This is a genomic window from Pseudomonas sp. JDS08PS003 (assembly GCF_045013505.1).
GTDB classification, from domain to species: domain Bacteria; phylum Pseudomonadota; class Gammaproteobacteria; order Pseudomonadales; family Pseudomonadaceae; genus Aquipseudomonas; species Aquipseudomonas protegens_B.
On sequence record NZ_CP120724.1, the window covers coordinates 5719256 to 5948368 of the forward strand.

Here is a 229113-nt window from a genome sequence, read left to right on the forward strand (position 1 = left end):
CAACTGGTGACCGCCAATCCGCAGATCGATGCCGCGGCCCTGGCCAAATCCAGTGTGGTGGTGCAAGGCCTGTCGGCCTACGAGTACATCCTCTTCGACAGCAAGATCGACATGGCCGACAGCGTGCAGAAAGCCCGCTACTGCCCGCTGTTGACCGCCATCGGTGAACGTCAGAAACAACTGGCGCAAGAGATCCTGACGGGCTGGAATACCAACGACGGCATGCTCGCGCAGATGAGCAAGTTCCCCAACCAGCGCTACGCCGACTCCCATGAAGCCATCGCTGACTTGCTGCGGGTCCAGGTCACTGCCCTGGATACCTTGAAGAAGAAGCTCGGCACGCCGATGGGCCGCCAGACCAAGGGCATTCCCCAGCCGTTCCAGGCTGATGCCTGGCGCAGCCAGTCGTCCCTGCAAGGCCTTGAGGCCAGCCTCAGCGCTGCTCAAACCGTGTGGGCAGGTGTCGACAACAAAGGCCTGCGCGGCCTGTTGCCAGCCGATCAGAAGCCTTTGGCCGACAAGATCGACGCCGCCTACGCCGCTTCGCTGAAACTCTTCGCCAGCACCCAGCGCTCGCTGACCGAAATGCTCGGTGACGACGCTGGTCGCCAGCAGCTCAACGATCTGTACGACAGCCTCAACGTGGTCCACCGCCTGCACGAAGGCGAACTGGCCAAGGCGCTGGGGATCCAACTGGGCTTCAACGCCAACGACGGTGACTGATGATGCTGCGACGTCAGGCTTTGGCACTGGGCAGCCTGCTGCTCAGTGCGGTGACCTTGGGCGGCGGGACGCTGTTCAAGCAAAAGGGCAAACAGCCCTTGCTGCTTTCGGCCAGGGACGATGGTGACGGCAAGCATTACGCCGTCGGTTATCAGCTGGACGGTAAACAGGTGTTTGCCACCCAGGTCGGCCAACGTTGCCATGACATCATCAATCACCCGCAGTTGCCGATCGCCCTGTTCGTGGCCCGGCGCCCGGGCACCGAGAGTTACCTGATCGACCTGCGCAACGGCGCGCTGCTGCAGACCGTGACCTCGCAACCTGACCGGCACTTCTACGGTCACGCGGTGATCCACAAGGATGGCCAGTGGTTGTACGCCACCGAGAACGACACCCGGGACCCCGGCCGTGGCCTGCTCGGGGTGTATCGCTTCGAAGGCGAGCGCCTGGTGCACAGCGGTGAACTGTCCACCCACGGTATCGGCCCGCACCAGGTGTCGTGGATGCCCGACGGTGAAACCCTGGTGGTAGCCAATGGCGGCATCCGCACTGAAGCCGAAAGCCGGGTGGAGATGAACCTCGATGCCATGGAGCCGAGCCTGGTGTTGATGCAGCGCGACGGCACCCTGTTGAGCAAGGAAACCCTGGCCCAGCAGATGAACAGCGTGCGCCACATGGGCATCGCCAGCGACGGCACCATCGTCACCGGCCAGCAGTTCATGGGCGCCGCCCACGAGCCCTCGGAACTCCTGGCAATCAAGCGGCCGGGACAACCTTTCGCGGCCTTCCCGGTACCCGAACAGCAGTTGCAGGCCATGGGGCACTACACCGCCAGCGTCGCGGTGCACAGCGACCTGCGCCTGGTGGCTCTGACCGCCCCCCGGGGTAACCGCTTCTTCATCTGGGACCTGGACAGCGGCGCAGTGCGGGTCGATGCGCCCCTGCCAGACTGTGCCGGGGTTGGCGCCGTGGCCGACGGCTTCGTGGTGACCTCGGGACAAGGCCGCTGCCGCTTCTACGACTGTCGCCAGACACAGATTGCGGCAAAACCGCTGGATCTGCCCGCAGGGCTCTGGGACAACCATCTGCATCTGATCTGAAGAACCCTCCCCGGCCTTGGCGCCGGGAGCTTCGCTAGACGACAGGACAGTCATCTGGAACCCGCACGCGACTCGGAGTAATGTCTACCGGGCTTGTTTCCCGGGCTTTCCAAGGAAGCGGAATATGCTGCGTCGCCGCATGTTGATCATGTTGGGTGTGGTCCTGTTGGTCGTGCTGTTGCTAGCCGGCTACAAGGCGTTTTCGATCTACAAGATGGTCCAGGTCTACTCGGCCCCAAAGCCGCCCATCAGCGTGGCGGTGATTACCGCCGACGAGCGCCCCTGGCAAAGCCGGCTGCCCAGTGTCGGCAGCCTCAAGGCCCTGCAAGGGGTCAACCTCAGCCTTGAAGTCGCCGGTACGGTCAAGGACCTGCAGTTCGAATCCGGGCAGCAGGTCAAGGCCGGCCAACCGTTGCTGACCCTGGACAGCGCTGTGGAAAGCGCCCTGCTGGAAACCGCCCAGGCCGACCTCGGCCTGGCCCAGCTGGATTTCGGACGCGGTAGCCAACTGGTGGGCAGTCAGGCGATTTCCAAGGGCGAGTACGACCGGCTTTCGGCCCAGTTGCAAAAGAACAAGGCCACGGTCAACCAGCTCAAGGCCTCCCTGGCCAAGAAACGCATTCTCGCCCCCTTTGCCGGCACAATCGGCATCCGCCAGGTAGATGTCGGCGACTTCCTGGCCAGCGGCACGGTGATCGCAACACTGCAGGATCTGAGCAGCCTGTACGTGGACTTCTATATCCCGGAACAATCGGTGCCCAAGATCCGTCTGGGACAGACCGTGCAGCTCAGCGTTGCGGCGTTTCCCGGGGAGTCGTTCCCCGGCAGCATCAGCGCCATCAACCCCAAGGTCGAGAACAGCACCCGCAACGTGCTGGTACGCGCCACCCTGGCCAACCCCGAAGGCCGCTTGCTGCCGGGCATGTTCGCCGACCTGCAAGTATTGCTTCCCGACCCGCAGCTCAAGGTGGTGGTGCCGGAAAGCGCCCTCGCCTACACCCTCTACGGCAACTCGGTGTACGTGGTCACGCAGAAGAAAGCCGCCGACGGCAGCCTGGAGCAAGACTCCGAGGGCCGGCCGCTGCTGATCGCCGAGCGGCGCTTTGTCGACACCGGCGAGCATCGCGGCGGCCTGGTGATGATCAACAAGGGTGTGGAGAAGGGCGAACAGGTGGTCAGTGCCGGCCAGATCAAACTGGATAACGGCGCCCACATCAGCATCACCCCGGACAAGCTGCAACCGGAACAGCCGAACAGCCAGCCTCGCGCCGACTGATCAAGGAATCCCCATGGCCTTTACCGATCCGTTCATTCGCCGCCCGGTACTCGCTACCGTGGTCAGCCTGCTGATTGTGCTGCTGGGATTCCAGGCCTGGAGCAAGCTGCCCCTGCGCCAGTACCCACAGATGGAGAACGCCCTGATCACGGTGACCACCGCCTACCCCGGGGCCAATGCCGAAACCATCCAGGGCTATATCACCCAGCCCATGCAGCAAAGCCTGGCCAGCGCCGAAGGCATCGACTACATGACCTCGGTGAGCCGGCAGAACTTCTCGGTGATCTCGATCTATGCACGGATCGGTTCCAACAGCGACCGCCTGTTCACCGAACTGCTGGCCAAGGCCAACGAGGTCAAGAACAAGCTGCCCCAGCAAGCCGAAGACCCAGTGCTGAGCAAGGAGGCGGCCGACGCCTCGGCGCTGATGTACATCAGCTTCTCCAGCCCGCAACTGAACAACCCACAGATCACCGACTACCTCTCACGAGTGATCCAGCCCAAGCTGGCGACCCTGCCAGGCATGGCCGAGGCGGAGATCCTCGGCAATCAGGTGTTCGCCATGCGTCTGTGGCTGGACCCGGTGAAGTTGGCGGCCTATGGCCTGGCTGCCAGCGACGTGAGCAACGCCGTGCGCCAGTACAACTTTCTGTCCGCCGCAGGCGAGGTCAAGGGCGAGTACGTCGTCACCAGTATCAATGCCAACACCGAGCTGAAATCCGCCGAGGCGTTCGCGGCTATCCCGTTGAAAACCGATGGCGACAGCCGGGTCCTGCTCAAGGATGTGGCGCGGGTGGAAATGGGCGCGGAAAACTACAACGCCATCAGCTCCTTCGGCGGCGTGCCCTCGGTCTACATCGGCATCAAGGCCACCCCCGGAGCCAACCCGCTGGACGTGATCAAGGAGGTGCGCAAGCTGCTGCCGGAACTGGAAGCGCAACTGCCCCCGACCCTCAAGTCGGACATTGCCTACGACGCCACGCTGTTTATCCAGGCCTCCATCGACGAGGTAGTCAAAACCCTGTTCGAAGCGGTACTGATCGTGATTGTGGTGGTGTTCCTGTTCCTCGGCGCCTTGCGTTCGGTAGTGATCCCGGTAGTGACCATTCCGCTGTCGATGATCGGCGTGATGTTCTTCATGCAGTTGATGGGCTACTCGATCAATCTGCTGACCTTGCTGGCCATGGTCCTGGCCATCGGCTTGGTGGTGGACGATGCAATCGTGGTGGTGGAGAACATTCATCGGCACATCGAAGAAGGCAAGACACCCTTGGATGCGGCTATCGAAGGTGCCCGGGAAATCGCCATGCCGGTGGTATCGATGACCATCACCCTGGCGGCGGTTTACGCTCCCATAGGTTTTCTCCAGGGACTCACCGGCGCCCTGTTCAAGGAGTTCGCCCTGACGCTGGCCGGGGCCGTGGTGATTTCCGGGATCGTCGCCCTGACTCTGTCACCGATGATGTGTGCACTGTTGCTGCGCCGCGACGAAAACCCCAGCGGCCTGTCCCATCGCCTGGACCGGATTTTCGACAGCCTGAAGCAGCACTACCAGCGCCTGCTCCACGGCACCCTTGAGACCCGTCCCGTTGTACTGGTCTTCGCGCTGATCGCGCTGTGCCTGATTCCCCTGCTGCTCAAGTTCACCAAGGCGGAGCTGGCACCGGACGAAGACCAGGGCATCATTTTCATGCTGGCCACGGCGCCGCAACCGGCCAACCTGGAGTATCTCAATGCCTACACCGATGAGTTCCTGGCGATCTTCAAGGAGTTCCCGGAGTACTACTCCTCATTCCAGATCAACGGTTTCAACGGGGTGCAATCGGGGATCGGCGGCTTCCTGCTCAAGCCCTGGAACCAGCGCCAGCGGACCCAGATGCAGATCCTGCCCCAGGTACAAGGCAAACTGGCAGGCATCGCCGGCCTGCAAGTCTTCGGTTTCAACCTGCCGGCCTTGCCCGGCACCGGCGAGGGCCTGCCCTTTGCCTTCGTGATCAACACCCCCAACGATTACGAGTCCCTGTTGGACGTGGCCAACCGGGTGAAGAAACGCGCCATGGAGTCGGGGAAATTCGCCTTTGTCGACATTGACCTGGCCTTCGACAAACCCGAAGTGGTGGTCGACATCGATCGGGCCAAGGCCGCGCAAATGGGCGTTACCATGCAGGACCTGGGGGGTACGCTGGCGACCTTGCTCGGCGAGGCGGAAATCAACCGTTTCACCATCGACGGACGCAGCTACAAGGTGATCGCCCAAGTGGAGCGCGCCTATCGGGACAACCCTGACTGGTTGAATAACTACTACGTGAAGAACAGCAAGGGTGAGGCCCTGCCGCTGTCGACCCTGATCAAAGTCAGCGACCGCGCCCGCCCTCGGCAGTTGAACCAGTTCCAGCAGCTCAACGCTGCGACCATTTCCGGTGTGCCCGTAGTCAGCATGGGCGAAGCCATCGACACCATGCGCCAGATCGCCACGCAGGAGGCCCCCGCCGGTTACACCTTCGACTATGCCAGCGCCGCCCGCCAGTACGTCCAGGAAGGCAGTGCGCTCTGGGTCACCTTCGGCCTGGCCCTGGCGATCATTTTCCTGGTGCTGGCGGCGCAGTTCGAAAGCTTCCGCGACCCGGTGGTGATTCTGGTGACCGTGCCGCTGTCGATCTGCGGCGCACTGATCCCACTGTTTCTCGGCTGGTCGAGCATGAACATCTACACCCAGGTCGGCCTGGTGACGCTGATCGGCCTGATCAGCAAACATGGGATTCTGATCGTTGAATTCGCCAACCAACTGCGCCGGGACCAGGGACTTAGCGCCCGACAGGCAGTGGAGCAAGCCGCATCGATTCGCCTGCGCCCGGTGCTGATGACCACAGCAGCGATGGTGTTCGGCATGGTGCCACTGATCCTGGCCAGCGGCGCCGGTGCAGTCAGTCGCTTCGATATCGGCACAGTAATCGCCACGGGCATGTCCATCGGCACCCTGTTCACCCTCTTCGTCCTGCCCTGCATCTACACCCTGCTGGCCAAGGCGGACACCTGAATCCGGGACAAACAAAAGGCCTCGCAATGCGAGGCCTTCAGGTGGCAGTTTCAGGTCTTCAACTCTGGGGTTTCAACGCCTGGCTCATGCCGAACATGAACAACAGCAGTTCATGATCCGGCTTGACCGCCACCGAGCTCTTGGCCACCCGTGGCAACGGGCAATGTTCACCCTGAGCGGCACTGAGAACCTGCGTTCGCGGCTGCTCCCAGACAACCATGGCCAAGGAAGCAACTGCCAAGGCTCCTGCCAGGAACAAACCTCGTGCAATTTCTAGCTTCATAGCTATAAACCTTTGATGGGGCTGCCAAACACCGTTCTATAAAAGTAGTAGAGCTTTTGCCAGTCCGTGTCATTCCACGACGAATGGCGGCGCAGTTGCTTGAGGTCATGGGCCGCCGCCCGACGGCTGCTCAGGCGCTGGCGACACTTCTCGAAATCCAGCAATGCAATCCTCACCTGGGCCTGCTCGCCCTCGCCATCTATTCGTACAAAAACATGTTTGGAATACAGGCAGCCATGCTGCCAACGGCCCTTGTGCATACGCGCCAGGGTCTGCGCCAGTGCCTGCAACACTCGCTCGTGCAGCACTTCGCCGTGGCGTTCACGCTCACCTGCGGCATACCAGTTATCGATTTCCACAAAGCCGTCGAGCGCAGCGGTCACCAGCAGGGCCTGCCACTGATGCTCGGGGCCGCGCCGGGCGCCGCAGAACACCAGCTCCGGCACCTCTATATCCAGCAAACGCAGGCCTTGCAGGGCATCACGCTCACGCAGGACGGTCGGACGACCAAAGGGGTGTAGAAAGCTGCGATGAATGTGCCCGATCTGCCGCTTGGCATAGAGCAGGTGACCGCTGCTGCTGATCAGGCGCTGCACGCCGCTCTCACCGCCTCGACGCTTATTGGGTTCCTCGACCCATTCACCTTGTTGGTTCCAGAAGTATTCGAAGCAATCTGTGGGCACGGCATCCATTTCCGAAGCACATTCAACAGCCATCCTCTTACCTCTTGCGTAATACGTAGACCCGCCACATGGCGTAGAGCGGAAAGAAGTCCAGGTGCTCCTGGACACGAAAACCGGCTTGCCTGAATTCTTCTTCGACCGTAGCCGCCGGTAACACGAAACGATTCTGGTAACCCTCCTGCCCACCTTCGGACAGCCGCTTGCGCTCCATGCGCTTGCGCTTCCAGGCCTTGAAGTTGCCATCGACCCATAGCGAAACAATCACGCTGTCACGGGTGACCCGCTGAAACTCCCGTAGCAGCGCTATCCGATGCTCGGCCTCACCGATGTGGTGCAACAACCGCATGGAAAAAATGCAGTCCACAGCGTTGTCCGGCAAGTCGATGGCAAACGCAGACGTTTGCAAGGCTCGTACTCGTTTCACCACATCGGCCGGTTGCGCCACCGTGGCGGTGTTCAGCATAGCCGCTGAATTGTCGGCGCCAATAATGATTCGATTGGCCTTTTCGGTCAGCAGCGGCCAGAAACGACCCGCGCCGCACGGCAGGTCCAGCACCAGGCCCGGTTCTCCCGCCAGGGCCAGCGCAGCGCGAGCCAATTGTTCATCACGCTTGTGGGACAACTGTCGTGCCAGCCCCTCCTGGTGCTTGAGCAGGTATTGCTGCGCATGTTGGGCATCGTACTTGTCGGAAAATTCCAGCTTGATCGGTGTCGCCATCATCAAAGTCTCCTGCAACTGATGGCGCCACCTTAAGCAGCGGCGTGTCAGCGACAGGTCATCCCCTTGTGAAAACTTCGTACCGTCCAACGAGGAAATATTTCAGAGTTTTACAGGCAGCAGACAATGGCCTGGGGCCACCTAAGAAGAAAAATCGACAAGCGAGTGGCCCTGAAAAACAGGGCCCGGCAAGAATATTCAAGCCTTGGAAGGGGGCAGTTGAACGTGAAAACGACAGCCATTGGGGGTCATGGTACTGAGAGTGACGCTCCAGCCCTGGTTCTCGCAGATGCGCTGGACCAGGGACAAGCCCAGCCCCAAGCCTTCACCGCGCTTTTCATCGCCACGGACAAAGGGCTGAAACATCGCCTCGCGTTTTTCCTCGGGAATGCCCACGCCGCTGTCCTCCACGACGAATCCATCCGGCACCAGGCTCAGGCGGATAAATCCCTGTTCGGTGTAGTGCAAGGCATTGCGCAACAGATTGCCCATCACCGCATGCAGGAAAGTGGCGTTGTAGCGGGTCTCACCCGGTTGTCCCGGCTCGAAGATCAACTCGATACCCTTGGCCTCGACGGATTCGCGCCACACTCCGATCAAGTCCTTGGCAGCCTGGGTCAGCGTCAGTTGCGGCGACATGCTGGCATCTTCCCGCTGGGCTCGGGCCAGCATCAGGAACGTCTGCACCAGCTCACGCATTTCCTCGCAAGCTCGGGCAATACGTTCGACCTGGGCTCGTCCACGGGGATCGAGCCCGGGGTTTTCCAGGAGCAGCTCGCAGGACGTGGCCAGGACCATCAGCGGCGTCCGCAGTTCATGGCTGACGTCACTGGTGAACAGACGCTCACGGCTCAAGGCCTGGCGCAGGCGTCCGAGAGTCGCATCGAAGGCAATCGCCAACTCGCCCACCTCATCCGCCGCATAATCCGGTGCCAGGGGCGGTGCCAAGCCCAGCAGTTGATCCCGGTGACGGACCTGGCGAGCCAGACGAACCACCGGCGCCATCACCCGACGTGCCAGGACCCACCCCAGGAACACCGCCAGCGCCAGACTTAGGATGAAACCCACCAGCACCACCGCGAACAGCACCCGCTCGCGCTCTTCGAAATCGCTCTGATCCTGCAGCAGCACATAACGCCGGCCATCCACCACTTCGACCATGGCGTGATAGGACAGCTGCTCGCGAAACACTTCATGGAAGCCCGGGTCCAGGTGCCTCAGATCCTTGGGCAACTCGAAATCGCCGCGCCCGCCACTGTAGTAGAACAGTTGGTCGGGCTCGGGGCGGTGATTCCAGTCGGCAACGTTGTCCATTAGCAACAGGCGTTGCAGATCGCCGCCAAGGCCGGCGGAGATGAGTTTCTCCTCCACCAGATGCACGGTCGCCACGATGCCCATGGCGAAAGCCCCCGCCACCAGTGCGCTCATCAAGGCAAAGGCGATGATGATGCGCTGGGCAAGGCTCTGCTTAAACTCCATCACGGCCCTCGGCCAACCGGTAGCCGACACCGTGCACGGTGTGCAGCAACGGTTTGGCGAACGGCTTGTCGATCACCTGGCGCAGTTGGTGGACATGGCTGCGCAGGCTGTCACTGTCCGGACAGTCATCGCCCCACAGGGCCTCTTCGAGGATTTCCCGGCGCAACACATGGGGGCTCTTCTGCATCAACACCGCCAGCAGCTTGAGGCCCACCGGGTTGAGCTTGAGCAGGCGCCCTTCACGGGTGACTTCCAGGGTATCGAGGTCATAGCTGAGGTCACCGACCTGCAACGCTCTGCGACCACCGCCCTGGGTACGGCGCATCACCGCCTCAATCCGCGCGGCCAGTTCCGAAAGGGCAAATGGCTTGAGCAGGTAGTCGTCGGCACCGGACTTGAAGCCCTGAAGCCGGTCATCCAACTGGTCACGGGCCGTGAGCATGATCACTGGGGTATCGCGCCGGGCATCTTCGCGCAGGCGCTTGCACAGGGTGTAGCCGTCGATCCCTGGCAGCATGATATCGAGCACGATCAGGTCGTAATGCTCAGTGGCAGCCAGGTGCAATCCCGACAGACCATCCTGGGCGCAGTCCACGGTGTAGCCCTTGAGTCCCAGGTAATCCGCCAGGTTGGCGAGAATATCGCGGTTGTCTTCAACCAGTAGAATTCGCATCGGCACTCTCTCCGTACACAGTTACGGCCGTCTTGGCTCGCGCAGCTTAAGGCCAAGTCCGACTCGCCGCCAGCCTTGTCTGACCGCTCCCCGGGCACTTTTCACCCCTTCAATGGCTTAACGAGTTTTTCACCACAGGTTCACAACCTGCCTACAGGGGCAAGCCCAGACTGCCGGCCGTTTGCCCACAAGGAACACCCCTCTGATGGATCTTCTCAAGAGCGCTCCAGCGCGCTTAGTGCTGTTATTGACCAGCACCTGGCTGGCGATTTTCCTGCTGACCCGCAGCGCTTTCCTGCTGACTCACCTCAACGAAGCCGGTAGCGGCTGGCTGCCAGTGTTCGGCGTCGGCCTGCTTTACGACCTGGGCTTCCTGGCCTACGCCGCCCTGCCCCTGGGCCTGTGCCTGTTGCTCTGCCCGCCCAGCCTGTGGCAGCGGCGTGGAACGCGCTGGCTGTTACAGGGCCTGTTCAGCCTGAGCCTGTTCGCCATGCTTTTCACCGCTGTTGCGGAATGGCTGTTCTGGGACGAGTTCGGCGTGCGTTTCAACTTCATCGCCGTCGACTACCTGGTGTATTCCGACGAAGTCCTCAACAACATTCTCGAGTCCTACCCGATCGGCCTGTACATGGCGCTGCTGGCCCTGGCGGCAATCGCCCTGAGCCTGGCGCTGCGCAAGCCGCTGAAGGCGGCTCTGGATGCGCCCTTGCCGTCTCTGCGTGATCGCCTGCTCAGCACCCTGGGACTGCTGCTGGTGGCCGGCGCCAGCCTGCAACTGCTCAGCCAGGACAGTCCGCGTGCCCAGGGCGGCAATGCCTACCAGAATGAGCTGGCGAGCAACGGTCCGTATCAGTTCTTTGCTGCCTTTCGAAACAATGAGCTGGATTACCCACAGTTCTATCGCAGCCTGCCTGCCGATGTGGTGGCCCGCCAGATGCGCGCCGAACTCAACGAGCCCAATGCCCGCTTCATCGGCAAGGACCCCCTGGACATCCGTCGCGCCATTGACAACCCGGGCACCCCGCGCACACCGAATATCGTCCTGGTCACCCTGGAAAGCTTCAGCGCCAAGTACATGGGCAGTAATGGCGACGAACGCAATCTGACCCCCAACCTCGACGCCTTGCGCCAACAGAGCCTGTACTTCAACAATTTCTATGCCACCGGCACCCGCACCGACCGCGGCCTGGAAGCCATCACCCTGGCGATCCCACCGACGCCCGGACGCTCCATCGTCAAGCGCATCGGTCGTGAAAGCGGCTTTGCCAGCCTGGGCCAGCAACTTCGCGCCGTGGGTTACGACAGTGTGTTCGTCTATGGCGGACGCGGTTACTTCGACAACATGAACGCCTTTTTCAGCGGCAACGGCTACCGAGTGGTGGACCAGAGCAGCGTCGAAGAGTCCGAGATCCATTTCAAGAACGCCTGGGGCATGGCCGACGAAGACTTGTATAACCAGACCCTGAAGCTGGCGGACGCCGACTACGCGCAACAACGCCCCTTCCTGCTGCAACTGATGACCACCTCCAACCATCGTCCGTACACCTACCCCGACGGCCGCATCGACATCAAGTCCGGCAATGGCCGTGACGGCGCGGTCAAATACACCGACTACGCCATTGGCGAGTTCCTCAAGGCGGCGCGGCAAAAACCCTGGTTCGACAACACGATCTTCGTGTTCGTCGCCGACCACACCGCAGGCAGCGCGGGCAAGGAGGACCTGCCCATCAGCAACTATCAGATCCCGCTGTTCGTCTACGCCCCCAAGCTGGTCCCAACGCGGGAAAGTGCCCAGCTGGCCAGTCAGATCGACCTGGCGCCAACGCTGCTGGGGTTGTTGAACCTGGACTACGAATCGACCTTCTTCGGTCGCAACCTGTTGCAGGACAACCCGCTGCCCCCGCGTGTCCTGGTGGGCAATTACCAACACCTGGGGCTGTTCGACGGCAAGGACCTGGCGATTCTCAGCCCGCGCCAAGGGCTGCGCCGCCATGACCAGGCCCTGGGTGCCAGCCAGGAATCCCGGGTGCAGGACAGCGACCCGCTGATCCAGCGCGGCATCAGCTATTACCAGAGCGCCAGTTATGGCTTCAAGCAGCAGTTGCTGAGCTGGAAGGCGCCCAAGGCCTCGGCGGTCGAGTTGAGTCAGCGCTGAAGTCATTCGCGGGCAAGCCCGCTCCTACAGAGGTGCATCGTTGTAGGAGCGGGCTTGCCCGCGAAGATCCAGGCGCCCCCTCCTATCCCAGGCATAAAAAAGCCCCGCCGGTGTTCACCGGCGGGGCTTTTTCAGTACAGGGGTAAGGCTGGCTTACATCATGCCGCCCATGCCACCCATGCCGCCCATGTCTGGCATGCCGCCAGCTGCAGGCTTGTCTTCCACGATTTCAGCAACAGCGGCTTCGGTGGTCAGGATCAGACCGCCGATGGACGAAGCTGCTTGCAGCGCGGAACGGGTTACCTTGGTTGGGTCCAGGATGCCCATTTCGATCATGTCGCCGTATTCGCTGGTGGCAGCGTTGTAACCGAAGTTACCGGAACCCTGCTTGACCTTGTCCACAACCACGCTTGGCTCGTCACCGGAGTTGGCAACGATCTGACGCAGTGGAGCTTCGATAGCGCGACGCAGAACAGCGATACCCACGTCCTGGTCGGCGTTGTCGCCCTTCAGGTCGTTGATGCCTTGCAGAGCACGGATCAGGGCTACGCCACCGCCAGGTACCACGCCTTCTTCAACGGCTGCACGGGTAGCGTGCAGGGCGTCTTCAACGCGGGCTTTCTTCTCTTTCATTTCAACTTCGGAGCCAGCGCCAACCTTGATCACTGCAACGCCGCCGGACAGCTTGGCCAGACGCTCTTGCAGTTTTTCACGGTCGTAGTCGGACGAAGTGTCGGCGACTTGTTGACGGATCTGAGTCACACGAGCCTGGATGTCCGCTTCAACGCCAGCACCGTCGATGATGGTGGTGTTTTCTTTGGACAGGATCACGCGCTTGGCGTTACCCAGGTGCTCCAGGGTGGTGCTTTCCAGGCTCAGGCCGATCTCTTCGGAGATAACGGTACCGCCGGTCAGGACGGCGATGTCCTGCAGCATGGCCTTGCGACGGTCGCCGAAGCCTGGTGCCTTGACGGCAGCGACTTTGACGATACCGCGCATGTTGTTCACAACCAGAGTCGCCAGGGCTTCGCCTTCAACGTCTTCAGCCACGATCAGCAGTGGGCGGCCGGCTTTGGCAACGGCTTCCAGCACTGGCAGCATTTCGCGGATGTTGGAGATCTTCTTGTCCACCAGCAGGATCAGCGGGCCGTCGAGTTCGGCGACCATGGTGTCCGGCTTGTTGATGAAGTAAGGGGACAGGTAACCACGGTCGAACTGCATGCCTTCTACAACCGACAGTTCGTTTTCCAGGCCCGAGCCTTCTTCAACGGTGATCACGCCTTCTTTACCGACTTTTTCCATGGCTTCGGCAATGATGTCGCCGATGGAGTTGTCGGAGTTGGCGGAGATGGTGCCGACCTGAGCGATGGCTTTGGAATCAGCGCATGGCTTGGACAGACCTTTCAGCTCTTTGACGATGGCGATGGTCGCCTTGTCGATGCCGCGTTTCAGGTCCATCGGGTTCATGCCGGCAGCGACGGCTTTCAGGCCTTCGTTGACGATCGACTGGGCCAGAACGGTAGCGGTGGTGGTGCCGTCGCCAGCGTCATCGTTAGCACGGGAGGCAACGTCTTTGACCAGCTGCGCGCCCATGTTTTCGAAGCGATCTTTCAGCTCGATTTCTTTGGCTACGGAAACGCCGTCCTTGGTGATGGTCGGAGCGCCGAAGCTCTTCTCGATGATCACGTTACGGCCTTTCGGGCCCAGGGTCGCTTTTACTGCGTCAGCCAGAACGTTGACACCGGTGAGCATTTTCTTGCGGGCGGAATCGCCGAATTTAACTTCTTTAGCAGCCATGATCGATATTCCTTAAATACTGTGTAGTAGCGGGAAAATACGTGGGAAATCAGCCTTCGATAACGGCGAGAATTTCGTTCTCAGCCATTACCAGCAGATCTTCGCCATCGACTTTCACGGTGTTGCTGCCGGAGTACGGGCCAAACACCACTTTGTCACCCACTTTCACGGCCAGCGCACGTACTTCACCGTTGTCCAGCACGCGGCCGGTACCTACAGCGACGATTTCGCCACGGTTAGGTTTTTCAGCAGCCGAACCAGGCAGAACGATACCGCCGGCAGTTTTCGATTCTTCTTCGCTGCGACGGATGACGACGCGGTCATGCAGAGGACGAAGCTTCATTGTCGATCTCTCCTAATTGTGGTTTTCAACGGCCGGTGTCGATACCGGCGGGTTAACAAATCCGGCGTGGCCGGTTGCGGCTCGACAAGCGAGACGCGGAAGTCTGTCTGGTGTCAGCACCAGAAACCTTGCGGTGACCGTTACATAAGGGCGCATAAGGTTATTACAAGGGCAGGCTGATGAAATTTTTTACATCACCCGGGTTAAAACGAACACGGCACCCGAAGGTGCCGTGTGTTTGAGGCCAGTTATCAGGAATCTCGGTGCTCGAACTCACCTTCAATGACATTGGGCTCACGGCCCAACGGCTGTTGCGGCGCAGGGCCGCCACGGGCCGCACGCATGTCATCGGCAAAGGCGCGTTGGCGCAAGGCCTGCTCCTCGGCACGCTGGCGCATTTTATTGGCCAGCAGGCGACGGCTGATGGGCAGCAGCATCAGCAGGCCGAATACATCGCTGATGAAACCCGGCAGGATCAGCAGGCCGCCACCCAGGGCCAGCATCAGCCCCTCGAGCATCTGCTGGGCCGGCAACTCACCGCGATTGAGGCTTTCACGGGCACGCAGTGCCGTGGCCAATCCGGCCACGCGCAACACCAGCACACCGAGCATCGAACCGAGAATGATCAGCAGCAGTGCCGGGAAAAACCCGATGGCCGCGCTGACCTTGACGAAGACGAACAGCTCCAGCACCGGGAACAGTAAAAAGAGCAACAGAAAAGGGCGCATCAAATGGTTTCCTCTGCGGAAGAATGCCTTCCAGTAGACCGTAAATGACGTCGCCAATTCGTGAATTCAAGCACCCGGTGCCGGATTTTTCGGCCATTGATCGGCGTGGGCCAGAAAAACCAGGGCTTCGCGCACTTGTGTCGGCGTGTTGCAAAGGCTTGGAAATGGCAGCCAGTAAAGGGCTTGGCCAATGCGCAGGTGCATGCCTTCGCTGTCGATCCCGGCCAGTTGCGCCGGCACGCTGTGTGGCAGTCCCGTCAGCGCCACGTAGTGGGCAATGGCTTTGGCGTGGTCGCTGTTCATATGTTCAACCATGCTCAACTCGGCCTTGCCGGCGAACGGGTTGGCCAGGGCCACTTGATCCACCCAGTGAATAGCGCCGAAACCGCCGATGTAGCGATGACGCACCGGCTTGAGTACCCAGAAATCGAAGTCATGGGCCTTGTGGTAGTTCTGGGATTCCGGGAAGTAGCGGTAGTAGCGCTCGGCGGCGGCCTCGATAGCGTCCTGGTCCTCAAGCTTCTCGGCTTCGGCCAGGTAGGTCAGGCGCCCCACCGCTTGCACGTCATCGGCATCGCGCTCGCCTACCAGCAGCGAGCACTTGGAATCCTTCTGCAGATTGTGGGTGTGCTGGGCAATGCGGCTGATGAGAATCAGGGGGCGCCCCTCGGCATCCAGGCAATAAGGCACCACGGAACCAAAGGGAAAACCCGGCATGGCCTTGGAGTGCGTCGACAACACGCCGCGGTATTCCTTGAGCAGCAATTCTCGTGCATTCTTGGCAGCTTCAACGCTCACTTTATGACTCCTTCTATAGAATCCGTCGAAAACGGACGGGCGCCTGGAGCATTGTTCCAGCTACGCCAACGGGGCAATTCTCATCTGCAGCCAGGCCAGGTCCGGCAGCCGGCCGAGGTTCCCCGAAAAGGACCACCCCTCAAGACCTGCTAGCGGGACATGCGAATGCAACTCACTGACAAAGTAATCATTATCACTGGCGGTTGCCAAGGTCTGGGCCGCTCCATGGCCGAGTATTTCGCCGCCAAGGGCGCACGACTGGCCCTGGTGGACCTGAACCAGGAAAAACTCGACCAGGCCGTGGCGGCCTGCAAGGCCCTTGGCGTTGAGGCCCGTGCCTATCTGTGCAATGTGGCCAATGAAGAACAAGTGAGCCATATGGTGGCCCAGGTCGCCGAAGACTTCGGCGCCATCAACGGTCTGATCAACAACGCCGGAATCCTGCGCGACGGCCTGCTGCTCAAGGTCAAGGACGGCGAGATGACCAAGATGAGCCTGGCCCAATGGCAGGCGGTGATCGACGTCAACCTGACCGGAGTGTTCCTCTGCACTCGGGAAGTGGCGGCGAAAATGGTGGAATTGAACAACAGCGGCGCGATCATCAACATTTCCTCGATCTCGCGCGCCGGCAATGTCGGCCAGACCAACTACTCGGCGGCCAAGGCCGGCGTGGCGGCAGCCACCGTGACCTGGGCCAAGGAACTGGCGCGCTACGGAATTCGCGTGGCCGGGATTGCCCCCGGCTTTATCGAGACAGAAATGACCCTGGGCATGAAACCCGAAGCCCTGGAGAAGATGACCTCAGGCATTCCGCTCAAGCGCATGGGCAAGCCGGAAGAGATCGCCCACTCGGCAGCCTATATCTTCGAGAACGACTATTACACCGGACGCATCCTGGAGATGGACGGCGGCCTGCGCATCTGAGCCTGTAATCGCAACTGTAGAAGCCGGCTTGCCGGCGAAGGCGTCCATAAGATCGCGTTCGCCGGCTGGGCCTGTTTCGGACTTCAGTCGTCGCTGATGGTGATGTTGGGCATCGCCGGAGCGGCGGCTTCCTGCAATACGATGCGTGCTCCGACATGCCGGGCCAGTTCCTGATAGACCATGGCGATCTGGCTTTCAGGCTCGGCGATCACCGTCGGCTTGCCGCCGTCGGCCTGCTCGCGGATCAGCATCGACAGCGGCAACGAAGCCAGCAACTCGACGTCGTATTGGCTGGCCAGCTTCTCGCCGCCGCCTTCGCCGAACAAATGCTCGGCATGGCCGCAGTTGGAGCAGATGTGCACCGCCATGTTTTCCACCACGCCCAGCACCGGGATGTTGACCTTGCGGAACATCTCCACGCCCTTGCGCGCATCCAGCAGCGCCAGGTCTTGCGGTGTGGTCACGATCACTGCGCCGGCCACCGGGACTTTCTGCGCCAGGGTCAGTTGGATATCGCCAGTGCCCGGCGGCATGTCGATCACCAGATAGTCGAGGTTGCCCCAGTCGGTCTGGGTCACCAGTTGCAGCAAGGCGCCGGAGACCATCGGGCCACGCCAGACCATCGGCGTGTTGTCGTCGGTGAGGAAGGCCATGGACATGACCTCGACCCCGTGGGACTCGATGGGCACGAACCACTTCTGGTCCTTGATCTTCGGCCGGGTGCCTTCGGCAATGCCGAACATGATGCCCTGGCTCGGACCATAGATATCGGCGTCGAGAATCCCCACCTTGGCGCCTTCACGAGCCAGGGCCAGGGCCAGGTTGGCCGCGGTGGTGGACTTGCCCACGCCGCCCTTGCCGGACGCCACCGCCACCACGTTCTTGACGTTGGCCAGGCCCGGGATCTGCGCCTGGGCCTTGTGCGCGGCGATCACGCTGGTGATCTCGACCTTGGCCGAAGCGACACCGTCCAGGCCTTCGATGGCCAGTTGCAGCATCTGCGCCCAGCCACTCTTGAACAGACCGGCGGCATAACCCAGTTCCATCTGGACCAGGACCTTATCGCCCTGGACATCAATGGCCCGCACGCAGCCGGCGCTGACCGGGTCCTGGTTCAGGTAAGGGTCGGTGTATTGGCGAAGAACGGCTTCCACCGCTGCGCGATTGACGGCGCTCATGGGCAACTCCGATAACAAGACTGGAAAATCAGCCGGCTATCCTACGCCGCCGACTCCTTCGTGGCGAGAAAGCTTGCTGTGCACAATGTGCCCGGAAGGGTGAAAAATCCGCGCTGGCGCTTTATAGTGGCCGACCTCCGTTTCATCAAGTAGCCGAGCCCCATGTCCGAGCCACGCAAGATCCTCGTCACCAGCGCCCTGCCCTATGCCAATGGTTCCATCCACCTTGGCCACATGCTTGAGTACATCCAGACCGACATGTGGGTGCGCTTCCAGAAGCATCGCGGCAACCAATGCATCTATGTCTGCGCCGACGACGCACACGGCTCGGCCATCATGTTGCGTGCGGAGAAGGAAGGCATCACCCCGGAACAACTGATCGCCAATGTCCAGGCTGAACACAGCGCCGACTTTGCCGAGTTCCTGGTGGACTTCGACAACTTCCACTCGACCCACGCCGAAGAAAACCGTGAGCTGTCGAGCCAGATCTACCTCAAGCTGCGAGACGCCGGGCACATCGCCACGCGTTCCATCACTCAGTATTTCGACCCGGAAAAGAAAATGTTCCTGGCCGACCGCTTCATCAAGGGCACCTGCCCGAAGTGCGGCACTGAGGACCAGTACGGCGACAACTGCGAAAAATGCGGCGCCACCTATGCCCCGACCGATCTGAAAGATCCAAAATCGGCGATCTCCGGCGCCACCCCGGTGCTCAAGGATTCCCAGCATTTCTTCTTCAAGCTGCCGGACTTCCAGCAGATGCTGCAGACCTGGACCCGCAGCGGCACCCTGCAGGACGCCGTCGCCAACAAGATCGCCGAGTGGCTGGATGCCGGCCTGCAGCAGTGGGACATCTCCCGCGATGCGCCGTACTTCGGCTTCGAGATCCCGGACGAGCCGGGCAAGTACTTCTATGTCTGGCTGGACGCGCCAATCGGCTACATGGCCAGTTTCAAGAACCTCTGCGCCCGTCGTCCGGAACTGGACTTCGACGCGTTCTGGGGCAAGGACTCCACCGCCGAGCTGTACCACTTCATCGGCAAGGACATCGTCAACTTCCACGCGCTGTTCTGGCCCGCCATGCTCGAAGGCGCCGGCTACCGCAAACCGACCGGCATCAACGTCCACGGCTACCTGACCGTCAACGGCCAGAAAATGTCCAAGTCCCGTGGCACCTTCATCAAGGCTCGCACCTATCTGGAGCACCTGTCGCCGGAATACCTGCGCTACTACTACGCCTCCAAGCTGGGCCGCGGCGTCGACGACCTGGACCTGAACCTCGAAGACTTCGTGCAGAAGGTCAACTCCGACCTGGTGGGCAAGGTGGTGAACATCGCCAGCCGTTGCGCCGGCTTCATCCACAAAGGCAACGCCGGGCTGATGGTCGACAGCAATGCCGCCCCCGAGCTGACCGAGGCCTTCCTGGCCGCGGCGCCAAGCATCGCCGACGCCTATGAAGCCCGTGATTTTGCCCGCGCCATGCGCGAGATCATGGGGCTGGCGGACCGCGCCAACGCCTGGATCGCCGACAAGGCCCCATGGTCGCTGAACAAGCAGGAAGGCAAGCAGGCTGAAGTCCAGGCCATCTGCGCCACCGGTATCAACCTGTTCCGCCAACTGGTGATTTTCCTCAAACCGGTGCTGCCGCTGCTGGCCGCCGATGCCGAGGCCTTCCTGAACGTTCCGGCACTGACCTGGAACGATCACCAGCACCTACTGGCCAATCATCAACTCAACGAATTCAAGCCGCTGATGACGCGGATCGACCCGGTAAAAGTCCAAGCCATGACCGACGCCTCGAAAGAAGACCTGGCCGCCAGCCAGACCGACACCGGCACAGCCACGCCAGCGGGCAACGGCGAACTGGCCAAGGACCCGCTGTCACCGGAAATCGACTTCGACGCCTTTGCCGCCATCGACCTGCGCGTCGCCTTGATCGTCAAGGCCGAAGCCGTGGAAGGTGCCGACAAGCTACTGCGCCTGACCCTGGATATCGGTGACGAGCAGCGCAACGTGTTCTCCGGGATCAAGAGCGCTTACCCGGACCCGTCCAAGCTCGATGGTCGCCTGACCATGATGATCGCCAACCTCAAACCGCGGAAAATGAAGTTCGGCATCTCCGAGGGCATGGTGATGGCCGCCGGCCCTGGCGGTGAAGAGATCTACCTGCTGAGCCCGGACAGCGGCGCCAAGCCCGGCCAGCGGATCAAGTAAGGCTGCAGGCTGGACCCCGTCCCCCCCTTGCGCCCCGCGCAACGGGGGGATTTGCATATCTGGCGGGCCCTGCGCCCGCCCCGGAGTTTGCCTACTCTTGAGGGACAGCCTGCCCGTACCGGCCCAACCATGACCCACTTCCTGTTCGCCCTTGTCAGCACCGCCCTGATCAACAACTTCGTGTTGCAGTGGCCGCTGGGCGTCGATCCGCTGCTGCACGCCCCAGCCGATAGCACCCGGCAGCGGATCCACGCGCTGGGCCTGGCAACCACGGTCTTGATGCTGATCAGCTGCGTGCTCGGCCACGTCCTTTATCGTGGCGCGCTGCTGCCTTTGGGACTGGAGTCCTTGCAGTTGTTTCTCTGGCTGCCTCTGAGCGTGCTGCTGATCAAGCCAGTGTTGCAGCTGCTGTCCCGGGCCTTGCCCAGAGTTTCGTTCGACGGCCTTTGGCCGTTGCTGCTGGGCAATGCCGGCGCGCTCGGCCTGCTGCTGATCGCCACAGGGGAAAACCTCGGGCTCGCGACGCTCAGCGCCATGAGCCTGGGAGCCGGACTGGGCTTCTGGCTGGTACTGAGCCTGTTCAACGATCTGCGCCAGCGTATCTCCAACAACGATATTCCCCTGCCCTGGCGCGGCCTGCCGATCGACCTGATCAGCGCCGGCCTGCTGGCAGTGGCGTTTTTCGGCTTCAACGGACTGATCAAAACATGAGTCTGATTCAACGCATCGACGCCCTCCTGCCCCAGACCCAGTGCGGCAAATGCGGCCATCCCGGATGCAAACCCTACGCCCAGGGCATCGCCAACGGCGAGGCCATCAACAAGTGCCCACCCGGCGGTGAGGAAACCATTGCCGGCCTGGCGCAACTGCTGCAGCTACCGGTGCTGGAGCTCGATCGCAGCCGCGGCGAGGCTCCGGCCCAGATCGCCTATATTCGCGAAGCCGAATGCATCGGCTGCACCAAATGCATCCAGGCCTGTCCCGTGGACGCCATCGTCGGCGCGGCCAAATTGATGCACACCGTGCTTGTGGACGAATGCACCGGCTGCGACCTGTGCGTAGCGCCCTGTCCGGTGGACTGCATTGATATGCTGCCGCTGCCTGAGGCCAAGGTGGTGCCGATCGTCGGCGGCCTGGCCACCAGCCCCGAGCAGCTGCAAGCCCGCAGCAGCAAGCGCGAACAGGCGCGAAGACGCTTCGAACAACGCAACGAACGCTTGCAACGGGAAGAGGCCCGGCGCCTGGCCGAACGCCAGGCCCGCGCACAACGAGCCGCGCAAACCACTGACGACAACCAGAACCCGGTGCAGGCCGCCATCGAGCGGGTCCGTGCACAGAAGGCCGCTGCGGCCGATGCAGCGCTGAAAAAAGCCAAGATCGAGCTAGCCATGAGCCGGGCCCAGCTGCACAAGTCCCTCAAGGCTTTCGGCCATCCACCGACCTTTGAGCAGCAAATGCAATTGATCGTCCTGCAGCGTCAGTTCGAAACCGCCGAGCAGGCCTTGGCCCAGCTGGAGTTCCAAGCGCCACCTGCTCCGACGCCGGTGGCCAAGGATGCTGAGCTCAAGCGAGCGAAGATCCAGTTGGCGACGCGCCGCGCCGAACTGAAGAAAGCTCAGGCGGCTGAAGCGTCCAGTGCTGAACTGGAAACCCTGAACGCAGCCCTGGCGGCGGCCGAACAGGCCCTGCATGCCGCCGAGGACGCCTGTGCGAAACCGGCGCCGACACTGACTCGTATCGAAAAACGCCCGATCGATCCACAACTGCGGCAACTGAAAACCGAGCTGGCCTACGCCCGCGCCGACCTGAACAAACTACAGCGCCAGCCCGACACCCGCGCAGAACAGCTGGCCCAGGCTCAGGCACGCTTGCACGAGGCCGAGCGCCAGGTGAAGGCCCATGCTGATTGCTGACGGCGTCGACCAGCGCCTGCGCCAGGCCATGCAGCGAGTGCTGCTGGCCACGTTGCCGGGACTGTTGGTGCTGCTGTGGCTGTACGGATGGGGCGTGCTGCTCAATCTGCTGCTGACCGTCAGCGGCGCCCTGGTCGCGGAAGCCCTGGTCCTGTACGTCAGACGACGCCCGCTGCCGCCCAACCTCGGTGACGGCAGCGCCTTGGTCAGCGCCACGCTGCTGGCCCTGGCCTTGCCACCTTATTGCCCTTGGTGGCTGCCGCTGAGCGCCGCTGCCGCGGCCATTCTCCTGGGCAAGCAGGTTTACGGTGGTGTCGGCCAAAATCCGTTCAATCCGGCCATGCTCGGCTACGCCCTGGCCTTGCTGTGTTTTCCCCAGTCGATGACCCATTGGCCGGCGCACCACGCCATGGACCTGCTCGGTGGCCTGCAACAGGTATTCGGTGTCGCGGACGGCCTGCATCCGGATGCCTGGGTCCAAGCCACCGCGCTGGACAGCCTGCGGATCAACAAAAGCCTGACCCTCGACGAACTCTTTGCCAGCAACCCCGCCTTCGGTCACTTCGGCGGCCGTGGTGCCGAATGGATCAGCCTGGGATTTCTCGCCGGAGGACTGTTTCTGCTGCAGCAGCGGGTCATCAGTTGGCAGGCGCCCGTGGGCATGCTGGGCAGCCTCTTTGTCATCAGCCTGCTGTGCTGGAACGGCTCGGGCTCCGACTCCCATGGTTCGCCGCTGTTTCACCTGCTCAGCGGCGCCAGCATGCTGGGCGCATTCTTTATCGTCACTGAACCGGTGTCCGGCCCCAAGGCAGCGAAAGCCAGGCTGCTGTTCGGCGCCGGCGTCGGTCTGCTGACCTACCTGATCCGCACCTGGGGCGGCTACCCCGACGGCGTTGCCTTCGCCGTACTACTGATGAATCTGGCGGCGCCGGGGCTGGAGCGCCTGTGCTCCTCGGAACAGGAGAAGACTTGAGCATGACGAGAACTCGCGGTCTGCTCCTGCTGGTGCTGCTCGGCGTTCTCGGCGTGGGCGCCACCCTGTGGCTGCAATACGCTGGCGCACCGCGCATCGCCGCCGAGCAGCGGGCATTGCAGGCCCGCAAGTTACTCGACCTGCTGCCCACGGCAAGCTACGACAACCAGCCACTGGACCAGCCACTGCCCTTGAGTGATGTGCAACTGGACAACAGCCGCTTACTGAATGGCTACCTGGCCACCCGCGAGGGTCTGCCCAGCGCTGTGCTGTTGCGCAGTCGAGTGAACGGTTACGCCGGCCCCATCGAGCTGCTGATCGCCATCGACAGCCATGGCCGCCTGCTGGGGAGCAAGACGCTCAGGCAGGATGAGACCCCAGGCCTGGGAGGCCGCATCGCCGAGCAGCCCAACGCCTGGCTGCAGGGGTTTTCCGGCAAATCCCGCACGTCCCCGGACGATGCTGCCTGGGCCCTGAAAAAGGACAATGGCCAGTTCGATCAGATCGCGGGCGCCACCATCACCTCCCGTGCGGTGATCAGCGCCCTGCACGATGCCCTGCGCTACTTCGATGAGCATCGCCAGCAACTGCTTCCGGGAGCCGCTCATGAGTAAGCCACTGTCATTGCCGGGCCTGCTGATGCTGACGCCGTTGATCGGGGCCACGGATGCCTGGGTCAAAGCGCTGGGCCTGGCGCTGGCATCCACTCTGCTGATCGGGGCCTTTGGGGCCGGTATGGGCCTGCTGCGGCCACACTTGCAAAGCCGTCAGCAGTGGCTGGCCAGCCTGTTGCTCGCCGCCACTCTCGGCAGCTGGCTATGGCTGGCGGTACAAGCCTGGAGTTATGAGCTGCACCAGCAGTTGAGCCTGTACCTGGGCCTGCTGCCCCTGCAATGCGTGATATTGGAGCAGGCGGGCTTCTTCCAGCACCGCGACCGGCTGCGCCTGGCTGCCGGTTTCTGTGGCGCGCTGGTGCTGGTGGGCGCACTGCGCGAATTGCTGGGCACCGGCGCCCTGGGCAGCCATCTGGGCTGGTTGGCCGGCCTGCCCGGTGATGGCGCCGGCTGGGTGTTGCTGCCCCAAGGCGGATTGCGCCTGCTGACTCTGGCCCCTGGGGGTTTTATCCTGCTTGGCCTGCTGCTGGCGGCAAAGCAGGCCTGGACCGCCTCTTCGTCCTTCAATCGACCGCCTTCGAGGAAATGAACCACCCATGAATGCCGCCAAACGCCTGGAAATATTTCGCCGACTTCACGAAGACAATCCCGAACCGAAAACCGAACTGGCCTACTCCTCGCCATTCGAGTTGCTGATCGCGGTCATTCTTTCGGCGCAATCGACCGACGTCGGGGTCAACAAGGCGACCGCCAAACTCTTTCCCGTGGCCAATACACCGGCGGCTATCCATGCCCTGGGGGTCGAGGGACTGTCCGAATACATCAAGACCATCGGCCTGTACAACAGCAAGGCCAAGAACGTCATCGAGACCTGCCGCCTGCTGGTGGAACGCCACAACAGCGAAGTGCCACAAACCCGGGAAGAGCTGGAAGCCTTGCCCGGCGTCGGCCGCAAGACCGCCAACGTAGTCCTCAACACCGCCTTCCGGCAATTGACCATGGCCGTGGACACCCACATCTTCCGGGTCAGCAACCGCACCGGGCTGGCCCCGGGCAAGAATGTGGTGGAAGTGGAAAAGAAACTGATGAAGTTTGTGCCCAGGGAGTTTCTGCTGGACTCCCATCACTGGCTGATCCTTCACGGTCGCTACGTCTGCCTGGCACGCAAGCCACGTTGCGGGAGCTGTCGAATCGAAGACCTGTGCGAATACAAGCAAAAGACTTCTGACGATTGAGGAAGCATTGATTTTGCTGATGAGTCGATTGAAAAAATCTTTTTTACCCGCCAGGAGAATATCGATATAAGGAGCGCCAATGGCAGTCTTAGCCTGGAGTTGACCTTATGAGCACTGGCAAAGAACAACTGGACGTAGAAGAAGACTTCATCGCGGCAGAGACAGACGATGCTGAACCGGTGGTCGAGGTGGCGAAAACCAATCTGAGCAAACGCAGAACCATCGACAATCTTCTGGAAGAACGACGCCTGCAGAAACAACTGGCCGATTACGACTTTGACCTCTAGTCACAAAAGAGCCTCCAGATGGAGGTTTTTTTGTGCCTCTCTCGCTCCGAAACTCGACCGGTCAGCCCCTCGGCATGACCGGCCCGTTCCGAACTAGCCGGTTGCTCCACTCAAGGTTGTCGCTTCAGTAACCAACACTCATACCAACTGATGGCGCTGGGCAAACTCGATCAGGTCAACCAATGAACGAGCATTGAGCTTGGCCAACAACCGCCGCTTGTAAGTGCTGACGGTCTTGTTGCTCAGGCACAAGCCCTCAGCGATTTCCTTGTTACTCATGCCATTGGTGAGCTGCTTCAATACGATCAACTCACGCCCTGAAAGAAGTTCGATCATTTCTTCCTCGCTGCTGACGCCCTGACTGGAACGAAAGGTGTGCAACGCCTCGTTGGGAAAGTAGCTGTAACCCGCCAGCACCGCCCGCACCGCACTGATCAGTTCAGTAATGTCCTGCTGCTTGCACACATAGCCGGCAGCACCGGCCTGCATGCAACGCATGGAAAAGGGTCCAGGAACTTGCAGAGTCAACACTAGTATCTTGATCGGCATACCTCTGGACATCAGGCGGGTTATAACTTCAAGTCCATCAAGTTGTGGGATACCAATATCCAGAATCAAAATATCGGGAACATATTCAAGAGCCAACTTCAAAGCGTCCGTGCCATTATCTGCTTCTGCTACTACTTCAAAACCATGGCGTTCCATCAACATGCGCACAGCCAAGCGGATAACAGGATGATCATCCACGATCAATACTCTTTTCATAGGTCCATCCAAGTCCTGAGAGTTTTTTAGAGCCCGCACAATACCCCAGAGAATTGACTCTGACACCGTGCTACCTGGGGCTACGACCCTACGAGGACGATCCTTACAAACAATACCGATTTGCCTTACAAAATAATTTAGATAAAGGTCACTTAACTGGAAAAGCGCTTAGGATTAATCGCTAGACCAGCTACTTTTCGTACTAAAAACCACATCGTCAGGCATCACTTTCAGCGGTAGTGATTAACAAACTGCAATCAAGAAAGCCGCCCCATTCAATCAACTGGCCTGTTCAGCTTCTGGCCGAAAGCACTATTAATCAGGGGTAAAAAAAAGCCCCGCTTATCGCGGGGCTCTTTTAACAACTCAAGGTATCAGACCAGGGTCCGTCCCTTGTTTGCAGCGATGCGCATGCGCAGGGCGTTGAGCTTGATGAAGCCTGCTGCGTCCGCCTGGTTGTAAGCACCGCCGTCTTCTTCGAAGGTGGCGATGTTGGCGTCAAACAGCGACTCATCGGACTTGCGACCGGTAACGATCACGTTGCCCTTGTACAGCTTCAGGCGTACTACACCGTTCACGTGGGCTTGGGAGGCGTCGATCATCTGTTGCAGCATCAGACGCTCCGGGCTCCACCAGTAGCCGGTGTAGATCAGGCTGGCGTACTTGGGCATCAGCTCGTCTTTGAGGTGGGCCACTTCACGGTCCAGGGTGATGGACTCGATGGCGCGGTGAGCGCGCAGCATGATGGTGCCACCAGGCGTCTCGTAGCAGCCACGGGACTTCATGCCCACGTAACGGTTCTCGACGATGTCCAGACGACCGATGCCGTGTTCACCACCGATGCGGTTCAGGGTCGCCAGCACGGTAGCCGGAGTCATTTCCACGCCGTCGATGGCGACGATGTCGCCGTTGCGGTAGGTCAGCTCCAGGTATTGCGGGGTGTCAGGAGCCTTCTCCGGGGAGACGGTCCAGCGCCACATGTCTTCTTCGTGCTCGGTCCAGGTGTCTTCCAGAACGCCGCCTTCATAGGAGATATGCAGCAGGTTGGCGTCCATCGAGTACGGCGACTTCTTCTTGCCGTGACGCTCGATCGGAATACCGTGCTTCTCGGCGTAGTCCATCAGCTTCTCGCGGGACAGCAGGTCCCACTCGCGCCAAGGGGCGATCACTTTGACCCCAGGCTTGAGAGCATAGGCGCCCAGCTCGAAACGCACCTGATCGTTGCCCTTGCCGGTGGCGCCATGGGAAATGGCATCGGCGCCAGTCTCATTGGCGATTTCGATCAAACGCTTGGCGATCAACGGACGAGCGATGGAAGTACCCAGCAGGTACTCGCCTTCGTAGACGGTGTTGGCGCGGAACATCGGGAAAACGAAATCACGCACGAACTCTTCGCGCAGATCGTCGATGTAGATCTCTTTGACGCCCATGGCTTGCGCCTTGGCGCGGGCCGGCTCGACCTCTTCGCCTTGGCCCAGGTCAGCAGTGAAAGTCACTACTTCACAGTTGTAAGTATCCTGCAGCCACTTGAGGATCACCGAAGTGTCCAGGCCGCCCGAATACGCCAGAACGACCTTGTTTACGTCCGCCATGCCATCACTCCACGGGGTTGTACGGAAAGCCGTCGAGTCTACCGATCCACGAGGATAATTTACAGAGGCGCGACAGCTTATGACGACCAAGCGACAGATTATGTCGAGCGCGCGACGACGACAGCCGTATCAGGAAGTCGCTGCTGCGCTCGAACCAGAGGCGGCCTGAGGCGCCGGAGCCGGTTTTTCGGTGGGGGCAACCCGCTCCAGATGCACATTGACCCGGCGGTTCTTCGCTCGATTGGCTGCATTAGTGTTGGGAGCCAGGGGATAACGCTCGCCATGGAAGCGCACAACAATCTGGTTTTCCGCCAAACCGTTGGCCTTGAAGAACTCCATCACTGCCAGGGCGCGGCGTCGGGACAGGTCGCGGTTGGTCAAGCGGTTACCGCTGTTATCAGAGTGGCCGTCCAGTTCGACGTGATTGACCGTCGGATCGGCCTTGATGAAGTCCACCATCACCTGCAACTTCGCCTTGGCGCGAGCATCGAGTTCGATACCGCCACCCGGGAAACCGATCTCGCCCTGTTTCACCTGTTCGTAGTTCATCGGCAGCAGTTTGGTCATGCAGCTTTGATAGTCGCTGTAGGCCTTGCTGAATTTCACCGGTAGCAAGCGCACCTCGGAAACCCCGCCCTCGCGGGAAAAATGCCGGACCACCGGACTGCGTCCCTCCAGCAAGCCGATGATCAGGCGACCGGCCTGCATCTGGTTGCTGTTGTACAGCACCCCATCCGTACCGGCCTTGACCGCTCCGAGGTTGATGTCGCCACGCCCCGGCTGCCAGGGCGCAGCGGCTGCAAGCAGAGTCGCCGAGCCACCCGCCTGCATCGGGTTGAAACTCTTGAGGCGAAAGATCGCCTGCTCGCCGGCGCGGCGAACGAATTCGCCGGAACCGAAATCGGTGACGGGCTGGATCAAGCGGCACTCGAATTTGTCGCCTTCGACCGTCCACTCAATGCTCTCCAGACGGGTCTGGAAAGTGAGAGCCATCGCGGGCAGGCTGGCAAACACACTGAGCAAGGCTAGATAACGCTGGCGCACGGGAGGCTCCACTGACGTGTACAACAGAAAAATCGACAGGCGTTAATACGCCATACCTTCGGGATATCGGTTGCTCGTCGCAAAACTTGATAGCGAGTGCCTGGAAGAGTCTTTTCCGGTAGCATTCCCCCGAGTTTTACCCGCCTGGAACCTCCAATGTCCGACCGCCTGACCCTGCTGCGTCCCGACGACTGGCATATTCATCTTCGCGATGGTGCCGTGTTGCCCAATACAGTCGCAGATGTCGCGCGCACCTTTGGCCGCGCCATCATCATGCCCAACCTGGTACCTCCGGTGCGCAACGCCGCGGAAGCCGACGCCTATCGCCAGCGTATTCTAGCTGCGCGCCCGGCCGGCAGCCGCTTCGAGCCGCTGATGGTGCTCTACCTGACCGACCGCACCCAGCCGGACGAAATCCGCGCAGCCAAGGCCTGCGGTTTCGTGCACGCCGCCAAGCTGTACCCGGCCGGCGCGACCACCAACTCGGACTCGGGCGTGACCAGCATCGACAAGATCTTCCCGGTGCTCGAAGCGATGGCCGAAGTTGGCCTGCCTCTGCTGATCCACGGTGAAGTGACCCGTGGCGACGTCGACGTCTTCGACCGGGAAAAAATCTTCATCGACGAGCATATGCGTCGCGTGGTCGAGCGCTTCCCCAGCCTGAAAGTGGTGTTCGAACACATCACCACCGGTGAAGCCGTGCAGTTCGTCAAGGAGGCTTCGGCCAACGTTGGCGCAACCATCACCGCGCACCACCTGCTGTACAACCGCAACCACATGCTGGTGGGCGGTATTCGCCCGCACTTCTATTGCCTGCCGATTCTCAAGCGCAACACCCACCAGGAAGCCCTGCTGGATGCGGCCACCAGCGGCAGCGAGAAGTTCTTCCTCGGCACCGACTCGGCGCCTCATGCCCAGCACGCCAAGGAAGCCGCTTGCGGTTGCGCCGGTTGCTACAGCGCCTATGCCGCGATTGAGCTGTATGCCGAGGCGTTCGAACAGCGCAATGCCCTGGATAAACTGGAAGCCTTTGCCAGCCTCAACGGCCCGCGCTTCTACGGCCTGCCGGCCAACACCGATCGCATCACCCTGGTTCGTGAAGAATGGACCGCCCCCGCCAGCCTGCCGTTTGGTGAGCTGACTGTCATTCCGCTGCGCGCCGGTGAAAAACTGCGCTGGCGCCTGCTGGAGGATCACTCGTGAGTGACGACCATTTCGACGACGAACAAGAAGGTAACGGCGGCGGCCCTCGGCACCCGATGGCGGCGCGCTTTCGTGGTTACCTGCCAGTAGTCGTCGACGTTGAAACCGGCGGTTTCAACTCGGCCACCGACGCCCTGCTAGAGATTGCCGCCACCACTATCGGCATGGATGAAAAAGGCTTCGTGTTCCCGGAACACACCTATTTCTTCCGGGTTGAGCCTTTTGAAGGCGCGAACATCGAAGCCGCTGCCCTGGAGTTCACCGGGATCAAGCTCGACCACCCGCTGCGCATGGCCGTCAGCGAAGAAACTGCCCTGACCGATATTTTCCGTGGGGTGCGCAAGGCACTGAAGGCCAATGGCTGCAAACGCGCCATTCTGGTAGGCCACAATAGCAGCTTCGATCTGGGCTTCCTGAATGCCGCCGTAGCTCGCCTGGATATGAAGCGCAATCCGTTCCATCCGTTCTCCAGCTTCGACACCGCCACCCTGGCTGGCCTGGCGTACGGCCAGACCGTACTGGCAAAGGCCTGCCAGAGCGCAGACATCGACTTCGACGGTCGTGAGGCCCACTCGGCTCGCTACGACACCGAGAAGACTGCCGAGTTGTTCTGCGGCATCGTCAACCGCTGGAAACAAATGGGCGGCTGGCAGGATTTCGACGACTGATTAATTCTTCGTCGGGTGAATTGCCCCCATAAAAAAACCGGCCCTGAGGCCGGTTTTTTTCATGCGTGACGCCAGGCTTACAGCTTGCCAGCGTTCTCGCTCAGGTAAGCGGCAACGCCTTCTGGCGAAGCGGTCATGCCTTTGTCGCCTTTTTTCCAGTTGGCAGGGCAGACTTCGCCGTGCTCTTCGTGGAATTGCAGAGCATCGACCAGACGGATCAGCTCTTCCATGTTACGGCCCAGTGGCAGGTCGTTGACGATCTGCGAACGAACAACGCCTTTATCGTCGATCAGGAACGCGCCACGGAAAGCAACGCCGCCTTCGGACTCAACGTCGTAGGCCTTGGCGATGTCGTGCTTCATGTCAGCCGCCATGATGTATTGAACCTGACCAATGCCGCCGGCATTGATCGGGGTGTTGCGCCAGGCGTTGTGAGTGAAGTGCGAATCGATCGAAACAGCGATCACTTCCACGTTACGAGCCTTGAAGTCAGCCATGCGGTGGTCCAGGGCGATCAGCTCGGACGGGCAAACGAAGGTGAAGTCCAGTGGATAGAAGAACACCAGGCCGTATTTGCCTTTGATGGCCGAGGACAGGGTGAAACTGTCGACGATTTCGCCATTGCCGAGAACGGCCGGTACGGTGAAGTCAGGGGCTTGTTTGCCTACGAGTACGCTCATTGGATATCTCCTGGTGTGGACGTAGTAATGAAGAAGGGGATTGGCCTTGAGTCTGCCACGCGGATGCGACAGCTCCGTGACCTGACCCCGCTTCGCAAGGACCGACCATCATACACCGCGTCTTTGAGCTGTCCTTAACGGTTTTTCGTCGCCCTGGCTCACAAAGCGGAAAATGCGAATCATCTGTCTCTATCGTGAACAAAACCGTTCGTCACCCAGGTAGGAAACTGCAACAAAGGCGACCGAAACCACTTTGACAATCATTCTCGTTAACATTAAGATCCATCGCAATTGAGCCCTAACCAGCGACGGTTCTCATCCTATGTATGTCTGCCTCTGCACCGGTGTCACCGACGGACAAATTCGCGAAGCCATCTATGAAGGTTGCTGCAGCTACCGCGAAGTGCGTCAGGCAACCGGCGTCGCCAGCCAGTGCGGTAAATGCGCATGCCTGGCCAAGCAAGTGGTCCGCGAGACACTGACCGAACTGCAGAGCAGCCAGGCGGCAATTCCCTATCCAGTGGAATTTAATGTCGCTTGAATTTTCGAATAAATCGCACTGTTTTAAACAACCGGACCTAGCGTCCGGTTTTTTTATGCCTGTAATTCAATCGCTTAGGGTCAAAACGCGGAACACAAACATTCTTATTCCGATTAATTTTCATATATTATTCAATAACTTAGGTTTGACAGTAATGTTTGCGCGGCTCAGACTCTGCGCTTATTCCACTAATTAAAGGGCAGGACCCCATCATGAAAGGCGACATTACAGTCATCCAGCATCTCAATAAAATCCTTGCCAATGAACTGGTCGCGATCAATCAGTACTTCCTGCATGCACGCATGTATGAAGATTGGGGCCTGAACAAGCTGGGCAAGCACGAGTACCACGAGTCCATCGATGAGATGAAGCATGCGGACAAGCTGATCAAGCGCATCCTCTTCCTCGAAGGCCTGCCGAACGTTCAGGACCTGGGCAAGCTGCACATTGGCGAACACACCAAGGAAATGCTCGAGTGCGACCTGCGTATCGAGCGCACCGGTCATGCGGACCTCAAGGCAGCCATCGCCCATTGCGAATCGGTGAGTGACTTCGGCAGCCGTGAACTGCTGGAAGATATTCTTGAATCCGAAGAAGAACATATCGACTGGCTGGAAACCCAATTGGGCCTGATCGATAAAGTCGGTATCGAGAACTATCTGCAATCGCAAATGGGTGACGAGTAACTTAACTCGTAATACTCAAGCAATAAAAAGCCCCGCCCTCGAAAGAGAGGCGGGGCTTTTTATTACGCGGATATATTCGCGTCAGGCTTCAGTCTTGGCTGCGGCTTTTTCGGCTGCGTCCTTGATCAGAGTCTGCAATTCACCGTTGGCAAACATCTCAGCCATGATGTCGCTACCGCCGACCAGCTCACCCGCCACCCACAGCTGTGGGAAGGTTGGCCAGTTGGCGTACTTGGGCAGGTTGGCGCGAATTTCCGGGTTCTGCAGGATGTCCACATAAGCGAACTTCTCACCACAGCCCATTACGGCCTGAGCGGCTTTCGCGGAGAAGCCACACTGTGGGGCATTCGGCGAGCCTTTCATGTAAAGCAGAATGGTGTTGTTGGCAATCTGCTCTTTAATAGTTTCGATGATATCCATGGAACACCTCGGCTGAACTTTCCGACGCTGTTGTCGGCACGGTGGCGCATTGTAACGGAATCCTGAGCGCCCTGCTCGGCCTCTCCGACAGACATCTCAGGCGGCTTCCACCTTGACCGGCACCCCGTTCAACGCTGCATTCCCAGACAACGCATCGAGCTGACGCTCATCGGTCAGGTCATTGGCGCTGCAACCCGGCTGCTCCATGGCAATGTTCATCTGCACCCCTGGGCGCCCATGCCCCCAGCCATGGGGCAAGCTCACCACCCCCGGCATCATTTCACTGCTGGCCAGCACCTCTACCTCCACCGCACCGACCCGAGAACTGATTCGCACTCGTTGGCCGTCATTCAGCCCGCGGCTGGCGAGGTCGTCCGGGTGCATCAGCAATTGGTGACGGGGCTTGCCCTTCACCAGGCGATGATAGTTATGCATCCACGAGTTGTTGCTGCGCACATGGCGACGACCAATCAGCAGCAATTCATCCAGCGGCGGCACGCTCAAGGCGGCAAACCGCGCCAGATCCGCCAGGATCGCTGCTGGCGCCGCCTGGATCTTCCGATTCTCGGTTTTCAAGCGTGCCGCCAGATTCGGCTGCAGCGCCCCCAGATCAATACCGTGGGGATACTGGTCCAGCGTTGCCAACGACAGTTTGAGCGGCGAGGCGTCGCCGTAGGCACCGGCTCGCAAGCCCATGTCGATCATTTGCGCAGGGGAAATGGTCGGTTTCAGCGGCTGTTCGGTTTTCGCGGCAAACGCCTTGGCCAGGCCGACAAAGATCTCCCAGTCGTGCAGCGCGCCCGCAGGCTTGGGCAGGATCGCGCGGTTGAAGCGACTGACATTGCGCACCGCAAACAGATTGAAGGTGGTGTCGTAGTGATCGTTCTCCAAAGCTGAGGTGGACGGCAGGATCAGGTCGGCATATCGGGTCGTTTCATTGATGTACAAGTCGATGCTGAGCATGAACTCCAACCCATCAAGGGCCTGCTCCAACTGCCGGCCATTGGGCGTGGACAGCACCGGGTTGCCGGCCACGGTGATCAATGCCCGAACCTGCCCCTCGCCCTCAGTGAGCATCTCTTCGGCCAAGGCAGACACAGGCAGCTCGCCGCCATACTCCGGAAGCCCGGAAACCCGACTCTGCCAGACGTTGAAATGCCCCCCCGAAGTTGCCGCCACCAGATCCACCGCCGGCTCCGTACACAGGGCCCCGCCTACCCGGTCAAGGTTGCCGGTGACCAGGTTGATCAGTTGCAGCAACCAATGGCACAACGTACCGAAGGCTTGGGTCGAAACCCCCATGCGCCCATAGCAGACCGCTCGATCCGCCGAGGCGAACTCCCGGGCCAACTGCCGAATCTGCGGTGCCGGAATCGCACACAGCGGGCTCATGGTTTCCGCGGTGAAGCGGGAAATTGCCTGGCGCACCTCTGCCAATCCATCGACCTGCAGATGACTGCCGCGAATCGGCCCTTCCTCAAAAATCGTGTTCAGCAGGCCAAACAGCAAGGCCACATCGCCTCCAGGACGAACGAACAGGTGCTGATCGGCTATAGCCGCCGTTTCACTGCGCCGAGGATCGACCACCACCACCTTGCCACCACGAGCCTGGATTGCCTTCAAGCGCTTTTCCACGTCCGGCACCGTCATGATGCTGCCGTTGGACGCCAAGGGGTTGCCGCCGAGGATCAGCATGAAGTCGGTGTGATCGATGTCCGGAATCGGCAGCAGCAGACCGTGGCCATACATCAGGTAGCTGGTCAGGTGCTGGGGCAACTGGTCGACCGACGTCGCCGAGAAGCGGTTACGGGTCTTGAGCTGGCCAAGGAAGTAATTGCTGTGGGTCATCAGCCCGTAGTTGTGAACGCTGGGGTTGCCCTGATAGGTCGCCACCGCATTATTGCCATGGCGCTGCTGAATGCTCGCCAACCTTTCGGCTACCAGGGCGAAGGCCTCGTCCCACTCGATCGGCTGCCATTCATTGCCCACGCGCCGCACCGGCTGACGCAGGCGATCGGGGTCACTCTGAATATCCTGCAAGGCCACGGCCTTGGGGCAGATATGGCCGCGGCTGAAGCTGTCGTGAGCATCCCCCTTGATCGAGGTGATGCGCGGGCCACGGCCCTCTTCCTCAGTGATTTCCAGGGTCAGGCCGCAGATCGCTTCGCACAGGTGGCAGGCACGGTGATGCAGAGTCTTGGTCATGGCCAGTCTCTATTGTTTGAAGGCGACCCGTAGGGGCCGCTGGAAGCAAAAACTATGGCGGCTGACCGCTGCCGACGCCAGCGACGTTCGCCCCATGAATTCAGGGCCATCAGCCCCGGCCATGATCAGTACAGTCAGTTCGATGGCAAGCGCGGCGGGCCATCCATTGAGACTTGCGCCGTAGAATCTATGGGCCCCTGCTCGGCATAGACTCCCGACAGCTCAGCCAGCAATCGCCAATGCTCATCCAGCCCGGTGCTGAGGGTCATCATCCGATCGACCATCTTGCGCGCGGCAGCACGGGTCACTGGATCCTCGCTACGCAGCAATTCGAAAGAAAACGCAGTCATTGAGGCAGTCATGTCAGTGAGCGCCCGGGCCGTGAGCCCCAACAGCGTCATCAGTTGTTGCTCCTTGGACTCCATCGCACACCTATCCCTGCCGCAGATTCGCCTTTATAACCTCAGCACTTTGCATTAGGAAATGTTTCAGGTTGGCGCCCCTCAAAATGCCCAGGATAGCGATCTCGGCCCACAGGTCAGAAAACGACTGCAAGCGTACAGCCGGCGCCCCGCTGCATTGCCAAGGCGCGTCGGGGCAGTGTACAAATGCCCGGCTGCTGTCTGGAAACTGGTCTCAAAAGCGTCAGCGCAATCGCGTCCTGACCTCTCATGCCCGTAATCGCCGTAGCACTATTGGTAAGACGCGACATTTAATTATAAGATCGCGCCTTCCCCTATTTCGTCGCCCCGTGCGGCTTTCGCCGCAGGTCCAGCCCGTTGTTCGATTAAACAAGGCTTTGAGAATCTGCGGTCCGTTGCAAAAAGGTAGTTAATGATGAGCGCAAGGCACTTTCTCTCCCTGATGGATTGCACGCCCGAAGAGCTGGTCAGTGTGATTCGTCGTGGCATCGAGCTGAAGGACCTGCGTAACCGCGGCGTACTCTTCGAGCCCTTGAAAAATCGTGTGCTCGGCATGATTTTCGAGAAGTCGTCGACCCGTACCCGACTGTCTTTCGAAGCCGGCATGATCCAACTGGGCGGCCAGGCCATCTTCCTTTCGCCACGGGATACCCAACTGGGACGCGGCGAGCCCATCGGCGACTGCGCCATCGTCATGTCGCGCATGCTCGATGCGGTGATGATCCGAACCTTTGCCCACAGCACCCTGACCGAATTTGCGGCCAATTCCCGGGTACCGGTGATCAACGGCCTGTCCGATGACCTGCACCCTTGCCAGCTGCTGGCGGACATGCAGACCTTCCTCGAACATCGCGGCTCGATCCAGGGCAAGACCGTGGCCTGGATCGGCGATGGCAACAACATGTGCAACAGCTATATAGAAGCGGCCATGCAGTTCGATTTCCAACTGCGCATCGCTTGCCCTGAGGGCTACGAGCCGAACCCGGAATTTGTCGCCCTGGCCGGCGATCGCGTGACCATCGTCCGCGATCCTCGCGAAGCGGTGACGGGCGCCCACCTGGTGAGCACCGACGTCTGGACCTCCATGGGTCAGGAAGAGGAAACCGCCAAGCGCCTCAAGCTGTTCGCACCATTCCAGGTGAACCGCACCCTGCTCGACCTGGCAGCGCCGGACGTATTGTTCATGCATTGCCTGCCCGCCCACCGTGGCGAGGAAATCAGCCTCGACCTGCTGGACGACCCACGCTCGGTAGCTTGGGACCAGGCGGAAAACCGTCTCCATGCACAAAAGGCCCTGCTCGAGTTTCTCGTCGAGCCGGCGTACCACCACGCATGAGCCAGCCATTACTGCTGAACCTGCGCAATCTGGCATGCGGCTATCAGGACCAACGGGTGGTGCAAAACCTCAATCTGCACCTCAATGCCGGTGACATCGGCTGCCTGCTGGGCTCATCCGGCTGCGGCAAGACCACCACCCTGCGGGCCATCGCCGGATTCGAGCCCGTACACGAGGGCGAGATCCAGTTGGCCGGCGAAACCATCTCCAGCGCCGGCTTCACCCTGGCGCCGGAGAAACGTCGGATCGGCATGGTGTTCCAGGATTACGCCCTGTTCCCACATCTGTGTGTGGCGGACAACATTGCCTTCGGCATCCGCAAGCACCCGCAGAAAGACCGGGTGGTCGCTGAATTGCTGGAACTGGTCAACCTGAAGAACCTTGGCCAGCGCTTCCCCCACGAACTGTCTGGCGGCCAACAGCAGCGAGTAGCCCTGGCCCGCGCCCTGGCGCCGGAACCACAATTGCTGTTGCTGGACGAGCCGTTCTCCAATCTCGACGGTGAACTGCGCCGCAAGCTCAGCCATGAAGTGCGCGACATCCTCAAGGCTCGGGGTACCAGTGCGATCCTGGTCACCCACGACCAGGAAGAAGCCTTTGCCGTGAGTGATCAGGTCGGGGTGTTCAAGGAAGGTCGCCTGGAACAGTGGGATACGCCCTACAACCTCTATCACGAACCGCAGACGCCCTTTGTCGCCAGCTTCATTGGCCAGGGCTACTTCATTCGTGGCCAGTTGAGCAGCCCGGAATCGGTGCAGACCGAACTGGGTGTGCTGCAGGGCAACCGAGCCTACACCTGGCCGGCAGGTGGGGCGGTGGACGTACTGCTGCGCCCCGACGATATCGTCTATGCACCGGACAGCGCCCTGAAAGCGCGGATCGTCGGCAAGACCTTCCTCGGCGCCTCGACCCTGTATCGCCTGCAACTGCCGACCGGCAGCCAGCTGGAATCGATCTTCCCCAGCCATGCCGATCATCAGGTTGGAGCGGATGTGGGCATTCGGGTCGCCGCAGAACATCTGGTGCTGTTTCAGGCTTCGGGCAGCACCGCGGCGCAGATTCCGCACAGCGATTCAGGAGTGCGCCGCTACAGCAGCGCACATTGAGCCGCCTTCGCCGGCAAGCCAGCCCCTACAACAGCGCACTGTAGGAGCCGGCTTGCCGGCAAAAAAACCCACCGCCGTCATTCCAGATACAACTGCCCACTGGCAATCAGCCGCGCATGGCCACCGATCTTCACCCGCTCCCCCTCCAACCGACAGAACAACGCTCCACCTCGCGCCGAACACTGATAAGCGCTCAACTGCTGCTTAGCCAATTGCCCTGCCCAATAAGGCGTCAGGCAGCAATGGGTCGAACCGGTCACCGGGTCCTCGTCGATGCCAATGGCCGGAGCAAAATACCGCGAGACAAAGTCATGCCGGTCTCCACGCGCAGTAACAATCACTCCGGGCCAGGGCAGCTTCGCCAGCGCCGCCATATCCGGCCGACAATCACGCACCGCCTGCTCCGACTCCAGCACCGCCAACAGCTCATTGGCGCCCTGCAACTCGACGACTGGGGCGCCCAGAATCCGCGCCACCTCCTCCAGCCCTGCCTGGCTGCGGGGGCTGCGCAAAGGAAAATCAAGCCATAGCAGCCCGTCTTCAGAGGTGACGCTCAAGGGCCCGGAACGGCTCTGAAAATCGATGCGCTGCGTCGGCTCGCCGTAGACCTCGAACAACACATAAGCACTGGCCAGGGTGGCGTGCCCGCACAGTGGCACTTCAGTGGTCGGAGTAAACCAGCGGATTCGCCAGCCTTGCGCCTCACGCACCACAAAAGCGGTTTCCGCCAGGTTGTGCTCGGCGGCGATCTGCTGCATCAGCGCATCGTCAAGCCATGCATCAAGCCGGTAAACCATGGCCGGATTGCCGGTGAAGGGGCGGTCACTGAAGGCATCGATCTGCTGGAACTCAAGCGGCATAACCGTTCTCCTTGGATAGTCGGCCGCCAGCATGAGCTTCGGAACAAGGAACCCGACAGACACAGAAGGGAAGATTTTCCGGCATACAGCAGCCCGGGCCGCTGCCGACGCCCGGGCTCAAGGGCGACCGATGTCGGCGAACTTCGCCTGGGTATGCTCGGCCAGCACGGCCGCGGCCAGCTCCACCTCCAGGCCACGACGACCGGCACTGACGAAAATACTGGCGAAAGGCTGGGCACTGGTGTCGATAAAGGTCCGCAGTCGCTTCTTCTGCCCCAGCGGACTGATGCCCCCCAGCAGATAACCGGTGGCACGCTGGGCAGCGGCCGGGTCGGCCATTTCGGCTTTCTTGACCCCGGCTGCCTGGGCCAGGGCCTTCAGGTCAAGACTTCCGACGACCGGCACCACCGCCACCAGCAATTCGCCCTTTTCACTGCTGGCCAGCAGGGTCTTGAACACTTGCGCCGGATCGAGATTGAGCTTCTCCGCCGCCTCCAGGCCGTAGGACGCAGCCTTGGGGTCATGTTCGTAACTGTGGATGCGATGTTCGGCGCGAACTTTTTTCAGCAGGTCCAGTGCAGGGGTCATGGCAGCTCCAAGTGGGGACAAAAAGGCAAAACCGAGCGGGCGAATTTTAGGCCATTCATCAGCAAAAGGCTCTATTACAAGCCTTGATAACCGCCCCTCGTAGCTGCCAGCACTGCGACTTCTGTCACTCCCGAGACTGCGACCCAGGATCATTCATTTGATTGATATCTATAAAATGACCGCTCGTTCACTTTCGACCTTTGACAGCGGTGTTTCTTGTCTATATTTTTTCGTTTCTGAATATCCTGCGGTAGATCCAAGGTTGCACCCAGTAGCAAGACGAGGCCGGAATGGGGATTCCGTCTTCGTTGGAAGTCGCGCTCCATGCCTTTTGCAGCAGCGCCAGACAACAACAAAAATCGAGGTTCACAATGACAACTGCTCTGCAACAACCGTCGCTATCGGGCCAATGCATGGCCGAGTTCCTGGGTACTGCACTATTGATCTTCTTCGGCACCGGTTGTGTCGCCGCGCTCAAGGTCGCGGGCGCCAGCTTCGGTCTGTGGGAAATCAGCATCATCTGGGGGATCGGCGTGAGCATGGCGATCTACCTGACCGCCGGGGTCTCCGGCGCGCACCTGAATCCAGCCGTGAGCATCGCTCTGTGCCTGTTCGCCGACTTTGAAAAACGCAAACTGCCGTTCTATATCCTGGCCCAGGTTGCCGGCGCCTTCTGCGCGGCGCTGTTGGTTTACACGCTGTACAGCAATCTATTCTTCGATTTCGAACAATCCCACCAAATGATCCGTGGCTCCCAGGCCAGCCTGGAACTGGCTTCGGTGTTCTCCACCTTCCCCAACCCGGCGCTGTCCACTGCCCAGGCGTTCCTGGTGGAAGTGGTGATCACCGCGATTCTCATGGGGGTGATCATGTCCCTGACCGATGACAACAACGGCTTGCCTCGCGGCCCGATGGCGCCACTGCTGATCGGCCTGCTGATTGCCGTGATCGGCAGCGCAATGGGCCCGCTGACCGGCTTCGCCATGAACCCGGCACGGGACTTCGGTCCTAAACTGATGACGTTCGTGACTGGCTGGGGTGAAATCTCCTTCACCGGTGGCCGTGACATTCCGTATTTCCTGGTACCGATCTTTGCCCCGATCCTCGGTGCCTGCCTCGGTGCTGCGGCCTATCGCGGGCTGATTGCCCGGCATCTGCCCAGCGCTGTCGCCGCCTCCGAGGCCGAACCGGCCGTAGAGGGCAAAGTCAAAGTTTCTTGAATCTCGCGGCGCGTGATCCTGCCCAAATCGATCACGCGCCTGTTTCCAACCCCTTATTTCGTCCAAGGCAATCGACATGACCGACATTCAGAATAAGAACTACATCATTGCCCTTGATCAGGGTACGACCAGCTCCCGGGCGATCATTTTCGACCGCGATGCCAACGTGGTCTGCACTGCCCAGCGTGAATTCGCCCAGCATTACCCACAGGCCGGCTGGGTCGAACATGACCCAATGGAAATCTTCGCCACCCAGAGTGCGGTGATGGTGGAAGCCCTGGCGCAGGCCGGCCTGCATCACGACCAAGTGGCCGCTATCGGCATCACCAACCAGCGTGAAACCACCGTGGTCTGGGACAAGACCACCGGCCGCCCGATCTACAACGCCATTGTCTGGCAGTGCCGCCGCAGCACCGAGATCTGCCAGCAGCTCAAGCGCGACGGCCTGGAAGACTACATCCGCGACACCACCGGCCTGGTTACCGACCCCTACTTCTCCGGCACCAAGCTCAAGTGGATCCTCGACAACGTCGAAGGCAGCCGCGAGCGCGCCCGTAGCGGCGAACTGCTGTTCGGCACCATCGACAGCTGGCTGATCTGGAAATTCACCGGCGGCAAGACCCACGTCACCGACTACACCAACGCCTCGCGCACCATGCTCTTCAACATCCACACCCTGGAGTGGGACGCGAAGATGCTGGAGGTGCTGGACATCCCGCGGGAAATGCTCCCGGAAGTGAAGTCTTCGTCGGAAATCTATGGCCGCACCAAGAGTGGCATCGCCATCGGCGGTATTGCCGGCGACCAACAAGCCGCGCTGTTTGGCCAGATGTGCGTCGAGCCGGGCCAAGCCAAGAACACCTACGGCACGGGTTGCTTCCTGCTGATGAACACCGGCGACAAGGCGGTGAAATCCCAGCACGGCATGCTCACCACCATCGCCTGCGGCCCCCGCGGCGAAGTGGCCTATGCCCTGGAAGGCGCAGTATTCAACGGCGGCTCCACTGTGCAGTGGTTGCGTGATGAACTGAAAATCATCAACGACGCCCATGACACCGAATACTTCGCCGGCAAGGTCAAGGACAGCAACGGTGTGTACCTGGTACCAGCCTTCACCGGCCTGGGCGCTCCCTACTGGGACCCCTATGCCCGTGGCGCACTGTTTGGCCTGACCCGCGGCGTACGCGTGGACCACATCATCCGTGCCGCCCTGGAATCCATTGCCTATCAGACCCGCGACGTGCTCGACGCCATGCAGCAGGATTCCGGCGAACGCCTGAAAGCCCTGCGGGTGGACGGCGGCGCGGTAGCCAACAACTTCCTCATGCAATTCCAGGCGGACATTCTCGGTACTCAGGTTGAACGCCCGCAAATGCGCGAAACCACAGCCCTGGGCGCGGCCTACCTGGCAGGCCTGGCCTGCGGTTTCTGGGGCAGCCTGGAGGAACTGCGGGGCAAGGCCGTGATCGAGCGCGAGTTCGAACCACAGCTGGCGGAAGCGGAAAAAGAAGGCTTGTACGCAGGCTGGAAGAAAGCGGTAAGCCGCACCCGCGACTGGGAACCCCACGACGAGGTCAAATAAGCCAAGCCGTGGATTGGTAACTGCTTGTAACTGGTCGGGAGGGGATTCCTGCGGCATCATGGGCAAATTTTGCACGGCAGCCCAAAGGAAGCCCCATGAATCTGCCTCCCCGTCAGCAACAAATCCTCGATCTGGTCCGCGAACGCGGTTACGTCAGCATCGAGGAATTGGCCCAGCTGTTCGTTGTTACTCCGCAAACCATCCGCCGCGATATCAATCAGCTGGCGGAAGCCAATTTGCTGCGCCGCTATCACGGCGGCGCGGCCTATGATTCCAGCGTAGAAAACACCGCCTACGCCATGCGCGCCGACCAGATGCGCGACGAAAAGCAACGCATCGGCGAAGCCGTTGCCGCGCAGATCCCCGATCACGCCTCGCTGTTCATCAACATCGGTACCACCACCGAATCCATCGCCCGCGCCCTGCTCAACCACAACCATCTGAAGATCATCACCAATAACCTGCACGTGGCCTCAATGCTCAGCGCCAAGGATGATTTCGATGTGCTGCTCACTGGTGGCAATGTCCGCCGTGACGGCGGCGTGGTCGGCCAGGCCAGTGTCGACTTCATCAACCAGTTCAAGGTGGATTTCGCCCTGGTGGGCATCAGTGGCATCGACGAGGACGGCAGCCTGCTGGACTTCGACTATCAGGAAGTGCGGGTATCCCAGGCGATCATCGCCAACGCCCGACAAGTAATCCTCGCCGCCGACTCCAGCAAGTTCGGGCGCAACGCCATGATCCGCCTCGGCCCCATCAGCCTGATCGACTGCCTGGTCACCGACCAGCAACCGGTACCGGCCCTGAGCCAACTGCTCAACCAACACAAGATCCGCCTCGAAGTGGTCTGACCCCCCCCTACCCTGCGGATCCGGCCGCACTCGAACGACGAGCCTCGACGCCTCATCGCTTTCGAAATCGCCGCGGCCGATCCCCACCCTACAGCCCAAAGCAACATCAGCGGCTACAGTTACTCCTCGATAATGTTCGAAAACTTTCCTTTAGCCCTGCTTCGATCAGTTTTTTCAATCGAGGCGCGCTGGATGCGTTCATCTTTATGCGCTAGTATTTTCGAAAATGAACATTAATGTTCGAATTCAAATATCCAAGCAACACGAGGCCTGTCGATGCCCACTTCTACCTTGCCCGCGCGCCCTCTTTCCGAGGTTTACGATATCGCCGTCATCGGCGGTGGGATCAATGGTGTTGGAATTGCCGCGGATGCGGCAGGTCGCGGCTTGTCCGTGTTCCTTTGCGAAAAAGACGATCTGGCCAGCCATACCTCCTCGGCCAGCAGCAAGCTGATCCACGGCGGCCTGCGCTACCTCGAACATTACGAGTTCCGTCTGGTGCGCGAAGCCCTGGCCGAACGTGAAGTGCTGCTCGCCAAGGCCCCCCACATCGTCAAGCCCATGCGTTTTGTCCTGCCACATCGGCCGCACCTGCGCCCGGCCTGGATGATTCGCGCCGGCCTATTCCTGTATGACCACCTGGGCAAGCGGGAAAAGCTCGCAGGCTCTCGCAGCCTGAAGTTCGGCGCTGACAGCGCCCTGAAGGCCGAGATCACCAAAGGCTTCGAATACTCCGATTGCTGGGTCGACGATGCGCGCCTGGTGGTACTCAATGCCATGGCCGCCCGCGAGCACGGCGCCCACGTACATACCCAGACCCGTTGCGTCAGCGCCCGGCGCAGCAAGGGCCTGTGGCAACTGGATCTGGAGCGTGCCGACGGCAGCCTGTTCTCCATCACCGCCAAAGCCCTGGTAAACGCTGCAGGACCCTGGGTCGCCAAGTTCATCAAGGATGATCTGAAGCTGGAATCGCCTTACGGCATCCGCCTGATCCAGGGCAGCCATCTGATAGTGCCCAAGCTGTACGAAGGCGAACACGCGCACATTCTGCAGAACGAAGACCAGCGCATCGTCTTCACCATCCCCTACCTCGACCAGTTCACTCTGATCGGCACTACCGACCGGGAATACACCGGCGATCCGGCCAAGGTGGCGATTACCGAAGCAGAAACCGATTACCTGCTGCAAGTGGTCAATGCGCACTTCAAGAAGCAACTGAGCCGCAGCGACATCCAGCACAGCTATTCCGGGGTTCGCCCGCTGTGCAACGACGAATCCGATAACCCTTCGGCGGTGACTCGCGACTACACCCTGGCCCTGTCCGCCACGGGTGACGAGGCTCCGCTGCTGTCCGTGTTCGGCGGCAAGCTGACCACCTATCGCAAGCTGGCGGAATCAGCCATGGCGCAACTGGCGCCCTACTTCAGACAGGCCAAGCCCAGCTGGACCGCCACAGCCACCCTGCCCGGCGGCGAGAACATGAGCACGCCACAGGCCCTGGCAGAAGCCATCCGCAAGAAGTTCGACTGGGTGCCCAGCCAGATCGCGCGCCGCTGGGCCACCACCTACGGCAGCCGCACCTGGCGCCTGCTGGAGGGCGTACACAGCCTCAGCGACCTGGGCGAACACCTGGGTGGCGGACTCTATACCCGTGAAGTGGATTACCTGTGTGCAGAGGAATGGGCACTGAAGGCCCAGGACATCCTCTGGCGCCGGAGCAAGCTCGGCCTGTTCACCACGGCGGCGCAACAGCAACAGCTGGAAGACTACTTACAGAAGGTCGAGCACAACCGCGGCAAGATCAAGGCAGCCTGAGTAGCTCGGATAGACAAAGCCCCTGCACCCTAAGGTTCAGGGGCTTTTTTATGGGCGACGCATTGAACGTTTCGCCGGCAAGCCGGCTCCTACAGGTGTCGGACGCGCATTCGGTTTTCCGAACACAACCCCGAAGAGGATTCGGATAACCGGATAACCTGCTGCAAAAAACTTCGCAATAAATATTTAATACCCTTTGAAATCAAGGCCTTGAACATGATCAATGGGTCTGGCACGACTCATGCTCTACACTGTGCGACGAATGCCTGTCGTGCCAACACAACAGGAGCCGTCAAGGCATTCGCTGTATAAAAGAGCCGTCGAACTGGCTTCATAAAAAAAACAAATGTCGAGGAAATATTGATGCGCATCGTTCCCCATCTGTTGGGCGCAGCTATCGCTGCCGCTCTGATTAGCACTCCAGTTTTCGCTGCCGAGCTCACCGGCACACTGAAGAAAATCAAAGAGTCCGGCACCATCACCCTCGGACATCGCGACGCTTCCATCCCGTTTTCCTACATCGCTGACGCTTCCGGCGTGCCAGTGGGCTACTCCCACGACATCCAGCTGAAAATCGTCGAAGCGATCAAGAAAGACCTCGACATGCCTGACCTCAAGGTCAAGTACAACCTGGTCACCTCCCAGACCCGTATCCCACTGGTGCAGAACGGCACCGTAGACGTCGAGTGTGGTTCCACCACCAACAACGTCGAACGTCAGCAACAGGTCGACTTCTCCGTCGGCATCTTCGAAATCGGTACCCGTCTGCTGTCCAAAAAGGACTCGACCTACAAGGATTTCGCTGACCTCAAAGGCAAGAACGTGGTGACCACCGCCGGCACTACTTCCGAGCGCATCCTCAAGGCGATGAACGCCGACAAGCAGATGGGCATGAACGTGATTTCCGCCAAGGACCACGGTGAGTCGTTCCAGATGCTGGAGTCGGGCCGCGCCGTTGCGTTCATGATGGACGACGCGCTACTGGCCGGTGAAATGGCCAAGGCCAAGAAACCTGCCGACTGGGCCGTGACCGGTACTCCTCAGTCCTACGAAATCTATGGCTGCATGGTGCGCAAGGGCGATGCCCCGTTCAAGAAAGCCGTGGATGACGCCATCGTCGCCACCTACAAATCGGGCGAAATCAACAAGATCTACGACAAGTGGTTCCAATCGCCGATCCCACCAAAAGGCCTGAACCTGATGTTCCCGATGAGCGACGAGCTCAAGGCCCTGATCGCCAACCCGACCGACAAAGCGGCTGACGACAAAAAGTCCTGATTCCTGACTAACCTTATCTCCTGAAGGGGCCCTGCCCTTTCAGGAGTCTGTCACTACCTGCTGGCATTTTTTTGGAAACACTCGAACCGGTGGTTATCGAGCCGATCGTGTGTGCCTGATCGTCATGATCAGGCGGGAACGGACGTCCCCAGGCGGGTGCTTGTACATCGAACGATCTGAGGGGTAACCCTAATGAATTACAACTGGGACTGGGGCGTGTTCTTCAAGTCCACCGGCGTGGGCAGCGAGACCTATCTCGACTGGTTCATCACCGGTTTGGGCTGGACCATCGCCATCGCCGTGGTGGCCTGGATCATCGCGCTGCTGCTGGGTTCGATCCTGGGTGTCATGCGCACCGTGCCGAACCGTCTGGTGTCGGGCATCGCCACGGTCTACGTGGAGATCTTCCGTAACGTGCCGCTGCTGGTGCAGCTGTTCATCTGGTACTTCCTGGTACCGGACCTGCTGCCGGCCAACCTCCAGGAGTGGTACAAGCAAGACCTCAACCCGACCACCTCGGCCTACCTGAGCGTTGTCGTGTGCCTGGGCCTGTTCACCGCCGCGCGGGTTTGCGAACAGGTTCGTACCGGCATCCAGGCGCTGCCACGCGGCCAGGAATCCGCCGCTCGTGCCATGGGCTTCTCGCTGCCGCAGATCTACTGGAACGTGCTGCTGCCCCAGGCCTACCGGATCATCATTCCGCCGCTCACCTCAGAGTTTCTCAACGTCTTCAAGAACTCCTCCGTGGCGTCCCTGATCGGCTTGATGGAACTGCTGGCCCAGACCAAACAGACCGCCGAGTTCTCGGCCAACCTGTTCGAAGCCTTCACCCTGGCTACCCTGATCTACTTCACCTTGAACATGAGCCTGATGCTGCTGATGCGCCTGGTAGAGAAAAAAGTATCGGTCCCCGGCCTGATCTCCGTGGGAGGTAAATAATGGAATTCGACTTCTCGGGCATCATCCCGGCCATTCCCGGCCTGTGGAACGGCATGCTGATGACCCTCAAGCTGATGGTCATGGGCGTAGTCGGCGGGATCGTCCTCGGTACCTTGCTGGCACTGATGCGCTTGTCCCACAACAAGCTGCTGTCGAACCTGGCCGGTGCCTACGTCAACTACTTCCGCTCGATTCCGCTGCTGCTGGTGATCACCTGGTTCTACCTGGCGGTGCCGTTCGTGCTGCGCTGGATCACCGGCGAAGACACCCCGATCGGTGCGTTCACCTCCTGCATCGTGGCCTTCATGATGTTCGAAGCGGCGTACTTCTGCGAAATCGTCCGTGCCGGCGTGCAGTCCATTCCCAAGGGCCAGATGGGCGCTGCCCAGGCACTGGGCATGAGCTACGGCCAGACCATGCGCCTGATCATCCTGCCCCAGGCGTTCCGCAAGATGACCCCGCTGCTGCTGCAGCAGAGCATCATCCTGTTCCAGGACACCTCCCTGGTGTACACCGTGGGCCTGGTGGACTTCCTCAACGCCTCGCGCTCCAGCGGCGACATCATCGGCCGCTCCAATGAATTCCTGATCGTTGCCGGTCTGGTGTATTTCACAATCAGCTTTGCCGCCTCGCTGCTGGTCAAGCGTCTGCAAAAAAGGTTCGCCGTATGATCTCTATCAAGAACATCAACAAGTGGTATGGGGACTTCCAGGTGCTGACTGATTGCAGCACCGAGGTCAAGAAAGGTGAAGTGGTGGTGGTCTGCGGGCCGTCCGGCTCGGGCAAGTCCACCCTGATCAAATGCGTCAACGCCCTGGAACCCTTCCAGAAAGGCGACATCGTGGTCGATGGCACCTCCATCGCCGACCCGAAGACCAACCTGCCGAAACTGCGTTCTCGCGTGGGCATGGTGTTCCAGCATTTCGAGCTGTTCCCGCACCTGACCATCACCGAAAACCTGACCATCGCGCAGATCAAGGTCCTGGGCCGCAGCAAGGAAGAGGCCACCAAGAAAGGCCTGCAACTGCTGGATCGCGTCGGCCTCGCCGCCCATGCCCACAAGCACCCGGGCCAGCTTTCCGGCGGCCAGCAACAGCGTGTGGCCATCGCCCGCGCCCTGGCCATGGACCCGATCGTCATGCTGTTTGACGAACCCACTTCGGCCCTGGACCCGGAAATGGTCAACGAGGTGCTGGACGTGATGGTGCAACTGGCCCAGGAAGGCATGACCATGATGTGCGTGACCCACGAAATGGGCTTTGCCCGCAAAGTGGCGAACCGGGTGATCTTCATGGACAAGGGCCAGATCATCGAAGACTGCCAGAAAGAAGAGTTCTTCGGCGATATCAGCGCCCGCTCCGAACGTGCCCAGCACTTCCTCGAGAAGATCCTGCAGCACTAAAACCCGCGTTCCTGTAGGCGCCGGCGTGCCTGCGATGGGACGGCATCTGACTCCCCTATCGTCAGCGCCGCCCTTATCGCCGGTAAGCCGGCTCCTACAGACACTGCGCAGTGGTTGACCCAAGGCATCTGTGATGAAATGCGACCCCACTCTCTATCGCGCCGCGCCGCCATCACTCGCCGTGAAACCCCGTCTGATCCGTCACCTGTTTCTACCGCCCCTGGTCATCTTGCTGATGATCGGCCTGGGCTACGTCGGCTTCTGGATCAGCGAGCACAACGGCATTCGCAGCCTCAGTGAAAATGGCGAACGCCAGCTGGAACTGCACGCCCGCGCCGTAGAAAGCGAGATCAGCAAATACACCTATCTGCCCAGCCTCTTGGAGCTGGAATCCAGTGTCTCCAGACTGCTGGCAGATCCCTCGCCGGAGCACCGGCAAACCGTCAACCAATACCTCGAAGGCCTTAATCGCCGCAGCCGCAGCCGGGCCATCTATGTCATGGACACCACCGGCCGGGTACTGGCCACCAGCAACTGGCGCGATGTCGACAGCTACCTGGGTGAAGACCTGTCCTTCCGCGCCTACTACCAGAACGCCGTACGTGGCCAGCCCGGACGTTTCTACGGCATCGGCAGCACCAACGGCGAGCCCGGCTACTACCTGGCCCACGGCCTGGAAGAACAAGGCAAGATCATCGGCGTGGCGGTCGTCAAAGTGCGCCTGGAGGCCCTGGAGGAACGCTGGCAGCGGGCCCGCCTGGAAGCCTTCGTCAGTGACGAGAACGGCATCATCATCCTCTCCAGCGACCCGGCGCGGCGCCTGAAGTCGGTTCGTCCCCTGAGCGACGACACCAAGGAACGCCTGGCCCGCAGCCTGCAGTACTACTGGTTCCCCCTCAACGAACTGGAACCCCTGGCCCGAGAACGCCTGGCCGAAGGTGTGGAGAAGCTGACTTTTCCCGCCAACACCGAACTGGTGTCCGACGACAAGGCCATCAGCTACCTGTCCCAGACCCGGCCGCTGAGCGACACCCCGTGGAACTTCACCCTGCTTACGCCCCTGCAGGACCTGCGCCGGGAAGCCATCAACCAAGGCATCCTGGTGGCCGTGGCCTTTGCCTTGGTGGCCTTCCTGCTGATCGCCTGGAATGAACGGCGCAAGGTCATCGCCACCCGCCTGGCCGCCCGAGAAGCCCTGCAGGAAGCCAACAGCCAGCTGGAACGACGGATCACCGAACGCACCGCCGACCTGCGGGCCAGCAACGAGCGTCTCAAGGGGCAGATCCGCGAACGCCGCCAGGCCGAAGAAACCCTGCGCCGAGCCCAGGACGAACTGGTCCAGGCCGGCAAGCTGGCGGCCATCGGCCAGATGTCCACCAGCATCGCCCACGAACTCAACCAGCCCCTGGCAGCGTTGCGTACCCTCTCCGGCAACACCGTACGTTTCCTTGAGCGCGGCGCCCTGGACACTGCTAGCGCCAACCTCAAGACCATCAACGAATTGATTGATCGCATGGGCCGCATCACCGCCAGCCTGCGCTCCTTCGCCCGCCGCGGCGACGACCAGGGCCAGGCCAGCCTCGACAAGGCCGTGGACGCCGCCCTGCAACTCCTCAACGCACGCATCGAACCCTTGCCCCTGTTACTGCACCGGGCCTTCACCGAGCAGACCCTGCAGATCGACCAGACCCGCCTGGAACAGATTCTGGTCAACCTGATCGGCAACGCCCTGGACGCCATGCAGGCACAACCGGCGCCGGAACTGTGGCTGGAAGGCGAGCCCGGCGACGGCAAGTATCGTCTGCGGGTACGCGACAACGGCCACGGCATTGATGCCGAAGCGCGCAAGCATCTGTTCGAACCCTTCTTCACCACCAAACCCGGCGAACAGGGCCTGGGCCTGGGCCTGACCCTGTCCGCCAGCCTCGCCGCCGCCACCGGCGGCAACCTGGGGGTGGAACATCCGGCAAGCGGCGGCACCGCCTTTGTCCTCAGCTTGCCCCTGGCAAGCCCCAATCAAGCCGAGCCGATATGAACAACGAGCTGACCGTGCTGATCGTCGAAGACGACCCCCATGTCCTGCTGGGTTGCCAACAGGCCCTGGCCCTGGAAGACATTCCCTGCATTGGCGTGGGCAGCGCCGAAGAAGCCCTGGCCCAGGTCGGGGAGAACTTTCCCGGCATCGTGGTCAGTGATATCCGCCTGCCGGGCATCGATGGCCTGGAACTGCTGACCCAACTCAAGGCCCGGGATCGCAGCCTGCCGGTGGTGCTGATCACCGGTCACGGTGATATTTCCATGGCCGTGGGGGCGATGCAGAAAGGCGCCTACGACTTCATGGAGAAACCCTTCTCTCCCGAACGTCTGGTGGACGTGGCCCGCCGCGCCCTGGAACAACGGGGACTGGCCCGGGAAGTGACTTCCCTGCGCCGCCAGTTGGCCGAACGCAGCTCCCTGGAAGGGCGGATCATCGGTCGCTCGCCGGCCATGCAAAATCTGCGGGAGTTGATCGCCAATGTCGCCGACACTTCGGCCAACGTGCTGATCGAGGGCGAAACCGGTACCGGCAAGGAACTGGTTGCCCGTTGCCTGCACGACTTCAGCCGCCGCCACCAGCAACAGTTCGTCGCCCTGAACTGCGGCGGCCTGCCGGAAAATCTGTTCGAAAGCGAAATCTTCGGCCATGAGGCCAACGCCTTCACCGGGGCCGGCAAACGTCGTATCGGCAAGATCGAGCACGCCCACCAGGGCACGCTGTTCCTCGATGAAGTAGAAAGCATGCCGATCAATCTGCAGATCAAACTGCTGCGAGTACTGCAGGAGCGGACCCTGGAGCGCCTCGGTTCGAACCAGAGCGTGGCCGTGGATTGCCGGGTGATCGCGGCCACCAAATCGGACCTGGACGAACTGAGCCGGGCCAAGGAATTTCGCAGCGACCTGTATTACCGCCTCAACGTAGTGACCCTGGAACTCCCGCCCCTGCGCGAGCGCCGCGAGGACATCCTGCAACTGTTCGAGCACTTCCTGCAGCAGTCGTCCCTGCGTTTCGACCGCGCCGTACCAGAGCTGGACAACCAGACCCTGTCGACCCTCATGAGCCACGACTGGCCGGGCAACGTGCGCGAGCTGCGCAACGTCGCCGAACGCTTTGCCCTCGGCCTGCCGGCGTTCAAGAAGTCCGGCAGCAGCAGTGCCCAGGGCCTGGGTTTCGCCGAAGCGGTGGAAGCCTTTGAACGCAACCTGTTGAACGATGCCTTGCAGCGCAGCGGCGGCAACCTGACCCAGGCCAGCCAGGAACTGGGCATGGCCAAGACCACGCTGTTCGACAAGGTCAAGAAGTACGGCCTGAGCCACTGACCCGAGGCGCACCCGTTATGGATCTATTGTTGAAGGCCGCCCTGGGCGCGGCGGTGGTGGTGATTCTGGCGGCCCTGGCCAAGACCCGGAACTACTACATCGCCGGCCTGGTGCCGCTGTTCCCGACCTTTGCCCTGATTGCCCACTACATCGTCGGCAAGGGCCGTTCCCTCGATGACCTGAAGACCACCATCCTGTTCGGCATGTGGTCGATCATTCCCTACTTCGTCTACCTGGCGACACTCTATGTGATGGTCGACCGCCTGCGCCTGGAAGCGTCCCTGGCAGTGGCTGCCGTGGCTTGGCTGATAGCCGCGACGATCCTGGTCAGCGTCTGGGTGCGCCTCCACGCCTGAGTCCCCTCCACTCCCGTAGGAGCGAGCTTGCTCGCGAACCGGCCGACGTCTTCTTCGCCGGCAAGCCGGCGCCTGCGGGAGCGGGGCTGGCCCGACCCTTGCATTTACCCTGTAAAGCCCGCCCAGCCTGCGTTTCAGCCTGATCACGCAGTTTTATGGAGGGCGCTGCCATGGGTAAAGAACACCTTGAACATCTTAGATCTCGACCACAGCCTGACCGCCCAGGAGCCCATAGTGCGGCGCCTGAAAAGCGGCCAGGCGCGACGCCTGGACCTGCTGGACCTGGGCCCCAAGCTGCGACTCTGGTCCACCGAACGCACCTACCGTCATTTCCGCGAGCGCCTGGGCCAACGCCCCCGGCACAGCGGCCCGCAACCGGAAATCTTCTTTGTCGGCTCCGGCGACTATCACCACCTGACCCCGGCCTTTCTCAGCGATCTGCCCGAGCCGGTCAGCCTGATCCACTTCGACAATCACCCGGACTGGGTACGCTTCGCCCCCCGCCGACACTGCGGTTCCTGGGTCAACCGGGCACTGAAGCTGCCGAATATCCAGCGCATCGTCACCCTGGGCCCCTGCAGTGAAGACCTGCACAACCCGCAACTGCGGGGCGGCAACCTCGGCGCCCTGAAGCACGGCAAGCTGCAGCTGTTTCCCTGGCAACATGCGCCGTCCAAGGTCTGGGGCCGGGTCGGTGACGGTGCCGGGCACCAGCAACAGGAAAACCACCTGCACTGGCGCAACCTGGCGGACCTGGACTGGCAAGCCTTCCTGACCCAGATGATTGATAGCCTGCCCACCGAGGCGATATGGATCACCATCGACAAGGACGTGCTGGCCAGCGAGGACGCCGCCACCAACTGGGACCAGGGCGGCATGCGCCTGACCCACTTGCTGCAGGCGCTGCGCGAGCTGGCGGCGCGCAAGCGGGTCCTGGGCATCGATGTCTGCGGCGAGTTCGCCAAGCCGGCCTTCAGCAATGCCTTCAAGCGCTGGGAAGCCAAGTCCGATCAACCTCCGGCCGAACGCTGGAGCCAGGACGACCTGCTGCGCAACTCAGTAACCAATGAAGCCCTGATCTCGCTGTTCGAGGAGCTGTTCCCGTGACCTTGACCGTTGTTCTGTTAGTCGCCTTTTCCATTGTCCTGGACGTCATCGGCCAGCTTTGTTTCAAGCTCGGTCTGGACCGCCTGCCGGAGCTGGAAGGCGGCTTTCGCCTGAATGCCTTCTGGGGCCAGGTGTTCAATGCCCCTCTGCTGTGGTGCGGTATCGGGGCCTATGTGATCGAGTTTTTCGTCTGGCTCGAAGCCCTGTCCCGGGCCCCTCTGAGCCTACTGTTTCCGGCTGCGGCCCTGGCCTATTGCGGCGTGGTACTGGCGGGCAAGGTGGTGCTGGGCGAGACCGTCAGCCGGCGGCGCTGGATGGGTACGCTGGTGATCACCGCCGGGGTGATGCTGGTTTGCGTGGCCAGTACCTGAGCCTTATTCAACGAATAGAAGGAAACGTTTCATGAGTTCGAACACCTCCCACGGCTGGTTGCACGAGCGTCTGGGCACCATCGTGCTCTGGGCCCTGCTGATCGGCTTCGAGAGCGCCGGCCAGATCGCCACCAAGGTCGGCGGCGACCAATTGGGGCAGATGGATTTCAACCTGCAATGGCTGGCGGCGGTAGCGGTCAATCCTGGCGTTTTGCTGGCAATTGCCTGCTATATCGGCGCATTTTTCGTGTGGATGCTGATATTGCGTCGTAGCAGCCTGTCCCTGGCCTTCCCCTTGAGTTCCCTGGTCTTTGTCGTGGTGCTGCTGGGCTCCTGGCTGGGCCTGGGCGAACAGATCAGCCTGCTGCACTGGGTCGGGGTCTTGGTGATCATTGGCGGGATTGCCCTCTTGGCGGAGGGAGAAGAGGCCTGAGGGCCTCTTTGCTAAAGCGAAGGGATGTTGTGTAGGAGCCAGCTAGCCGGCGAAGGCGATCTTGCCGGCCCCTTCGCTGGCAAGCCAGCTCCTACAGCCACGGGGTTTAGGCCTTGCGGTGGGCAACCAGGAATCCCAGGCCGTGGGATACGGATATCACTTTCACCCCCGCCGCCCGCTGCTGTTCGCGGATCTCGCGGTGGAAGGCCTTGACCTTGGTCCAATGCATTTTCGGCCGGTAATGGTGCTCGGCGTGATAACCGTTGTTCATCCAGATCAGGTTGTACAGCGGGCTATAGGAACTCACGCCCCAGGCAATCGGCAGGTCCGGATTGCCCCCCAGATGCTCGTAGTAGCCATTGAGCGACGACAGCGACTGCCCCAGGTACCAGAACGGCAGCAGTACCAGCACCGCATGCCAGTCATACAGGGCCAGGGCCAGGTAGAACGCCACTGTGACGCCGATCTCCACTTTTACCCAACGTGCATCGTCAGGCCGTTTGCGCTGCATTTCCTGATAGATCTCCTTGGGATCGTCGCGAAAAAAGCTCAAAAAAGTGTAGGCCCAGGGATTGTCCGGCTGGCCATTCTTGCCATGCAGGTAGATCGATAGCGGGTCCACGGTCTTGCCGTGGGCGTCTGGCAGATCGGAGTTGCCCCGGTGATGACGGTTGTGAATGTCGCGGTACAGGGTCTGGGAGAAACCTATGGTCACCGACAGCAGCAGATCGAAGGCACGGTTCATCCACCCGGGGGTGAAATAGGCGTTGTGGATCTGGTTGTGGGAAATGCTGTTGATGCTCCACGACAGGCTGACTGAATACAGCAGGGCTGCCGGGGCGATGAACCACCAGGACAGGGCGTGGAAATCCAGCACCAGCCACAGGACGAAGGCGAAATGCGCCACGGCCATGACAATCGGAATCAGGTCCCAAAGGGAATAGGCCAGTAGACGGTAGGCAGGTCGAGCCATGAAAAACTTCCTGAGAAATTGAGTACATGGCCGTCATTGCAAAGGCCAGACCAGTTTTCCCTGGAAGCGCCGCAGGCCGGGTTGCGGCCTGCGGCAGTGTGCCTCAGAACTTGTAGCTGATGGCGGTCTGCACCTGGCCCTGGTTGACCTCGCCCCGCTGGCGAACGATGGAGCTGTCCGCCGCGGAGTTGACCAGGCGGATCCAACTGGCGCTGGCCACCAGCGACCAGTTGTTGCCCAGTGGCACCTGGATGTTCTGGCTCAGGCTGAAGTTCTGCAGGCCGCCGCCGGCACTGTAGCGATCGATACCCGAAGCCAGGGCTTCCTTGGCGTTGACGCCATAGAAGGTCTGACTCTGACGGGCGTCGGCAAAGTGCAGGGTCAGGTTATTGCTGCCGATGATGCCCATGCCCAAGGGGTAGCCGATCTCGCCTCCGACCTTGCCCAGCATGCCGCCCTGGCCACCGGCACCGCCGACGGCCTGGCCCACGGCGGCGAACACCCGCCAGAAGTCGTCAGGGGCGTATTGCACGAAAGCCCCGACATCGGCCATGTCGCGCACGTCCCGCAAGCCGCGCAGGTCGCCGTCGGCGTTACGTCCCTGCAGGTAGTTGATATAGGGGCCGGCGCTGAAACCATTGCCCTTGAACGCATCCCAGGTCAGGCCGTCGTCGGTACTCAGGCTGACGTCGCCCCAGTCCAGGTCCAGGTATGGCAACGGCACGGTGTCATAGCTGCTGCCCGTGGGGTCATGGGGTTGATAGCCGACGCCCAGGCCCAGTTCGCCAGTGATGTCGGAATCGGCAAAGGCACCACAGGCAACGGTCAGCGACAGCAAGCCGGCGAGTAAAGCGGGGGAAGAAAGCCGGGGCATGAATGAGTTTCCTTGTCTGAACATGCGCGCATCAATCATCAGAGCGCCCCTCGGGCGCAAGCACTGATGTTGTTTGTAGCAACCTACAAAAATTGTAGCAAGAACCCTACAAATCTCCCGCCACCCTCGCCAGAGCCCCAGCCCTGCTGGGTTATCGCAACTTGGCACAGTCCCTGCTGTACCCCTGCCGCAAGCGCAAACAGCGCTCTTATTCAACAGGTAACAGCAGATGATGCACTGGCATATCGTATGTGACTTCGACGGGACCATCTCCCGCGCCGACGTGATCGATAACGTTCTCCAACGCTTCGCCGACCCGAGCTGGGAAGGCATAGAGCAGGAATGGCTGGACGGTCACATCGGCTCCCGAGAATGCCTCAGCCGCCAACTGGCCCTGGTCAAGGCTTCGCCCGCCGAACTGCTGGGCTACTTCGACAGTGTCGAAATCGACCCGGACTTCCCCGACTTCGTCGATCACGTGATCGGCCTGGGCGCTTCCATTGAAGTGGTCAGTGACGGCATCGAGCAAGGCATCGCCCGCATCCTGGCACGCAACTACGTGACCCTGCTGCCGATCCTCGCCAACCGCCTGCGCCAGGTCGACCACAACAGCTGGCGCATCGACTTTCCCTACGCCAGCGACGCCTGCCGCGCCGCCTCCGGCAACTGCAAGTGCAAATCCACCCCACGGGGCAAACGCGTGCTGGTGATCGGTGATGGCCAGTCGGACATGTGCGTGGCCTCCACCGCCGACTTCGTCTTCGCCAAGGATCGCCTGGCCGACTACTGCGAACGCAACAAGATTCCTCACGCTCGGTTCGACTCCTTCGCCGAACTGCCGGCGCTGTTGGCAAAACTGCCGAACAACGCGGCCAACGCGACCAATTTCTCCCTTGAAACCCAGGAACTCTTCCACCATGTCTGATATCCGCATCGCTACCCCAGAAGACCAGATCCTTCTGGAAAAAGAAGCCAAGTACTGCTCCTACGGCGATACCGTTCACTACATCGAACCCCCTCGTATCTTCAGCCGCTGCGAAGGTTCCTACGTCTGGGACACCAGCGACCAGGCCTACCTCGACCTGCAGATGTGGTACTCGGCGGTGAACTTCGGCTACGCCAACCCGCGCCTGAACAATGCCCTCAAGCAACAGATCGACACCCTGCCGCAGATTGCCAGCCAGTACCTGCACAAAGGCAAGATCGAACTGTCGGAAATGATTGCCGTGGACGCCAAGAAGAAGTTCGGCCTCGACGGTCGCGTGCACTTCAACGTCGGCGGTTCGCAGTCGGTGGAAGACTCGCTGAAAGTGGTGCGTAACGCCACCAACGGCAAGAGCCTGATGTTCGCCTTCGAAGGCGGCTACCACGGTCGCACCCTGGGCGCTTCGTCGATCACCTCCAGCTACCGCTACCGTCGCCGCTACGGCCACTTCGGCGAGCGCGCGCAGTTCATTCCGTTCCCGTACCACTTCCGCGGCCCCAAGGGCATGACCAAGGAAGAATACGGCAGCCACTGCGTGCAGCAGTTCGCCCGCCTGTTCGAGACTGAATACAACGGCGTCTGGGACCCGAAAGTCGGCCAAAGCGAATACGCGGCCTTCTACGTCGAGCCGATCCAGGGCACCGGTGGCTACGTGATCCCGCCCATGAACTTCTACAGCGAACTCAAGCATGTGCTGGACCAGCACGGCATCCTGATGGTGGTGGACGAAATCCAGATGGGCTTCTACCGCACCGGCAAGCTGTGGTCCATCGAGCACTTCGACGTCAAACCCGACGTGATCGTGTTCGGCAAGGCACTGACCAACGGCCTCAACCCGCTGGGCGGTATCTGGGCCCGTGAAGAGCTGATCAACCCGGGCGTGTTCCCACCGGGATCGACTCACTCCACCTTCGCCTCCAACCCGCTGGGTACTGCGGTGGGCCTGGAAATGTTCAAGATGACTAGCGAGATCGACTACGGCGCGATGGTCATGGAAAAGGGCAAATACTTCCTGGCCGGCCTGCAAGACCTGCAGAAGCGCTACCCGATCATCGGCGACGTCGACGGCCTGGGCCTGGCCCTGCGCTGCGAAATCTGCACCACTGACGGCTTCACTCCGGACAAGGCGACCCTGGACTTCATGGTCGAGGAAGGCATGAAGGGCGACATCGAAATCGACGGCCAGCGCCTGGGCCTGATCCTCGATGTGGGCGGCTACTACAAGAACGTCATCACCCTGGCCCCGTCGCTGGAAATCAGCTACGCGGAAATCGACCTGGGCATCGCGCTGCTGGACCGCCTGCTGGATCGGGCCATGAAGCGATGAGCGCCGCTGAGATCGATCTGGGCGAAGGCGACGCCGGCTTCGTTCTCGGCACGGGTCCGGTCGGGGTCTTGTTGATCCACGGCCTGACCGGCACCCCGACGGAACTCCGTCGGGTGGCCCAGGGCCTGGTCAAGGACGGTACGTGCACGGTGTACGTACCGACCCTGCCCGGGCACTGCGGGGACAACAGCGACCTGCAGGCCACCGGCTGGCAGGACTGGTACGAGGGCGTGCGCAAGACCTTTGTCGGCGTGCAGCAGCGTCACGAGCAAGTGTTCGTCGGCGGCCTGTCCATGGGCGCAGTGATGTCCATGTACCTGGCGTCCGAACATCCGGGGCAGATCAGCGGCCTGCTGATGTATTCCACAACCCTCAAGTACGACGGTTGGAGCATCAACAAGCTGGCGTTCCTCACCCCGTTGCTGATGAAGATCCCCTTCGGCGTGCACATCTGCCGCTTCGAGGAAAAACCGCCCTACGGCATCAAGAACGAACGCCTGCGGGCCATTGTCGAGAAACAGATGAAGGCCGGCGAAAGCAGCAATGCCGGACTCCTGACCATGGAGGGCGTGACGGTGCGCGAGTTGCATCGGATGAACGCCGTGGTCAAGAAACGCATGCCTTCGATCATGACCCCGGCCCTGGTGCTGCACTCCAGCGAGGACGACATCACCAGTCCCTGGAACGCCGACTACGTGGAGCGCAAGCTCGGCGGCCCGGTGACCAAGATTCTCCTCGACAACTGCTATCACATGATCACCGTGGACCTGCAATACCAGCGGGTGATCGAGTTGAGCGCGGACTTCATCCAGCAGCGAGTGGTTGCACCTGCGGTGCGCGAAGACTACCGACAGCTGGCATGACTTAAGGAAGAGACGTGATTACCGCCCAAGCCTATTCCACCATCCAGGCCATTGAACGCAGCGCCTGGAATGACTGTTTCCCAGAGGCCCTGGAGGATTGGGACTACTACCTGGCCGTGGAAAAAGCCGCCATCGCCGACTTTCAGTGGCGCTACCTGGCACTTTACGAAGGCTCGACCCTGGTCGCGGTGGCCCCGGCCTTCACCACTCAGTATCGGCTCGACACCACGGTTTCGGGCCTGGCCAAACGCTTCACCGAACGCCTGGAACGCCAGTGGCCCGGGGTCCTGCAACTGCGCCTTTACGCCATCGGCTCGCCGGTGGCCGAACAGTGCCATGCCGGCACCGCCAGCCATGTTCCACCCCAGCGCCGGCAGGCCCTGCTGGAACAATTGCTGCAGCTGGCACGGCGCGATGCCGACAGCTTCGGCATCGGCCTGATGGCGGTCAAGGACGCGCCCAGCAACGACCCGCAATGGGCCGCCAGTTGCCTGGCCGCCGGCCTGCAGGCCATGCCGAGCCTGCCCAGCGCAATACTCCCGGTGCCCTTCGCCTCGATCGATGCGTATCTGGGCACCCTGGGCAAATCCACCCGCAAGGACCTGCGGCGCAAGCTGCGCGCCCCAGGACCGCGCATCGAATGGCGCCAGCGGATCGACGACGTGCTGCCGGACATCATGCGCCTGTACGAGGCGACCCTGAATCGCAGCGACCTGCAGTTCGAACGCCTGCCGGCGGACTATTTCACCGGCACCCTCGAGCAACTGGGAGATCGCGCCGCCTGCGTCCTGTACTGGGTCAACGACCAACTGGTGGCATTCAACCTGGTGCTCGTCGACCAGCATCGGCTGATCGACAAGTTCTTTGCCCACGACCTCAATCTCAGTCGCGAACACAACCTCTACTCGCGCAGTTGGCTGGCCAATGTCGACTACTGTATCCAGCAGCGCATTCCCTTGTACGAGTGTGGTCAGGCCGGTTACGCCAGCAAGTTGCGCCTGGGTTGTCGTTTCACCGGTAACATGTTGTTTTTCCGACATCGCAATCCCTTGCTCAATGCCCTGCTCAAGGTGATAAAACGCTTTGTCCGCCCGGATCGCTCCGACCCCGCCATGGCTGCTGCAATAAGCGAAAGTACATGACCAGAAAAGATCGTCGCCCGCCCCGCCCCTTCGCCATCTCCCGCTGGAGCCTGCAGCGCAAGCTGGTGTTGGCGTTCTGGCTGGTCAGTGTGATTCCCACCATGATTGCCGCGGAACTGGCAGCCACCACCCTGTCGGAAATCTTCGACAGCAACGTGCGCATCTGGCTGCAGGAATCCACCAAGATCGTCGAGGACGAGATCACCGAGATCCTCCATGACAACGCGCGGATCGCCCAGTTGTTCCTGCGCTATACCCGTCCCCCCACCGATCGCAACGCGGCCAAGCACGACAAGCTCACAGCCGACATTGCCGACTCCATGGGCATCGACGTGGTGGCACTGATCCGCAAGAGCGACCACAAGGTGATGTTCACCACCGCCGCCGACGACGTGGTGGGGCAGATCAGCACCGCTTCCAACGCCGTGCTGCAGACCATCCAGGTCGGCGGCGTGGCCACCGGGGCGGTGGTCTCGACCTTCCAGACCCAGCTCGACGGGGTCGACTATCAGCTGTTGATCGCCACCTACCTGGACGCCAGCTTCCTCACCAGCGTGGCCGATGTGCATTCGCTGGACCTGCGCCTGTACCTGGCCAAGGCCGATGACTTCTCGGAGATCTTCGCCACCCAGCGCTTCGAGGACCACCCGCCCCGAGTGCCGCACAAGATTGAAGACATCCTGCGCGCCACCCGTCAGCCGACCGAGCAGTTCACCAGCCGCTACAGTGGCCTGTACCGGCCGATCTTCAACGACAGCGGCGACCTGGTGGGGGTGATTTTCAGCGGTCTGCTGCGCCACAGCAGCCTGGTGGGCCTGGTCAACCAGAGCAACCTGTTCATCCTGATCTTCCTCCTCAGCTCGGCAGCCTCGCTGTGCGTCGGCTGGCTGGTCTCGCAACGCCTGACGCGGCCGCTGCGTGGCTTGTCCAAGGGTGTCCAGGCGGTAATCGCCGGCGACTACCGGCAACGGGTGCCGGTGATCGGTGGCGACGAACTGGCGGAGCTGAGCAGCACCTTCAACCACATGAGCGAGCGCCTGGGGGAACTGCAGCACCTGGAGGGCCAGTTGCGCCGTCGCGACCGCCTGCACGCACTGGGTGAAGTGGCCATGGGCCTGGCCCACGAGATCCGCAATCCGTTGGGCATCATCAAGACCGCGACGCAGTTGCTGCACCGTCGGGCCAACCTGCCGGAAAACGACAAGCGCCACCTGGAATACGTGATCAGCGAAGTCAGCCGGATCAACGACCTGATCACCGAGTTCCTCGACTTCGCCAAGCCCAGCGCCCCGATCCGCGCCACACAGCTGGTACGCCCGTTGGTGGAGGATCTGCTGGGCTTTTGCACCCCGGAACTGGCGACCCACAATATCGACGCGCGGATCGACGACCAGGCACCGGGGGCGACCATCCACGCCGATGCCCGGCAGCTCAAGCAGGCCTGCCTGAACCTGATCCTCAACGCCATCGACGCCATGCCCGAAGGCGGCCGCCTGACCCTGGGCATCGCCCAGCAGGAAGACGAAACCATCATCAGCGTCAGCGATACCGGCCAGGGCATCGAGCCGGACATGCTGGAGCGCATTTTCACCCCATTCGTCACCACCAAGGCCTCGGGCACCGGCCTGGGCCTGGCGAAAGTCTATTCGATCATGGAAAGCCATGACGGCCACATCGAGTGCATCAGCGAAAAAGATGCCGGCGCCACCTTCAGCCTGTACATTCCGGCCAACGGTGAAGAGGACGACGAGGACACTGATGACGCATAACCTGCTGGTGGTCGATGACGAACCCAAACTCTGCGACCTGCTGTCCTCGGCCCTGAGCCAGAACGGCATCCAGGTGTTCACGGCGGGCAATGGCCTGCATGCCCTCAAGGTGCTGGAGCAGGAAGACATCGACCTGGTGATCAGCGACTGGCGCATGCCGGGGATGGACGGGCCCCAGCTGCTGGGGGAAATCAAGCAGCGCTACCCGAACCTGCCGGTGATCGTGATGACCGCCTACAGCACGGTGAAGAACGCCGTGCAGTCCATGCGCAACGGCGCTTACGACTACATTGCCAAGCCCTTCGATATCGACGAGCTGGACATCACCGTCAGCAAGGCCCTGCAGTTTCGCGACATCCTCAAAGACAACCAGCGCATGCGCGCCGAACTCGACGAGCACCAGCAGTTCGACAGCCTGGTGGGCGACAGCCCGGCCTTTCGCCAGGTACTGCAGGCGGTGGACTCGGTACGCGAGAGCAGCGCCACCATTCTCCTGACCGGAGAAAGCGGCACTGGCAAGGAGATGGTCGCCCGGGCCATCCACAAGCACGGCAATCGCGCGGACAAACCCTTTGTCGCCGTCAATTGCGCGGCCATTCCCGAAGGCTTGCTGGAAAGCGAGATGTTCGGCCACCGCAAGGGCGCCTTCACCGGCGCCGTGGCGGACCGGGTCGGACGCTTCCAGCAGGCCGACAAGGGCACCCTGTTTCTCGATGAAGTGGGCGACATGCCCCTGGCCTTGCAGGCCAAGATCCTCCGCGCCCTGCAGGAGCGCGTGATCGAGCCGGTGGGCGATCCCCGGGAGCGCAAGGTCGATGTGCGGGTGATCGCCGCGACCAACAAGAACCTGCTGGAAGCCGTGGCCAACAAGGAGTTCCGCGAGGATCTGTACTACCGCCTCAACGTCTTTCCCATTCCCTTGCCGGCGCTGCGCGAGCGGGTCGAGGACATCGCCCCACTGGCCCGCCACTTCGCCCACAGCCTGGGGGCCACCGCCGGCAAGCGCATCACCGGCTTCAGCCCACAAGCCCTGCAGGCCATGGCTTGCTACAGCTGGCCAGGGAACATCCGCGAACTGCAGAACTGCGTGGAGCGGGCCACCATCGTCGCCCGCGCCCCGGTCATCGAAGAGAGTGACCTGCCGGGCTATCTGTTCGACACCCCGCCGACCGGAGCCGAGGGCAGCGTTGCCCTCAGCGTCGGCCCGCAAGTGCCCAGCGACCTGGACGCGGCCCTGGCCGAAGTGGAGCGGGCCTACATCCTGGCGGCCCTCCACCAAAGCAACGGCGTCCAGGCGGCAGCGGCGCAGATGATCGGTATTTCCGAACGCAGCTTCTGGTACCGCCTGAAAAAGCTGGGCATTCAGGTGGACAAGATCGTTCGTTGAGACGGTGTTGCCTCATTCGCCGGCAAGCCGGCTCCTACAGGCCCATCGCCTTACAGCACATTTGCGCTATCCAGCGGCTCGATCTGCGCCCAATGGGAAGTGTCGGCACGATGAGTCTGCAGATACGGCAGCACCGCCGCCAGCAACGGCGCCTTGAAGGCTTCCTGAAAACGATGGGCCAATCCCGGAATCAGTTTCAGCTGGCTGCCCTGGATCTGCGCCGCCAGATGCACCCCATGCATCACCGGCAACAGCGGATCGGCGGTGCCGTGCACCACCAGCGCCGGCACCCGCAGTTGCTTGAGCAAGGCCACCCGACTCGGCTCCGCGAGGATCGCCATGATCTGGCGCTTGACGCCTTCCGGGTTGAACGCCCGGTCATAGGACAGCGCAGCCTGATGCAGCAGGACCTGGCGGTCATCCGCGACCTTCGGGCTGCCCAGAGCCGCCAGCAAGTCCGCCTGCTGCTCCAGGGCCGCCTCGCGGTTCGGCGCATTGCGCCGGGACAGCAACTGCACCAGAGCCTCGTTCGGCGCCGGCAGGCCTTCGGCCCCGGAACTGGTCATGATCAGTGTCAGGCTCTCGATTCGCTGTGGCGCCATGGCCGCCAGATGCTGGGCAATCATGCCGCCCATGCTCGCCCCCAGCACATGGAACTGCTCGATGTGCAGGGCATCCATCAGCCCCAGGGCATCATCGGCCATGTCGCTCAGGGTATAAGGCGCGGCCACCGGTAGACCGAGCTTGTAACGCAGCACTTCGAAGGTCAGGTTGGCGCTGGCCGGGGCCTGGCGCCAGGTGGACAGGCCAACGTCGCGATTGTCATAACGGATCACCCGAAACCCTTGCTGACACAGGGCCTCCACCACTTCGTCCGGCCAGTGGATCAATTGTCCACCCAGGCCCATGATCAACAGCAATGCCGGATCGGAACTTCGACCGATGCTTTGGTAGGCCAGGCTCACCTGCGCCAGGTCGACCCGTTGTGTAGGTACGTTGACATCGCAGCGCGCGGCCGCAAAAGACAACTGGCCGAGCAAAAGCCCGGCCAGCAGGATGACAGTGGAAAACAATCTTGCCCGCATGGAAAACACCGAAACGCAGAACCCCAGTAGAGCGCGAGTCTGATGAACTTCGATGTTTCGCGCTGCCACAGTTGCGTGACAGTTTGATGAAGCCCGCCCAGCGGTCACCAGTTGGGGGACGGCCGGGCGGCGCTTCGTTTGCCGACGAAGAGGAGCTGATGATCGCCTTCGCCGGCAAGCCGACTACAGGGGCTCAGGCCAGTTGGCTGCGCAGTTGGCGGGCCGCGGCCACCATGTTCACCAGGGCCGCTTCGGTTTCCGGCCAGGCGCGGGTCTTCAGGCCGCAGTCGGGGTTGATCCACAGTCGCTCGGCGGGAATGCGTTTGACCGCCTTGCTCATCAGCTTGACCATCTCGGCAGTGTCCGGCACCCGTGGCGAGTGGATGTCATACACACCCGGGCCGATGTCATTGGGGTAGTCGAAGGCTTCGAAGGCTTGCAGCAACTCCATGTCCGAACGGGAAGTCTCGATGGTGATCACGTCGGCATCCATGGCGGCGATGGACTGGATCACATCGTTGAACTCGCTGTAGCACATGTGGGTATGGATCTGGGTTTCGTCCCGCACACCGGAGGCGCTCAGGCGGAAGGCCTGCACCGCCCAGTCCAGGTATTCCTGCCATTGCGCGCGGCGCAGAGGCAAGCCTTCGCGGAACGCGGCTTCGTCGATCTGCACAATCTTGATCCCGGCCTGTTCCAGGTCCTGCACTTCATCGCGCAGGGCCAGCGCCAGTTGCTGGGCCTGGACCTTGCGCGATACGTCTTCGCGCGGGAAGGACCACATGAGCATGGTGACCGGTCCTGTGAGCATGCCTTTCATGACCTTGTCGGTGAGGCTCTGGGCGTACTGGATCCAGTCCACGGTCATGGCCCGGGGCCGGCTCAGGTCGCCGTAGATGATCGCCGGTTTGACGCAGCGCGAGCCGTAGCTCTGGACCCAGCCGAAGCGGGTGAACAAGTAGCCGTCCAGTTGCTCGGCAAAGTACTCCACCATGTCGTTGCGCTCGGCTTCACCGTGGACCAGTACATCCAGGCCAAGGCTCTCCTGAATCTCCACTGCGTGGCGAATCTCGCTGCGCATGGCATCGGTGTAGTCGTTGAGCGACAGCTTGCCCTGCTTGTAGGCCTGGCGCGCCAGGCGGATCGATGCAGTCTGCGGGAAAGAACCGATGGTGGTGGTGGGAAAGACCGGCAGTTGCAGGCACGCTCGCTGCTGTTCGATACGTTGGGCGAAGGGTGACTGGCGCTGACTGTCGGCGGCGCTGATGGCCTTGATCCGGGCCTGGACCTGGGCCTTGTGAATCCGTGGCGAGCGGGCACGACTGGCCTGGACCTCCCGGCTTTGCGCCAGGGCCGCTTGCACCGCAGGGGCCTGGGGATCGTTCAGAGCATCACGCAGGACCGAGATCTCGCCGCACTTCTGCACGGCAAAGGCCAGCCAGCTTTTCAGCTCGGCATCCAGCTGGTCTTCCCGAGACAGGTCCACCGGGCTGTGCAGCAGCGAGCAAGAGCTACTGACCCAAAGGTTGTCGCCAAAACGCTCCTGGGCGACCTGCAACTGTTGCAGGGCCTGCTCCAGTTCGCAGCGCCAGACGTTGCGCCCATTGACCAGGCCCACCGAAAGAATCTTGTAGGTCGGCAGCCGGTCCAGTATCTGGCCCAGTTGTTCCGGAGCCCGCACCGCATCGATGTGCAAGCCGTCCACCGGCAGGCCCACCGCCAGGCCAAGGTTGTCTTCCAAGCCGCTGAAGTAAGTAGCCACCAACTTTTTCAGCGGCGAGTACTGGAGGATGTGGTAAGCCCGCTCGAAGGCACTCTTCCATTCCTGTGGCAGGTCGAGGGTCAGGATCGGCTCGTCGATCTGCACCCACTCCACGCCCTGGGCCTTGAGGCGATTGAGGATCTCGCCGTACAGCGGCAACAGGCGCTCCAGCAGATCGAGCTTGTTGAATGCATTGCCCTTGGCCTTGCCCAGCCACAGGTAGGTCAAGGGGCCGATGATCACCGGCTTGACCTGATGCCCCAGGGCATGGGCTTCATCGACTTCGTCGAACAGTTGCTCCCAGCTCAGCTTGAACGGCTGATCGGCGCTGAACTCGGGGACCAGGTAGTGGTAATTGGTGTCGAACCACTTGGTCAGCTCCTGGGCGTATTGCGCCTGCCCATGCTCCCCGCAGCAGCCAGCACTGGCACCACGGGCCATGGCGAACAGGGTGTCCAGGGTCGGACGGCCCTGGGCATCGCGGACACCGTCGAAACGCTCGGGAATCACCCCGAAGGTCAGGGAGTGGCCGAGCACCTGGTCGTACCAGGCAAAGTCACCCACGGGCAGCAGATCGATGCCGGCGTCTTTTTGCACTTGCCAGTGCCGAGCCCGCAGTTCACGACCGACCTCTTGCACCGCCGCCAGATCAAGGTCGCCCTTCCAATAGGCTTCCAGGGCCTTTTTCAGTTCACGGTCAGCGCCGATGCGGGGAAAACCGAGGGTGTGGGCCAGTGCCATGGGAAAGTGCCTCCTTGTAAAAGATGGCGCTATTGTCGACAGCTCGGCCAACATGAGACAAACTCAACCTTTTCGTGTTGATCACAAAATTTACTCATGGAGACCCTGGTGCTCGAAATCCGTCACCTGAAGACCCTGCACGCCCTGCGCGAAGCCGACAGCCTGGTTGAAGCCGCCGAACGCCTGCACCTGACCCAGTCCGCCCTGTCCCACCAGTTCAAGGAGCTTGAAGAGCGCCTGGGCATGCCGCTGTTCGTGCGCAAGACCAAGCCGGTGCGCTTCACCAGCGCCGGCCTGCGCCTGCTGCAACTGGCCGATGCCACCCTGCCGCTGCTACGCGGCGCTGAACGTGACATTGCCCGCCTGGCCGGCGGCACCGCCGGCCGCTTGCACATGGCCATCGAGTGCCATAGCTGCTTCCAGTGGCTGATGCCCACCATCGACCAGTTCCGCGACGCCTGGCCGGAAGTGGAGCTGGACTTGGCCTCGGGCTTCTCCTTTGCACCGCTACCGGCGCTGGCCAGGGGCGACCTGGACCTGGTGGTGACTTCCGATCCCCTGGAACTGGCCGGTATCACTTATGTGCCGCTGTTCACCTACGAAGCCATGCTTGCGGTGGCCAACCAGCACCCTCTGGCAAGCAAGCCCTACATAGTCCCGGAAGATCTGCTGAACGAAACCCTGATCACCTATCCGGTGGAGCGGGATCGTCTGGACATCTTCACCCGCTTCCTGGAGCCGGCGGACATCGAACCGGCGCAGGTACGCACCTCGGAACTGACGGTGATGATGATGCAGTTGGTGGCCAGCGGCCGCGGTGTGTGTGGCATGCCCCACTGGGCTCTGCATGAATACAGCTCACGGGGTTATGTGAAGGCCAAGCGGCTGGGTGAAAAGGGACTATTCGCCACCCTGTACGCGGCGATTCGCGCCGATATGCTGGATGCGCCTTACATGCGTGACTTCCTGCTGACCGCCAAGGACACCTCGTTCTCGACCCTGGACGGCGTCAGCGTCGTACGCTGAGCCCCACACTCACGCAGGAACCGGCTTGTCAGCGCACAGGATCACCGCGGTACTTCGCGCCACATGTGGATCTTGTCCAGATAATCCTCCCCCACGCACACCGCCTGGGGTTCCAGCCCGAACTGGACAAAGCCGCAGCGCCGGTACAAGGACAGCGCTGCGTCATTGCCCGCCGTTACCGTCAGTTGCACCAGACGCAGCCCCTCATAATCGGCGGCCTGCGTCAGTAACCTCTGCACCAGCTGATAACCCAGACCGCAGCTACGCTGCTCGCCCGTGACGTAGAGCCCGAAAAGGGTCGCCTTGTGCCGGGCTTTCTCGCGAAGTTCAAAGGCCAGACCGACAATCCCCAGCAGGCGCCCCTCGGAAAAAGCCCCCAGAAGCAGGTCCAGCTCGCCGTCCAGACGCGCGGCCCACCAGGCCAGGGGCAGCTTTTCCCGTTCCCTGACGCTGGAAGTGAACGCCTGGGGATGACGGTCATAGGCTTCGAGCATCAAGGCCCGGTATTGCTCCACATCGTCAGGGGTCAGGCGCTGGATCTGCAGGCTCATCGAGGGGCGTCCATCCATCACATTCAGTTGGCTCGACGTTGTTCGAACATCAACCGCACCGCCAGCCCCGCCAGCACGAAGCCCATGAAGTAACGCTGTACCGACAGCCAGGTGGGGTTACTGGCGAACCAGGAGGCAATGCCTGCGGCAAACAGGGCAATCAGCAGGTTCACCGAGAAACTCACGCTGATCTGGGTCAGGCCGAGAATGAGGCTCTGGGAGAACACCGAACCGTGCTCGGGATGAATGAACTGCGGAAAGATCGACAGGTAGAACACCGCGATCTTGGGGTTCAGAGCGCTGGTCAGAAAGCCCATGGTCACCAGCTTGCGGGGCGAGTCCGCCGGCAACTGCTGGGCTTCGAAAGGCGATCGCGCGCCAGGCTTGAGCGCCTGCCAGGCCAGCCACAGCAAGTACAGGGCACCGGCCCACTTGAGCACTTCATAGGCCATGGGCACCGCCATGAATACGGCAGTCAGGCCCAGTGCAGCAGCAAACAGGTGGACGAAAAAACCCGCCACGACCCCCAGTAACGACGTCACCCCGGCCTTGCGCCCCTGGCAGATCGAACGGGAAATCAGGTAGATCATGTTCGGGCCCGGGGTCAGCACCATCAGCAACGAGGCCGCGGCGAAGATCAGGTAGTCGTGGAGTGGAATCATGGCAGTCCTTGGCGATGAGGAATCAGGCGAGGCTCGCCTGGGCCTTGCGATAAAACGGCAAGATCAGATCCCGTGTCAACGGCGCCAGGAATAAATCACCATCGCCGGCCGGATCGATCCAGCACACCTCCTCGATCTCCGCCGCCGGGGTCACCGCAGTGTCGATGCGAACAAGAAAGACCTCGGCCTGCACCACATGTCCAGGCTCGTTGGCCGCCGGTGCGCAAAACTGTTGCAGATAGCGGGCCTGGCTCGGATCGATGCGCAGGCCCAGTTCCTCCTCCAGCTCTCGGGCCAGGGCCTGCACCGGCGGCTCGCCGGCTTCGATCTTGCCGCCAGGCTGCATGAAGGCCTGGGTGCCGCGCTTGCGCACCAGCAGGGTCTGGCCATCGGCCCCCAGCAACAGAGCAGCGGCGATACGGATGATGGAGGGTGCAACGGCGGAAGACAGCGACATGGGAACCTGAAAACCTTGAGAGCGAAGGCGCAAGGATCACATGTCCGGCAGCGGGCCGTCATCCGCCAGCGATATTTTTCCCGTTGTTGGAGCCCTCTTTTCAGGCCCCCGACTGCTGCTCCCGCGCCAGTTTGACGAACACGCTGTAACGGGCGCCCTCCATGGTTTCAAAGGCGATCAGTTTGTCCACCAGGGGCAGGCTCAGCACCTTGCCGGCGTTGAGCAGAAGCATGCCGTTGTCGGCATTCAGGTTACGCGCCAGCACCATGCCCGCCGCCAGCTCCCGGGTGCCGAGGACCTTGACCGAAGGGTCACCCAGAGTCACATCGCTGAGGTAGACCGAGCACACTTGGATAAACCCCTCCACCAACTCGGGGTCGTACAGCCGGCCGGCGTACTTGCGGATGAACACCAGGGCCTCGTCACTGTTCATGTGCCGTTCGAGAATCAGGCCGCACTGCAGTTCGATGAAGTCCACCGCCAGCTTGAGCAGCCGCGAGCCCAGGGGAATCGCCTCGCCCTTGAGGTGATCGGGAAAGCCACTGCCGTCCCAGTGCTCCTGGTGATGGCGGATCAGGCGTGCAGCATCCTGCACCGGCTCCAGGGTCATCAGCAGGGATTCGCTTTGCGCCGGATAGGCCCGATAACGATCACGCTCATGGTGATGCAGCCAATCGGCCGGGGTGATCATCATGCTGTCGCTCCAACTCAGCTTGCCGATGTTGTGCAGGGCCGCGGCCATGGCCAGGTCGCGCTGAGCCACGGCATCGATGCCCTGGATCTTGCAGTAGGCACGCACCAGTTCGATGATCCGGCGATTGGTCTGCTTGTCGCTTGGCAGACGCTGGTTCACCAGCAGCGAGAACAGCTCGGCGCCTGTGGCATAGCTGTGCTTGAGCTCCTCATAGGCCAGGTCGAGCATGTCGGCGGTTTGTTGCAGCTCCGCGGTGCGCGACGCGACGCGTTTTTCCAGCAGGGCATTGAGGGCCTTGAGCTCAGCGTTCTGCTCTTGGGTCAGAGCTTCCAGGCGCTGGCGCTCACGTTCGGAATGCTGGTGCTCCAGTGCCTGGCGCAAGGTCAGCAGCAGTTCCCGGTCGTCCCAGGGCTTGCTCAGGTAACGGTAGATTTCCCCTTCATTGATCGCCTTGGCGATCAGTTTCAGGTCCGGGTCACCGGTCAGCAGGATGCGCGTGGTGGCCGGATAGTGCTGGTGAATGCGCGCCAGCAGGGTCGGGCCATCCATCTGCGGCAGATGGGCGGCGCTGATCACCAGGTCCACCTCCCGGGTGGCCATGATCTTCAGGGCTTCGCTGGCGTCGTGGGCAAGATGCAGCACGTAGGAATGGGAGCTGAGCAGTTGGTGCAGGCGCTGCAGGATCGTGTCCTGGCTGTCCACCAACAGAACCTCGGGCAGGCGTGTGACTGTGGCAACGTTCAGCTCACCCATGAGACACCTCGGGTCAACATCGATGCACATGTCCTTCATTCTTTTTACTGACAACACTGATCCTTGTTGCCTGTTTCAAGCGTAGAAGAATTTCCGAGGGCAATGATGGCTTTTTAATACCATCCGTCCGCTGAAAGTGCTCCAACGGACGGCGGCGCGAATGGACGCCAAGGACCTCACTTGGCAGCGGCTTTACCGCTGGAGCTGAAGGACGCAAAACGTTTGTTGAAACCGGCGATACGGCCTTCGGACTGGGTCTTGCGCTGCTGGCCGGTGTACACCGGGTGCGAGGCGCTGGAAACGTCCAGGGTCACGTAGGGATAGGTCTGGCCATCACTGTGCTGGTAGGTGCGGTCGGTATCGACGGTAGAGCCGATGAGGAAAAACACGTCGGCGGCAGTATCGTGAAACAGCACAGGGCGATAGTCGGGGTGGATGTTGGGTTTCATCGGAGTCTCCAGCGGCTGGGGTGAAAAACAAGTGTTATACAGTAACAACAAAAACCGCCTTAAACGAGAATTTATCGCAATAAGCCCCTACAAAAATGGTCTGACTCCTGCCTCGTTCCCCCGATTCAGGCTTGCCCGTAAGGCCCCAGCGGGCCAGTATGCTGGGCTGCAACGCTCTGACACAGCCGTGAATTCCTATAAGAAATGCCTGTGCAGCCCACCGTTCCAGCTGTTCGGTGCCGCTGTCGATTACCCGTTATCAAGGCACCCGATGCCTGATTGACCTGATGAGTCCGAACCAAGGAAACCGTATGAGCCTGTCACTCCTGAGCCGCTACGCCTTCTTTGCTGCCTGCGTGATATTCACCCTCGCCAGCCTGCCTTTTCTCGAACACGACTGGCTCTGGCCATTCACCCTGGTCACCGGCCTGCTAAGCCTGCTGGGGATCTTCGATCTGCTGCAAAGTCCCCACGCGGTACGTCGCAACTATCCGATTCTGGGCAACATCCGCTACCTGGTCGAAGGCATCCGTCCGGAGATTCGCCAGTACCTGCTGGAATCCGACAGCGACGCCCTGCCCTTTTCCCGCGCCCAGCGCTCCCTGGTGTACTCACGAGCCAAGAATGAGAGCGCCGACAAACCCTTCGGCACCCTGATCGATGTCTATCAGTCGGGCTTCGAGTTCATCGGCCACTCCATGCGCCCGGCTCCTCTGAGCGACCCCAGCAGTTTTCGGGTCACCGTCGGCGGCCCGCAATGCACCCAGCCCTATTCGGCGTCGGTGTTCAACATCTCGGCCATGAGCTTCGGCTCCCTGAGCGCCAACGCCATTCGCGCCCTGAACCAGGGCGCCAAGCTCGGCAACTTTGCCCACGACACCGGTGAAGGCAGCATCAGCCCCTATCACCGCGAGCACGGCGGCGACCTGACCTGGGAACTGGGCAGTGGTTACTTCGGCTGCCGCACCGCCGACGGGCGCTTCGACCCCGAGCGCTTCGCCACCCAGGCACAGAACCCGCAGGTGCGGATGATCGAGATCAAGATGAGCCAGGGCGCCAAGCCGGGTCACGGCGGCATACTGCCCAAGCACAAGGTCACTCAGGAAATCGCCGACACCCGCGGCATCCGCATGGGCGAGGATTGCATTTCGCCGTCGAGCCACAGTGCGTTTTCCACCCCCATCGAAATGATGCATTTCATCCAGCAGCTGCGTGAGTTGTCCGGTGGCAAGCCGGTAGGCTTCAAGTTCTGCCTGGGCCACCCGTGGGAATTCATGGGCATTGCCAAGGCCATGCTGGAAACCGGCATCCTCCCGGACTTCATCGTGGTCGACGGCAAGGAAGGCGGCACCGGCGCGGCACCCGTGGAGTTTACCGACCACATCGGCGCGCCCATGCGTGAAGGCCTGCTGTTCGTCCACAACACCCTGGTGGGCCTGAACCTGCGGGACAAGATCAAGCTTGGTGCCAGCGGCAAGATCGTCAGCGCCTTCGACATCGCCAGCGTCCTGGCCATTGGCGCCGACTGGGCCAACTCGGCCCGAGGCTTCATGTTCGCCATCGGCTGCATCCAGTCACAAAGCTGCCACACCAACAAATGCCCCACCGGTGTCGCCACCCAGGACAACCTGCGCCAACGCGCCCTGGTGGTGCCGGACAAGGCCCAACGGGTGTATAGCTTCCACCGCAACACCCTCAAGGCCCTGGCGGAGATGCTGGCCGCCGCCGGCCTGCAGCACCCGTCGCAACTGGAAGCCAAACACCTGGTGCGACGCATGTCCGCCACCGAAATCAAGCTGTTCTCCCAACTGCATGTGTTCCTCAAGCCCGGCGAATTGCTCACCGGCGAGGTCAACGGCGAGTTCTACTCGCGCATGTGGCAACTGGCCCGGGCCGACAGCTTCGAACCCAACACCGAAGCCGCCGCTTAAGCCCCATTGCCCAGTGCTCCCCGATCGCCGGGGAGCGCCGGGCGTCACCCAAGGAAGATTGCAATGCTCAAGGTCATCGCTGAAGATTTCATCCAGCCCGAACACCTGGAAACCGTGCGCCCGTGGTACGCCGAACTGGTGGAAAAAACCCGCCAGGAACCGTTGTGCATTGCCTACGATCTGTTCGTCGATCAGAAAGACCCGGGGCACTTCATCTTCGTCGAACAGTGGCCGGACCAAGCGGCCCTCGACGCTCACTGCAACACCGAACACTTCACCCGGTTGGTACCGCAGATCAACGCCTTTCAAACCCGCGAATGCCGCGTGTTGCTGATGGACGAATTCTAGAAGCCGACATCCTCCCGATGCTTGACCGGACCACCGAAAGCAGACCGAACCACCACTGACCTTTCGGAGTTCCACCATGCCCTTGCTGTCTTTCGAGCAACTGTCCCGCCAACTGCCCGGCCCCTGGCAATCCTCGCTGGTGGGCCAGGTCGGCCCGGCCCGCATCAAGGTCCTGCGCATGGACCAAGCGCCCTACGCTGAAGAAACCCACGCCTACAACGAAGGCCTGCTGGTGACCCAGGGCTGCCTGCGCCTGGGCATTGGCCAGGCCACTGTAGAAGTGCTGGCCGGTCAGATGTACCTGGTGGAAGCCGGCCAAGCCCACAGCGTACTGCCCGGCAGCCACGGCACCCTGGTGATCATCGACGTCTAGCCTCAGTCGACACTCAACAAGGGGCCACAACCCGGACCGGGGCCGGCTGTGGACGCCCCCTTTATCAGGGACATCCACGCCCGCACAAATGCATAAACGCATAATTAAATTGCATTTACGCATATTCCGTCTAAGGTTGCTTGCAGACCCGGCCAGCGCACGCCATCGAGGCTGGCACAGCGCGGCACCCAGCGCCGGGTCCGGCTACTTGCTGTAGCCCCAGAGGCAACAACGACACCAGCCGGAGGCTGGTTTTCATTCATGGAGGATGAACATGTTAAGCACTACCTTGACCCCCACTGGCAACCCACAGGCCCTGCCCCAATGCCTGGCCGGTACGCTGATCGATCTGCAACTGGCTGAAGTCGACCCACGCGCCGAGGCTGCGCCCCAGGCCGGCGCCCGACTCAATTTCAGTGTGCAGCCGCAGACCCAGAGCAACTGGTGCTGGGCGGCCCTATCCGCCTCGGTCGGCAACTACTACGGCACCGGCTCCTGGACCCAGTGCGGGGTAGCCAACGCCGAATTGGGCCGCAACTCCTGCTGCAGCCAGCCCGGGCCATGCAACGTCTACGGCTACCTGGACTCGGCCCTCAGAACCACCCGCAGCTATGGCGGCATGCGGGAAAACCGGATGCAGATGCCGGCCATCGAGAACCAGCTCGGCATGGGCCGCCCCGTCGGCCTGCGCTGCGCCTGGTATGGCGGCGGCGCGCATTTCCTGACGATCTACGGCACCGACGGCAACTACATCCTGGTCGCCGACTCCATCTTCGGTTACTCGACCCGTGCCCTTAACAGCTTCCCTGGTTCCTACAACGGCGGCGGCAATTGGACTCACACCTACTTCACTCGGAAAAACTAGGAGGCGTCATGCAACTGACTTACCCCAAGGCGCCCACCCACGGCGTCCAGACCTTGCACCCAGCACTGCAGGCGGCCCTGCGCACCCAGGGTTTCGGTGTCAACCGCGCCTTTGCCAATGCCGGCACCCTGAGCCTGTCCCAGGCATTTCGTGGCTACGCCCTCAGCCTGGAGGACCTGGCCAGCGGCAAGGGCCTGGACCAGGCCACAACCGGGGACTGGCATTACCTGGTGTTCGCCGGCGGCGTATCCATTGCCGACGCGCAACTGACGGAAGTGGCCGGCAAGGTCGAGTTCGCGGCGCTCAATCACGGCGCTCTGGCGGCGTCCGCCATCAGTGCCCTGAACCTGGCGGAACAGGCCCCCCTGCTGCTGGGAAAATCCTGCGAGTTGAGGTTGCTGTTCATCCCTGCCCTGCAGGTGACGGCGATCTGGCTGCACGCAGCCGATGCCGAAGTGCTGATTCCCATCGATCCCACCCCGGTGAACCTGGCAGCCCAACAGCTCTATGACGCAGCGGCGCTATTGAGCCTGCTGACCCCCTTGGCCCGACAAGCCAAGGCGGTGTTCGATGCCGATACCAGCGGCACCCTGGGAGGCTGAACCGCGGCAAAAAAAAATCCGGCGGCCCTGGCGGGACGCCGGATTCTTCAGGTCAGGCCGTTGGCCCGGGATGCTCAAGACAAGAGCCTCCCGGGCGAGGGATCACGACGCCGAACGCACCGCACCCTGCTGGGCGTTGGTGGGCTGCAGCTTGAACAGGTAGAACAGCACCGTCAGCAGCACCAGGAACGCCGGGCCGACATACAGCGCCACACGGGTGTCCGGGAAGTAGGCCATCAGCCCCACCACCAGCACCAGGAACGCCAGGGCCAGGTAGGAACTGACCGGGTACAGCCACATGCGATATTTCAGCGCAGCACGCTCGCTCGGGCTCAGGCCCTTGCGGAACTTGAGCTGGGCCAGAAGGATCATCACCCAGGTCCAGATCGCGCCGAAGGTGGCAATCGAAGTCACCCAGACGAACACTTTCTCCGGCACCCAATAGTTCAGCAGTACGCCAAGCAGCAAGGCGAAGATCGACAGCAGCAGCGCGCGACGCGGCACACCGTTGTTCGAGGTCTTGGCGAAACCGGCCGGGGCCTGGCCGTTCTGCGCCAGGCTGTAGAGCATGCGCCCGGTGCTGAAGATGCCGCCGTTGCAGGAGGACAGTGCTGCAGTGATCACCACGAAGTTGATGATGCCGGCAGCAGTCTTGATCCCCAGGCGTTCAAAGGTCATCACGAAGGGGCTGCCCTGGGTGCCAATCTCGTTCCATGGGTAGATCGACAGGATCACAAACAACGCGCCCACATAGAACAGCAGGATGCGCCAGAACACCGAGCCGATGGCATTGGGAATGGTCTTCTGCGGGTTGCGCGCTTCACCGGCGGTGAGGCCGATCATCTCTACGCCCAGGTAGGCGAACATTACCATCTGCAGGGACATCAGCACGCCGGTCACGCCGTTGGGCATGAAGCCGCCGTGGGTCCACAGGTTGGAAATCCCCAGGGCCACGCCGTCGTTACCGAAGCCGAAGGCAATGATGCCGACGCCGCCGATCACCATTGCGATGATGGTGACGATCTTGATCAGGGCAAACCAGAACTCGAACTCACCGAAGGCCTTGACCGCGATCAGGTTGATCGAGCCCATGCTCACCAGGGCCGCCAGGGCCCAGATCCAGCGCGGCACATCGGGGAACCAGATGCCCATGTACACCGCCACCGCGGTGATTTCCGCGACACAGGTCACCAGCCACAGGAACCAGTAGTTCCAGCCGGTGAGAAAACCCGCCAACGGGCCCAGGTAGTCTTGTGCGTAACGGCTGAAGGAGCCGGCGACCGGGTTATGCACCGCCATCTCGCCGAGGGCGCGCATGATCACCAGAATCGCCAGGCCGCCGATGATGTAGGACAGCATGATGGCCGGACCGGCCATTTCGATGGCCTTGGCCGAGCCGAGGAACAGGCCGACGCCGATACAGGCGCCCAGCGCCATCAAGCGAATATGCCGTTCGCCGAGTTCGCGTTTCAGCGGGCCGCCCTGAGCGGTCTCGCCGTGGGGCAGTTGGTTGCCAACTGACATAGAGATACAACCTCATTTTGTTATTGGATATGAACCACCGAGTCTGCGAAGCCATGGCGGATAGCCATAGCGTGCTCAACCGGACCGACCTTGTGGGACGGCGCGTCTGTAGGACAAGACCTGCCAGATCAGCGGGGTGCGCAGTATAAAAAGCTCCCGACAGGGCTTTTCACTCTATAAGTAGCTAAATTCAGAGAGAAATCTCGGCAAATACCGCTTTCGCGGAGAAGCATTACCTGCTTTTTGCCCTTAAACCTCACTCGGAAAGGGCCGGAAGTATTGCACAGCCCTGGTGCATCGTCATGCCCCTACCTAGGGCGTATTTACCTGGGAAAAGGCTCTATCACAGCACTTTCCCACCGACTCCAGATCAGCCCGGTTGCCACGGCCCGGTTCGAGGACAAGTTGCTTTCACAATTTCTTCACCCGCGGCCACCACCGACTAAGCTTCAGACAAGTCCGATCAATCTGCGTGAATGGATCAATCGACTATGGGCGCTCTGTGGCAGACCGATTCGCGTAAAACCGCAGTGCCAAACCACAGCGAGGACGAAGCGCCTATACCCAAAAAAACCGGACCGCGCCGTTATGCCTGGCGCCTGTTCTGGCTGCTATTGCTGATTGCGCTGATCGCCCTGGGGGTCGCCGCCACCCGGGAAATGCGGACCTCCAAGCTCCAGGCCCGGGAATTCAGCAAGCTGGCTCGTGACTTGAGCTATTCCCTGCAACCTGGCCCCAGCGATGCCATGCTCTATCCCGGCGCCGGCCCCTTCGACCGGCGTCTGGGCTATAGCGCCCTGGGTGAGTTCCTGCCACGTCTGCTCAAACGCGGCTACCTGATCGACGCTCAGACACGCTTTTCCCCGGCGTTGATGGACTACAGTAAAAACGGTTTTTTCGTGCCCTATACCGAGAAAATCCAGGCCGGCCTGTCCATCACCGATTGCCGCGCCGCGCCCCTGTATCAATTCAATTACCCGCAACAGCTGTATGCCAGCTTCGCCCATATCCCGCCCCTGATGGTGCACAGCCTGCTGTTCATCGAAAACCGCGATCTGCTGGACCCCAAGCTGGCCCAGGCCAACCCGGCAGTGGATTGGCCGCGCTTCGCCAAGGCCGCCTGGTCCCAGGTGGCCAAGCTCCTGCACCTGCCCGGGCAGACCGCTGGCGGCAGCACCCTGGCCACCCAGCTGGAAAAATACCGCCACTCACCCGATGGCTTGACAGTGTCCGGCGGTGAAAAGATCCGCCAGATGATTTCCGCCAGCGTGCGCGCCTATCAGGATGGCCCGCAAACCCTGGAAGCCCGGCGCCGGATCGTCCGCGATTACCTCAACAGCGTGCCGCTGTCGGCAGTTCCCGGCCACGGCGAGGTACATGGCATGGCCGAGGGCCTGCGGGTCTGGTACGGCGCCGATTTCGATCAGGTCAACCAGGCCCTGGCCAGCAACGCCACCGATGCCAGAAGCCTGGCCCAGCGTGGCCTGGCCCTGCGTCAGGTGCTGTCGCTGATGATCGCGCAACGCCGCCCCTCCCATTATCTGGTCAAGGGGCACGCCGAGCTGGCGGACCTCACCGACAGCCATATCCGCCTGCTGGCGCAAAACGATGTCATCGATCCCGCCCTGACCGCCGCGGCCCTGGCCAGCAAGGTCAGCTACCGCGACTGGCAGCAGCAGCCGACGATCCAGCCGATCGAAACCAACAAGGGCATCAGCGTGGCCCGCAGCCGTTTGGCAGCGCTGCTCAACCGCCCCCTGTACGACCTGGACCGCCTTGACCTATCGGCCACCAGTACCTTGCAGAGCGACCTGCAACGCCAGGCCACGGAGTACCTCAAGCATCTCGCCGACCCTGCATTTGCGGCACAGATCGGTGTGCTCGGCGAGCGCCTGCTGACCCCCACCAGCACCACCCAAGTGCGTTACAGCTTCACCCTGTTCGAACTCACCCCCGACGGCTCGCGGGTGCGCGTGCAGACCGACAGCACCGACCAGCCTTTCGACATCAACGAAGGCAGCAAGCTGGAATTGGGCTCCACCGCCAAGTTGCGGGTGCTGACCACCTACCTGCAGATCATCTCCGAGCTGCACGACAAGCACGCCGGGAAAACCCCGGCCGAACTGAAGAAGGTTGTGGTCAATGACCAGGACCGCCTGAGCCGCTGGGCCATCGACTACTTGATGCAGAACAGCGACCGCAACTTGCCGAAGATGCTCGACGCCGCCCTGGACCGCACCTACTCCGCCAGCCCCGGCGAAGCCTTCTTCACCGGCGGCGGGGTGCATCACTTCCACAACTTTCGCAACGAGGACAACGGCCGCAGCCCGACCCTGCGCGATGCCCTGCGCGAATCCATCAACCTGCCGTTCATTCGCCTGATGCGTGACCTGGTGCGCTACAGCACCTACGGCGGCGACAGCGGCAGTGCCGAGTTGCTCAAGGACGACGCCAACCCGCGGCGTCAGGAATACCTGGCACGCTTCGCTGACCGCGAGGGCACCTCGTTCCTGTTGCGGTTCTGGAAGAAGTACCGCAACAAGGACACCCAGGCACGCCTGGACACTTTTCTCGACGGCATGCACCCCACGGCGATCCGCCTGGCTGCCGTGCACCGCTACCTGCTGCCGGACGCCAGCCAGGAAAGCTTCAATCGCTTTGTCCGGGCCCACATGAAAAACGCCAAGACCGGCGAAAAGCTCACCGATGAGCGCCTGGACAAACTCTATGCCGGCTATGGCCCGGGGGCCTATGACCTGCCGGACCAGGGCTACATCGCCAAGGTCCATCCCCTGGACCTGTGGCTGCTGGGCTACCTGATGAACAACCCCGACGCGACCTTCAGCCAGATCGTCAAGGCCAGTGAGTTTGAACGCCAGGAGGTCTACAGCTGGCTGTTCAAGAGCCGCCATCGCAGCGCCCGGGACAGCCGCATCCGCACCATGCTGGAGATCGAAGCGTTCCTGGATATTCACCAGCGCTGGCAGAGCGTCGGTTACCCGTTCGACCACCTGGTGCCTTCCCTGGCCACCGCCATCGGCAGTTCCGGCGATCGCCCGGCGGCTCTCGCCGAGCTGGTAGGCACCATCCTCAACGACGGCGTGCGCCTGCCGACCCTGCGCATCGACAGCCTGCACTTTGCCGCCGGCACGCCTTACGAAACCCGCCTGAGCAACGACCCAGGCAAGGGCAAGCGCGTGATGCCTTCGGAGGTCGCCACGGCCCTGCGCGGAGCCTTGTCACAGGTGGTGGATGCCGGCACCGCGAAACGGGTATCCGGCAGTTTTAAACTGGCGGACGGTACGCCGCTGGCCATGGGCGGCAAGACCGGTACGGGCGACAACCGCATCGAGGCCATTGGTGCCGGCGGCCGGGTGCTGAGCTCCAAGTCCATCAACCGCACCGCGACCTTCGTGTTCTACATCGGCGATCACCACTTCGGCACCCTCACAGCCTATGTGCCGGGGGCTTCGGCCCAGGGCTTCAAGTTCACCTCGGCCTTGCCGGTGCAGGTGCTCAAAGGCATGGCGCCGATTCTCATGCCCTACCTGCAGCCTGGCAGCAGCACCCAGTGCCTGGGCAGCCTCGCGCAACGCTGAATCCCTCCGCTTGCCAGACCCTCCACGCCATTCCATGGCGTGGATCGCCCGTCCATTGCGATTTTCCATCTCCGACCAACGGCAGCTTTGAGCGGCACAGAAGTGCTTGCGCAATTCTTAAGATATATCTTAAGTTATGTCTAAATCGAACAGGAGAAAGAGAAAATGAGAGAGTATCCTCACCACCGCGAACACGGTGACGGCCACGACAGTTTCGAGCGCCGTCCCGCTCGTGAACGCGGCGGCCGCGGCCCCCGGGTGTTTGCCCCCGGCGATTTGAAGTTGCTGCTGCTGGCGTTGATCGCCGAGCAGCCCTGCCACGGCTACGACCTGATCCGCCAGATCGAAGGCATGTTCGACGGCGCCTACAGCCCGAGCCCCGGAGTGATCTATCCGACCCTGACCTTCCTGGAAGAAAGCGAAATGATCCAGGGCGACGCCGAAGGCGGAAAAAAACGCTACAGCGTCACCGACGCCGGTCGTCTTTCCCTTCAGGAGCAGGCCATTGCCCTGGACGGCGTGCGCATGCGCATCGAGGTCAGCAAGCGTTCCCTGCGCGGCCACGACCGCCCCGCGGAAATTCATGAGGCGGTGCACAACCTGCGCCACGCCCTGCAAATGCACCATGGCCGCTGGAGCCCGGAAGAAATCCTCCGGGTACGCGACCTGCTGAACAACACCGCCAAGGCCATTGTCGATGGTCCTGTCAGCCACACTGCCCAGGAGAAATCCGAATGACTGCAACCCCAGAGCCATCCATTCACCGGGTCATGCACGAGATCAAGCGCCGGCGCCTGGAAGTCTTGCGCGTTGTCGACCTGACCCCGCGCATGCGCCGCATCACCCTCGGCGGGCCTGAGCTGGCCGGCTTCATCAGCCTGGGCAGCGACGACCATGTGAAGCTGCTGTTTCCGCAGAACGCCGAACAGCAAGCCGCCCTGGAAACCCTGGTGCTGGGCCCGGGCAAGGACAGCGGTCCGATGCCCGCCATGCGCGACTACACCCCACGCCGCTACGACCTGGAACAGGGCGAGCTGGACATCGACTTCGTGCTCCATGGCGACGGCCCCGCCTCAACTTGGGCCGAACAGGCCAAGCCGGGGCAGTACCTGCACATCGGCGGGCCGCGAGGTTCGATGGTCGTGCCGGACATCTTCGACAGCTACCTGCTGATCGGTGACGAAACCGCACTGCCGGCCATTGCCCGACGCCTGGAAGAACTGCCGGCCGGACGCCAGGTATTGGCGGTGATCGAGGTTCAGGATCGAGCCGAGCGCCAGGCACTGCACAGCGCCGCCGAGATCGAGGTGATCTGGGTGGAACGTGATGGCGGCGGGCAGGACCTGATCAGCACTGTGCGTCAATTGCAGGTCCCGCAAGGCAAGCTGTACGCCTGGGTGGCCACCGAGAGCAAGGTCTCGCGCCAGGTTCGTCGAGTGCTGCTGGATGAGCACCGGCTCAACGACGAGTTCGTCAAGGCCGCCGGTTACTGGCGCCTGGACGGCAGCGAAGAAGAATAACCCCGCCTCACAGTAGGCGCTGGCTTGCCAGCGAAGGCGTTCTCAAGGGCCCCTTCGCCGGCAAGCCGGCTCCTACGAGATGGCCGGGAATGCATTTCCCTTGTAGGAGCTGGCTTGCCAGCGAAAGCGATTTCAAGCCGGCAAGCCGGTGCCTAGCGGGGTTGCGGAGGGTGTTTGCCCAGCCAGCGATCCAGGCCCAGCAACAGCAGCGACACCAGGACGAATCCCGCCAATATGCCCAGGGCATTGAGCAACACCTGGGGGTAGCCGAGCTTGTCCACGGCAATAAAGGGATAGGGGTACAACCCCAGCAAATCCCCGCGCAAGAGCAGATAGGCGAAATACAGCATCGGGTAAAGCATCCATAAGCCGATGTGCCTCAGCCGCAGCCGCCCCTTGGGCACACAGCACCACCAATAGATCAGGAACAGCACCGGCATCACGTCGTGCAGCAGCTCGTCCGCCAGCCATTGCCAGCCCTGGGGATGCCACAGGTGACGCAACAGCAGGCTGTAGGCCAACCCCACCAGGACAATGCTCGCCGCCACCGCGCCACTGACCGGCGCACGCAGCATGAACGCCTGCCCCCGGGAAATCCGCAGATTCAGGGCACAGGTCAGCACACTGGCCACCAGGGTATTGCTGAGCACGGTGAAGAAACTGAAGAAGTTCACCAGCCCGCCCAGCAGGCTGGCACCGGCCTCCCAGCGCAGCAACAGGATCAAGTACAGCTGAACCGTCAGCCCCAGCCAACCCAACACTGCGGCAATGGCGATCAGCCCGCGTCGGCTGAACAGCCTCTGCAGCGATACACCGGTCATGGAATTCCTCAGAGCGGACGCTTGGTGCGCTGCAACTTCACGTAGAGCTTCTCGACCTTTTCCCGTGCCCAGGGCGTCTTGCGCAGGAAGGTCAGGCTCGACTTGATGCTCGGATCACTCTTGAAGCAACGGATATCGATGCGCTCGGCCAACCCCGACCATTCGTAGTGTTCCACCAGCGCCTTGAGGATCTGTTCCAGGGTCACGCCATGCAGCGGGTCGGTTTGGGTATCGGTCATGCCAGGCCTTCGGGGAGAAAGATGAGGAAGCCGCGCACCTTAGCCGAGGGCATGCGCCCACGCCAGAGCGCTGTTTTAACTGTAGCCGCCGTCGGCAACCACGGTGCTTGAGCATGAGAAGCAAAAAGTTCCTGGCTTTTTGAAATAAAAGAGATGTTATATTGTATCAATCAATAACAACTCACCTGCATCCTGGGCACCCCCGTGTCCCGCCTGTTTTCTGACTCAAAGCGCGCTGCGCAACGCTTGCCAAGGAATGACCGATGTCCCTCTCAGTCCCTCGCCCTTCCCGCTCTTTACTGTGGCGCCTGTCGCCGCTGTCCGCCGCCTTGCTGATTGCTTCCCAGGCCCAGGCCCTGGATTTGCCCCAGCAAGTCATCACCGCCAATCCTCTGGGCAGTACCCAACTGGCCGCACCGACCACCGTGCTGGAAGGCGAGCAGTTGACCCTGGAACAGAAAGGCAGCCTCGGTGAAACCCTGAACAAGCAGCCGGGCGTGTCCTCGTCCTACTTCGGTCCCGGCGCCAGCCGCCCGGTGATTCGTGGCCTGGACGGCGACCGCATCCGCATCCTGCAAAATGGCGTCGGCGCCCTGGATGCCTCGTCGCTGTCCTACGACCACGCCGTACCCCTGGACCCGGTCAACGTCGAACGTATCGAAATCGTTCGTGGCCCGGCAGCCTTGCTGTACGGCGGCAACGCCATTGGCGGGGTCATCAACAGCTTCGACAACCGCATTCCCACCGAAGCCATCGAGGGCATTCACGGTGCCGGTGAACTGCGCTACGGCGGCGCCGCCACCACCCGCAGCAGCGCCGGAAAACTGGAAGCCGGCGACGGTACCTTCGCCCTGCACCTGGACGCCAACTCCCGGCAGTTCAATGACCTGAAGATTCCCGGCTACGCCCGCAGCCGCCACGCGCCGGCGAGCGAAGATGGCGACGGCAAGAAAGGCCGCCTGGGCAACAGCGACGGTCGCCAGGACGGCGGCGCCATCGGCGGCTCCTACACCTGGGACGACGGTTATGCCGGCCTGTCCTACAGCAACTACGACTCCAACTACGGCTCCCCCGCCGAAGACGACGTGCGTATCCGCATGAAGCAGGATCACTACGCCTTTGCCTCGGAGCTGCGCAACCTGCAGGGCCCGTTCAGCTCGCTCAAGTTCAACGCCGGCTACACCGACTATGAACACCGGGAGATCGAAGGCGGAGAAACCGGCACCACCTTCAAGAACAAGGGCTACGAGGCGCGAGTCGAGGCCCGTCATCTGCCCATCGGCCCGCTGGAAGGCGTGGTCGGTGCCCAGGTCAATCGCAACGAGTTTTCCGCCCTGGGTGAAGAAGCCTTCGTGCCGAAGACCGATACCAACAGCGGCGCACTGTTCATTCTTGAAGAACTGCAAGCCACCGAGCGCCTGAGACTCAGCCTTGGCGGACGCCTGGAACACACCACCGTGGACCCGGACGGCAAAGGCAACGAACGTTTTGCCCAGGCCAATAAGTCCAGCAGCTTTACTGCCGGCAGCCTGTCCTCCGGTGCGGTCTATACCCTGACGCCGGTCTGGTCCCTGGCCGCCACCCTGGGCTACACCGAACGCGCTCCGACCTTCTACGAGCTGTATGCCAACGGCGCCCACGTCGCCACAGGCACCTATGAGCTGGGCAACGCCAAGCTGTCCAAGGAAAAGGCCGTGTCCAGCGACCTGGCCCTGCGCTTCGACAACGGCACCCACAAAGGCAGCGTCGGGGTGTTCTACAGCCACTTCTCCAACTACATCGGCTTGCTGGGCACGGGCCGAACCCTCAACGATGAAGGGGAAGAAGATGCAGACGGAATTGCGGAATACGCCTATTCCGGAGTACGGGCACGCTTCACCGGGATCGAAGCCCAGGACCGCTGGAACCTGGGAGAAAGCGCCTACGGCAAGTTCGCCCTGGAGCTGTCCGGCGACTACACCCGGGCCAAGAACCTCGACAATGGCCAGGACCTGCCACGCATTGCTCCGCTGCGCCTGAACAGCGGCCTGCTATGGGAACTGGATCGCTGGCAAGCACGCCTGGATGTCCAGCATGCCGCCGGCCAGGGCCGAGTGCCGGACCACGAAAGCAGCACCGATGGCTACACCACCTTTGGTGCCAGCGCCGGCTATCGCTTCGACATTGGCCGTAGCCAGTGGCTGGCCTTCGTCAAAGGCGAGAACCTGACCAACCAGACCGTGCGCTACGCCAGTTCGATCCTGCGGGATATCGCGCCGGCTGCCGGGCGCAGTGTGGAAGTGGGATTGCGTACCACCTTTTAAACCGTTCGCCGGCAAGCCGGTTCCTACACGGATCTGTAGGGGCCGGCTTGCCGGCGAAAGCGGTCTCAGCAATAACGTCGCGGGTCAGCCTCGATCAAGCTGGCCAACTGGGTCAGGGCAAAACGCAACTCGTCCTGGGTCGTAGGCGACATCAGCACCACCCGCACACAACGGGAGCTGGCACCGCGTTCCACCTGGAACTGGCTGCCGCTCATCACCAGCACTCCATTGGCTCGGGCCAGGGTGGCGAACTCATCGCCAGTCCAGGGCTCCGGCAAGGTCAGCCACAGGTGATAGCTGTGGGGCTGAGTCTGGATCTCCAGACCGGCAAACACTTCCCGGGCAATCGCCTGGCGCGCTGCCGCTTCGTTACGCTGGGTCTGTACCAGCTTGCGGTCCAATCCCTCGACAATCACATTGCTGGCCAGTTGCGCGGTCAGCGGCGACGGCATCCACACACTGCTACGGACCATCGAGCTCAGCCGCGACAGCAACTTGGGCGGGCTGTAGAGATAGCCCACACGCAACGCCGGCATGATCGCCTTGGACAGACTGGTGAGGTACACCGAACGCTGCGGCGCATAGCTGGAAAGCGGTTTGATCGACGGATCGGTGGCGAGAAAGCCGTAGATATCGTCGTCGATGATCAGGAAGTCGAACTCTTCGGCAATCGCCGCAATCTGCGCCCGGCGCTGGGGTGACATGATCGCCGTGGTGGGGTTCTGGCAACTGGCGACGCACACCAGCAGCGCCGGCTTTTCCCTTAGGCACTGCTCGCGCAAGGCCTCGGGAATCATCCCCTCAGCGTCCATCGCCACGCCCCGCAGGCGCCGCTCCAGGCCATGGGCCACGGAGATGATGCCCGGGTAGGTCAATGATTCGCAGAGCACCAGATCGCCGGCATTGCTCAAGGCGCTGATAGCCACCAGCAACCCGTGCTGGGCGCCGGCAGTCATCACCACCTGTTGCCAATGGGCTTCGGGCAAGGAGTGGCGCAGCCACTGGGCACCGGCTTCACGATGAGCCGGATGACCACCGTCGGGGGCGTAGTCCAGGGCACGGCCGAAGTCGCTGCTGCGGGCCATGCCCACCAACGCGCCGCGCAACCAGTACTCCAGGGTTTCGCTGTAGGGCTTGATGATCGACAGATCCAGGGCTTCGGACTGCCCCAGGGACAGCGAAGGTGCGCTGGAACCTTCCGGCAACTCCAGCGGCGGTTGCGCCAGCACATAAGTACCGCGCCCCACCTCTCCCTGCACCAGACCACGACGCTGGGCTTCGCTGTAGGCACGACTGACGGTGCCAGGGGTGACGTTGAGGGTCACCGCCAGCTCGCGCAAGGTCGGCAAGCGGTCACCGTCGTTCAACAGGCCGCTGCCGATGTCCCGCGCCAGGGCGTCGGCGATGGACAGGTAAACCGGCTGATTGAACTCGCTTAACTGGGGAACCCACATGGAGGCTGATCACCATCGGCTGCTTTGAAGTGGACCGGAGCATATCACAGGCTTGCACTCGCCTTTAACATCGACTCAATCGAGCTATTGATTCGATCAAAAGACAAATAAAAAACTGCAGGCGACTCGAAAGCTTTATTCATGATCAATATAAATAGTTTTAAATCAGTCACTTATACATAAACAAAGGACTTCCCAGAGAAATCTTTCTTGAGAAACAATTGAATCGATTCAATTCATTGAAATACACTCAACCATCGCCAACCCAATCGATTCAATCCTTCTCTCACCCACGCCAGTCGAGATGCCATGCACAGTCTCAGAAAGGACCTGTCCCTCTCCGCCGTGATTGCCGGCCTGATCGCCGTGATCATTTCCTACGCCGGCCCCTTGATCATCGTGTTCCAGGCCGCCCGCGAAGCCCACTTGCCCAGCGATCAGGTGTCGTCCTGGATCTGGGCCATCTCCATCGGCAGCGGCCTCACCGGCCTGCTGCTGAGCTGGCGCCTCAAGGTGCCGGTGATCACCGCCTGGTCAACTCCGGGCGCGGCGCTGCTGGTGTCGATGCTGCCCACGGTGTCGCTGCCCCAAGCCATAGGCGCCTATATAGTCGCCTCGCTGATCATTGCCGTGGTCGGGCTGTCCGGGGCCTTCGACAAACTCATGAGCCGCCTGCCCAAAGCCATTGCCGCCGCCATGCTGGCGGGCATCCTGTTCCGCTTCGGCGCCGGACTGTTCACCTCAGTCACCCTGCAACCGGTCCTGGTACTGGCGATGATCGCCGCCTACCTGCTGGGCAAGCGCCTGTCGCCACGCTATGCGATTCTGGCGGTACTGCTGGTGGGCTGCGCCGTGGCCGCCGGCCTCGGCGAGTTCAACGGCGGCGCCATTACCCTGGCGGTGGCCCAGCCGATCTTCATCGCCCCCGAATGGAGCTGGCACGCCATCATCAACATCGGTCTGCCCCTGGCCCTGGTGACCCTCACCGGACAGTACGTTCCGGGCATGGCGGTGATGCGCAGCGCCGGCTACAACACTCCGGCGCGCTCGATCGTGTCCTGGACCGCCATCACCTCGGTACTGCTGGCGCCGTTCGGCTCCCATGGCATCAACCTCGCCGCCATCACCGCAGCCATCTGCACCGGTCGCGAAGCCCACGAAGACAAGGACAAACGCTACATCGCCGGGATTGCCTGCGGCCTGTTCTATCTGTTCATGGGCATCTTCGGCGCCACCCTGGCCTCGGTCTTCGCCGCCCTGCCCAAGGAGTTGATCGCCGCCTTGGCCGGTCTTGCCCTGTTCGGTGCCATCAGCGCCGGCCTGAGCGGTGCCATGGCCGATGAGAAACAGCGTGAAGCGGCCCTGATCACCTTTCTGGTGACCGCTTCGGGCATGAGCTTCCTGGGGCTGGCCGCGGCGTTCTGGGGGCTGATCTTCGGCCTGGTGGCGCACTTCGCCCTGAGCTATACCCGGCAGAAACAAGCCCTCGCCGAGGCAGCCACGCCGCGCTGACCCCGAATGGGCCCGATTACTGTTACCGAATCCAAAACTGTTCATGTCAATAAAAGCGCTTTCTCTTGATGAGACGGCGCTTTATCCTTCGCACCCTGAAGCTGAAACGCTTCATCTTTCCTTTTGAAATCAGCGGCATGCCCCCTCGATCCAGCGTGATCAAGGCCACGCAGCCCGCCCTTGCTTCTGCCTATTCCTAGAAAAAGACCTGACTCGAATGCCTATGCCTACTTTCCAGCGCCTAAAAGACAGCGCTGTCCTGACTCCCGTCGCCCTGCCCAAGACCCTGAGCCTGATCGGCGCCCTGGGGTTTGCCGCCTGCGCCCAGGCCGCACCGGCCTTCGACAGCGACTCGCCCTGGATGCTCGGCGACTGGAATGGCACACGCACGGAACTGGCCAACAAGGGTTACGAGTTCAAGGTCGACTACGTCGGCGAAATGGGCGCCAACCTGCATGGCGGCTACGACCATGACCGTACCGCGCGCTACAGCGATCAGTTCGCCTTCGGCAGCCACCTGGACCTGCAGAAGATCCTCGGCTGGGATGACGCCGAGTTCCAGTTGACGGTAACCAAGCGCGACGGCAACAACATCAGCGACGACCGGATCAACGACCCTCGGGTCGGCGGCTTCACCTCGGCCCAAGAAGTCTGGGGCCGCGGCCAGACCTGGCGCCTGACCCAGATGTGGTACCAGCAGAAATTCTTCGACCAGAAACTCGACATCAAAGCCGGACGCTTCGGCCAGGGCGAAGACTTCAACAGCTTCCCCTGCGACTTCCAGAACCTGGCGTTCTGCGGCTCCCAGGTGGGCAACTGGGCCGGCAGCGTCTGGTACAACTGGCCGGTGAGCCAGTGGGCGCTGCGGGTCAAATACCACCTGACCCCAGAGGTCTACGCGCAGATCGGCGCCTATGAGCAGAACCCGTCGAACCTGGACCGCGACAACGGCTTCAAGCTCAGCGGCAGTGGCACCCAGGGCACCCTGTTGCCGGTGGAACTGGTGTGGACCCCCAAGCTCAACGGCCTGGCCGGTGAGTACCGCGCCGGCTACTACTACAGCAGCGCCAAGGCCAGCGACGTGTACAAGGACAGCAACGGCCAGAGCGCGGCCCTGAGCGGCGAAGCCTACCGCAGCAGCTCGAGCAAGCACGGCCTGTGGTTCGGCGCACAACAGCAAGTCACCAGCTTGGCCAGCGACCACTCCCGCGGCCTGAGCCTGTTCGCCAACGTCACCGCCCATGACAAAAAGACCAACGCCATCGACAACTACGTCCAGGCCGGTTTGGTCTACAAAGGCCTGTTCGATGCCCGCGCCAAGGACGACATCGGCTTTGCCCTGGCCCGGGTCCACGTCAACCCGGCGTACCGCAAGAACGCCCAGGCCCGCAACCAGGCCCGCGCGATCTACGACTACGACAACCCGGGCTACCTGCCGCCCCAGGACACTGAATACAGCGCCGAGCTGTACTACGGCGTGCACCTGGCCAACTGGCTGACCGTACGCCCCAACCTGCAATACATCCGTCATCCCGGTGGCGTCAGCCAGGTGGACGACGCATTGATCGGCGGGATCAAGATCCAGAGTTCGTTCTGAAGCCGCGAGGCAAAAAACCACGCCATTCACAGTTTTCAGCTGAACCAAGCCCGCGCCTGATCGTCATCTACAGTGAACATGCGCGGGAACACTCTTAACGTCACGGAGAACCACACTATGAGCACTGAGGGTGCTTCAAGTCCGAGCCGCTTGCTGCCAAGCCTGCTCGGAATCTTGCTGCTGCTAATGGGCCTGGCCTTGCTGGCCGGGGGGATCAAGCTGAGCATGCTCGGCGGCTCGCTGTACTACGTCCTGGCCGGTATCGGCCTGACGCTGACCGGCCTTCTGCTGCTGGCCGGCAAACGCGCTGCGCTGGGTCTTTATGCCCTGGTACTGTTCGCCAGTACCGTCTGGTCGCTGTGGGAAATCGGCCTGGACTGGTGGCAGCTGGTGCCACGCCTGTCCCTGTGGTTCGCCCTTGGCGTGGTCCTGCTGCTGCCCTGGTTCCGTCGTCCGCTGCTGCGCGATGGCCCGGCACCGATGGGCACTGCGGCCCTGAGCGTGGCCGTGGTCCTGGCCGGTGGCGCTGCCATCGGCAGCCAGTTCACTAACCCTGGGGAAATCTCCGGCGACCTGGGTCGCGACAGCGCCGACATGACCAGCACCGCGCCGGCCATCCCTGATGGTGACTGGCAGGCCTACGGCCGCACCGAGTTCGGTGACCGCTACTCGCCGCTGAAGCAGATCACCCCGGCCAACATCGGCAAGCTGCAGGAAGCCTGGCGCATCCGCACCGGCGACATGCCGACTGCCAAGGACCCGGTAGAAATCACCAACCAGAACACCCCGCTGAAGGTCAACGGCAAGCTCTATGCCTGCACCGCCCACAGCAAGGTGCTGGCTCTGGACCCGGATACCGGCAAGGAAATCTGGCGCTTCGACCCGCAGATCCAGGGCCCCAACGGCGACGATTTCCGTGGCTGGGCGCACATGACCTGCCGTGGCGTGTCGTACTACGACGAAGCCAACTTCAAGAACACCGACGCCATCAGCCAACCGGCCACCCTGTCCCCAGCGGGCCAGGCCATCGCCGCCAGCTGCCCGCGTCGCCTGTTCCTGCCCACCGCCGATGCACGCCTGATCGCCATCAACGCCGACACCGGTAAAGTCTGTGAAGACTTCGGCAACAAAGGCGCCGTGGACCTCAAGGCCGGTATCGGCCCGTTCACTCCGGGTGGCTACTACTCCACCTCGCCAGCGGCCATCACCCGCAATCTGGTGATCATCGGCGGTCACGTCACCGACAACGAATCGACCAACGAACCGTCCGGCGTGATTCGCGCCTTCGACGTGCACGACGGTCACCTGGTGTGGAACTGGGATTCGGGCAACCCCGACGAAACCGCTCCCCTGCCAGAAGGCAAGACCTACACCCGCAACTCGCCGAACATGTGGTCCCTGGCCAGCGTCGACGAGAAACTGGGCATGGTCTACCTGCCACTGGGCAACCAGATGCCTGACCAATGGGGCGGCAACCGCACTGCGGGCGCCGAGAAATTCAGCGCCGGCACCGTGGCCCTGGACATCGACACCGGCAAGCTGCGCTGGAACTACCAGTTCACCCACCACGACCTGTGGGACATGGACGTCGGTAGCCAGCCGACCCTGCTCGACATGAAGACCGCGGACGGCGTCAAGCCGGCGCTGATCCAGCCGACCAAGCAAGGCAGCCTGTATGTGCTGGACCGTCGCGACGGCACCCCGATCGTGCCGATCCGTGAAGTACCGGCCCCGACCGGCGCAGTCGAAGGTGACCACACCGCTCCAACCCAGGCCCGCTCGGACCTGAACCTGCTGCCACCACCACTGGACGAAAAGGCCATGTGGGGCGCCACGCCGTTCGACCAGATGCTGTGCCGCATCCAGTTCAAGGAACTGCGCTATGAAGGCCAGTACACCCCGCCGTCGGTGCAGGGCAGCCTGATCTACCCGGGCAACGTCGGCGTGTTCAACTGGGGCAGCGTCTCGCTGGACCCTGTGCGCCAGCTGCTGTTCACCAGCCCGAACTACATGGCCTTCGTTTCCAAGCTGGTGCCGCGTGCCGAAGTGGCCGCCGGCAGCAAGCGCGAAAGCGAGACCTCGGGCGTGCAACCCAACACTGGCGCGCCTTACGCAGTGATCATGCATCCGTTCATGTCGCCTCTGGGCGTACCGTGCCAAGCGCCGGCCTGGGGTTATGTGGCCGGTATCGACTTGACCACCAACAAAGTGGTGTGGAAGCACAAAAACGGCACCAGCCGCGACAGTTCGCCGATCCCGATCGGCCTGCCAATCGGCGTACCGAGCATGGGCGGCTCCATGGTCACCGGCGGTGGCGTGGGCTTCCTCAGCGGCACCCTGGACCAGTACATCCGCGCCTATGACGTGAAAAACGGCAAGGAACTGTGGAAATCCCGCCTGCCAGCAGGCGGCCAGGCCACGCCGATGAGCTACACCGGCCAGGACGGCAAGCAATACGTCCTGGTGGTCGTGGGCGGCCACGGCTCCCTGGGCACCAAGATGGGCGACTACATCATTGCCTACAAACTGTCGGAATAAGTTTTACCGGCAGGGGTGAAAGGGGCGGCTACCTTGGGGTAGCCGCTTTTTTTTGTGTTCTGGGTAGAGGGGATGGTGTGTATATCCGGTGCTGCGGGGGTGGCGGATATTGGTTCCGCTCTTACAGCGGGGTTTGGGTACATATCCGTTGCTGCGGGTGTGGCGGCTGGCGGTTCCGCTCTTACAGCGGGGTTTGGGTACATATCCGTTGCTGCGGGTGTGGCTACTGGCGGTTCCGCTCTTACAGCGGCTCACTTTTGAACAGCGCAAAAGTAAGCAAAACGCTCTGCCCCTCCACTCGGTGCCTCGCCTAGGCTCGGCATGCCCGAACTCCGGCATTGATCCGTGGGCCGCCGCCACCGGCCATCCATGGCCGGGTGGCGGCTAACCCGGCATCCCTGCCGGGTTACCCACGGCTCAATGCCTGCGTTCGGCCATCGTGGTTAACGGGGCGTTCAGATCAAGATCAAGAGCGCGACGGCGGCCTTGCGGCCGGCCTGAAGCTGGAGCGGTGTGTACCGCCCCCCGTGTAGGAGCTGGCTTGCCAGCGAAGGCGTCCGCCCAGGCGATGCATGTCTCACGGGCCCTTTCGCCGGCAAGCCGGCTCCTACGGACAGCGCGTAATACGCGCTTGGCTCTTGCTCTTGATCTTGATCTTGATCTTGATCTTCAGGCCCCTTCCCAGCCGGCCGAGCGTAGGCGTTGCGTAGGGGGCAGCTCGGCAAGGATGCCGAGCTAGCCGCCACCCGGCCATGGATGGCCGGTTGGCGGCGGGCCCCCGGAGCAATGCCGGAGCGAGGGCACCCCGAGCCTCAGCGAGGGGCCCATGGAGGGGCAAGCGTTTTTGGTTCCTTTTTAGGCGTTTGTAAAAAGGGACTCGCCGTAAGGGCGAAACCGCCAGCCGCCACACCCGCAGCAACGGATATGTACACAAAAAGATCCCGGTTTTACGACTGCTTCCCCGCCGATCAAGAGCAAACCCTCCCCCCCTTCCCCTCAAACCGCGGTCACCGAAAATTCCTACAACTCGCGTCCAATTGCATCACCTTGTCCCTCCAAGGCGATGCCCTTAAGGTCTGGGGGTCATTGCAAATTCAGTGACAGGGGTGTGGAAGCCCCTATATCGTTAGGCGCGCAAAGCACCAGCAACCGCCAGGCATGTTTGTAGCCTGCACTTATGGTGGCTGTGCGCGGGGCACTCTTGAGTGCGCCGGGTGCCTAACGTCCCGGTCTTCCACACCTGCGTACAGCCGCCACCTAATTACGTGGAAGTGATTTTTGGCGACTCCGACTCATACGTTAGGAAGCAGACCAATGAAGAAAATCACACCCGATCCACCCATCGATACAGTGGATAAAAACGTGGAGCACTACATGCCCCTCACCAGCAACGACTACAACATCCCCACCCTGCTGGTAGACACCCAGGCCCCGCTGGACGCCCTCCACGAAGCCGCCGCCCACCGCATCCGCGCGGCCACGCAGTTGCTGGAAAACATCGCCAGCCACGACAACCTGCAGAGCAATCCCGCCCTGCTCCAGGACTTCGCTCAACTGTGCGTCATCCCCCTGCGCGACGGCTGCGACCTGCTCGACGTACTGGGCCGGCGCCTGCAGGAACAACTGCTCACCTGACCCCTGAGCCGGGCCCGGCAGCGCCCCGCCGGGCCCATCAAGCGGCCCTGATCCCCGCGCCCCCTGCGCCTCGTAATTGCAAAGCGACATTAGCCCATTTGTGCTAATCGACCCTCCCCCACCCGGGCGATATAGTGCCAAGCAACCACCCGCTCTCCCCCAACACCGCCGTTCTGCGGTGTCGGGAGCGGCTGCGCCGTTGAAAACACAACAACACCAAGGAAGATTCATCATGAAACTCCATTCCAGTGTCCGTCCTCTCACCCTGCTCAGCATCCTGGCCCTCGCCCTGGGCGGTTGCGCCATCGCCAAACCGAGCAACGACGACCTCAAGAACCGCGCCCAGACCACCCTCGGCAAGCCCGTGAGCACGGTCTCGAACGTACGCAGCGACGCGTCCCAGACCTACTTCACCGCCAGCACCAGCAACGGCGAATATGACTGCGTATTGCCCAGCGGCGGCATGGTCGCCTTCGCCACCATGGGCGGCGCAGTAGCGCTCCCCGCCCAGTGCACCAAGCAGTAAGCCGGCAGTCCCTGACTACCCAGGTTCGCGGCGAACACCGGCACCTGCGCCATGGCAGGGCTGTGTCGCGCGAACATTGCAACTTCTTCAAAAGGTTCTGAACCCATGAACTCCCGCTTACTCATGGTGGCAGGCACAGTCCTGCTCGCCTGTGCCTTGAGTGCCTGCGCGCCGCGCCAGGGACGAACCCTGGACGAATACCCGCCGGTAAAGATCCCCACCGTGCAGTACCCCACCGTCCCCTTCGATACCCAGGCCGCGCGCGCCGCCCTGCAACCCGGCAACGCAACGCTCACCGGCAAGTTCTGCATCGTCGGCAACGACGGCATCGAGAACAGCGGCAATGTGGAGATCTATCTCTACCCGGTCACCCCGCACTTGCAGGCCTGGCATGACTTGCGCAGGTCCCAGCCCGAGGGCGCGCCGGTGAGCATGGCCCCCGAGGCCGTGGCCGTGCACCGGGTGACCCGGACCAACGGCAACGGCATCTTCCAGTTCACGGGCCTGCAACCGGGCCGGTACTTCGTCCAGGGCCAGGACAGTGTGTACGGCACCAGTCGCTGGAACGAGTACGTGGGCACCGGCCAGAGCAACACCAACTACGGGCCGGTGACCACTCACTACTACACCGAGCGCAGTTCGACCTCTTCGTACTCGGGCATGCTGGACAACTTCGTCGAGCTCGCCAGTGGCGAGAACAAGAAGCTGACCATGACCAACTACCCCCTGCTTATCCCGTGCCGGACCTGGTAGCAGCCCCTTGCGTCACGGCCCTGTGACTGGACGCCATCGGCGCCTCGCGCAGGGCCCGCAAGGTGCCCCGCAGTTCCACCGGGTGCACCGGCTTGGAGAGGATGGCGATGTTGCGATCGTGCAGAGCGGCGTGGATTTTCTCGAGGTCGTGTCCGGTGATGATCAAGGCCGGCACTTCCCAGCCCCGCTGCTGGCGGATGCTGTCGATGCACTCGATGCCCGAGGCGCGGGTGCCCAGGTCGTAGTCGGCGACGATGATGTCGCAGTCGGTCAGCAGATCTTCCCCGCTCGACTCGGCCTGGACCACGCAGCCCCAGCGTTCCAGCAGCGCCGAGGTGGCCAGCAGGACGTTGCGGTCATCTTCCACCAGACAGACCCGCAACCCGGTCAGCAAGCCGCTCTGCAACGCCTCGTCACGGCCGTGCAAACGCTGCGGCGCGGCCAGAACCAAGCCATGCAGGCTGACGGCAGTACCATGATCGACCCGCGAGCGGAGCGTCACCTGCAGGTCGGTCAACTGCCCCAGGCGTTTGACGATGGACAGCCCCAGGCCGACGCCTTCGACGTCCTTGTCCCGTACCTGGCGGACCCGGTAGAACTCATCGAAAATCTTCGGCAGATGCTCCTCTGCAATGCCCCGGCCCCGGTCATAGATGACGATAGCCAGGCCCTCCCCGCGCCGGCGCACGCCAATCAGCACTGGCCGTTCCGCAGCGTATTTGAAGCAGTTGGACAGCACGTTCTGCACCATGGTCGCCAGCAACCCCGGGTCGACCCGCACCCAATGGGCGCAAGGCCGCAACCGCAGTTCGACCCCGGCCCAGCGCGCCGCTTCGGTGTTCTGACGCACCAGGTCCCGCAGTAACTCCCCCAGGTGCACGGTTTCGTACTTGGGCTGCACGCGCCCGTTGTCCAGGGTGTAAAGGTCGAGGATCGAACGAAACAACTGCGACACGTTGAGCAGCGAACGGTCGATGTTGTCCACCAAGCGCCGCTCTTCCCCCCCCAGGTTGGCCTCGCGCAAGCAAGCGGTAAACAGGCCGATGGAGTGAATCGGCTGGCGCAGGTCGTGGCTGGCCTGGGCCAGGAAACGGGACTTTTCCAGGTTCGCGGCGATGGCTTCTTCCGAAGCCAGGCGGGTGCGCTTGAGCAGGATATGGGCGTACACCGGAATCACCGTGCTGGTGATCATCAGCATCAGCACCATGTACGGCTGGGCCTGCCAATAGGGGGTCAGCAGGTAGACCATGAACAGTGCGAACTGCGCCAGAACGGTGGCGATGGCCAGGTAGCGCGAGCCAAAGCGCATGCCATTGCCCAGGTTCACCCAGACCATCACCGCGTAGATCGGCAGCGCCCCTTCCCCGCCCACCACCAGGCCGTAACAGGTGCCGCTGTAGTCGTAGACCATGCCCAGGATGCGCCGCGCCGGGTAGTGCCCGGGCCAGCGGGCGATGGCCGCACGCAGGATGATCGAACCCAGCAAGAACAGGGAAATGTAGATCATCACCGGCACATAGGTATCGACACTTTGCCCCGGCAGAAAGCCGATCAAGCCAAACCAGACCAGGGCACAACTGGCCACGATAATCCGCAGGGTGGCCTGATCGAGCTCGCTGTCCTTCTCAACTTTCATGCAATCACCTCCTTGTGCATTAGGCGCTGGCGTGGTCTTTTGCCGCTCTGCAAAACAGCGTATCGAACACGACCAGCGGGCAGTTACAACGCCGCGACCCACGTTAGCATGGTCACAGGACTGGATGTTTCAAGGAGTTTCAAGACATGAGATGCCGGATTATCGTCGCTGACGACCACCCGCTGTTTCGCGAAGGCATGCTGCGTACCATCCAGCGCCTGCTACCCGAGGCGGTGCTCGAAGAGGCCGGCGACCTGACGGCGGTGCTGACCCTGGCCCTGACCGGCGAGGAACCGGACTCGCTGATTCTCGACCTGCGTTTCCCCGGATTGACCTCGGTCAGCATGATTACCGACCTACGCCGACAGCTGCCCCGAACCTCGATCATCGTGGTATCGATGGTGGACAACCAGGACCTGATCGGCGAAGTCATGGCCGCCGGCGCCGACGGCTTTATCGGCAAGAGCATCAGCCCGGAGGAGATCGGCCAGGCAATCCTGGCCATTCGCCAGGGCGAAGTGGTGGTCAAGTACGCCCCTTCCGGCTTGCTGCTGCCCCTGGATGCCTGTGCCGAGATCAGCCAGTTGACCAACCGCCAGCAAGAGGTGCTGCGCCTGATCGCCCAGGGCAAGACCAACAAGGAAATCGCCCGGGAGCTGGATATCTCGCCGTTCACCGTGCGCATCCATGTCTCGTCCCTGCTGCACACCCTGAAGGTGCCCTCCCGGGCAGCGGCTGCGGTGAAGTTCGCCGGGGCCTGGTAATCCGGGACAGGCTCGCGCACCAATGCCAAAGAATCGCCTCCGGCGCTGCACCGGCCGTTTGACCCGGTTGCACCTTTAACACTGGGAAGCCAGGCATAAATGAGGCAGCATCGGTCCTGGCACGCCTGTATAAACGCCATGGCATTGGGCGGCACGCCAGGAACAGCGTGCTGGCGCGGCCGCCCCACGCAGGAGAAACACATCATGAATACGGATAAACGTGATGAATTATTTGATCGGTTGCACCACTGGTTCGGTGACTCGGAAGCCACCAACTGGAACGAATACACCACCGAACAGGTGGCCAAGGGCGTGCTTCACGCCTTTACCCCGGCGCAATGGCAACGACTCGGCGAGACACTGCTGTCCCGGCCCGAGTACTGGCAGCACCGCTGCGCCGTCTCCCTGGGCGAGTTGCGAACCGCACCCGCCATCGCGTTGTTGAAACGCCTGCTGGCAGACTCGCCTTACCTGGATGTGCGAGTCATGGCGGTCTATGAGCTGGACTGGGCGCAAGCCGCCATTGAGCAGCGCTATGCGCCCTGTATCCTGGAAATCATGGACAACCTCAGTGAAGAAGGCATCGAGCCGGAGCTGCAAAGCCTGCTGACCAAGGCCGAGTCGGCCACCCTCTGAAAGCCCCCAACCTGGATGCCGGCTCCCCGCCGGCCATCCAGTCCCTTCAGCTGGACACCCGTGAACGCAACAGCCAACGCTCGAAAGCCTCGGTGGGCAACGGCCGGCTGATCAGGTAGCCCTGAACCGTGTCACAGCCCCAGCTCTCCAGCAGTTTCAGGCAATGCTCGAACTCCACCCCTTCAGCCACCACCTTGAGTCCCAGCTTGTGGCTCATTTCGATGGTCGAGCGCACGATTACCGCATCACCGCTGGTTTCGTCCAGGTTGCGGATAAAGGACTGGTCGATCTTCAGCTCCTGCACCGGTAGACGCTGCAACTGGGCCAGGGACGAATAGCCGGTTCCAAAATCATCCACCGACAGACTGATGCCGCAGCCACGCAAGCGCTGCAGCACCGCCAGCGACTGCTCCGGATGGCGCATGATGGCGCTCTCGGTGATCTCGAACACCAGTTGCTCGGCGGCCACCTGATAGCGCTCCAGGCACTCGCTGACCCGGACTTCCAGGCCGTCGTCCTCCAGGTCGCTGGCGGAGATATTCAGCGACAGGCGCACCGGCAAAGCCCGGCGACTCCACTCCGCCAACTGGCGAATACAAGCCTCGATGACCCAGGAGGTCAGGCTGTGCATGCTGCCGGTCCGCTCGGCCAGGGGAATGAACTCCGCCGGCGACACCACGCCGAACACCGGATGCTGCCAGCGCAGCAGAGCCTCGGCCTGGTGCAGGTAATCTCGACGCAGATCCAGCTTGGGCTGATACAGCAGGAACAGTTCGCCTTCGGCGGCGGCACGACGCAGATCACGGATCAAGCTGATCTGCCGCTGATGAGCCAGGTCGCGGTCTTGCTGGTAGACCTGCAGGTAACCGGGGTTGAGCGATGCATCGTGGCGGGCGATCGCCGCACGGCTGATCAATTCTTCGGCGGACTTGCCGTCGACGGGATACACCGCCATGCCCATGCAGATCTGGCGCCGCACCTCATCGCCCTGGATCAGCTGGGGTCGGCTCAACAAGCCATGGAGGCGGTCGGCCATGGCAATGGCGCCATCGAGCTCGGTGTTTTCCAGCAGCAGGAGAAACTCGCTGGCGGTGATCCGCGCGGCGGTATCGCCCTGGGACAGCACTTCACGCAGCCGCCGGCTCAGCTCCCTCATCATCTGCTCCAGCCCTTCAGTGCCGAAGCCTTCGTTGATCGCCCGATAGTTGTCGATCCCCAGGTACAGCAACACCACATTGCGCCGGGCAGCGATGGCCTGGCTCAGACGCTCGATGGCCAGAGCCCGATTCGGCAGCCCGGTCAGGGCGTCATGCAGGGCGTTGTGGGCCAGTTGCCGCTCACGGGTGGCAATGGCACTTTGCATGGCGTTGAAGGCATCGGCCAGCACGCCGAATTCGTCGCTGCGCTTGATGGCCACCGTGGCCTGATAGTTGCCGGCACCGATGCGTCGGGCGGCCTGGGCCAGGTCTTCCAGAGGCCTCGAAACCCGCCGAGCCATCAGCAGGGCGAAGGCCAGGGAAATCACCAGCGCCACCATGGCGATCCACAGGAACTCCCGGTCCAGTGGCGCGAAGGCTTGCAGTGCTTGTTCCAGAGGACTTTGCAGCAAGGCCATGACCCGCGGATCGTCGGCATCCCCGGTATTGGCCAGTTGCAGTGCCTGGTTGAGAAAGCGCTGGCCATGGGCTTCGCTCATCTGCGGCAGGGACTGCCACAAAGAATCACGCAGGACATTGATGATCGGTGACCAGAAGAACTCCGGCTGGGTGCTGAACAACTCTCCGGGGTGCTCGCCGTCGACGGTCAGGAATGACACTTCAAGGTTGCTCATGGAACGCAGTTCCCGGGCGAACAGCTCGTCCATGGGAAAGCCCATCACTACCCGGGCAATGGGCAGCGACTCCAACACTTCGCCTTGCACCAGCAGATAGGGACGGCCCTTGATCGCAACGAACAACATGTGGGTGTTGTGCCGCAGCGCTCGACGCAGCGCCCGGTCGTAGGGAAAAGGCTGGTCCCGGGCAATCTCCGCCAGAGTGCTGGCGATGACTCGCCCCTCGGGGCTGAGCACGAACATCTCGCTGGAACGGATGCCCCCACGGTGCTGGGCCAGGGACGCAAGAATGTCCACCGGTTTGCCGCTGACCACAGCACGACGAAACTCCGAATCCACCACCAGCCAGTCGACACCGTATTGCAGGTTGCGGCCCCGCAGGTCCAGCAGGCGCTCGAACACTCGAGTGCCGATCTTCAATTGCAGTTGCGCCTGCTTCTCCACTGCCTGGGTGGTGGCAGTCTTCACCGCGAAATACACCGCGCCAATCAGTACCAACAGCAACAGCGCCAGCACCCCGACAATCCTTGCCTGAAAGGTTAGGCGCCACTTCATAGGGCTGCTCTCATCCACTCCGATCGCCCGCCGAGCCGGGAAAGTACCAGCGCGGGTGACGGCCGCCGGGAGCTGAAAAATCCGTTCTTCATACCCATCCCTCTAAGAAGCTGAATGCGCGCGTCAAATAAATGCCATCTTCATTCCGGCATTCCGGACACTCAGATTAATCCTCTAACTACAGAAGATCACGCAATAAAACAGGTGATCACGCAGTCATTTTATTGACATTTGATATCCGTCAAAGCCGTCAAATACCTCCACAACGTCCACTCGACGCGTCTGGACTTAGCCCCAAGGGGAGTTGAGGAGCGCTCGGAAAAAAGCTGAAACCAGTTTCCCATTGAAACCTGCCGTGACCTGCCCCATCTAACCTGCATAGCCCATCGCGCAGGAGCCTTCATGAGCGACCAGCAAGCATTTCCCGAAGATCCACGTGAGTACGTCGATCCGGAAAATACCGAACAGCCCAGTGCCCATGGCACCGGCCTGGCCCTGCCCGGGCAGAATCTGCCGGACAAGGTCTACATCATCCCGATTCACAATCGACCCTTCTTCCCGGCGCAAGTGCTGCCGGTGATCGTCAACGAAGAACCCTGGGCCGAAACCCTGGAACTGGTGAGCCAATCCGACCACCACTCCCTTGCGCTGTTTTTCATGGACACGCCCCAGGACGACCCTCGCCACTTCGACACATCCGCGTTGCCGGAGTACGGCACCCTGGTCAAGGTCCACCACGCCAGCCGCGAGAACGGCAAGCTGCAATTCGTCGCCCAGGGCCTGACCCGGGTCCGCATCCGCACCTGGCTCAAGCACCACCGTCCGCCCTATCTGGTGGAAGTCGAATACCCGCACCAGCCCAGCGAACCCACCGATGAGGTCAAGGCCTACGGCATGGCGCTGATCAACGCGATCAAGGAGCTGCTGCCGCTCAATCCGCTGTACAGCGAAGAACTGAAGAACTACCTCAACCGCTTCAGCCCCAACGACCCTTCGCCGTTGACCGACTTCGCCGCCGCCCTGACCTCCGCCACCGGCAACGACCTGCAGGAAGTGCTGGACTGCGTGCCGATGCTCAAGCGCATGGAAAAAGTCCTGCCGATGCTGCGCAAGGAAGTCGAGGTCGCGCGTCTGCAGAAAGAGATCTCCGCCGAGGTCAACCGCAAGATCGGCGAGCACCAGCGCGAGTTCTTCCTCAAGGAACAGCTCAAGGTGATCCAGCAGGAGCTGGGGCTGACCAAGGACGACCGCAGCGCCGACCTGGAACAGTTCGAGCAACGCCTGAACGGCAAGGTCCTGCCACCACAGGCGCAGAAGCGCATCGACGAGGAGATGAACAAGCTGTCGATCCTCGAAACCGGTTCGCCGGAATACGCCGTAACGCGCAATTACCTGGAATGGGCCACCGCCGTGCCCTGGGGTGTGTACGGCGCCGACAAGCTCGACCTCAAGCACGCGCGCAAGGTGCTGGACCAGCACCACGCCGGGCTTGACGACATCAAGACCCGCATCCTCGAGTTCCTCGCGGTGGGCGCCTACAAGGGTGAGATCAGCGGCTCCATCGTGCTGCTGGTGGGCCCGCCCGGCGTGGGCAAGACCAGCGTTGGCAAGTCCATCGCCGAATCCCTGGGGCGCCCCTTCTATCGCTTCAGCGTCGGCGGCATGCGCGATGAAGCCGAGATCAAGGGCCACCGCCGCACCTACATCGGCGCCCAGCCGGGCAAGCTGGTGCAGGCCCTCAAGGAAGTGGAGGTGATGAACCCGGTGATCATGCTCGACGAGATCGACAAGATGGGCCAGAGCTACCAGGGCGACCCGGCCTCGGCCCTGCTGGAGACCCTCGATCCGGAGCAGAACGTCGACTTCCTCGACCATTACCTGGACCTGCGCATGGACCTGTCCAAGGTGCTGTTCGTGTGCACCGCCAACACCCTGGATTCAATCCCCGGCCCGCTGCTCGACCGCATGGAAGTGATTCGCCTATCGGGTTACATCACCGAGGAAAAGCTCGCCATCGCCAAGCGCCACCTGTGGCCCAAGCAGTTGGCGAAAGCCGGTGTGGCCAAGAGCAGCCTGAGCATCAGCGACAGTGCCCTGCGCACGGTGATCGACAGTTACGCCCGGGAAGCCGGGGTGCGCCAACTGGAGAAACAGCTGGGCAAGCTGGTGCGCAAGGCGGTGGTCAAGCTGCTGGACGAGCCGGATGCAAACATCAAGATCGGGCCCAAGGACCTGGAAGCTTCCCTGGGCATGCCGGTGTTCCGCAACGAGCAGGTCCTGAGTGGCACCGGGGTCATCACCGGCCTGGCCTGGACCAGCATGGGCGGCGCGACCCTGCCCATCGAGGCGACGCGGATTCACACCCACAACCGCGGCTTCAAGCTCACCGGGCAACTGGGTGACGTGATGAAGGAGTCGGCGGAGATCGCCTACAGCTACGTCAGTTCGCACCTCAAGCAGTTCGGTGGCGACAGCAAGTTCTTCGACGAAGCCTTCGTCCACCTGCACGTCCCTGAAGGCGCCACGCCCAAGGATGGCCCGAGTGCCGGGGTGACCATGGCCAGCGCCCTGCTGTCCCTGGCGCGCAACCAGCCGCCGAAAAAAGGCGTGGCCATGACCGGCGAGCTGACCCTCACCGGCCACGTGCTGCCCATTGGTGGAGTGCGCGAGAAAGTCATCGCCGCGCGGCGGCAGAAGATCCACGAGCTGATCCTGCCGGAACCCAACCGCGGGCATTTCGAGGAACTGCCGGACTACCTCAAGGAAGGCATCACCGTGCATTTCGCCAAGCGTTTTGCCGACGTGGCCAAAGTGCTGTTCTAAATCCCTTCGCCGGCAAGCCGGCTCCTACAGGTTGTGCCGTGTAGGAGCCGGCTTGCCGGCGAAGAGGCCATAACCGCCAACCTCCATCCCCACCCCACACCGCCCATCATCTTCAGTTATGCTCGCCGTTCGTCACGAATGATCGGAGCTTCCTGACCCATGCCCGCACCCCGCCTTCTTGCCCTGCTCAGCTTCGCCCTGCTGGCCGCCTGCGCCAGCCAACCCAAGCAAAACGTCACCGTAGAAAACCAGAGCCAGTGCCCCCTGCAATTGCACAACGGGCAAACCCTGACCCTGACCCTGCCCAGCAATCCCACCACTGGCTATCGCTGGGCGATCCAGGATTCGGCCGGCGGCATCCTGCGCAAGGTCAGCCCCGAGGTCTACAGCAATCCCGAGAACACCGGCCTGGTGGGCAGCGGTGGTCAATCCACCTGGCGTTTCCAGGCTTTCGCCAGCGGCCAGGGCCGGCTGCTACTGACCTATCAGCAACCCTGGGCACCGGAAGAAGCACCGGTGAAAGCCTTCGACTGCTCGATCACGGTCAACTGAGATGGGCTGGCTGATTCTTGCGCTAATGGGCGCCGCCACCTTCATCTACGGGGTGAGCGTGCATGCCACGCTGCTCTGCCTGCTGGTCAAGCCGCTGCCGGTGCTGGCACTGCTGGGCTGGTTGCACGATGCGCCGCCGGGGGACTATCGCCGCTGGATCATCATCGGCCTGTTGTTCTCGGTGCTGGGGGACGTGCTGCTGGCATGGCCCTCGGACCTGTTCGTGTTCGGCCTCGGGGCGTTTCTGGTGGCGCACCTGGCCTACCTCAAGGCTTATCTCAGTGACTGCCGGCGCCCGGCGCTGCTGCCCTTGCTGGTGGCACTGGCCATTGGCGCGGTGCTGTTGAGCATCCTGATTTCCCACGGCCTGGGCCCGTTGCTGATCCCGGTAATCGTCTACGCCCTGACCATCAGCGCCATGCTCTGGCGGGCCCTGGCACGCCTGGGCTCGACAGTGCCCACGCGCTCGGCGGCCCTGGCCGCAGTGGGCGCCCTGAGCTTCGCCTTCTCCGACAGCCTGATCGGCATCAGCCGCTTCGTGGTGGCCTTCGATGCCGCGCCCTACCTGATCATCATTTTCTACTGGCTGGGCCAGTGGGGCATTGCCGCTTCGGCATTCAGCCAGAAGCCGCGCTGACCCACCTTCGCCGACAGGCCGGTCCCTACAATCTGTAGGGGCCGGCTTGCCGGCGAACAGCACCACACCTTGTGTCGCCCTCGCCCCCCTGAAGGCCCTTCGGGCCTTATCGCAAGCGGCGCCAGCGGCTACAATGCCGCCCTCTTTTTATCTCCATCGCCGGAACCGCCGTGAGCAAAGAACCCGACCGCCTATTCGCCCAGCCCCTGGCCCAGGTGCCCGACTTCGCCTTTAACGAGGATGTGGTGCGGGTGTTCCCGGACATGATCAAGCGCTCGGTGCCGGGTTACCCGACCATTGTCGAGAACCTCGGGGTACTGGCAGCGCAGTTCGCCCAGCCCAACAGCGTGCTCTACGACCTGGGCTCATCCCTGGGCGCGGTGACCCAGGCCTTGCGCCGCCATGTGCGCACCGACGGTTGCCGGGTCATCGCCGTGGACAATTCGGCGGCCATGGTCGAGCGCTGTCGGGAATACCTCAACGGCCAGGACTCGATGTTCCAGGAGCTGCTGCCGGTGCAGGTGATCGAAGGCGATATCCTGGCCCTGGAGTTCCAGCCGGCCTCGGTGGTGGCCTTGAACTTCACCCTGCAGTTCATCGCCCCCGAGCAGCGCCTGGCCCTGCTCGGGCGCATCCGCCAGTCGCTGCTGCCCGGCGGCGCGCTGATCCTCTCGGAGAAGCTGCGCTTCAACGACACCGAGGAACACGCCCTGCTCACCGACCTGCACATCGCCTTCAAACGCGCCAACGGCTACAGCGAACTGGAAATTGCCCAGAAGCGCAGCGCCATCGAAAACGTCATGAAGCCCGACAGTCTCGAAGAACACCGCGAACGCCTGCTGGCCGCTGGGTTCTCGAAAGTCGTGCCGTGGTTCCAGTGTCTTAATTTTGCCTCGTTGATTGCCCTGCCATGATTGATCTGTCCCCCCTCGCTCGCCGTCTGGCGGGCACGCCCCTGGCCGAATGGGCCAACGGCCTGCAAGCCCAGCTCGATACCAAGATGGAAAAGGGCCATGGCGACCTGGAGCGCTGGCAGAGCGCCCTGGATGCGCTTCCGAAGATCCAGCCCAGCGAAGTCGACCTGATCAATGGCCTGCGCCTGGACACCGATTGCGATGACGCCACCCGAGCGCAGATGTGTACTGCGCTGATGGGCCTGTCGCCATGGCGCAAGGGGCCGTTCGATCTGTTCGGCGTGCACGTGGACACCGAATGGCGCTCGGACTGGAAATGGTCCCGGGTCGCCCCGCACCTGAACCTTGAAGGCAAGCGCATCCTCGATGTCGGCTGCGGCAATGGCTACTACATGTGGCGCATGCTCGGCGCCGGTGCCCACAGCGTGATCGGTGTCGACCCCAACTGGCTGTTCTTCTGCCAGTTCCAGGCGGTGCAGCGCTACTTGTCGGAGCCTTCGGTGTGGCACCTGCCGTTCCCCTTCGAAGATCTGCCGGCCAACCTGGAAGGCTTCGACACGGTGTTTTCCATGGGGGTGTTCTACCACCGCCGCTCGCCCATCGAGCACCTGCTGGCGTTGAAGGACTGCCTGGTCAAGGGCGGCGAACTGGTGCTGGAAACCCTGGTGGTGGAAGGCGATCAGCATCAGGTACTGGTGCCGGAAGACCGCTACGCGCAGATGCGCAACGTGTGGTTCCTGCCGTCGGTGCCGGCTCTGGAACTGTGGTTGCGCCGCGCCGGGTTCAGCGACGTGCGGTGCGTGGATGTCAGCGTGACCAGCGTCGAGGAGCAGCGCGGTACCGAGTGGATGAAGTACCAGTCCCTCAGCGACTTCCTCGATCCCAACGACCACAGCAAGACCATCGAAGGCCTGCCGGCGCCGATGCGCGCGGTGATTGTCGCCAAAAAATAACGCCGCCCTCACCCTGTAGGAGCTGGCCGGGCGGCGTTCCGCTTGCCAGCGAAGGCGCCCGCCAAAGCGGTGCAAGGCTCAAGGGCCTCTTCGCCGGCAAGCCGGCTCCTACGGTTTGGTGTAGGCCGCGAACCGGTTTGCGCTCAGCGCGCTCGACGCGCCTTGAAGAACTCGCTCAACACCGTACCGCACTCTTCGGCCAATACCCCGCCCTCGTACAGCACTCGATGATTGAGGAAACCCTGGGTGAAGAACTGGCCCTGGCTCTGCACGATGCCGGCCTTGGGTTCCAGGGCGCCGTACACCACTCGGGCAATGCGCGAATGGACGATCAGCCCGGCGCACATGCTGCAAGGCTCCAGGGTCACGTACAGGGTGCTGCCAGGCAGCCGGTAATTGCTCAGCGCCTGGGCCGCCGCGCGGATCGCCACCATCTCGGCGTGGGCGCTAGGGTCACTGCCGCTGATGGGGCAGTTGTAGCCGCGGCCGATGATCTGCCCATCCAGTACCAACACCGCGCCCACCGGCACTTCCCCCAGGGCGGCGCCTTGGGCGGCCAGGGCCAGGGCTTCGCGCATGAAGTCCTGGTCGCGACTGCGGTCGATGATCGGCGCCGGGCGTATCTGACGCATCACACCACCTCGATGGCGGCCATCAGGCCGGTTTCCATGTGGTCGATCACGTGGCAGTGGAACATCCAGACCCCGGGGTTATCCGCCACCAGCGCCACGCGGGCACGTTCGTTCTTGCCCAGCAGGTAGGTGTCGGTGAAATACGGAGTGATCTTCTTGCGGTTCGAGGCGATGACTTTGAAGCTCATGCCGTGCAAGTGGATCGGGTGTTGGTACTGGGTCATGTTCTTCAATTCGAAAATGTAGCTCTTGCCCTTTTTCAGCGTGGCAATCGGGCGGTCGGCGCAGGTCTTGTCGGTGATGTCCCAGGCCTTGCCGTTGATCTGCCACAGGCTGGGCGGCTTGCCATTGTCCAGGTTCACCGAAACCGAGCCAACCCACTCGAAATTGAAGTTGAGCTTCTCGGCGTTGTCGAGATCCGGCTCGGCCACCGGGTTGGCCGGCAGGGCCGGTGGCCAGGTAGTAGGTGCATCAGTGTTGGCCACCGAGCGCAACGTGCCCAGGCGCACCGGCCCGTTACGCAAGGACAGTTCCTCCCCCGCTGCCGGCGCCTTGATCGCCAGGCAGATGCGCATGCCCGGGCCCAACCAGTATTCCTTGCCCAAGGGCCGCGGCTCGATGGGGTTACCGTCCAGCGCATAGATCTGTGCTTCGACATCCGGAATGTTGATGCGGTAGGTCAGGGTGTTGTCCAGGTTGAGCAGGCGCACCCGGGTGATCTGCCCGGCCGGCAGGTCGATCACCGCCTGGGACACGCCGTTGATGGTGGACAGGCGCCCGGCGGTACCGCCTCGCGCCGCCTCCCGAGGAATGCTGAAGGGCAAGAATGCGCCCTCTTCATCCACGTGCCAGCTTTTCAGGCTCAGGGTGCGCTCGTACTGGAAGCCGGTGGGTTCGCGTTCTTCGATGATCAGCGGGCCCACCAGGCCACGGCCCAGTTCTTCACTGCTGTTCACATGGGGGTGATACCAGTAGCTGCCGGCATCCGGTACGCGGAACTTGTAGTCGAAGTATTCGCCGGGCAGCACCGGCAGTTGCGAGACGTAAGGCACGCCGTCCATTTCCAGGGGCAGGCGGATGCCGTGCCAGTGGATGGTGGTGGCCACGGGCAGGTGGTTGATAAAACGTACCCGCAGCCACTCGCCTTGACGTACCCGCAGCTCGGTACCCGGTGCCGATGGTCCGAAGGCCCAGGCCTCGGTCTTGTGCCCCGGCACCAGCTCCACATCCAGGGGCGCGGCAATCAGCTCGTAGTCGTGGCCCGCTTCAGCGTCAGCCATTTTCCCCAGCCAGTAACGCGAGGCGCCACCCGCTCCCACGCCCACCACTACCAGACCGGCCAGACCACCGAGTATTTGTCGACGGGTAAAGGACATGGACTCAACTACCTCACGTATCTGCGGCGGACCCAGGCCCGCAAAAGGCGAATACGATACACCCGCAGTTGAGAAACAGTAAGGCCGGCGTGGCGACCGGACGCAGGCAGGACGGGGAAACGTGGGGTATTTTCGAGCATCTGCTCGCTGGCAAGCCCGCCGCTCTCGTAGGAGCCGGCTTGCCGGCGAACAAGCCCCTCAGCCCTGCAATCCCAACAGCAGATGCACCACGCCACCGGCCAGGGGCATCACCGCCGGCACCCCAGCCACTCGCAGGGCGCTGCTGTCCAGCAACTGCGGATCATGCAGCTCCAGGCGCAAGCGGGTCAGGGCCAGTGGTTGCTGGCTCTTGATGTTGGCGCTGCCACCCAGTGCCGCCAGCATCGCGTCATTCAGAACACTGCCGTTGGCCTTGGGGGCCTTCGGCTGATCAGGCACCAGATCCGGAGTCAGGGCCTTCCAGAACGCCCGTTGCAATTTCTCGAACATCTTCAGTTCTCCAGAACCAGTGAGTCGGCTGCGACTTGCTGCTGTTGCAGGTATTCGCGTACCTGTACCGCGTCTTCCAGATCGATGATCCGCGCCGCCAGGGCCTGGCACTCGCTCAGGTCCAGCTCCCGTACCCGGGCCTTGATGGCGGGGATCAGCGGCACGCTCACCGACAGTTCGTCCACTCCCAGGCCCAGCAACAGCGGCACCGCCAGGGTCTCGGAAGCCAGTGCGCCACAGACGCCGACCCACTTGCCGTGGGCATGGGCAGCCTGCACCGTTCGCGCGATCAGGCGCAGCACCGACGGATGGAAGCTGTCGGCCTGACTGGCCAGACGCGGATGATCACGGTCCATGGCCAGGGTGTATTGGGTCAGGTCGTTGGTGCCAATGGAGAAGAAGTCCACCTCCGGAGCGAAGCGGTCCGCCATCAAGGCCGCCGAAGGCACCTCGATCATGATGCCCAACTTGGGCCGCTCCGCCAGACCCAGGGCCCGAACCTCGTCATCCAGTAGCTGCCGCGCCTGACGCAGCTCCGCCAGTTGGCTGACCATCGGCAACATGATGTGCAGGCGAGCCTGCCCGGCGCTGGCGAGAATCGCCCGGAACTGCTCGCGCAGCAGTTCGGGACGCTCCAGGCACAGGCGGATACCCCGCAGGCCGAGAAAGGGGTTGACCTCGCTGTCCATGGGCACATAAGCCAGAGGCTTGTCGCCACCCACGTCCAGGGTCCGCACCACCAGATTGCGCGTCGGCCCCAAGGCCTGGGCAATGGCTCGATAGGTTTCGGCCTGCTCCTCGGGGCTGGGGGCGTGGCTGCGGTCCTGGTAGAGGAACTCCGAACGCAACAGGCCGACGCCTTCGCCTCCCAGGCTCATTGCCTGCTCGGCCTCCGCCAGAGACGCGATATTGGCCGTTACCTCCAGATGATGACCATCGCGGGTCACCGCCGGTTGCGCCGCCTGGGCCAGATGCTGACGCTGGCGCAGGCGTTGCTGCTGACGCAGGGACTCCAGTTGCTGCAGGCGTTGCGGGTCCGGGTCCGTATGCAGTTCGCCGCGATCGGCATCCAGCAGAACCCGGGAGCCGTTGGCCAGGGACAGGACTCGGGAAGACACGCCACAGATCGCCGGCAGGCCCAGGGCCCTGGCGAGGATCGCCACATGGCTGGTGGCGCCACCGCCCACCGTGACAAATCCCAGCACCTTGCTGGTGTCCAGGCTGGCGGTCTGCGAGGGCGTCAGTTGCTCGGCAATCAGAATGGCCTGGTCCGGCAAGCTCAGGGCATGCTCCTGCACCCCGAGAATCAGCTTGAGCACCCGTTGGCCGACGTCCGCCAGATCCACCGCGCGCTCAGCCAGCAGCGTACTGCCCAGGCCCTTGAACAGCTCGGCGGTGACCTCGATGGCGCTGTTCCAGGCAAAGGCAGCACTCTTGCCGCTGACGATCAGGGCTTCGGCCTGCTCCAACAGGCTCGGGTCGTCGAGGAGTTCCTGGTGGGCACGGAAGATTTCCTGCTGCGCTTCACCCGGGGCATTGTCCCGCAGCTGTTGCAGGCCCCGGACCGCCTCCCGCAAGGCCCGCTCAAGGACTTCGCGCTCCTGCTGCGGGTTCGCCGCCAACTCCCTTATCTGCAGGCGCTGCTCAGCCACCTGCAGCACCTGACCGACCGCCGAACCCGGTGACGCACAGACACCCCGCAGAACCGTCTCCAGCGACTCATCCCGCGCCGCTACCGGCGCAGGACTCGGCGCCACAGCACTGACCTTTTCGCCACAACCCGAAGCCAACAGCTCCACCAGAACCTGGATCGCCCGCTCGGCATCCGCACCCGCAGCACTGACCTGCAAGACATCGCCCTGCACCGTCTGCAACGCCATGATCGACACCAGGGACTTGGCGTTGGCCGAGTCCTGGCGCCGGTGCAGGCAGATGTTCGCGGCAAAGCCCTTGGCGGCCTGGGCCAGCAACGCCGCCGGACGTGCGTGCAGCCCCTGGGGGTTGCCCAGGATCAGCGGTTTGGAAAACAGCGCCTCAGCTTCAGCGTCCTCGGCCTTGGCGACCTCCTGCGCGGAGGCGGGCTCGATCTGCAACAGCGGCTGTCCCAGCTCCACCAGCAGGCTGCCGGACACCAGCCCCGTCACCGCCTCGCCACTGACCACCAGCATCAGGGTCAACAGGCTGCGCGCGTGCTGGGCCAGATAATCAGCATCGAACTCGATCAGTGGCTGGCCTGCCGAGACCTGCTGCCCCTCCTCCACCAGACAGATGAAGCCCTTGCCCGCCAGGTTTACCGTGTCCAGCCCGATGTGCATCAGCACCTGCTGGCCCTGTTCACCGGTGATGCTCACCGCATGGCCGCTGTGTTGCAGGTTGTTGACGACCCCGGACAGAGGCGCACAGAGGGTCTGGGAAGTCGGGTCGATGCACAGCCCGTCACCGATCACCCGGCTGGAAAACACCGGGTCCGGAACCTGGTCCAGGGGCAGCAGCATCCCGGACAGGGGCGCGAGCAATTGCAAGGGTTGGGTTATGGCCATGACGTCACCTGCTAATGATTCCTTGAAGTGCCGATGGAGCGCGAGCCCCGACAGCATCGCTTATTTCCACCAGTACTCGACCTGCAAACCGACGTTCGCACCGTGACGGGCGGTGCCGAACACACCGCTGTCGGACAGCGCGGAACCGGCCGCCAGTTCGTTGGCCGCGCGCTTGGCGGCCTCGTTCCAGCTGGCATAGGTGTAGTACAGGCGCACTTCCGGCCGGGCCCAGAAGTCTGGCCCCTTGGGTGACCAGGTAGGCGCGAAGGTGAACTTGCTGAGTTTGCGGGTGCCTCCCGGCGCCTCCACCTGATCGTGGCCAAACTCGGTCACCAGCTTGAACTGCTCGGTGATGGCATAGGCCGGGCGCACGCCCAGGGAGATCCAGTTCTGGTCCTGGCCGTCGGGGCGAATGTCCTTCTGATAGACCGCCTCTACCTGGCCACCGAAGCGCGGGGTGACCTGCCAGTCGAAGAACTCCACCAGGCGATAGCTCTTGTTGCCGTCATCCAGGTAGGGATTGCCGGTGTAGCCCAGGCCGGTACCGGGACCCTCACCGTATTGCAGGGCCAGTTTGTTCTTGCCGCCGAAAAAGTCCTTCTGCACATGCTGGGTGGTAATCGCCCAGCCATTGTGGGCACCACGGCGATCGGGCTTTTCCAGGTAGCTCAGGCCCAGCTCCAGCTCGCCGCCGGGATTGGTCTGGAAACCGGCAACGTTGAAGTCGTGACGGCTCACGGCCTGCTTCTGATAGAGGTTGTCCTTGCGGGAAAAGGCGTAGCTGTATTTCAGATCGCCGATGCGCACGTCCTCGACCCCGCCGCCGGTGGCGCTCTGGTTCCAGTAGTAGAAGTCGGAAATATGGATGTCGTTACGCTTGTAGTAACGGCGCCCGGCCCACAACGAGCCGCCATTGAGGCTGGGCAGGTTCGACCACTGGGCGTACATCTGCGGCATGCGCGCCGAGCCGTTCTCGCCCTGGAAGGTCAGGTTGCGGTCGTAACGGTTGTAGAGCGAAGCCATGCCGTCGACGCTGAGCACCGAGCCGTCTTCCAGGGTGTACAGGTCCTGGCGCAGCTCAAGCTCGGCGTACTGTTCACACTCGTTGCCCAGACGGTACTTGGACTGCGCGCCGGGCAACTGGAAGCAAGACTGCGAGCCACTGTTCACCGAGGTGCCAAGACCGCTGCGCAGGTACCCGGCAAACTCCAGGGCCTGGGCCGGTAACGGCAATGCCAGGCACAGGCAAGACGCCGCCAGACCGCGATTTATTGTTGTTTTCATAAGCCACCCCATTATTTTTATTGTGATGTTTGGATTCGTCGGAGCCGGTTTGGCGGCGAATGCCTGGGCCAGAAAGATCGCCTGGCCCGGTTCGCCGGCAAGCCGGCTCCTACAGGGTCAGGTGCAGGACGAAGGACTCGTAAGGCCGCAGGCGCAAGTGCTGGCTGCGCGGCTCGTGGTCCGGGTAGTTGCTGATCAGCAGACGCTGTTGCATGCCGGCGCTGATCACCGCTTCCGGCAACTCGACCTCACACGGCGAGCCGTAGAAGTTGTTCACCACCAGCAGGCGTTCGCCGTCGCCTTCACGCACATAGGCCCAGATCTGCCCATGCTCGGGCAACAACTGGCGATAAAGGCCGTGCTGGATCAGCGCCTCGTGACGACGCAAGGCAATCAGCCGGCGATAGTGATGCAGCACCGAATCTTCGTCGTCGAGTTGTGCCTCGACATTGATCTGGCTGGCATTGGCCGGTATCCCGATCCAGGGCTCGGCGCTGCTGAAACCGGCATTGACCCCGGCATTCCACTGCATCGGCGTGCGCCCGTTGTCCCGGGACTTCTGCTGGATCGCCGCCATGATGGCCTGCGGCTCTTCACCGGCCTCGCGCTTGAGGCGGTGGATATTCAGGGTCTCGACATCGCGATACTGCTCGATCCGCTCGAAGTGCGGATTGGTCATGCCCAGTTCTTCGCCCTGGTAGATGAAAGGCGTGCCCTGAAGCAGGTGCAGCGCAGTGGCCAGCATCTTCGCCGACACTACCCGATGCTCGCCGTCGTCGCCAAAACGCGAGACCACCCGCGGCTGGTCGTGGTTACACCAGAACAGCGCATTCCAGCCGCCACCGGCCTGCATGCCGGTTTGCCAGTCGGAGAGGATGCGCTTGAGTTCGAGGAAGTCGAAATCGGCCCGCAGCCATTTCTGCTGGTTGGGGTAGTCCACCTTCAGGTGATGGAAGTTGAAGGTCATCGATAGCTCCTTCGACTCCGGATGCGAGTAACGGATGCAGTGCTCCAGGCGAGTGGAGGACATCTCGCCGACATTCACCAGATCGTGCCCGGCGAACACTTCCCGATGCATTTCCTGCAGGTACTGGTGCACGTTGGGGCCGTCGGTATAGAAGCGGCGGCCGTCGCTCTGATCCTCGGGGAAATCCGCCGGCTTGGAGATCAGGTTGATCACATCGAGGCGGAAGCCGCCGACGCCCTTGTCGCGCCAGAAGCGCATCATCTTGAAGACTTCAGCACGCACCTGGGGATTGTCCCAGTTGAGGTCGGCCTGGGTGTGATCGAACAGGTGCAGGTAGTACTGCCCGGTCTGGGCCTCGTATTCCCAGGCGGAGCCGCCGAACTTGGATTCCCAGTTGTTGGGCTCATCGCGCCAGATGTAGAAATCCCGGTAGGGGTTGTCCAGGCTGCTGCGGGCCTGCTGGAACCAGGCGTGCTCGATGGAGGTGTGGTTGACCACGATATCCAGCATCAGCTTGATCCCGCGCTTGCCGGCTTCGGCGATCAGCAGCTCGCAGTCGGCCATGCTGCCGTAGCTGGGATCGATGGCGTAGTAGTCGCTGATGTCATAGCCGTTGTCCCGTTGCGGCGAGCGCAGGAACGGGGTCAGCCACAGGCAGTCGACCCCCAGCCAGTGCAGGTAGTCGAGCTTGTCCACCACCCCCAGCAGGTCACCGGTGGCCTGGCCTTGGTGGCTGTGAAAACTTTTCGGGTAGATCTGGTAGATCACCGAACGCTGCCAGTCTTGCATGGGGGAATCCTTTGGAAAGTGCGAGGGCGTTCGCCGGCGAGCCGGCGCCTACAAGGCCGGTCAGGCCACTCGGTAGCCGGGGCGGATGATCTTCAGGCTCAGGCCGCAGGTCAGGACAAAGGGCACCACCAGGGCGATGACCATGCCAATGACGAACGTCGGGATGTACTGGGGAATGATCGAAATGAACCCCGGCAGCCCACCGACGCCGATGGCCGAGGCCTGGACCTTGTTCAGCGAGAGGAAGATGCTGCCCAGGGCCGAGCCGATCAGCGCGGCGTAGAAGGGAAACTTGTAGCGCAGGTTGACGCCGAACATCGCCGGCTCGGTGATGCCGAAGTAGGCGGAAATCGCCGAGGTCGAGGCCATGCTGCGATCACGAGCATTGCGGCTCATGGTGAATACCGCCAGGGCCGCGCTGCCCTGGGCCAGGTTGGACATGACGATCATCGGCCAGATGAAGGTGCCGCCCTGGGTGGCGATCAGTTGCAGGTCGACGGCCAGGAACATGTGGTGCATGCCGGTGATCACCAGCGGTGCGTAGAGCAGGCCGAAAATGGCGCCCCCGAGCACGGGAGCCAGGTCGAACAGGGTGACCACGCCTTCGGTGATGAGGATCCCCAGGTGCCGGGTCACGGGCCCGATGATCGCCAGGGCCAGTACGCCGGTGACCACGATGGTGGTGATGGGCACCACCAGCAGGGTGATGGCGTTGGGCACCCGGGCCCGCAGCCACTTTTCGATCACGCTCATCACATAGGCCGCCAGCAGGATCGGCAGTATCTGCCCCTGGTAGCCGACCTTCTCGATCTGGAACAGACCGAAGATATCGAAGTACGGCAGGCTCTGGCCGTCCAGCCCGGCCACAGCCTTGCCATAGTTCCAGGCATTGAGCAGGTCGGGGTGCACCAGCATCAGCCCCAGGACAATGCCGAGGATCTCGCTGCCACCAAAGCGCTTGGCCGCCGACCAGCCCACCAGGGCCGGCAGGAATACGAAAGAGGTGTTGGCCATCAGGTTGATCAGGCTCCAGAGCCCATCCAGCCCCGGGTAAGCCTCAAGCAGGGTCTTGCCCTCGATGAACATGCCCTTGGCGCCCAGCAGGTTGTTCACCCCCATCAGCAGGCCCGCGATGATCAGGGCCGGCAGGATGGGCATGAACACATCGGAGAACACCCGCACCAGACGCTGCATGGCGTTGGTCTTTTCCGCGCCCTTCTGCTTCACGTCGGCAATGGTGGAAACCGCAAGGCCCGTCTGTTCTCGCAGGGCCGCGTAGACCTTCTCTACCTCGCCAGGGCCGATCACCACCTGGAACAGGCCACCGGTGAAGAACGAACCCTTGACCAGATCGATCTGGTTGAGTGTGGCGCTGTCGACGAGGCTCGGGTCCTTGAGGGCCAGGCGCAGGCGGGTCACGCAATGGGCCGCCTGTTCGAGGTTGTCGGCGCCACCGAGGCTGTGCAGCAACTCGCTGGCGATTATTGAATAGTCGTGGCTCATGCTTGTTCTTCCACCTGAGATTTTTGTTATTGGCAGCACGCCGAGGGGCAAATTACTCGTCTGTACGAGTTAAATCAATAACTCGTACAGACGAGTTTGAAATTTTCTTCCGGCGTGACCCTGCGCCATGCTTTTTCCACCCGGGAAAGCATCACCAGGGCGCATGGACAAATGCCCCGTCCAGCCCTTAAGGTGCCTGCCTTGAGCACAGTCCGGCACAGAGCCATCCCATGAGCAAATACAACCAGATCTACAGCGATCTGCTTGCCAGCATCACCACCGAACGTCTGGAGCGTGGCGCCCGCCTGCCTTCGGAAAGCGAACTGATGGACAGCTACCAGGCCAGCCGCGGCACCGTGCGCAAGGCCATCGAACTGCTGCAGGAGCGCGGTTTCGCGCAGAAGATCCACGGCAAGGGCACCTTCGTGCTCTCGCCCAATCCCATCGAGTTCCAGCTGGGCGGCATCGTCAGTTTCCAGGAAACCTATCCAGGGCTGGGGGATGACGTCAGCACCGAGGTGGTGGAGTTCAGCCAGTTTCCCCTGCAAGGCGCCCTGCGCAACCATCTGCAGGCACAAGAAGGCAGCCTGATCACGCGGATCAAACGAGTGCGACGGATCGACGGCAAGCGGGTGATTCTCGACATCAACCATTTTGTCGCCGAGCTGATTCCGGGACTGGACCGAGAGATCGCCGAGCATTCGATCTACGCCTACATCGAACAGACCCTGCAACTGAACATCAGCTACGCCCAGCGCACCATCGAGGCCAGCCCAAGGAGCAAGGACGACCAGCAGCTGCTCGACCTGGACGGCCAGAGCCATGTGATCGTGGTGAGCAACCAGACCTTTCTCCAGGACGGGCGGCAGTTCGAATACACCGAATCACGGCACACTCTGGACAAGTTCTACTTCTCCGACGTGGCCCGGCGCTAATCCCCACCCTGCCCCGTCAGCCCAACAGGGCCACCAGTTCACCGCTGAGGGGGCCGATGCGCTTCGACTCCTTGGCGGTGTTCACCTGCTGCGCCACTCGCGCCACTTCGATCACCGGGTGCTTGAGGGGATAGCCGCCCTTGCTGTCCAGCCAGCTCAAGACTTCCGCCAGATGCCACAGCGAAGTGCTGCCTTCATGGATCGCCAGGGGAAAACTGTCGGCGTGACCGAGCATCAGTTTGCGCATGTTCTGCCGGGACACGCCGACGATCTCGGCGATCTCGCTGAGGCCGACAAAATCCGGGCTGGCCTCTACCAGCCGAGCCTCGGGAATGATCCGCTTGATATCCCCCAGGGCACTGAACAGCGCCGCTTCGGCACTCTCGGCCTCGCGACTGAACTCCAGGGCCAGGCGCCCGGCCAGGCCGGTTCCCACCAGGACGTCAGTGCAACCCGCCGCACCGAGGCGCTCCACCAGTTGCAGCGGATCACAGCCCTCGAGCGGCAGCAGGTAGTTGAGGGTGAACAGGTATTCCATGGTCCTTACTCCTTGCGGGCTGCCGGGGCCCTGGCCCCACGCAGCTGGTTCAGGGTGCAGTTGTCGATCACCCGGCATAGCGCCCGAGCGTGCTGGCTTGGGTTCTTCGGCGTGCGCCACACGCTGGTAATGCAGAACTCGCCACAGCGACACACCTCGTTGTTGTACGGGCAGTAGATCCGGCCCCAGGCATGGCCGCCGCCGACCTCAATGCGCCAGCCCTGCCATTCGGCGTAGCGCAGGGCCATTTCAATATCCTTCTTGGGATGAGTTGCACGAGCCATCCGTAGCCTCCAGTATCGCCAGCCATGCACGGTTGTCAACTGACAACCTTAAGCAATCCGATCAAACCCGCACCACGAACAAGCCGCAGTAAAAACAGCGGGGGAAGACCCAAGGGTAGAGAGAAGCCCGGGACAGAGCGCCGAACATGTCTTACGTGATATTGCCGGAAGGCGAAAAAGCGCCGCTTCTAAAGGTTCTGCAACACAAATGTCGATGTGTAACGGATTCAATCCCCCAGAAACGACAATGGCGATCGACACCCCAAGGTCCCGATCGCCATTGTTTACCGCGAATGGATCAAGCGCCGATCACTCGGCCCCGATCACTCCCACTCAATCGTGGCCGGCGGCTTGCTCGACACGTCGTAAGTGACGCGGGAGATGCCTTCGATTTCGTTGATGATCCGGCCGCTGACGGTTTCCAGCAGCTCGTAAGGCAGGTGCGCCCAACGTGCGGTCATGAAGTCGATGGTTTCCACGGCGCGCAGGGCCACGACCCAGGCGTAACGGCGGCCATCGCCGACCACGCCGACGGATTTCACTGGCTGGAACACTACGAATGCCTGGCTGACCTTGTGGTACCAGTCGGCCTTGCGCAGTTCTTCGATGAAGATGTGGTCGGCACGACGCAGCAGGTCGGCGTATTCCTTCTTCACTTCACCAAGGATGCGCACGCCCAGGCCCGGGCCCGGGAACGGGTGACGGTAGACCATGTCGTACGGCAGGCCCAGCTCCAGGCCCAGACGGCGGACTTCGTCCTTGAACAGCTCGCGCAGTGGCTCAACCAGCTTGAGGTTCATTTCTTCCGGCAGGCCGCCCACGTTGTGGTGCGACTTGATCACGTGGGCCTTGCCGCTTTTCGCGCCAGCCGACTCGATCACGTCCGGGTAGATGGTGCCCTGGGCCAGGTACTTGATGTTTTCCAGCTTGCAGGATTCGGCATCGAACACGTCGATGAAGGTGCGACCGATGATCTTGCGCTTCTTCTCCGGGTCAGCTTCACCGGCCAGGTTGCCCAGGAACTGCTCCTCGGCGTTGGCGCGGATCACCTTGACGCCCATGTTCTCGGCGAACATGGCCATCACTTGCTCACCTTCGTGCAGGCGCAGCAGGCCGTTGTCGACGAAGACACAGGTCAACTGGTCGCCGATGGCCTTGTGCAGCAGGGCTGCTACCACCGAGGAGTCGACGCCGCCGGACAGGCCCAACAGGACGTTGTCGGTGCCGACTTGGGCACGGATCTGAGCAATCGCGTCTTCGGCGATCTTCGACGGCGTCCACAGTGCTTCACAGCCGCAGATGTCGAGGATGAAGCGCGACAGGATGCGGCCGCCCTGCTTGGTGTGGGTCACTTCCGGGTGGAACTGCACGCCGTAGTAGCGCAGGTCGTCGTTGAACATGCCGGCAATCGGGCAGCTCGGGGTGCTGGCCAGGATGTGGAAGTCTTCCGGCATCTTGGTGACTTTGTCACCGTGGCTCATCCATACGTCGAGGCCGAACAGGCCATCGGCGTCGACGTGGTCTTCGATGCCGTCCAGCAGGCGGCTCTTGCCGACCACATCAACGCGGGCATAACCGAATTCACGCAGTTCGGAACCTTCGACCTTGCCGCCCAGTTGCTCGGCCATGGTCTGCATGCCGTAGCAGATGCCGAAGACCGGAACGCCCAGGTCGAATACCGCTTGCGGGCAGCGAGGGCTGTTGGCTTCGTGCACGGACTCGGGACCGCCGGCGAGGATGACACCTTTGGGAGCGAATTCGCGGATCGCTTCGTCGTCCATGTCGAACGGATGCAGTTCACAGTAGACACCGATCTCGCGCACGCGGCGGGCGATCAATTGGGTGTACTGGGAACCGAAGTCGAGGATCAGGATACGGTGAGCGTGAATGTCGAGGGCCATGGTCAGTCTCGTCTAATTTCAGAAACGACACGGGGCTGAAAAACACAGCCCCGGTTACTAAATTCGTCAATCGCCTCCGGGCCTGAGCCTGGAGGCGATCACTATCAACCTACGCGATAGTTTGGCGCTTCCTTGGTGATCTGCACGTCGTGGACGTGGGATTCAGCCATGCCGGCGCCGGTGATGCGGACAAACTCCGGCTTGGTGCGCATTTCTTCGATGTTGGCGCTACCGGTGTAGCCCATGGAAGAACGCAGGCCACCCATCAGTTGATGGATGATCGCGGTCAGGGTGCCCTTGTACGGCACGCGACCTTCGATACCTTCCGGCACCAGCTTCTCGGCACCCGCGGAGGAGTCCTGGAAGTAGCGATCGGAAGAGCCCTGGGCCTGGGACATGGCGCCCAGGGAACCCATGCCACGGTAAGCCTTGTAGGAACGACCCTGGAACAGTTCGATCTCGCCCGGCGCCTCTTCGGTACCGGCGAACATCGAACCCATCATCACGCAGGAGGCACCGGCCACGATGGCCTTGGACAGGTCACCGGAGAAACGGATACCGCCGTCGGCGATCAAAGGAACGCCCGTGCCGACCAGTGCTGCTGCAACATTGGCGATCGCGCTGATTTGCGGCACGCCAACACCGGCAACGATACGGGTGGTGCAAATCGAGCCAGGGCCAATACCGACCTTGACGGCGTCAGCGCCAGCTTCGGCCAGAGCCTTGGCTGCAGCGCCGGTAGCGATGTTGCCACCGATCACCTGGACTTCAGGGAAGTTCTCTTTGACCCAGCGAACGCGGTCGATCACACCTTTGGAATGACCGTGGGCGGTGTCTACCACCACCACATCGACACCGGCGTTGACCAGCGCAGCAACGCGATCGCCCGTGTCTTTACCCGTGCCGACTGCAGCGCCTACACGCAGACGACCTTGATCGTCCTTGCTGGCCAGTGGGTAAGCCTTGGCTTTCTCGATGTCGTTGACGGTCATCATGCCCTTGAGGGCGAAGGCGTCGTCAACGATCAGTACGCGTTCGATGCGGTGCTTGTGCAGCAGTTCACGGACGGCGGTCTTGTCGGCGCCTTCCTTGACCGTGACCAGACGCTCTTTAGGCGTCATCACTTCGCGGACGCTGACTTCCAGACGGCTTTCGAAACGCACGTCGCGGGAAGTCACGATGCCCACCAGATCGCCGTTGTGCAGCACGGGCACACCGGAGATGTTGTGCATGCTGGTCAGTTCGAGCAGATCACGTACGGTGGCGTCGGCTTCGATGGTGATGGGGTCTTTGACCACACCGGCTTCGAAACGCTTGACCTTGCGCACTTCGGCAGCTTGCTGCTCGATGGTCATGTTCTTGTGGATGATGCCGATGCCGCCTTCCTGAGCCATGGCAATTGCCAGACGGGCTTCAGTGACGGTGTCCATGGCGGCGGAAACCAGTGGAATATTCAGCTCGATGCCACGGGTCAAACGGGTCTTTAGACTGACTTCATTAGGCAGTACTTCGGAATAACCGGGCACTAAGAGGATGTCGTCGAAGGTGAGGGCTTCTTGGCTGATACGCAGCATCGCGGGGGCTCCCGGGCGGGAAAATGGAAGCGCGCCATTATACTCAGACACCTACCCGGGCTCAATGTAAAACTCTGTCTAATATCGCTGGAGTGATAGATGGAGATATCGCCACGCTACAGCTCGACCTTCACCCAACTCACTGGCTGATCCAGCCAATCGGCAAATTCGTCGATAAAGCTCTGTTTGAAGCCCGCCTCTGCCCAGTTGTTGAAGATGAACCCCAGGTTGGAAAAACCACAGGCCTGTAGGAACAGAAACCCGTTGATGTCATCTTCATGACCGCATTCGGGGCAGGTAAAGTTGTCGGTCCGCCCGGGCATCCAGTCTTCCAGGCTCTCGAACAGCGCTTCGCCCACTTCCTGGCGACACTCGGCGCAGCCGGCTTCTTCGAGAAAGCCTCTGGCCGGGGTATAGATGCAACGCTTGGTGATGATCTCCAGGCCATTGATCGGCTCGCCAAAAGGCAGTGCGTCCGGGCGCAGCACAACGTCCCGGGCACCGGCGGCAATGGCATGGCCCATGCGATTGCCGGTACGCCCACAGGTGCTCAGGGTTTCCTCGACGATATTCTTGCGCACCAGCCAACGCACAATGGCCCGAGCCCGGGGCTCGTGCACCGGCAGGGTGGAAATTTTCGGGACGAGGATGCTTTGCGAATTCATGGATAAGCCTGGAACATGCTGGGACGGTACGAACGCTTTCGCCGGCTAGCCGGCGCCTACCATTAATTGTAGGAGCCGGCGGGCAGGCGAACAGATTTAAAGGCCCGCAGCTTAATCCCTGAACCTCGCAGGTCAAGTGCTCAGGTAGCGCCCGATCAAGGCAACACCACTGGCCAGCACCAACCAGGTCACCAGGCGCACAAAAGCTTCCCGAGACAGCCTCATGGTCAAGCGCCGTCCCACCCACAAGCCCAACGCCATCGCCGGCAGCAAACACCCAGCCAAGAGCAACAGCGGCAACTCGGCATACACCCCGGCCACGGCAAACAGACTCAGACGCACCACGGTGCTGCAACTGATCAACGCACTCTGGGTGGCCCGGGCCGGGTCCTTGGGCAAACGGCTGTTCAGGTAAATGGCATATAGAAAGCCGCCACTGCCGAACAAGGCACCAAACATCCCGCCGACAATCCCCATGGGCACTGACCACCCCACCGCCAAGCGTGTGGGACGCGCCTTAACCCACAAGCTGTAAACGGCATAAGCGCTGATAAACAGCCCCATTAATAGAAGCAACAAATCGGACTTGAGGTTGAGCAAAAAGATCACCCCCAAGGTACAACCCAGCGCCATGCACGGCAGCAAGCGCAACAACTCGGGCTTGGCCACATCCTTGCGCGACGGCAGCAGGTTGCCGAAGGCCGCGACAAAGTCGAGCAACACCAATAGCGGCACGATTTTCGACAACGGCATGAACAGGATCAGGATCGGCCCCGCCACCAGCGCCGTGCCGAAACCGGCAATGCCAAACACCACGTACGCCAGCGCGATCCCCAGACCGATGACCAGCCAACCGCCCGGACCGAAAGACCACTGGTTCAAACCCTCGATGATCACACTCATCACTGCAACTTCCTTAGTCAGTACGCAACGACTTTAGCCAGCAGCGAGCCTTGCGACTAATATCTTCAAAGTCGCCTACTCATCACAAAAAGGCATGTCTTGTGATTTCAACCCGTCAATTGCGCTACTTCGTGGAAATCGCCGAATGCGGCAGCTTCAGTGCTGCGGCAGAGCGCCTGTTCGTCGCCCAATCGGCCCTCAGCCGGCAGATCAAGGAGCTGGAAAGCCAGCTGCAAACCCCACTGTTCGAGCGCACCGCACGCCTGCCACGGTTGACCGCCGCCGGTGAGGCGTTCTTCCCCAAGGCGCGCAACCTGCTGACCGAGCTGCACAAGGCCAGTGAACTGGCCACCCAGGTGGGCCAGGGGCAATTGGGCACGCTACGGCTCAGTCATTCCAGCACCGTGCCCATGAGCGGCCGCCTGCTGCAGGGCATCAGCGGTTATCTGCAATCCTGCCCCGGAGCGTCCATGGACATGGTCAAACTGTCCTCCGAGGGGCAATTGGAAGAACTCGCCGAAGGCCGGCTGGATATCGGCCTGCTGCGCCTGCCGGTACTGCGCCAGCGGGAAGGCGTACAGATCGTGCCGTTGTTCAGTGAGCCGCTGCTGCTGGCAGTGCCTGCGGAGCATCCGCTGGCACTGGACCCTGCGCCTCATGGGGTGGACCTGGCACAGCTCAGGGACCAGGCCTTTATCTCCATCCCTCATCCACAGCGCGGCGGCTTGAGCTACCTGTCGGCCGAGCTGTGCATGCGCCAGGGTTTCTTTCCCAAGGCGGCGCGGGTGATGTCGCGCAAGACCACCCAGTTGCAGTTGATCCAGGCCGGGTTCGGCATTGCCCTGCTGCCCGCCTCGATGCAGGACATTGCCCCGGCCGGCGTCCGCTTCTTGCCCCTGGCCGATAGCGACTGCCAAAGCACCGTCGCCCTCGCCTATCGTCAGCAACCCACGCCCCTGGTGGCACAGTTCGTCGAACATTTGCGTGCTCACCTGGATCTGCCGATTTGCGTTGTTCCATTGCCAGACAGCCCTTTAAACTGAGCCCATGATTAAAGATCCCTTTGCACGACTCGGCCTGAACCGCGAGGTCCTCACCGTCACCCAGCTCAACGGCCGCGCTCGGGTGCTGCTCGAGGATGTGTTCAGCAATATCTGGGTCGAAGGCGAGATCTCCAACCTTGCCCGCCCGGCTTCCGGCCATGTGTACTTCACCCTCAAGGACAGCGGCGCCCAAGTGCGCTGTGCGCTGTTCCGGCAGAATGCCGCGCGGGTCCGTCTAGCGCTGAAGGACGGCCTGGCGGTCAAGGTCCGGGGCAAGGTCTCGCTGTTCGAGGGACGCGGCGACTATCAGCTGATTCTCGACACTGTGGAGCCCGCCGGTGACGGCGCCCTGCGTCTGGCTTTCGATGCGCTGAAGGAAAAGCTCAGCGCCGAAGGGTTGTTCAGTGCCGAACGCAAAGTAGCGTTACCGGCCCATCCGCAACGCATTGGCATTATCAGCTCGCCCACCGGCGCGGTGATCCGCGACATCATCAGCGTATTCCGCCGCCGAGCGCCCCAGGTTGCACTGACGTTGATCCCCACGGCCGTGCAGGGTCGCGAGGCCACGGCGCAGATCGTCCGCGCCCTGCAATTGGCCGATGCCCGAGGCTTCGATGCCTTGATCCTGGCTCGGGGTGGCGGCTCCCTGGAAGACCTCTGGTGCTTCAACGAAGAGGCGGTAGCCCGGGCGGTCGATGCTTGCGTAACGCCGATCGTCAGCGCCGTCGGCCATGAAACCGACGTCTCCATCAGCGACTTCGTCGCCGACGTAAGGGCCCCCACCCCTTCGGCCGCCGCTGAACTGCTGGCCCCCGACTCCAGTGACCTGCAACGCCGGGTCGAGAGCCTGCATCGCCGCCTGGTGATGCGCATCCGCGACCGGCTGATGCGCGACCGCTTACGCCTGGACGGCCTGGCCAGACGCCTGCGCCATCCGGGCGAACGTCTGCGTCAGCAAGCACAACGCCTGGATGACCTGGATATGCGCATGCGCAGGGCCTTCGAGCGCAACCTCAATACCCGTCGCGAGCGCCTGATCCGCCTGGAAACCCGCCTCGGCGCCCAGCATCCAGGACGGCAGCTGGCCCTGTTGCGCCAGCGCCTGGACAGCCTCGCCGAACGCCTGCCCCGAGCCATGCGCGAAGGCCTGAAAGCCCGACGCCTGCAGTTGCACAGTCAGATGCAGACCCTGCATGTGGTCAGCCCCCTGGCCACCCTCGGGCGCGGCTACAGCATTCTTCTGGACGACCGCGGCCACGCCATCCGCACTGCCGCCCAGACCCGCAATGGCCAGCGCCTCACCGCCCGCCTGGGCGAAGGCGAACTGCAGGTGCGAGTCGAAGACAACCACCTGACGCCTGTCACTCTTTCTCTATTGGACTGATCCATGCCGCGTTTTCTCGCTTCCCTGCTGTTGCTGTGCCTGGCCTTCAACGCCAACGCCGATAGCTACATCACTCGCCTGTTGAACAAACCCGTGCCTGGTGGCGTGGCGGTAGTGGACCTGGGCAGCGCAGCCCAGGCACCCAAGGCCAGCTACCAGGGCAAACCCGTGCTGGTGGTGAAGGAGCAGAACAACTGGCTGGCCATTGTCGGTATCCCCTTGACGGTCAAGCCAGGCACCCAGCAGATCAGCGCCGGCAACCGCAGCCTGAACTTCGTGGTGGGCAGTAAGAAGTACCCCGAGCAGCACATCACCCTGAAGAACCAGCGCCAGGTCAATCCGAACCCGGCTGACCTGAAACGCATCGATGGTGAACTGGCAGAGCAGCTCCGTGCCTATCGCAGCTTCAGCCCCAACACCCCGAGCAATCTGCTGCTGGACAAGCCAGTGAACGGGCCGCTGTCGAGCAAGTTCGGTGTGCGCCGGTTCTTCAACGGCGAGGAGCGCAACCCCCACGCTGGCCTGGATTTCGCAGTGCCGGCAGGCACACCGATCAAGACCCCGGCGGCCGGCAAGGTGATCCTGACCGGCAACTACTTTTTCAATGGCAACACGGTGTTCGTCGACCACGGCCAGGGCTTTATCAGCATGTTCTGCCACATGTCGAAGATTGACGTGAAGGTGGGTCAGTCCCTGGCCCGTGGGGCAGTGGTGGGCAAGGTGGGTTCGACCGGACGCGCGACCGGCCCGCATATGCACTGGAACATCAGCCTGAACGATGCACGGGTGGATCCGGCGATCTTTATCGGGGCGTTTCAACCCTGATCCCGGGCCCTGATCGCCGGCAAGCCGGCTCCCACGAGGATTGCGCAGGCCATCATGACTGCGCAATCGTTAGTATTCTTTCAAAGAATAGGCAGCATAAAATCTCGATATAGTTTCTATTTCGAGTATTCCTCTCAATTTTTTTCGACTGCTTGCCATCTCTCACCTCAGTGGTTAGGGTTGAGCACATGAAAACCTCTCACACCCTCATTCAGCGTCGTCAACACCGGAGCCTCTGCCTCGTCAGCGCACGACTGCCAGGCTGAATCGCGATGCCTCATCCCCCTGCGTCAACACCTCACTCTTGACTCACCGGTAGGCCGCCTCTTTTCGGCCCGGACAATAAGGATTTCGCCATGACCATGCTCAAAGACCCATCCTCCAAGTACCGCGCGTTCCCGACCATCAACTTGCCGGACCGCACCTGGCCGTCGAAGACCATCACCAGCGCGCCGATCTGGTGCAGTTCGGACTTGCGTGATGGCAACCAGTCGCTGATCGAGCCGATGGATGCGGTCAAGAAGCTGCGTTTCTGGAAGACCTTAGTGGCCGTCGGCGTGAAAGAGATCGAGGCTTCGTTCCCCGCGGCCTCGCAAACCGACTTCGACTTCGTGCGCACCCTGATCGAAGGCGGCCACATCCCGGACGACACCACCATCCAGGTGCTGACCCAGGCCCGTGAAGACCTGATCGCCCGTACCTTCGAATCCTTGCGTGGCGCCAAGAAAGCCATCGTCCACCTGTACAACGCCACCAGCCCTTCGTTCCGCCGTATCGTCTTCAACCAGGACAAGGCCGGGGTGAAAGAGATCGCAGTGAACGCGGCCAAACTGTTCGTCAAGTACGCCGCCCAGCAGCCGGAAACCCAATGGCAGTTCGAGTACTCGCCGGAAACCTTCAGCGCCACCGAACTGGAGTTCGCCAAGGAAGTCTGCGACGCCGTGGTGGAAGTCTGGAACGCGACGCCGACCAACAAGGTGATCCTCAACCTGCCGGCCACCGTTGAAGTGGCGACGCCAAACATCTATGCCGACCAGATCGAGTGGTTCTGCCGCCACATCAACCGTCGTGACAGCGTGCTCATCAGCCTGCACACCCACAACGACCGTGGCACTGGTGTAGCCGCCACCGAACTGGGCCTGATGGCGGGCGCCGATCGTGTCGAAGGCTGCCTGTTCGGCAACGGTGAACGTACCGGTAACGTCGATCTGGTCACCGTAGCCTTGAACCTCTACACCCAGGGTGTGAACCCGGAACTGGACTTCTCCGACATCGACGGCGTGCGCAAAGTCGTGGAAGAGTGCAACCAGATTGCCGTACATCCGCGTCATCCTTATGTTGGCGACCTGGTCCACACCGCCTTCTCCGGTTCCCACCAGGACGCAATCCGCAAGGGCTTCGCCCAGCAGAAAGCCGATGGCTTGTGGGAAGTGCCGTACTTGCCGATCGACCCGGCCGACATCGGTCGCAGCTACGAGGCGGTCATCCGCGTCAACAGTCAGTCGGGCAAAGGCGGTATCGCCTACCTGCTGGAACAGGAATACGGCATCAGCTTGCCGCGCCGCATGCAGATCGAGTTCAGCCAGGTGGTGCAACGAGAAACCGACCGCCTGGGTCTGGAGATGACTGCCCAGCAAATCCACGCGCTGTTGCACAGCGAATACTTGCAGGCCAACACTCCGTACGCGCTGGTCAGCCATCGCCTGCAGGAAGAAAACGGCCACAGCGCCGTGGAAGTGGAAGTGTCGAGCAAGGGCCAGGGCGAGACCAACCTGAACTGGCGTGGCAAGGGCAATGGCGCCCTGGAGGCCCTGGTGGCCGGCCTGCCAATACCTGTAGAGATCATGGACTACAACGAACACGCCATTGGTGCGGGCACCAACGCCAAGGCCGCGGCCTACATCGAACTGCGGGTCAACGGTGAACGTGCGGTCCACGGTGTTGGTATCGACGAAAACATCACCACTGCCAGCTTCAAAGCGCTGTTCAGTGCCCTGAACCGCTCCCTGAGCGAGCAGGAAGCCAAGGCCGCTTAAGCAGCCCTGACAAAAAAGGCCCCGGGGAGTCCTGCTCCTCGGGGCCTTTTTGTATGTGGCATTAACCTAACAACCGGCGACGCTCGCCTCAGGCATGTACGTCGACGCTGAACATGGCCTGCAACAAGGCTGCCTGCAACACTTGCAAAGTGCTGTTGGTCACGGCGATCTGGGTCTGGATCTCCATCACCTGCTGGGCTTTCTGCTCGTCGCTGGCCTGGCCCTTCTCGGTGCTGGCCAACTGCGCCTGCTGTTGCTCAAGGATCTTCTGGGTCTGCTCGATCTGCTTCTGCAGTTGCTTGACCGGATCGCCTCCGCCTTTCACCGCATCGATGCTGGCATCGGCAGAGTTGACCCGCAGCTCCTTGTCTTCGCCGTCCTTGCCCTGGGCAACCGGCGCCAGCGGGCTGGTGTCTTCGGCTTCGCCGGTCGCTGTCTTCGGTGCCGACAGCGGGTAAGGATTGACGACATTGGCATTGATGGTGGTCATGACTGATTCCTCCTGAATGTCCGTCCTATCGGCCTTCATCCCTGAAGCTTGATATGTGCAACCTGTAAAAAAGTGTAGAGCCGCGGCCCAGCCCTTCTAGGTGAACCTGAAGGTATCGGCGTCGAGATTCGCGGGAAAGCGCGCTCGGTAGGCGGCCAACTCACCGGCGTTCAAGCGTACCTGGAACACCCCGTCCGCCTCCCCGGCACTGAGCAGGGTCTCGCCCTGATAGTCCAGCACCTGGCTGTCACCGGTATAGGCAAAGCCCTTGCCGTCGGTACCCACCCGGTTCACCGCAGCTACATAGCACAGGTTTTCAATGGCCCGGGCCGGCAGCAAGCGGTTCCAGTGCAGCCGCCGAGCCCCGGGCCAGTTGGCGGTGTACAGCAGCAGATCAGTGTCCTGGGCATCGCGGCTCCACACCGGAAAGCGCAGGTCATAGCAGATCAGTGGACGAATCCGCCAACCCTTGAGTTCGAACTGCACCTGGCGCTCGCCAGGGGTGAAGTGATTGTGCTCGCCGGCCATGCGGAACAAGTGGCGCTTGTCGTAGTGCCAGACTTCGCCGTCGGGACGTGCCCACAACAGGCGGTTGCGGTGGCTGCCGTCCGCCGCCTGGATGATCACACTGCCAGTGATCACCGCATCGAGCTTCTTCGCCTGGCAGCGCAGCCATTTGCTGGTGGGGCCGTTCTCCGCCTCAGCCAGGGTGCTGGATTCCATGGAGAAACCGGTGGTGAACATTTCCGGGAGAATGATCAGATCCGCACCGCGGGCCTGCTCCAGCAACTGCTCGAAATGCTCGAAATTGGCCTGGCGGTCATGCCAGGCCAGGGTAGTCTGGATCAATGCCAGATTCAGATCGGGTAACGCACTCAGATCACGCATAGTTTCTCCGCTGCCTGACGCAGCGTCTCCTCGCGCTTGGCAAAACACAGCCGAACCAGACGCTGCCCCTGAGGCGGCTGCTGATAGAACACCGACACCGGAATGGCTGCCACGCCGTGTTCGCGGGTCATCCAGATCGCCATGTCGACATCATTCAAGTCTGGACGAATCTGCGAATAGTCCACCAGTTGAAAGTAGGTGCCGGCCACCCGGGTAAAGCTGAAGCGCGAAGGACTCAGCAAATCGCAGAACAGATCACGCTTGGCCTGGTAGAAGGCTGGCAGCTGTTCGACATGTTCCGGGCATTCGGCCATGAAGTCCGCCAGAGCGTACTGCAAAGGGGTCACGCCGCAGAAGCTGACATATTGATGCACCTTGCGCAGCTCGGCGCTCAGGGCCGGCGGAGCAATGACATAACCGGTCTTCCAACCCGTCACGTGATAGGTCTTGCCGAAGGAGCTGACGACGAAAGCCCGCTGATACAGCTCCTCGTGGGCCAAAACGCTGACATGGGGGACGCCGTCGAACACCAGATGTTCATAGACCTCATCGCTGACCAGGTAGATGTCGCGATCACGGATCAGCACTGCCAACTGGTCCAGTTCGGCACGGCTGATCAAGGCACCACTGGGGTTATGCGGCGTGTTGAGAATGATCATCCGCGTACGCGAACTCAGGGCTTCGCCAAGTTTCTGCCAGTCGATGGCAAAGTCCTCGTGGCCCAGTTGCACATGCACACAACGGCCACCGGCCAGCTCCACTGCCGGCTCATAACTGTCGTAACAGGGATCGAAAACGATGACCTCGTCACCGCGCTGAATCACCGCCTGGATGGCACAGAAAATGGCCTGGGTGGCGCCCGGAGTGATGGTCACTTCGCTGTCGGCATTGACCTCGACGCCATAGCTGCGAGCGATTTTCGCCGCTACCTGTTGGCGCAGGGACGGCAAGCCGGTCATGGGTGCGTACTGGTTATGGCCATTGGCGATATGCCGCCCAACCGCATCACGCAAGGCTTGGGGACCATCGAAATCAGGGAAGCCCTGGGACAGGTTGAGCGCTCCGGTTTCAACCGCGAGCTGGGACATTTGCGTGAAGATGGTGGTGCCGACATTCGGCAGCTTACTGGTGATCATGAGGATTCCCTGCTGAACACCCGGCTCTACGACGGCGCGGGAGGTCCCGAGAATAGCCCAAACACCGGGCATGAAAAAGGGCGCATAAAGCGCCCTCTTACCCACACAAATCCCGGTTGCTCAGCGCTTGTCGCGGCGCTTCTTGTCGGCCTTCTTGTGGTGTGACATCAAACGACGCTTCTTGTTGACCTGGCGGTCGGTCAGCGTGTTCTTGTTGCCTTCGTACGGGTTCTCGCCACCCTTGAACTCGATACGAATCGGCGTGCCCACCAGCTTCAGTACGCGACGGTAGGTGTTTTCCAGGTAACGCACGTAGGACTTCGGTACCTTCTCCACCTGATTACCGTGAATCACGATCAGCGGCGGGTTAGCACCCCCCAAGTGGGCGTAGCGCAGCTTGATCCGACGGTTGTTGACCATGGGCGGTGCGTGCTCGCCAACGGCATCTTCGAGGATCTGCGTCAGGCGGCTGGTCGGCCAGCGGGTGACCGCCGACTTGAAGGAGTTCTGCACCGACTGGTAGAGGTTACCCACACCGGTACCGTGCAAGGCCGAGATGAAGTGGATATCGGCGAAGTCGACGAAGAACAACCGGCGTTGCAGCTCGGTCTTCACGTAGTCGCGTTCGCTCGGCTGCATGCCGTCCCACTTGTTCAGGGCAATCACCAGGGCCCGACCAGCTTCGAGGGCAAAGCCCAGCAGGTTCAGGTCGTGGTCTACCACGCCTTCCCGGGCGTCCATGACAAAGATCACCACGTTGGCGTCTTTGATCGCTTGCAGGGTTTTGACCACCGAGAACTTTTCAACTTCCTCGTGGATCTTGCCGCGCTTGCGCACACCGGCGGTGTCGATCAGCGTGTACTTCTCGTCGTTACGTTCGAACGGAATGTAGATACTGTCGCGGGTAGTGCCGGGCTGGTCGTAGACGATGACCCGGTCTTCACCGAGCATGCGGTTGACCAGCGTGGATTTACCCACGTTGGGACGACCGATGATGGCGATCTTGATCCCGTCTTTCTCGCTCGGGCCAGGAATGCGCTTGGCTTCCTCGCCTTCGGCGACGATCTCTTCCTCGCCTTCTTCCGGCTCGTCGGCGTCATCCTTGGGGAACTCGCTCAGGGCGATTTCCAGCATCTGGGTGATGCCGCGGCCATGGGCACCAGCGATCGGAACAGCGTCGCCCATGCCCAATGGCGCGAACTCGGCACGGGCCATGTCCGGGTCGATGTTGTCGACCTTGTTGGCGATCACGTAGGAGGTCTTGTTACGTTTGCGCAGGTGTTCGCCGATCATCTGGTCGGCCGCGGTAAACCCGGCCTTGGCGTCCACCAAAAACAACACCACATCGGCTTCTTCGATGGCCAGCAGCGACTGCTCGGCCATCTTTTCATCCATGCCATGTTCGTCACCGGAGATACCGCCGGTGTCGATCAGAATATAGGTACGCCCTTGCCACTTGGCCTCACCGTATTGGCGATCACGGGTCAGACCGGACAGGTCGCCGACAATGGCGTCGCGAGTCCGAGTCAGGCGGTTGAACAAGGTGGACTTGCCGACGTTAGGTCGGCCCACCAGGGCGATTACGGGAACCATGCGGCTCTCCACTGCGTTAATTCAGAAAATACAAAAGCCGCTGCGAGGCAGCGGCTGGTGCTCGGGGCAGCACTGTAGGAGCGAGCTTGCTCGCGATTGACTCCATGGCGCCGCGCTCATCCAGCAAGCTGGCGTCACCTGGCATCCATTGCGAGCAAGCCCGCTCCTACAGTTCGCTTGGGGATCCCCCCAAGCATAGTCAAACCATTACTTGATGGTCAGGGCTTCCAGTTTGCCGCTGTTGCCATACACATAAATCATGTCGCCCACTACCAGCGGACGAGCGCGCAGGCCGTCGCTATCGATGCGGGTACGACCGACGAAACGACCGTCAACCTGGCTCAGCAGGTGCAGGTAACCTTCCAGGTCGCCCACCGCTACGTAGCTGGAGAAGACTTCCGGGGCCGACAGTTGACGACGGGCCAGGGAGTCGTTGCTCCACAGGGCCGTAGTCGAACGTTCGTCCACGCCTTCCACGGTGCCCGACGACAGGCTGACATAGACGCTGCCAAAACCTTGCGCCACACCGGCATAGCTGGAAGCGTCACGCTGCCACAGCGGACGACCGCTCTCCAGGTCCAGGGCAACCACACGTCCCTGGTAGCTGGCGACGTACAGGGTACCGCCGGACAGCAGCAAGCCGCCGTCGATGTCCACTACCCGATCCAGCTCGGAACGGCCTTGTGGAATAGCGACACGCTGCTCCCACACCGGCACGCCGTTGCGGATATCCAGCGCCACCACCTTGCCAGTGGAGAGACCGGCCAGGGCCAGACGGTTGGTGGCCAACGGCGCACTGGTGCCCCGCAGGGTCAGTACCGCTGGAGTGCTGTCGTAGAGCCAGAGCTGGTTGCCGGTGCTGGCATCGAGGCCAATCACCCGGTCATCCTGAGTCTGGACCACCACCACGTCACCGTTGGTGGCTGGCGGAGCCAGCACTTCACTGGTGACCCGGGCGCGCCACTTCTCTTCACCGCTGGAAGCATCCAGGGCAACCACTTCGCCTTTCAGAGTGCCGATCATGACCAGGCCGTAACCCACGCCCACGGCGCCGGAAACAGGCAGTTCGAGATCTTTCTTCCATTTGACGTCGCCGTTCATGCGATCCATGGAAACCACAACGCCAGTCACGTCGGCGGCATAGATGGTGTCACCATCGATGGCCGGCACCAGCATGTTGTAGGTTTCGCCCTGACCGTCACCGATCGAACGGCTCCACTGCTTCTGCAGGACCACTTCTTCTTTGAAGTCGACCAGTTCAGCCGGCGGCAGTTCTTTCTTGCTGTTGCTGCTGCAACCCGCGGCCAACAAGGCCAGAGCCAGCAATGCTGCATGTTTCCAACGGATCACGTCATGCATCCCCTTTGGCCAGGTCGTCCAGCTTGATTTGTAAGCCACCGACCGCTGCTTCATCCGAGAGCGCCGCCTTGGCTTTTTGGTATGCCGCATGGGCTTCATCCACACGGCCCAACTGGACCAGCAGATCACCCTTGAGTTCTTCGCGGGTCGCCAGGAACGCCTTGTCGGCATCACCGTCGAGCAGCTTCAGGGCTTCATCAGCCTTGTTCTGCGCTGCCAGTACCTGGGCCAGACGCTGACGCGCCACTTCACCCAGGGTCGGGTTCGCCGGCTTGTCGGCTACCGCTTTCAACTGCGCCGCTGCGTCGTCCAGCTTGCCGGTGTCCACGGCTACCTTGGCCACGAACAGGTTGCCGTATTGCGCATAGGCAGTGCCGCCGAATTCGCTGTTGAGCTTGCCGGCCAGATCCGCAACCCGGGCAGCGTCAGGCTTGCCATCCGGCGTCAAGGTGGTTTCAAGCAGTTGCTGATAGAGCACCGAAGCGCCTTGCGACTGATTGTTCTGATACTTGTGCCAGGCCTGCCAGCCGAACACGATAACCAGGGCCAGCAGGCCGCCAGTCACCAGGGGTTTGCCGTTACGCTGCCACCAGTCTTTCAATTCCGCCAGCTGTTCATCTTCGGTACTCGACACCCCAATACTCCTTATTCGCTAAATCGGCTGTTTGACAGCTTCAACCCTGCACGACGCAGGTGGCCAGGTGCGCAGCGAGCGCATCCCAGGCAATGCTTTGTTGTTCACCCTGGCCACGCAGGGGTTTGAAACCTACCACTTGCTGGGCCAGTTCGTCGTCACCGAGGATCAGCGCGTACAACGCACCGCTCTTGTCGGCTTTCTTGAATTGGCTCTTGAAGCTGCCGGCACCGGCATTGATCTGCAGACGCAGGTTCGGCAATTGGTCTCGAACGCGCTCACTCAGCGCCAGTGCGGCCAGTTCGGCAGCCTCCCCGAAGGCGCAGAGGTAAACGTCGACCTGACGCGAGATCTCTTGCGGGATCTGCTCCAGGGTTTCCAGCAGCAGCACCAGACGCTCGATCCCCATGGCGAAACCAACACCCGGAGTAGGTTTGCCGCCCATCTGCTCGACCAGACCGTCGTAACGGCCGCCGGCACAGACAGTCCCCTGGGCGCCGAGCTTGTCGGTGACCCACTCGAAAACGGTCTTGCTGTAGTAATCCAGCCCGCGCACCAGCTTCGGGTTGATCACATAAGGGATGCCTGCGGCGTCCAGACGGGCCTTGAGCCCTTCGAAGTGCACACGGGACTCTTCGTCCAGGTAGTCGGCCAGTTTGGGCGCGTCCACCAGCACGGCTTGAGTGTCCGGGTTCTTGGTATCGAGCACGCGCAGCGGATTGGTCTTCAGGCGACGCTGGCTGTCTTCGTCCAGCTTGTCCATGCGCGCCGACAGGAACGCCACCAGCGCGTCGCGATAACGTGCTCGGGCCTCAGCGGTACCCAGGCTGTTCAGTTCCAGCTTGACCGCATCACGGATACCCAGCTCGCCCCACAGGCGCCAGGTCAACACGATCAGCTCAGCATCGATGTCCGGACCGTCGAGGTTGAAAACCTCGCAACCGATCTGGTGGAACTGGCGATAGCGGCCTTTCTGCGGGCGCTCGTGACGAAACATCGGGCCGATGTACCAGAGCTTCTGCACCTGACCACCGCCAGTGATGCCGTGCTCGAGCACAGCACGTACGCACGCCGCGGTGCCTTCCGGACGCAGGGTCAAGGAATCGCCGTTGCGGTCTTCGAAGGTGTACATCTCTTTTTCGACGATGTCGGTCACTTCGCCGATGGAGCGCTTGAACAGCTCGGTGAACTCGACGATTGGCATGCGGATCTGCTTGTAACCGTAGTTATCCAGCAGACGCGCCACAGTGCCCTCGAAATAACGCCACAGGGGGGTCTGCTCGGGCAGGATGTCATTCATGCCACGAATGGCTTGCAGAGACTTGCTCACAAAAAATCCTTAAATACGTTCGGTTAGCCGCGAGCGATCAGCGCTGCGTCGGCTTCGACCTTTTCGGCCGCCTTCTGCCGGATCAGCTTTTCAAGCTCGTCCACCAGATTGTCATTGGTCAGTTTCTGTGCCGGCTTGCCGTCGATGTAAATCAGGTTCGGCGTACCACCGGTCAGGCCGATATGCGCTTCCTTGGCTTCACCCGGACCGTTGACCACGCAACCGATCACTGCGACATCCAGCGGTACCAGCAGGTCTTCAAGGCGCCCTTCCAGTTCGTTCATGGTTTTCACCACATCGAAATTCTGCCGCGAGCAGCTCGGGCAGGCGATGAAGTTGATGCCACGGGAACGCAGGTGCAGGGACTTGAGAATGTCGTAGCCGACCTTCACTTCCTCGACCGGGTCGGCCGCCAACGAGATGCGAATGGTATCGCCAATGCCTTCGGCCAGCAGCATACCGAGGCCGACAGCGGATTTCACCGTGCCTGAACGCAATCCGCCGGCTTCGGTGATCCCCAGGTGCAGGGGCTGGATGATTTCCTTGGCCAGCAACCGATAGGCTTCGACGGCCATAAACACATCGGATGCCTTCACGCTGACCTTGAAGTCCTTGAAATTCAGGCGTTCAAGGTGCTCGACGTGGCGCAGTGCCGACTCAACCAGCGCCGCTGGGGTCGGTTCGCCGTACTTTTTCTGCAGGTCTTTTTCCAGGGAACCGGCATTGACCCCGATACGAATTGGAATCCCGCGGTCACGGGCGGCATCCACCACCGCACGCACCCGGTCTTCGCGACCGATGTTGCCGGGGTTGATCCGCAGGCAATCGACACCCAGCTCGGCTACGCGCAAGGCGATCTTGTAGTCGAAGTGAATGTCGGCCACCAACGGCACCTTGACCTGCTGTTTGATGCGGCCGAACGCCTCGGCGGCGTCCATGTCCGGCACCGAGACCCGCACGATGTCGACACCAGCAGCTTCCAGGCGGTTGATCTGGGCGACGGTTGCGGCCACATCGTTGGTGTCGCTGTTGGTCATGCTCTGCACCGCGATCGGGGCATCGCCACCGACCGGTACCGAGCCGACCCAGATCTTGCGGGACTCGCGACGTTTGATTGGAGATTCGCCGTGCATGACTTATTGACCTAGCTTCAGGCGAGCGGTCTCGCCACTGGTGAACGGGGCGATATCCACCGCCTGACCGTTGTAAGAAATTTGTGCGCCACGGGCATAACCCAGACGTACGGCAAAAGGTGGCTTGCCGCTGACATCAACCGCTTCACCCTTGCGCTTGAGGGCGCTGAGCAGAATCTTGCCGTTGCCATCGATAACCTGGGCCCAGCAATCGGCGCTGAACTGGATCTGCACCTGGGCCGAACCTGCAGCTGGGGTTGCCGGGGCCACTGCCGCCGGGCTCAAGGCGTTGGCAGGCGCGGCTGCCGGAGCAGGCGCCTGAACCACTGGAGCGGTAACGGCCGGTGCCGTAGCCGGCGCCGCGCGTGCCGGAGTCACTGGCGCAACAGGCGGCGTAACAGGCGTTGCAGCCGGAGCCGTCGCAACAGGCGCTGCCGGACTGGCAGGCGCTTCACCCGCTGCCTGGCTCTCCGGCTGCCCGGCGTTGACCACCGCTTCGCTCTGACCTTCGGCGACGGCCTGGTCTTCCGGCTCGTCGATTGGATGGATCTGAGTGGTGCCATCGGCACCCTCGACCTCGACATGCTCGGGACTCAAGGAGATCGGCTCCTTGCCGCGCAAGGAGGACTGATCCTGCCACCAGATGAAACCGCCACCCACCACAGCCACCAACAGCAGCAAGCTGACGATGCGCAGGATGGTGTGGGAAACCCGTACCGGCTCTTCGATACGACCCAGGGCGTGAACGCTGCTGCCTTGGGAGTCGGTACCGGTGTACTGATCGAATTCCTGTACCAGGATGGCCTGGTCCATGCCCAGCAGTTTGGCGTAGGCGCGGATATAGCCGCGGGCAAAGGTGTGCCCCGGCAGCTTGTCGAACGCGCCGGCTTCCAGATTGCTCAGGGAGCTCACGGTGAGGTTGAGCTTGTGGGCCACTTCAGCCAGCGACCAACCATTGCTTTCGCGGGCCTGACGCAGGGTCTCACCGGGGTTTACGCGAGTCACTGCTTGAACTTCGGGATGCGCCGCTTTCATCATTGCTCCGACAGGTATTGCTGATATTCCGGCGTACCGGGATAAAGTCGTTTTAGTTGCAGACCGTAACTGGCGGCCTTGTCGCGATCTTCGAACACCGTTGCCAGCCGAACGCCGAGCAATAGACTACGTGCATTTTGCTCTTCGAGCAGGCTAAAACGATCGTAATAGTCACGCGCGGGCACATAATGCCTGTCTTCGTAAGACAACTCAGCCATTTCCAGCAATGCGCGGGGCTGTTGGTGATTCAAGCGCAGGGCTTTTTCCAGTTGCAGTTGGGCCAGCTCACGCTGGCCCAGCTTGGAAGCGGTCATACCGAGGTTTTCGAACACCCGGGAACGCTCGGGGTACAGAGTATCAGCAGCGGCCTGCTCGAAGCGCTGATAAGCCTCTTTGTAACGTTTTTCTTCGAACAGGAAGCTGCCGTAGTTGTTGAGGATACGCGCACTGTCCGGACGGGCTGCGAGGGCTTGGCGAAAGTGCTCATCGGCAAGCACAGGTTCCATCTCGGCCTGGAACACCAGCGCCAGGGCGGCATTGGCGTCAGCATCGGCAGGCGCCAGCTCCAGGGCCTTTTTCAACGGCACCTTGGCCCTTTCGCTCATCCCCTGCTGCAGATACCCCAGGCCCAACTGTACGTAGGCCTCACGTGCCTCATCGCGGCCCTTGCTGGTGTTCATCGGATTGGAATCACCCGACAGAACACAGCCAGCACAGAGGCTGGCAACAAGCAGGAGCAGCGCGAAGCGCAGGGTCATGGAGATCCTCTCTCAGGTACGGGTCGCGGCGCTTTGCGGCATATCGGCGTCGGCGCTCAGCTCACGCACGGCGATATAACGTTCGCTACGACGGGTGCGGTCCAGCACCTGCCCGACCAACTGACCGCAGGCGGCATCGATGTCTTCACCGCGAGTCGTACGCACGGTGACATTGAAGCCGGCATGATGCAGTTGATCCTGGAAGCGACGAATGGCGTTGTTGCTCGGACGCTCGTACCCGGAATGCGGGAACGGGTTGAACGGGATCAGGTTGATCTTGCAAGGAATGTCCTTGAGCAACTCGATCATTTCAACCGCGTGTTCCAGCTTGTCGTTGACGTCCTTGAGCAGGGTGTACTCGATGGTCAGCACACGCTTCTCGCCCAGGGAGGACATGTAGCGCTGGCAGGACTCGAGGAGCATCTTCAGCGGGTACTTCTTGTTGATCGGCACCAGCTGGTTGCGCAGCGCATCGTTGGGTGCGTGCAGGGACAACGCCAGGGACACGTCGATGTGCTTGGCCAGCTCATCGATCATCGGCACCACGCCGGAGGTGGACAGGGTCACACGACGCTTGGAAATGCCGTAGCCCAGGTCGTCCATCATCAGGTGCATCGCAGCGATGACGTTGTCGAAGTTCAGCAGCGGCTCACCCATGCCCATCATCACCACGTTGGTGATGGCACGGTCGACGGTCGCCGGGACGCTGCCAAAGGATTTGTTGGCAATCCACACCTGGCCGATAACTTCGGCGGCGGTGAGGTTGCTATTGAAGCCTTGCTTGCCGGTGGAGCAGAAACTGCAATCCAGGGCACAGCCTGCCTGGGACGAAACGCACAGAGTGCCGCGTTTGCCCTGGGGAATGTAAACGGTCTCGACGCAGCTGCCGGACGCCACGCGCACCACCCATTTGCGGGTGCCGTCGCTGGAGATGTCCTCGCTGACCACTTCCGGACCGCGAATCTCGGCAACGGCCTTGAGCTTCTCGCGCAAGGCCTTGCCGACATTCGTCATGGCGTCGAAATCATCGACGCCAAAGTGGTGAATCCATTTCATTACCTGACCGGCACGGAAACGCTTCTCCCCGATTGAGTCGAAGAATTTCTCCATTTCCGGTTGAGTCAACCCCAACAGGTTAGTTTTGCCGATCGATGTAGTCATGGTCTCACCCCTCACTCGCCAGCCTTACTCAGCGAGCGGTTACTTCAGTAGCTGCGAAGAAGTAAGCGATTTCGCGAGCAGCGGCAGCTTCGGAGTCCGAACCGTGAACGGCGTTGGCGTCGATGGACTCGGCGAAGTCAGCACGGATGGTGCCGGCAGCAGCTTCTTTAGGGTTGGTAGCGCCCATCAGCTCACGGTTGCGAGCGATGGCGTTTTCGCCTTCCAGAACCTGAACAACAACCGGACCGGAAGTCATGAAGGCAACCAGTTCGCCGAAGAAGCCACGCTCGCTGTGCTCAGCGTAGAAGCCTTCAGCTTCAGCCTTGGACAGTTGCTTCATTTTCGAAGCTACAACGCGCAGGCCGGCTTCTTCAAAACGGGAAACGATCTTGCCGATAACGTTTTTTGCAACAGCGTCAGGCTTGATGATGGAGAAAGTACGTTGAACAGCCATGGTGTAACTCCAGAAACGGTGATTAAAGCGAAAAATTAAACCCGCGAATTATACGCGGGTTTATAGGGATTGCCTAACTGCGTAGCCCGCGGATTCAGTCCGCTTCGTCGATCCAGGCGGCCTGAATTGCTTCAAGAACCTTCTCGCCTCCGCGAGCCGGATCGTCGCTGAACTCTGGCAGTGCCAGAACCCATTGGTGCAAGTCGACAAAGTTCACATAACGCGGGTCCACATCCGGCTTGGAATCAGCCAGCTGGATCGCGATTTCCAGTACATCAACCCACTTCAGACTCATGACGACTCCTTGAATCAGTGCGGCGCTTCGGCGGCATGGTTGAGTGAGTACTTGGGAATTTCAACGGTCAGGTCTTCATCACCAACGATGGCCTGGCACGACAGGCGCGACTGTGCTTCCAGGCCCCAGGCCTTGTCCAGCAAGTCTTCTTCCAGCTCGTCGGCTTCGTTCAGCGAGTCAAACCCTTCACGAATGATGCAATGGCAGGTAGTGCAGGCGCAGACGCCGCCGCAGGCGCTCTCGATCTCGATGTGGTGGTCGTGGGCCACGTCGAGCACCGAAACACCGGGCTCGACCTCGACAACCAGACCGTCCGGGCAGAACACGGCGTGTGGCAGAAAAATGATCTGCGGCATCAGTTATTCCTCGATTTCATTCAGGTTGCGCCCCGCCAACGCGGCTTTCACCGTCGAATCCAGGCGGCGGGCAGCAAAGGCATCGGTCACTTGCGACAGACGCTTGGTCTGCTGCTCGATGGCGTAACCATCGGTGCCACGCATCAATTCACTCAGTTCCTGCATCTGCAGTTCGATGACCATGCGCTCTTCAGCGTCCAGCAGACGATCACCGTCGGCGTCCAGGGCGCCCTGCACGGCCTCGATCAGGCGCAGGGCATCAACCTGCTGCTCACGCAGCACGCGGGCCACCTTGTCGTCGCCGGCGTACTGGAAGGAGTCCTTGAGCATCTTGGCGATTTCGCCGTCGGTCAGGCCGTAGGACGGCTTGACCTGAATGCTGGCTTCAACACCCGACCCCAGCTCTCGGGCAGAGACACTGAGCAGGCCATCGGCGTCGACCTGGAAGGTCACGCGAATCTTCGCCGCCCCGGCCACCATCGGTGGGATGCCGCGCAGTTCGAAGCGCGCCAGGGAACGGCAGTCGCTGATCAGCTCGCGCTCACCCTGCAGCACATGAATCATCATGGCCGTCTGGCCATCCTTGTAAGTGGTGAAGTCCTGGGCACGGGCAACCGGGATGGTGGTGTTGCGCGGAATCACCTTCTCCATCAGCCCGCCCATGGTTTCCAGCCCCAAAGACAGCGGAATCACGTCCAGCAGCAGCAATTCGCCGCCTTCACGCTTGTTGCCGGCCAGGGTATCGGCCTGGATCGCGGCACCAATGGCCACCACTTGATCCGGATCGATCTCGGTCAACGGCTGGCGACCGAACATTTCAGCCACCGCCTCACGCACACGCGGCACGCGGGTCGAACCGCCCACCATGACCACCGCCTGCACTTCATCCAATTCGACATTGGAATCGCGTACAGCACGACGACAGGCCTTGAGGCTGCGGGCAACCATCGGCTCGATCAGCGCATCGAAGGCTTCGCGAGTCAGGGTGGCACGCCAATCGCCATACACCACCTCCACGGACGCGGCGCCGGTCAAGGCTTCCTTGGCCGCACAGGCGGCTTGCAACAGACTGCGCTGGGTACCCGGGTCGAGGTCGGCGGACAGGCCCGCGCCCTCGATGATCCAGCCGGCAATGGCGTGATCGAAGTCGTCGCCGCCCAGGGCAGTATCGCCACCGGTAGCCAGGACTTCGAAGACACCGCCAGTCAGGCGCAGAATGGAAATATCGAAGGTGCCGCCACCCAAGTCATAGATCGCAACCACGCCTTCGGCGTGCTGATCCAGACCATAAGCCACAGCTGCCGCAGTAGGTTCGTTGAGCAGGCGCAGCACATTCAGGCCAGCCAGCTTGGCCGCATCCTTGGTGGCTTGACGCTGGGCGTCATCGAAATAGGCCGGAACGGTAATCACCGCCCCCACCAACTCGCCACCCAGGGCCGCCTCAGCACGCTGACGCAAGACCTTGAGCACTTCAGCCGAAACTTCCACCGGGCTTTTCGGCCCCTGGATGGTCTCGATGAACGGCATGTGCGACTCACCATCAACGAAGCGATAAGGCAGTTGCTCACCCAATTGCTTGACGTCGGACAGACCGCGCCCCATCAGGCGCTTGACCGAGAGCACGGTGTTCAGGGGGTCGGAGGGCGCAGCCAGGCGGGCGGACTCGCCCACTTCAACGCGGTCGGCGTGATAACGCACGGCCGACGGCAGAATCACCTGGCCCTGCGCGTCGGCCAGAGGCTCGGAAAGACCACTGCGCAAGGCAGCGACCAGCGAATTGGTAGTGCCCAAGTCGATCCCCACAGCCAGACGACGCTGGTGCGGTTGAGGACTTTGGCCGGGTTCGGCGATCTGCAGTAGGGCCATGCTTATCTGGACTTATCTGTATATCAGGCGTGCGACCGGAGCGGCACTGGGTTAATCGTCGAGGCGCTCTTCTAACTGGCGCACTTCGTAGGTGAGCTTGTCGAGGAACTGCATGCGCCGCATCAGGCGTTCGGCCTGCTCGCGTTGCGCTGCATCATCCCAACAGGCTGCGAAGCTTTCGTTCAGTTCATCCTGCGCAGTCTTGAGTCGACGCTTGAATGCCGCCACTCCAGCCAGGTCGGCGCTGTCCTGCAAGTCTTCGAGCTCTTCGCGCCACTGCATCTGCTGCAGAAGAAACTCCGGATCATGCACCGTGACCTCCAGCGGCAACTCACCACCATTCAAGGCCAGGAGATAACGGGCGCGCTTGGGCGGACTCTTGAGGGTCTGGTAAGCCTCGTTGAGGCTTGCCGACTGCTCCAGGGCCAGGCGCTGCTCGCGCTCGGAAGCATCGGCAAAACGGTCTGGATGAACCCCACGCGCCAACTCACGGTAGCGCGCGGCCAACTGCTCGAGATCCAGGCGGAAACTCGGTTGCAGCTCAAATAAAGCGAAATGACAAGGAGTACCCACAAGAAGCCTCAGATGTTGAAGCTTTCGCCGCAGCCACATTCACCGCGCACGTTGGGGTTGTTGAACTTGAAGCCTTCGTTCAACCCTTCCTTGACGAAATCAAGCTCGGTGCCGTCCAGATAGGTCAGGCTTTTCGGGTCGATAATCACTTTCTCGCCGTGACTTTCGAACACCTGATCGTCCTCGCCGATCTCGTCGACGAACTCCAGCACATAGGCAAGGCCGGAACAGCCTGTGGTGCGAACACCCAGACGAATCCCATCACCCTTGCCGCGCCCATTGAGGGAGCGTCGCACGTGTTGAGCAGCCGCTTCTGTCATGCTGATAGCCATCGTGACTCCTTACTTGTCGCCAAATCTGTGAAAGCCGATCGATCAGATCAGGCCTTTCTTCTGCTTGTAGTCGCGAACGGCGGCCTTGATGGCGTCTTCGGCGAGAACCGAGCAGTGGATCTTCACTGGAGGCAGGGCCAGCTCTTCAGCCAGCTGGGTGTTCTTGATGGTTTCGGCCTCATCCAGCGTCTTGCCCTTCATCCACTCAGTGGCCAGGGAGCTGGAAGCAATGGCGGAACCGCAGCCATAAGTCTTGAACTTGGCGTCTTCGATGATGCCCTGCTCATTGACCTTGATCTGCAGGCGCATCACGTCGCCGCAGGCAGGAGCGCCGACCATGCCGGTGCCGACATCCGGATCTTCCGCATTCATCTTGCCGACGTTGCGCGGGTTCTCGTAGTGGTCGATGACCTTTTCGCTGTAAGCCATGATTCTTAATCCTCACTCATCAGAGAGTCGCTCTTGGGTTCTGCAAATCGCCGTTATCGGTACGCTCTACAGAACCCTGTGCGGCGACTTATATTCAGTGCGCCGCCCACTCGATCTTCGAGATATCGACGCCATCTTTGTACATGTCCCACAGCGGCGACAGAGCGCGCAGCTTGGTGACGGCTTCGCAGACTTTCTGCGCCGCGTAATCGATTTCTTCTTCGGTGGTGAAGCGGCCGAAGGTGAAGCGGATCGAGCTGTGAGCCAACTCGTCGTTGCGGCCCAGGGCACGCAGCACGTAGGAAGGTTCAAGCGAAGCCGAAGTACAGGCCGAACCGGAAGACACTGCCAGGTCCTTGAGGGCCATGATCAGCGACTCGCCTTCAACGTAGTTGAAGCTCAGGTTCAGGTTGTGCGGTACACGAGCAGTCATGCTGCCGTTGATGTACAGCTCTTCCAGGTGTTCAACCTGCTTGTAGAAGCGATCGCTCAGTGCCTTGATGCGAGCATTTTCGGCGACCATGTCTTCCTTGGCGACGCGGAAGGCTTCGCCCATGCCGACGATCTGGTGAGTGGCCAGGGTACCGGAACGCATGCCGCGCTCGTGACCGCCGCCGTGCATGGTGGCTTCCAGGCGCACACGAGGCTTGCGGCTGACGTACAGCGCGCCAATGCCTTTAGGGCCGTAGGTCTTGTGGGCAGAGAAGGACATCAAGTCGACTTTCAGGGCCTGCAGGTCGATTTCGACCTTGCCGGTGGACTGAGCGCCGTCGACGTGGAACAGAATGCCTTTGGAGCGGGTCAACTCGCCGATGGCGGCGATGTCGTTGACGGTGCCGATTTCATTGTTCACGTGCATGATCGAAACCAGAATGGTGTCGTCACGTAGGGCCGCCTCAACCATGGCAGGAGTGATCAAGCCATCTTCGCCCGGCTCGATGTAGGTCACTTCGAAGCCTTCGCGCTCGAGTTGGCGCATGGTGTCCAGGACAGCCTTGTGCTCGATTTTCGAGGTGATCAGGTGCTTGCCCTTGGTGTGATAGAAATGCGCGACACCCTTGATTGCCAGGTTGTCGGACTCGGTAGCACCGGAAGTCCAGACGATTTCACGCGGGTCGGCGTTAACCAGGTCGGCCACTTGGCGACGGGCATTCTCCACCGACTCTTCGGCCTTCCAGCCAAACACGTGAGAGCGGGACGCCGGGTTACCGAAGTTTCCGTCGACCAGCAGGCATTCACTCATTTTTTGCGCAACACGCGGATCGACCGGCGTGGTCGCTGAGTAATCAAGGTAAATCGGCAATTTCATGGACTCTCTCCTAAATCAGGCTGGCTGGCGTGCCGCTAGCTCTTTGGCTGTCATTCGACGGCGGACGCTTCAATCTTGTCCAGGCGCGGCGCCTTGCCATTACAGCGGCGCTGGTCCTGACGCTGGGCTACTTCTTGTACCTCACGGCGAGTAACAAGATCAGCCAAGCTGATACCGCTCAGAAATTCGTGAATCTGCAGGCTCAAATCGCACCACAGGTGATGGGTCAGGCAGGTGTCGCCGGCATGGCAGTCACCCAGCCCCTGGCATTTGGTTGCATCGACCGATTCGTTCACCGCATCGATCACCTGAGCCACCTGGATCCCCTGCATGTCACGGGACAGCTGGTAGCCGCCACCAGGACCCCGGACGCTGGACACCAGATTACTGCGGCGCAGTTTGGCGAAAAGCTGTTCGAGGTAGGACAGGGAGATGCCTTGGCGCTCAGAGATATCGGCCAGGGAGACCGGGCCATGTTGCGCGTGCAACGCCAGATCAAGCATGGCGGTCACGGCGTATCGGCCTTTAGTAGTCAGTCGCATGGACAAGTACCACGGAGTTTCGGAATGGAGGCGAGTATGCAATACCCGAGTAATCGAGTCAACTATAAGACCAACTACTTTAGTCGGGTTTACCCGCAAAAGAGCGCGCGAATCATAGCAAAGTCTGCGACGTAATGGCACAGCAGGATGGCAGTAACTGACCCACGGGGCGTTTACCGGCCATCGCGACCATTTCGCCAGCGAGCCAGCCCCTGCAAGGAGCCGGCTTGCAGGACTTCAGCCGACCTGGCTGCCGTCCTTGCCCTTGACTTCAGCGAAGTCCTCTTCACGCAATTGGGGCAGATCCTTGGCGCAGTAGTCACTGCCCAGATCCTTCAGCGCGCCGCACATATCCTCCAGGCGACCATCAACTGCCTGCAAGTGATCCAGCAACTGCCCAATCGCCCGAGCCACCGGATCCGGCATGTCCTCGCCGACTCCGTAGGCATCGAAACCGAGCTTTTCCGCCATGGCCTTGCGCTTGGCTGCCTGCTCGTCGCTGGACTTCATGATGATCCGCCCAGGAATGCCCACCACCGTCGCTCCGGCCGGCACCGCCTTGGTCACCACCGCATTGGAACCGACCTTAGCCCCCGCTCCCACAGTGAAGGGCCCCAGCACCTTGGCACCCGCCCCCACCACCACACCGTCTTCCAGGGTCGGATGGCGCTTACCCTTGTTCCAGCTGGTGCCACCCAGGGTCACCCCCTGATAGAGGGTCACGTCATCGCCGATCTCGGCGGTTTCGCCAATGACAATGCCCATGCCATGGTCGATAAAGAAGCGACGGCCGACTTTGGCTCCCGGATGAATTTCGATCCCGGTCAACCAACGACCGAAGTTCGACACCAGCCGGGCCAGCCATTTCCAGCCCATGCCCCACAAGGCACCGGACAAACGATGAATCCAGATCGCGTGCATGCCCGGGTAGCAGGTCAACACCTCGAAGGCATTGCGCGCCGCCGGGTCACGATGGAATACGCTTTGGATATCTTCACGCAGACGCTCGAACATCACTGATCCTTCCGCTTCTGTAGCTCTCCACGGGCCGCTTTCTGGGTTTCCGTGAGAATGCCACGCAATATATTCATTTCCGCCCGGCTGACCGAGCTGCGACCGTATAACCGACGCAGGCGCGCCATCAAGTGCCGCGGCTTTTCCGGATCGAGGAAGTCGATGGCCACCAGCGTCTGCTGCAGATGCTCATAGAACCGCTCCAACTCATCCATGGTCGCCAGTTCTTCACTGCGCGGCGAAGCCACTTCATCCTTCTCTACCTTGGTTGGCCGGCCTTGGGCCGCCAGCCAGGACATGCGCACTTCATAAGTCAGCACCTGCACCGCCGTAGCCAGGTTCAGCGAGCTGAACTCCGGATCCGACGGGATATGCACGTGGAAATGACATCGCTGCAGCTCATCATTGGTCAGGCCGGAATCTTCACGACCGAACACCAGGGCGATCTGCGCACCCTGCCCGGCTTCCTCTACCACCTTGAGGCCGGACTCACGCGGATCAAGCAAAGGCCAAGGAATGCGCCGGTCGCGAGCACTGGTGCCAAACACCAGCGTGCAACCCGCCAATGCATCCTCAAGGGTGGCGACCACCTGGGCATTGGCCAGGATATCGGTGGCGCCGGAAGCCCGCGCATCCGCCTCGTGGGACGGAAATACCCGAGGCTCCACCAGCACCAGCCGCGACAAGCCCATGTTCTTCATGGCACGCGCAGCCCCGCCGATATTGCCCGGATGACTGGTATTGACCAGGACGACACGAATGTTCTGCAGCAAGGGATGCGCTCTCGGACACGGTAAGGGGGAGCAAATCTTACAGAACAGGCAAGACTCCCGCCTCAAAAATAACCACCCGAAAGATTCCGACATTCTATAAAGGCGCCCAGCAAGCGACACAAACACTCGCCACCGGAGAACGCCACACAGCGGATCAATGCAATCAAAAGCGAACACCGACCTTCATCTGCAAAAGTTTTCTGCTAGAATGCTCGGCTTTCTTTAACAACCTTAGGTGACCTATCCATGCAGCCAATGCTGAATATCGCGCTGCGCGCCGCCCGCAGCGCCAGTGAATTGATTTTCCGCTCCATCGAGCGCCTGGATACCATCAAGGTCGACGAAAAAGACGCCAAAGACTACGTATCCGAAGTTGATCGCGCTGCCGAGCAGAAGATCATCGACGCGCTGCGCAAGGCCTACCCGACCCACGCCATCCTCGGCGAAGAAACCGGCCTGCACGCCGGCAGCGGCGAAGGCGAAGACTACCTGTGGATCATCGACCCACTGGACGGCACCACCAACTTCCTGCGCGGCATCCCGCACTTTGCCGTGAGCATCGCCTGCAAATACCGTGGTCGCCTGGAACACGCTGTGGTCCTGGACCCGGTTCGTCAGGAAGAATTCACCGCCAGCCGTGGCCGTGGCGCCCAACTGAACGGTCGCCGTTTGCGCGTCAGCGGCCGCACCAGCCTCGACGGCGCCCTGCTGGGCACCGGCTTCCCCTTCCGTGACGACCAGATGGACAACCTGGACAACTACCTGGGCATGTTCCGCGCCCTGGTAGGCCAGACCGCCGGCATCCGTCGCGCCGGCGCTGCAAGCCTGGACCTGGCCTACGTGGCTGCCGGTCGTTTCGACGCCTTCTGGGAATCGGGTCTGTCCGAATGGGACATGGCAGCAGGCGCCCTGCTGATCCAAGAAGCCGGCGGCCTGGTGAGCGACTTCACCGGCGGTCACGACTTCCTGGAAAAAGGCCACGTGGTGGCTGGCAACACCAAATGCTTCAAAGCGGTCCTGACCGCCATCCAGCCGCACCTGCCGGCTTCGCTGAAGCGCTAAACGCCAGCGACAAAAAAGCACCCCGAGGGGTGCTTTTTTTATGTCCGCAAAACCCGACCTGTAGGAGCCGGCTTGCCGGCGAAGGCGATCTCAAAGCCCATTCGCCGGTAAGCCAACCCCAACAAGCGAGGGTTATTGGCCAGGTTGATTCTGGTTCTGACCCAGAATCAGGCGACCCTCTTTATCCACCGGAATCTGATTGCCGGGATCACGATCCATGCGCACCTGGCCTTGCTTGCCGCCCAGGTCGTACTTCACGTCATAACCCACGACCTTCTCACTGATGTCATTGACCGTGTTACAGCGAGTCTGGGTGGTGGTGTAGGTGTCACGCTCCTGCATGCCTTCCTGCACCTTGTTGCCGGCATAGCCACCGCCAACGGCACCCGCCACGGTGGCGATCTTCTTGCCATTACCACCACCAATCATGCTACCCAGCAGACCACCGCCCACCGCACCCGCCACGGTACCCAGGATCTGATGCTCATCCTTGACCGGGCGCTGGCGAGTCACGGCGACGTCCTTGCAGACTTCACGAGGGGTCTTGATCTGTTGTTTGACCGGCTGTACGGCCAGCACTTGCGCATACTCAGGGCCGCTTTTAACCAGGCTGTAGGTGGCAACAGCACCCCCGGCGGTGACACCGACAGCACCCAATACCGCACCAACCAGCAACGACTTGTTCACGTGAACCTCCTGACCATACAAACGGGACTTAGCCCGCGCTTCTCCCAGCGTTGGAGCAATAAAAAAGGCGCGAGTTCAACACTCGCGCCTTTTTAACTGACAGCCGGAAAAGGGCTAGATCCTCACGGACGGTCGTCCACTTCCTTCTCGGTATTAGCCGGAGGAATCAGATCCTCGCTGTTCAGGTTCAGCCAGATCAACACCACGTTGGCGATATAGATCGACGAGTAGGTACCCGCCAACACACCGACAAACAGAGCGATGGAGAAGCCCCACAGGTTGTCGCCGCCGAAGAACAACAGAGCCACGATCGCCAGCAAGGTGGAGATCGAGGTGGCCATGGTGCGCAGCAGGGTCTGGGTGGTCGAGATGTTGATGTTCTCGATCAGACTGGCCTTGCGCAACACACGGAAGTTCTCACGCACCCGGTCGAATACCACGATGGTGTCGTTGAGGGAGTAACCAATGATCGCCAGCACTGCCGCCAGCACCGTCAGGTCGAAGGTGATCTGGAAGAACGAGAGGATACCCACCGTCACGATCACGTCGTGGATCAGCGAAACGATGGCGCCCACCGCGAACTTCCACTGAAAGCGGAAGGCCAGGTAGATCAGGATGCCACCCAGGGCCATGAGCATGCCGAGACCGCCCTGGTCCCGCAGCTCTTCACCCACTTGCGGGCCGACGAACTCGACGCGCTTGACCTGCGCCGGGTTGTCACCGCCAACCTTCTGCAGCGCTTCGGCCACCTGATGACCCAGTTGCGGGTCCTCACCCGGCATCCGCACCAGCAGGTCGGTGGTAGCACCGAAGCTCTGCACGATAGCCTCGTGATAACCGGCATCGTTCAGCTGCGAACGCACCTTCATCACGTCCGCCGGACGCTCGTAGGTCAGCTCGATGAGCGTACCGCCGGTGAAGTCCAGACCGTAGTTCAAGCCTTTGTGGAACCAGCTGAACAACGCCAGGATGGTGAGCAGCACGGTGACGCCGAACGCAACGTTGCGCACGCCCATGAAGTTAATAGTACGTAACATGGCAGCCCCTTAAATCCACAACTTCTTGAAGTCACGACCGCCGAAGATCAGGTTGACCATCGCACGGGTCAGCCAGATGGCCGTGAACATCGAGGTAAAGATCCCGAGGGACATGGTCACCGCAAAGCCTTTGACCGGACCGGTACCCATGGCGAACAGAATGCCACCCACCAGCAAGGTGGTCAGGTTGGAGTCCAGGATCGCGGTGAATGCCCGGCCGAAGCCTTCGTTGATTGCCCGCTGCACAGTCATGCCCGCGGCGATCTCTTCACGTATCCGCGAGAAGATCAGTACGTTGGCGTCCACCGCCATACCCATGGTCAAGACGATACCGGCGATACCCGGCAGGGTCAGCGTTGCCCCCAGCAGAGACATCAGGGCCAGCAGCAGCACCATGTTCAATGCCAGTGCCACAGTGGCGATGACACCGAAGAAACGGTAGATGGCGATGATGAACAGCGACACGAACAGCATGCCCCACAGCGACGCATCGATACCCTTGGTGATGTTGTCAGCACCCAGGCTTGGACCGATTGTGCGCTCTTCGGCGAAGTACATCGGAGCCGCCAGACCACCGGCACGCAGCAGCAGCGCCAGCTCGGAAGATTCGCCCTGGCCGTTCAGGCCAGTGATGCGGAACTGGCTGCCCAGCGGCGACTGAATGGTCGCCAGGCTGATGATCTTCTTCTCTTCCTTGAAGGTCTGCACCGGCACGTCTTTCTCAACACCGTTCACCACTTGCTTGGTGTAGGTGGTGGTCGGCTTCTGCTCGATGAAGATCACCGCCATGCTGCGACCGACGTTGGTGCGGGTCGAACGGTTCATCAGCTCGCCACCGTGACCATCAAGCTTGATGTTCACCTGTGGACGGCCGTGTTCGTCGTAACCGGCCTGGGCATCGGTCACCTGGTCACCCGTGATGATCAGGCCGCGCTCGATCTGCGCGGGAGGACGGTTGCCCTCACGGAATTCGAAAGACTCGGAAGTCGCCTTGGAAGCACCCGGCTCGGCGGCCAGACGGAATTCCAGGTTGGCGGTCTTGCCCAGGATCCGCTTGGCTTCAGCAGTGTCCTGCACGCCCGGCAGCTCAACCACGATACGGTTGGCACCCTGACGCTGAACCAGAGGCTCGGCCACACCCAGCTCGTTGACCCGGTTACGCACGGTGGTCAAGTTCTGCTTGATGGAGTATTCGCGGATTTCCGCCAGCTTGGCCGGGGTCATCGCCAGACGCAGCACCGGCTGGCCATTGAGGTCGGCCGGTACGATATCGAAATCGTTGAAGTTCTTGCGGATCAGCGAACGAGCCTGTTCACGGCTGTCTTCATCGCTGAAGCCCAGCTGGATGGCGCCGTTGAGCTGCGGCAGGCTGCGATAGCGCAGACGCTCTTTGCGCAGCAGGCTCTTGACGTCGCCTTCATAGACTTTCAGGCGGGCGTCGAGGGCTTTGTCCATGTCCACTTCCAGCAGGAAGTGCACACCACCGGACAAGTCCAGACCCAGTTTCATCGGGTGCGCACCGAGGTTGCGCAGCCATTGCGGGGTGGTTTGCGCCAGGTTCAACGCCACCACATAGTCATCGCCCAGCGCCTTGCGCACTACATCCTTGGCCGGAAGCTGGTCTTCCTTGTTGATCAAGCGCAGCAGGCCGCCCTTGCCGTTGGCAGCAATGGAAGAAGCCTTGACGTTGATACCGGCGTCGGTGAGCGCTTTGCTCGCACGATCCAGATCCGCCTGAGTGACCTGCAACGCAGTGCTCGCACCGCTGACCTGAATGGCCGGATCATCAGGGTATAGATTGGGAGCGGAATAAATAAAACCGATCGCCAGCACCGCCAGGATCAGTAGGTACTTCCACAGAGGATATTTGTTCAGCATCACGCCGCCCGTTTATGACGCGGGGCGCCTTGCGCGCCCCGTCGATTGGTAAAAGATGAAACTTAGATGGCTTTCAGCGTGCCTTTTGGCAGCGTGGCAGCGATCGCGCCCTTCTGGAACTTCAGTTCAACGGAGTCCGACACTTCCAGAACCACGAAGTCGTCGGTCACCTTGTTGATCTTGCCGGCGATACCGCCAGTGGTCACAACTTCGTCGCCTTTCTGCAGGCTGCCCAGCAGGTTTTTCTGCTCTTTGGCGCGCTTGGCCTGTGGACGCCAGATCATCAGATAGAAGATGGCCAGGAAACCGATCAGGAAAATCCACTCGAAACCAGTGCCAGCAGGACCGGCAGCGGCAGGTGCAGCGGCGTCCGCATACGCGGCAGGGATCAAAAAGCTCATTTAACACTCCGATAATTGCAAAATTAGTGGCTTAACGTCTTTAGAACTTATTCTAAAGGCGGCACGGGCAACCCGCGTTTGGCATAGAAGGAATCGACAAAGGCGGCCAATGTACCTTGTTGAATAGCCTCGCGCAAACCAGCCATAAGACGCTGGTAATGGCGCAAATTATGGATGGTATTGAGCATACTCCCGAGCATTTCCCCGCACTTGTCCAAGTGATGCAGATAAGCACGGGAGAAGTTCTGACAGGTGTAGCAATCACAAGTTGGGTCCAGCGGCGAATCATCATGGCGATGGAACGCGTTACGGATTTTCAGCACGCCTGTATCGATGAACAGATGCCCATTGCGGGCATTGCGGGTTGGCATCACGCAATCGAACATGTCCACACCGCGGCGCACACCCTCAACCAGATCTTCCGGCTTGCCAACTCCCATAAGGTAACGAGGTTTGTCGGCAGGCATCTGGCCCGGCAGGTAGTCCAGGACCTTGATCATTTCATGCTTGGGCTCGCCCACCGACAGGCCGCCGATGGCCAGGCCGTCGAAGCCGATCTTGTCCAGGCCTTCCAGGGAACGCATGCGCAGGTCCTGGTGCATGCCGCCCTGGACGATACCGAACAGCGCCGCCGTGTTGTCGCCATGGGCGTTCTTGGAACGCTGGGCCCAGCGCAGGGACAGCTCCATGGAAATCCGCGCCACGTCTTCATCGGCCGGATACGGGGTGCACTCGTCGAAGATCATCACGATGTCCGAACCCAGGTCGCGCTGCACTTGCATCGACTCTTCCGGGCCCATGAACACCTTGGCACCGTCCACCGGCGAGGCGAAGGTCACGCCCTCTTCCTTGATCTTGCGCATGGCGCCCAGGCTGAACACCTGGAAACCGCCGGAGTCGGTGAGGATCGGGCCGTTCCACTGCATGAAGTCATGCAGGTCACCGTGAGCCTTGATCACCTCGGTGCCCGGGCGCAGCCACAGGTGGAACGTGTTGCCGAGGATGATCTCGGCGCCGGTGGCGACGATATCCCGCGGCAGCATGCCCTTGACCGTGCCGTAGGTGCCCACCGGCATGAAGGCCGGGGTTTCCACCGTACCGCGGGGGAAGGTCAGGCGACCGCGACGAGCCTTGCCATCAGTGGCCAGGAGCTCGAAGGACATACGACAGGTGCGACTCATACAGTTTCCTCGGGGGCCAGATCCTTGGGAGCGGTTGGCGCGGGATTACGGGTGATGAACATCGCATCACCGTAGCTGAAAAAGCGGTATCCATTTTCCACCGCGGCGCGATAGGCGGCCATGGTCTCGGGATAACCGGCGAACGCCGAAACCAGCATCAACAGCGTGGATTCCGGCAGATGGAAGTTGGTCACCAGGGCATCGACCACATGGAACGGCCGGCCCGGATAGATAAAGATATCGGTGTCGCCACTGAACGGCTTGAGCACACCATCGCGCGCGGCACTTTCCAGGGAACGCACACTGGTGGTGCCCACCGCCACCACCCGACCACCGCGAGCATGGCATGCGGCAACCGCATCCACCACGTCCTGGCCGACTTCCAGCCACTCGTGATGCATATGGTGATCTTCGATGCGCTCGACCCGCACCGGCTGGAAAGTGCCGGCGCCGACATGCAGGGTCACGAACGCTGTCTCCACGCCCTTGGCAGCAATGGCCTCCAGCAGCGGCTGGTCGAAATGCAGCCCCGCCGTGGGCGCCGCAACAGCCCCCAGACGCTGGGCGTACACGGTCTGATAACGCTCACGGTCCGCGCCTTCATCCGGGCGGTCTATATAAGGAGGCAACGGCATGTGCCCGACCCGATCCAGCAGCGGCAGCACCTCCTCGGCGAAGCCCAGCTCGAACAGCGTGTCGTGGCGCGCCAGCATCTCGGCCTCGCCACCGCCGTCGATCAGGATCTTCGACCCAGGCTTGGGCGACTTGCTGGAGCGCACATGGGCCAGCACCCGATGGCTGTCCAGCACCCGCTCGATGAGGATCTCCAGCTTGCCGCCGGAGGCCTTCTGGCCAAACAGACGGGCCGGAATCACCCGGGTATTGTTGAACACCATCAGATCGCCCGGACGCAAATGCTCCAGCAGATCGGTGAATTGACGGTGGGCCAAGGCGCCGGTTGGCCCATCCAGGGTCAACAGACGGCTGCCGCGACGCTCGGCCAAAGGATGGCGGGCGATCAGCGAATCAGGAAGCTCGAAGGTAAAGTCAGCAACGCGCATGATGGGGTTCGTCTAGCAGGGCCGGAAAGTTTAGCGGAATAACTAAAAATTGACCACGAAAGCCGATTGACCAACGGTAACCGCCTCTCTATACTTCGCCGCCATTGAGCCCTGATGGCGGAATTGGTAGACGCGGCGGATTCAAAATCCGTTTTCGCAAGAAGTGGGAGTTCGAGTCTCCCTCGGGGCACCAAGTACATATCTCAAGATGCCGCTCAATGCATCTTGAACCCAAAAAAACCGGCCACTTGAGCCGGTTTTTTTGTGCCTGTCCGAATCCTCATTCGATCTGAATCGCCCCCTTGGTTCCAGCATCGCTATCCATCCAGACGTCTTCATTCTTCAGGCGTCGATCACCTTGAATGGTGAACAGCAGCGTGCCCTGGCGAAATTGCAGGGCGCCATCCGTGCGTTTGGCTTTGACCTGTTTGCCGTTCACCCACACATGCTCTTTGGCATCGATACGGATGCTGGCCACTGTCGCGCCAGTAGCGCTTTTGGCCGTCCATTGTCCGGCGTAGGGGGTCTGTTCCTTGGCGCTGTCAGCAGCGGCGGCGGGTGTGTAAGGGTCGGCAAATCCGGCCTTGGCGTTTTCCGCCTTGCTCTTGTGGATGTCGCATCCCTGAAGCTCGGTCATCTGGGTACAGCCCGACTGCTCAAGCTGCTGGCGATACTTTTCATTGATGGCGTGGGCCGGTGACTGGGCAAACAGCAAAACAACCAGTGCCGGCCAAATGAACTTGTTCATCGTGCGCTCTCTGCTGATCGAATCTCTGTACTCAACAATAGCCCCGCTGCAAACCCTTGCTCCGCGATATCCGCTCGGCAAGGCCGCGCTCAAAGCATCCCCGTCAGTAAACGATCTCACTGCGGATGGCCTGTATCACGATGTTCGATAGCCGTTCGGTCAGCGGGTCTGGGGTTGCCTCTCGGCGATGCAGCGTGAGGGCGATTGAGGGCAAGGCTGGCAAGCCGCGGTCGCCGGCCTGCAGAAGCTCGGTGCCTGGTTGCAGGCCCAGGGCCGTGCGGATGGTGTAGCCCAAGCCGGCTTCGGTTGCCGCGGATAGGCCATTGAGGCTGGAGCTGGTGAACGACAGCAACCAGGGAATCCCGTCACGGTTGAGGGCTTCAGTGGCCATCGAGTGAAATGGACAAGGCGCGTCGAACGCAATGATCGGCAACGGCGTTCCCGACTCGACGCGCCAGTCGAGGTATTGATGCGATGAGCCGATCCACTGCATGGGCAGGTCCGCCACCACTTCCTGATACCCGGTGGTCCGCTCTGCCCCCCAAGCCACGGCGAGATCCAGGGAGCCGTTTTCGATGCGGCTGAGCAGATCGCCATTGCGCGCGATGCGGGCTTCGACCCGAACATCCGGATGGGCCCTGGCGAAGCGGCCCAACACCGTGGGCAGGAAGCTGCCCAGGTCTTCCTGAAGCCCCAGGCGCACCCAGCCTTTGAGCTTGAGCTCGGACACCGCGGTGATGGTTTCATCGTTGAGGCTTAAGAGCCGCCGGGAGTAGTTCAGTAGCACTTCCCCGGTGTCCGTCAGTGCCAGCCTGCGGCCGGCCTTCTTGAACAAGGGCGAACCCGCCTGGGCTTCGAGTTTCTTCAACTGGGCGCTGATGGCCGATGTCGAACGAGCGAGCTTTTGCGCCGCCTTGGCAAAACTGCCCAATTCAACCCCTGTGACGAAACTGCGCATGACATCCAAATCGAAATTTACTGGTCTCATGACAATCCTGTTTTTTGGGACTAACACGCAAAATTATTTGATATTCGAGACGATACTCCCATGAGAGTCTTTTGACCCACAACTATTTAACTAGTGGGATTCTTATGCCTGTAGATAACGGTCACCGTTGGAAAGTGCTCGGTGTCGGCGTTGCGGCCAACGCCAGCTTTTCCAGTGTGGTGGGGGGACTGCCCGCTACAGCGGTCTATATGCGCGCCACCTATCAGCTGGACAACGCCGAGCTGGGACTGGTTCTGGGGGTGCTCGGACTGGGCATCGCCATCAGCGAGATTCCGTGGGGGCTGCTCACCGATCGCTGGGGGGATCGTCCGGTTCTGTTGACCGGGCTTCTGACCTCCGGCATCGCCTTGCTGATCCTGGCCATGCTGGCCTTTTATGCCCCCACGGTGGTCCTGCTGGCGGCGGGGCTGTTCACCGTGGGCCTGCTGGGCAGCAGCGTCAACGGCGCCAGCGGCCGGGCCATCATGGCCTGGTTCAAGGAAGGCGAGCGAGGGCTGGCCATGAGCATTCGGCAGACCGCTGTACCCGGGGGCTATGCCTTGGGCGCGGTGGTGTTGCCCTACCTGGCTCATACCTACGGTTTTATCGAAGTATTCACGGCATCCGCCCTGTTCTGCCTGGTGGCCGCCCTGTTTGCCTGGTTATGGCTGTATGAGCCGGACTTCTCCAGCAGCGCAGCAAAAAAACAGAGCCTGGAGAGCAGCAACAGCCCATTGAAAGACCCGAGAATCTGGCGAATCGTCTTGGCCATCGGCCTGCTCTGCGCCCCGCAATTTGCCATCCTCACCTATGCGGCGGTGTTCTTTCATGACTTTGGCAACATCAACATCACCCTGGTTTCCGCGACCTTGGCGGTGATCCAGATTGGCGCAATCGTCAGCAGGATCTGGAGCGGACGCTGGACCGACAAAAACAAAAACCGCCGCAGCTACCTTAAAGCCTGCGCCTGGTTGAGCACCCTGACCTTTGTGGCCTTGAGCGCAACGGTATCGGCCGCCAGCTTCTATGGCATCAGCCAGACCCCGCTGGCCAGCGCCGTGATCATCGGTGTGATGGTCGTCGCCGGGATCAGCGTGTCCGCCTGGCACGGTGTTGCCTACACCGAACTGGCCACACTGGCCGGCGCCAGTCGGGCCGGTACAGCCTTGGCCATGGGCAATACCTGCGTGTTTGTGGTGCTGTTCGCGACCCCCATCGCCGCGTCCGCGCTCATGACTCACTTCTCCTGGAGCCTGGTGTGGCTGGCAGCCGCCTTCTGCGCCCTGTTGACCGTACCGCTGTTTCCGCGCGTTGAAAAAAACTACGCGCTGGAACTTGGCTCGGCTTGAAGCTGCTCCTTTACAAACGTGTCACAACTAAAGCGCGTGCTGCATAACTTGAAGAGCGGCACGCGTCGCACTCTGACTTACATACGCTAACAACCTAACCACTCGATTAACTAGTCCGATCTTATTCCATGGAGGAAACCAATGATCCCGCTATTTATTTTTGAAGCCGGTGAAAAGGCGCAACTACTGAGTCTTCTTGAACACGTCCAGCTATCGCCCTACAAGAACTACAGCGACTTTTCAGAAGAAATACGAGAGCTGCATTCCCAGGTTCCACAGCGTTTTGTAAAGGCCTGCCAAACCATCAGCAATGAACGAGCCCGTCATCAGCAAAAGATCCACGTTATACGTAACTGCCCTATGGACAAGGTGATCCCCGAGTTGGACCCCGACGATCCAGTCAGTGACAAACACCTGAAAAAGAACAAGTTCATCAGCGAAGCCTTTCTCGAACTGTTCGCCCAACTGACAGGCACTCCGCTGCTGTCCTACGAAACCAGAAACCAGGGTGACTTCTTTACCGATGTCATCGCGATCAAGAAATACAGCGGGCAGCTCACCGGGTTCAGCGACAGCGAGCTGGTGTTTCACAACGACCGCACAGCACACAAAGTCCGGGCCGACTACATCACCCTGCTGGGCATGCGCTGCCCCGATGATGACCTGATCTACACCGGCTACATCGACGGCGCGGACATCGTCAGCAACCTCGAGCCCAAGCACATCGCCTGCTTGCGCGAGCCACACTTCTATACGGTTTTCGATGTCTTCTCACGGGACATGAACAAACAACTGAGCACCTCCGAGAAACACCCGATCCTGAGTAACGCTCACTCCATTCGCTTCCTTGACACCATGACCTGTGTCGCTGAAGAAGCGCCGCTCGAAGCACGGGATGCCTTCATTGCCTTCAAAAGTGCGATGACCCGCTCTCAATGCAAGCGCCACCGCATTCTCACCGGCGACCTGCTGACGTTCGCCAATCAGGATGGCCTGCATAACCGGGAAAAGATCGACATCCTCAATCCTGACAGTGCCGCTGCGCGCTGGCTGTTGAAGACCTATGCCTTCAAGGACTCCCGCACTGCCGAAAGTTTCGAAGCGTATTGGGCCAATAACCGGGCCGGCTGCGTCATCGACTAAGTTCACCGTTAAAACAATAACTTCATTATCAGCATGACCAGTCAGGGTGATTTAAATGCGCCTACACGCATTCTCCAAACGGGTTGAAAACCTTGAGCTTTCGGAAACTTACGCCATTTTGGATATGGTGCGCAGCCTGCGTGAGCAGGGGGAAGATATCGTCGATCTCGGCGGTGGTGAACCTGACTTCAGGACGCCCGATCATGTCGTAGATGCTGCCGTTGAAGCACTTTCAGACGGTGACACTCATTACACACCCAGCCGTGGCACCAAGGCACTGCTGGACGCCGTGGCCCATAAATACAAGACCGAGCACGGGCTCGATCTGGTGGCCGACAAGAACATCATTGTCACCCCATCGGCAAAGCACGCGCTGTTCATCACATTGATGACCTTGCTGGACCAGGGCGATGAAATCATCATCCCAACCCCCAGCTGGGTGAGCTACAAGGCCATGGCGGCCATGGCCGGGGCCACCGTCAAGGCGGTGCCGCTGGACGGCAAAAACGGCTTCATGCTCGAAGCCGACGCCCTGGAACAGGCGATCACGCCACGCACCAGAGCCATTCTGATCAACAACCCCAACAACCCCACCGGCCGCGTGCTGACCCGCGAAGAGGTCACCGGGGTGGTCCAGGTGGCGCTGAAACACGGGCTGTACATCATTTCCGATGAGATCTACGAAAAGGTCATCTACGGCCAGGCCCGCCATATCAGCATCGCCAGCATCGAAGGCGCCCAGGACATCACCGTTACCATCAGCGGCTTTTCCAAAGCCTACGCGATGACCGGATGGCGCCTGGGCTACGTCGTCAGTTCCGAGCGCATTTCCAATGAGCTGCTCAAGGTCCATCAGCATACCGTCGGCTGTGCGGGCTCCTTTATTCAACGCGGCGGCGTCGCTGCCCTCAAAGGTTGCCAGCACCGAATAGCCGACATGGTGACCTCCTATCAAAAGCGCCGCGACCGGCTGATCGAAGGCCTTGAGAGCATTGCCGGCATCAAGTGCATAGCCCCCGAGGGCGCACTGTATCTGTTTGCCTCCATCGCCGACCTGGGTTTTGAAAACTCCCTGTCGTTTACCCGCTGGCTGCTCAGCACCGCGAAAGTCGCCGTCACCCCAGGCACCGCCTTTGGTGAGGGGGGCGAAGGCTATATCCGACTGTCCTTTGCCGGTAGCGATGAAGCCATCGACGAGGCCGTCAGGCGCTTTCATCAAGCCTTCAAATAATTGCCCGCCCCTCTAGAACCGTCATCACATACAAACAGGAGTTAGTATGTCTCTACGACACATCACGCCTTCGTCGCCTGCACACCGTATCGCTATCATTGGCAGCGGCCCCCGTGGTCTGTCTGTGCTGGAGCGCCTGGCCGCACTGATGCTCATGGACGCCCCGATCAAGCCAGTCATTGTCTATCTGATCGACAGCGCGCAAATGGGCTCCGGCCGGGTATGGCGCACCGATCAACCACGCCACTACGTGATGAATACCGTCGCCGAGGAGGTTTCGTCCTTCTCCGGGCCGTTGGACGACGGCCCGATCAGACCGGGCGCCGGGCCGTCGCTGGCACAATGGTGGAGCTCCGTGGACCCGGCCTACCCGGGGGCCAATGCCTATGCTCCGCGCGCGGTACATGGCGAGTACATGCAGTTCGTCCTGGCGACCATCGAGGCCAGCTTCACGCCGAACATCTCGCTGCAGCGCGTACCGGCGGTGGTCGTCGATCTGGTCAACGATGAAAACATCCAGACCCTGGAACTGGATAACGGGTCTTTTCTCCAGGTCGACAAGGTGGTCATCGCCACCGGGCACCCCACCCCCGAGTTGATCGGCTGGGAAAAGCAGCTGCAACAGTTCGCCCAGCAGACTGCCGGGCTGGAGTTCTTTCGCGGCGACTCCGCAGCCGACATGCCGCTGTCGCGAATCCAGTCGGAGCAGCAGGTGGGGATCGTCGGCCTGGGCCTGGCGTTCCACGACATCGTTGCCGCCCTCACGGTCGGTCGTGGTGGCCGCTTCAGCGTTGTCGACGGTGTTACCACCTACATCCCGTCGCACCGTGAACCCAAGCTGTTCGCCGGGTCCCGCAGCGGCATGCTGATCCCCGCCAGGGGCCGCAACCAGAAAGGCCCGAACTTTCAATACCAACCGCTGTGCATCACCCGGGACAAGATCGATGCACTGCAAAAACGCGGTCACATCGACTTTGCTGCCGAAGTGCTTCCGCTGCTGCTGGTTGAAATCAACATCGTCTACTTCGCCACCGCCCTACGGGCCAAGGCGGGGCAGGCAGCCGAGCAGCAGTTCAAGCAGCGCGTGGCGCAACAGCAACTATTCTCCTTGCCGGCCCTTGTTGCCGCGGCCGCCGACTTCGGCGTGAGCGACCTTCCGGTCCTGGAGCTGGACCGACTGGCCAGGCCGTTCCGCGCCCAAGAGTTCCACAGCCCGGCAGACTTTGCCCAAGCCCTGGATCGGGTACTGGAAGATGACTTGTGCAGCGCCCGCGAGGGCAACGTCGACAACCCGATGAAAGCCGCCCTGGATACCATTCGCGATACCCGCGCCCTGATCAGAAGCGTGGTGGATTTCGGCCGGCTCACCCCGCGCTCGCATCTAGAAGACTTCCTGCAGTACTACGCCCCTACCAGCCTGTTTCTCACCGCAGGACCGCCCCTTTACCGCACCGAGCAAATCCGCGCCCTGATCGCGGCGGGGGTACTGACGCTGGTGGGACCTGAAACGGTCTATGGCATCGATACCCAGCACCACAAGTTCAGCATCGAGTCCCCCAGGGTCCGTCACTCCAGGCAACTGATCGATGTGGTCATCGACGGGCGCATCCCTTCGCCAGACTTGCTCCGAGACCCGTCACCGCTGACCAGAAACCTGGTGCGGCGCGGGTACTGGACCAACTACATCAACCAGGGGATCGACGAGGACTTCGTCACCGGCGGCGTCGCCGTCACCCCCGGTCCTTATCACCCGATCGACCGCTCGGGCCAGCCCATCAAGGGGCTCTATGTACTGGGCCTGCCTTCCGAGCACACCCGCTGGTTCATGCAGGCCGGCAGTAGCCGCCCCGGCTTCTGGACCGACTTTGCCCAGGATGCCCACTACGTGGCCTTCGATGCACTGCAGTCGGCCTACGCCCAAGCGCCTGTGGCAATCACTGAAGTGGCCTGATCGCCCCCCTCATTTAAAGGAATGAATGATGTCTGCAAAGAAAGCACTGCTGGTCATGGACTTCATCAATGAAATTGTCCATCCCGAAGGGGTTTATGCCCGTGAAGGCTATTACCAACAGACCGAGGAACGTCGGGTGGTGGAAAAGGCCGCATCGGCCTTGAACTACGCCCGCAGCAATCAACTGCCGATCATCTTTATCGTCGTCGGTTTCAACGCCCACTATGAAGGCTTCCCCCCGCACTCCCGAGTGTTTGCTCCCGCCAAGGAACATGGCGTCTTGAAGTTGCAGACCTGGTCCACCCAGGTGCATGACGACCTGCGCCCCCGCGAAGACGAAATCGTGATCGCCAAGAGCCGGGTCAGCCCGTTCTATCAAACCAACCTGGAATTGATACTCCGGACCCAAGGTATTGAAGAGTTGGTATTGACGGGGGTATCGACCGAACACGTCATCCTCGCCACGACCCTCGACGGGCATGACAGGGACTTCAAGATCACCGTGCTGGAAGATGCCTGCGCGGCGGTGACCCAAGAGCGTCACCTGGCGGCGATAGAAAGAATCTCCCGCACGGCGACCATCAGTTCGACCTTCAACTTCATCACCTCTTCTCTATAACAGGCGCACATCCATGAACCCGACAGTCTTCAATCTGCTGAATGTATCCAGCGAGCCGGATTCGATCCAATGGTCGACTCATCAACAACTGGGTCGCAGCGGCGCCAGCATTCACACGCTGTTCGAATGCCAGGAGAGTGCCCAGCGGATTGCCTTGATCCGTTGCGACGCGGGCGCCAGTGCCCAAGCTCACCACCATCACGGCCATGAAACCTTTCTGATCCTGGACGGTGACTTTGAGGATGAAAACGGTACTTACCTCAAGGGCGATCTGGTGATTTACCCGCCAGGCAGCACCCACGCCTGGAAGTCCTCCAAGGGCGCGTTGATCTATGCCACCTGGGGAGGCGCCGTAACCTCGAAACCAGCGCCAGCCGCCGAGGCCGCCAACCATGCCGCCTACGACAACAGCGTCTATGACGGTCGGCACTTGATCTGAAACCGTCGGCCATTTCTTTTGGGGTGAATCATGGGTTTCAAGCTTGACGCAAAGCTGCTTTTTCTCAGCAGCGATCCTTTGAAAGTGTCACGGCAGTTGGGGGGGCAAACACTGACCCTTGAGGAGGCACGGCCCCTGCGCGATGACATTTCAACAGACGAAATAACACCGATCCCGGTGCTGGCTTTTTTTGACCACCGGCTGGGTTCATACCCCTATGTCGGCCTCAAGACCGGCCCGGTACTGCCTATCGGCAAGGACGATGTCGCCGCCGCAGGGTTTACAGTGACCGTGGCGGGTACCCGCTACGGCAAAGGCTCTTCCCGCGAGCACAGCCCGCTGGCGGAGAAAAAAGCCGGCATCCGCCTGGTCATCGCCGAAAGCTTCGAGCGCATCTACCGACAAAACGCCGACAACATCGGCCTGCTGACCTCCACCGACTTGTCCTTGGTGCCGCGCTTGCAGGCCGGCGAAGAGCTGTCGCTGGAGGAACTGATTGGCACCAGGGATGCGCTGTCCACGGCAATTCTGCGCAGCGGCGGGCTGCTCAACTACGGTCGCGAGCATTTGCGTCAGCAGCCGGACCAGCCCGGGGAGCCGTCGCCGCAGCTGCCCACCGGGCCACTGACCTTTGCCGAAAAAATCATTCATCGGCATTTGATCAAGGCCCGCGGGGCCGAGCGCGTCGAACAGGGCGCCGGCATTCTGCTGAAGGCCGACTGGCGCTTTATCCACGAGTACTACACCGGGCTTTGCGCCCATTTGCTCGACGATGCCTTCGGCGAAAACTTCTCTGTGTACCAGCCGGAATCGATCCTGGCGTTTGAGGACCACTTGTCCTACAAGCGCCGAAGCCCGGCGCACCTGCAACAGAGCCTGGTCGGCGAACTCGATGGCTTGTCTCAGGCCCATCGGGACTTCGTCGCCAAGCATCGACTCAGCGCCCACGGCTATCTGCCGGCAGAAGGCAGCGAGGGCATCTCCCACGCGATGATGGCCGAGCAATATGCCCTGCCCGGACAAGTGGTGGTCGGCACCGACTCCCACACCCCCCACAGCGGCGCACTCGGTTGCCTGGCGTTTGGCGTGGGCACCACCGACATGGCCAACGCCTTCATGACCGGCTCGGTCAGGACGGTGTATCCACAGGTGCTACGCATTTCTCTGGTCGGCCGCTTGTCCGCTGGCGTGACCGCCAAGGATCTGGTGCTGGCCCTGTTGGCCGATGGCCGGATCAAGGCTGGCCAGGGTGTCGGCAAGATCTTCGAATTCGGTGGCCCGGCCCTGGCGTTCCTGTCCACCGACGAACGCACCACCCTCACCAACATGACAGCGGAGCTGGGTGGTTTCAGCGGAATCGTCGTACCCGATCAGGAGACCGTTCGTTTTCTCAAGGAGCGGCGCCACCTCGACTTCGTGCTCGAGCCCTGGATGACCAGCGACCCCGAGGCGAACTACGCCGACACGATCGTCCTCGACTGCGATCAGATCCTGCCGATGATTGCCTCTCCGGGCGACCCCGGCAACGGACAGCGCCTCACCGATCTGACCGAGCGGGTCATGGTCGATATCGCCTATGGCGGCTCCTGCACGGCCGGCAAGCGCGATGACTTCGATCATTATTTCGAGGTGATCAACTGGGCACTGGAAAACGACCTGCGGCTGCATCCCGAGGTCAAACTCTATTTGCAGTTCGGGACCGTGGATGTCCGCGACTACTGCGAGGAAAAGGGCTACCTGCCGGCCTTCGAAACCTTTGGCGCGGAGCTGCTGCAGCCGGCCTGCGGAGCCTGCGCGAACTGCGGCCCTGGTTCATCGACCCATCAGGAGCAGGTCACCGTCAGCGCCATCAACCGGAATTTCCCGGGGCGCTCCGGTCCAGGTCAGGTCTGGCTGGCCAGCCCACCGACGGTGGTCGCCAGCGCCATCGCCGGTTACATCACCTCGTTCGGCGCCCTGCAAACCCGGCACAGCGCCACCCCCTCGGCGCCCGCCAAGCCCGGCCAGCGTGATCCTGCGGACAGACGCCCGGCCCTGGCTCACTGAAAACGACAGGCGGCGGGTTGATATCCGCCGTCCTTTCACCCCCCCGCGCATCGAGATCCTGCGGCGCAATTGCCAGTGGTGATGGTCTCCGCCTCAGGTCAGATAGCTCCCGAGCGAGCCGCCGAAAAAATCTCAACTGATTACCGACTTTTCCTTATTACAAACTTGATCGAGATCAACGGCCGCCAACTGCCCAGCCCTAAAAATGACCGGAGGACATTGAACGCAACTACAGGCCCCCTCCCATGAGTGAAGAATCCACCGCCCTGCCCCTGCCACCTGCTCCAGTGAAAAAAGCTCCGGCCAGCAGCACCCCGGCCGCCAAGACCGCTGTGCGTAAAACCACCGCCCCCCGGACCCGTCGCCCACGCACCGCCACCCAGGCGGCGCCGGCGAAAACCGCCGAAGCCGACATCAGCGCCATCAGCCAGAAACCCATGGCCCTGCAAGTGGCCAGCGCCCCGCGCGGCTCCAATGAAGACAGCGTTTCAGCCTCGCTGCCGGGTAGCTACCCCTACCGCAACCGGATGCGCCGGGCCGAGTACGAAAAGGCCAAGAACGAGCTGCAGATCGAGCTGCTCAAGGTACAAAACTGGGTCAAGGAAACCGGGCAGCGCATCGTGGTGCTGTTCGAAGGCCGGGACGCGGCCGGTAAAGGCGGCACCATCAAGCGCTTTATGGAACACCTCAACCCCCGTGGCGCACGGATCGTGGCCCTGGAGAAACCCTCGGAACAGGAAAAGGGCCAGTGGTACTTCCAGCGCTATATCCAGCACCTGCCCACCGCCGGGGAAATGGTCTTCTTCGACCGCTCCTGGTACAACCGCGCCGGGGTGGAACGGGTCATGGAGTTCTGCTCGCCCCTGCAATACCTGGAATTCATGCGCCAGACCCCGGAGCTGGAGCGCATGCTGTGCAACAGCGGCATCCTGATGTTCAAGTTCTGGTTCTCGGTGAACCGCGAAGAGCAACTGCGGCGCTTCATCTCGCGCCGGGACGACCCGCTCAAGCACTGGAAACTCTCGCCCATCGACATCAAGTCCCTGGACAAGTGGGACGAATACACCGCCGCCAAACAGGCGATGTTCTTCCACACCGACACCGCCGATGCGCCGTGGACGGTGATCAAGTCCGATGACAAGAAGCGCGCGCGGATCAACTGCATCCGTCATTTCCTCCACGAGCTGGACTACCCGGGCAAGGACCTGAAAGTCGCCCACGCCCCGGACCCGCTGCTGGTAGGCCGCGCCTCGCGGGGGCTGGAAGAGGATGAACGGACCCAGGCGACGGCGGACGCCGGCGCGACACGCCTGGCACTGACGGCCTGAATTGCGGGCAAAAAAAACTGCGCGCAGACAGGCGGGTCTGTGCGCAGTAAAAGTCGAGCGGAACTATGAGTTGAAGGGAGCTAACAGCTGGCCCCCTGCATCAGGTCGAGGCCTCAGGCGGCCTCGGTCACCGGCGTCACCTTCTCCGGCGGTTTGATCGAACCGATGTACACCGCAAAGATGGTCAGCAGCGCGCCAGCGATCTGCAGCGCCGAACTGGCCTTGCCGAGAAACGCCACGTCGACGAAGTAGGTGATCACCGGCTCCAGCAACAGGATCAACCCCGCCAGCCCCAGGCTGATGGCACCGATGGAACGGTTGACCAGCAACCAGCCGACGAACTGCACCATCACCCCGTAGATGATCAGCATCACCAGGGTCTGCCCATCGACAATGGCCAGGCTTTCCCCCATGGCCAGGGCGTAGACCAGCAGCACCAGCGCGGCCCACAGGCTCAGGTTGAGCATCTGTGCGATCTTGTCGCCACCGCCGTCAGGCAGTTGGGTGTTGACCTTGAGGAAATACACGCAGATGGCGTAAGCCAGACCCGAGAGCACCCCATACACCACGCCCTTGATGCCCACTGCGCTGGTCATTTCCGGCAGCAGCAACAGGTACAGGCCGACGAACGCCAGGGTGATGGAGATCAGGAAGTAGATCGACGGTTTTTCCTTGAGCAGGTACAGACCCAACAGGGTCATGAAGAACACCTGGCAGTTGGTCAGGATCGAACCGATGCCCGGGCCGACGATGTAGATGCTCTGGTGCCAAAGCACCAGGTCGATGGCCAGGAACACCCCGGCCAGGGCCGTGTACAGCTGCGCCTTGGCGCTCTTGAGCAACACCGGGATGCGGCGCACCTTGAGCAGCAGGAAAAACAGGATCGAGGCGAACAACATGCGGTAGAACCCCGCGCCGCCGGCACCGATATGCGCGAAGGCCACCGCCAGCGCCGACAGGCTGAGCATCAGCCCGCCGATGGTCAGTTCGATGATGGCGCGGTTGGTATTAGTCGACATGCGCGACTCCATTGATGAAGACCAGAGGATCAACGTCCTGGTCCGGGTCACTTAGCGTGCCCTGCTCCAGTACCTGTTGCATGGCATCGAAAATACTCGCCAGGCCGACCTGCAGCGTTTCGCTGCTGATGGTCAGCGCCGGCATCAGCTTGAGCACCTGGTCCACCGGACCGCAGCGCTCGATGATCAGGCGACGAGCGAAACAGGCACGCATCACCGCAGCGGCCAGGGCCGGATCGTGGAACTCGATGCCGTAGAACAGACCGCGGCCGCGCACGTCCTTGATGTGCCCAGCAAAGCGTTCGGTGACTTCGGCCAGCCATTCCTTGAGCTGCGCTTCGTTGGCCTGGATGTGCTTGACCAGACGGTCGTCGCTCCAGAACTCCTGCACGGTCTTGGTGGCCGCGACAAAGGCCAGGGTATTGCCGCGGAAAGTGCCGTTGTCCTCGCCGGGGGACCATTGGTCCAGCTCCGGACGATGCAGCAACAGGGCGAACGGCAAGCCGTAGCCACTGAGGGACTTGGACAGGCAGACCATGTCCGGGGTGATGCCCGAGGGCTCGAAGCTGAAGAAGGTCCCGGTACGGCCGCAGCCGGCCTGGATGTCATCGACGATCAGCAGGATGCCGTGTTCGGTGGTCAGTTGCCGCAGACGCTGCAGGAACTCCGCCGAGGCCACATTGATCCCGCCTTCGCCCTGGATGGTTTCCAGGATCACCGCTGCCGGAAGGTCCATGCCCGAGCTGTTGTCCTTGAGCAAGCGCTCGAAGTACTCGATGGAATCCAGACCCGCCAGGTAACCGTCGAAAGGCATGCGGAACACATAGGGATCGACACCGGGCTGGCGATTGTCGCGGTTGCCGGTCAGGCCCAGGGAGGTGTTGGACATGCCGTGGAAACCGTTGGTGAAGGCCACGATGTGCCGGCGTCCGGTGACCTTGCGCGCCAGTTTGACCGCCGACTCCACCACGCTGGTGCCGGTGGGCGAGGTGAACTGCATTTTGTAGGGCAGGGTCCGTGGCGTGAGGATGATCCTGCGGAAGTTGTAGATGAACTCCTGCTTGGCCCGGCTGTGCATGTCCAGGGCGGCCTGGATGCCATCCCGTTGCAGGTAGTCGATCACCGCGGCCTTGACCGCCTTGGGGTTGTGTCCGTAGTTGACTGAACCGGCGCAGCTCAGGAAATCGATATAGGCCTGGCCTTTCAGGTCATACAGATGACTGCCCTGGGCCTGGTCGAATACCACCGGGAAGCTGCGGCAGTAACTGCGCGCCGAAGACTCCACATCCGCAAATACACCCAACTCATCCATTTCTGAAATATCCATTGCTGCCTGCTCACATAAAGGGGTCGAGGTTCAGGGTTCGATGCAGCGGCTCAGGCGATCTTTTCCGCCGCCTGGGCCAGGCCCAGTTGCTGGTTCAGGGAGTTGAAAATGTCCCGCGAGCGCAGCGACAGCAGGCTGAAGGAGCCGGCATCGCCATAACCGTGGGAGGATTCGCACAGGCCATTGAGGTACAGCGCCGGCAGATGGCTGCCCTTGGCGGCGGCCAGGCTGTAGTCGCGACCGATGCGGATCACGCCCTGGGCATCGCAGTCCAGGTGCTCGGCCAGGTCCTTGAGAATCGCCGGGTAGCGTTCTTCCTGGGGGCCGGTGCCGAGGTTGCGAAAGCCCGTGGCCAGGACCACGGCATCCAGCCCGCCCAGCTCTTCGGTGGCGTGGGTGTTGCTGTTGCGCAGCGACAGGCGATAGCCCTCGCCGTCCGGGGTGCAGCCCTGGATATCGCTGTGGCCTTTGATGATCACGCGCTCACGGCCCTGCAGTTTGTCCTCATACATGCCCACGTAGAGTTCCTTGATCACGTCGGCATCGGCAGCGGAGTAGTTGGTGTAGTGCAGGTGGCGGTTGATGTTCTTCTTCGCTTCGGCGGAGCTGTTGTAGTACTGGTCGACGAAGGACGGGAAGTACACATGCTCGCTGAACTGGCTGGTGTCCTTGAGGCGGAAACCGTAGCCGCGCTGCACGTTGACGATTTCCAGGGTCGGATAGGTGTGGCGCAGGTGCAGGATGATCTCGATGGCGCTCTGGCTGCCGCCCACCACCGCCACCCGCTTGAGCTCGCCCTTCTGGGCCAGGTTGGCCAGGCGGCCCAGGTACTGGGTCAGGTGGAACACCCGATCCGCTGCGGCATTGGCGAACACCTGCGGAATCACCGGGGTGCGGCCCGGGGCCAGGACCACGGAGCGGGCCTGGTACTGCACGCCGGCCTGGGTGGTGATGGTGTAGAGGTTGCTGGCCGGGTCGACCTGGATCTGCGCCACGCTCTGGTTGTAGGCCACGTCCCGGGCGAAGAACCCGGCGACCCAGCGCACGTACTCGGCGAACTCGCTGCGCAGCGGGAACTCCAGGCCCAGGTTCAGGTGTTCGAACAGCCGGTCGTTCTCGAACAGGAAGTTGGTGAAGGTGTAGCGGCTGCGCGGGTTGCGCGGGGTCACCAGATCGCGGCTCGGGTGGTTCTGGATATCGCTGCCGGAGAGCATCATCTCCGGCTGCCATTGAGTGCTCGCGTGACGCTCGAGAAACAGCCGGGTGCCGGCAAACTCCATCTCTTCCATGGCGATGGCCAGGGCGATGTTCGCCGGGCCAAAGCCGATGCCGATCACGTCGTAAACTTGCCCATCACGGCCAACATCCTTGGCAGTCACTTTATGAACACTCATAAATTCCCCTTTTCGCAACAAAAGTCAGACTCGAAAAAGCAGAAAAAACACCAGGGTCTTTTCTGCCTTCAGTCAAATAATCATTAATTTTTAGTTAGCGTTATTCGTTATAACTACTTGGCTTTTTTCAAACTTCTGCTGCAGCCAACTTCAGCCACTTCTGCACCGGCGGATAGGCCAGAACTTGTTCGACATAGGCTTGAAGTTGCGTCGGCACTGCAATGCCATAACGACGGAAGCGGAACACCACCGGTACGAACATCGCATCGACGATGCCGAAGTCGCCGCACAAGAACTGCTTGGAGCCGCTGGCCTCGCGCAGGTTGTTCCAGATGGCGAAGATCCGCTGGATCTCTTCCTGGGTGTCGGCCGTCAGGGGCTCGGGGGTGTCACCGGTGTTCAGGCCGAAGGACATCTGGGTGCGCAGATTGACGAAACCCGAGTGCATCTCGGCCGCAGCGGCACGGGCCTGGGCCTTGATCAGCGCGTCCTGGGGCCACAGGTTGGCCGACGGATAGGCACCGGCGACGTACTCGCAGATGGCCAGGCTGTCGTTGATCACCACCTTGTCCAGCAGCAGCGCCGGCACCTTGCCCGACGGCGAATAGCGCAGGATCTGCTGACGGGTGTCGTCCTGTTCCAGCTTGACTTGAAGGGTCTCGAAGGAGACGTCTGCCGTTACAAGAACCAGCCATGCACGAAATGACCATGAAGACTTTTTGTAATCCCCAATAACTAGTTTTGTAGGCATCACTTCCCCTAGCTTGCGTTATGAAATGGGTGCTAAATTTAGCGGCCCATTTTTCCAACGTATTGCACAAAACTGGACAAACTCATGGATGAGCACAAACCCGGCAAAGTCTTTAGGCCAGACAAGGATTTCGTGCAGTTTTGGCGAATACCCGAAGGCGACTGTGAGTTGTTATCTGCGCGTTACAGCACTCAGTCTTTTGGCCGGCATTCACATGATCGATATGCAGTAGGGGTTATAAGCAGCGGGGTTGAAAAACTCTTTTATCGGGGCAGCTACTACTTGGGGAGCGCCGGTAGCGTCGTCACCATCACCCCGGGGGAGATTCACGACGGCTTGCCCGGGCATGACCAGGGCTGGATGTACCGCATGCTTTACCTGGACCCGGGCTGGGTCAACCGGGTGATCTTTCAAGGACGCTTCGGCGCCGAGCATATCCATCTGTTCCAGAGTGCATTGAACCTCGACCCCAGCTTTGCCCTGACCTTCCTCCAGCAACACCAGATCATCGAAAACTCCCCACCCAGCCTGGAGCGCGAATCCATCCTCCTGGACCTGGTGACCCAACTTTTCGAACGCAGCGGCGCCCCCATTGCCGCCATCGCCAGCGCCGAACGCAGCGCGGTCAAGTTCATCAAGCAAAAACTCGAAGACGAATACGCCCGGCACATCCCCCTGGAGGAACTGGCGCAACTGGTGGACATGGACCCGCTGTACCTGATCCGCGTGTTCAAGAAGACCGTGGGCGTGTCGCCCCACAGCTACCAGATCCAGAAACGCGTGGCCCAGGTGCAGAACCTGCTGCGCACCGGCGCCAGCCTGGCGGAAGCCTCCTTCAGCTGCGGCTTCTTCGATCAGAGCCACATGACCCGCGCCTTCAAGAAAGTCGTGGGCATCACCCCCGGCAGTTTCCGCAACAGCCGCGCCTGAAGCGCGGCCTTCTTTCCCTGTCATTCCCGTTTGTTCAAGGACCCGCTGCATGCCCGCAATCCCGACCCCGGAACTCACACAACTGCCTGCTGGCGCCGTCGCCTACCCCGACGCCCGTGAGCTGTTCGTCGCCGACCAGCAGGAACTGGCCGAACACCTGCTGCCCCTGCTGTCCATCGATGCCAGCCAGATCAACCCCGAATGGTCCGGGCGCCTGCACCTGCTGAGCCCCATCGAACCCGATGAAGGCCTGGTGGGCGAACTCACCCAGGACGAAGGTTTTGGCAGCGAGCTGCTGAAGACCAACTGGATCGGCTTCAAGATCGAGAACGGTCGCTACCGCCTGTGCGGTGATCCACGCTACTTCTTCCTGCACCCGGACAATGCCCAACTGCCCGAATCGCGGCGCAACCAGCGGGCCCAGCTGCAAAGCCATTACGCCCTGGAGCACGCGGCTTACCAGACGGCGCGCCAGCGTTACCAGGAACTGGGCTATCTGACCTGGCCGGAAGATGACGAGCAGCGCCTGACTTTTATCAATGAAATAGGCGGCGTGGCCGAGGGTTACGGCAACTGGGTGGAAACCGTGGAATTCCCCATGGATATCGTTGAAGCCACAGACGACAGCGGCGATATCGACGTCTGGCCCCTGAGCCCCGCGGGCCGGCGCTTCCAGCACGTACTGGGGGTGCCCGCCAGCCACTACGGCATCAGCGGCGCCGACCTGATCGTGATGTTCTATGAGCCGGTGGAGGGCCTGGTGCTGTTCTGCTTCGACTGGTCCTGATATGACCCGGTAGCCACCTCAGGCCGTGATCGGTTGGGCGGCGTTGCCTCTGCAACGCCGTCCTGCAGAAGCTCGCCAAATCCTGCAGGGTTTTGTTGGCCGCAGAGTCCTGACTACACCGGCAATTCCACCCGCGCTTCCAGCCCACCCCCCTCACGATTGAGCAGCCGCAACTCGCCACCATGCTCGCGGACAATCGCCCGCGCTGCCGACAACCCCAGGCCCACGCCGCCGGTGCTCTTGTTGCGCGAGGACTCCAGCCGGAAGAACGGTGCAAACACCTGCTCCAGCGCCTCGGCGGGAATCCCCGGGCCACGATCCAGCACCCGCACGCGCAATTGATGCGCATCGTGTTCCAGCACAATGGCCGGCTCGCCCCCGTACTTGACCGCGTTGTCCAGCAGGTTGGTCATCACCCGCTTGAGCCCCAGGGGCCGGCCGCAATACACCAGACGCGGCGGGCCGCTGAAAACGATCGGAATCGACTGGTCGCGATAGTCGTCCACCAGGGTCTGCAACAGTTCGGCCAGATCGAAATGGGTGGCCTGTTCCAGCCGCGCATCGTCGCGAAAGAACTCCAGGGCGGAATTGATCATGGCCTGCATTTCGTCCACATCGCGGAACAGGCGCTGCTGCTGGTCGGCATCCTCGATGAACTCGCCGCGCAGGCGCATGCGGGTCAGGGGCGTGCGCAGGTCATGGGAAATGGCCGCGAGCATCTGCGTGCGGTCCTTGATGAAGTGCTGCAACTGCGCCTGCATGGCGTTGAAGGCCAGGATTGCCTGGCGGATCTCGTGGGGCCCCACCGGATCGATGGGCGGTGCACGAAAGTCCACGGCAAAGCGCCGCGCGCCCTGGGCGAACTGTTGCAGCGGCTTGGCCAGACGGCGCGTGGCGATCAAGGCCACCAGTCCGGTGGAGATCAGCACCAGGGCGATCACGATCAGGTTGCGTGTGCCCTCCTCCAGCCCCCAACTGCGGGACGCCGAGGAAAACATCAGCCAGCTTTGATCGGTCAACTGCACCAGCAACGCGTAGCGCCCGTCCGGGCCCGACCAGTCGCTGGGCTGGTAAGCCTCGATATGCCGCTGGGGCGGTTGCAGCATGGCGCGGATGCCTTCCGAGCCGACTCGATACTCCGGGTCGTCCAGCTCAGGCAGGGCAAAGCCCTGGCGCGTCGGCCTCCAAGAGATGCTCAGGTGGTCACTGCTGACGGCCTCCGCCAGTCGCGGGCGCTGGCCCGGTTCCGAGGCTTCGATCATGCGCACGATGGCCGCGGACTTTTCCAGCAACCCGGTTTCCGCCAGCGGCGGATAGGCCCAGACCCCGGCCAACTGCACGAACAACGCATTGAAGGCCAGGGCGGTGAGCATGGCCATGATGATGGTCAAGGCGATCCAGCGCGCCACGGTGTCGCGTAGGCGATAACGCCACAGCGGCTTGATCAGCTTCACTGGCGGGTCACGCTGGGGGTGAACAGGTAACCGCCGTTGCGCACGGTACGAATCATCGCCGGGCGCTTGGTGTCGAACTCCAGCTTGCGCCGCAGGCGACTGACCTGGACATCGATGCTGCGATCGAAGGCGTCATGGGCCTGGCCCCGGGCCAGATCCAGCAACTGCTCGCGGGTGAGGATGCGTTGCGGGTGCTCGACAAACACCAGCAACAGGTCGAACTCCCCCGCCGACAACGGAATCATCACCTGGTCCGGCGAGCGCAGTTCACGGCGAGTCAGGTCCAGCTGCCAGTCGGCGAACTTGATCAGGGGCCGCGGCACGTCCGCGCTCACCGGCCGGACCTCTCCGGCCCGGCGCAGCACCGCCCGCACCCGGGCCAGCAGCTCGCGAGCATCGAAGGGCTTGCTCAGGTAATCGTCGGCGCCCATCTCCAGGCCCACCACCCGATCGCTCAACTCGCCCATGGCGGTGAGCATGATCACCGGCGTGGCATGCTGCTGGCGCAGACGCTGGCACAGGGTCAGGCCGTTATCACCAGGAAGCATCAGGTCGAGGATGATCAGGTCCGGCACCTCCCGCTCCAGAGCCGCCCACAGCGAAGCGCCATCGGTGGCCACGGCCACCTGATAGCCCTGTTGGACAAAAAATTTCTTCAGCAGCGCGAGGACTTCAATGTCGTCGTCCACGATCAACAGGCGGCTCACCAGCGGGCATCACTTCAAGTCGGAAAGAGCCTTTATCTAAAACCATTCGCCGCCCTGCGTCATATATTTCAACGCAGTAACAAACCTTCACCTGCGCAATAAAGCAGACATCTTTGCGCAAGGTTCGCCTGCCAGCATCGGCTTCCCCCTGCTGGAGAACCCTGACCATGCACCTGATCAAGTCCGCCTCGGCCCCAGCCCCTCTAGTCGCGAAGGAGCTGCCCATGTCCACCTCCGATCAACACGCCCTGATGCTCCTGCAACGCGTGACCAAACTCGACGACGCCAGCCTGCATTGCCGCGAAGTCAGCCTGCGCATGTCCGAAGACCAGAATCATTTGATCCTGACCCGCTACAGCGAGCACTACAGCCCCGAAGGCATGGAGTGGGTGGAACGCAAGCACCGGGTTTCGGTGACCGAGCTGTTGCGCTGGGTGATAGAGCAAGGCCAACCGCAGAGTGTGGAGCGCGGCGAAGAACACAAAGCCTCGGCCTGAGGCCTGCAGGAGCGAGCTTGCTCGCGATGGACGTCAACGATGACGCGCGTTCGCAGGGAAGAATGCGGCGCTCCTAGCATCATCGCGAGCAAGCTCGCTCCTACAGAATTTCCTTAACTGATCTGACTTGCTGGGGCCCGCAGAAACTCTTCAAAAACCCTCAAACCTCTTCGGCAGGCGCCGGCTTAACCTCGTCCCCACGAATACGAACCTCCCGACACGCCAACGCACTCAGCGCCAAACACCCCGCCGCCAGCGAATACACCCACACCGTCGATGCCACCGGCAGCAGCAACCCGGCGATCAACGGCCCGATCCCGGCACCGATATCCCGCCACACCGCATTGGCCGCCAAGGCCCGCACCCTTCCCGCCCCCGGATGCCGCTGGGCCACCACCGTGACCACCAGCGGCAGTTGCAGGGCCCGCAACACCAGCACCAGGGCGCCGCCGACAATCAGCCAATGGCAACCAAAACCCACCAGGGCCACAGAGGTCAGCAGGGAGAAGACGATCAACATCCGCGTCGCGCCCCAGCGTTGTGCGGCGATACCGCCCAGGGGGCTGAGGAGCATTTCCGAGACGTAGCGCAGGGCCAGAAGCCCGCCCGCCACCAGCACCGCGTTACCCGCCATCAGCTGTTCGGCCAGCAGTGAAAGACCAATGATGAACAGACCATCCAGCACCAGGCCTTCGATAAAGGACCAAACCGCCACGCTGTCGGGACGCCGGAAGCGGCGGCTGGAACTGGCCAGCGGGTGAGGTTTGGCCGGCAGGCCGAAGGCCAGGAGCATGGCGATCAGCGAGGTCAGGGCCATCAGCAGGAAGATCACCCGCGGGCCGTATTCGACGCTGACCAGGGCGCCCAGGGGCAAGGCCAGCATCGGCCCGGTAGCGATCAATGCTCGGGAACGACCGGTGCGGCGAGCGGCGCCGCTGGGCTCGGCGGTGGCCATGACCTGGGTCGAGAGGTTGAGGGCGGCGTAGGTCAGGCCCCAGCCCAGACGCAATAGCAGCAGCCACCAGAAACCGGACAAGGTGGCGTAACCCAGGGCGCAAAGTGCAGCAGTGGCGGCGGCCATTACGCAGACCGGGCGGTCGCCACGCCGCGCGTAGAAGCGCATCACATGGCTGTAGCCGAAGATCCGCACCAGGCGGTTGGCTGCCAGCAGCAGGCCGGCTTCGGCCAGGGTCACGCCGAAGGCCTCGTGCTGCATGGGCAGCAGCAGGTAGAGCAAGGTGTCGCCGGGCAGGCACAGGCCGAGGATCGAGGCGGCGCGGGCGGAAGCTTGATCGGTGGTGCGGACATGGGTATCGGGCATGGCAGGCAAACCGGCAGGTCACGAATGGTTTCAGCCTGACGTTCCGCTGTGGCACTGACAAACGCTTTTATTACGCCGTATAGGTGACTAAATTAGACACATGATCACTGACCTGCCGCCCCTGAACGCCGTCCGCGCCTTTGCCGCCGCCGCTCGCCATGAGAGTTTCAGCCGCGCGGCTGAAGAACTGCACGTGAGCCACAGCGCGGTAAGCCGCCATATCAAGTTGCTGGAAGAGCACCTGGGAGTGCTGCTGTTCGAGCGGCGCATTCGCCAGTCGGTGCTGACCCCCGCCGGGCAAGCCTTCTATGAACAGGTCAGCGTGGCCCTGACCCAGATCGCCGCAGCCGCGGTCTCACTGCGCCGCGGCGCGGCCCTGTGCAAGGTGACTGTCAACGTGCGGCCGTCCTTCGCGGTGCGCTGGCTGATTCCGCGCTTGCCGCAGTTCATGGCGCTGTACCCGCAGATCCAGCCGGAGGTGGTGACCAGCACCCTGCTTCCCGATCCGGCCAAGGAAACCTTCGATCTGGTGATTCGCCGCGGGCGCTCGGGCTGGGCTGCAGCCCTGCAGCCACAGCGCTTGCTGGAAGATGAAATCCTGGTGGTGGCCGCGCCATCGCTGTTGCAGAGCACAGCGCTGAACAGTGCCAAGGATCTGGGACGCCATACCCTGCTGGTCAGCCGCACCCGCGCCAACGACTGGCAGAAATGGCTGGAACATTGCGGCCTGAAACCACTGCGCCAGCCACCGACCTTGCATTTCGACCATCTGCACTTCGTGCTTCAGGCCTGTGTCGACGGACTGGGCCTGGCGCTGTGCCCGGCCTCGTTGCTGGCCAAGGATCTGACCAGCGGCCGCCTGACCTGCCCCTTGCCGGAACTGCGTCAGCCACTGACCCGCTATTACTACGCCGTCGCCGCGGATGCCGCCCCCGAAGCCCAGGTGTTTATCGACTGGATGCTGGCGCAGATTCAGCAGGACGCGGTGACTCATCTGAGCCAGTTGCCCGCCCGGTCCAGCGGCGCCTGACAGGCTTTGTAGAGCCTGTGCATGGATCTGATTTAGGCACATCAGCCGTGCAATTAAAGCGTTTGTCAGGCCGCCAACCGCGGAGCAGGCTGCGCCCCTTCAATGGCTCGTTTCTGGAGTGTTGCATGGCAAGTTATGGAGTGTTTTTACTGCTGGCCACCCTGACTATCCTCAGCCCCGGCCCCGGGGTGGTGCTGACCCTGTCCAACGCCCTGCGCCACGGCTGGAGCGGGGCACTGCCGGGCATTTTCGGTATCGCATCGGGTGCCTTTGTGGTGGCGGGAATTTCCGCCAGCAGCCTGGGTTTGGTCCTCGCGGCCTCGACCACCGCCTTTACCCTGCTCAAGTACATCGGAGCCCTGTACCTGCTGTATCTGGGGGTAAAGATGTGGCGCACTCAGAGTTTTATTCCACCGATCAAAGACAACCAGGCCCGCCCAGGGCGGCGCTTTGTCGAGGCCCTGTCGATCCAGTTGCTCAACCCCAAGGCCGGTTTTTTCTTTCTCGCGGTGTTCCCGCAGTTCATCCAGCAGCAAGGCGATTACTACAACCAGTTCTTTATGCTGGTGGCGTCCTACAGCCTGTTGGTGATTGCGGTGCACAGCGGTTATGCGCTGATGGCCAACGGCGCCCGGGGCTGGCTGTCCAGCCGCCGGGGGGCTCGGATCGTTGGCAAACTGTCGGGGATTACCTTTCTCGGGTTCGGCGTGATGCTGGCCAGCGCTAATAAATAATCGGATACAAAAGCCTTGCTTGAGCCCCCACAGCCGACGTTTCTTCGACATCGGCTGCGCTACCATTGCGCGCCCTTTGCAACCGCCAGAGATCTCGCTGCAGATGCCACAGACTACGCCCACCCCTGCCCTGCCCCCTGTTCTCGCCGGCCCGCTGCTGCGCCGCCTGGAACCGACGCGGCTGGTGCTGTGGCTGGTGGGTTCAAGGGCGTTGCCGCTGACCCTGCGCCTGCAAAGCGCTGGCAATCCGGCATTGGAACTGCCCCTCAATCAGCAGCAATGCCAGGTCATTCCTGTGGGCCGTCAGGCCTTTATCCACCTGATCGATGTGCCCCTGGACGCCGCCCTGCCCCAGGACGAAGCGATTGCCTATGACTTGCTGATCAATGACGCCGAGGACGGCGCCCGAGCCATTGCCGACTGGGCGCCACACCTGTTGTATGGCGATGCCAGGACTCCAGAGTTCGTGCTCCACAGCCGCATCGACAACCTGCTCCACGGCTCCTGCCGCAAGCCCCATCACCCGTCCACTGATGGCCTGCTCTGCGTCGACCGCCTGCTGGCGCAACAGCCCGAGCCTGCACAACGCCCGGCCTTGTTGATGATGAGCGGCGATCAGGTGTACGCCGACGATGTGGCCGGGCCGATGTTGCGGGCGGTTCACGCCCTGATCGAGCGCCTCGGGCTGTTCGATGAAGAGTTGGACGGTGCCGTGGTGGCCGACAGTCAGGCGTTGTACTGCCATGGCGCCAGCTACTACCAGCGGGCCGAATTGCTCCCGGCGCTGAAGAGCAATGAAACCCTGCGCGAGCGGTTTTTCGGCGGGGTGAAAAAACCGATCTTTACCAGCAGCAACGCCGACAACCATCTGGTGACGTTCGCCGAGGTGCTGGCCATGTACCTGCTGGTGTGGTCACCGCTGCCCTGGACCCTGATCGCGCCACAGCCGCCGCAACTGACGCCGGAACAGCAAACCCGCTACACCCGGGAGCAGCAGCGCATCGACGATTTTGTCCTGGGCCTGAAGGGTGCCGCGCGGGTCTTCGCCCACCTGTCGTGCCTGATGATCTTCGACGACCACGACATCACCGACGATTGGAACCTCAGCGCCCAATGGGAAGAAACCGCCTACGGTCACCCCTTCTCCAAACGCATCATCGGCAACGCGCTGCTGGCTTACATGCTGTGCCAGGGCTGGGGCAACAACCCGGATGCCTTCGTCCAACTGCTGGAGCAGACCCGCGCCTTGAGCACCACAGCACAAACTCCGGAACGCATGCTGGAATGTCAGGCCCAAAACGACCTGATCGACCAGTTGCTGGGTTTCCAGCAGTGGCAATACGTATTGCCCAGCACCCCGGCCCTGGTGGTGCTGGACACCCGCACCCGGCGCTGGCGCAGCGAGTCCAACCTGGGTCAGCCCTCAGGCCTGCTGGACTGGGAAGCCCTGAGCGAACTGCAACATGAACTGCTGGATCACCCCTCGGCGATCATCGTTTCACCGGCGCCGATCTTCGGCGTCAAGCTGATCGAGACGGTGCAGAAGGTCTTCAGCTGGTGCGGCTACCCACTGCTGGTGGACGCGGAGAACTGGATGGCCCATCGCGGCTCCGCCCAGGTAATCCTCAACATCTTCCGCCACTCGCGGACCCCGGGCAGCTACGTGATTCTCTCGGGGGATGTGCATTATTCCTTCGTCTACGAAGTGTTGATCCGCCACCGCCAGGGCGGCCCGCGAATCTGGCAGATCACCAGCAGCGGCATCAAGAACGAATTCCCCGCCGCCCTGCTGGAATGGTTCGACCGCCTCAACCGCTGGCTCTACTCGCCGCGCTCGCCGTTGAACTGGTTCACCAAGCGTCGGCGGATGAAGGTGATGCCCCATGTGCCCGAGCATGCCGAGGCCGGGGAGCGGCTGTGGAACTCGTCGGGGATCGGCCAGGTGTTTTTCAATGAGCAAGGGCAGCCCGTGGCGATCTATCAGCACAATGCCAATGGCACGGCGCCGACACGGATGATTGCGCCGAGATAGAATCCGCTGTCGCCGGCCACCAGGAAGGACTAGCCCGATGGAAAAACAACCCTTGTACCGCAAGGTCAACACCCGGACCCGGGGCGTGGGACACAAGAACTCACCGTCCTACGCCAAACAGCGCCACAGCAAGGCCCTCCTGGCCAGGAAACAGCAACGCGGCAGCATGCACTCCGACAAGCGCCTGGGGCTGGATTACACGCCGTTGTTCCGTTTTCTGCTCAGCCGGGTCGGCAAGCCGTGGGATGGGGTATTCAGCGAAGCGAAAGGCCGGCTGGATCGGGAAGAGCCGATTTTCTGGTTGGTGGCCCTGCATGAGCACGAACGACAGGATTACGTGGGGCTCAGTGGTTGCGCCTATTTCAGCGGTCTGTACGTCGATACCCAGGGCCTGCTGCAGAAGGTCAATGCCCAACTGAGCGCAGCCACCATGAGCCCCAATTGCCCTTGCTGCACTCACACCTTGAACGGGGTTCCCTTCGGCCAACCCTATCGTCGCTGGTGAGCCCGTCGCAGCGCCTCATCCGGCGCCGAGAACATCGAGGACAGTCTGGATCGGCGGCCCTACGGCCGCTGTCAGGCGTTTCGCAACCGTGTGTTGATCCGCTGGATCCGCTTACGCGGAGCCTCTATCTGGGAGGAAATCTGCGAGCACTATGCGCCCTAGATTCGCGCTCTATCGGGCATCGGCGCTGCAATAATCGGTAGGGCGCAGCGGCACCCGCTCTGGCAGCATCTCGCCCTGATCGTCGATCTTGCGCAGCATGGCGGTGCACATCTGGTCCTGGAGAAACACCATCTGATAGGTCGCGCCGGCCTCGGGCACGAAGGTCACGCTTTGTTCGCAGACAAAGCGGTAGTCCTTATCCATCCCGGGTTCGGTGTTGTAGAACATGAAGGCAAACGGACGATTGGCCGGGATCTTCAGCTCGTTGGCGCCAAAGCCTTCCTGACGGCGCATGCGGTCGGTGGCGGCCGTCATGGGAATGCCCAGGTTGCGGAAGTTGGGATTGGCGATGCCACGATGGGGGCGAACCATCAGCCCCGACGCCGGTTTGCGCCAGTCGATGCAATCGCTGTAGGGCACGCCCCGCACCAGCCCCTGGGCAACGATGCGGATCAGCGCGGTGTCACCGGCATCGGCCGGCACCCGGTAGCTCACGGTGGTGGCTTTGAGGGTGGAGACGAAGGTACAGCCACCGAGCACCAGGGACAGGCTCAGCAACAGGATCGAGGGGAGCCGCATGATTCATCCTTGAGAAACCGACAGCGAAGGCTGACGCAAAGGATGGCAATCTTACCTCGGCGCCACGCAGCGTCGGCAGATTTTTCTGCGGGGCCTGTAGCCGCAGCCAAAGGCGGCGACTACAGGATCAAGCCCTCAGTAACGGGCGTCCGCCGGGCGGCCACCGTTAGGCCAGTCCTTGACCTTGTCCGGGAAGTCCGGACGCGGTTGGTGGGAGAAATACTCGGCCACGTCCAATGCCTCCTGATCCGACAGGCCGCCCTGGCCCAGGGGGAATTTCTCGTGGAAGCCAATCGGCATGTTGCGTTTGACGAACGCCGCCGCGGTGTAGGTGCGGGCCATGCCGGCGCCGATGTTGAAGGATTGATCGCCCCACAGCGGCGGGAAGATCAGGCTACCGTCGGCACGTTTCAGACCTTCGCCATCAGCGCCGTGGCACACCGCGCATTGCTTGGCGTACACCTGCTTGCCATTGTCGGCGTTGGGCTTGAGGGCCGGGTCGATCTTGCCCACGCCACGTCCGGCCACCTTGTCTTCGGGGCGAGTGTTCATTTTCATCCACTCGAAGTAGGCCACCATGGCTTGCATGTCGGCACCGTTCACCGGCAGCGGCTTGCCGTGCATGGAGCGGCGGAAGCAGCCGTTGATGCGCTCTTCCAGGGTGATGGTCTTGCCCGCCCGCGGCGCGTAGCCGGGGAAGAACGCCGAGACGCCGACAAAGGGTGAACCGTCGGCCACGGTGCCGGCGTTGAGGTGGCAACTGGTGCAGTTCAGCGAGTTGCCGACGTTGTCCGGCAGCAGGGCCTTGGTTTCCAGGTGCAGGCGCATGCCACGCACCACTTGCTCGGCATTCGGCGCCGCCAGCAGGTTGGCCAGGCGCGGGGTTTCGAACAAGGTGTTTTCCACTTGCGGGCTCAGTTGCGCACGCATCTTTTTCACTTGCTCGGCGCTGATGGCCGAACCATTGTTACCCCAGCTGCTGCGGACAAAACTGAGGATCTCGGCAATCTCGCCATCCGCCAGTTGGGCAAACCCGGGCATGGTGTAGACCCGTGGATGAGCCGCGGTCTGCGCGGTCTGCCAGCCGGTCAGGGTGATGTGCAGCAAGGAGGTCGGGTTGGCCGAAGCGACGCTGGGGTTGCCCGCCAGGGACGGGAACATCTGCGGCACCCCAGCGCCATCCTGGCGGTGGCAGTCGGAACAGAATTGCGCGTAGCCCAGGCCGCCACGGGAGGTGAACAGGTTGTTCGGTGGGGCCGCCGGGGTCAGTGCCACCGACGGCATGGGCAGGTCATCTTTGCCGGCCGGCAGGGATTTGAGGTAGGCAGCGATGGCGGTCAGGTCGGCGTCGGTGAAGTGCTGGGTGCTGTGGTGGATCACGTCGGCCATGTTGCCGGATACCGTGGCGAAGCGGTTCTGTCCGGTCTTGAGCAGTTGCACCGTGTCTTCCACGGTCCACAGGTTGCGCAGGCTCAGGGCTCGCCACTCTTCCACCGTCTCGCCGGCCAGGTAGTGCCGGCCGCCGGACTCGGTGTCGCTCATGGCCTTCTCCTGGAAGGCAATGCCTCGTGGGGTGTGGCAGGAGCCGCAGTGGCCCAGGCCCTGGACCAGGTAGGCGCCGCGATTGAGCTGCTCGTCCTTGGCCGGATCAGCCTTGAAGGGTTGCTTGTCGACGAACGCCAGGTTCCAGAACCACAGGCCCCAGCGCTGGTTGAAGGGGAAGCCCATGTCGGCTTCCAGGTTGCCCTGGGCCACCGGCTCCACGCCATGCATCAGGTAGGCGTAGAGGGCGCGCATGTCCTCTTCGGTCATCTTGGCGTAGGACGGATAGGGCATGGCTGGGTAAAGATGGCTGCCATCGGGGGTTACGCCTTCGCGCATGGCGCGGTCGAATTCTTCGAAGCTGTAGCTGCCGATGCCGGTGCTTTTGTCCGGAGTGATGTTGCTGGAGTAGATGGTGCCCATGGGCGTCTTCAACTCCAGGCCACCGGCCATGGTGGCCCCGCCCTTGGCGGTGTGGCAGGCGATGCAGTCACCCAGCTGGGCCACGTACAGGCCACGCTGGATCAGCTCGGCGTCGGGTGGGGTAACCGCCGTTGCCGGGGTCGGCTCACTGGCTTGCAGAGGGGGTACGCAGAGCAGAGCAGCGCCTAGCAGGCACAGGCGCGACAGAGAAAAAGCCATCAGGTTATTCCTTTAAAATCCGCCTGGGGTGGTCCCCTCGGCCGATATCCACAAAGGTTTTTATTGGTTATCCCGGCCTTCACGGTGCAGGCCAGAGGCTCGATACCTTGTGAGTCCGAGCCTGATGCCCTTGTAGCGGATTTTTCTGAAAACCCTGTTGATATGGATCATGGCGCTGTAGGCAATGTCCTGTATGCCCGCCTGCGTGACGCTTTTACTCGCTGGTTTCCACTCCCAACCCCGCCGCTTGCCAGTCGCTGAAACCCTCATCAAGGCGTCGCACCTTGAAGCCCTTGGCCCGCAGCAGGGCCGCAGCATTCTGTGACAACACACAGTACGGGCCACGGCAGTAAGCCACCAGTTCCTGATCGGCGGGCAGTTCGGCCAGACGCTGTTCCAGGTCGTCCAGCGGAATGTTGATTGCCCCGGGTAAATGCCCTTGAGCGAACTCCTCCGGGGAGCGCACGTCCAGCAGGGTCATGCCACCTTCCTGCAAACGCTGACGCAACTCTTCCCGGGAAATGCCCTCCAGTCGCGCCGGTTGCTGCTCGCTGTCGGCCAACAGTTGGCGAATCAGTCCATGGTTGTACTCCACATACTCACGCAAGGCGCCCAACAGGCTCACCAGCGGCCCCGGGCTCAGGCTGTAGAGCACCCGTTTGCCATCACGCCGGGTCTGCACGAAACCGCCCCGCCGCAGCTGCTGCAGGTGTTGCGAAGTGTTAGCCACCGAGAGCCCCGAGGCTTCCACCAGGCGTTCCACCGGCTGCTCGCCGCGAGCGATGTGCTCCAGCAGGATCAGGCGATGGTGGTGGCCGAGAACACGCGCCAGCTCAGCCATGTCGGCCAGAGGCTGCTGAGAGGAAATCGAATCGGTCATTGACAGCTCCTGCTGCTTTATTGATCATTCAATCACTTAATTGAATGAAATTCTAACACATCAAAGCACAGCCTGAACCCCAGCGCAGCGTGCTTCAAGGAGTCTTTATGCATGAAGTCATGGCGGTGATTGTGCCGGCGCTGCTGATCGGTATCGGTGCGACCCTGATCCTCGACCTGTGGACGTTGTTTCTGGCCAGGGTATTGAATATTCCTGGGCCTAACTGGGCCATGGTCGGACGCTGGATCGGCCACTTTCCTCGAGGGCAATTTGTGCACCAGAGCATCGCCCAGGCCGCTGCCATCTCTGGGGAACGGGCCTTGGGCTGGGTGGCCCATTACCTGATCGGCGTGATCTTTGCCGTACTGCTGCTATTGATCTGCGGCCTGGACTGGGCACGGCAACCGACCCTGGCACCCGCGCTGATCATGGGCGTGGCGACGGTAGCCGCCCCCTTCTTCCTGATGCAACCGGGCATGGGCGCAGGCGTCGCGGCGAGCAAGATGCCCAAACCGAATGTGGCCCGGCTGCGCAGCCTGATTGCGCATTCGGTGTTCGGGTTGGGGCTGTATGGCGCGGGGGTGTTCTGGGTGCAGGTACTGGGGCAGGCTGCGTGACCGGCCATTCAGTCAATGTCGACTAGACCCAATCCTCAACCCGCAAGCCAGGAACACGTTCAAATTCCCGAAGGTTGTTGGTAATCAGCGTCAACCCCAAAGATCGAGCGTGTCCAGCTATCAATTGATCGTAAGGACCTATCTGCTTGCCCAGTCGGGCCAGCTCAGCATGCAACTGGCCGCTATGGATGGCGGCGGCATCGTCATAATCAAGCACCTGCAACCGCGCCACAAAACCCTCGACGCGGCTGAGATTTCTTTCGGGGATGGCAGATTTTTCCGCACCGTAAATCAGCTCCATCAAGGTGATGGTGCTGATGCACAAACGCCCCTGATGACGCCTGAACGCGTCGCGAACCTGTTCAGGTTTGTTCTTGATGGTAAAGATGCAGATATTGGTATCCAGCATGTACTTGAGCATCAGAACTCCTCGCGCACTTGCTCGGCTGGCTGGTCCCGTTCATTCATGAAGTCAGCGCTTACACGGTCGTCCTCGTCGAACCAACTGTCCCAGGACTCCCCCGCCGGGGTAATGATACGGGTGCGACCAATCGCGACGATGTCTACCCGTGTGACATCATCCGGCAGCGCCACAGCTTTAGGCATGCGAATGGCCTGGCTGCGATTACTTTTGAACACTGAACCGGTTTCCATAGGATCACCTGTCGAATGGGCCAAAGGTATCCTAAGTCTAACGACACAACGGGATATGTCCAAGGTATATCCCCGTCTACTTGAACTGTAAATGCCAGCCGGCACATCAGAAAAAAGGCACTCAAAGCCAAGATCGAGACTCGAAGTCATGGCGCACTTCACACATTGAACAGGGATCTCCATGCTCGAACACCTCGACCTCAACGCGCTGATCGCCGCCTACGGCTATTGGGTGATCTTCATCGGTTGCCTGCTGGAAGGCGAAACCGTGTTGATCCTCGGCGGCATGGCGGCGCACCAGGGCAGCCTGCAATGGCCGCAAGTGATCGGTTGGGCCACCCTCGGCGGCATCCTCGGTGATCAGCTGCTGTTCTGGACCGGCCGCTATGGCGGGGCGCGCCTGCTGCCCAGGCTCAAACGTCATCAGGCGGCCATCGAACGGGTCCAGGGACTGATCCAGCGCTACCCCTCGACCTCGGTATTCGCCGTGCGCTTTCTTTATGGCATGCGCCTGGTCGGCCCCATGGTGATCGGCGCCAGCGGCCTGGCCCCCTGGCGTTTCGCCCTGCTCAATGTGCTGGGCGCGGCAGTGTGGGCCTCGCTGTTCGTCGGTGCCGGTTACTGGGCCGGAGAAGCCCTGCAACATTTCCTCGGGGACCTGAAACCCTATCGCCTGCCGATCTTCGTTGCCGTGGTGGCACTGGTCGCCGTTGCCGCGCTGATCCGTCACCTGCGCAAACGGCGCAAGACCGGGGATCGTTGACACGACGCTTTCGGCACATCGGGAATTTTCATACTGACCCGACGACTTTATTTCGTTTGTCCCACCCCCTTGAGGTTGGCTTAGATAAGGGCTCGTTTCCGGCACCCAGAGCCCGCATCCATGAGCCACGAGAACATCAGCCGTTCGCTTTCCACCGTCCACCCGATCCGCCTCAGCCACGGCCGCAACGCCGAAGTCTGGGACAGCGAAGGCAAGCGCTACATCGACTTCGTCGGCGGCATCGGCGTGCTCAACCTGGGTCACTGTCATCCGCGGATCGTGGCGGCCATCCAGCAGCAGGCCACCCGGCTCACCCACTACGCCTTCAACGCCGCGCACCACCAGCCCTACATTGAGCTCATGCAGCGCCTGACGGACTTTATCCCGGTGAGTTACCCGGTCAGTGGCATGCTCACCAACAGCGGTGCCGAAGCCGCGGAAAATGCCTTGAAGATCGTCCGCGGCGCCACTGGGCGCAGTGCGGTGATCGCTTTCGACGGCGGTTTTCATGGCCGCACCCTGGCCACCCTCAATCTCAATGGCAAGGTGGCGCCCTACAAGCAGAAAGTCGGAGTACTACCCGGGCCTGTGTACCACCTGCCCTACCCCAGCGCCGACAACGGCGTCACCTGCGACGAAGCGCTGAAGGCCATGCAGCGCCTGTTCAGTGTGGAAATCGATGTCGAGGAAGTGGCCTGTTTCATCCTCGAACCGGTGCAGGGCGAAGGAGGCTTCCTGGCCCTGGACAGGCCATTTGCCCAGGCCTTGCGGGCCTTCTGCGACACCCATGGAATCCTGCTGATCGCCGATGAAATCCAGTCCGGCTTCGGCCGCACCGGGCAGCGTTTCGCCTTCTCCCGGCTGGGTATCGAGCCGGACCTGATCCTGCTGGGCAAGAGTATTGGCGGTGGGCTTCCGTTGGGCGCGGTGGTGGGTCGCAGGGAGTTGCTGGACGTGCTGCCCAAGGGTGGCCTGGGCGGCACCTATTCAGGCAACCCGATTGCTTGCGCCGCCGCCCTCGCCACCCTGGAGGAAATGACCGACGCACATCTGCATGCCTGGGGCGAACGCCAGGAACAGGCCATCGTGCAACGTTATGAGGGCTGGAAAGCCGATCGGCTGAGCCCGTATCTGGGACGCTTGACCGGCGTCGGCGCGATGCGCGGCATCGAGTTGGTCGATGCCCGCGGCGAACCGGCGCCGGAACAGTTGAGCGCTCTGCTCAGCAATGCCCGCGAGGCCGGACTGCTGCTGATGCCCAGCGGCAAGTCGCGGCACATCATTCGCCTGCTGGCGCCCTTGACCACCGAGCCTGAAATCTTCGAAGAGGGCCTGGATATTCTCCAGGAGTGCCTGGCACGCCTGTGATTCCCGGCGCGCCTCAGGGCGAGGTTAGAACAGGTAGCCCATGTAGGCGGCAATGCCACCACCGGCCTGTGGTCCGACGTTCATGCCAGCCATGACCACTGCGCCCTTGGCCGAACGCAGCAGCTGCTCGTTGACCTTGATCGAAGCCATCATGGTCGCCGGGTTGCTTCCCAAAACGACGGCCAGGGCCAGTAGCTTAGGGTCCAGGCCGAACAGCAGGGCCGTGGCCGAACCGCCCACCACCAGTCCGCCCCCGACTTCGGTATAGAAGCAAGGCCCGGTGATGTCGTCCTCGGTCAGGTCCCGGCTGCGAAGGGCATCGCTGACAAAGACCTTGCCGGTGCTGGGAAAAGCCTCCGCCGCACCGGCACCACTGACGCTCTTGCCCTTGACCTGGATATTGACCTTGCCGAAACGCGGCAGGCGCCCACCAAAGCCGGCGCCCACCCCCAGACCGCCGTAGCGATAGCTGACGTCCTTGCCCTGGGGCGAACGCAGGGTGATCGATCCACCACCGCCGGCCACGAGGGCGATGGTCAGGCCGCCGCCGCTGGCGGTCTGGTACAGCCATTTACTTTCGTTGACCGGAATCGGAATGCTGAGGTTCATGGGGTCAAAGTCCTTTTGCTCTTTGTGAGGCTCGTCCGCGCTGGCTGATGACACCCACCAGGCCGGCCAGGGTAAATACCAAACCGATCAGGCCGAGCACACCCGGGGTGGCCCAGAGTGCTGCCGGGTCGTCGATGATGGCGCTGTTGGCCGGCCGCTCGGGCTGGTAATACACCCGCACCGGCTGGTCCTTCTGGTAGCCGAAGATAAAGCCGCCTTGGGGGTAGGAAATTTTCTCACCGCTGCCGGTGGTAAAGGCGATCTCGGGGTGCGAACCACCAGCGTTCAGGTCGCTGACGATACCGTCGGCGGTCTGGGCACTGGCGAGGAATTCGCGACGATCGAGGGTGAGATTGACAGCAATGGCCAACAGGCCGATGCCGATCAGAACAAACAGCAGACCCTGAAGGATCTTGCCGAGGCGTGACGGGGTGGAGTTAGCCATGGGCTGTCTCGATATTCGTCCGTGAAAGAGGGAGGCCACGATAGCAAGAAACCTACCCCCAGAAAAACCGCCGCAGCGGCGTTCAGGCGCCCAGGAGATCCGCTTGAGCGCCTGCTGCCAGCGCTTACAAGCCGAATACCCGACGGGCATTGCCCTGGAGGAATTTGTCCGCAATCGCCGGCGGAAGTTCCAGCCCCCGGACCTGCTCCAGGCATTTTTTCAAAGACAGCTGGGGAAAGTTGCTGCCGAACAGCACCTTGTCCTGGCCGTAAGTGCGGATGAAGTGCAGCAGTTGCGCAGGGTAATAGGCAGGCAGGTAGGCCGAGGTATCGATGTGGATATTGTCATGCTTCCAGGCCAGGCCGATCATCTCGTCGGTCCAAGGATGGCCGATGTGCCCAGCGACAATCACCAGTTCGGGGAAATCCAGCGCCACCTCGTCCAGATAAGGCACCGGGCGCCCGGTTTCCGAAGGCATCAACGGCCCGGTATGACCCACCTGGGTACAGAAGGGAATACCCAGTTCGACGCACTTCACATACAACGGGTAATACCAACGGTGATTGGGTGGCAGTTTCCATAACCAGGGCACGATGCGCAGGGCCTTGAAGCCCAGCTCGTTGACCGCCCGATCCAGCTCGGCCACAGCCGCCACCGGCCGGCTCAGGTCCACCGTAGCCACGCCGACGAAACGCTCGGGAAAAGCCCGGGTGTAGGCTGCAATCTCATCATTGCTGAAGACCCAGCCTTCAGGCCGGCACCAGGCCGAGAGCATGAGCGTCTCCACCCCGGCCTGATCCATCAGCTCCACGGTCTGTTCAATGCTCAGGGCCTGGTCCAGCAGGTGCGCCGACCCGGACTTCTCGAACAGCCGTGCAACTTCCGGCAACAGCGCCCGGGCACGGCCGTTGGCCGGTTGCGCCCAGGCATCGATGACTGCGAATGCTGACCTCATGGCGCTGCTCCTGCGCTAGTTATTGAAGCCCCAGCCTAGGTTTGACGGTTGGCCACAACAATGTTCCGAGCGCTCGATGGAATTGACCGATTCCATCAGGGTGAAGAGCCGCAGGACAGATCAACTCCATGACCGGTGCCGTCCCCGGCCCCGGTCAACGTCGTTGGTTTCAGTCTTTACGCCACACCGTGCGGTTGATGTAGTCGGTGTAACTCAACACCACCCGCACCACCTGAACTGAGACAGGCCCACCTTGATAGTCTTGCACCAAAGGCACTTTGCGCTGATCGCGAGAATGCTGGCTGGTCACGACTCGCACAGCGTCCATGACCGACTCTCGCTTGAGACCGCTCATGATCAGCGTGCCTTCGTCCATCCCTTCGGGACGTTCATGGGCATTGCGCAAGGTCACCGCCGGCAGGTTCAGCAGGGAAGCCTCTTCGGTGATGGTGCCGCTGTCGGAAAGCACACAGAATGCCGACATTTGCAGCTTGATGTAATCCAACAGGCCGAACGGTTTGACGAAACGAATCAGCGGATGGTCAAGGCTCTCACCCAAGGCCTCCAGACGCTTGCGCGTACGGGGGTGGGTGGAGACGATCAACGGGAATCCGTAATGATCGGCCAGCGCTCGCAGGGTATCCAGCAGGTCGCGCAGGTTATCGGCGGTGTCGACGTTTTCCTCGCGGTGTGCACTGACGATGAAGAACTTGTCCTGCTCCAGGCCGCTGCGCTCCAGCACGTCAGAGCTTTCAATCCCCGGCATGTAGTAGTCGAGGACTTCCTGCATGTGCGAGCCGGTCTTGATGATGGTTTCCGGGCGGATGCCTTCGGCGATCAGGTAACGACGGGCATGTTCAGTCAATACCATGTTGATATCGCTGAGGTGGTCGAGCACCTTGCGGTTGAGCTCTTCAGGAACGCGCTGATCGAAACAGCGGTTGCCCGCTTCCATGTGGAACACCGGGATCTTGCGCCGCTTGGCAGCAATCACGGCCAGGCAGGTGTTGGTATCGCCATACAGCAGCAGCGCATCGGGTTTTTCAAGCTCGAAGATCGCATCGGACTTGGCGATCACCTCGGCAATGGTCTGCGCGGCTGTCTCGCCGGCAGCGCCGAGAAAATGATCCGGCTTGCGGATCTGCAGGTCATCAAAAAAGACCTGATTGAGTTCGTAATCGTAGTTCTGTCCCGAGTGCACCAGTACGTGGTTGACCTGACGGTCCAGCTCGGCAATCACCCGACTCATCTTGATCAGCTCGGGGCGGGTACCGACCAGGGTCATGACCTTAAGCATCGAGTTGCTCCTTGATGTAGTCGAGCTTGAGCAGCAGCTCCTTGATGCCTGGTACGTCGAGGCGGGAGGTGTTGTGAGAGGTGTAGTCGTCGAGTTCGGAAATACGCTGCTCACCTTCAACAAAATACTTTTTGTAGTTCAGGTCACGATTGTCCGCAGGAATCCGGTAGTAACGACCCATGTCCTCGGCCTTGGCCATTTCCTCTCGGGAGACCAGCGACTCGTACAGTTTTTCACCATGACGAGTACCGATGACTCTGACTTCATTGCTTTTACCGAACAGCTGCTTGAGTGCCTCGGCCAGGTCGCCAACGGTGGACGCGGGGGCCTTCTGGATAAACAGGTCACCCTGCTGTGCATGTTCGAAGGCGTGCAGGACCAGGTCCACCGAGTCTTCCAGCGACATCAGGAAACGGGTCATTTCCGGGTCGGTCACCGTCAAGGCTTCATCGGAGCGCAGTTGATCGACAAAGAGAGGGATCACCGAGCCTCGAGAGGCCATGACGTTACCGTAACGCGTTGCACAGATGATCGGCCCCTTGGCCGGAATCATCCGCGATTTGGCAACCATCAGCTTCTCCGCCATGGCCTTGGAAATGCCCATGGCGTTGATCGGATAAACGGCTTTGTCGGTGCTGAGCACGACGACCCGCTGGACTCCGGTAGCGATGGCCGCATTGAGCACATTCTCTGTACCCAATACGTTGGTACGCACAGCTTCCATCGGATAGAACTCACAGGACGGGACCTGTTTCAGCGCCGCGGCATGGAAGATATAGTCGACGCCAACCATGGCCTGGGCCAGGCTGTCGTAGTTGCGAACATCGCCTATGTAGAACTTGACCTTGTCATTGGCCAGGGCGATACGCATGTCTTCCTGCTTCTTCTCATCGCGACTGAAGATGCGAATTTCACGCACGGCGGTATTGAGAAAACGCTTGAGGACCGTATGACCGAAAGAACCGGTTCCACCGGTGATCATCAATACCTTGTCGTCGAACATGTACACCTTCCAAATTTTTTAGCGATTGGCATGCATCAGCTCAATGAGCTGAGGCCAGGATGGAGCCTTGTACCCAGTAGCGTGAGTGAACCGATCGCTGTTGAGCGAGCGATCGATCACTAGTTTGGCATCTGGATGTATATCGATTGTCTTTTCATATTGCCGGGCAATCAGCGCCAGCAGGTCGGACTTGGCAATCGGCTCCGCGGCAACATGATACAGCCCATTAAGTTGCGGATGCGGCAAGACGAAGTCTTTCATGACCCGAGCCAGCTCCACGGTAGGCAAACCGGAGAAAATGGCACGGGTGAAGCCCCGCACGCTGCCCTGCTGCTTCAGGAACCAGTCCACCAGGGAATGATCGGAGTTCAGTTCGTGCCCGATAATGGAGGTCCTCAAGGTAATTGCATGAGGCTCATCATGCAGCTCCCCGATGTACTTGGACTTTCCGTACAGATCTTCGGCATCGGAAGTATCCGTTTCCAGGTAGCCGCCCTTGGTTCCGGAGAACACGCAGTCGGTGCTGACGTGAATCAGGCGTGCGCCGCTCAAGGCACACAGCTGTGCCAGACGATGGGGCAACATGGCATTGATCGGGAGCGCGGTCAGCGGGTCCTTGGCATCTGCAAGTTGCTTGATCAGGCCTACGCAGTTGATGACCACATCCGGATGGACCTGGACCATTGCCGCCGTCAGGGCATCCTGATCCAGCACGTCAACGCCTGACAGGACCCGCGCGTGGTCAGGTAGAGAAGAGTGCTTCAGGGCGGACAGACTGCGCGCCGTCCCCCAGACCTCATGCTGTGGATCCTGGCTGAATACTTTAAAAACAGTACTACCGAGCATGCCGGTAATACCCAATACCAATACCTTCATAAATATGACTCAGATCCGGACCTTGAATGTATCCCATGCGCTACAGACTGGGACCGAGGGGCTATTAGCCCCCTCAAAAATGGCCGTATTGTCCAGCAACAGGAAAAAAATAGCACTGCTTGGAAAACCACCGCGAGCCAGGCAAGCAAGCGATACATCTCAAGCCTTCAACAACTCCACCAGGCTGCGGACCTGCTGGCCCATTTCGAAATGCGCGGCAAAGTAGGTCCGTCCACACCGCCCCATTTCCTCCCGCTGTGCATCGTCCAGGCTATACATCTTCCTTATGTTGGCGACCAATGGCGCCACTTCTTCCGCCGGACTGGTGAGTCCCGCCCGGGCTTCTAGAACTACTCGCGCGCCTTCGCCGTTCAGACTGGCAATGATTGGCTTGCCGGACGCCAAGTAGGATTGAACCTTGCTGGGGATGGTCTGGGCAAAGATGCTTTCATCATTAAGTGACACCAGCAATGCGCTGGACTGGGCAAAAACTGCAGGCATTGCCACCGCCGGAAAGCGCCCAGGAAGTATCAGATTATCCAGTGAATGAACTTGCTTCTGCTCCTTGAGCCATTCCAGCCGGCTGCCACTGCCCACCAGAACCAAGCGAATGTCCGGCTCGTCACGCAGTTGTTTCGCAGCCTCAACTAACGTCTCCAGTGCCTGGGCAGTTCCAAGATTGCCAGCGAACACTACACAGAAATGCGCCTTCAAGACCTGCAACAGCTGCTCGTCAACTTCTACTTCTGCATTAAAAGCCTGGGCATCCACAGAGTTGGGATAATAGGTAATCTTCTTTCTGGGCGCGTAGCGGGCCACTGAATCGACAAAAGCATGAGATTGAACCAGCAGCCGATCACAACCTGCATAAATCCCACGGACCATCCAGCCAACCATTTTCAATAGATAGGGTTTTTTCACGAATCCAGTGGCAGCAAGACTCTCTGGCCACAGGTCTTGTATCCACAAGGCCAGCCGCGCCCTCTTCAACCACTTGATAGGAATCGCCGGAATGGCCTGGGTGATGGGCGAAGGAGCGAATACCAGAATCGCATCGAACTCGCGCTTGCGTAACATCCATGGAAAAAATATCAGTCCGGCTACAACAAATGACAGGTAGTTAAGAACCATGTTCTTTGCACCACCGTCGCCGCGCGGCCATAACGGCACCCGCAGTACATCAATAGAGTCCAGATAACGCTCGTAGTGACATCCCCATGCACGATAACCGGTAAATATTCGACCATCTGGATAGTTAGGTTTGCCAGTAGCAACTACTACCTCATGTCCCTGGGCAACAAGAGTCCTGGCTATATCGTTGATGATGAAATTTTCAGGACTAAAGTACTGAGAAAAAATTAATAACTTCAAAAAATTCACTTTCTATTCGGTGAAAACAATACTGTCCGCGCGACCACTTTACTCATTCACGGGGCCTCAGGACGGCGCCTCATATACGCCTATTGCCATTCATCGGAAGCAGCAATCATTGACGTGAGCCGGCAGTAACCTGCCGGGAGCACAGGTGCCCGGTTGATTGACGCGATGGGACCACAGCCACTTCCATAGCGGCAAGGAGATTTTACTTTTCCTGATTGGCAAGGCTCGGCAGCCGGCTTGACCGGGGGCGGGGAAGCTGGAATCGAGTAAATGTGCCCGGCCTGTCGCCCGAGGCGCCTTGCCAGTGTAGAATCGCCGCCAATTTGGCCGCATACACAATGAATTCGCCCTCCGATCACACCGCTGTCGGATGACGGAGCATTCTGTTTCTCAACGGCTTGACGCGTGGACTCTAATGAGTCGCTCGCCTGTTGATCGCATCCTACGATAGGTCTGATACCCAGGTGTGTAAGAACAAGAACTAGTTCACACGCTCTTGCCGAAAAAGTAACGGAAGGCCTGCTGCATGCATCGAACCTGTATTACATCGGAGCTAAAATGCCTGACCAAAAACAAACCTGCATCGCCAAGTTCAAGAACAAGGAAGCCCTGATTGGCATCGTAGGGCTCGGCTATGTGGGCTTGCCGCTGATGTTGCGTTACAACGCGATCGGCTTCCGGGTGCTGGGTATCGATATCGATGATTCCAAGGTAGCCAAGCTCAATGCTGGCACCAGCTATATAGAACACATTGCCAGCGAGCACATCAGCCAGGCCAGAAACTCGGGATTTGAAGCGACCACCGACTTTCGCCGTGCCGGTGAGTGTGACGCACTGATCCTTTGCGTACCGACGCCACTGAACAAGTATCGCGAACCTGACATGAGTTTCGTGATCAACACCACCAATGCACTCAAGCCTTACCTGCGTGCAGGACAAGTGGTTTCCCTGGAAAGCACCACCTACCCGGGTACAACAGAAGAAGAACTGCTGCCCCGAGTACAGGAAAACGGCCTGATCGTTGGCGAAAACATCTTCCTGGTGTATTCACCGGAAAGGGAAGATCCGGGCAATGCCAACTTTGAAACCCGCACCATTCCCAAGGTAATCGGTGGTCACACCCCCAACTGCCTGGACGTGGGTATCGCGCTCTACGAGCAGGCAATCGACCAAGTAGTGCCTGTCAGCTCAACCAAAGCGGCGGAAATGACCAAGCTGCTGGAGAATATCCACCGCGCGGTCAACATCGGTCTGGTCAACGAAATGAAAGTCGTTGCCGACCGCATGGGCATCGACATCTTCGAAGTCGTCGATGCCGCTGCAACCAAACCTTTCGGCTTCACGGCCTATTACCCTGGCCCTGGCCTGGGTGGCCACTGCATTCCCATCGACCCCTTCTATCTGACCTGGAAGGCTCGCGAATACGGTTTGCACACGCGTTTCATCGAGCTCTCCGGCGAAGTCAACAAGGCAATGCCCGAGTACGTCCTGAGCAAGCTGATGGATGGCCTGAACAACAGTGGCAAGGCACTCAAGGGCTGCAAGGTCCTGGTCCTGGGCATCGCTTACAAGAAGAACGTGGATGACATGCGTGAATCTCCATCCGTGGAGATCATGGAGCTGATCGAGGCCAAGGGCGGCATCGTGGCCTACAGCGACCCTCATGTTCCGGTGTTCCCGAAAATGCGCGAGCACCACTTCGAACTGAGCAGCGAGCCGTTGACCGCAGAGAACCTGGCCGCATACGACGCGGTGGTCCTGGCGACAGATCATGATAAGTTCGATTACGAACTGATCCAGAATCACGCGCAATTGATCATCGACAGTCGCGGCAAGTACCGTGCTGCAGCGAGCAACGTCATCAAGGCCTGATCGACCACGAGACATCGCAGCGAGTTGCATGAGACAGGGGGCCATAGCCATACGGCCTCTGTTTCATGCCTCCTGCCACAGGCAGCTGAAACTCTTCCCCGAGGAACTCCATGAAACGCTTTGCCCTGATCGGCGCCGCCGGCTACATCGCCCCGCGCCACATGCGTGCCATCAAGGACACCGGCAACGAGCTGGTTTGTGCCTACGACATCAACGACTCCGTCGGCATCATCGACAGCCTTTCGCCTCAAAGCGAATTCTTCACCGAGTTCGAGCGCTTCTACGATCACGCCTGGCGTCTCAAGCGGGATCCGGCAACCGCCCTGGATATCGTTTCGATCTGCTCGCCCAACTACCTCCATCACGCTCATATCACTGCCGGCCTGCGCCTGGGGTGTGACGTGATCTGCGAGAAGCCGCTGGTACCCAGCGCAGCACTGCTGGACGACCTGAGCCTGACTGAACGCGAAACCGGCAAGCGCCTTTGGAACATCCTGCAACTGCGTCACCATCAGGCGATCATCGACCTGAAGAACCGTGTGCAGTCGCAACCCAGCGCCCATAAGCACGAGGTGGAACTGACGTACATCACCAGCCGTGGCCGCTGGTACATGGAAAGCTGGAAAGGCGACCCTCGAAAGTCCTTTGGTGTCGCGACCAATATCGGCGTGCACTTCTACGACATGCTGCACTTCATTTTCGGCAAGCTGCAGCGCAACGTTGTGCACTTCAGCAATGCCGACAAGGCCTGCGGCTATCTGGAGTACGAGAATGCCCGGGTACGCTGGTTCCTTTCCATTGATGCCAACGACCTGCCTGAATCGGTCAAAGGCAAGAAACCTACCTACCGCTCGATTACTGTCGACGGCGCGGAAATCGAGTTTTCCGAAGGTTTCACCGATCTCCATACCGTCAGCTACCAAGCAGTGCTCGACGGCAAGGGCTACGGTATCGAGGATACCCGGCACTGCGTGGAAACCGTCGAGACCATCCGGACCATGAACCCTGTCAGAGCTCAGGACAACGAAGGCCATCCCTTCCTGTCCCGCCTGGTCTGACAGTCATGAGCCATTACCAGCACCCTAGCGCCATCGTCGATGATGGTGCACAGATCGGCGAAGGTTCACGGGTCTGGCATTTCGTGCATGTATGCCCAGGCGCACAGATCGGCAAAGGGGTCTCCCTTGGCCAGAACGTCTTCGTCGGCAACAAAGTGGTCATCGGTGATCATTGCAAGATCCAGAACAATGTCTCGGTATATGACAACGTGACCCTGGAAGAGGGTGTGTTCTGTGGTCCAAGCATGGTCTTCACCAACGTCTACAACCCACGCTCATTGATCGAGCGCAAGGACCAATACCGCGACACCCTGGTGAAAAAGGGTGCCACGCTGGGCGCAAACTGCACCATTGTCTGCGGGGTCACCATCGGCGATTACGCCTTCGTCGGCGCAGGTGCTGTCATCAACAAGGATGTACCGGCCTACGCACTGATGGTTGGGGTGCCCGCACGACAGCTGGGCTGGATGAGCGAGTTTGGTGAACGCCTGGAACTGCCGGTCAAGGGAGAAGCCGAATGCCTCTGCCCACATACCGGCGCCCGCTATGTGTTGCGTGGCAACAACCTGAGCAAAATGGACGCACAGTAAATGATCGAATTCATCGACCTGAAGACCCAGCAAGCCCGCCTCAAGGACAAGATTGACGCGGGAATCGCTCGCGTTCTGTCCCACGGCCAGTACATCCTCGGCCCTGAAGTGGCTGAACTGGAAGAGCGCCTGGCCGCCTATGCAGGGGCAAAGTACTGCATCACCTGCGCCAACGGCACCGATGCCCTGCAGATCGCGCTCATGGCCCTGGGCGTAGGTCCAGGCGATGAAGTCATCACTCCTGGCTTCACCTACATAGCAACGGCGGAAACAGTCGCCCTGCTGGGTGCCAAGCCGGTCTATGTGGACATCGACCCGCAAACCTACAACCTGGACCCGGCCCTGCTGGAAGCGGCGATCACTTCACGCACCAAAGCCATTATTCCGGTCTCCCTGTACGGGCAGTGCGCCGACTTCGACGCCATCAACGCCATCGCCGGCAAGCACTCTCTTCCAGTTATAGAGGATGCTGCACAGAGCTTCGGAGCCAGCTACAAGAGCAAGGCCTCCTGCAACCTGAGCACCATTGCCTGCGCCAGTTTCTTCCCCAGCAAACCCCTGGGTTGCTATGGCGATGGTGGTGCGATCTTCACCAACGACGAAGAGCTGGCGACAATCATTCGCCAGGTCGCCCGACACGGCCAGGACCGCCGCTACCATCACATCCGCATCGGCGTAAACAGCCGCCTGGACACTCTGCAAGCCGCCATTCTGCTGCCCAAGCTGGAGATCCTCGAAGAAGAGATTCAATTACGCCAGCAAGTCGCGCAGAATTACGCACGACTTTTGACGCAAGCGGGAATCGTCGCGCCCTATATTGAATCCCACAATATCAGCGCCTGGGCACAGTTCACCGTACAGGTGGACAACCGCGATGCCGTGCAACAGCACCTCAAGCAATGCGGAGTGCCGACGGCGGTTCACTATCCGATTCCGCTAAATCTCCAACCGGCGGTCAAAGACGAGCACGCACAGCTTCCTGTGGGTGACGTTGTGGCAACACGAGTCATGAGTCTGCCGATGCATCCTTACCTGACTGCATCAGATCAGTCGCACATTGTCGAAGCGCTGGTCACCGCTAGCAAAATTTGATTGGAGTACACGCATGAAAATTGAAGGTTCAAAAGTTCTGGTCATCGGCGGCGCCGGATTCATCGGCAGCTTTGTGATTTCGGAACTGCTCAAGGCCGGCGTGGCCGAAGTTGTGGTTTATGACAACTTTGCCCGGGGCAAGCTCAGCAACATCTCCGAGCAGCTCAAGGATCCCCGCTGCCGCCTGTACGCCAATGGCGGTGACGTTCGCGAGATCGACCTGCTGAACGACGCCATGCAAGGCATGGACGGCGTCATCCACCTGGCCGCCATGTGGCTGCTGCACTGCAAGGACTTCCCACGCACAGCCTTCCACGTCAACGTCGAAGGCACCTTCAACGTTCTTGAAGCCTGCGTGAAGAACAACATCAAGCGTCTGGTCTACTCCTCGTCCGCCTCGGTCTATGGCGACGCAGTGGAAGTACCGATGACCGAAGACCATCCGTTCAACAACCGCAACTTCTACGGTTCCACCAAGATTGCCGGTGAAGCCATGTGCCACGCGTTCCACGACCGCTACGGCCTGAGCTATGTCGGCCTGCGCTACATGAACGTCTACGGCCCGCACCAGGACCAGACAGCCGCCTACACCGGCGTGATTCCGATCATGCTGAACAAGATCGATGCCAACGAAGGCCCGGTGATCAACGGCGACGGCAGCCAGGCTTACGACTTCATCTATGTCGAAGACGTTGCTCGCTGCAACGTCAAGGCGTTGGAAGCGGACGTCACCGACCAGTTCTACAACGTTGGTACTGGCGTACAGACCAGCATCAAGGAACTGTGCGACACCATTCTCGACATGAAAGAGTCCGACCTGGTCGTCCAGTATCGTCCCTACAGCGCTGACGATGCCCGTCGCATGGTACAGAACCGTATCGGCTGCCCGAAAAAAGCGGCTGAAGAACTGGGGTTCACCTACCAGTACGAGCTGCGTGAAGGCCTGCAGAAACTTATCGATTGGCGCACCACGCACGGGGCGGAGTAAACACAATGGAAAAGCGTAACATTGCTATCTCGTTACCCAGCACCGGCGAAGAAGAATGGCAGGCAGCACGTGAGCCGCTGATGACCGGCTGGTTGACCCAAGGCCCCAAAGTGGCAGCCTTTGAAGAAGCCTTTGCCAAGCGCCATCAGGTTCCTCACGCACTGGCAGTGACCTCTTGCACCACGGGTCTGCACCTGGCGCTCGCCGGCCTGGATATCGGTCCGGGCGACGAAGTCATCGTTCCGACCTTCACCTGGATCGCCACCGCCAACGTGGTGCTGTACTGCGGCGCCACTCCGGTATTCGTCGACATCGACCCCCTGACCTACAACCTGGATATCAGCCAGGTCGCCGCCAAGGTCACCGACAAGACTCGGGCCGTCATTGCCGTGCACCTGTTCGGCCGTTGCCTGGATATCGATGCTCTGCGAGCGGCGCTGCCGGCGCAGGTCGCCATTATCGAAGACGCCGCCTGTGCCGCAGGCGCTGACTGGAAAGGCCGCCCTGCCGGCAGCCTGGGCGATGCCGCGGCATTTTCCTTCCACCCGCGCAAGTCGGTGACTACCGGCGAAGGCGGCATGGTAACCACCAGCAACCCGGAGCTGGCTGAACGCATGAGCCAGTTGCGCAGCCACGGTGCCTCGCTCTCCGAAGAACAGCGCCATCTGGGCCCACGCCCCTATCTGCTGCCGGAGTTCAACCTGCTGGGCTTCAACTACCGGATGACCGACCTGCAAGGTGCAATCGGCCTGGTACAGCTGGGCAAGCTGGACGGCTTTATCGACGAACGTGCGCGCTGGGCCCAGTACTACTGCGAACAACTGGCCGATATCGACTGGCTGCGACTCCCTACCACTCCGGAAGGCAGCCGCCACGGCTGGCAGGCATTCGTTACCTACATCGACCCGCAAAAAGCCCCGATGCCGCGTAACGACATGATGGAAATTCTCCAGGCCAAGGGCATCTCCACCCGTCCTGGCACCCACGCCGTGCACATGCTGGCTTACTACCGTGAACGTTTCGGCCTCAAACCCGAAGACTTCCCGGGCGCCCGCGACTGCAACGACCACACCATGGCGATTCCGCTGCACAACAGGATGAGCGAAGAAGACTACGCCTACGTAGTCGAGGCCATTCGCCAACTGCGCTGAGTAACAGCACCTGCATCCCGCTCACTCGAGCGGGATGACCTTTTTCAGGCAACGGAACTGCGCAGACCTGCGCATTTCCTACTGCACTCCCCCCGATCCAAAGGAGCATCAAAACGCATGTGCGGCATTACCGGCCTCATCCATCTCGATAACAACCCGGTATCGCCTGCAGTTCTGCAGCGCATGACGGATGCCATTGCCCATCGCGGTCCCGATGGCGAAGGGCATTGGATTGAAGGCAATGTGGGCCTGGGCCATCGGCGCCTGGCAATCATCGACTTGTCTCCTGCCGGCCACCAGCCGGCCGCCTCCCTCTCCCAGCGCCATGTACTGGTCTACAACGGCGAGGTCTACAACTTCCGTGAGCTGCGCACCGAACTGGAAACCCTGGGCTACCAGTTCCGTTCACGCACTGACACTGAAGTGGTTCTCAATGCCTTGATCGCCTGGGGGGCACAAGCACTGGAGCGCTTCAACGGCATGTTCGGCCTGGCCCTGTGGGATCGCCAGGAACAAACGCTGTTGCTGGCCCGGGATCGCTATGGCATCAAGCCGCTGTATTACGCACATCAAGGGCAGACCCTAGCCTTCGGCTCTGAACAGAAAGCCATCCTGGCGATGCCCCAGTTTCAGCGCAGCCTGGACAAGGAAGCCCTGCTGGAATACTTCACCTTCCAGAACATCTTTACCGACAAGACATTGCTCAACGATGTGAAGCTGCTGCCCGCCGGCCACTATGCCGTGCTGGACATGAAGCGGCGCACGCCGGCCCTGCAATTCACCCAGTACTGGGATTACAACTTCCAGGAACCCAAGGTCAAAGCCAGCGACGAAGAGTACCGTGAAGAGCTGGACCGTTTGTTCCAGCAGGCCGTCAACCGGCAGCTGGTGACTGACGTTGAATTGGGCAGTTATCTGAGTGGCGGAATGGATTCCGGCTCGATCACTGCGATCGCGGCCAAGTCCTATCCCTACATGAAAACCTTTACCTGTGGTTTCGATCTCAACTCCGCCTCGGGTATCGAAATGGGGTTCGATGAGCGCAGTAAAGCCGAATACATGTCCTACCACTTCAAGACCGAACATTACCAAATGGTCCTGAAAGCCGGAGACATGGAAAGAGCCCTGCCCAAACTGGCCTGGCACCTGGAAGAACCCAGAGTGGGCCAGAGCTACCCGAACTACTACGCCGCCCAATTGGCATCGAAATTCGTCAAGGTAGTCATGTCCGGAGCCGGCGGGGACGAGTTGTTTGGCGGCTATCCATGGCGCTACTACCGTGCCGTGGTCAACGATGACTTCGAACACTACATCGATAAGTACTACGCATTCTGGCAGCGGCTGATTCCCAACAATGAGATCAAGCAGGTCTTTGCGCCGATCTGGAAAGATGTAAAGCATGTGTGGACCCGGGACATCTTCCGTGATGTCTTCAAACACCACGCAGACAATCTGTACACCCCGGAAGACTATATCAACCACTCGCTGTACTTCGAAGCCAAGACCTTCCTTCATGGTTTGCTGGTAGTCGAAGACAAACTCAGCATGGCCCATGGCCTGGAAAGCCGTGTGCCATTCCTGGATAACGATCTGGTTGATTTCGCCATGCGCTGCCCGGTTCATTTGAAGCTGAACAATCTGGCCGATGTGATAAGAGTCAACGAGAACGATCAGGGCGATAAAGTCAGCAAGTACTTTGAAAAAGCTCGAGACGGCAAGCAGATCTTCCGCGATGTCATGAAACGATACATTCCGGACGATATCGCCCGGGCTGAGAAACAAGGCTTCTCCGCGCCGGACTCCAGCTGGTTCAAAGGCGAGAGCATGGAGTTTGTCAGAAGGAAACTGCTGAATAAAAACGCACATATCTATGACGTTTTTGACCAGTCCGCACTGACTTCGCTTGTCGAGGAACATCTTTCAGGAAAACAGAACAGAAGGCTGTTGATCTGGTCCCTGTTGAATATGGAAGAGTATATGCAAGGCTGCTTTGCATGATCTTGTTGTACCAGCCTTGACCCGTCATATATAAAGCCGCCGTGTGAAACATCACGATCAAGATCCGGCCATAGCAGCACTGACCCAGCGCTGCTATGGCTGCAGAGTCAGCATGAAAGAAGCAATGCACAGGACGTAAAATGAAAATCATCTTCAAAATAGCCCAATCTGCATGCTTCTTTTTATTCTCGTTTTTTTGCTTTGCCTTATTCCTGCTGCCGGCCCTGGCCATGAGAATCAAGCGCAGTTGCAGCAAGCGGCCGGCAAAACCTGAATATGTCTTTGTCGGCATACACGAGATTGCCAACAACATCAGCGAACTGTCTGCCGCATTGGCAAAACAGCACATTACCGTGCGCAGTGCTCGCTCCCACGCTGGGGTCTTCTACGGAGAAACCGACGCACAAGGCGCCTCTGCCCTGGCCCTGAAAATCCGCCTGTTCAGCGAACCACTCTGTCGTTCCCGACATTTACCCTGGATCCTTTTACGCGCCGATCAGGCCTGGTTCATCTGGTGCACCAGCCTACTCGCGCTGAACCTCGACTACATCCTCTATCGCCTCGCCGGGGTTGACCTGGTTGTTCAGCACTGCGGAGATGATGTGCGTTGCCGCCACCTGCATGACGCATTGTTTGAAAAGTACACGCCCGGTATAGCGATTGGTTCCTATCCCGCACTCCCCCTGGTGGACATGCTGAGAAAGTACTATCGCCAGTTCATGGCCGAGCGCTTTGCCAAGACGATTTCCTCAAGGAACCAGGCGACCTTCCAGACTGGGATGCTGGGACACTTCACGTTCAGCCAGACGTCGCTACTGACCGGCCCGCGTCGTCCGGGAGAGATCCCGGTTCTCGTTCACGCCCCCTCGAACCGGGCAGTAAAACGAACCGACCTCGTGCTGGAGGCAGTGGAAACGCTCCGACAAAAGGGCTACGCGTTCGAGTTTCACCTGCTGGAGCACATCCCCAATCACCAAGTGGTCAGCATGTTGCTGGCAGCGGACATAGTTGTCGACCAGCCAGCCACCTGGCCAGGTCGATTCGGCATCGAAGGCGCTGCCGCATCCTGTGCAATCGTTTCAGGAAACTATGATGTTTTTACTGGCTTGCCGGCCTCTCCCATCATCCAGTTTCCTGTTGATGCGAACCTGCTGACCTCTTGCCTGGAAAAACTGCTGGCCGATCGTGCTTATCTGGAAAGCGTCATGGCCGCGTGCTGGGGGTTCTGGAAGGAAAAGTACAGCGAAGAAGCATTTATCAAAAATTACTTCAAAATCTGGAACAACCAACACGATACATTCCCACCATTACCTGAGCAGAAGGCAATACTCCTGGCTGCCGCAAAAGGCAAACTTCAACGCCTGTTCATCAAGTACTTTTACTTTCCTTCAAACCAGGATAACCGCTAGGGTTTTGCCGACATATGTTCAAGCTCTTTATTCGAGACAGTGTCATTTACGCAATCCCCGCACTGCTTTCGAAGGGGCTCGCGCTATTTCTGGTGCCGTTGTACACCCGAGTGCTGAGCCCGGAAGACTACGGTTCTCTGGACTTGTTGCTGGTTTTCTCAGGCCTTATCGCACTGACCATTGCCCTGGAGGTGTCCCAGGGCATAGCGCGCTTCTATTCAGCGGAAACAGACCCTGATCGCCGTTGCGCCTATGCATCGTCCGCCTTCTGGTTCACTGCCGGGTGCTACTCGCTGTTCGCCGTGATCACCCTGGCCTATGCCGATGATCTGTCCACCTGGATCATGGGGCGCGAAGGACTGACTGGCGCCTTCAAGGTCGGCATTGTCTACATTTTCTTCAACGGTCTGTTCAACCTCATCCAGAACCAGTTCCGCTGGGAATTGCGCAGCAAGCACTATGCACTCGTCAGCATCATTGTCTCCCTGGTCACTGCTGGAGCTGCAGTACTCCTCACCTACGGTGCAGGAATGGGCTTGCAAGGGCTGCTATGGGGCATGAGCGCCGGAGTCATCATTGGCACTGTCTACGGGCTGTATCACCTGCGGCAGAGCTTTCGCTTTCGCTTTGATTGGGCCCGGCTCAAGGAGATGCTGGCGTTCTCCATCCCCTTGGTCCCTGCCAGTGTGACGGTCCTTGCCAGCATTTATATCGACCGTTTGCTGATCAACCACTTTGTGTCGATCGGCGAGGTCGGGCTGTATGGAGTCGCTGTCCGGTTGGCCAGTGCCGTCAGCCTGGTCATGGTCGGTTTCCAAGGGGCCCTGACACCATTGATCTATACCTACTACCGCGAAGCCGATACTCCCAGGCAGTTGGCGCGTATTTTCAGGGTGTTCTGCTGCTTTGCATTACTGACTTACCTGACACTTGGGCTGTTTGCCCATGACGTCCTGGTACTGATGACAACCTCAGACTACTACTCAGCCTCCAAGCTGATTGTCTTCCTGGTACCGTCAATTCTCCTGGCCCAGATGTACATTTTTGCCCCTGGCATCAGCATCGCCAAGAAAACCCACATGACCATCTGGATCAATCTCGCGGGGCTGATTGCCAACATTGCCCTGGGACTGATCTTGATTCCTCGTTTGGGAGGCAGCGGCGCCGCCATTGCAATGCTCCTGGGAAGTTCGCTGACGTTCGTCATCTATATGCTGTGCAGTCAAAGGCTGTATCCCGTGCCGCATAAGTGGTGGCCGCTTTGCGGCTCAATGACTGCAACGGTCGTGGCGCTGTTTCTGGCACTGCGATTGGGTTCAGAACTGGACAGCTACTTGCGTTGGTTGGTCAACCTGATGTTCATCAGCAGCACGGCAGTGATTTTTGTGGCCTTGGGGCTTGTTCAGGTTTCCGAGCTGCGTAAAGCCGGACAGATGGTCCGCAGCCGCCTTAAACTTTTTTCGCAAAGAAGTAGCTAATTTATGTGTGGAATACTCGGTTTCTTCTCCGTCAGCGAAACCCACTCTTACTCCCAGAGTATCGACGCGGCCATTCAGACCTTGCGCCATCGTGGACCGAATGACTTCGGCTACGAAGAGATGCCGGTTGCCTCCAACAAACTAGTGCTGGGTCACACGCGCCTATCCATTATTGACTTGTCCTTAGCCGGCCATCAGCCGATGCACTCCAAGGACCAGCTTTTTTCCATCGTCTTCAATGGCGAAATCTACAACTACCGCGAATTGCGTACTGAGTTGCAAGCCCTGGGGCACGTGTTCCATTCAGACTCCGACACCGAGGTGTTGCTAGCGGCCTGGATTCAATGGGGAGCCGACTCCCTTGCACGCTTGCGCGGAATGTTTGCGTTCGCGGTTTTTGACCGAGTGGCCAACAGGCTCTCCTGCATTCGCGATCCCTTCGGGATCAAGCCGTTCTACTACACCCGTGAAGGCGACAACTTCCTTTTCGCCTCAGAAATGCCAGCATTGAAAGCGTTGAAGCAGAACAAGGTTCAGCTCAACTGGCAACGCGCCTACGACTACCTGGTGCATGGCGATTACGATTCCCAGGCCTCGACCTTTTTCGAAGGCGTGCATCAGCTGATGCCCGGGCACTTGTTGCACCTTGATCTATCCAACGGCCAGCTCAGTGCACCGCAACAGTGGTGGCGACCGAAGGTAGAACAGACGTCAACCCTGAGCTTCTCGGCAGCCGCTGATGAGTTGCGCGAACGTTTCCTGCATAACATCAAGCTGCATCTGCGCAGCGACGTTCCCCTGGGAGCGGCATTGTCCGGTGGACTGGACTCTTCGGCAGTGGTTTGCGCCATGCGCAAGATCGAACCGGATGCAGCCATCAATACATTCAGCTATATCGCCCGCGATAGCGCCGTATCAGAGGAATCCTGGGTCGACCTGGTCAACGCCAAGGTCAACGCCAAGGCTCACAAGGTACTGGTCAGCCCCCAGGAACTGTCCAATGACCTGGATGACATGATTCGCGCTCAAGGTGAGCCCTTTGGCAGCACCAGCATCTACGCCCAGTACCGGGTCTTCAAGCTGGCCAAAGACAACGCCATCACGGTAACGCTCGATGGTCAGGGAGCCGATGAGTTACTGGCCGGCTATCACGGCTACCCAGGAAAACGCATCAAGAGCATGCTCGAACAGGGCCATTACCGGCAGGCTCTGAACTTCGCAAGGCAGTGGTCAAAATGGCCAGACAGAAGTTTGAAGCACTGCTTCAAGACGGTCGTTGCCGAGTGCGCCGAAGGCCCCGTGTACGACTTGCTCAGACGTGGAAACGGCATGCAGGCCAGCCCTTCGTGGATAGATACACAGATGCTGCGTGACGCCGGTGTGCACATCGGTTATCCACAACAGAAATCACCCTACGATCTGCCCGGACGCAAACTGGCCTCCGAGCTGGCATTCTCACTGACCCACCGCGGGCTACAGTCACTGTTGCGCCATGGCGATCGGAATTCGATGCGTTTTTCCATCGAGAGTCGGGTGCCTTTCCTCACCTCCGACATGGCCGACTTCCTGCTTTCCTTGCCAGAAAACTATCTGATCTCGCAATCAGGAGAAACCAAGTCCGTCTTCCGGGCAGCGATGCGTGGAATAGTTCCAGACGCCATCCTGGACCGAAGGGACAAGATCGGCTTCTCTACCCCCGAACAGGTGTGGCTGGTACAACTGGCCGAGCAGATCCGAGGCTGGCTGAAGATTGATCTTGGACTGCCATTCCTGAACCAGCCACAAATCCTTGAAGAGTTCGAGAAAATCATTTCAGGGAAAGCTGCTTTCTCCTGGCAAGTCTGGCGCTGGATCAACTTCACCCGGTGGTATCAACATAACTTTGAACTGCGCTGATTGAGGCAACCCGGCCAAAGCTCGATTAACCCACCGGGGATGGCAGCCAAGTCTTGAGATTGAAAAAGTGAGAACAGTGATGACGATTAAAACTGATTCGCCTAAAGACCCGGGAGCTTCACCAAAGGCTGACGAAGCACTTTTGCAACAGGTAAAAAGAGTAATCAACCAATTACGCGCCGATATATTCTCCAAGTTCAAGAGGCATGTCTCGATAAACGACCTGCTCTCGGATCGCTGGGAGACGGCCAGGTTCTACGGATTTGGAGAAGGGACATCCTGCTACAACAACGTGCTGATCCTGGGTGATGTAAAGGTTGGAAAAAACACCTGGATTGGCCCCAATGTGGTGCTGGACGGCTCCGGCGGGTTGGAGATCGGCAGCTACGTGTCCGTCAGCTGCGGTGTACAGATATACACCCACCACACCGTGGAATGGAGTACATCCTTGGGGCAAGTTGAAGCCAGCCGAAAACCTACGAAAATAGGCGACGGAGTCTACATCGGCCCCAACTCGATCATTCAGATGGGTGTCAGCATTGGTGACGGTGCGATTATCGGCGCCATGAGTTTTGTAAACCGCGATGTTCCTGCGGGTGCAAAATTCTACGGTGCTCCGGCTCGGCAACAGGGGTAATAAGCCGCCTGGGTCAGCATACGTATGTACCCCATTACTGACCGATTGCTGCGCGATAGAACGGTTCTTGATTCTGGATATTTTCCCTCTCCAATGGCAAAATAATGCGTCTGTGCAGCTATTGAGTGCAAGCTATAATAGAGCTCTAAAGTTTGAGTACTCAACAAAGCCTCATATTGATATTCAGAAACTAAACATTAACGTAACGCAATACTGCATACGCCCCATCCAGGACTTGACGACCAGAAGATGAATATAGTTTTTATCGTGCATTATTTCCCACCTATTAATAGTGCAGGTGCGAAACGAATTGAAGCCATCTCCAAATACTTGGCTGCAGAAGGTCATGCAGTCACAGTCATCACGACCAAGAAAACCTCTGCGGATGGGGATTTCAGTGAGTCCCTTCCCGACAAGGTCAACGTTCTGGAACTCGACAAGATGGGGCGAATTTCCACGTCGGAAAAAGCCGATGTAGCTTTTGAGCCCATGTATGTAGGCACTCCCTCCTGGCGGAGAAAACTGAAAAACTATATTCAAAACATACTGGGACAGGTTCCGGACCCAAGACTACCTTTTGCTTTTTCATTCTTGAGTCCATGGTTAGACCCTCAAGCAAAGGCAGCCTTGGCTGCCGCGGATATCGTTGTCGGATCATCGCCCCCATGGCCCATGTTGCTGGCTGCACTGTTCTGTAAAAAAAGATTCAATGTGCCTTGCGTCCTCGACTACAGGGATCAGTTCAGCGAATGTCACGGTATGCCAGGCGGTCCATTTGCCAAATGGCTGGAGTTACGTATCGATCGTTGGTTGGCCCGCAGTGCTGATCATGTGGTTACCATTTCAGAGCCCATGGCCTCTTACTATAAAGCTATGACTACCAATGTGTCGGTCATCATGAACGGCTATGATCATCTGGTCCTAAGTCAGGCTCGATCAACTCCGGTAGTACGTTCGGCCGATAAAGTAACTATCCGCTACATGGGAGTAGTCTCTCCTGAAAGAGTTCCTCACAACATTATGAAGGCACTGGCTCAGTTAAAAAAAGACATTCCTGAAAATTATGAGAAGTTTAATATCGAATATTATGGTCGCGCAGAACTGGTCAAGCAGGCCATTAAAAATCAATACCCATCAATTGCATCCGCATTCAGCTTCAACTCTGCGGTGGCTTACACTCGTTCACTAGAGTTGATTATCCACTCGGACTATCTTTTGTTCGCTGAAACCTCTGTCCGCAGCTCATTGAGCGCACAAGGAATTTTGACAACCAAGCTGTTTGAGTACATCGGCTCAGGGCGCCCGGTGCTCGCAGATATTTCCGCTGACACACTGGCAGGATCGATATTGAAGAGGGCCCATCCCTCAAGTCTTGTAGACGATAACCAGGACAGTTTCCTCAGCGCCTTTAGCCATCCTGACTTTTATCCAAGACAAGAGGATTCACTCTCAGAGTTTTCCCAAGGCTTTTCTCGTCAGTCACAAGCCCTTCAATATGCTGATCTGCTGACCTCCGTAATTAACGGAAAATGAGCTGACGCAAACACACTAGCGGCTTGGAGAACCCTCTCCAGGCCTCTAGTCCTAAGTAACTGCCCTGTATCGTCAGTGGCATCACTCACTGCCACGCAGACCAACGCAAAAGACGTCAGCCCCCATCCACATACTCGTGCAGGCGCCTTCAACTTTCTCCGAAAGTCCATGTTTGCCAGGATGGTTTCAGTGTCCAGACAATGGATAAAGCCTTCCCTCCTCCCACCGCCCTCGCAAGGACGCTCCATGACCGATACACCCCCCCCAGAACAATGGCCTCCCGCCGGCTGCCCTCCCCTGGCCTGGCCGGACCTGCCCGATCAGGCCGCACGGCTGAGCTGGTATCTGGCGGTCATCGGCGCCTACGGTGCACTGTGGGAGGGCCACGTCAACGAGCCGGAATTGACCCCTGTCAGCGAGGACGCCTTGCAGGCGCTGGAGCAACGCCTGGGCTGCCCATTGCCGCGGTCGCTGCGCGACTACCATCGGCAACTGGGGGTGCTGTCCCTGGCGGAAATCCTCTGTAGCGTCGAGCCCGGCACTATGCCCATCCAGCCACTGCTGAAAGCCTATCCCGGCATCGTGGACATTCCCGGGACCGATCTGGACCTGTCCCTGGCCCAACAGCTGATCGCCTTCGGCGACTACTTGGGCAACGGCAATATGTTCTGTTTTGAACGCAACAGCGGCGTGGTGTACTACTTCGATCACGACACAGGCATAGCGCTGACACGCTTCTTCGACTCCCCCGAGGAGTACCTGGATGCGCTGATGCTGTTCTGCCTGGCGGAGGTGTATGACGACGATGATGCTGCCGAAGCATTGATCAGCCAGCGCTACGGAGAGGACCTGGTGCGCAAGTGGCGCTACTGAATAACAAGGCCCTCGGTCTCTGCTGAGGCTGATGCCCGTGCACAATCTGCGACTCCTACCCTCGAACAAGGATGCTCCATGCTTCAGCGTGCCCTGATCTGCACACTCCTGGCACTGATTGCCTTACCCGCCAGCGCCGCGCCAGCCAAGGTCGAACGCCGTTGTGGCTGGTTCGAGAATCCGACCCCGGCCAATGCCACCCTCACCGACCGCGACGGCGTCTGGGAAATAGCCACCCAAGGCGGCTATCAGGCCGAGGGCGACTGGCCCACCTTCAACGACCAGCAATGGGTGCGCACCAACAACCACTACGGCTACGGCTGTGCCTGCGTCAGCGCCAGTGCTGATCCACAGACCCATCGCCTCGACCAATTGCACAAGGCCCAGGCCCGCCCGCTGTCCGCCTGTCGCAGCGATCCCAGCCTGTATGAACCCTTGCGGGAGGAAGACGGGATACCGGTATTACCCAAGGATTCGCCACGCTTCAACGGACCGGGATTCAGCCTGCAGTACCCCCAAGGTTGGAAGCTCAGCCAGACGCAAAACTGCCTCACCCTGGACCACCCGAAAAAACGCCCGAACGAGGAATACACCCTCCACCTGTGCCTGCGGCAGGGCAGCCTGGAACAGGCCGCCGAAGAGCTGTTTTTCTATCAGGAAAGCGGCGTCTGGATGCGCAGCGCCGGAAGGGATGCACCCAGCCCGGTGCAGGACATCTCAGGCCACGGCTGGAAAGGCTTGCGGGCCTATCAGACCTGCGGCATCAGCGATGAGGAAACCGGCTTTCACGCCTATGGTGGCACCTGCCTGATGGCGTTGCTCGACAGTGGTCGGCGTCAGGTGGTGGCTGACAGCGTGGGGTTCTTCCAGGACTTCGCGACCCTGGATGCGATCCTGCACTCGATCCGCTTCGACCCGGTGCCAGCGGCGCAACAGAACCCGCACTAAGGCACGGCCCTATAGAGGGTCTGCAGGTGGCACAGGCGCAAGCCGCAGTGCTCCAGGTTGCGCCGGCTTTGCGAGTTCACCAGTGCGGTGGCCGCCACACTCTGGGCGCCGAGGGCGACGGCCTGCTGCAGGCGATGGGCGATCAGGGCCCGGTGATACCCCTGGCCCCGGGCGGCCTTGGTGGTAAAGGCGGTGCCCAGGTAGGCCACGCCGTTGTCGGCAATGAATAGCGCCGCACCAGCCACCGCAGCGCCCTGGTCCCGTAGCAGGTACAGATGCCCACGCCCATCCTTGAGCAAGCCGCCGAAGGCCGCCTGGTTGACTGGGCGGGCGGCCGCTGGGGTATTGAAGCCTTCGCGGTGCAGAACGCAGAAACCTTCCAGGGTCGATGCGCTCACCAGCTCGATATCCAGCACCGAAGGCGGCACCACCAACTCGTCCACCGAGGCGAACAGCTGTCCGTGGGTCCAGCCCTTGAGGCGCTGCAAGCGCTGCCCCTCCAGATCCAAGGTGGGCGTCACCTTGGCTGACTCGGTGATCAAGGCGATCGCCGGGGCGTAGGCCGCGCAGGTCTGTAGCAGATCGACAAGACTGCGGGGCTGTTGCGTCCTGTCGCCGTGCACCCGGTTCATCATCGGACTGGGATTGCCGCCCACGACAAAGGCTCCGCAATCCTGATCACCATAGAGCTGCGCCTGATAAGGGTTTCCCGGCAGACTCGCCACGCCCTGGACCCGGGCCCGCAGGTATTGGTGCTCCGCGTATTCAAGCGCCAGGGCGCGGCGGCGATCCATATCAGCGACCGCCTATCGGGGTTTCGCTGACCCAGGGCACCCGAACCTGTTCAGCAATGCTCGCAGCCTGCTGCTGCAGGACCTCGAGTTTGGCGCGACGCCCAAACAACCCGCTGAAGTGCAGCAGCAGGCGCCCGGCAAACCCCAGGGCATCGCCACGCTTGCGCGGGATCAGGTGCAGATGGGCATGGGGGATGTGCTGGTTGGTGGCCCGACCATCATTGACCAGCAGGTGGGTGCCTTCGACGCCGTAGCCGGCACGCCGCTGCGCGGCCACCAATCCATCGAACACCTGATACAGATGCTGACGGACGAAGCCGGGCAATTGATCGAGCTTTTCCACGTGGGGCTGGGGAATCAGCAGGACATGACCCGCCCCCAGGGGATGCACGTCCATGAAGGCCATGCAGTGTTCATCGCGGTAAACCACGGCCGCCGGCAGGGTGCCGGCGACGATCTGACAGAAAATGCAGTTCATCCATGAATCCTCAAGTGACAAGGTGCGTCCTGGCGGGCTACGTCAATGTAACCCACCTTGTCCCTTGAAGGCCTGTCCCTTGAAGCCCGATCTCTCGAGAGTCCGTCCGCAGAACAGTCCTGCGGATCAGTCCAGGGCCAGATAGGCGCCGGCGTCGACTTCGATCATCACCGGCTGTTGGATATCCCTGAGACTCTGCAGCAGTTCCTGCAACTGCGCCGGGCTGTCGGCGCGATGGTGCGCCACATGGAAACTTTGGGCCATGGCCTGGAAGTCCGGGGTGAGGATGTCCACCCCCAGCGGCGCGATGTCCCGGGCCTGCATGTAGTCGCGGATCTCGCCGTAGCACTGGTTGTTCCACACCAGCAGGATCACGCCGATCTGCGCTTCCCGGGCGGCGATCAGTTCGCTGCTGGCGAACTGCAAGCCGCCGTCCCCCACCAACGCCACCACCGGACGCTCGGGCTGTGCCAGCTTGGCGCCCATGGCTGCCGGCAGGCCGTAGCCCAGGGTGCCGTAACCGCTGCCGGCGTTGAACCAGCTGGCCGGGGCCGGGGCCTGGTAGCCGCAGGCGCCCTGATACACCGGCTGGGTCGAATCCCCCACCAGGATCGGGCTGCCCAGGGTGTCCCGCAGCAGGTCGAGCAAGCCCTGCAAGCCTTGTTGCTTGGGCGTCCAGCCGGTGCGTTCGGCCTGGTTGACCCGCTGTACACTGTCCACCGCCCAACGACCGCGAGAGCTGGGTTGCGTCACTTTGCCGAGCAAGGCTTGCAAGCCTTCCAGGGCGTCGCCCACCAGGCCGACATGGGCCCGTTGCACGCCCATGACTTGCATCGGGTCGATGTCCAGGCGGATCAACGAGCCTTTGAAACGCAGGGGGCCCAGGCCGAAGAAGTCGTAGTCGGTTTCCCCCAGCTCAGTGCCCACGGCCAGCACCACGTCGGCTTCGTCGATCAACGCCCGGCCATGGGTCGAAGACTGTACGCCGTCGAGCAACAGCGGGTGGGCGCAGGGCAGCAGACCCCGGGCGTTGGTGGTCAGCGCTACCGGCGCTTGCAGGCGTTCGGCCAACTGACGCAGCGCCTCGGCGCAACCTCGGGCACCGCCGCCGGCCAGGATCAACGGCCGGTGGGCGCTGTTGAGCAAGGTCGCGGCCGCCTCGATCGAGGCTCCGGCCGGGGCCGGAGCACCGGGCAGGCTACGGGGCATCAGGTTGAGGTCAGCAGCGGGCATGTCCAGCACGTCCAGGGGAATCTCGATATGCACCGGTCGTGGCCGCGCGCACTTGAACACGGCAAAGGCCCGGGCCAGAAGCTCCGGCAGTTCCGCAGGCGACTGCAGGGTGTGACTGAAGGCGCAGACCCCAGCCACCATCGCCCGCTGGTCCGGCAGTTCATGCAGATGGCCATGGCCCAGGCGCAGGTGTTCGCGACGGTTGACCGTGGAGATCACCAGCATCGGCACCGAGTCGGCGTAGGCCTGGCCCATGGCGGTGAGGATATTGGTCATGCCAGGGCCGGTGATGATGAAGCAGACCCCGGGTTTGCCACTGGCCCGGGCGTAGCCGTCGGCCATGAACCCGGCGCCCTGTTCGTGCCGCGGGCTGACATGCCGCAGGCGACTGCCGTGCAGGCCGCGATAGAGCTCGACGGTGTGCACGCCAGGAATCCCGAACACCGTGTCCACGCCATAACCTTCCAGCAAACGAACCAGCGACTGCGCACAGGTGGTCATCGACTACTCCTCTTGTTCTTATGCGTCCGGACGACACCCTGCGCCCGGCTGATGTCGAGGGACATTAGTCGCTGCACCCAAGGAGCAACAATCGAAAAAAATCGCGGCGATTGCTCAATAAAATTCACGCTTTGCCGTTGCGTCGCGGCTCCGGGTGCAAGCGAGTGATGCCCTGCAGCTGGGATTTGACCCATTCGCTGAAGGCCAGCACCACCGGGCGCTCGGCCTTGAGCAAATCGGCCACCAGGTAGTAGCCGCGATTGGATTCGATCTCGGTGCCGAAGGGCTGCACCAGTTGCCCCCGAGCCAGGGCCTCGCCGCTGATCAGGTTGTCGCCCATGGCGATGCCCTGGCCGGCGATGCAGGCCGACTGCACGAAGTGCGCGTCGGCGAAGATGATGCCCCGGCGCACATCGACATTAGGCGCCCCGGCCGCTGCCAGCCAGACCCGCCAGTCGGAGTAGTCGATCATGTGCAGGAGCAAAGCGTGATCGAGCGCGTCGAGGGTTTTCAGGCCCCCCATGGCGTTCACCAGGCTCGGGCTGCACACCGGGAAATAACGCAGGGAGACGATCTTCTGTACATGCTGGTTGGGCCAATCGCCCATGCCGTAGGCAACGAACAGATCGACACCGCTGTCACTGGTGTCACCTGGCGTGCGAGGTGACACCAACTGCAGTTCCACCTGGGGATACAGCGCCTGGAACTCGGCGATATGGGTGCACAGCCAGTAGGTGGCGAACCCCGGCGGGCTGCTGATGCACAGCCGACCACTGACCTGCTGGCCATCGGAACGCTGCCCGGCTTCGAGGATGTTGGCCAGCAGCAAGTGAATGTCCCGAGCGTAGCGCTCACCCTGGTAGGTGATGCGAATGCTGCGGCCCAGGCGCTCGGTCAGGGCAAAACCCAGGGTCTGCTCCAGGCTCTTGATCTGGTGACTGATGGCGCTGGGGGTCAGGTTCAGCTCATTGGCGGCTTCGGCGACACTGCCCAGGCGGGCCACCGCGTCCAGCGCGCGCAGGGCGGTCATGGAGGGATAACGCATACCGATCAGGCCTCGACTGCAAAAAAACGAGTGCCAGCACCATAGCTGCAAACGCGATCCGGCAATAGCCTTGTCGGTCGCCGAAAAAAACGTCCATTGCTGAAAAAAATTACCGGGTCCGGCTAAAAATGCTCGATTGACCCCAGGCCATCGATGGCTAATTCTCCAGTCCTACCCTGTGCCGGGTACTGCCCGGCCATCGCACAATAACAAGAGGGTCGACCCTTGCAATCGCAGCCCAACTCCGTCAATCCCGTGGTGGCGATCGATGACTTGCACAAGAGCTACGCCGACCACCACGTGCTCAAGGGCATTGCCCTGCGCGCCAATGAAGGCGAAGTGGTCTCGCTGATCGGTTCCAGCGGCTCGGGCAAAAGCACCCTGCTGCGCTGCATCAATCTGCTGGAGATTCCCTGCAGCGGCAGCTTGCGCATCAATGGCGAAGAGGTGCGCATCAAGACCGATCGCGCCGGCAATCCCCAGGTCGCCGACCCGGCCCAGGTTGCACGCCTGCGCACTCAACTGAGCATGGTGTTTCAGAGTTTCAACTTGTGGCCCCATCGCACCGTGCTGGAAAACGTCATCGAGGCGCCGGTGTATGTCCTCGGTGAAGACCGCAAGGACGCCATCGCCCACGCCGAGCACCTGCTGGAAAAAGTCGGCCTGGCCAACAAGCGTGACGCTTTCCCCTCCTTTCTCTCCGGTGGCCAGCAGCAACGGGTGGCCATCGCCCGGGCCCTGGCCATGCGCCCCCAGGTGCTGTTGATGGACGAACCGACCTCGGCCCTGGACCCGGAACTGGTGGGCGAAGTACTCAAGGTTATCCAAGGCATCGCCGAGGAAGGCCGGACCATGATCCTGGTGACCCACGAGATGGCCTTCGCCCGGGATGTGTCGAGCAAGGTGATGTTCCTCCACCAGGGGTTGGTGGAAGAGGAAGGCCCGCCGCAGCAAGTGTTCCTCGACCCGGTCAGCGAACGCTGCCGGCAATTCGTCATGGCTCAGGAAAACCGCGTCTGACGTCCCGCTTCAATCCTTGAAAACAACAACTTCGATAAAGGGTAAAGCCATGAAAAACCTGCTCAAGGTGCTTGCCACCGGTTGCCTGTTCAGTGCACTGGCCAGCCACGCCGTGGCCGCCGACAAGATCGTCTTCGGCATCGCCCTGGAACCCTACCCGCCGTTCTCGATGAAAAGCGGTAACGGTGACTGGAGCGGCTTCGAACCGGAGCTGATCAAGGCGCTGTGCGAACGCATGCAGGCCCAGTGCCCGCTCAAGGAGGTGGCCTGGGACGGCTTGATCCCGGCCCTGCAATCGAGCCAGATCGACGCCATCCTCAATTCCCTGAGCATCACCGATGAACGCGAGAAGGTCATCGACTTCTCCGCGCCCTACTACCAGACCCCGGCCATGTGGGTCGCCGACCAGAGCCTGGAGCTTGCGACCACCCCCGAAGGCCTCAAGGGCAAGCTGATCGGCGTGCAGGGTTCCACGTCCAACGCCACCTTCGCCAAGACCTACTACGGCAAGACCTCGACCCTGCGCTACTACACCACCCAAGACGACATGATCGCCGACCTGCAGAGCGGGCGCATCGACGTAATGCTGGCCGATGCCCTGACCATCGAGCCGATCCTCAAGACCGCGGCCGGTGCCGGTCTGGCGGACAAGGGCCTGGCGCCGAAAGACCCGCTGTTCGGCTCGGGCATCGGCGTCGGCCTGCGCAAGGGCGACAGCGCCCTGCAGCAGCGGATCAACACCGCCCTGGCTTCGCTCAAGGCTGACGGCACTTACGACAAGATCCGCAGCCGCTACTTCAGCGTCGACATTTCTGCCAACTAAGCCGTCCGGCGAGCCCGCTGCGGCGGGCCGCCGGCGTTGACTGGATACGTCATGATTTCTCTGTCCGACCTTTCCCAACTGTTCGTCGCCGACGGCTGGCTCGGTGCCCTTGCCCAGGGCGCGCTGGTGTCCCTGCAGATTTCCGCCGGGGCCTTCGTCCTCGGCCTGGGCATCGGCTTGCTGGTGGCGATGATCAAGCTCAAGGGGCCGCGCTGGCTGGTGAAGCTGGCCAACGTCTACACCACCCTGTACCGGGCCATGCCCGAGCTGCTGCTGATCCTGCTCCTCTACTACGCCGGTACCGACCTGTTGAACATGGCCATGGCCGCCATGGACCGTCCGAGTGTCACGGTCAACGGCTTTATCGCTGCGGTTCTGGTGCTGGGCATTGTCCAGGGCGCCTATTCGGCGGAGATCATCCGTGGCGCGATCCAGGCCATTCCCCACGGCCAGATCGAAGCGGCGCGCGCCTACGGCATCGAGCGCTGGCTGCTGGTGCGGCGCATCCTGCTGCCGAGCATGCTGCCCTACGCCATGGCCGGGCTGTCGAACCTGTGGCTGGTACTGGTCAAGGACAGTGCGCTGATCAGCATTGTCGGCTACAGCGAACTGCTTTCAGTAGGCAAGCAGGCGGCGGGTTCCACCAAGCATTACCTGGTGTTCTACCTCGCGGTCGCGGCTTTCTACTTCGTCATCACCCTGGTGTCCGGCAGCGTGTTCCGCGTGCTCGAACGACGCACCAACCGCTGGCTGCCCCAGCACTAGGAGACTCGGATGGACTTTTCCTGGATCAACGGTTTTTCCAGCGAGCTGCTGCGCGGCCTGGGTATCACCCTCAAGCTCCTGCTGCTGAGCGGAATCTGCGGCTTTGCCCTGGCAGTAGTGGTGGGCCTGGGCCGGGTGTCGCGCAACCCTCTGATTCGCGCGCCGATGCAGTTCTATATCAGTGTGTTCCGCGGTACGCCGCTGCTGGTGCAGATCTACATCCTCTATTACGGGGTAGGCAGCCTGTTCGCCGCCTACCCGCCGATTCGCGGCAGCTTTCTCTGGCCCTACCTGCGCGAAGGTTTCTGGTATGTCGCCCTGGCCCTGACCCTGAGCGTCGGCGCCTATGTCGGCGAAGTACTACGCGGCGGCCTGCGGGCCGTGCCCCGGGGCGAGCTGGAAGCGGCCCGTGCCTATGGCATGGGTCACTGGCTGACCCTGCGCCGGGTCTGGCTGCCCCGGGCCCTGGAACTGGTGCGCCCGACCCTGGTGGGGGAATGCGTGCTGTTGCTCAAGGCCACTGCGCTGGCGTCCACCGTGGCGGTCACTGATTTACTCGGCGCGGCCAACCTGGTACGCGCCCAGACCCTGAAGGTCTACGAGCCGCTGCTGGCGGTGGCGCTGATCTACATCGTCCTGGCCTTTGTCATCGAACATCTGTGTGCACGCTTGGGCACCGCTTCTCAGAATCAGCGGCCGCAGCGTCAGGCCTGAACCCATTTATTGCGCGGGCAACGAGGCCCGTGAGGAGAACAGCATGCGTTACTCACCTTTCGTTCAGCGCATCAGCGGCGAATCCGTCAGCGCCTGGGATATTCACTACGCAGCCATCGAGGCTCGGGGTCGCGGCGAGGATGTGATCGTCCTCAGCGTCGGTGATCCGGACTTCGCCACCGATGCACGCATCAGTGCCGCTGCCAGCGCTGCCCTGGAGCAGGGCGACACCCATTACACCCACGTCCTTGGCCGCCCGGCCCTGCGTGAGGCCATCGCCGCCAAACAGCGGCGCCTGCTGGGTATCGACGTCAGCGCCGACAACGTGGCCCTGGTGGCTGGCGCCCAGAACGGCCTGTTCGCCACGTCGCTGTGCCTGTTCAGCAGTGGCGACGAAGTGCTGGTGCCGGAACCCATGTACCTGACCTATGAGGCCTGCATCCACGCCTCGGGGGCCAAGATCGCCTGCGTCCAGCAACCGGCGGCCAACGGCTTTCGCCTGACCGCGGCAGCCCTGGAAGCGGCGCTCACCGACAAGACCCGCGGCATCGCCCTGGCTACGCCCTGCAACCCCACCGGCAACGTCTACAGCCGCGAGGAGCTGGAAGCCGTGGCCGAGGTGGCGCGCAAGCATGACCTGTGGGTGATCTCCGATGAGGTCTACGGGCAACTGACCTACGACCGCGAACACCTGAGCATCGCCTCGATGCCGGGCATGGCCGAACGCACTGTGATCCTCAACAGCCTGTCGAAAACCCACGCCATGACCGGCTGGCGCGTGGGCTGGGTCATCGCCCCGCCGGCATTGGTCGGGCACCTGGACAACCTGCTGCTGTGCATGCTCTACGGCCTGCCCGGGTTTATCCAGGAAGCCGCGCTCAAGGCCCTGGAGCTGGATGAAGAAGTGATCGGCAGTGCCCGCGAGGTCTATCGCCGTCGCCGCGACTTGGTGGTGGCCGGGCTCAAGCCGGTGCAGTTGCTCGATTGCCGCGAGCCGGAAGCCGGGATGTTCATGCTGGTGGACGTGCGCCGCACCGGGCTGTCGAGCATGGATTTCGCCTGGCAGCTGTTCCGCGCCACCGGGGTCTCGGTGCTCGATGCCCAGGCCTTTGGTGCCAGCGCCGAGGGCTTCGTGCGGATCTCCTTCACCGTCGCCGACGACGTGCTCAAGGACGCCTGCCAACGCATTGCCGGCTTTGTCGAAACCCTGGGCGCCACCCGCTGAGCGCATTACCCGGGCCGCCCCGCGGCCCTCGTACCTCTGACAAGAACACTGCTGCGCCTTACTTTTTTGCCCACCTTTGAAGGGCCCCCTACTTGAGAGGTTGACCCCGTGACCGCTTCCGACCAATTCAACTCCACCCATAGCGCCGTCGATCAATATGCCGAACTGGTGCTGCACAACGGCCGGATGTACACCCTCGATCCGGCCCAGCCCTGGGCCGATGCCGTGGCCATCCGCCAGGGCAAGCTGATCGCGGTGGGCAGCCTCGCTTCCCTGGCCTCTCTGATCGGCCCCAACACCCGCCAGCACGATCTGGACGGGGCCTTCTGCATGCCCGGCCTGCACGACATGCACACTCACCCGGACCTGGCCCTGGCGCCGCGCTACGCCGACGACCTGGATGTAGGCATCGAAGACCCGACCCCGGAGCAGCTGACCGCGGCGATCCACGCCTACGCCGACAGCCACCCCGGCGATGGCTGGATCTACGGCCAGTACTGGGTGCGCTACACCTTCCGCGAAGCCGGCCTGACCCCGGGCCGTGAGTGGCTCGACAGCGTCATGCCAGACCGCCCGGTGGCCCTGCTGGATCGCATGTGGGGGACCATGATGGTCAACTCCAAGGCCCTGGAACTGGCCGGTATCGACCGTCACACCAGCGATCCGCGCAACGGTTACCTGGAGCGCGATGAACTCACCGGCGAACCCAACGGCCTGCTGATCGACGGCGCCTACGCACTGATCCACGCCGCCATGCCGCCGACCCCAGTGTCGGTGCTGCGCCGCGCCTATCGTGATGGTGTGCACTTCCAGACCTCGCGCGGGGTCACGGCCACCAAGTACGTGCACGTCTGCGAGAACCGTCTGCAGGCCCTCAAGGAACTGGACGATGCCGGCGAACTGACCCTGCGAGTAGAAGCCGCCATCAGTTGGCAGGACGATATCTTCCCGGTGCGTCGGCGCTGGGAGCTGCTCAGCGGCGAACGGCATTTCTATCGCAGCGCCCGCCTGAGCGCCAACGCGGTGAAGTTCCACTTCGACGGCACCGTGGAGCCCAAGTCTTCCTATCTGCTGACGCCCTGGCCGGAAGAGTCGAGCTGGCGCGGCAAGCTCAACCTGACCCCGGAACACATCACCGACATGGTGGTGGACATGGACAAGCGCGGCCTGCGAGTGATCGCCCACTGCACCGGCGACGGCGCCTCCGACGTGTTCCTCGACGCCGTGGCCGAAGCCCGTCGGCGCAACGGCAACAGCGGTATCCGTCACCAATGCGCCCACAGTACCCTGCTGCACCCGGGCAACCTCAAGCGCTTCCAGAGCCTAGACGTGATTGCCGAGTTCTCCCCGGCGGCCTGGTATCCGACCCCATTCGCCAGCGGTGCCCGCTCCGGCTACGGCCAGGAGCGCCTCAAGCGCATCTATGACTTCAAGGGCGTACTGGCAGCCGGTGGCATCGCGGTGTTCGGCACCGACTGGCCGGTGGCGTCCATCGACCCGTGGCTGGCCCTGGAAACCATGGTTACCCGGCAGAACCCGTGGAACCAGGAACCCGATACCTTCGGCGATCCCATCAGCCTGGAACAGGCCCTGCAAGTGGCGACCCTCAACGGCGCCCATGCCATGGGCCTGGAACACCTGACCGGCAGCCTGGAGACCGGCAAGTCGGCGGACCTGATCGTCCTCGACCGTGACCTGTTCGCCCAGGGTGCGCGCAACTACATCCACCACACCCAGGTGCAACTGACCTTCGTCGAAGGGCAACTGGTCTACGACCGCCAGGGCACCTTCAGCGACACACCGCTGCAAGCGGTCTGGGAAGGCCTGCCGCCAGTGATCGAGGGCAAGGAATAATGAACAGCACCCCGAGCATTCCAGTGACCGTGGTTGCGGGCTTTCTCGGCGCCGGCAAGACCACCCTGCTCAACCGCATGGTGCAGCGCGCCGACAGCGGCCGACTGGCAGTGATCGTCAACGATTTCGGTGAGCTGAACATCGATGCGGCGATCATCGCCGAGGTCACCGACGCGGTGTACAGCCTGCAGAACGGCTGCATCTGCTGCACCGTGCAGGAGGACCTGCTGGCGCAGCTGGTGAGCCTGTCCAAGCTGCGCCCGGCCCTGGAACGGATCGTCATCGAGTGCAGCGGTGTCTCCGACCCGCAGCGCATCGTGCAGACCATCAGCTACCCGCAACTGCGCAACCGCCTGCACCTGGACGCAGTGATCACCCTGGTGGACGCCAGCGGCTACCAGGAACTGGAAGGGGAAATGGCTCGGCTGTCCCGGGCCCAGGTGGCCTGCGCCGACTGGGTGCTGCTGAACAAGGCCGACCTGGTGAGTGCCGAGCAGTTGCAGAGCATTCGCGCCAGCCTCGGCGGCCGCGCCCCGGTGTTCGATACGGTGCAAGCCGAGCTGCCGGCGGAGTTGCTGCTGACCCCGCCGGTGCGTTCCACCGAGGTGCTGTTCAAGGCCCTGCCCCAGGCTCACGACCAGTTGTTCGAAAGCTGGGTGTGGAAAAGCTCGCGGCCGCTGCAACCCAAGGCCCTACGGGACTGGCTGGCGCGCCTGCCCGCCGACCTGCTGCGCCTCAAGGGCCTGGTGCGCCTGGAAGGCAATGAACAACCCTATTGGTTGCAGCATGTGGGCAACCGCAGCCAGTTCACCCTGGCGGCCGATCAGCCCACCGAGCATGCCGCGCAGCTGGTGTTCATCGCTCGCCGGGGCAGCGATCTGCGCCAGGAACTGGAGGCCGGGGTCAGCGATACCCAAGTGATGTAAACGGCGAGCACCGGGAAGCTTCACGGCACGACGGGCCTGGCGCATCATGAGCCGCCCGTTTTCCGCTGAAGCAAGGACGCAGCACATGCTCGACATCCTCCAAGGCACGCCCCTTTGGGTGTACGCCGTCTTCGCCCTGATCTGTTATTACGGCCTTCGCGCAAGAGCCACCACCCGTGAGAGTCGCCGCTCGCTGATGATTGCCCCGGTGATTCTGCTGATCTGGTCGCTGTGGTCAGTGAACCTTGGCCTGCACCCGTTACTCGCACTGGGAGCCTGGATCGGTGGTGCCGTGTTGGGCAGCCTGCTGGCCATGCTGCTGTTTTCCAGCGCCGGGGTGATACTGGAGTCGGGCGGCGAGGCCATTCTGGTTCCCGGCACCCTGAAGATCCTTGGCATCTCACTACTGTTCTTCGCGGTTAAATACTGGATCGGCTATCAGACCGCGGTGCACCCCGAGCACGTTGCCAGCGTCCAGATGCTGAGCATCAGCGGCGCTGCGGCGGGCTTCACCGTGGGTCTGTTCTGCGGCCGGGCCCTGAAGTTGTACCGCCACTGGCTAACCCTCCAGGTCAAGGCCTGAAGGCGCCGGGAGAACGGCGGCGGACGCTGGGGAATCTTCCTCGCAAATGCCGGTCTTTAGGGACAGCGCGGTTGGCTGGTCGCTTGGTCCGTGACAATAGGCCCCGGGTCCAATAGATTAGGCGCCCCCGAAAATCCCCCTGGGCCTTTCGCGCCTCAAACCTGTTAAACCAAGTAGTGGATGTTCAATGCCTGATTCCAACACCGAAGAATCCGTGATCGCCCTGTCCAACAAGGCCGAATACGAAAACGCCATTCATCTTTCCCAGCACGTGTCCCAGGCCAAGACCATCAGCGAGATGGTGCTCGACGCCTTCCACAGCTCGAAAGAAAGTGACCAGATTCGCGAACTGCGTGCTGCGATTCGCCAGGCCCACGACCGCTTTGACGACGACACTGCCTATGAACTCATGGGCCAGCTCAAGCAACTCAAAGACGCCGAGGCCGCCGACCTGGCCGCCCTGGAAGACCTGAGCAAGAAATTCCCCATCAGCCGGATCCTCTCCAGCTACAAGGACGACCCGGACTTCCAGGAGCTGGTCTACGGCCTGGCCCTGAAAGTGCTGAACCAGACTCACCAGGCCATCAGCAACCCCAGCGGCGGCAAGAGCAAGGCACGGCCGAAGAAGGAAATGGAAGTGTTTGCCATCAGCAAGGACGGCATCAGCGTCACCCTGCCGATGCGCCCGCGCTCCAAGGCCAACGTCGACCGTGAAGCCTTTGAGTTTCTCGGCTTCAGCTTTGTGGGTGAAGGCGACGAGGCGGAGCTGGAAAGCGAGACCTTCCTCGACAGCAACGGCAACGAACAGCAAGCGACCCGCAAGAACATCGTCACCGCGATCCAACAGCAGACCGCATTTGCCGGCTACAGCGCGCAACAACAGCTGTAACCCGGCCCTGTAGCGAGCTTGCTCGCGAAGCCGCCAGCCCTGCCTGAACGGCCAAGAAAAAGCCCCGCGCTTCAACCTGAAGTCGGGGCTTTTTCTTGGCCTGCTCCTCAGCTATCCCGATAATCCGCAATGGGATACCGCAAGCACAACGCCTCCACCTCTAGACGGAACATCTCCTGCAACGCCGGCGCGAGGCTGTACTTGTGCTCGCCGAGGGGCGCCACCTTGTCCAGGATCCGGCAAACCAGATCGACGACCTGGCGGCACCCTTGGGAATCGATGTGGCGTTGGGCGATAGAACCGGCGCCGATGCACAAACCATCACCGACAAAGGACGATCGGGTTTCCCCCGGCGCGCGTTTTTTGTTCACGATGATGCCGCACGCCTCCAATGCCGACTCAGCAATGGAGCCGGTGATGCCCCCTCGCAACTGAAGCAGAATCGTGTGGTTCTCCGTCCCGTCGCCCACGACCTCATAGTCCTGGGCCATGAACGCGCTGGCCATTTCATCCGCGGTGCTCCGAACCCGGCCCATGCAGGCATCGAATCGGGGAGACATGGCATAACCCAGCGCGGCTGCCTTGGCCGCAATCATGTTGACCGCCGGTGCCCCCCTGTATTCCCGGGAATACGGCTTGATCGAGGACAACGCGGAAAGTTGACCTCAAGCCGGGAACCTTGGTGTCCGCATCGCGCCCCGACAGAATCAGGCCTCCGCGCGGCCCCGCGAGCTGCTTGTGGGTGCAGGTCGTAGTGACGTGTGCCGCGTCGATGGGGCTTGGATGCCGCCCCGTGGCCACCAGACCGGCGATATGTGAAATGTCCGCGAGCAGGATCGCCCCGGCTTCATCGGCGATTGCACGGAATCGCTGAAAATCCAGGGCCCGCGAATAGGCAGTCGCACCGCAGATGATGATGCGCGGACGATGGGCGAGCGCCAGCTTGCGCACCTCATCGTAGTCAATGACGCCCTGGGATGTGGTGCCGTAACGAATCGCCTTGTAGTTGGCCCCCGTGAAGGCGAGAGCGCTACTGTGGGTAAGGTGCCCGCCATGATCGAGGGCCATGCTGAGGATCGTATCCCCTGGCTCGGCCAGGGCTGTGAGCACCTGGTAGTTGGCATTGGAGGCCGAGTGCGACTGCACACCGGCATATTGGGCAGCGAACAGTTCCTGGGCCCGACGAATCGCCAGGGATTCAACCCGATCGGCGTTCTCGCACCCGGCGTGATGACGCCGGCCTGGAGTGCCCTCTACGGTAACGTTGAGCAACGCCGATGCCGAAGCCGCCAAGGTCCGTGGGCCGGCCGCGCAGGACGATGAACCCAAGGACAGTGTGCAGTGTTGGCGCGTGACTTCCGCGTCCAGGATGCTTGCCAGTTCGGCGTCTTCAGTACGCAGATCGGCCAAGCCTCGTCGCAGCAGGTCGGCCTGGGTCCTGAGTGGTTCAGTATCAGCTGCCATTATTCTGTGTCCCTTCCTTGTGTATTGCGCGCCACGAACGACAGCACGCTTCCTGAGTTTCACGTTCGTTTATGCGGATCAGGCTCATCCAAGCCTTGGTCCAGACTGTATAAGGCACAACAGGATTAATCAAAGAATTAAACATTTTCCAAATTAAATGATTCTTTTTTTAAGACGAAAGGACACCCGCCTTGCCTCGCTGCGGGGCCTTGGCCGGCCAAGGGCCATCACTACAGTCCTGAGGGGCTTTATTGTGATGGCTGGCGCATGCAACACTTGTCCATTGCGGCGTCCCCCCCGGAATCGGCCCCTTCCACGATTCCAACGCCCTCAATACCGACGGCGAAGTATCCCTGGACGGATGCAGCTGACTAAAGGAGCACTAGCAAGTTGGTACATATCCGTAAAAAGTCTGAAAAAAATCTGCTGCAGTAACCCAGTCACTGGTGCCGAACATCAAGTACGGCACGACCGCTATAAAAATCAATATGTGGCGACTATAAGGAAATGGTGAGCATTTGATGCACAGAAGAGAAAGAACAGAGTATTTAAAGAGCAACATTAAATACCTGATAAAAAGTCGCGGTGAGACGCAACTGTCTTTGTGCAATGCCAGCGGCCTGACCAGAACAACTATTTATAATATTCTGGAAGGTAAGGTAACCAATGTACAGCAGTCCACCATTCGAAAGATTTCCGATTTCTTCGGCGTTTCCTATGAAGAGATCGAAACCATCGACTTTGAAGAGAAGGAGATCATCGAGAGCAGTATCTCCCCTCAAGGCAACATGAATCCGGCTGCCGTACCGATCATCAAGGAGAGCTTGCTGATAGCCAATATGGATAGACGGATCGGTGAACTGGCCACGCTTTACCCATTGACCTATTACTTCGGCACATCCTACAACTTGATAGCGGTGTTGCTGGAGCATGCAATCAATGGCTTGAATGAACCTGGCGATCTCCTGATCGTACAAAAGGGATCCTCGACTGACGATAAAGAGAAGCTGGTTTACGACAGGCTGACAAAGAAGCTGCTCATCATCAATGGCCCGTACTCCGATACCGATCGCCTATCTGTAGTAGGCGACATCATCGAGGAGCGATTCAATGACAGCCTATGAAGCAGAAGCCGAGAACAGCAAGTACAAGTTACTGGGGTTTGAAAATAACAAAAGCCTGGCCGTAATCATGATTATCGCCACAGGCAAGGTCATCAGAATCAAGTTAAGTGAAGTGCTGAACAGCGAAATAATGGACAATCTAAATAAAATGGAAATCAAAAATCTTTACAAGAAATTCTATTCCCAAGGAGGGGCACTGACTGCGTACGACCTGAACGACCGACACGAGAACTCATGGATGATTTACATCATCCTGAACCTGCTGCTCTTTACGTTCTACATTTTCACCAGTATTGCTGCGACCAAGCCGATTTATCTGGAGACGCTCGATATCATTATCACTCCAGGCACCTTCCTCTATCCTCTGACATTTTTAATCGTTGACTTGCTGAACGAAAACTTCGGGCTTAGGCTTGCAAGAAGAGCCATTTTGTTCGCCTTTGCAAGCAACGCCATGATTATCATCCTGCTCTATGGATCGACCTTTCTCCCCGGACTACCGGGCTGGAAACTCGACACGCCCTACAATGACGTCATCATTCATGTGTCGTCTGTATTGGTAGCCTCCTCCGTCTCTTTCCTTGTTTCTGAGAATATAAATTCATACTTGTTGTGCAAGATAAAAGAGCTGACGAATTCCAGATTTCTATTTCTGCGAATATTTTTGAGCACCTTGTTTGCAGTCATCATCGACAGCTTTGTATTTTGCTACA

General features: G+C 61.1%; 212 protein-coding genes, 1 tRNA gene and 1 pseudogene (2 of these 214 only partly in view). 113 read left to right on the forward strand and 101 right to left on the reverse strand.

Annotation, left to right across the window (positions count from 1 at the left end; genetic code table 11):
• From P7C00_RS25345 to P7C00_RS25360, 4 genes are all read left to right on the forward strand, one after another.
• Positions 1-723: the 3' portion of an imelysin family protein gene (locus tag P7C00_RS25345; protein ID WP_346632493.1), read on the forward strand. The gene continues 342 nt to the left of window position 1, outside the view; the window shows 723 of its 1065 coding nt (coding positions 343-1065); its start codon lies beyond the left edge, outside the window; the stop codon is at positions 721-723.
• A 2-nt stretch (positions 724-725) separates the two neighbouring features.
• The gene (locus P7C00_RS25350; RefSeq protein ID WP_346632571.1) at positions 726-1823 is read left to right on the forward strand and encodes a DUF1513 domain-containing protein; all 1098 of its coding nucleotides are present in this window, start codon (positions 726-728) and stop codon (positions 1821-1823) included.
• A gap of 124 nt (positions 1824-1947) precedes the next feature.
• On the forward strand, positions 1948-3099 hold the full coding sequence (locus P7C00_RS25355) for an efflux RND transporter periplasmic adaptor subunit (RefSeq protein WP_346632494.1): 1152 nt from the start codon (positions 1948-1950) through the stop codon (positions 3097-3099).
• A gap of 13 nt (positions 3100-3112) precedes the next feature.
• Positions 3113-6136, forward strand: a complete 3024-nt coding sequence (locus P7C00_RS25360) for a multidrug efflux RND transporter permease subunit (protein WP_404937555.1) — start codon at positions 3113-3115, stop codon at positions 6134-6136.
• A 58-nt stretch (positions 6137-6194) separates the two neighbouring features.
• Here P7C00_RS25360 and P7C00_RS25365 read toward each other — a convergent pair whose 3' ends face one another.
• The 5 genes from P7C00_RS25365 to colR form a co-directional block, all read right to left on the reverse strand.
• Complete coding sequence (locus P7C00_RS25365) at positions 6195-6419, reverse strand: hypothetical protein (protein ID WP_102860499.1); 225 nt, start codon at positions 6417-6419, stop codon at positions 6195-6197.
• Between the two features lie 2 nt (positions 6420-6421).
• Positions 6422-7135 carry a lipopolysaccharide kinase InaA family protein gene (locus P7C00_RS25370; protein WP_404937556.1) on the reverse strand — a complete coding sequence of 238 codons (714 nt, stop codon included), beginning with the start codon at positions 7133-7135 and terminating at the stop codon, positions 6422-6424.
• A gap of 4 nt (positions 7136-7139) precedes the next feature.
• Positions 7140-7820, reverse strand: a complete 681-nt coding sequence (locus P7C00_RS25375; protein WP_404940088.1) for a class I SAM-dependent methyltransferase — start codon at positions 7818-7820, stop codon at positions 7140-7142.
• 198 nt (positions 7821-8018) lie between these two features.
• Positions 8019-9299: a HAMP domain-containing sensor histidine kinase gene (locus P7C00_RS25380; protein ID WP_346632497.1), complete on the reverse strand. Its 1281-nt coding sequence runs from the start codon at positions 9297-9299 to the stop codon at positions 8019-8021.
• Positions 9289-9972 carry a two-component system response regulator ColR gene (colR, locus tag P7C00_RS25385; RefSeq protein ID WP_047305857.1) on the reverse strand — a complete coding sequence of 228 codons (684 nt, stop codon included), beginning with the start codon at positions 9970-9972 and terminating at the stop codon, positions 9289-9291. Before colR ends, P7C00_RS25380 begins: the two co-directional genes overlap by 11 nt.
• 205 nt (positions 9973-10177) lie before the next feature.
• Between colR and P7C00_RS25390 the strand changes: the two genes are divergently transcribed.
• Complete coding sequence (locus tag P7C00_RS25390; protein WP_404937557.1) at positions 10178-12127, forward strand: LTA synthase family protein; 1950 nt, start codon at positions 10178-10180, stop codon at positions 12125-12127.
• Positions 12128-12280: 153 nt separating this feature from the next.
• Here the strand turns inward: P7C00_RS25390 and groL are convergent, their stop codons facing one another.
• The 4 genes from groL to P7C00_RS25410 form a co-directional block, all read right to left on the reverse strand.
• Positions 12281-13924 carry a chaperonin GroEL gene (groL, locus tag P7C00_RS25395; RefSeq protein ID WP_025129665.1) on the reverse strand — a complete coding sequence of 548 codons (1644 nt, stop codon included), beginning with the start codon at positions 13922-13924 and terminating at the stop codon, positions 12281-12283.
• 49 nt (positions 13925-13973) lie between these two features.
• Positions 13974-14267, reverse strand: a complete 294-nt coding sequence (locus P7C00_RS25400; RefSeq protein ID WP_011063093.1) for a co-chaperone GroES — start codon at positions 14265-14267, stop codon at positions 13974-13976.
• Positions 14268-14518: 251 nt separating this feature from the next.
• Entirely contained in the window at positions 14519-14995 is a 477-nt protein-coding gene (locus P7C00_RS25405; RefSeq protein ID WP_011063094.1) for an FxsA family protein, read from the reverse strand.
• Between the two features lie 66 nt (positions 14996-15061).
• Entirely contained in the window at positions 15062-15793 is a 732-nt protein-coding gene (locus tag P7C00_RS25410) for a HugZ family protein (protein WP_346632499.1), read from the reverse strand.
• A 165-nt stretch (positions 15794-15958) separates the two neighbouring features.
• Here P7C00_RS25410 and P7C00_RS25415 point away from each other — a divergent pair, with 165 nt between their 5' ends.
• Positions 15959-16717, forward strand: a complete 759-nt coding sequence (locus P7C00_RS25415) for an SDR family oxidoreductase (protein ID WP_404937558.1) — start codon at positions 15959-15961, stop codon at positions 16715-16717.
• Between the two features lie 83 nt (positions 16718-16800).
• On the opposite strand, the gene apbC is transcribed toward P7C00_RS25415, so the two are convergent.
• Entirely contained in the window at positions 16801-17895 is a 1095-nt protein-coding gene (apbC, locus tag P7C00_RS25420; RefSeq protein ID WP_346632501.1) for an iron-sulfur cluster carrier protein ApbC, read from the reverse strand.
• Between the two features lie 162 nt (positions 17896-18057).
• Here apbC and metG point away from each other — a divergent pair, with 162 nt between their 5' ends.
• From metG to P7C00_RS25460, 8 genes are all read left to right on the forward strand, one after another.
• A complete protein-coding gene (metG, locus tag P7C00_RS25425) occupies positions 18058-20109 on the forward strand; it encodes a methionine--tRNA ligase (RefSeq protein ID WP_346632502.1) in 2052 nt (683 codons plus the stop codon).
• 129 nt (positions 20110-20238) lie between these two features.
• Positions 20239-20820, forward strand: coding sequence for an Rnf-Nqr domain containing protein (locus P7C00_RS25430; RefSeq protein WP_404937559.1), 582 nt, complete (start codon positions 20239-20241; stop codon positions 20818-20820).
• The gene (rsxB, locus tag P7C00_RS25435) at positions 20817-22022 is read left to right on the forward strand and encodes an electron transport complex subunit RsxB (RefSeq protein ID WP_404937560.1); all 1206 of its coding nucleotides are present in this window, start codon (positions 20817-20819) and stop codon (positions 22020-22022) included. Before P7C00_RS25430 ends, rsxB begins: the two co-directional genes overlap by 4 nt.
• Complete coding sequence (locus P7C00_RS25440) at positions 22009-22995, forward strand: RnfABCDGE type electron transport complex subunit D (RefSeq protein ID WP_404937561.1); 987 nt, start codon at positions 22009-22011, stop codon at positions 22993-22995. The genes rsxB and P7C00_RS25440 overlap by 14 nt, the downstream gene beginning before the upstream one ends.
• 2 nt (positions 22996-22997) lie before the next feature.
• Positions 22998-23609, forward strand: a complete 612-nt coding sequence (locus P7C00_RS25445) for an RnfABCDGE type electron transport complex subunit G (protein ID WP_346632506.1) — start codon at positions 22998-23000, stop codon at positions 23607-23609.
• Positions 23602-24198 carry an Rnf-Nqr domain containing protein gene (locus tag P7C00_RS25450; RefSeq protein WP_346632507.1) on the forward strand — a complete coding sequence of 199 codons (597 nt, stop codon included), beginning with the start codon at positions 23602-23604 and terminating at the stop codon, positions 24196-24198. Before P7C00_RS25445 ends, P7C00_RS25450 begins: the two co-directional genes overlap by 8 nt.
• Positions 24199-24205: 7 nt before the next feature.
• Entirely contained in the window at positions 24206-24844 is a 639-nt protein-coding gene (nth, locus tag P7C00_RS25455) for an endonuclease III (RefSeq protein WP_346632508.1), read from the forward strand.
• 107 nt (positions 24845-24951) lie between these two features.
• Positions 24952-25131 (forward strand): PA3496 family putative envelope integrity protein, encoded by a 180-nt coding sequence (locus tag P7C00_RS25460; protein WP_346632509.1) that lies wholly within the window; start codon positions 24952-24954, stop codon positions 25129-25131.
• A gap of 138 nt (positions 25132-25269) precedes the next feature.
• Here P7C00_RS25460 and P7C00_RS25465 read toward each other — a convergent pair whose 3' ends face one another.
• The 3 genes from P7C00_RS25465 to P7C00_RS25475 all read right to left on the reverse strand — a co-directional run bounded on the left by P7C00_RS25465 (position 25270) and on the right by P7C00_RS25475 (position 28532).
• Positions 25270-25896 (reverse strand): response regulator transcription factor, encoded by a 627-nt coding sequence (locus P7C00_RS25465; protein ID WP_346632510.1) that lies wholly within the window; start codon positions 25894-25896, stop codon positions 25270-25272.
• A gap of 374 nt (positions 25897-26270) precedes the next feature.
• Positions 26271-27488 (reverse strand): argininosuccinate synthase, encoded by a 1218-nt coding sequence (locus tag P7C00_RS25470; RefSeq protein ID WP_102880745.1) that lies wholly within the window; start codon positions 27486-27488, stop codon positions 26271-26273.
• 129 nt (positions 27489-27617) lie between these two features.
• Positions 27618-28532, reverse strand: a complete 915-nt coding sequence (locus P7C00_RS25475) for an OmpA family protein (protein WP_346632511.1) — start codon at positions 28530-28532, stop codon at positions 27618-27620.
• 156 nt (positions 28533-28688) lie between these two features.
• On the opposite strand from P7C00_RS25475, the gene pyrC reads away from it, so the two are divergent.
• Both pyrC and rnt read left to right on the forward strand, forming a co-directional pair.
• Positions 28689-29735 (forward strand): dihydroorotase, encoded by a 1047-nt coding sequence (gene pyrC, locus P7C00_RS25480; RefSeq protein ID WP_346632512.1) that lies wholly within the window; start codon positions 28689-28691, stop codon positions 29733-29735.
• Positions 29732-30403, forward strand: a complete 672-nt coding sequence (gene rnt, locus P7C00_RS25485) for a ribonuclease T (protein ID WP_102860482.1) — start codon at positions 29732-29734, stop codon at positions 30401-30403. The genes pyrC and rnt overlap by 4 nt, the downstream gene beginning before the upstream one ends.
• Before the next feature lie 77 nt (positions 30404-30480).
• Here rnt and P7C00_RS25490 read toward each other — a convergent pair whose 3' ends face one another.
• Complete coding sequence (locus tag P7C00_RS25490) at positions 30481-31083, reverse strand: peroxiredoxin (protein WP_007922432.1); 603 nt, start codon at positions 31081-31083, stop codon at positions 30481-30483.
• A gap of 322 nt (positions 31084-31405) precedes the next feature.
• Here P7C00_RS25490 and P7C00_RS25495 point away from each other — a divergent pair, with 322 nt between their 5' ends.
• Together P7C00_RS25495 and bfr are read left to right on the forward strand one after the other, a co-directional pair.
• The gene (locus tag P7C00_RS25495) at positions 31406-31624 is read left to right on the forward strand and encodes a bacterioferritin-associated ferredoxin (RefSeq protein WP_011063112.1); all 219 of its coding nucleotides are present in this window, start codon (positions 31406-31408) and stop codon (positions 31622-31624) included.
• A 212-nt stretch (positions 31625-31836) separates the two neighbouring features.
• Complete coding sequence (gene bfr, locus P7C00_RS25500; protein ID WP_025129649.1) at positions 31837-32310, forward strand: bacterioferritin; 474 nt, start codon at positions 31837-31839, stop codon at positions 32308-32310.
• Positions 32311-32391: 81 nt separating this feature from the next.
• Here bfr and grxD read toward each other — a convergent pair whose 3' ends face one another.
• The 3 genes from grxD to P7C00_RS25515 form a co-directional block, all read right to left on the reverse strand.
• Positions 32392-32730, reverse strand: a complete 339-nt coding sequence (grxD, locus tag P7C00_RS25505) for a Grx4 family monothiol glutaredoxin (protein ID WP_075121425.1) — start codon at positions 32728-32730, stop codon at positions 32392-32394.
• A 96-nt stretch (positions 32731-32826) separates the two neighbouring features.
• Complete coding sequence (locus P7C00_RS25510) at positions 32827-34935, reverse strand: molybdopterin oxidoreductase family protein (protein ID WP_404937562.1); 2109 nt, start codon at positions 34933-34935, stop codon at positions 32827-32829.
• A gap of 134 nt (positions 34936-35069) precedes the next feature.
• Positions 35070-35360: a hypothetical protein gene (locus P7C00_RS25515; RefSeq protein WP_404937563.1), complete on the reverse strand. Its 291-nt coding sequence runs from the start codon at positions 35358-35360 to the stop codon at positions 35070-35072.
• A 412-nt stretch (positions 35361-35772) separates the two neighbouring features.
• Between P7C00_RS25515 and argF the strand changes: the two genes are divergently transcribed.
• Both argF and P7C00_RS25525 read left to right on the forward strand, forming a co-directional pair.
• Positions 35773-36693, forward strand: a complete 921-nt coding sequence (gene argF, locus P7C00_RS25520) for an ornithine carbamoyltransferase (RefSeq protein WP_404937564.1) — start codon at positions 35773-35775, stop codon at positions 36691-36693.
• Positions 36690-37799 carry an ABC transporter ATP-binding protein gene (locus P7C00_RS25525; RefSeq protein ID WP_123726047.1) on the forward strand — a complete coding sequence of 370 codons (1110 nt, stop codon included), beginning with the start codon at positions 36690-36692 and terminating at the stop codon, positions 37797-37799. Before argF ends, P7C00_RS25525 begins: the two co-directional genes overlap by 4 nt.
• 77 nt (positions 37800-37876) lie before the next feature.
• Here the strand turns inward: P7C00_RS25525 and P7C00_RS25530 are convergent, their stop codons facing one another.
• Complete coding sequence (locus P7C00_RS25530; RefSeq protein WP_404937565.1) at positions 37877-38659, reverse strand: PhzF family phenazine biosynthesis protein; 783 nt, start codon at positions 38657-38659, stop codon at positions 37877-37879.
• Positions 38660-38776: 117 nt separating this feature from the next.
• Positions 38777-39247: a Cys-tRNA(Pro) deacylase gene (gene ybaK, locus P7C00_RS25535; protein ID WP_346632516.1), complete on the reverse strand. Its 471-nt coding sequence runs from the start codon at positions 39245-39247 to the stop codon at positions 38777-38779.
• A gap of 371 nt (positions 39248-39618) precedes the next feature.
• Here ybaK and P7C00_RS25540 point away from each other — a divergent pair, with 371 nt between their 5' ends.
• The 14 genes from P7C00_RS25540 to P7C00_RS25605 all read left to right on the forward strand — a co-directional run bounded on the left by P7C00_RS25540 (position 39619) and on the right by P7C00_RS25605 (position 53958).
• Positions 39619-40467, forward strand: coding sequence for an MIP/aquaporin family protein (locus P7C00_RS25540; RefSeq protein WP_346632517.1), 849 nt, complete (start codon positions 39619-39621; stop codon positions 40465-40467).
• 76 nt (positions 40468-40543) lie between these two features.
• Entirely contained in the window at positions 40544-42049 is a 1506-nt protein-coding gene (gene glpK, locus P7C00_RS25545) for a glycerol kinase GlpK (RefSeq protein ID WP_346632518.1), read from the forward strand.
• Between the two features lie 95 nt (positions 42050-42144).
• On the forward strand, positions 42145-42900 hold the full coding sequence (locus tag P7C00_RS25550; RefSeq protein WP_346632519.1) for a DeoR/GlpR family transcriptional regulator: 756 nt from the start codon (positions 42145-42147) through the stop codon (positions 42898-42900).
• A gap of 276 nt (positions 42901-43176) precedes the next feature.
• Complete coding sequence (glpD, locus tag P7C00_RS25555) at positions 43177-44715, forward strand: glycerol-3-phosphate dehydrogenase (RefSeq protein WP_346632520.1); 1539 nt, start codon at positions 43177-43179, stop codon at positions 44713-44715.
• Between the two features lie 363 nt (positions 44716-45078).
• A complete protein-coding gene (locus P7C00_RS25560) occupies positions 45079-45993 on the forward strand; it encodes a glutamate/aspartate ABC transporter substrate-binding protein (RefSeq protein ID WP_102860472.1) in 915 nt (304 codons plus the stop codon).
• 192 nt (positions 45994-46185) lie between these two features.
• Positions 46186-46932: an amino acid ABC transporter permease gene (locus tag P7C00_RS25565; protein ID WP_123726042.1), complete on the forward strand. Its 747-nt coding sequence runs from the start codon at positions 46186-46188 to the stop codon at positions 46930-46932.
• Positions 46932-47603, forward strand: coding sequence for an ABC transporter permease subunit (locus tag P7C00_RS25570; RefSeq protein ID WP_346632521.1), 672 nt, complete (start codon positions 46932-46934; stop codon positions 47601-47603). Before P7C00_RS25565 ends, P7C00_RS25570 begins: the two co-directional genes overlap by 1 nt.
• Positions 47600-48334, forward strand: a complete 735-nt coding sequence (locus P7C00_RS25575; RefSeq protein ID WP_016964662.1) for an amino acid ABC transporter ATP-binding protein — start codon at positions 47600-47602, stop codon at positions 48332-48334. The genes P7C00_RS25570 and P7C00_RS25575 overlap by 4 nt, the downstream gene beginning before the upstream one ends.
• A 133-nt stretch (positions 48335-48467) precedes the next feature.
• On the forward strand, positions 48468-50369 hold the full coding sequence (locus tag P7C00_RS25580; protein WP_346632522.1) for a sensor histidine kinase: 1902 nt from the start codon (positions 48468-48470) through the stop codon (positions 50367-50369).
• Between the two features lie 44 nt (positions 50370-50413).
• On the forward strand, positions 50414-51691 hold the full coding sequence (locus P7C00_RS25585; protein WP_404940090.1) for a sigma-54-dependent transcriptional regulator: 1278 nt from the start codon (positions 50414-50416) through the stop codon (positions 51689-51691).
• A 26-nt stretch (positions 51692-51717) separates the two neighbouring features.
• Positions 51718-52047 (forward strand): GlpM family protein, encoded by a 330-nt coding sequence (locus P7C00_RS25590; RefSeq protein ID WP_169892259.1) that lies wholly within the window; start codon positions 51718-51720, stop codon positions 52045-52047.
• Between the two features lie 186 nt (positions 52048-52233).
• A complete protein-coding gene (locus P7C00_RS25595; RefSeq protein ID WP_346632524.1) occupies positions 52234-53154 on the forward strand; it encodes an arginase in 921 nt (306 codons plus the stop codon).
• Positions 53151-53525, forward strand: a complete 375-nt coding sequence (locus P7C00_RS25600; protein ID WP_115580793.1) for a transporter — start codon at positions 53151-53153, stop codon at positions 53523-53525. Before P7C00_RS25595 ends, P7C00_RS25600 begins: the two co-directional genes overlap by 4 nt.
• Positions 53526-53556: 31 nt before the next feature.
• Entirely contained in the window at positions 53557-53958 is a 402-nt protein-coding gene (locus P7C00_RS25605) for an EamA family transporter (protein ID WP_025129629.1), read from the forward strand.
• Between the two features lie 106 nt (positions 53959-54064).
• On the opposite strand, the gene P7C00_RS25610 is transcribed toward P7C00_RS25605, so the two are convergent.
• Positions 54065-54931, reverse strand: a complete 867-nt coding sequence (locus tag P7C00_RS25610) for a fatty acid desaturase (protein WP_346632525.1) — start codon at positions 54929-54931, stop codon at positions 54065-54067.
• Positions 54932-55034: 103 nt separating this feature from the next.
• Positions 55035-55805: a MipA/OmpV family protein gene (locus P7C00_RS25615; RefSeq protein ID WP_346632526.1), complete on the reverse strand. Its 771-nt coding sequence runs from the start codon at positions 55803-55805 to the stop codon at positions 55035-55037.
• A 229-nt stretch (positions 55806-56034) separates the two neighbouring features.
• Here P7C00_RS25615 and P7C00_RS25620 point away from each other — a divergent pair, with 229 nt between their 5' ends.
• From P7C00_RS25620 to P7C00_RS25645, 6 genes are read left to right on the forward strand one after another with little or no spacing between them, the layout of a single operon-like run.
• Positions 56035-56730 (forward strand): HAD-IB family phosphatase, encoded by a 696-nt coding sequence (locus P7C00_RS25620; RefSeq protein ID WP_011063137.1) that lies wholly within the window; start codon positions 56035-56037, stop codon positions 56728-56730.
• Positions 56723-58117, forward strand: a complete 1395-nt coding sequence (locus P7C00_RS25625) for an aminotransferase class III-fold pyridoxal phosphate-dependent enzyme (protein ID WP_346632527.1) — start codon at positions 56723-56725, stop codon at positions 58115-58117. Before P7C00_RS25620 ends, P7C00_RS25625 begins: the two co-directional genes overlap by 8 nt.
• The gene (locus tag P7C00_RS25630) at positions 58114-58980 is read left to right on the forward strand and encodes an alpha/beta fold hydrolase (protein WP_346632528.1); all 867 of its coding nucleotides are present in this window, start codon (positions 58114-58116) and stop codon (positions 58978-58980) included. The genes P7C00_RS25625 and P7C00_RS25630 overlap by 4 nt, the downstream gene beginning before the upstream one ends.
• A 14-nt stretch (positions 58981-58994) precedes the next feature.
• Positions 58995-60122, forward strand: coding sequence for a GNAT family N-acetyltransferase (locus P7C00_RS25635; protein WP_346632529.1), 1128 nt, complete (start codon positions 58995-58997; stop codon positions 60120-60122).
• Complete coding sequence (locus P7C00_RS25640; RefSeq protein ID WP_404937566.1) at positions 60119-61891, forward strand: ATP-binding protein; 1773 nt, start codon at positions 60119-60121, stop codon at positions 61889-61891. The genes P7C00_RS25635 and P7C00_RS25640 overlap by 4 nt, the downstream gene beginning before the upstream one ends.
• Positions 61881-63278, forward strand: a complete 1398-nt coding sequence (locus P7C00_RS25645) for a sigma-54-dependent transcriptional regulator (protein WP_404937567.1) — start codon at positions 61881-61883, stop codon at positions 63276-63278. The genes P7C00_RS25640 and P7C00_RS25645 overlap by 11 nt, the downstream gene beginning before the upstream one ends.
• A gap of 50 nt (positions 63279-63328) precedes the next feature.
• Here P7C00_RS25645 and P7C00_RS25650 read toward each other — a convergent pair whose 3' ends face one another.
• Complete coding sequence (locus tag P7C00_RS25650; protein WP_346632532.1) at positions 63329-64363, reverse strand: alpha/beta hydrolase; 1035 nt, start codon at positions 64361-64363, stop codon at positions 63329-63331.
• A gap of 193 nt (positions 64364-64556) precedes the next feature.
• Positions 64557-66866: a 5-methyltetrahydropteroyltriglutamate--homocysteine S-methyltransferase gene (metE, locus tag P7C00_RS25655; protein WP_404937568.1), complete on the reverse strand. Its 2310-nt coding sequence runs from the start codon at positions 66864-66866 to the stop codon at positions 64557-64559.
• A 108-nt stretch (positions 66867-66974) separates the two neighbouring features.
• On the opposite strand from metE, the gene metR reads away from it, so the two are divergent.
• Positions 66975-67892 carry a transcriptional regulator MetR gene (gene metR, locus P7C00_RS25660; protein WP_346632534.1) on the forward strand — a complete coding sequence of 306 codons (918 nt, stop codon included), beginning with the start codon at positions 66975-66977 and terminating at the stop codon, positions 67890-67892.
• 41 nt (positions 67893-67933) lie between these two features.
• Here the strand turns inward: metR and P7C00_RS25665 are convergent, their stop codons facing one another.
• The 5 genes from P7C00_RS25665 to P7C00_RS25685 all read right to left on the reverse strand — a co-directional run bounded on the left by P7C00_RS25665 (position 67934) and on the right by P7C00_RS25685 (position 71458).
• Positions 67934-68437, reverse strand: a complete 504-nt coding sequence (locus tag P7C00_RS25665) for a GNAT family N-acetyltransferase (RefSeq protein WP_404940092.1) — start codon at positions 68435-68437, stop codon at positions 67934-67936.
• A gap of 29 nt (positions 68438-68466) precedes the next feature.
• Positions 68467-69105, reverse strand: a complete 639-nt coding sequence (locus tag P7C00_RS25670; protein ID WP_346632536.1) for a LysE family translocator — start codon at positions 69103-69105, stop codon at positions 68467-68469.
• Between the two features lie 22 nt (positions 69106-69127).
• Positions 69128-69562 (reverse strand): NUDIX domain-containing protein, encoded by a 435-nt coding sequence (locus P7C00_RS25675; protein WP_404937569.1) that lies wholly within the window; start codon positions 69560-69562, stop codon positions 69128-69130.
• 100 nt (positions 69563-69662) lie between these two features.
• Positions 69663-71009, reverse strand: coding sequence for an HD domain-containing phosphohydrolase (locus tag P7C00_RS25680; RefSeq protein ID WP_404937570.1), 1347 nt, complete (start codon positions 71007-71009; stop codon positions 69663-69665).
• Positions 71010-71185: 176 nt separating this feature from the next.
• Positions 71186-71458 carry a type B 50S ribosomal protein L31 gene (locus P7C00_RS25685; protein ID WP_123726025.1) on the reverse strand — a complete coding sequence of 91 codons (273 nt, stop codon included), beginning with the start codon at positions 71456-71458 and terminating at the stop codon, positions 71186-71188.
• Positions 71459-71769: 311 nt separating this feature from the next.
• Here P7C00_RS25685 and P7C00_RS25690 point away from each other — a divergent pair, with 311 nt between their 5' ends.
• The 5 genes from P7C00_RS25690 to P7C00_RS25710 all read left to right on the forward strand — a co-directional run bounded on the left by P7C00_RS25690 (position 71770) and on the right by P7C00_RS25710 (position 75577).
• The gene (locus P7C00_RS25690) at positions 71770-73389 is read left to right on the forward strand and encodes an FMN-binding glutamate synthase family protein (protein WP_346632539.1); all 1620 of its coding nucleotides are present in this window, start codon (positions 71770-71772) and stop codon (positions 73387-73389) included.
• 63 nt (positions 73390-73452) lie between these two features.
• A complete protein-coding gene (locus tag P7C00_RS25695; RefSeq protein WP_346632540.1) occupies positions 73453-73737 on the forward strand; it encodes a putative quinol monooxygenase in 285 nt (94 codons plus the stop codon).
• A 76-nt stretch (positions 73738-73813) separates the two neighbouring features.
• The gene (locus P7C00_RS25700; protein WP_404937571.1) at positions 73814-74110 is read left to right on the forward strand and encodes a cupin domain-containing protein; all 297 of its coding nucleotides are present in this window, start codon (positions 73814-73816) and stop codon (positions 74108-74110) included.
• Positions 74111-74384: 274 nt separating this feature from the next.
• Positions 74385-74975 (forward strand): papain-like cysteine protease family protein, encoded by a 591-nt coding sequence (locus P7C00_RS25705; protein ID WP_346632542.1) that lies wholly within the window; start codon positions 74385-74387, stop codon positions 74973-74975.
• A gap of 8 nt (positions 74976-74983) precedes the next feature.
• Positions 74984-75577, forward strand: a complete 594-nt coding sequence (locus P7C00_RS25710) for a hypothetical protein (protein WP_346632543.1) — start codon at positions 74984-74986, stop codon at positions 75575-75577.
• Positions 75578-75679: 102 nt separating this feature from the next.
• Here P7C00_RS25710 and P7C00_RS25715 read toward each other — a convergent pair whose 3' ends face one another.
• Complete coding sequence (locus P7C00_RS25715) at positions 75680-77101, reverse strand: amino acid permease (RefSeq protein WP_346632544.1); 1422 nt, start codon at positions 77099-77101, stop codon at positions 75680-75682.
• Between the two features lie 491 nt (positions 77102-77592).
• On the opposite strand from P7C00_RS25715, the gene P7C00_RS25720 reads away from it, so the two are divergent.
• The 3 genes from P7C00_RS25720 (at position 77593) to P7C00_RS25730 (ending at position 82220) form a co-directional block, all read left to right on the forward strand.
• Entirely contained in the window at positions 77593-80700 is a 3108-nt protein-coding gene (locus P7C00_RS25720; protein WP_346632545.1) for a transglycosylase domain-containing protein, read from the forward strand.
• A 165-nt stretch (positions 80701-80865) separates the two neighbouring features.
• On the forward strand, positions 80866-81438 hold the full coding sequence (locus P7C00_RS25725) for a PadR family transcriptional regulator (protein ID WP_404937572.1): 573 nt from the start codon (positions 80866-80868) through the stop codon (positions 81436-81438).
• Positions 81435-82220, forward strand: coding sequence for a siderophore-interacting protein (locus tag P7C00_RS25730; protein ID WP_346632547.1), 786 nt, complete (start codon positions 81435-81437; stop codon positions 82218-82220). The genes P7C00_RS25725 and P7C00_RS25730 overlap by 4 nt, the downstream gene beginning before the upstream one ends.
• Positions 82221-82372: 152 nt before the next feature.
• Here P7C00_RS25730 and P7C00_RS25735 read toward each other — a convergent pair whose 3' ends face one another.
• Positions 82373-83041, reverse strand: coding sequence for a Pr6Pr family membrane protein (locus tag P7C00_RS25735; protein ID WP_346632548.1), 669 nt, complete (start codon positions 83039-83041; stop codon positions 82373-82375).
• A gap of 8 nt (positions 83042-83049) precedes the next feature.
• Positions 83050-83280 carry a VF530 family DNA-binding protein gene (locus tag P7C00_RS25740; protein WP_016966714.1) on the reverse strand — a complete coding sequence of 77 codons (231 nt, stop codon included), beginning with the start codon at positions 83278-83280 and terminating at the stop codon, positions 83050-83052.
• A 263-nt stretch (positions 83281-83543) separates the two neighbouring features.
• Here P7C00_RS25740 and P7C00_RS25745 point away from each other — a divergent pair, with 263 nt between their 5' ends.
• A complete protein-coding gene (locus P7C00_RS25745) occupies positions 83544-85583 on the forward strand; it encodes a TonB-dependent receptor (protein ID WP_404937573.1) in 2040 nt (679 codons plus the stop codon).
• A 65-nt stretch (positions 85584-85648) separates the two neighbouring features.
• On the opposite strand, the gene P7C00_RS25750 is transcribed toward P7C00_RS25745, so the two are convergent.
• Positions 85649-87037, reverse strand: a complete 1389-nt coding sequence (locus P7C00_RS25750; protein WP_404937574.1) for a PLP-dependent aminotransferase family protein — start codon at positions 87035-87037, stop codon at positions 85649-85651.
• A gap of 309 nt (positions 87038-87346) precedes the next feature.
• On the opposite strand from P7C00_RS25750, the gene P7C00_RS25755 reads away from it, so the two are divergent.
• From P7C00_RS25755 to P7C00_RS25780, 6 genes are all read left to right on the forward strand, one after another.
• Positions 87347-88549, forward strand: coding sequence for a benzoate/H(+) symporter BenE family transporter (locus tag P7C00_RS25755; protein WP_346632551.1), 1203 nt, complete (start codon positions 87347-87349; stop codon positions 88547-88549).
• A gap of 223 nt (positions 88550-88772) precedes the next feature.
• A complete protein-coding gene (locus tag P7C00_RS25760) occupies positions 88773-90146 on the forward strand; it encodes a carbohydrate porin (RefSeq protein ID WP_404940094.1) in 1374 nt (457 codons plus the stop codon).
• Positions 90147-90263: 117 nt separating this feature from the next.
• Complete coding sequence (locus P7C00_RS25765) at positions 90264-92684, forward strand: glucose/quinate/shikimate family membrane-bound PQQ-dependent dehydrogenase (protein WP_346632552.1); 2421 nt, start codon at positions 90264-90266, stop codon at positions 92682-92684.
• 1314 nt (positions 92685-93998) lie between these two features.
• Entirely contained in the window at positions 93999-94319 is a 321-nt protein-coding gene (locus P7C00_RS25770) for a hypothetical protein (protein ID WP_404937575.1), read from the forward strand.
• Between the two features lie 232 nt (positions 94320-94551).
• On the forward strand, positions 94552-94845 hold the full coding sequence (locus P7C00_RS25775) for a hypothetical protein (RefSeq protein ID WP_123724667.1): 294 nt from the start codon (positions 94552-94554) through the stop codon (positions 94843-94845).
• Between the two features lie 105 nt (positions 94846-94950).
• The gene (locus tag P7C00_RS25780; RefSeq protein WP_404937576.1) at positions 94951-95598 is read left to right on the forward strand and encodes a carboxypeptidase-like regulatory domain-containing protein; all 648 of its coding nucleotides are present in this window, start codon (positions 94951-94953) and stop codon (positions 95596-95598) included.
• Here P7C00_RS25780 and P7C00_RS25785 read toward each other — a convergent pair.
• Entirely contained in the window at positions 95576-97234 is a 1659-nt protein-coding gene (locus P7C00_RS25785; protein WP_404937577.1) for a hybrid sensor histidine kinase/response regulator, read from the reverse strand. The genes P7C00_RS25780 and P7C00_RS25785 overlap by 23 nt on opposite strands.
• A gap of 146 nt (positions 97235-97380) precedes the next feature.
• Here P7C00_RS25785 and P7C00_RS25790 point away from each other — a divergent pair, with 146 nt between their 5' ends.
• A complete protein-coding gene (locus tag P7C00_RS25790; protein WP_346633985.1) occupies positions 97381-97998 on the forward strand; it encodes a response regulator transcription factor in 618 nt (205 codons plus the stop codon).
• A 204-nt stretch (positions 97999-98202) separates the two neighbouring features.
• A complete protein-coding gene (locus tag P7C00_RS25795) occupies positions 98203-98634 on the forward strand; it encodes a HEAT repeat domain-containing protein (protein ID WP_346633984.1) in 432 nt (143 codons plus the stop codon).
• Positions 98635-98680: 46 nt separating this feature from the next.
• Here the strand turns inward: P7C00_RS25795 and P7C00_RS25800 are convergent, their stop codons facing one another.
• Positions 98681-101023, reverse strand: a complete 2343-nt coding sequence (locus tag P7C00_RS25800) for an EAL domain-containing protein (protein ID WP_346633983.1) — start codon at positions 101021-101023, stop codon at positions 98681-98683.
• Positions 101024-101425: 402 nt separating this feature from the next.
• Here P7C00_RS25800 and lon point away from each other — a divergent pair, with 402 nt between their 5' ends.
• From lon to cmoB, 5 genes are all read left to right on the forward strand, one after another.
• Entirely contained in the window at positions 101426-103846 is a 2421-nt protein-coding gene (gene lon, locus P7C00_RS25805) for an endopeptidase La (protein WP_346633982.1), read from the forward strand.
• 159 nt (positions 103847-104005) lie between these two features.
• Positions 104006-104398 carry a protease inhibitor I42 family protein gene (locus P7C00_RS25810; RefSeq protein ID WP_346633981.1) on the forward strand — a complete coding sequence of 131 codons (393 nt, stop codon included), beginning with the start codon at positions 104006-104008 and terminating at the stop codon, positions 104396-104398.
• Position 104399: 1 nt separating this feature from the next.
• Entirely contained in the window at positions 104400-105035 is a 636-nt protein-coding gene (locus P7C00_RS25815; protein WP_404937578.1) for a lysoplasmalogenase, read from the forward strand.
• A 170-nt stretch (positions 105036-105205) separates the two neighbouring features.
• A complete protein-coding gene (gene cmoA / locus P7C00_RS25820) occupies positions 105206-105949 on the forward strand; it encodes a carboxy-S-adenosyl-L-methionine synthase CmoA (RefSeq protein ID WP_346633979.1) in 744 nt (247 codons plus the stop codon).
• Entirely contained in the window at positions 105946-106902 is a 957-nt protein-coding gene (cmoB, locus tag P7C00_RS25825; RefSeq protein WP_404937579.1) for a tRNA 5-methoxyuridine(34)/uridine 5-oxyacetic acid(34) synthase CmoB, read from the forward strand. Before cmoA ends, cmoB begins: the two co-directional genes overlap by 4 nt.
• 143 nt (positions 106903-107045) lie before the next feature.
• Here cmoB and tadA read toward each other — a convergent pair whose 3' ends face one another.
• The 7 genes from tadA to treP form a co-directional block, all read right to left on the reverse strand.
• The gene (gene tadA, locus P7C00_RS25830) at positions 107046-107534 is read right to left on the reverse strand and encodes a tRNA adenosine(34) deaminase TadA (protein ID WP_103741932.1); all 489 of its coding nucleotides are present in this window, start codon (positions 107532-107534) and stop codon (positions 107046-107048) included.
• On the reverse strand, positions 107534-108910 hold the full coding sequence (locus P7C00_RS25835; protein ID WP_404937580.1) for a multicopper oxidase family protein: 1377 nt from the start codon (positions 108908-108910) through the stop codon (positions 107534-107536). Before P7C00_RS25835 ends, tadA begins: the two co-directional genes overlap by 1 nt.
• 198 nt (positions 108911-109108) lie before the next feature.
• Positions 109109-109399 carry a PTS transporter subunit EIIB gene (locus tag P7C00_RS25840; RefSeq protein WP_404937581.1) on the reverse strand — a complete coding sequence of 97 codons (291 nt, stop codon included), beginning with the start codon at positions 109397-109399 and terminating at the stop codon, positions 109109-109111.
• Positions 109400-109401: 2 nt separating this feature from the next.
• Positions 109402-111939, reverse strand: a complete 2538-nt coding sequence (gene ptsP, locus P7C00_RS25845) for a phosphoenolpyruvate--protein phosphotransferase (protein WP_404937582.1) — start codon at positions 111937-111939, stop codon at positions 109402-109404.
• Between the two features lie 60 nt (positions 111940-111999).
• A complete protein-coding gene (locus tag P7C00_RS25850; RefSeq protein ID WP_404937583.1) occupies positions 112000-113223 on the reverse strand; it encodes a maltoporin in 1224 nt (407 codons plus the stop codon).
• Positions 113224-113332: 109 nt separating this feature from the next.
• Complete coding sequence (gene treC / locus P7C00_RS25855) at positions 113333-114979, reverse strand: alpha,alpha-phosphotrehalase (protein WP_404937584.1); 1647 nt, start codon at positions 114977-114979, stop codon at positions 113333-113335.
• Positions 114980-115039: 60 nt separating this feature from the next.
• The gene (gene treP / locus P7C00_RS25860; protein ID WP_123724683.1) at positions 115040-116482 is read right to left on the reverse strand and encodes a PTS system trehalose-specific EIIBC component; all 1443 of its coding nucleotides are present in this window, start codon (positions 116480-116482) and stop codon (positions 115040-115042) included.
• A 230-nt stretch (positions 116483-116712) separates the two neighbouring features.
• Here treP and treR point away from each other — a divergent pair, with 230 nt between their 5' ends.
• The gene (treR, locus tag P7C00_RS25865) at positions 116713-117417 is read left to right on the forward strand and encodes a trehalose operon repressor (protein ID WP_346633972.1); all 705 of its coding nucleotides are present in this window, start codon (positions 116713-116715) and stop codon (positions 117415-117417) included.
• A gap of 16 nt (positions 117418-117433) precedes the next feature.
• Here treR and P7C00_RS25870 read toward each other — a convergent pair whose 3' ends face one another.
• The 6 genes from P7C00_RS25870 to P7C00_RS25895 form a co-directional block, all read right to left on the reverse strand.
• The gene (locus P7C00_RS25870) at positions 117434-117955 is read right to left on the reverse strand and encodes a helix-turn-helix transcriptional regulator (RefSeq protein ID WP_404937585.1); all 522 of its coding nucleotides are present in this window, start codon (positions 117953-117955) and stop codon (positions 117434-117436) included.
• A gap of 5 nt (positions 117956-117960) precedes the next feature.
• Positions 117961-118239, reverse strand: coding sequence for a hypothetical protein (locus tag P7C00_RS25875; protein WP_346633971.1), 279 nt, complete (start codon positions 118237-118239; stop codon positions 117961-117963).
• Between the two features lie 323 nt (positions 118240-118562).
• Complete coding sequence (guaA, locus tag P7C00_RS25880) at positions 118563-120140, reverse strand: glutamine-hydrolyzing GMP synthase (RefSeq protein WP_025129574.1); 1578 nt, start codon at positions 120138-120140, stop codon at positions 118563-118565.
• A gap of 104 nt (positions 120141-120244) precedes the next feature.
• On the reverse strand, positions 120245-121714 hold the full coding sequence (gene guaB, locus P7C00_RS25885) for an IMP dehydrogenase (RefSeq protein ID WP_025129573.1): 1470 nt from the start codon (positions 121712-121714) through the stop codon (positions 120245-120247).
• A gap of 116 nt (positions 121715-121830) precedes the next feature.
• Positions 121831-122379 carry a sugar ABC transporter ATPase gene (locus P7C00_RS25890; protein WP_346633970.1) on the reverse strand — a complete coding sequence of 183 codons (549 nt, stop codon included), beginning with the start codon at positions 122377-122379 and terminating at the stop codon, positions 121831-121833.
• A gap of 132 nt (positions 122380-122511) precedes the next feature.
• Entirely contained in the window at positions 122512-123282 is a 771-nt protein-coding gene (locus P7C00_RS25895; RefSeq protein ID WP_404937586.1) for a sulfite exporter TauE/SafE family protein, read from the reverse strand.
• 101 nt (positions 123283-123383) lie between these two features.
• Here P7C00_RS25895 and P7C00_RS25900 point away from each other — a divergent pair, with 101 nt between their 5' ends.
• From P7C00_RS25900 to leuA, 4 genes are all read left to right on the forward strand, one after another.
• Positions 123384-124325, forward strand: a complete 942-nt coding sequence (locus P7C00_RS25900; protein ID WP_404937587.1) for a LysR family transcriptional regulator — start codon at positions 123384-123386, stop codon at positions 124323-124325.
• Positions 124326-124329: 4 nt separating this feature from the next.
• Positions 124330-125709 (forward strand): exodeoxyribonuclease VII large subunit, encoded by a 1380-nt coding sequence (gene xseA, locus P7C00_RS25905; protein WP_404937588.1) that lies wholly within the window; start codon positions 124330-124332, stop codon positions 125707-125709.
• Between the two features lie 3 nt (positions 125710-125712).
• Positions 125713-126534: a M23 family metallopeptidase gene (locus P7C00_RS25910; protein WP_123724692.1), complete on the forward strand. Its 822-nt coding sequence runs from the start codon at positions 125713-125715 to the stop codon at positions 126532-126534.
• Positions 126535-126890: 356 nt separating this feature from the next.
• A complete protein-coding gene (gene leuA, locus P7C00_RS25915) occupies positions 126891-128570 on the forward strand; it encodes a 2-isopropylmalate synthase (RefSeq protein ID WP_346633965.1) in 1680 nt (559 codons plus the stop codon).
• 88 nt (positions 128571-128658) lie between these two features.
• Here leuA and P7C00_RS25920 read toward each other — a convergent pair whose 3' ends face one another.
• The 22 genes from P7C00_RS25920 to trmJ form a co-directional block, all read right to left on the reverse strand.
• A complete protein-coding gene (locus P7C00_RS25920) occupies positions 128659-129060 on the reverse strand; it encodes a hypothetical protein (RefSeq protein ID WP_346633964.1) in 402 nt (133 codons plus the stop codon).
• 96 nt (positions 129061-129156) lie between these two features.
• Complete coding sequence (locus tag P7C00_RS25925) at positions 129157-129948, reverse strand: amidohydrolase (protein ID WP_123724695.1); 792 nt, start codon at positions 129946-129948, stop codon at positions 129157-129159.
• Complete coding sequence (locus P7C00_RS25930; protein WP_404937589.1) at positions 129936-131084, reverse strand: pyridoxal phosphate-dependent aminotransferase; 1149 nt, start codon at positions 131082-131084, stop codon at positions 129936-129938. The genes P7C00_RS25925 and P7C00_RS25930 overlap by 13 nt, the downstream gene beginning before the upstream one ends.
• A gap of 120 nt (positions 131085-131204) precedes the next feature.
• Positions 131205-132677 carry a ribosome biogenesis GTPase Der gene (der, locus tag P7C00_RS25935; protein ID WP_346633961.1) on the reverse strand — a complete coding sequence of 491 codons (1473 nt, stop codon included), beginning with the start codon at positions 132675-132677 and terminating at the stop codon, positions 131205-131207.
• A gap of 207 nt (positions 132678-132884) precedes the next feature.
• Positions 132885-134036: an outer membrane protein assembly factor BamB gene (bamB, locus tag P7C00_RS25940; RefSeq protein WP_346633960.1), complete on the reverse strand. Its 1152-nt coding sequence runs from the start codon at positions 134034-134036 to the stop codon at positions 132885-132887.
• The gene (locus P7C00_RS25945) at positions 134029-134670 is read right to left on the reverse strand and encodes a tetratricopeptide repeat protein (protein ID WP_123724699.1); all 642 of its coding nucleotides are present in this window, start codon (positions 134668-134670) and stop codon (positions 134029-134031) included. The genes bamB and P7C00_RS25945 overlap by 8 nt, the downstream gene beginning before the upstream one ends.
• Positions 134671-134710: 40 nt before the next feature.
• The gene (gene hisS / locus P7C00_RS25950) at positions 134711-136000 is read right to left on the reverse strand and encodes a histidine--tRNA ligase (protein ID WP_346633959.1); all 1290 of its coding nucleotides are present in this window, start codon (positions 135998-136000) and stop codon (positions 134711-134713) included.
• Positions 136001-136023: 23 nt separating this feature from the next.
• The gene (gene ispG, locus P7C00_RS25955) at positions 136024-137133 is read right to left on the reverse strand and encodes a flavodoxin-dependent (E)-4-hydroxy-3-methylbut-2-enyl-diphosphate synthase (protein ID WP_011063207.1); all 1110 of its coding nucleotides are present in this window, start codon (positions 137131-137133) and stop codon (positions 136024-136026) included.
• Positions 137134-137136: 3 nt separating this feature from the next.
• On the reverse strand, positions 137137-138168 hold the full coding sequence (locus P7C00_RS25960; protein WP_404937590.1) for a helix-turn-helix domain-containing protein: 1032 nt from the start codon (positions 138166-138168) through the stop codon (positions 137137-137139).
• Entirely contained in the window at positions 138168-138926 is a 759-nt protein-coding gene (pilW, locus tag P7C00_RS25965; RefSeq protein WP_404937591.1) for a type IV pilus biogenesis/stability protein PilW, read from the reverse strand. The genes P7C00_RS25960 and pilW overlap by 1 nt, the downstream gene beginning before the upstream one ends.
• A 12-nt stretch (positions 138927-138938) precedes the next feature.
• Positions 138939-140087 carry a 23S rRNA (adenine(2503)-C(2))-methyltransferase RlmN gene (gene rlmN, locus P7C00_RS25970; RefSeq protein ID WP_102860398.1) on the reverse strand — a complete coding sequence of 383 codons (1149 nt, stop codon included), beginning with the start codon at positions 140085-140087 and terminating at the stop codon, positions 138939-138941.
• Between the two features lie 28 nt (positions 140088-140115).
• Complete coding sequence (ndk, locus tag P7C00_RS25975; protein ID WP_025129556.1) at positions 140116-140541, reverse strand: nucleoside-diphosphate kinase; 426 nt, start codon at positions 140539-140541, stop codon at positions 140116-140118.
• A 94-nt stretch (positions 140542-140635) separates the two neighbouring features.
• Entirely contained in the window at positions 140636-140836 is a 201-nt protein-coding gene (gene iscX, locus P7C00_RS25980; RefSeq protein ID WP_102860397.1) for a Fe-S cluster assembly protein IscX, read from the reverse strand.
• 14 nt (positions 140837-140850) lie between these two features.
• Positions 140851-141192, reverse strand: coding sequence for an ISC system 2Fe-2S type ferredoxin (gene fdx, locus P7C00_RS25985; RefSeq protein ID WP_346633956.1), 342 nt, complete (start codon positions 141190-141192; stop codon positions 140851-140853).
• Between the two features lie 3 nt (positions 141193-141195).
• Complete coding sequence (gene hscA / locus P7C00_RS25990) at positions 141196-143058, reverse strand: Fe-S protein assembly chaperone HscA (RefSeq protein WP_404937592.1); 1863 nt, start codon at positions 143056-143058, stop codon at positions 141196-141198.
• A gap of 51 nt (positions 143059-143109) precedes the next feature.
• Complete coding sequence (gene hscB / locus P7C00_RS25995) at positions 143110-143631, reverse strand: co-chaperone HscB (RefSeq protein WP_011063215.1); 522 nt, start codon at positions 143629-143631, stop codon at positions 143110-143112.
• An 8-nt stretch (positions 143632-143639) separates the two neighbouring features.
• The gene (gene iscA / locus P7C00_RS26000) at positions 143640-143963 is read right to left on the reverse strand and encodes an iron-sulfur cluster assembly protein IscA (RefSeq protein WP_007929524.1); all 324 of its coding nucleotides are present in this window, start codon (positions 143961-143963) and stop codon (positions 143640-143642) included.
• A gap of 42 nt (positions 143964-144005) precedes the next feature.
• Complete coding sequence (gene iscU, locus P7C00_RS26005) at positions 144006-144392, reverse strand: Fe-S cluster assembly scaffold IscU (protein ID WP_007929523.1); 387 nt, start codon at positions 144390-144392, stop codon at positions 144006-144008.
• Positions 144393-144486: 94 nt separating this feature from the next.
• Entirely contained in the window at positions 144487-145701 is a 1215-nt protein-coding gene (locus P7C00_RS26010; protein ID WP_025129551.1) for an IscS subfamily cysteine desulfurase, read from the reverse strand.
• A 50-nt stretch (positions 145702-145751) separates the two neighbouring features.
• Positions 145752-146243 carry a Fe-S cluster assembly transcriptional regulator IscR gene (iscR, locus tag P7C00_RS26015; RefSeq protein WP_011063217.1) on the reverse strand — a complete coding sequence of 164 codons (492 nt, stop codon included), beginning with the start codon at positions 146241-146243 and terminating at the stop codon, positions 145752-145754.
• Positions 146244-146480: 237 nt separating this feature from the next.
• Positions 146481-147257: a serine O-acetyltransferase gene (gene cysE / locus P7C00_RS26020; protein ID WP_404937593.1), complete on the reverse strand. Its 777-nt coding sequence runs from the start codon at positions 147255-147257 to the stop codon at positions 146481-146483.
• Positions 147257-148030 (reverse strand): tRNA (cytosine(32)/uridine(32)-2'-O)-methyltransferase TrmJ, encoded by a 774-nt coding sequence (gene trmJ, locus P7C00_RS26025; protein WP_123724706.1) that lies wholly within the window; start codon positions 148028-148030, stop codon positions 147257-147259. The genes cysE and trmJ overlap by 1 nt, the downstream gene beginning before the upstream one ends.
• Before the next feature lie 246 nt (positions 148031-148276).
• On the opposite strand from trmJ, the gene suhB reads away from it, so the two are divergent.
• Complete coding sequence (gene suhB / locus P7C00_RS26030) at positions 148277-149092, forward strand: inositol-phosphate phosphatase (RefSeq protein WP_011063220.1); 816 nt, start codon at positions 148277-148279, stop codon at positions 149090-149092.
• A gap of 132 nt (positions 149093-149224) precedes the next feature.
• Here the strand turns inward: suhB and P7C00_RS26035 are convergent, their stop codons facing one another.
• The 6 genes from P7C00_RS26035 to queA form a co-directional block, all read right to left on the reverse strand.
• Positions 149225-149779 (reverse strand): glycine zipper 2TM domain-containing protein, encoded by a 555-nt coding sequence (locus tag P7C00_RS26035; protein WP_102880808.1) that lies wholly within the window; start codon positions 149777-149779, stop codon positions 149225-149227.
• Positions 149780-149901: 122 nt separating this feature from the next.
• Positions 149902-150816 (reverse strand): protein translocase subunit SecF, encoded by a 915-nt coding sequence (gene secF / locus P7C00_RS26040; protein WP_011063222.1) that lies wholly within the window; start codon positions 150814-150816, stop codon positions 149902-149904.
• A gap of 9 nt (positions 150817-150825) precedes the next feature.
• Positions 150826-152694, reverse strand: a complete 1869-nt coding sequence (gene secD, locus P7C00_RS26045) for a protein translocase subunit SecD (RefSeq protein WP_346633953.1) — start codon at positions 152692-152694, stop codon at positions 150826-150828.
• A gap of 62 nt (positions 152695-152756) precedes the next feature.
• The gene (gene yajC, locus P7C00_RS26050; protein ID WP_015636884.1) at positions 152757-153095 is read right to left on the reverse strand and encodes a preprotein translocase subunit YajC; all 339 of its coding nucleotides are present in this window, start codon (positions 153093-153095) and stop codon (positions 152757-152759) included.
• Between the two features lie 47 nt (positions 153096-153142).
• The gene (gene tgt, locus P7C00_RS26055) at positions 153143-154258 is read right to left on the reverse strand and encodes a tRNA guanosine(34) transglycosylase Tgt (protein ID WP_161799191.1); all 1116 of its coding nucleotides are present in this window, start codon (positions 154256-154258) and stop codon (positions 153143-153145) included.
• A 14-nt stretch (positions 154259-154272) separates the two neighbouring features.
• The gene (queA, locus tag P7C00_RS26060) at positions 154273-155337 is read right to left on the reverse strand and encodes a tRNA preQ1(34) S-adenosylmethionine ribosyltransferase-isomerase QueA (protein ID WP_404937594.1); all 1065 of its coding nucleotides are present in this window, start codon (positions 155335-155337) and stop codon (positions 154273-154275) included.
• A gap of 108 nt (positions 155338-155445) precedes the next feature.
• Here queA and P7C00_RS26065 point away from each other — a divergent pair.
• Positions 155446-155530 (forward strand) — tRNA-Leu (locus P7C00_RS26065).
• Positions 155531-155617: 87 nt separating this feature from the next.
• Here P7C00_RS26065 and P7C00_RS26070 read toward each other — a convergent pair.
• Both P7C00_RS26070 and P7C00_RS26075 read right to left on the reverse strand, forming a co-directional pair.
• Positions 155618-156085, reverse strand: coding sequence for a hypothetical protein (locus P7C00_RS26070; RefSeq protein ID WP_404937595.1), 468 nt, complete (start codon positions 156083-156085; stop codon positions 155618-155620).
• Positions 156086-156188: 103 nt separating this feature from the next.
• Positions 156189-157073: a LysR substrate-binding domain-containing protein gene (locus tag P7C00_RS26075; RefSeq protein WP_346633944.1), complete on the reverse strand. Its 885-nt coding sequence runs from the start codon at positions 157071-157073 to the stop codon at positions 156189-156191.
• A gap of 104 nt (positions 157074-157177) precedes the next feature.
• Between P7C00_RS26075 and P7C00_RS26080 the strand changes: the two genes are divergently transcribed.
• The 8 genes from P7C00_RS26080 to ppk2 all read left to right on the forward strand — a co-directional run bounded on the left by P7C00_RS26080 (position 157178) and on the right by ppk2 (position 167179).
• Entirely contained in the window at positions 157178-158422 is a 1245-nt protein-coding gene (locus P7C00_RS26080; RefSeq protein WP_404937596.1) for an MFS transporter, read from the forward strand.
• A gap of 141 nt (positions 158423-158563) precedes the next feature.
• A complete protein-coding gene (locus P7C00_RS26085; protein WP_346633942.1) occupies positions 158564-159565 on the forward strand; it encodes a taurine catabolism dioxygenase TauD in 1002 nt (333 codons plus the stop codon).
• A 55-nt stretch (positions 159566-159620) separates the two neighbouring features.
• On the forward strand, positions 159621-160796 hold the full coding sequence (locus P7C00_RS26090; RefSeq protein ID WP_346633941.1) for a pyridoxal phosphate-dependent aminotransferase: 1176 nt from the start codon (positions 159621-159623) through the stop codon (positions 160794-160796).
• A 46-nt stretch (positions 160797-160842) separates the two neighbouring features.
• Positions 160843-162747, forward strand: coding sequence for an FAD/NAD(P)-binding protein (locus P7C00_RS26095; protein WP_404937597.1), 1905 nt, complete (start codon positions 160843-160845; stop codon positions 162745-162747).
• 28 nt (positions 162748-162775) lie between these two features.
• The gene (locus P7C00_RS26100; protein WP_346633939.1) at positions 162776-163366 is read left to right on the forward strand and encodes a cysteine hydrolase; all 591 of its coding nucleotides are present in this window, start codon (positions 162776-162778) and stop codon (positions 163364-163366) included.
• Positions 163367-163379: 13 nt separating this feature from the next.
• Complete coding sequence (locus P7C00_RS26105) at positions 163380-163805, forward strand: cupin domain-containing protein (protein ID WP_346633938.1); 426 nt, start codon at positions 163380-163382, stop codon at positions 163803-163805.
• Between the two features lie 30 nt (positions 163806-163835).
• Positions 163836-165851 carry an aconitase family protein gene (locus P7C00_RS26110; RefSeq protein WP_404937598.1) on the forward strand — a complete coding sequence of 672 codons (2016 nt, stop codon included), beginning with the start codon at positions 163836-163838 and terminating at the stop codon, positions 165849-165851.
• A gap of 437 nt (positions 165852-166288) precedes the next feature.
• Positions 166289-167179, forward strand: a complete 891-nt coding sequence (ppk2, locus tag P7C00_RS26115) for a polyphosphate kinase 2 (RefSeq protein ID WP_346633996.1) — start codon at positions 166289-166291, stop codon at positions 167177-167179.
• A 113-nt stretch (positions 167180-167292) separates the two neighbouring features.
• On the opposite strand, the gene P7C00_RS26120 is transcribed toward ppk2, so the two are convergent.
• The 4 genes from P7C00_RS26120 to P7C00_RS26135 form a co-directional block, all read right to left on the reverse strand.
• Positions 167293-168198: a DMT family transporter gene (locus tag P7C00_RS26120; RefSeq protein WP_346633936.1), complete on the reverse strand. Its 906-nt coding sequence runs from the start codon at positions 168196-168198 to the stop codon at positions 167293-167295.
• Positions 168188-169510 carry a diaminobutyrate--2-oxoglutarate transaminase gene (gene ectB, locus P7C00_RS26125; protein WP_346633995.1) on the reverse strand — a complete coding sequence of 441 codons (1323 nt, stop codon included), beginning with the start codon at positions 169508-169510 and terminating at the stop codon, positions 168188-168190. The genes P7C00_RS26120 and ectB overlap by 11 nt, the downstream gene beginning before the upstream one ends.
• 65 nt (positions 169511-169575) lie before the next feature.
• Complete coding sequence (locus tag P7C00_RS26130) at positions 169576-170919, reverse strand: SidA/IucD/PvdA family monooxygenase (RefSeq protein ID WP_402884984.1); 1344 nt, start codon at positions 170917-170919, stop codon at positions 169576-169578.
• Between the two features lie 127 nt (positions 170920-171046).
• Positions 171047-171670 carry a glutathione S-transferase family protein gene (locus P7C00_RS26135; RefSeq protein WP_123724719.1) on the reverse strand — a complete coding sequence of 208 codons (624 nt, stop codon included), beginning with the start codon at positions 171668-171670 and terminating at the stop codon, positions 171047-171049.
• Between the two features lie 84 nt (positions 171671-171754).
• Here P7C00_RS26135 and P7C00_RS26140 point away from each other — a divergent pair, with 84 nt between their 5' ends.
• Both P7C00_RS26140 and P7C00_RS26145 read left to right on the forward strand, forming a co-directional pair.
• Complete coding sequence (locus P7C00_RS26140) at positions 171755-172600, forward strand: AraC family transcriptional regulator (protein WP_346633934.1); 846 nt, start codon at positions 171755-171757, stop codon at positions 172598-172600.
• A gap of 49 nt (positions 172601-172649) precedes the next feature.
• Positions 172650-173387, forward strand: a complete 738-nt coding sequence (locus tag P7C00_RS26145; protein ID WP_404937599.1) for a hypothetical protein — start codon at positions 172650-172652, stop codon at positions 173385-173387.
• A gap of 113 nt (positions 173388-173500) precedes the next feature.
• Here the strand turns inward: P7C00_RS26145 and P7C00_RS26150 are convergent, their stop codons facing one another.
• Both P7C00_RS26150 and P7C00_RS26155 read right to left on the reverse strand, forming a co-directional pair.
• A complete protein-coding gene (locus P7C00_RS26150) occupies positions 173501-174841 on the reverse strand; it encodes an ATP-binding protein (protein ID WP_404937600.1) in 1341 nt (446 codons plus the stop codon).
• The gene (locus tag P7C00_RS26155; protein ID WP_346633931.1) at positions 174838-175548 is read right to left on the reverse strand and encodes a response regulator; all 711 of its coding nucleotides are present in this window, start codon (positions 175546-175548) and stop codon (positions 174838-174840) included. The genes P7C00_RS26150 and P7C00_RS26155 overlap by 4 nt, the downstream gene beginning before the upstream one ends.
• 224 nt (positions 175549-175772) lie before the next feature.
• On the opposite strand from P7C00_RS26155, the gene P7C00_RS26160 reads away from it, so the two are divergent.
• Positions 175773-176045 carry a hypothetical protein gene (locus tag P7C00_RS26160; RefSeq protein ID WP_346633930.1) on the forward strand — a complete coding sequence of 91 codons (273 nt, stop codon included), beginning with the start codon at positions 175773-175775 and terminating at the stop codon, positions 176043-176045.
• 160 nt (positions 176046-176205) lie between these two features.
• Here P7C00_RS26160 and P7C00_RS26165 read toward each other — a convergent pair whose 3' ends face one another.
• Positions 176206-177366: an MFS transporter gene (locus P7C00_RS26165; RefSeq protein ID WP_404937601.1), complete on the reverse strand. Its 1161-nt coding sequence runs from the start codon at positions 177364-177366 to the stop codon at positions 176206-176208.
• Between the two features lie 100 nt (positions 177367-177466).
• Here P7C00_RS26165 and P7C00_RS26170 point away from each other — a divergent pair, with 100 nt between their 5' ends.
• The 4 genes from P7C00_RS26170 (at position 177467) to P7C00_RS26185 (ending at position 181667) form a co-directional block, all read left to right on the forward strand.
• The gene (locus P7C00_RS26170) at positions 177467-178396 is read left to right on the forward strand and encodes a LysR substrate-binding domain-containing protein (protein WP_404937602.1); all 930 of its coding nucleotides are present in this window, start codon (positions 177467-177469) and stop codon (positions 178394-178396) included.
• Positions 178397-178521: 125 nt separating this feature from the next.
• Positions 178522-179130: a LysE family translocator gene (locus P7C00_RS26175; protein ID WP_404937603.1), complete on the forward strand. Its 609-nt coding sequence runs from the start codon at positions 178522-178524 to the stop codon at positions 179128-179130.
• Between the two features lie 103 nt (positions 179131-179233).
• Positions 179234-181162 carry an alkaline phosphatase D family protein gene (locus P7C00_RS26180; RefSeq protein ID WP_404940096.1) on the forward strand — a complete coding sequence of 643 codons (1929 nt, stop codon included), beginning with the start codon at positions 179234-179236 and terminating at the stop codon, positions 181160-181162.
• A 37-nt stretch (positions 181163-181199) separates the two neighbouring features.
• Positions 181200-181667 carry a hypothetical protein gene (locus P7C00_RS26185; protein ID WP_404937604.1) on the forward strand — a complete coding sequence of 156 codons (468 nt, stop codon included), beginning with the start codon at positions 181200-181202 and terminating at the stop codon, positions 181665-181667.
• 171 nt (positions 181668-181838) lie between these two features.
• Here P7C00_RS26185 and P7C00_RS26190 read toward each other — a convergent pair whose 3' ends face one another.
• The 3 genes from P7C00_RS26190 to P7C00_RS26200 form a co-directional block, all read right to left on the reverse strand.
• Entirely contained in the window at positions 181839-182408 is a 570-nt protein-coding gene (locus tag P7C00_RS26190; RefSeq protein ID WP_404937605.1) for a hypothetical protein, read from the reverse strand.
• A 135-nt stretch (positions 182409-182543) separates the two neighbouring features.
• A complete protein-coding gene (locus P7C00_RS26195; RefSeq protein WP_346633924.1) occupies positions 182544-184592 on the reverse strand; it encodes a c-type cytochrome in 2049 nt (682 codons plus the stop codon).
• Positions 184593-184806: 214 nt separating this feature from the next.
• Complete coding sequence (locus tag P7C00_RS26200; RefSeq protein ID WP_346633923.1) at positions 184807-185472, reverse strand: metalloregulator ArsR/SmtB family transcription factor; 666 nt, start codon at positions 185470-185472, stop codon at positions 184807-184809.
• 107 nt (positions 185473-185579) lie between these two features.
• Between P7C00_RS26200 and P7C00_RS26205 the strand changes: the two genes are divergently transcribed.
• Positions 185580-186089, forward strand: a complete 510-nt coding sequence (locus tag P7C00_RS26205) for a DUF2938 domain-containing protein (RefSeq protein WP_346633922.1) — start codon at positions 185580-185582, stop codon at positions 186087-186089.
• 22 nt (positions 186090-186111) lie between these two features.
• Here the strand turns inward: P7C00_RS26205 and vapC are convergent, their stop codons facing one another.
• Entirely contained in the window at positions 186112-186510 is a 399-nt protein-coding gene (gene vapC / locus P7C00_RS26210; protein WP_346633921.1) for a tRNA(fMet)-specific endonuclease VapC, read from the reverse strand.
• Entirely contained in the window at positions 186510-186743 is a 234-nt protein-coding gene (gene vapB / locus P7C00_RS26215; RefSeq protein WP_102860368.1) for a type II toxin-antitoxin system VapB family antitoxin, read from the reverse strand. Before vapB ends, vapC begins: the two co-directional genes overlap by 1 nt.
• Before the next feature lie 181 nt (positions 186744-186924).
• Here vapB and P7C00_RS26220 point away from each other — a divergent pair, with 181 nt between their 5' ends.
• Both P7C00_RS26220 and P7C00_RS26225 read left to right on the forward strand, forming a co-directional pair.
• Complete coding sequence (locus P7C00_RS26220) at positions 186925-187506, forward strand: DedA family protein (protein WP_346633920.1); 582 nt, start codon at positions 186925-186927, stop codon at positions 187504-187506.
• A gap of 120 nt (positions 187507-187626) precedes the next feature.
• On the forward strand, positions 187627-188874 hold the full coding sequence (locus P7C00_RS26225; protein ID WP_346633919.1) for an aspartate aminotransferase family protein: 1248 nt from the start codon (positions 187627-187629) through the stop codon (positions 188872-188874).
• Positions 188875-188898: 24 nt separating this feature from the next.
• Here P7C00_RS26225 and P7C00_RS26230 read toward each other — a convergent pair whose 3' ends face one another.
• The 7 genes from P7C00_RS26230 to P7C00_RS26260 form a co-directional block, all read right to left on the reverse strand.
• Positions 188899-189483: a hypothetical protein gene (locus P7C00_RS26230; RefSeq protein ID WP_346633918.1), complete on the reverse strand. Its 585-nt coding sequence runs from the start codon at positions 189481-189483 to the stop codon at positions 188899-188901.
• Between the two features lie 4 nt (positions 189484-189487).
• Complete coding sequence (locus P7C00_RS26235) at positions 189488-189928, reverse strand: DUF3592 domain-containing protein (protein WP_346633917.1); 441 nt, start codon at positions 189926-189928, stop codon at positions 189488-189490.
• A gap of 124 nt (positions 189929-190052) precedes the next feature.
• The gene (locus tag P7C00_RS26240; protein WP_346633916.1) at positions 190053-190883 is read right to left on the reverse strand and encodes an amidohydrolase family protein; all 831 of its coding nucleotides are present in this window, start codon (positions 190881-190883) and stop codon (positions 190053-190055) included.
• Positions 190884-191052: 169 nt separating this feature from the next.
• Positions 191053-192180 (reverse strand): non-hydrolyzing UDP-N-acetylglucosamine 2-epimerase, encoded by a 1128-nt coding sequence (gene wecB, locus P7C00_RS26245; RefSeq protein ID WP_346633915.1) that lies wholly within the window; start codon positions 192178-192180, stop codon positions 191053-191055.
• Complete coding sequence (locus P7C00_RS26250) at positions 192173-193183, reverse strand: polysaccharide biosynthesis protein (protein WP_072450892.1); 1011 nt, start codon at positions 193181-193183, stop codon at positions 192173-192175. The genes wecB and P7C00_RS26250 overlap by 8 nt, the downstream gene beginning before the upstream one ends.
• An 18-nt stretch (positions 193184-193201) precedes the next feature.
• On the reverse strand, positions 193202-194059 hold the full coding sequence (locus P7C00_RS26255; RefSeq protein WP_346633914.1) for an SDR family oxidoreductase: 858 nt from the start codon (positions 194057-194059) through the stop codon (positions 193202-193204).
• A 159-nt stretch (positions 194060-194218) separates the two neighbouring features.
• Positions 194219-195430 carry a glycosyltransferase family 4 protein gene (locus tag P7C00_RS26260; protein WP_404940098.1) on the reverse strand — a complete coding sequence of 404 codons (1212 nt, stop codon included), beginning with the start codon at positions 195428-195430 and terminating at the stop codon, positions 194219-194221.
• Positions 195431-195997: 567 nt separating this feature from the next.
• Between P7C00_RS26260 and wbpA the strand changes: the two genes are divergently transcribed.
• The 14 genes from wbpA to P7C00_RS26330 all read left to right on the forward strand — a co-directional run bounded on the left by wbpA (position 195998) and on the right by P7C00_RS26330 (position 212962).
• On the forward strand, positions 195998-197311 hold the full coding sequence (gene wbpA, locus P7C00_RS26265) for a UDP-N-acetyl-D-glucosamine 6-dehydrogenase (RefSeq protein WP_346633913.1): 1314 nt from the start codon (positions 195998-196000) through the stop codon (positions 197309-197311).
• Between the two features lie 110 nt (positions 197312-197421).
• Positions 197422-198369, forward strand: a complete 948-nt coding sequence (locus P7C00_RS26270) for a Gfo/Idh/MocA family oxidoreductase (RefSeq protein WP_346633912.1) — start codon at positions 197422-197424, stop codon at positions 198367-198369.
• Positions 198370-198374: 5 nt separating this feature from the next.
• The gene (gene wbpD, locus P7C00_RS26275) at positions 198375-198959 is read left to right on the forward strand and encodes a UDP-2-acetamido-3-amino-2,3-dideoxy-D-glucuronate N-acetyltransferase (RefSeq protein ID WP_404937606.1); all 585 of its coding nucleotides are present in this window, start codon (positions 198375-198377) and stop codon (positions 198957-198959) included.
• Positions 198960-200051, forward strand: a complete 1092-nt coding sequence (locus tag P7C00_RS26280) for a DegT/DnrJ/EryC1/StrS family aminotransferase (RefSeq protein ID WP_346633910.1) — start codon at positions 198960-198962, stop codon at positions 200049-200051.
• Positions 200052-200064: 13 nt separating this feature from the next.
• Positions 200065-201039 carry an NAD-dependent epimerase/dehydratase family protein gene (locus tag P7C00_RS26285; protein WP_346633909.1) on the forward strand — a complete coding sequence of 325 codons (975 nt, stop codon included), beginning with the start codon at positions 200065-200067 and terminating at the stop codon, positions 201037-201039.
• 5 nt (positions 201040-201044) lie between these two features.
• On the forward strand, positions 201045-202190 hold the full coding sequence (locus P7C00_RS26290; protein WP_346633908.1) for a DegT/DnrJ/EryC1/StrS family aminotransferase: 1146 nt from the start codon (positions 201045-201047) through the stop codon (positions 202188-202190).
• A 117-nt stretch (positions 202191-202307) separates the two neighbouring features.
• Positions 202308-204188 (forward strand): asparagine synthase (glutamine-hydrolyzing), encoded by a 1881-nt coding sequence (asnB, locus tag P7C00_RS26295; protein WP_346633907.1) that lies wholly within the window; start codon positions 202308-202310, stop codon positions 204186-204188.
• A 140-nt stretch (positions 204189-204328) separates the two neighbouring features.
• Positions 204329-205597: a hypothetical protein gene (locus tag P7C00_RS26300; protein WP_404937607.1), complete on the forward strand. Its 1269-nt coding sequence runs from the start codon at positions 204329-204331 to the stop codon at positions 205595-205597.
• Positions 205598-205611: 14 nt separating this feature from the next.
• Positions 205612-207075: an oligosaccharide flippase family protein gene (locus P7C00_RS26305; RefSeq protein WP_346633905.1), complete on the forward strand. Its 1464-nt coding sequence runs from the start codon at positions 205612-205614 to the stop codon at positions 207073-207075.
• Between the two features lie 3 nt (positions 207076-207078).
• The gene (gene asnB, locus P7C00_RS26310) at positions 207079-208971 is read left to right on the forward strand and encodes an asparagine synthase (glutamine-hydrolyzing) (RefSeq protein WP_404937608.1); all 1893 of its coding nucleotides are present in this window, start codon (positions 207079-207081) and stop codon (positions 208969-208971) included.
• A 79-nt stretch (positions 208972-209050) separates the two neighbouring features.
• Complete coding sequence (locus P7C00_RS26315; RefSeq protein WP_346633903.1) at positions 209051-209608, forward strand: acyltransferase; 558 nt, start codon at positions 209051-209053, stop codon at positions 209606-209608.
• 249 nt (positions 209609-209857) lie between these two features.
• Positions 209858-211141: a glycosyltransferase gene (locus P7C00_RS26320; RefSeq protein WP_404937609.1), complete on the forward strand. Its 1284-nt coding sequence runs from the start codon at positions 209858-209860 to the stop codon at positions 211139-211141.
• Positions 211142-211387: 246 nt separating this feature from the next.
• Positions 211388-212014: an SMI1/KNR4 family protein gene (locus tag P7C00_RS26325; protein WP_404937610.1), complete on the forward strand. Its 627-nt coding sequence runs from the start codon at positions 211388-211390 to the stop codon at positions 212012-212014.
• Positions 212015-212092: 78 nt separating this feature from the next.
• Positions 212093-212962, forward strand: a complete 870-nt coding sequence (locus tag P7C00_RS26330) for a DUF4087 domain-containing protein (RefSeq protein WP_346633900.1) — start codon at positions 212093-212095, stop codon at positions 212960-212962.
• Here P7C00_RS26330 and P7C00_RS26335 read toward each other — a convergent pair.
• The 4 genes from P7C00_RS26335 to P7C00_RS26350 all read right to left on the reverse strand — a co-directional run bounded on the left by P7C00_RS26335 (position 212959) and on the right by P7C00_RS26350 (position 217013).
• On the reverse strand, positions 212959-213756 hold the full coding sequence (locus P7C00_RS26335) for a GNAT family N-acetyltransferase (RefSeq protein ID WP_346633899.1): 798 nt from the start codon (positions 213754-213756) through the stop codon (positions 212959-212961). The genes P7C00_RS26330 and P7C00_RS26335 overlap by 4 nt on opposite strands.
• A gap of 1 nt (position 213757) precedes the next feature.
• Positions 213758-214234, reverse strand: a complete 477-nt coding sequence (locus tag P7C00_RS26340) for an HIT family protein (RefSeq protein ID WP_346633898.1) — start codon at positions 214232-214234, stop codon at positions 213758-213760.
• Between the two features lie 126 nt (positions 214235-214360).
• Positions 214361-215968, reverse strand: coding sequence for a 5-guanidino-2-oxopentanoate decarboxylase (locus P7C00_RS26345; protein WP_346633897.1), 1608 nt, complete (start codon positions 215966-215968; stop codon positions 214361-214363).
• Between the two features lie 124 nt (positions 215969-216092).
• The gene (locus tag P7C00_RS26350; protein ID WP_346633896.1) at positions 216093-217013 is read right to left on the reverse strand and encodes a LysR substrate-binding domain-containing protein; all 921 of its coding nucleotides are present in this window, start codon (positions 217011-217013) and stop codon (positions 216093-216095) included.
• A gap of 225 nt (positions 217014-217238) precedes the next feature.
• Between P7C00_RS26350 and P7C00_RS26355 the strand changes: the two genes are divergently transcribed.
• From P7C00_RS26355 to P7C00_RS26395, 9 genes are all read left to right on the forward strand, one after another.
• Positions 217239-218033, forward strand: coding sequence for an ABC transporter ATP-binding protein (locus P7C00_RS26355; RefSeq protein WP_404937611.1), 795 nt, complete (start codon positions 217239-217241; stop codon positions 218031-218033).
• A gap of 49 nt (positions 218034-218082) precedes the next feature.
• The gene (locus P7C00_RS26360; protein ID WP_346633895.1) at positions 218083-218856 is read left to right on the forward strand and encodes a transporter substrate-binding domain-containing protein; all 774 of its coding nucleotides are present in this window, start codon (positions 218083-218085) and stop codon (positions 218854-218856) included.
• A 51-nt stretch (positions 218857-218907) separates the two neighbouring features.
• Positions 218908-219621: an ABC transporter permease gene (locus tag P7C00_RS26365; RefSeq protein WP_011063272.1), complete on the forward strand. Its 714-nt coding sequence runs from the start codon at positions 218908-218910 to the stop codon at positions 219619-219621.
• Between the two features lie 9 nt (positions 219622-219630).
• A complete protein-coding gene (locus tag P7C00_RS26370; RefSeq protein WP_346633894.1) occupies positions 219631-220335 on the forward strand; it encodes an ABC transporter permease subunit in 705 nt (234 codons plus the stop codon).
• A 43-nt stretch (positions 220336-220378) separates the two neighbouring features.
• Entirely contained in the window at positions 220379-221560 is a 1182-nt protein-coding gene (locus P7C00_RS26375) for an aminotransferase class I/II-fold pyridoxal phosphate-dependent enzyme (RefSeq protein WP_346633893.1), read from the forward strand.
• A gap of 108 nt (positions 221561-221668) precedes the next feature.
• Entirely contained in the window at positions 221669-223414 is a 1746-nt protein-coding gene (locus P7C00_RS26380) for an amidohydrolase (protein WP_404937612.1), read from the forward strand.
• Positions 223414-224340, forward strand: a complete 927-nt coding sequence (locus P7C00_RS26385; RefSeq protein ID WP_404937613.1) for a CobW family GTP-binding protein — start codon at positions 223414-223416, stop codon at positions 224338-224340. Before P7C00_RS26380 ends, P7C00_RS26385 begins: the two co-directional genes overlap by 1 nt.
• An 85-nt stretch (positions 224341-224425) precedes the next feature.
• Entirely contained in the window at positions 224426-224923 is a 498-nt protein-coding gene (locus P7C00_RS26390) for a hypothetical protein (RefSeq protein ID WP_346633890.1), read from the forward strand.
• 187 nt (positions 224924-225110) lie between these two features.
• The gene (locus P7C00_RS26395; protein ID WP_123724742.1) at positions 225111-225812 is read left to right on the forward strand and encodes a hypothetical protein; all 702 of its coding nucleotides are present in this window, start codon (positions 225111-225113) and stop codon (positions 225810-225812) included.
• Between the two features lie 107 nt (positions 225813-225919).
• Here the strand turns inward: P7C00_RS26395 and glyA are convergent.
• A pseudogene (glyA, locus tag P7C00_RS26400) lies at positions 225920-227276 on the reverse strand (serine hydroxymethyltransferase).
• A gap of 521 nt (positions 227277-227797) precedes the next feature.
• Between glyA and P7C00_RS26405 the strand changes: the two are divergent.
• Both P7C00_RS26405 and P7C00_RS26410 read left to right on the forward strand, forming a co-directional pair.
• Entirely contained in the window at positions 227798-228400 is a 603-nt protein-coding gene (locus P7C00_RS26405) for a helix-turn-helix transcriptional regulator (RefSeq protein WP_346633888.1), read from the forward strand.
• A protein-coding gene (locus P7C00_RS26410; protein ID WP_346633887.1) for a queuosine precursor transporter crosses the window boundary here: on the forward strand, positions 228387-229113 show its 5' portion. Its footprint extends 167 nt past the window's final position; only the first 727 of its 894 coding nucleotides appear in the window; its start codon is at positions 228387-228389; its stop codon lies beyond the right edge, outside the window. Before P7C00_RS26405 ends, P7C00_RS26410 begins: the two co-directional genes overlap by 14 nt.

Bases quoted from the DNA above. Each gene is read 5' to 3' on its own strand.
- P7C00_RS25620 (WP_011063137.1), top strand. From the start codon at position 56,035: ATGATGCACTGGCATATCGTATGTGACTTCGACGGGACCATCTCCCGC.
- P7C00_RS26405 (WP_346633888.1), top strand. From the start codon at position 227,798: ATGCACAGAAGAGAAAGAACAGAGTATTTAAAGAGCAACATTAAATAC.
- P7C00_RS25375 (WP_404940088.1), bottom strand. From the start codon at position 7,820: ATGGCGACACCGATCAAGCTGGAATTTTCCGACAAGTACGATGCCCAA.
- P7C00_RS25850 (WP_404937583.1), bottom strand. From the start codon at position 113,223: ATGAAAACAACAATAAATCGCGGTCTGGCGGCGTCTTGCCTGTGCCTG.
- P7C00_RS26230 (WP_346633918.1), bottom strand. From the start codon at position 189,483: ATGAACCTCAGCATTCCGATTCCGGTCAACGAAAGTAAATGGCTGTAC.
- P7C00_RS25710 (WP_346632543.1), top strand. From the start codon at position 74,984: ATGCAACTGACTTACCCCAAGGCGCCCACCCACGGCGTCCAGACCTTG.
- P7C00_RS25510 (WP_404937562.1), bottom strand. From the start codon at position 34,935: ATGACCAAGACTCTGCATCACCGTGCCTGCCACCTGTGCGAAGCGATC.
- P7C00_RS26325 (WP_404937610.1), top strand. From the start codon at position 211,388: ATGACCGATACACCCCCCCCAGAACAATGGCCTCCCGCCGGCTGCCCT.
- P7C00_RS26175 (WP_404937603.1), top strand. From the start codon at position 178,522: ATGGCAAGTTATGGAGTGTTTTTACTGCTGGCCACCCTGACTATCCTC.
- P7C00_RS25605 (WP_025129629.1), top strand. From the start codon at position 53,557: ATGAGTTCGAACACCTCCCACGGCTGGTTGCACGAGCGTCTGGGCACC.
- P7C00_RS26375 (WP_346633893.1), top strand. From the start codon at position 220,379: ATGCGTTACTCACCTTTCGTTCAGCGCATCAGCGGCGAATCCGTCAGC.
- tadA (WP_103741932.1), bottom strand. From the start codon at position 107,534: ATGCGTCAGATACGCCCGGCGCCGATCATCGACCGCAGTCGCGACCAG.
- iscR (WP_011063217.1), bottom strand. From the start codon at position 146,243: ATGCGACTGACTACTAAAGGCCGATACGCCGTGACCGCCATGCTTGAT.
- rsxB (WP_404937560.1), top strand. From the start codon at position 20,817: ATGAGTCTGATTCAACGCATCGACGCCCTCCTGCCCCAGACCCAGTGC.
- xseA (WP_404937588.1), top strand. From the start codon at position 124,330: ATGATTAAAGATCCCTTTGCACGACTCGGCCTGAACCGCGAGGTCCTC.
- P7C00_RS25785 (WP_404937577.1), bottom strand. From the start codon at position 97,234: ATGAAAGTTGAGAAGGACAGCGAGCTCGATCAGGCCACCCTGCGGATT.
- treP (WP_123724683.1), bottom strand. From the start codon at position 116,482: ATGAGCCACGACTATTCAATAATCGCCAGCGAGTTGCTGCACAGCCTC.
- P7C00_RS26180 (WP_404940096.1), top strand. From the start codon at position 179,234: ATGCCACAGACTACGCCCACCCCTGCCCTGCCCCCTGTTCTCGCCGGC.
- secD (WP_346633953.1), bottom strand. From the start codon at position 152,694: ATGCTGAACAAATATCCTCTGTGGAAGTACCTACTGATCCTGGCGGTG.
- P7C00_RS25890 (WP_346633970.1), bottom strand. From the start codon at position 122,379: ATGAATTCGCAAAGCATCCTCGTCCCGAAAATTTCCACCCTGCCGGTG.
- groL (WP_025129665.1), bottom strand. From the start codon at position 13,924: ATGGCTGCTAAAGAAGTTAAATTCGGCGATTCCGCCCGCAAGAAAATG.
- P7C00_RS25460 (WP_346632509.1), top strand. From the start codon at position 24,952: ATGAGCACTGGCAAAGAACAACTGGACGTAGAAGAAGACTTCATCGCG.
- P7C00_RS26305 (WP_346633905.1), top strand. From the start codon at position 205,612: ATGTTCAAGCTCTTTATTCGAGACAGTGTCATTTACGCAATCCCCGCA.
- ispG (WP_011063207.1), bottom strand. From the start codon at position 137,133: ATGCACGGCGAATCTCCAATCAAACGTCGCGAGTCCCGCAAGATCTGG.
- P7C00_RS25960 (WP_404937590.1), bottom strand. From the start codon at position 138,168: ATGAAAGCGGCGCATCCCGAAGTTCAAGCAGTGACTCGCGTAAACCCC.
- P7C00_RS25530 (WP_404937565.1), bottom strand. From the start codon at position 38,659: ATGCCGCTTGAGTTCCAGCAGATCGATGCCTTCAGTGACCGCCCCTTC.
- P7C00_RS26165 (WP_404937601.1), bottom strand. From the start codon at position 177,366: ATGCCCGATACCCATGTCCGCACCACCGATCAAGCTTCCGCCCGCGCC.
- iscA (WP_007929524.1), bottom strand. From the start codon at position 143,963: ATGGCTATCAGCATGACAGAAGCGGCTGCTCAACACGTGCGACGCTCC.
- P7C00_RS26100 (WP_346633939.1), top strand. From the start codon at position 162,776: ATGTCTGCAAAGAAAGCACTGCTGGTCATGGACTTCATCAATGAAATT.
- treR (WP_346633972.1), top strand. From the start codon at position 116,713: ATGAGCAAATACAACCAGATCTACAGCGATCTGCTTGCCAGCATCACC.
- P7C00_RS26075 (WP_346633944.1), bottom strand. From the start codon at position 157,073: ATGAGACCAGTAAATTTCGATTTGGATGTCATGCGCAGTTTCGTCACA.
- wecB (WP_346633915.1), bottom strand. From the start codon at position 192,180: ATGCTTAAGGTCATGACCCTGGTCGGTACCCGCCCCGAGCTGATCAAG.
- P7C00_RS25745 (WP_404937573.1), top strand. From the start codon at position 83,544: ATGTCCCTCTCAGTCCCTCGCCCTTCCCGCTCTTTACTGTGGCGCCTG.
- tgt (WP_161799191.1), bottom strand. From the start codon at position 154,258: ATGTCCTTCGAGCTCCTGGCCACTGATGGCAAGGCTCGTCGCGGTCGC.
- P7C00_RS25835 (WP_404937580.1), bottom strand. From the start codon at position 108,910: ATGTCCTTTACCCGTCGACAAATACTCGGTGGTCTGGCCGGTCTGGTA.
- P7C00_RS25815 (WP_404937578.1), top strand. From the start codon at position 104,400: ATGGGCTGGCTGATTCTTGCGCTAATGGGCGCCGCCACCTTCATCTAC.
- P7C00_RS26390 (WP_346633890.1), top strand. From the start codon at position 224,426: ATGCTCGACATCCTCCAAGGCACGCCCCTTTGGGTGTACGCCGTCTTC.
- glpK (WP_346632518.1), top strand. From the start codon at position 40,544: ATGACCGACATTCAGAATAAGAACTACATCATTGCCCTTGATCAGGGT.
- P7C00_RS26090 (WP_346633941.1), top strand. From the start codon at position 159,621: ATGCGCCTACACGCATTCTCCAAACGGGTTGAAAACCTTGAGCTTTCG.
- P7C00_RS25405 (WP_011063094.1), bottom strand. From the start codon at position 14,995: ATGCGCCCTTTTCTGTTGCTCTTTTTACTGTTCCCGGTGCTGGAGCTG.
- der (WP_346633961.1), bottom strand. From the start codon at position 132,677: ATGGTTCCCGTAATCGCCCTGGTGGGCCGACCTAACGTCGGCAAGTCC.
- P7C00_RS25700 (WP_404937571.1), top strand. From the start codon at position 73,814: ATGCCCTTGCTGTCTTTCGAGCAACTGTCCCGCCAACTGCCCGGCCCC.
- asnB (WP_404937608.1), top strand. From the start codon at position 207,079: ATGTGTGGAATACTCGGTTTCTTCTCCGTCAGCGAAACCCACTCTTAC.
- P7C00_RS25680 (WP_404937570.1), bottom strand. From the start codon at position 71,009: ATGGGTGAGCTGAACGTTGCCACAGTCACACGCCTGCCCGAGGTTCTG.
- P7C00_RS25685 (WP_123726025.1), bottom strand. From the start codon at position 71,458: ATGAAACCCAACATCCACCCCGACTATCGCCCTGTGCTGTTTCACGAT.
- P7C00_RS25895 (WP_404937586.1), bottom strand. From the start codon at position 123,282: ATGAGTGTGATCATCGAGGGTTTGAACCAGTGGTCTTTCGGTCCGGGC.
- P7C00_RS25625 (WP_346632527.1), top strand. From the start codon at position 56,723: ATGTCTGATATCCGCATCGCTACCCCAGAAGACCAGATCCTTCTGGAA.
- P7C00_RS26270 (WP_346633912.1), top strand. From the start codon at position 197,422: ATGAAACGCTTTGCCCTGATCGGCGCCGCCGGCTACATCGCCCCGCGC.
- P7C00_RS25550 (WP_346632519.1), top strand. From the start codon at position 42,145: ATGAATCTGCCTCCCCGTCAGCAACAAATCCTCGATCTGGTCCGCGAA.
- P7C00_RS26200 (WP_346633923.1), bottom strand. From the start codon at position 185,472: ATGACCGATTCGATTTCCTCTCAGCAGCCTCTGGCCGACATGGCTGAG.
- P7C00_RS25515 (WP_404937563.1), bottom strand. From the start codon at position 35,360: ATGGAGTCCAAGGAGCAACAACTGATGACGCTGTTGGGGCTCACGGCC.
- ybaK (WP_346632516.1), bottom strand. From the start codon at position 39,247: ATGACCCCTGCACTGGACCTGCTGAAAAAAGTTCGCGCCGAACATCGC.
- P7C00_RS25355 (WP_346632494.1), top strand. From the start codon at position 1,948: ATGCTGCGTCGCCGCATGTTGATCATGTTGGGTGTGGTCCTGTTGGTC.
- P7C00_RS25565 (WP_123726042.1), top strand. From the start codon at position 46,186: ATGAATTACAACTGGGACTGGGGCGTGTTCTTCAAGTCCACCGGCGTG.
- pilW (WP_404937591.1), bottom strand. From the start codon at position 138,926: ATGACCCTGCGCTTCGCGCTGCTCCTGCTTGTTGCCAGCCTCTGTGCT.
- yajC (WP_015636884.1), bottom strand. From the start codon at position 153,095: ATGAGCTTTTTGATCCCTGCCGCGTATGCGGACGCCGCTGCACCTGCC.
- P7C00_RS26285 (WP_346633909.1), top strand. From the start codon at position 200,065: ATGAAAATTGAAGGTTCAAAAGTTCTGGTCATCGGCGGCGCCGGATTC.
- ectB (WP_346633995.1), bottom strand. From the start codon at position 169,510: ATGGATGAGTTGGGTGTATTTGCGGATGTGGAGTCTTCGGCGCGCAGT.
- P7C00_RS25490 (WP_007922432.1), bottom strand. From the start codon at position 31,083: ATGAGCGTACTCGTAGGCAAACAAGCCCCTGACTTCACCGTACCGGCC.
- P7C00_RS25360 (WP_404937555.1), top strand. From the start codon at position 3,113: ATGGCCTTTACCGATCCGTTCATTCGCCGCCCGGTACTCGCTACCGTG.
- P7C00_RS26085 (WP_346633942.1), top strand. From the start codon at position 158,564: ATGATCCCGCTATTTATTTTTGAAGCCGGTGAAAAGGCGCAACTACTG.
- P7C00_RS25910 (WP_123724692.1), top strand. From the start codon at position 125,713: ATGCCGCGTTTTCTCGCTTCCCTGCTGTTGCTGTGCCTGGCCTTCAAC.
- P7C00_RS26145 (WP_404937599.1), top strand. From the start codon at position 172,650: ATGCCCGCAATCCCGACCCCGGAACTCACACAACTGCCTGCTGGCGCC.
- P7C00_RS26105 (WP_346633938.1), top strand. From the start codon at position 163,380: ATGAACCCGACAGTCTTCAATCTGCTGAATGTATCCAGCGAGCCGGAT.
- P7C00_RS26315 (WP_346633903.1), top strand. From the start codon at position 209,051: ATGACGATTAAAACTGATTCGCCTAAAGACCCGGGAGCTTCACCAAAG.
- P7C00_RS25430 (WP_404937559.1), top strand. From the start codon at position 20,239: ATGACCCACTTCCTGTTCGCCCTTGTCAGCACCGCCCTGATCAACAAC.
- P7C00_RS26320 (WP_404937609.1), top strand. From the start codon at position 209,858: ATGAATATAGTTTTTATCGTGCATTATTTCCCACCTATTAATAGTGCA.
- P7C00_RS25800 (WP_346633983.1), bottom strand. From the start codon at position 101,023: ATGAAGTGGCGCCTAACCTTTCAGGCAAGGATTGTCGGGGTGCTGGCG.
- queA (WP_404937594.1), bottom strand. From the start codon at position 155,337: ATGCGCGTTGCTGACTTTACCTTCGAGCTTCCTGATTCGCTGATCGCC.
- P7C00_RS26250 (WP_072450892.1), bottom strand. From the start codon at position 193,183: ATGTTCGACGACAAGGTATTGATGATCACCGGTGGAACCGGTTCTTTC.
- vapB (WP_102860368.1), bottom strand. From the start codon at position 186,743: ATGGAAACCGGTTCAGTGTTCAAAAGTAATCGCAGCCAGGCCATTCGC.
- P7C00_RS25630 (WP_346632528.1), top strand. From the start codon at position 58,114: ATGAGCGCCGCTGAGATCGATCTGGGCGAAGGCGACGCCGGCTTCGTT.
- P7C00_RS25760 (WP_404940094.1), top strand. From the start codon at position 88,773: ATGCCTACTTTCCAGCGCCTAAAAGACAGCGCTGTCCTGACTCCCGTC.
- P7C00_RS26280 (WP_346633910.1), top strand. From the start codon at position 198,960: ATGATCGAATTCATCGACCTGAAGACCCAGCAAGCCCGCCTCAAGGAC.
- P7C00_RS25735 (WP_346632548.1), bottom strand. From the start codon at position 83,041: ATGACCGGTGTATCGCTGCAGAGGCTGTTCAGCCGACGCGGGCTGATC.
- P7C00_RS25525 (WP_123726047.1), top strand. From the start codon at position 36,690: ATGAGCCAGCCATTACTGCTGAACCTGCGCAATCTGGCATGCGGCTAT.
- rlmN (WP_102860398.1), bottom strand. From the start codon at position 140,087: ATGACTACATCGATCGGCAAAACTAACCTGTTGGGGTTGACTCAACCG.
- P7C00_RS26255 (WP_346633914.1), bottom strand. From the start codon at position 194,059: ATGAAGGTATTGGTATTGGGTATTACCGGCATGCTCGGTAGTACTGTT.
- metE (WP_404937568.1), bottom strand. From the start codon at position 66,866: ATGGCACTGGCCCACACCCTCGGTTTTCCCCGCATCGGCGCTGACCGT.
- cysE (WP_404937593.1), bottom strand. From the start codon at position 147,257: ATGTTCGAGCGTCTGCGTGAAGATATCCAAAGCGTATTCCATCGTGAC.
- P7C00_RS26140 (WP_346633934.1), top strand. From the start codon at position 171,755: ATGGATGAGCACAAACCCGGCAAAGTCTTTAGGCCAGACAAGGATTTC.
- P7C00_RS26080 (WP_404937596.1), top strand. From the start codon at position 157,178: ATGCCTGTAGATAACGGTCACCGTTGGAAAGTGCTCGGTGTCGGCGTT.
- P7C00_RS25415 (WP_404937558.1), top strand. From the start codon at position 15,959: ATGCAACTCACTGACAAAGTAATCATTATCACTGGCGGTTGCCAAGGT.
- P7C00_RS25615 (WP_346632526.1), bottom strand. From the start codon at position 55,805: ATGCCCCGGCTTTCTTCCCCCGCTTTACTCGCCGGCTTGCTGTCGCTG.
- P7C00_RS25575 (WP_016964662.1), top strand. From the start codon at position 47,600: ATGATCTCTATCAAGAACATCAACAAGTGGTATGGGGACTTCCAGGTG.
- P7C00_RS26290 (WP_346633908.1), top strand. From the start codon at position 201,045: ATGGAAAAGCGTAACATTGCTATCTCGTTACCCAGCACCGGCGAAGAA.
- suhB (WP_011063220.1), top strand. From the start codon at position 148,277: ATGCAGCCAATGCTGAATATCGCGCTGCGCGCCGCCCGCAGCGCCAGT.
- P7C00_RS25750 (WP_404937574.1), bottom strand. From the start codon at position 87,037: ATGTGGGTTCCCCAGTTAAGCGAGTTCAATCAGCCGGTTTACCTGTCC.
- P7C00_RS25365 (WP_102860499.1), bottom strand. From the start codon at position 6,419: ATGAAGCTAGAAATTGCACGAGGTTTGTTCCTGGCAGGAGCCTTGGCA.
- P7C00_RS25380 (WP_346632497.1), bottom strand. From the start codon at position 9,299: ATGGAGTTTAAGCAGAGCCTTGCCCAGCGCATCATCATCGCCTTTGCC.
- P7C00_RS25640 (WP_404937566.1), top strand. From the start codon at position 60,119: ATGACCAGAAAAGATCGTCGCCCGCCCCGCCCCTTCGCCATCTCCCGC.
- P7C00_RS25465 (WP_346632510.1), bottom strand. From the start codon at position 25,896: ATGAAAAGAGTATTGATCGTGGATGATCATCCTGTTATCCGCTTGGCT.
- P7C00_RS26300 (WP_404937607.1), top strand. From the start codon at position 204,329: ATGAAAATCATCTTCAAAATAGCCCAATCTGCATGCTTCTTTTTATTC.
- ppk2 (WP_346633996.1), top strand. From the start codon at position 166,289: ATGGCCCTGCAAGTGGCCAGCGCCCCGCGCGGCTCCAATGAAGACAGC.
- glpD (WP_346632520.1), top strand. From the start codon at position 43,177: ATGCCCACTTCTACCTTGCCCGCGCGCCCTCTTTCCGAGGTTTACGAT.
- P7C00_RS25720 (WP_346632545.1), top strand. From the start codon at position 77,593: ATGGGCGCTCTGTGGCAGACCGATTCGCGTAAAACCGCAGTGCCAAAC.
- colR (WP_047305857.1), bottom strand. From the start codon at position 9,972: ATGCGAATTCTACTGGTTGAAGACAACCGCGATATTCTCGCCAACCTG.
- P7C00_RS25920 (WP_346633964.1), bottom strand. From the start codon at position 129,060: ATGACCACCATCAATGCCAATGTCGTCAATCCTTACCCGCTGTCGGCA.
- P7C00_RS26070 (WP_404937595.1), bottom strand. From the start codon at position 156,085: ATGAACAAGTTCATTTGGCCGGCACTGGTTGTTTTGCTGTTTGCCCAG.
- P7C00_RS25875 (WP_346633971.1), bottom strand. From the start codon at position 118,239: ATGGCTCGTGCAACTCATCCCAAGAAGGATATTGAAATGGCCCTGCGC.
- P7C00_RS26345 (WP_346633897.1), bottom strand. From the start codon at position 215,968: ATGACCACCTGTGCGCAGTCGCTGGTTCGTTTGCTGGAAGGTTATGGC.
- P7C00_RS25755 (WP_346632551.1), top strand. From the start codon at position 87,347: ATGCACAGTCTCAGAAAGGACCTGTCCCTCTCCGCCGTGATTGCCGGC.
- P7C00_RS26220 (WP_346633920.1), top strand. From the start codon at position 186,925: ATGCTCGAACACCTCGACCTCAACGCGCTGATCGCCGCCTACGGCTAT.
- P7C00_RS25690 (WP_346632539.1), top strand. From the start codon at position 71,770: ATGAGCCTGTCACTCCTGAGCCGCTACGCCTTCTTTGCTGCCTGCGTG.
- P7C00_RS25695 (WP_346632540.1), top strand. From the start codon at position 73,453: ATGCTCAAGGTCATCGCTGAAGATTTCATCCAGCCCGAACACCTGGAA.
- P7C00_RS26095 (WP_404937597.1), top strand. From the start codon at position 160,843: ATGTCTCTACGACACATCACGCCTTCGTCGCCTGCACACCGTATCGCT.
- P7C00_RS25810 (WP_346633981.1), top strand. From the start codon at position 104,006: ATGCCCGCACCCCGCCTTCTTGCCCTGCTCAGCTTCGCCCTGCTGGCC.
- P7C00_RS25370 (WP_404937556.1), bottom strand. From the start codon at position 7,135: ATGGCTGTTGAATGTGCTTCGGAAATGGATGCCGTGCCCACAGATTGC.
- P7C00_RS26395 (WP_123724742.1), top strand. From the start codon at position 225,111: ATGCCTGATTCCAACACCGAAGAATCCGTGATCGCCCTGTCCAACAAG.
- P7C00_RS26240 (WP_346633916.1), bottom strand. From the start codon at position 190,883: ATGAGGTCAGCATTCGCAGTCATCGATGCCTGGGCGCAACCGGCCAAC.
- P7C00_RS25390 (WP_404937557.1), top strand. From the start codon at position 10,178: ATGGATCTTCTCAAGAGCGCTCCAGCGCGCTTAGTGCTGTTATTGACC.
- P7C00_RS25675 (WP_404937569.1), bottom strand. From the start codon at position 69,562: ATGTCGCTGTCTTCCGCCGTTGCACCCTCCATCATCCGTATCGCCGCT.
- metG (WP_346632502.1), top strand. From the start codon at position 18,058: ATGTCCGAGCCACGCAAGATCCTCGTCACCAGCGCCCTGCCCTATGCC.
- P7C00_RS26130 (WP_402884984.1), bottom strand. From the start codon at position 170,919: ATGAGTGTTCATAAAGTGACTGCCAAGGATGTTGGCCGTGATGGGCAA.
- P7C00_RS26120 (WP_346633936.1), bottom strand. From the start codon at position 168,198: ATGTCGACTAATACCAACCGCGCCATCATCGAACTGACCATCGGCGGG.
- P7C00_RS26195 (WP_346633924.1), bottom strand. From the start codon at position 184,592: ATGGCTTTTTCTCTGTCGCGCCTGTGCCTGCTAGGCGCTGCTCTGCTC.
- P7C00_RS25495 (WP_011063112.1), top strand. From the start codon at position 31,406: ATGTATGTCTGCCTCTGCACCGGTGTCACCGACGGACAAATTCGCGAA.
- grxD (WP_075121425.1), bottom strand. From the start codon at position 32,730: ATGGATATCATCGAAACTATTAAAGAGCAGATTGCCAACAACACCATT.
- pyrC (WP_346632512.1), top strand. From the start codon at position 28,689: ATGTCCGACCGCCTGACCCTGCTGCGTCCCGACGACTGGCATATTCAT.
- P7C00_RS26135 (WP_123724719.1), bottom strand. From the start codon at position 171,670: ATGCCTACAAAACTAGTTATTGGGGATTACAAAAAGTCTTCATGGTCA.
- P7C00_RS25725 (WP_404937572.1), top strand. From the start codon at position 80,866: ATGAGAGAGTATCCTCACCACCGCGAACACGGTGACGGCCACGACAGT.
- guaA (WP_025129574.1), bottom strand. From the start codon at position 120,140: ATGGCCCTCGACATTCACGCTCACCGTATCCTGATCCTCGACTTCGGT.
- P7C00_RS25930 (WP_404937589.1), bottom strand. From the start codon at position 131,084: ATGATCACCAGTAAGCTGCCGAATGTCGGCACCACCATCTTCACGCAA.
- fdx (WP_346633956.1), bottom strand. From the start codon at position 141,192: ATGCCGCAGATCATTTTTCTGCCACACGCCGTGTTCTGCCCGGACGGT.
- iscU (WP_007929523.1), bottom strand. From the start codon at position 144,392: ATGGCTTACAGCGAAAAGGTCATCGACCACTACGAGAACCCGCGCAAC.
- ptsP (WP_404937582.1), bottom strand. From the start codon at position 111,939: ATGGCCATAACCCAACCCTTGCAATTGCTCGCGCCCCTGTCCGGGATG.
- guaB (WP_025129573.1), bottom strand. From the start codon at position 121,714: ATGCTGCGTATCAGCCAAGAAGCCCTCACCTTCGACGACATCCTCTTA.
- P7C00_RS25765 (WP_346632552.1), top strand. From the start codon at position 90,264: ATGAGCACTGAGGGTGCTTCAAGTCCGAGCCGCTTGCTGCCAAGCCTG.
- bamB (WP_346633960.1), bottom strand. From the start codon at position 134,036: ATGCATGACGTGATCCGTTGGAAACATGCAGCATTGCTGGCTCTGGCC.
- P7C00_RS26190 (WP_404937605.1), bottom strand. From the start codon at position 182,408: ATGCGGCTCCCCTCGATCCTGTTGCTGAGCCTGTCCCTGGTGCTCGGT.
- P7C00_RS26160 (WP_346633930.1), top strand. From the start codon at position 175,773: ATGTCCACCTCCGATCAACACGCCCTGATGCTCCTGCAACGCGTGACC.
- P7C00_RS25560 (WP_102860472.1), top strand. From the start codon at position 45,079: ATGCGCATCGTTCCCCATCTGTTGGGCGCAGCTATCGCTGCCGCTCTG.
- vapC (WP_346633921.1), bottom strand. From the start codon at position 186,510: ATGCTCAAGTACATGCTGGATACCAATATCTGCATCTTTACCATCAAG.
- nth (WP_346632508.1), top strand. From the start codon at position 24,206: ATGAATGCCGCCAAACGCCTGGAAATATTTCGCCGACTTCACGAAGAC.
- P7C00_RS26340 (WP_346633898.1), bottom strand. From the start codon at position 214,234: ATGAACTGCATTTTCTGTCAGATCGTCGCCGGCACCCTGCCGGCGGCC.
- P7C00_RS25780 (WP_404937576.1), top strand. From the start codon at position 94,951: ATGAACTCCCGCTTACTCATGGTGGCAGGCACAGTCCTGCTCGCCTGT.
- P7C00_RS26010 (WP_025129551.1), bottom strand. From the start codon at position 145,701: ATGAAATTGCCGATTTACCTTGATTACTCAGCGACCACGCCGGTCGAT.
- hscA (WP_404937592.1), bottom strand. From the start codon at position 143,058: ATGGCCCTACTGCAGATCGCCGAACCCGGCCAAAGTCCTCAACCGCAC.
- asnB (WP_346633907.1), top strand. From the start codon at position 202,308: ATGTGCGGCATTACCGGCCTCATCCATCTCGATAACAACCCGGTATCG.
- P7C00_RS26365 (WP_011063272.1), top strand. From the start codon at position 218,908: ATGATTTCTCTGTCCGACCTTTCCCAACTGTTCGTCGCCGACGGCTGG.
- P7C00_RS25795 (WP_346633984.1), top strand. From the start codon at position 98,203: ATGAATACGGATAAACGTGATGAATTATTTGATCGGTTGCACCACTGG.
- P7C00_RS26205 (WP_346633922.1), top strand. From the start codon at position 185,580: ATGCATGAAGTCATGGCGGTGATTGTGCCGGCGCTGCTGATCGGTATC.
- P7C00_RS25570 (WP_346632521.1), top strand. From the start codon at position 46,932: ATGGAATTCGACTTCTCGGGCATCATCCCGGCCATTCCCGGCCTGTGG.
- P7C00_RS25470 (WP_102880745.1), bottom strand. From the start codon at position 27,488: ATGGCGGACGTAAACAAGGTCGTTCTGGCGTATTCGGGCGGCCTGGAC.
- P7C00_RS25540 (WP_346632517.1), top strand. From the start codon at position 39,619: ATGACAACTGCTCTGCAACAACCGTCGCTATCGGGCCAATGCATGGCC.
- P7C00_RS25645 (WP_404937567.1), top strand. From the start codon at position 61,881: ATGACGCATAACCTGCTGGTGGTCGATGACGAACCCAAACTCTGCGAC.
- P7C00_RS25580 (WP_346632522.1), top strand. From the start codon at position 48,468: ATGAAATGCGACCCCACTCTCTATCGCGCCGCGCCGCCATCACTCGCC.
- P7C00_RS25670 (WP_346632536.1), bottom strand. From the start codon at position 69,105: ATGATTCCACTCCACGACTACCTGATCTTCGCCGCGGCCTCGTTGCTG.
- cmoB (WP_404937579.1), top strand. From the start codon at position 105,946: ATGATTGATCTGTCCCCCCTCGCTCGCCGTCTGGCGGGCACGCCCCTG.
- P7C00_RS25775 (WP_123724667.1), top strand. From the start codon at position 94,552: ATGAAACTCCATTCCAGTGTCCGTCCTCTCACCCTGCTCAGCATCCTG.
- P7C00_RS25350 (WP_346632571.1), top strand. From the start codon at position 726: ATGCTGCGACGTCAGGCTTTGGCACTGGGCAGCCTGCTGCTCAGTGCG.
- bfr (WP_025129649.1), top strand. From the start codon at position 31,837: ATGAAAGGCGACATTACAGTCATCCAGCATCTCAATAAAATCCTTGCC.
- ndk (WP_025129556.1), bottom strand. From the start codon at position 140,541: ATGGCTGTTCAACGTACTTTCTCCATCATCAAGCCTGACGCTGTTGCA.
- P7C00_RS25840 (WP_404937581.1), bottom strand. From the start codon at position 109,399: ATGTTCGAGAAATTGCAACGGGCGTTCTGGAAGGCCCTGACTCCGGAT.
- P7C00_RS26350 (WP_346633896.1), bottom strand. From the start codon at position 217,013: ATGCGTTATCCCTCCATGACCGCCCTGCGCGCGCTGGACGCGGTGGCC.
- P7C00_RS25450 (WP_346632507.1), top strand. From the start codon at position 23,602: ATGAGTAAGCCACTGTCATTGCCGGGCCTGCTGATGCTGACGCCGTTG.
- P7C00_RS26185 (WP_404937604.1), top strand. From the start codon at position 181,200: ATGGAAAAACAACCCTTGTACCGCAAGGTCAACACCCGGACCCGGGGC.
- argF (WP_404937564.1), top strand. From the start codon at position 35,773: ATGAGCGCAAGGCACTTTCTCTCCCTGATGGATTGCACGCCCGAAGAG.
- P7C00_RS26385 (WP_404937613.1), top strand. From the start codon at position 223,414: ATGAACAGCACCCCGAGCATTCCAGTGACCGTGGTTGCGGGCTTTCTC.
- P7C00_RS25730 (WP_346632547.1), top strand. From the start codon at position 81,435: ATGACTGCAACCCCAGAGCCATCCATTCACCGGGTCATGCACGAGATC.
- P7C00_RS25400 (WP_011063093.1), bottom strand. From the start codon at position 14,267: ATGAAGCTTCGTCCTCTGCATGACCGCGTCGTCATCCGTCGCAGCGAA.
- P7C00_RS26110 (WP_404937598.1), top strand. From the start codon at position 163,836: ATGGGTTTCAAGCTTGACGCAAAGCTGCTTTTTCTCAGCAGCGATCCT.
- P7C00_RS25440 (WP_404937561.1), top strand. From the start codon at position 22,009: ATGCTGATTGCTGACGGCGTCGACCAGCGCCTGCGCCAGGCCATGCAG.
- P7C00_RS26235 (WP_346633917.1), bottom strand. From the start codon at position 189,928: ATGGCTAACTCCACCCCGTCACGCCTCGGCAAGATCCTTCAGGGTCTG.
- P7C00_RS26225 (WP_346633919.1), top strand. From the start codon at position 187,627: ATGAGCCACGAGAACATCAGCCGTTCGCTTTCCACCGTCCACCCGATC.
- wbpA (WP_346633913.1), top strand. From the start codon at position 195,998: ATGCCTGACCAAAAACAAACCTGCATCGCCAAGTTCAAGAACAAGGAA.
- iscX (WP_102860397.1), bottom strand. From the start codon at position 140,836: ATGAGTCTGAAGTGGGTTGATGTACTGGAAATCGCGATCCAGCTGGCT.
- P7C00_RS25770 (WP_404937575.1), top strand. From the start codon at position 93,999: ATGAAGAAAATCACACCCGATCCACCCATCGATACAGTGGATAAAAAC.
- P7C00_RS26360 (WP_346633895.1), top strand. From the start codon at position 218,083: ATGAAAAACCTGCTCAAGGTGCTTGCCACCGGTTGCCTGTTCAGTGCA.
- P7C00_RS25715 (WP_346632544.1), bottom strand. From the start codon at position 77,101: ATGTCAGTTGGCAACCAACTGCCCCACGGCGAGACCGCTCAGGGCGGC.
- P7C00_RS25790 (WP_346633985.1), top strand. From the start codon at position 97,381: ATGAGATGCCGGATTATCGTCGCTGACGACCACCCGCTGTTTCGCGAA.
- secF (WP_011063222.1), bottom strand. From the start codon at position 150,816: ATGTTACGTACTATTAACTTCATGGGCGTGCGCAACGTTGCGTTCGGC.
- P7C00_RS25705 (WP_346632542.1), top strand. From the start codon at position 74,385: ATGTTAAGCACTACCTTGACCCCCACTGGCAACCCACAGGCCCTGCCC.
- P7C00_RS26335 (WP_346633899.1), bottom strand. From the start codon at position 213,756: ATGGATCGCCGCCGCGCCCTGGCGCTTGAATACGCGGAGCACCAATAC.
- P7C00_RS25925 (WP_123724695.1), bottom strand. From the start codon at position 129,948: ATGCGTGATCTGAGTGCGTTACCCGATCTGAATCTGGCATTGATCCAG.
- P7C00_RS26370 (WP_346633894.1), top strand. From the start codon at position 219,631: ATGGACTTTTCCTGGATCAACGGTTTTTCCAGCGAGCTGCTGCGCGGC.
- P7C00_RS25650 (WP_346632532.1), bottom strand. From the start codon at position 64,363: ATGCGGGCAAGATTGTTTTCCACTGTCATCCTGCTGGCCGGGCTTTTG.
- leuA (WP_346633965.1), top strand. From the start codon at position 126,891: ATGACCATGCTCAAAGACCCATCCTCCAAGTACCGCGCGTTCCCGACC.
- P7C00_RS25610 (WP_346632525.1), bottom strand. From the start codon at position 54,931: ATGGCTCGACCTGCCTACCGTCTACTGGCCTATTCCCTTTGGGACCTG.
- P7C00_RS26170 (WP_404937602.1), top strand. From the start codon at position 177,467: ATGATCACTGACCTGCCGCCCCTGAACGCCGTCCGCGCCTTTGCCGCC.
- apbC (WP_346632501.1), bottom strand. From the start codon at position 17,895: ATGAGCGCCGTCAATCGCGCAGCGGTGGAAGCCGTTCTTCGCCAATAC.
- P7C00_RS25445 (WP_346632506.1), top strand. From the start codon at position 22,998: ATGACGAGAACTCGCGGTCTGCTCCTGCTGGTGCTGCTCGGCGTTCTC.
- P7C00_RS26330 (WP_346633900.1), top strand. From the start codon at position 212,093: ATGCTTCAGCGTGCCCTGATCTGCACACTCCTGGCACTGATTGCCTTA.
- treC (WP_404937584.1), bottom strand. From the start codon at position 114,979: ATGCAAGACTGGCAGCGTTCGGTGATCTACCAGATCTACCCGAAAAGT.
- P7C00_RS25740 (WP_016966714.1), bottom strand. From the start codon at position 83,280: ATGACCGATACCCAAACCGACCCGCTGCATGGCGTGACCCTGGAACAG.
- P7C00_RS25870 (WP_404937585.1), bottom strand. From the start codon at position 117,955: ATGGAATACCTGTTCACCCTCAACTACCTGCTGCCGCTCGAGGGCTGT.
- lon (WP_346633982.1), top strand. From the start codon at position 101,426: ATGAGCGACCAGCAAGCATTTCCCGAAGATCCACGTGAGTACGTCGAT.
- wbpD (WP_404937606.1), top strand. From the start codon at position 198,375: ATGAGCCATTACCAGCACCCTAGCGCCATCGTCGATGATGGTGCACAG.